Raw genomic sequence first — 185,501 nt, 5'->3', positions numbered from 1 at the left:
GTCCGCAAAGCTGCCGCGCGAACTGTCGACGCGGTCTGCGCCGCAATCGGCTGCGCACTCGATGCCTTCACCTCAGAAGAATGTGCCAACTACCTCAAAAACTCAGGCTATCGAACCTAATGCCATCACGCTTTAGGTCGGCGCAAGTCCGGCCTCGCGTATGATCGCTGCGGTCTCTTCGAACTCCTTCTTCTGGAAGCTCGCAAAGCGCTCCGGACTCGCGGAGCCCCGCAGCTCCAAACCTTCCTTGCTGAGTGCCTGTTGCAGCGACTTGTCCCCTATCACCGATTGGATCGCCTCGTGCAGCCTTGTCACGACGGCAACAGGGGTCTTCGCGGGTGCGAAGAGGCCAAACCACCCAACCGAATCCATTCCCCTGAGGCCAACTTCGTTGGCTCCCGGAATTTCCGGCATGACGGAGGAGCGTTCCGCGCTCGTTGCGCACAGCGCTACAAGTGCACCTGAGTTGACATGCGGCAGGATCGATGGGGGCGTTCCGATGATCATCGGAATGTTGCCACCCAGCACCGCGGTAACGGTTTCAGCGCCGCCCTTGAAGGGAATATTGACAAGCTTGATCCCGGCGATCTTGGAGATCTGGACGGCCGGGATCTGGAAGCCGACGTTGGAGGTTCCATAGAACACCCCATCGCGCTCTCCCTTGGCTTTCGCCAGGAATTCTGCCCAGTTCTTCACGCCATACCCGGCTGATACGGCGACGAGATTCGAATTCGTTGTAACCTGGGAAATCGGCGCAAGCGCCGTCAGTGGATCATACGATAATTTCAGCATCGTCGGCGCGATCACCTGGGCGACGTTCGAGCCGAGATAAAGCGTATGTCCATCCGGTTCGGCGCGCAGGGCCTGCACGGCCGCCAGTGTCGAAGATGCGCCAGGAACGTTCTCGATCAGATGCTTGGCGCCCAATACTGCATCGAGGCGATGTGCAAATTGGCGCATCGTCAAATCGGCCGAGCCGCCCGGAGGGAATCCGACAAGAAAACGGATGATTTTTGATGGGTACTGCTGCGCGCGTGAGGCGGTAGGCCATGCGGCGGCTGCAGCGGTTGAAATCGAGTATTGCAGGAAGCGGCGTCGGTTCATTTTCGTTCCTCCAGTCCTCCCGGCGGCCGTACTACCCGTTTTCGTTATCCAGGCCATGCCGCCGCTTTTTTTCAAGGCATAGCACAGGCCACCGGCTCCCTGCTATTCTCCCGCCATGACATCGCGCGAGTCTGCCGTTTCCGAAATCACGCCCGAGGTGCTGCTGCGCGCCTATGCCTGCGGGATCTTCCCGATGGCCGAAAGCGCCGACGACCCCACCCTGTTCTGGGTCGAGCCGGAAATGCGCGGGGTGATCCCGCTCGACGGCTTTCGCATCGCCTCGCGGCTTGCGCGCACCGTGCGCTCCGACGCCTTCACCGTCACCGTCGACACCGCCTTCAAGGCGGTCATTGCGGGCTGCGCGGCGCCGCAGACCGGGCGTGACGACACCTGGATCAACAAGCGGATCCGCGATCTCTATGTCGGACTGCACCAGATCGGGCACTGCCACAGCGTCGAGGTCTGGCAGAACGACGATCTGGTCGGCGGATTATATGGCGTGAGCCTCGGCCGCGCCTTCTTCGGCGAGAGCATGTTCCACACCGCCAGAGACGCCTCGAAGGTGGCGCTGGTGCATCTGGCGGCGCGGCTGATCGCAGGAGGGTTTGAGCTGCTCGACACGCAATACGTCACGGAGCATTTGAAGAGCTTCGGCGCGGTCGAAATATCCAGGCGCCGTTACCGCACCATGCTCGACCGGGCGATCACGGGCGAGCCGGCGGATTTTCTGAAATTGCCGCCCGATCGCCCGGTCAGCGGCGCCGACGCACTCGCGATCATCGCGGCGCGCGGCTGAAGACCTGTCCTGTTTGGCATTGTGACATCCGTCACAGTCCCTCCCCGTGACCTCTCTTATCCCTGTTTGCACGGCCGGTGGGAATGCTCCGCCTCCGACAACGACAGGGATCGCTCAGATGAGCAACGCGCTGCACGCGACACCGGCGGCCGGGCCCGGCGAAAACTTCGTCGCGATCCACGGCGCCGAACAGGCCGTTGCCAGCGTGCCGCCGCCGCTCACCTTCATCGTGCCGCCCCGGTTGCCGCCGCCGCTGCCCAAACGCCCGGCGCAGAACGTCATCGCGCGGCACTGGCGCGGCGAACTCTCGCTGCCGCGCTCCTACTGGATCAATTATGTGGTGCTGGGCACGAGCTTCGGACTTGCGTCCGCCGTTCTGGGCGCAGCGATCAACCCAAGCGTCGGCGAACAGCCGGTGCGCTGGCTGATCTCCCACGGCCTGACCTGGATCGCGATCATCCTGTTCACGATCTGGGGCGCGATCGGCGTCTGGCGCGCGGCGACCGCCTACCGACAGACAGGAAAGCGCTTCTGGGGCACCGCCGCCAAGGCGACCATGGCGCTCGGCGCTTTCCACCTCGTTTACAGTGTCTACTACGTCGCGATTCCGCAGGGCCTCGGCATCTACGAGATCGCGGCCGGCGATGCGCGCCTCGCGTCACACCAGTTCAAGGTGCTGAATAACGGCACCATGCTGGATTTCTCCGGAGGTATCTCGTTCGGCACGGCGAAGGAGTTCGAGACCATTCTGAAGGCGTTGGACAATGTGCGCACCGTGCGGCTGAACTCGAACGGCGGGCGCGTCGCGGAGGCGCAGAAGATCTCCGACCTGATCAAGGCGCGAGGCCTGTCGACCTACGTTACCCATCAATGCGCTTCCGCCTGCACCATCATGTTCCTCGGCGGCAAGCAGCGCCATCTGCACGCGAACGCACGGCTCGGCTTTCACCAGCCTTACTTCCGCGGCATGACCGCGAACGAACAGCGCATCTCGATTGCCCGCGAGCAGGCGCGCCTCGAGAAGTTCGGCCTCAGCGCCGCCTTCGCCGAACGCGCCAACAGCGCGGGTCCCTCGGGCATGTGGTTTCCCGAACAGAGCGAATTGCTGCGCGAGCGCGTGGTGACGTCGATCTTCAACCCGCAGCCGCCGAAGCCGGTGGCAACCGCGGCGCCGGCGCCATCTGCTCCCGCTTCGCGTAGCGTGCCCGTGCTGCCAAAGACGCAAGCGGCCTATCAGGGCGCGCCGCTAAAAGCGATTACGGAGCGTGCCGATCCCGGCTGAGAATATTCGCCTTGTCGTATGTCTGCTGGCATCGACGAGAACCGATGCGGCGGGGACGCCGCCTAATTCCCGAACAAGCCACCAAACAGCCCGCCGGGCCGTTGTTGCTGCGGCGGCGGTGGCGGCGGTTGCTGCTGGAACTGCGGCTGCGGCGGCAGCCCCGACGGCGGCGGACGCGGCGCGGCCTGCTTCGGCGCCGGCGGGCGCTTGGCGGCAGGCGGCGGCGGAGCCGGCTTCGGCAGTTCAGGCTGCGCGCTGACGATGGTCTGGTCGGGGCCTTTGCAGTCGGTCAGCCAGATATCGTAGACCGGGTGCTCGACGCCGTGCAGCCCGGGGCTCGCGGCGTACATCCAGCCCGAGAAGATCCGCTTCACCTCGCCCTGCAGCGTGATCTCGTCGACCTCGACAAAGGCGTCGGTATTGGCAGCTTCGGTGGACGGCCGCGTGTAGCAGGCCGACGTCTTCACGCGCAGCGCGCCGAACTGCACCGTCTCGCCGATGTCCTCGTCGAAATTGATGATCCGGCCGGTGATCTTGTCGAGGCCGGAGAAGCTCGCCTTCTTGTTGGTAACCTTCGACGCCGGAGGCTCGGACACCACTTCGTCGCCCGGCTGCAGGCTCGCCGAGGCCGGCGGAACGGGCCCCTTGGGCTGGCGCTGCCCCGGTGGCGGCGGCGCGGCGCCCGGCGCACCCGGCTGCGGCGGCGCTACCGCGATCCCCGGCTGGGTGTTCTGCGGAACGACGGTGGTGCCGGGCGGCGGCGCCAGCGGCTGGGTCTGCACGCTGCCGGGCGGAGGTACGCCCTGCCCCGGAGCGGGGCGGTTCGGCGTCGGCAACAGCCGGCCGCGCGGCAATTCGGGCACTTCCTCCTCGTCGTCGAATTGCTGCTGTTGCTGCTGGTTGCCACGGGGAATCGCGCCTGGCGGCCGCAGCGGCGGATCGGAAAAAATATTGCCGATCTGCGCGCGCGCGGGCGGCGCAAGCGACATTGTCGAGGCGGCCACCAGGGCCGCAATACCAGTCAGGGCAATGGTTCGAAACATCTCGCGCGGCTTTAAAGGGCGAATCGGGCTCGCGACATAGTACAATCTATCCGCCGCTCGCGTGCCCACCGGTTAACACGTGGAATACGGCGGGGAAAGGGCGGTTACCCCTCTCTAGGGACGGGCTTCGCCCGCCCCGCGACCTCTGGTCAGCCCCCGCCACAAATGAAATAGTCGCCCCGAGCGAGCGCTTGCGCGGTCCCTCGTGCGAAAACCGTCAAAATCCGGGACAACCGGACGAGCCAGAGGAAACCCCAGACATGACCGATCGAATTCGCCTGGACGGCCGGGTCGCCGTCGTCACCGGTGCGGCCGGCGTCATCGGAACCGCCACCATCAGGCTGCTCGCCGAGCGCGGGGCACGCATTGTCGCCGTCGACCGCAAGGAGGCCGACCTCAAGGCCGCCATCAAGGAGTTGCCGGCCTCCGCCGAGGCGCTGGCGATCGCCGCTGACGTCACCCAGGAGGACGAAGTCGCCGACTATGTCCGCGCCAGCGTCGACAAATTCGGCACCATCGACGCCTTCTACAACAACGCCGGCATCGAGGGCGACATCAAGCCGATCCCACAATATTCGCTGGAGAGTTTTCGCCGGGTGCTCGACGTCAACGTGGTCGGCGTCTTCCTCGGTATGAAGCATGTGCTGCCGGTGATGCTCAAACAGAACAAGGGCAGCATCATCAACACCGCCTCGATCGCGGGCCTGATGGGATCGCCCTACATCGCCGTCTACAGCGCCAGCAAGCATGCGGTGATCGGACTAACCAAGACCGCAGCCTGGGAATGCACCGGCACCGGCGTCCGCGTCAACTGCGTCTGTCCAGGCCTGATCGACAGCCGGATGCTGTCGACGATCTATCAGGGACGCAACGGCGGCAATGCCCCGATGCCGAAAAGATGGTCGACCGGATTCCGGCGCGGCGGCTCGGACATGCTTCCGAGGTCGCCTCCGTCGTGGCGTTCCTGGCGTCCGATGAGGCCAGCTACGTCACCGGCTCTTCCTACACCGTCGACGGCGGCCGGACGGCTGCCTAGCCTTCGTCATTCCGGGTTCACTCGCTTCGCGAGCGCCCCGGAATGACAGCACAAAACACCAGAGGTCTTCATCCCCATGCCCGTCGTTCTCGATCCCGATGCCGCCGCCGTCTACAAGGCCTTCCAGGAAGCCGGCCGCCCGCCTTATGAGTCGGGAACACCGACCCAGGCCCGTTTGATGTATCTGGCCGCTCGGCCTGTCGCCAATCCCGAACCGGCCGAACTGGAATCCGCTACACCGCTCTCAATCCCCGCCCCGCATGGCGCGATCCCGGGGCGCATCTACACGCCGAAGAGCCTGCGAAAAACCGGCGGCCTCGCGCCCTGCCTGGTATTCTATCACGGCGGTGGCTGGGTGATCGGCGATCTGGATTCTCACGACGTGGTCTGCCGCAAGCTCGCGCATGAGGGCGAGTTGATCGTGATCTCGATCGACTATCGCCTCGCCCCCGAACACAAATTCCCCGCCGCCGTCGACGACGCGGTGACGGCGGTGAAATGGGTCGCGGCCAATGCGAAGGACCTCGGCATCGACACGGCCCGCATCATGGTCGGCGGCGACTCAGCCGGCGGCAATCTCGCTGCCGTAGTCGCGCTCGCGGCGCGTGACGACGATGGGCCAAAGCTCGCGGGTCAGGTGCTGATCTATCCCGCGACGGATTTTGGGATGAAGCATCCCTCGCACAGCGAGCCCGAGACCAGCATTCTGCTGACGCATTCCGTGATCAAATGGTTCTGCAACCATTATCTCAGCAGCCCCGCCGACATCGACAATTGGCAGGCCTCACCGGCGCGCGCCAAAACGCTTGAAGGATTGCCGTCAGCCTATGTGCTGACCGCCGGCGGCGATCCGCTGCGCGACGAAGGCGACGAATACGCCGCGCGGCTGAAGCAGGCCGGCGTACCCGTGACCTACAAGCACTTCCCCGGCCAGTTCCACGGATTCTTCACCATGGGCAAGCTGTTGCCACAGGCCAATGTCGCGGTCACCGAGATCGCGAACTGGATGAAGGCGCTGAATTGACAAACTCGCTCGCGCGACAGAATTGACGGCAACCATGCTCATCCTCGGGATACCCGTCGACTTCATCCTGTTCGCGCTCACGCTGCTCGGCGTCGCGCTGTTTCATCGCCACACCCTGCCCGTCGCGTTGACGGGGCTTGCCGCCATCATCCTCTACAAGCTGATCTTCACCGGCTTCAAATACGGCGCCGGCCTTGGTGGCCTCGGCCACCACATGGCGCATGAATGGGTAACGCTGGCCAATCTGTTCCTGCTGCTGATGGGATTTGCGCTGCTGTCGCGGCATTTCGAGGAGAGCCGGATTCCCGCCGAAATGCCGGCGCTGCTGCCGGAAGACTGGAAGGGCGGCGTCATTCTCCTGGTGCTGGTGTTCGTACTGTCCAGCTTCCTCGACAATATCGCCGCCGCCCTGATCGGCGGCACCGTGGCGCGCAGTGTTTTCCGGGGCAAGGTCCATATCGGCTATCTCGCGGCCATCGTCGCGGCCTCGAATGCGGGAGGCGCCGGCAGCGTCGTCGGCGACACCACCACCACGATGATGTGGATCGCCGGGGTCAGTCCCCTCGCCGTCGTCGAGGCCTATATTGCCGCCATCGCCGCGATGCTGATCTTCGCCGTGCCGGCGTCGCTGCAGCAGCAGCGCTATTCGCCGATCGTCAAGAATCCACCGAGCGGAGTGAAGATCGACTCCATCAGGGTGTTCATCGTCGCCGCCATACTCGTGGCCGCACTGGCCGCCAACATCACTGCCAATCTGAAATTCCCTGACCTGCTCGACGTCCTCCCCGTGCTCGGCATCGCGGTGTGGGCCGTGATCCTGTCGACCGCGGCGTTGCGCAAGCCGGACTGGTCGGTGATGCCGGAGACCTTCAAGGGCACCATCTTCCTGCTCGCGCTGGTGACGGCGGCATCGATGATGCCGGTCGAGAAACTCCCCGCCGCCTCGTGGCCGACGACGCTCGGGCTCGGCTTTGTCTCCGCGGTGTTCGACAATATTCCGCTGACCGCGCTCGCGCTGAAACAGGGCGGTTATGATTGGGGCTATCTCGCCTACGCCGTCGGCTTCGGCGGATCGATGATCTGGTTCGGCTCCTCCGCGGGCGTCGCGCTGGCGAACATGTATCCGGAAGCAAAATCCGTCGGCCGATGGATCACGCAGGGCTGGCCGATTGCGGTTGCCTACGTCGTCGGATTCTTCGTCATGCTCGCCATTCTCGGCTGGCGTCCCGACGCGCCGCTTTAGCGCATCGCTCGCCTCGCCCACGCCGCTGCGAATGCACACATATGCCGGCGGTGGTCTACGTTGCGACCGGACGCCGAAGATCGATTTTCATCACGTCGTTTTCGTAAGCCTGGTCGCCGATCCGAAACTGCGTGGTGCCGATCTTGTTGAAGCCATGCCTGAGATAGAAGCCGATCGCTCGGCTGTTCCTGGCATTGACCGTCAACCAGACGCTCTCGCCGCCGAGGTCCCGGCAATGCTCCAGCGCACAGTGTAACAATGCGGTGCCCCTTCCGCCCGACTGCTGCCTCGGCCGAACAAAGAGGGTTTTGATTTCCAGCGGCGAGCAATCGGCCAAAGGCGGCGTTGCCGACGAACACACGGTCACGAACCCGTCAATTCCGGTGCCGTTCTCCGAGACCCAACTCGCCTTGCCGGGATCGCCGATCGCATCGCGAAGATTCTGCGCCGTAAATTCCGAGAGAATATAGTCCGCGAAGTGGGCACTGATGCCCTTTCGAAGATAGGTGTTCATCCAGACCTCGATGCTCACCGCAGCGAGCGTCGACGCGTCGTGTTCATTCGCCTTCCGGATCATGTCGGCTGATCTCGCCGCATCAGCGCATCACCCCGCGCGTGCCGCCCGCCGCAGCGATTGCGGCGGCTGGCCGAAGGCGCGGATGAAGGCGCGGCGCATCCGTTCCGGATCGCGAAAGCCGGTGATCTCGGCGACGCGTTCGATCGCCTCGCTGGACGACTGCACGCGCTGCCGCGCCACCTCGATCCGCAACCGCTCGACCGCCTTTGAGGGCGTAGTGCCGGTCTCGGCAATGAAAGCGCGGGTGAAATGCCGCGAACTCATGCCGGCCTGCTCGGCCAGGTCCTCCACCGTGAGCGGCGCATCGAGATGTTCGCGCGCCCATGCCAGCAGCGGTCCGAACCGTCCGGTCGGCGACTTCAATTCCAGCAGCGACGAGAATTGCGACTGGCCGCCGCTGCGGCGATGATAGAGAACGAGCTGCTTGGCGGTGCGCTGCGCGATTTCATCTCCGTAATCCTCGACGACCATCGCGAGCGCGAGATCGATGCCCGCTGAGATCCCCGCCGAGGTCCAGACATTGCCGTCGCGTGTGTAGATCCGATCGGCTTCCAGCTTCACTTTCGGATAGGCCGACACGAAGTGCCGCGTGCGTTGCCAATGCGTGGTGGCGCGACGTCCGTCGAGCAGACCGGCCTCGGCCAGAACGTAAGCGCCGGAGCAAACGCTGGCGACGCGGACGCCGCGCCTGGCCAAAGCCCGCACGAAGGCCAGCGTCTTCGGGCAGATCGCCGCCGTTCGCACGCCCTCGCCACCCGCCACGATCAACGTCGTGATCGCGCTGGAAGGTTTGAAGCCACGCGCCAGCATCTCGACGCCGGAGGTGCTGCGCACCGGACCCGGCGTCGCCGCCAAAGTCCTGATCGCAGGCGCCGCCCCCGAGAAGCGCGCGGCGATTTCGAACACCGAAATCGGCCCCGCGGCATCGAGCAGCTGAAAGTCCGGAAAGATCAGCACACCGATCATTTGAGGTTATGTCCTTAAATGAGGGAAATATGGCATTTCTGACAAGAGGCCATCATGTCAGGATGCACAAGTCAAGGCCGCGGTCGTCATGCCCGGACTTGATCCGGGCATCCATCGTTCTTCGCAAGAGTCTTTGCGAAGTGGATGGATTGCTGGGTCAAGCCCAGCAATGACGAACTGCTGGTAGAACTCGCAAAGCAAAGAGGTCCTCATGTCGGTGCCGCTTCAGATCGGTCTCGTGTTGTTTCCAAAGGTGACCCAGCTCGACTTCACCGGGCCGCTGCAGGTGTTCTCCAGCGTGCCGGGCGCGCAGGTGCATCTGATCTGGAAGCGCATCGAGCCTGTGCCCAGCGACTCCGTCCTGACGATCACGCCGACGGTGACCTTTGCGGATTGCCCGCAGCTCGACGTCATCTGCGTGCCCGGCGGTTTCGGCACCGACGACATGATCAATGACGAGGAGCTGCTGGCGTTCCTGCGCAAGCAGGCGGACGGCGCCAAATACATCACCTCGGTCTGCACGGGATCGCTGGTGCTGGGCGCGGCCGGCCTGCTGAAAGGATATCGCGCGGCGACGCACTGGACCGCGATGGATTTTCTCTCCGCGTTCGGCGCGACGCCGACCAGGACCCGCGTCTGCGTCGACCGCAACCGCGTCACCGGCGGCGGCGTCACCGCAGGGATCGATTTCGCGCTGACGCTGGTGTCGCTGCTGGTCGACCGGCGGACCGCCGAAGCGATCCAGCTCCGGCTCGAATACAACCCGGCGCCGCCGTTCAATTCAGGCTCGCCCGACACCGCGCCACCGGAAATCCTCGCCCTGATGAAAGACAAGATCGCGCCCGCGCAAGCCCGCCGCACCGAAATGATCGGCCGCGCCGCGGCAAGGATGACGTAACGCGCCGCCTGCGCTAAGGCAAAAAGAAAAAGGCCGCCTGGTTGCCCAGACGGCCTTTCCTTTCCTACGGCGGCGCCACATTGACGGGCGATTTCAGAACTTCTGCACCGGGGGCCTATCTCCCAGCCGTATCCTGATCGGGTGCCGCTGCTCATCGGGACAGTCGCGAACTGGAGCCCGAACCGTACGCGATGGTTTACCATCTCCGTAAGATGGGTTCATTGAACGGCGAATGGGGCAAGTGCGCAACCACGCAGCGGCCGATGTCCCCGCTGTTCCCGTTATTCACAGGCGAGCGACGCATCCGCGTTCACGACGCGTGCCTTGCCGCGCGGTGGTCCGCGCTCAACATAACGGTGAATCAGCTGTCTATCAGCTTCCCGGCGTCCAGGGCTGGTAGTCGCCGGTCGCCTTCGGACGGCGGCCGCTCGCCAGCGTCGAGCCGGATGGACGGTAGGCCGCCGACGTGCCGGTCAGGTTCGGCTGGTGCGGCTTTTCCCACTCGCGCGGGGTGTACGTCTCTTCGGTCGGGGCGACGTCGACGGTGTGATGCAGCCAGCCGTGCCATGATGGCGGCACCCTCGTCGCTTCGGCATAGCCGTTGTAGACCACCCAGCGCCGCTGGAAGCCGAGCGTCGGATCGATCTTGCCGCCCTTGGTGCGATAATAGGTGTTGCCCTGCTCGTCCTGGCCGACCAGCTCGCCGAAGCGCCACGTCCACAATTGGGTGCCGAAGGTCTGGCCGTTCCACCAGGTGAATATTTTGAGCAGAAACAGCTTCATGAGGGCTCGGGCGGTTCGAGAAGGCGTGGGCCGGTGATGCCATCGGCGCGCCCGATTGTCCAGACGCGATCGCCAATTGCGGCGACACTTTGCCCGGTCGCTGTTCCGGCCGTTTTTGGCGTCCAAATGTCGCGGAATCATAACGACCTGTTCATTCGACATACAGTTCCGATCTGACAGGCTCGCTGTTGCGCACGACCGGTGCGCGGGCTCGGGAACGCCCTCCTTCTCAAATGGTTAGGGTCAGTATCCCGGAGATGGAGCCAACAATGATCAATCTGAAAATTCTATGTTCCGCGGCAGCGATCGCGGTGCTTGTTGCACCGACGGTGCTGCCCAACCCGAGCTTCGCCCAGGCGCCTCCGAGCGCCGGGGGGGCCATTGGTGGTAGAGGTGGCGGCGGTGGAGCGGCTGTCGGCGGTGGTGGCGGCGGCGGAGCCGCTATCGGTGGCGGCGGCGGTGGTTTCCGCGGTGGTGGCGGCGGCGCGATGATTGGTGGCGGTGGCGGCGCGATGGTTGGTGGCGGTGGCGGCGCCTTCCGAGGCGGCGGCGGTGCACCCCCACCGATGGCGGGCGGCATTCGTGGCGGCGGTGGCGGCGGCGTCATCGGCGGCGGTGTGGCCCCCGGCCCGAGGTTTAGCGGCGGTGGCGGCTTCCATCATGGCGGTCATCGCCATCATCATCGCCATCGCCACGGCGGTTTCTACCCTGGTTTCGCAACCGGCGTCGTTATCGGCAGCGGGCTTGGCTATTACGGCAGCAGCTACGGCTACTACAACGACCCCTATTACTACGGCGACGAATATGTCGATGACGGCGTGGTCGCGGTCGTCCCGGGCGGCGACACCGTTGCTTCCTGCAGGGCGAAATATCGCTCTTACAATGTCCGGACGCAAACCTATCTCGGCTATGACGGGCGGCGGCATCCCTGCCCGTAACGCTGGCCAGTTAACCTGAATTGGAAGAGCGGCGCATTGCGGTGCGCCGCTCTTTTCATGCGCGTAGCGCCACCGCGACGCCGCCGAGCGTGATCACCAGGGCCGCGACCTCGCGCGCGCCGAGCGGCTCATTCAGCATGGCCGCCGCCGCCAGCACGCCGACCACCGGCACCAGCAGGGTGCCGATCGATGCGGTCGCCGCCGGCAGCCGCTCAAGGGCGGCGAACCAGCAGACGTAACACAGGCAAAACTGGATCACCGTCATATAGATCATCGACGCCCAGCCGATCGATGACAGCGCAGCCAATTGCGGCTGCTCGACCGCGAGCCCGACGATCGCGATCGGCAGGCAGCCGAGGCCGACCTGCCAAGCGGCGAGCGACAATGGCGGCATCGCGAGCGGGAAATGCTTGGTCAGCACGGTGCCGAGCGCGGTGCATACCGCGCCGGCCAGGGCGCACAGGATTCCCGGCAGCTTCTCGACGCTGGCGTCGAAGCCGTTGCCGCCGAGCAGCACCGCAATGCCGGCCAGCGAGACCGTCAAGGATATGGCCCGCAACAGCGACAGCCGTTCGCCGAGGATCGGCCACGCCAGAAACGCCACCCAGACCGGGATCGAGATTCCGAGCACCGCAGCCTCGCTGGCACTCAGCCACAACAATGCGAGCCCCATGAACGCAACCCAGCCGCCGAGCGACAACGTGGAAACCAGCCACAGCCGCAGCCACATTCCCCTGGGAACGCGGAGCGTCTCCTGCCGCGCCAGCGCGATCAACGCGAGGGCTGCAGCGCCGACGATGCCGCACAGGCCGCGCGACGACAGCGGTGGCCACTCCGTCAGCAGATGTTTCATGATCGGGAAGTTGAGGCCCCACCCCACCGAGGCGATCGACAGGACGATGAGGCCGAGCGGCAACATTCGGGGACGACCCGCTGGGCGATGTGTGGACACGGCGGGTTTAGATCCGGAACCGGGGACGCATTTGTTCTCGTTCTGACACAGACTACCGAATTCGCCTCTAGGCAAATCTTATATGCACTCTATCATACAGACGGCCAGTCGACGTTCCGCCTTAATCCTTGTCAGGGGTTTTTTGCGAGTCGCCGACTGCAGCCCGAGCAAAAGGAATCCGCGTGCCGCGCGTTCTCGTGGTCGATGACGACCCGATGGTTTGCGTTGCCATCGAAGTTTGTCTGCAGCGCCAGGGTTTCGAGGTCACCATTGCCGATGGTGGTGAGGCCGGGATGCAGGCGCTCGAAGCGACCGATTTCGACGTGATGCTGATCGACGTCTTCATGCCGCACATGCGCGGGTTTGAATCCATTCGGACGTTCCACGAGCGCCGGCCCGAGGTTCCGATCATTGCGATGTCGGGCTACGCATTCGCCAACACCGAGCGCGAGCCCAATTTGCTGCGGATGACCATCGAACTCGGCGCGGCATGCTGCCTGCGCAAGCCGTTCACGCCCAACTCGCTGTTGACCAGCGTCAACGAATGCCTCACGAAACCGATACAGTCTGCGCGCCTCTCAAAAAGATGAAAATAAAAGCGTCAATGCTCCCGCAGCGTATCATCCTTGGAATCGGCCTCGCGATCCTTCTTCTTATCGGTGCTGCTTCCATCGGTCTCGACCTGAAGTCGCGGGCCGATACGGCGTCGGTCGACCATGCCCTGGAAGTGCTGAAGCGAATCTCGGATATCCGGCCGCTGCTGCGCCGCGCCGAAAGCGCTGCGCGCGGCTTTGCGCTCACCGGCAACCCGGACTTCGTGAAGGAATATAACGAGTCCAGTGACGCAATCCTGCCGGCCTTCGATGACCTGATCAAGACCGTCGAGGGCAATCCCGGCCAAACCCGGCTGATCGAGGAAGCCAAGGCCCAGGTGGCCCGCCAGATTGTGACGGGCGGCGAGTTGATCAGGCTCAAGAATGCGGGCGACCAGGCAAAAATCGCCGCATTGCTGTCCAATGACGAGGACCGCAAGGCGACAGAGACGATCGGTGAAAATCTGGCAAAGACCGTCGCCGAAGAGCGAAGGCGTCTCACGCTGCGGCGCACCCAGTCCGAAACCAACGGCGGCTTCCTGCTGGCGGTTGACCTGGCTTGCGTGCTGCTGATCCTGATCCTTGCGACCGTCCTCACGCGCTCGAGCGGCAGGTCGCGCCGTGAGTTGCAAGAATCCCTGACTGCAACCAAAGCCACCAACGAGGCGCTGGAGGCCGCGGTCGCCGAACGCACCGGACACCTGGTCACAGCACACGAGGAACTCCGACACTCGACCGAAGTGATGCAGAGCACCTTTCACAGCATGGCGGAAGCGGTGCTCGTCATCGACGCCAAGGGCCGCGTGCTGCTCTCCAACCCGGCCGCGGAAAAGATGCTGCGCTACCGTCCGGGCATGACCGTGGAACTGCTGCGGCAGCTGAGCACCGTCTTTCGCGCCGATGGCGTCACGCCGCTGCCTACCCGGGAGATGCCGGCGGCGCGCGCGCTGCGCGGCGAGGAGTTCGACGCCACCGAAATCGTGGTGCGGCCCAAGAGCGGCAGCGCGCCGGTTCACCTCGTCATCAGCGGCCGGCCGCTGCGCGACGCATCGCGCGCCATCAGTGGCGCGGCGCTGCTCTATCATGACATCACTGCGACGCGCGAAATCGAGCGCAAGCTGCAGCAGTCGCAAAAACTCGACGCCATCGGCAAACTGACCGGCGGCGTCGCCCACGATTTCAACAACATGCTGACGGTCATCACCGGCACCACCGAACGGCTGGTCGCCGCACTCGAGGACCAGCCGGCACTGAAAAAAACCGCCGAGCTGATCGACGTGGCGGCGGAACGCTGCATCGAGCTGATCCAGCATCTGCTGGCATTCGCGCGCCGGCAACCGCTTCAGCCGCGCAATATCGACGTCAACGGCACCGTCCTCGACATCGCCAAGCTGCTGCGCCCTACCCTCGGCGAACACATCGAGATCGACTCGATCCTCGAGCCGGAGGTTGCGGCCGCGCATATCGATCCCTCGCAGCTGGCGAACTCGCTGCTCAACATGGCGATCAATGCCCGCGATGCGATGCCCGAAGGCGGCAAGCTGCTGCTGGAGACCCGCAACGTCGTGCTCGACCAGGCCTATGCACAGGCCAATCCCGACGTGCTGCCCGGCCCGTACGTGATGCTGGCGGTCAGCGACACCGGCACCGGCATGTCCAAGGAGATCCAGGACAAGGTGTTCGAGCCGTTCTTCACCACCAAGGAAGTCGGCAAGGGTACCGGCCTCGGCATGAGCATGGTCTACGGCTTCGTCAAGCAGTCCGGCGGCCACATCCGGGTCTACAGCGAGGAAGGCCACGGCACCACGATCAAGCTTTATCTGCCGCCCGCCCGCGGCCAGGCGCCGGCCGCCGTGGCTGCGGCCGCCCCGCTGGTAGGCGGCGCCGAAACCATCCTGGTGGTGGAGGACGATGATCTGGTGCGCAACTTCGTCACCACGCAGTTGCAGACCCTCGGCTACCAGACCCTCGATACCGCAGACGGTCCCTCGGCGCTGCAGGCCGTGAAAAACGGCCTGCCTTTCGACCTGCTCTTCACCGACGTGATCCTGCCCAACGGCATGTCCGGCAGGCAGCTCGCCGACGAAGTCGTCAAACACCGGCCCGGTATAAGAGTGTTGTATACCTCTGGATATACCGACAACGCGATCGTGCACCAGGGGCGGCTCGACCCCGGCGTCTTGCTGCTGAGCAAGCCCTATCGCAAGTCGCAGCTGGCAAAAATGATCCGCCAGGCGCTGGACTAGAGCCTTATCAGTTCAAATTGAATCAGAACCGCGGACTCATTACCGCGTAGGAACGAATCGTACCACCTGGCGCTTGAATCCCGGTTCTGTTCTGCGTGGCAACCATGAACTGAGAGGCGAAAATGTTCCTGATGGGGCTTGGCGCGCTGCTCGTTCTCGGCGGAATGTTGTACATGGCCCGCACCGCCATTTGGCGGGGATCGCTTAGCGGCCCGGACTCCTCCCGGCCGGTTCGCGGCACTCTGGAGCCGCCACGGCGCAGTCTCCGATTCCTGGGCCTGGCAACGAACTGGCCGGGCATTCTCCTTATGGTGATCGGCGCAATTCTGCTGGTGTCGGGGTCCGGTTTCTAGCTTCGCCAATGCCCCAAAGGCCCCGGAGCGATCCGGGGCCTTTCTTGTCGATAAGCGCTGGCTAGTGAGACTGAACGGAGGGAACAGCATCCATCAGCAACACCCCAAAAAGCAGGACCAGATAGAGCATCGAAAACACGAACAGGCGACGAGCGGGCCGCCTTTCCTTGCCGTCGTCGCTCTGACGTACCTGCCATGCGAGAAAAATCATGATCGCGCCGAGCATCGCTGCAGCCGCGCCATAGATGGCGCCCGCAAATCCCAGTGCCCAGGGTGTCAGCGCGATCGGAGCCAGAACAACGCTATAGAGAAGAATCTGGCGCTTTGTTTCGGCCTTGCCGGCTACGACCGGCAACATCGGCACCCCGGCTCTGGCATATTCTCCGGCAAGATTGAGCGACAATGCCCAGAAGTGAGGTGGCGTCCAAAGGAAGATGATCAGGAACAGGATGAGCGGCTCGATCCCGACGCTTCCCGTGGCCGCAACCCAGCCGATCACCGGTGGAAGTGCGCCAGCCGCACCGCCTATGACGATATTTTGCGGTGTTCGGCGTTTGAGCCACATCGTGTAGACGACGACATAGAAGAAAATTGTGAAAGCCAGCAGCGCAGCCGCGGCCATGTTCAGCAACGTGCCGAGGGCCAGGATGGCGCAGCTTCCAAGCATCAATCCGAAAACCAATGCTTCCGTGCGCGATACGCGGCCGCTGGGAATCGGACGCATGGCGGTACGCGCCATCACCGCATCAATGTCGGCGTCGTACCACATATTGAGCGCACCTGCAGCGCCCGCTCCGGCAGCTATGCAAAGAAGAGCAGCGGCACCGGCGAAGGGATCGATGTCGCCTGGTGCGACCATGAGAGCAACCAATGCGGTAAAGACGACCAGCGACATAACGCGCGGTTTCGTCAGCGCGACATAGTCCCCGATGCCGGCGTAGCTCCCGCGAAGTAGAATCGAACGATTGATTTGCATGAGATTAATGCCTCCTCTTGCCGGCGACATGGCGACGTCTGCGTAGTAAAAAACGATGCGATCGTCCTGAAATATCCCTTTGCAAAACCAGGACTGAAAACTTCACGAGCACACCCTTGTGCCGTCTACCCCAGCGACTTGATGATTTCCCGATAGGCTGTTTCAGGAAACGCTTTCAGCGTGCGCGTCCGGATGTTTCCCTGCATGCCCAGTTGCAGGCTGAAACGTGCCGCCACGGCGTCGTCAGGAGCCTCATAGATCGCGACGATGTCAAAGTCGCCCATGGTCAGGAAAAAGAATTTGAACTCGCCGCTCATATCCTTGAGCGCTTTCTTTGCTGCGTCCAGGCGGCTTGGCGAGTCCTTCACCTTCAGAATGCCTTGCTCGGTCCAGTTTGCAAGCATGACATATGTGGTCATGGCCATCCTCCATTTGGTACGAGGCAACAGCGCCTACGTCGAAGGCGCGAAGAACACGACCCGGATGAGGTGCGTGTAGTCGGATTCGAACACCATGATCGCCACGAACACCAACACCAGCACCGGCGGCAGCAGGATGGCATAGCTCAACGCCAGCCGCTCCCAGGCCATGTGCATGAAGACGGCGACGATCAAGCCGGCCTTCAACACCATGAACAACAGGATCAGCGACCATCGGAGATAGCCTTGGAAGTGGAAGTAGTCGACGAGATAGGAGCAGGCGCTGAGAACGAACAGCCATCCCCAGACCACGAGATAGAGCTTGATCGGGTGCTGCTGGCCCTCTGCGTGCGTGGCTCCTGATGCGGGCACGTCATGCACATGCGCGTGCAGCGAAGGTTGCTGGGCTTCCAGATGTACCGCCACGTTTGTCATGCGCCGACCTCACCAAAGATAAAAGAATGCAAAGATGAACACCCACACCAGATCGACGAAGTGCCAGTAAAGGCCCATGATCTCGACGATCTCGTAGTGTCCCTTTCTGCTCGTGAAGAAGCCGCGCCTTTCGACGTCGAAGTCTCCCCGCCAGACCTTTCGCGCGATGGCGATCAGGAAGATCACGCCGAACGTCACGTGAGTGCCGTGGAAGCCGGTGATCATGAAGAAGCTCGAGCCGAACTGCGCCGCGCCCCAGGGGTTTTCCCAGGGCCGGACGCCCTCCGTGATCAGCTTGGTCCATTCGAAGGCCTGCATTCCGACAAACGTTGCGCCAAGCGCCGCTGTGACCAGCATCAGGACTGCGGTTTTGACGCGATCGCGGCGGTAACCGAAATTGACGGCCATCGCCATGGTGCCGCTGCTGGAGATCAGGACGAAGGTCATGATGGCGATCAGGATGAGCGGGATATGATGCCCGCCAATCGTGAGAGCGAATACCTCGCTCGGATTCGGCCACGGCACAGTCGTGGACATTCGCGCGGTCATGTAGGACAGCAGGAAGCAGCTGAAGATAAAGGTGTCGCTCAGGAGGAAGATCCACATCATGGCCTTCCCCCAGGAGACATTCTTGAACGTGCGCTGATCCGACGACCAGTCGTCGGCAATGCCCCGCAAGCCGGCGGCCCGCGCGGGCGATTCTCCAGGGTTTGTCAGCACAGTCTCTGCCATCTGGTCTCTCCTAGGTGAGCAACCTGCGACAGATATCGACGAAATCGTCCGTCCAGCCCGTCAGCAGGCCAAGCAAGACCAGCCAGACCAACAGCAGGAAGTGCCAGTAAATGGTGCAGAGCTCCACGCTCAGGCGCACCTGCGCCATCTCGGCGCCGCGCCAGACCCTGGCAGTCGCTCTGCCGAGCGCCACCAGGCCGCCCATCAGGTGCAGGCCGTGCGCCGCGGTCATCATGTAGAAGAAGGAGTTGGCTGGATTGGACGCGACGAAGTAACCCGCTGCGCGCAGCTGTTGCCACGCCAGCAGTTGCCCGATCAGGAATGTAATCGCGGACGCACCGCCTGCGCAAAGACTGACGATCACACCGTCCATGTCGTCCCGGCGTGCGGCCACGTGTGCCCATTGCAGCGCAATACTGCTCAGAACCAGGACGCCCGTGTTGAACCACAGCAGCGAAGGCACCGGCATCGTGCGCCAGTCCGCCATGTTCATGCGCATGGAGTAAGCGCTGATGAAGAGTGCAAACAGCGAGCCGGCGACGGCAAGAAACACGCCCAGTCCGATCTTGGCTGCCGGCAGGGTGATTGCACCCGTGCCCGGGAAATCGTCGATCGAACCTTCTTCCAGCCAGGGTTTGGCTGTCAGCCGTTGCTGCGAGAGCCACCATCCAGCGATGACCGCCATGACAGCCATGAACAGGATGATGGCGCTCACGGAGCAGCTCCCTGAACGGCCGGCGTCGTCCGCGGCTGGTTCTGCGGAATGAAGTCCTGCGCAGCACCGGGCACGCTGTAGTCATACGCCCACCGGTAGACCACCGGGAGCTCCTTGCCCCAGTTGCCGTGCCCGGGCGGGGTTTCCGGCGTCTGCCACTCCAGTGTTGTCGCCCGCCATGGATTGCCACCCGAAGGCCTGCCCCTGAACAGGCTCCAGACCAGATTGAACAGGAACACCATCTGGGCGAAGCCCACGATCAAGGCCATGACGGTGATGAAGGCATTGAGCGTATGGGTCGATGACGGGATAAACGCCGCCTCGCCGATGTCGTGATACCGGCGCGGAACGCCGAGCAGTCCAATGTAATGCATCGGGAAGAAGATCAGATAGGCGCCGAGGAACGTCACCCAGAAATGAAACTTGCCCATCCAGTCATCCAGCATCCGCCCGGTGACCTTGGGGTACCAATGATAGATCGCGCCCAGCACGACCATGATCGGCGCCACGCCCATCACCATGTGGAAATGCGCGACGACGAACATGGTATCCGACAGCGGGACGTCCACGACGACGTTGCCGAGGAAGAGGCCCGTGAGCCCGCCGTTCACGAACGTGATGATGAAGCCGAGGGCAAACAGCATCGGAACGGTGAGATGAATGTCGCCGCGCCACAGGGTCAGCACCCAGTTGTAGACCTTGATAGCGGTCGGGATGGCGATGATGAGCGTCGTGGTGGCGAAGAAGAACCCGAATTTCGGGTGCATCCCGCTCACATACATGTGGTGCGCCCATACGACGAAGCTGAGAGCGCCAATTCCCACGATCGCCCAAACCATCATGCGATAGCCGAAGATGTTCTTTCGCGCGTGGGTAGAGATCAGATCGGAAACGATGCCGAAGGCCGGCAAGGCGACGATGTAGACTTCCGGATGGCCGAAGAACCAGAAGAGGTGCTGGAACAGGATCGGGCTGCCCCCGCCATACTTCATCTGCTGGCCCATCTCGACGAGTGCCGGCATGAAGAAGCTGGTTCCCAGCAGACGGTCGAACAGCATCATGACCGAGGCAACGAACAGCGCCGGAAAGGCCAGCAGCGCCATCACGGTGGCCGTGAAAATGCCCCACACCGTCAACGGCATCCGCATCAACGTCATGCCGCGTGTGCGCGCCTGCAGTACCGTCACCACATAATTCAGCCCGCCCATGGTGAAGCCGATGATGAACAGGATCAGCGAGACCAGCATGAGAACGATGCCCCAATCCTGCCCGGGGGTACCGGAGAGAACCGCCTGCGGTGGGTAGAGCGTCCAGCCGGCGCCGGTGGGCCCGCCAGGCACGAAAAAGGTCGACGCCAACACCAGGACCGCGAGCAGGTAGATCCAGTAGCTCAGCATGTTGACATAGGGGAAAACCATGTCCCGGGCGCCGACCATCAGCGGGATAAGGTAGTTGCCGAAACCTCCCAGGAACAATGCCGTGAGCAGATAGATCACCATGATCATGCCGTGCATGGTGATGAACTGGAGATATTGGCTTGCATCGATAAAGGAAAACGTGCCGGGAAATCCCAGTTGCAGTCGCATCAGCCACGACAGTACCAGGGCCACCAGCCCGATTGCGGACGCCGTCAGCGAGTACTGGATGGCGATGACTTTGGCGTCCTGCGAAAAGACGTACTGCGTCCACCAGCTTCTGGGATGATAGAGCTCAACCTCCGGCACTTCGGCAGGCGGCGCGTCCGCGCGTGCGTCATATGGGACATCGACCATAGAAAAACCCTCCTTGGTCGTTTCCATCGGGGCGATCCGTTCACGCGCCCGATTGATCTTTGCAGCGGCGCTTTCCTACTTGCCGCCGGATTTGTACGTCGCCTTCGTCACGGCGTTTCGGCCTGACAGTTCTGCAAACGTCTTCTGCGTCTCCAGCCAGGCGTGATACTCGCCTTCCTCCTGGACGATGACCTTGGCCCGCATCTGCGCGTGCGCCACGCCGCATAGCTCAGCGCAGAGAACATCAAACGTTCCGGTCCGGATCGGGGTCATCCAGAAATAGGTCACCATGCCTGGAACCATATCCATCTTGGCCCGGAACTCGGGCACATAGAAATTGTGCAAGACATCGAGCGAGCGGAGCAAAACCTTGACCGGCTTCCCGATCGGGAGGTGCAAGTCGCCGCTGTCGATCACGACGTCGTCTTGTCCATTCGGATCGTCGCGATTCAAGCCCATGGGGTTTTCGGGACTGATGTTGCGGACATTGGTTGTGCCCATCCGGCCATCCTTCCCCGGGAGGCGGAAGCTCCATTGCCACTGCTGGCCCATGACCTCGATCTCGGTGGCATCAGCCGGAACCGTGACGAACTGGTGCCAGACAACCAGGCCGGGCGCCAACATGGCTCCGACGCCGACCGCAGTCCCGATGGTGAGCCACCATTCGAGCTTCTTGTTTTCGGGATTGTACGCTGCCCGCCTTCCCTCCTTGTGATGAAAGCGGAAGACGCAATAGGCCATGAACGCGATCACCGCGAAGAACACCGCTCCCGTGATCCAGAAGGTGATGCTGATGGTGTGGTCGATGTAGCTCCAGTTCGTGGCGATCGGCGTCCACCACCACGGGCTGTAGATGTGAAACAGCACCGAGCCGACTGCGACCAGAAGCAGTATGAGTGCGACAACCATCCTTCAGTCCTCCTTGCCATTCAAGGCAACGGAGACGGATTAAAGGGCGCAGCTCACTGTCTCGATGGCCGACTTCACATGCGCCATCGCAGTGTGTCTTGCCTCGCCCATATGACCGGTCGCGACATCCAAACGTGGCACGGAGCACACGTTACGACCGCTAACCATCGGATCCGGGGCGTCAGAGAGTAAGATGGTACGCGTCCAGCCGCGCGTCAATAGATGATAGAGGACTACCTCGTCGGAGCGCCAGGCTGATGCCGCAAGCAGCGCGTGTCAGCCGGCTCGATCGCTTGAGGATAACGCAACGCACCAAATGACCGGGAACGTGCACACTTCACCGAACCGTGAGCGCCGCCTGATCCCAATCGCGTTAATCTGCCTCTGCAGGTCGCGACAAGTTTCGTCCGGCTAAGCTCCTCTTTGTTACCTCGGGTTTGCCGCACTCGGCTCGATCGCGTTTCTCGCACTTTGCGGCGGACACGCGTGGCTGAAAACCGCGTCGGTGTCACCGCCACGGCTTTCAGCACGGGAGGTGCGTTCATGGCCACCATGTATTCCGACAACATCGCAAAAGTTGGACGGCACGTATTCGGCGACGCCGCCACATATCCGATTCGCAAAATCGGACTGTCCGACCTGCACGAGGCGCTGCGCCTGGGCTGGGAAGACTTCAAGGCAATGCCAAGCCACGCGGTTGTCGTGTGCGTGATCTATCCGGTTCTCGGAATTGCCCTGTTCAGGATGGTGCTTGGCTATTCGGTACTGCCTCTGCTGTTTCCGCTGGCAGCCGGGTTTGCCCTGCTCGGACCCTTTGCAGCGATTGGCCTCTACGAGCTCAGCCGCCGCCGCGAGCGCGGCGAGGAAGTCGACGTATCGAAAGCGCTTCACGTGCTGCGCGCGCCGGCATTCGGCGCCATGATCGAACTCGGCGTGCTCCTGCTCGTCCTGTTCGGAGCCTGGATCGGCGTCGCGAACGCCATCTACGTTTCAATCTTCGGCCATGCTCCGGCGGCGAGCATCCCTGACTTCGCAACGCGCGTGCTGACGACGCCGGAAGGATGGTCGCTCATCATCGTTGGCTGCGGCGTCGGTTTTCTGTTCGCGGTCGTGGCACTGTGCGTCAGTGTCGTGTCGTTTCCATTGATGCTTGACCGGCATGCGACGGCGATAGACGCGATCCGGACCTCGATCTGGGCGGTGATGAAAAATCCGGTTGCGATGGCCGCGTGGGGGCTGATCGTCGCGGCGCTGCTGGTGATCGGTTCGCTACCGCTGTTCGTTGGCCTGGCCGTCGTTCTGCCGGTGCTCGGTCATGCCACCTGGCATCTGTACCGGAAAGTGGTGGAGCCGGACCCCAATCCCCCACAGGAGGAAGAACCCCACCTGCGCAAAGGACACCGCTACGCTGCGGATTTCCCGGCCAATCTGTTTCCGTGGAGCCGCGAGAAGTAAGCGCAAGTGATACGAGGCTGCTAAGCCGTCACGACCGCGTCGCCAGCACGACGCCCGCCAGCGTGAACAGCAGCGCCACGATCTGGACCGGGCCCAGCGGCTCGCCCAGGGCTGCGGCCGAGGCCACCACGCCGATGACCGGCACCGCCATGGTGCCGATCGCGGCGACCGAGGCCGGCAGCCGCGACAGCGCGGCAAACCAGCTCACATAGGCGATGCAGAACTGGATCACGGTGGAATAGATCAAGAGCCACCAGCCGATCTGGCTGACCTTGCCCAGATCCGTGGTCTCGATTGCGAGGCCGACGATGGCGACCGGAAAACAGCCGAGCCCGATCTGCCAGGCGGCGGCCGGGATCGGCGGCATGTCGAGCGGCAGTTTCTTGGCCAGCACAGTGCCGAGCGCAAAGCCCATCGAGCCGGCCAGCGCCATCAATATCCCCGGCAGTTTGGCCGCAGAGGCCGTCACGCCATTGCCGCCCATGATGGCCGCTAACCCTGCGAACGCCATCACCAGCGAGACCGTGCGCAATAAAGTCGGCCGCTCGCCCAGCACCGGCCAGGCCAACAGCGAGGCCCAGACCGGCATGGTGTAGGCGATCAGCGCGGTTTCGCTGGCCGGCAGCCACAGCAGCGCCAGCCCCATCAGCACCATCCAGCCGGTGACGTTGAGCGTTGCGGCCAGCATCAGCCGCGGCCACAGCGCCCGGTCGACCCGCAGCGTCTGCCCCCGCAACAGCGCCAGCGCCGCCAGCAGCAAGGCCCCGATCACGCCGGTGACGCCGCGCAGGGTCAGCGGCGGCAGTTCGCCGAGCAGGAATTTTGTGACCGGCCAGTTAAAGCCCCAGCCCACCGAGGTGATGGCGAGGAACGTGAGGCCGGCGGGTGCGATACGCGCACGCGCGGCTGGTGGCACAGGCTCTGTCATGAACGACCGGCAAAGGACCGAAAATGAATCGGTGAAAAGAGAAATCGGCTCGAGAATCAGCCGGGGGGAATCGGCGGCGACTTTGGCCCTTATCGGGGCCCGCGACCACCGGCTCCCCGGCATGTCAGGGTGGAGTTCTCCGTAGCCTTACGTGAGTCTCAGGAGCGCAATCCCGGAAGGCCCGGAAGAGGAGAATAAATACTTGCCCTGTGAACAGCCGGGAGAAGCCTTCGCTCCACAGGCCCTGAACATTTTTTTCCTTGTCGAATCTGTGAGGACTCACTGATACTTGGGCCGATCACAGGCGCGCGATCACCCCCTGTTATCCCCCTCTTTCCACCATATTTAGTATTTGATTCAGGAACTCGTACTAGTCCTTGACGGGCGCAACGGACTTGGCCTAGCTTTCTTCCTGTTCGGCGCGAGTGTGTTTTGGGTCCCCGCCGGTCATCCCAAATGGGTTCCGAAACGACCACTCCGCCCGCCGGTTAGGGCTGCGGGTGAGGACTTTCTGCCCTCAAAAACCGGGCAGTTCGGGGCGGAAAAAAACGGGCCGGAACAGGCCCAAAGTGACGCGGTAAGTGGAGCGTTGGGGCGTTGATTGCATGACCTGGAAGGGCCGGATCGGGCCCGGCAGGAAGTGCCAGAGAGACAGACCGGGTTCACCGGTTGAGCTGCGGATCAAGGGATCAGGGTTGCCCGGGCTATTCTTATAGTCCCGACGGCAGCCATGGTTCGGGAGGTCCGCTCAAGGATAACATTCCGGAACCCGCGGTAGAGCGGACCGGTCAGAAGAAGACGGGGCACGACCATGCGAATCGAACGGCGCAACACGACTCAAGGCCAGTCACCCTACGCAGGGATTGATTTCAGATTAACGACATCGGAGATCCGCAATCCCGATGGTTCGATCGTGTTCCGGCTGGAAAATGTCGAGGTGCCGCAGTTCTGGTCGCAGGTCGCCTCCGACGTCCTCGCGCAAAAATATTTCCGCAAGGCCGGCGTCGCCGCACGCCTGAAGAAGGTCGAGGAAGAGACTGTGCCCTCGTGGCTGTGGCGCTCGGTGCCCGACACCGAGGCACTGGCCCTGCTGCCCGAGAACGAGCGCTTCGTCAGTGAACTCTCGGCCAAGCAGGTGTTCGACCGCCTCGCCGGCTGCTGGACCTATTGGGGCTGGAAGGGCAGCTACTTCTCGAGCGAAGAAGACGCGCAGGCGTTCTTCGACGAGTTGCGCTTCATGCTCGCAAAACAGATGGTCGCGCCGAACTCGCCGCAGTGGTTCAACACCGGACTTCATTGGGCCTACGGCGTCGATGGCCCCGGCCAGGGCCACTATTATGTGGACTGGAAGACCGGCAAACTCACAAAATCGAAGTCGGCCTACGAGCATCCGCAGCCGCACGCCTGCTTCATCCAGGGCGTCGATGACGACCTCGTCAACGAAGGCGGTATCATGGACCTCTGGGTCCGCGAAGCCCGCCTGTTCAAATACGGCTCCGGCACCGGCTCCAACTTCTCGCGCCTGCGCGGCGAAGGCGAGCGCCTGTCCGGCGGCGGCCGCTCAAGCGGCCTGATGAGCTTCCTCAAGATCGGCGACCGTGCGGCCGGCGCGATCAAGTCCGGCGGCACCACGCGCCGCGCGGCCAAGATGGTCGTGGTCGACGCCGATCACCCTGACATCGAGACCTATATCGACTGGAAGGTGAAGGAGGAGCAGAAGGTCGCGGCGCTGGTCACCGGCTCCAAGATCAACCAGAAGCACCTGAAAGCCGTGCTGAAGGCCTGCGTCAATTGCGAAGGCTCCGGCGACGACTGCTTCGATCCCGAGAAGAACCCGGCGCTCCGCCGCGAAATCAAGCTCGCGCGCCGCGCGCTGGTGTCCGACAACGTCATCAAGCGCGTGATCCAGTTCGCCAAGCAAGGCTACAAGGACATCGACTTCCCGACCTACGACACCGACTGGGATTCGGAAGCTTACCTCACGGTATCCGGCCAGAACTCCAACAACTCGGTCTCGCTGAAGGACGATTTCCTCCGTGCTGTCGAAACCGACGGCGACTGGAATCTGATCGGCCGCACCAGCAAGAAGGTGACGAAGACGCTGAAGGCCCGGGATCTCTGGGAGAAAATCGGTCACGCCGCCTGGGCGTCGGCCGATCCCGGCCTGCACTTCAACACCACCATGAACGACTGGCACACCTGCAAGGCGTCCGGCGACATCCGCGCCTCCAATCCGTGCTCGGAATACATGTTCCTGGACGACACCGCCTGCAATCTGGCGTCCGCGAACCTGATCACGTTCTACTCGACGACGACAAAACGCTTCGACGTCGAGGCGTATGAGCACCTGTGCCGGCTCTGGACCGTCGTCCTGGAAATCTCCGTGATGATGGCGCAGTTCCCGTCGAAGGCGATCGCCGAACTCTCCTACGAGTTCCGCACGCTCGGCCTCGGCTTTGCCAACATCGGCGGCCTCCTGATGACCATGGGCCTGCCCTATGACTCGAAGGAAGGCCGCGCGCTGTGCGGCGCGCTGACCGCGATCATGACCGGCGTGTCCTATGCGACCTCGGCCGAGATGGCCAAGGAGCTCGGCCCCTTCCCCGGTTACAAGAAGAACGCCCAGCACATGCTGCGCGTGATCCGCAACCACCGCCGCGCCGCCCATGGTGAAAGCCGCGGCTACGAGGCGCTCGCGGTCAATCCGGTGCCGCTGGATTACGCCAGCGTGCCGCAGACCGACATCGTCGAGCACGCCAAGGCCGCCTGGGACCTCGCGCTGCAGCTCGGCGAAGCCCATGGCTACCGCAACGCGCAAACCACCGTGGTGGCGCCGACCGGCACCATCGGCCTCGTGATGGATTGCGACACCACGGGCATCGAGCCTGATTTCGCGCTGGTGAAATTCAAGAAGCTCGCCGGCGGCGGCTACTGGAAGATCATCAACCAGGCCGTCCCCGTGGCGCTGCGCACGCTCGGTTACCGCGAAGCTGATATCGCCGAGATCGAGGCCTACGCCGTCGGCCATGGCTCGCTCTCCAACGCGCCCGGCGTCAACGTCTCCACCCTCAAAGCCAAGGGCTTCACCGACGAAGCTCTTGCAAAAGTGGAAGCGGCGCTGCCGACCGCCTTCGACATCAAGTTCGCCTTCAACAAGTGGACCTTTGGTGAAGAATTCCTGCGCGAGACGCTGAAGCTGGCACCGGAAGTGATCGCGGCCCCCGGCTTTGACCTGCTCGCCGCCGTCGGCTTCACCAAGCGTGAAATCGAAGCCGCCAACGTGCACATCTGCGGCGCGATGACGGTCGAAGGCGCGCCGCACCTCAAGGCTGAGCATTATGCGGTGTTCGACTGCGCCAACCCCTGCGGCAAAATCGGCAAGCGCTATCTGTCGGTGGAGAGCCACATCCGCATGATGGCGGCCTCGCAGCCCTTCATCTCGGGTGCGATCTCAAAAACCATCAACATGCCGAACGACGCCACCGTCGAGGATTGCAAGTCTGCGTACCTGCTGTCCTGGAAACTGGCGCTGAAGGCCAACGCGCTCTACCGCGACGGCTCAAAGCTGTCGCAGCCGCTGAACTCGCAGCTCATCTCTGATGATGACGACGAGGATGATGCGGTGGAGGCGCTCTACGAGAAGCCGATGGCCGCGCGCACCGCGCAGGTCTCGGAAAAGATCGTGGAGAAGCTGGTCGAGCGTATCGTCGTGATGCGCGAGCGCGAGAAGATGCCGGATCGCCGCAAGGGCTACACCCAGAAGGCGGTCGTCGGCGGGCACAAGGTCTATCTCCGCACCGGCGAATATGACGACGGCCGGATCGGCGAGATCTTCATCGACATGCACAAGGAAGGCGCGGCGCTGCGCTCCTTCATCAACAACTTCGCGATCGCGGTCTCGCTCGGCCTGCAATATGGCGTGCCGCTGGAAGAATATGTCGACGCCTTCACCTTCACCCGCTTCGAGCCGGCGGGCCCCGTGCAGGGCAACGACTCAATCAAGTACGCGACCTCGATCCTCGACTACGTGTTCCGCGAGCTTGCGGTCAGCTACATGAGCCGCTTCGACCTCGCCCATGTCGATCCCACCGAGTCGAATTTCGACGCGCTCGGCAAGGGCGTCGAGGAAGGCAAGGAGCCGGCCGATCACGGCCAGCAGGCGACCAAGTATCTGTCCAAGGGCCTCACCCGCTCGCGCACGGATAATCTGGTCGTGATGCGCGGCGGCTCGACCGCCGTCTCCTCCGGCTCCGACCAGGCGCCGACGGGCGGCTCCCGCGTCACCTCGCTCGCCTCCCACGGCGCCACCTCCCGCGCCGCCGACGCCGTCGAAGGCGCGGTCGCGCTGAAGCAGGAAGCCCAGCACGATCTGTCCCCGACGGAAAAGCTGGAAGCCCTGCAATGGAGCAAGGCCGGCGCAGCCCAGGCCGCCCAGCCCACCGTAACCAAAGCCGAACGCCGCGCCGAAGCCAAGGCGCGCGGCTACGAAGGCGAGATGTGTTCGGAGTGCGGCAACTTCACGCTGGTGCGCAACGGGACATGTATGAAGTGCGATACTTGTGGAAGCACGACGGGGTGCAGCTGAGAACGAGAGCAAAGGTGACCAAGCAACCTATCTGAAGAAGCCACCTCTCGGGAATTCCGATCATGAATCGAACTGACCTTGACCTTGGAGCACGCCCATGACGACCGTCTTGAGTCGATTTGGACAACGCTGCCGTGACTTGCGAATAGCGAAAGGTCTTACAATGGGTGACCAAGCGGAAAAGATGGGCTGCTCGGTCAACGAAATTTCGACCATCGAATGTGGCTCGCGCACGCCATCCGACGAATATCTCGAACGTTTTCGGGAGTGGATTAAGCTGGATGACGACGAATTCCGCGATCTCAAAAAGAAGATTCGCTCGAACGTTGTCGAATTAAATCGAATCAAGAGCATGGGAGAGAACGGTCGCTCAATGCGACTTTTCAGGAAAATTAGCAAAATGAACCCGGATCAAATCCGGGCATTTAACAAGCCGCCTGACAGTGGGGCTAGAAATGACGGATGACTACAGAGTCGACGGACGTTCTGCAAAAGACATCGCGGCCATTACACTGGCTTGGCGCGACACGTTGGGCATAGCTGAACAGTGGGCTCCGAGTGTTGTTGGCCTGCTAGAAATATCGGTACCGAAAGTTATTAAAGACTTTGCCCTAGTGGTTCGCCCCGATCCTGAGATGGGGGACGCCGAAGCCTATACTGAGTTTGATCCCCCACACATTGCGGTGCGCGGTTCAGTGTATGCCATGGCCCGACGCCAGGACGGCCGCAGCCGAATGACTTTTGCGCACGAACTAGGTCATTTGGTTATGCATCCCGGCGCGGCCAAGCTGAGGTCGGCTGAAGCTCTCCTTAAAGCAACCACTACAATTCGTATTTTTGAGAGCGCCGAGTGGCAGGCCCGCAAGTTTGCGTCGCTCTTTCTTGTTCCTGACCATATCGCGATTCAATTCAATAGTGCCGAAGAGCTGGCCGAATGCTGCAAAATCAGCGCGCAGGCTGCGCAGATCAGATTCAACGAAACGGCCCCACTTAGAAAACTGAAGCCGATTCCTGATTGCGTGAGCAGCACGATCCGTGCGCTCAACGCCACAACGAGCGCAGACTAAACATTGCTGCCCGTAGCCGGTAAGGCGAATTGGAGCCGAAGGCGTAATCCGTCTACGGATTGTCAGCCGAGGTTCGTATTGCAGGGGTCCGCCCATGAATTTGTTTTTGCCATCCCTCCAAAACGTCGAACGCTCAAAGCATTGGTATTCAGAACTTGGCGGTCTAATTGCCACTGCACCCGATCTTTCTGTGTCACCTCTTCCCGGCACGGCGCTTACCTGGATCGGAAGAGTGCATGCTCTCCTGATGGAAATGGGAAACATTTCGCTTGCCACCGATTTCAAATTTGCTTTTGACCATAGAACTGGCACCTCGCTCGATAGTCCCGCTTCTCAGTCCGAAAAAATGCGCACAGCGATGTATCTCGCGCTGGGTGTTGCGGAAAGGCTGGCGCCGGTTTTGTCTCGAGGCGCTTACATCCCCGTTGGTTCCGCCCATGATGCTCTGATCGCCATTTCCGGGGTCCTCGGAAAAGCGTCGACGGATGTTTTCATCATCGACCCTTATATGTCGCAAGTGGTGCTGAACGATTTTGCGCTATCACTCGGCGAAGGTGTCAAACTCCGCCTGCTGTCAGGTCATAAAAAGACCGCCCCCGATCTTGAACCTGCATTACGGGCCTGGCGGCAGCAGCGGACGACCCGGCCAACTGAAGTGAGGATTGCAAAGCAGGAGGCACTTCACGATCGCATAATTGTCCTCGATGGGAATGCTTGGTCACTATCGCAATCATTCAACGCTCTTGCGAAGCGGTCTCCGGCAACCTTGCAGCCTTTCGAACCAGAACTCGGCTCATTAAAAACTGCCTATTACGAAGACCTCTGGACTGGCGCGACACCGCTGTAATGCTGACAAGCCCGTAGGGCGGATTGGAGCCGAAGGCGTAATCCGCCGCTTGTGGATCAACCAATGTGGCGGATTACGCTTTCGTAGTTGATCTAATCATAGAGATAGATCGTTCAGAGATGGAAGGTGCCCATGTTTACTAGCCCGATTGTCGTTGTGGTCGGAGCAGGAGCTAGCGTCGAGTACAACATGCCGCTCGGGTACAAGTTGGCCGCGGACATTGCCGAGGATGTTCGATTCAGGTTTGAACACTACTCGCACATGCCTTCGAAGGGGGACCAAGACCTCTTCAATTTGCTTTTCCGGCAATATCAAAAGGACAAGCCCAAGCTCGATCGCTTTACCCGGGGCGGAAACGAGTTGGCCGCGGCAATCTCGTCTGCGGTCTCTGTTGATGATGCTCTATTTCAGCTCAGCGAGAACGAAGAGGCGATAACGCTCGGCAAGCTCTGTATTATACGATCGATATTGAAAGCAGAACAGAAGAGCGCTCTTGCACTTTCTTCGCGAACCGGGCGCCTTGATGAGAATGCAGGACGTGACGGCTGGGTCGAGCAGCTATTTTCTATGGCTATAACAGGATTGAAAAAGAGCGAGATTCAGAGCGCATTTGACAATATCACTTTTGTGAATTTCAATTACGATCGTTGCATTGAACAGTATCTCTACTTCGCTCTTCAGCGGATTGGAATCGAAGAGGCAGGCGCCGCTTTGATCGTTGCCGGCCTGAACATGATCAGACCGTACGGGAGCGTCGGCCCCCTTCTCCCGAGCATCCCTAACCATGTCCTTTTTGGTGGTGCGGTCGATCCATTTAATATGTTGGCGGGCATTCGAACGTATACCGAAAACGAATCCCTGCACGATAGCGGTCATTTGGTTACCGCTCTACAAGGAGCGAAGCTGGTTCTATTTCTGGGCTTCGGCTTCCACGCGCAAAACCTGCGGCTCCTTCAGTTGCCTGACCCTCGCGCCAAACGCGTGATGGCCACCGTAAAAAAGGTTCATCAAGCAAACAGGATTGATATTCAAAGCGCGCTTGGCTCGACGCTCCGCGTAGACCCTGACCGAGACGTTGAATTGTATGATATGACCGCGCCCGAGATGCTTGGGGACCTACGCCTGAAAATCATGATGAGAGCCGGCGCATAACCCGTGAGGCCCCGGTCTTCAGCATTATCCGCCGCTCCGAATTCCACCGAGAAGATTACGGTGACAGTGCACTCAACTCAGAATTGAGCACTGTCACCGTAATTCCGCGGATTCTCCAAGGCGGCGGATTACGCCTTCGGCTAATCCGCCCTACCGCGCTGTGATCGGTCAAGTTTTGGGGGCGAGGACGCCGGTCACGATCCCGCAAAATACAAAATGGCCTCGCCAGACCAGAACTTCCGGCCCACCGAACTGGCGAACCGGGAGCGAGGTGCCGTGTGGAAACGCGGCGCCGATACTGCTCGGCCCGGCGCGTGGTAGCAAGGCGAATTATTTGGTGGGGCGCGTCCCAATCACCTTATGGTCATCGCAAACGATGCGGATCGATCCGCCGCCCGTCACGATAGCGAGTTCATCGTTCGAGAGCCTGCCAGCTGCCAGGTGCAGCTTGCGAACCTCGATCACGTCGTCCTTACGCAGCTTTTTGGTCGTGCTCATAGTCGATCCTTTCGTGAGGCCCGCTCCGGCGGCCTCGGTTTGAAGTGGAACGCTTGTTGGACGACCCCAGCAAGAGATCGGTTCAATGAGTTTACCGAAGCCACGGACTAGAGCTCGTAGGGCGGATTGGAGCGACCTGTCCGCCGTAGCTCAAAGAGCGAAGGCGGAAGCGTAATCCGCCGTTTCGGATTCCCCAAGGCGGCGGATTACGCTTCGCTAATCCGCCCTACCGCGCTCGTATCGGTCAAGATGTGACAGCCGTCACTGCGGTCCGACAAAGCATCAGATGTGCTGCCCGACAGTCACGGGACAGTCCCGGGACGATCACCGGAGGAGCGATATCGTGAACACTGATATCAATACAAGCGGAGACATCCGGCCGCTTTCTGCAAGCGAACTCGATGCGGTCGCTGGCGGCTGGTACAATAACGGCTGGATCACCTGCAATGACGGCAAGCAGATGTGGGTAGGAAATTTTCACCTTCCAGGTGGCGGGATTATCATCACCTCGCGGAAGGAAGGTGAAAAGGGCGTCACGACAACCGTTGTCGGTCCCACTTGAACTGCACCCACGACGCGGCCCTCGTGCGCAAATGCGAGGGCCGTTTGTTTTCGCAGGCAGGAAAGCGAGCGCGGAAAGCTTTAGATCAAAGGCTGTAGCTTGCCACAAAAGCCTCTCTCAGCTTCACGACGAGAAAGTCCTTCTGCCCTTCGCCGGCTTTGCGTCCTCCGGTGACGTTATCGAGTTGTTCGTCGGAGATTTTGTCGGTCGATTGAACCTGCTCGGTCTTCATGGCTCACCCCTTAATGAACGCCAGCACGGCTTGCTGCATTTTGTCGGAGGTTTTCACCCGGCTTACGGTCGTAACGGGCGGAGACTTGGTGTCGCCACCGGTGACGGATTCGAGATCCGCATCGCTCAACCAAACTGCCTTTTTGCTCATTGCCCCGCTCCGTGTTGTGGCGCTGTGCGCCGTTGAACTGGAGGGGAGCATGCCGGGCGCGTACCGGAGCCGCCGTGACGTGCATCACACAAGAAGAAAAAGCCCCACCGGTCAGCTCGCAGGGCGGATTGGAGCGCAGCGTAATCCGCCGTTACGCGTTTTCGAAAGCGGCGGATTACGCTTCGCTCCAATCCGCCCTACTCGCTAAGCGACCATAGTCCGGCCGCCGCCGAAGTTGATATTCGCCCAGGGCGAATAAAACTGCTTGACCCAGTTCAGGTACTGGATCTCGCCTTCGATCGCGCGCCGGCCGCCGCTCACCTGGTCCAGGTCGGCAACCGACAATTCGACCGTGCTCTCCATGTAGCCGAGTTCATCGTTCCGCGTCTTCATGTTCTGCTCCGTTGGATAAGAAAGAAAGGATCATCCTTCGATCCATCGGGTCAGGATGAGACCACGGCGATTCAGTTTCCGTGATTTGAATCACGTGCACCGCCGCCGCACGATCATTGCCAAGATCAGGTGGCCCGACGCGCGACGCTGCGTTTCCACCACGCGCCGGGCCAGTCAAACCATAGCGGGGTTGAGGGGCGCCGGTTTGACCGAATCGTTGATAGCTGAACTTCGTGGCAGAAACCGGCCGGCGCCGGGTTGTTCGCGTGATGGCTGACGGCTGGCGACGCGAATTCGATGAATCGGTTCGAGAGTGGCGGATGACGCACACCCTCCCCCTCACTTCTTGTTCTCCTCGCAAAACTTCAGCGCCGCCAGCGCCTCGCCCATGCGGGGGATCTTGATTTCGACGCTGTTGTCCTCGTCGTCCTCGAAATCGATCGTCAGCAGTTTTGCCTTGCCGAGCTTGTCCAGGATCGACTGCTGGAATTCGAAGGTGCCGCGGATGGCGGTCTTGTCGACGATCTCCCATTTCGCCTTCTTCATGATGTCCTTGTCGTCGGTGCCGACATCGGCCCGCAGGATCTTGCCGACCTTTTCCCACTCCCATCCGTCGTAGATCACGGCCACGACGATCGCTTCCTTCGAGTAGCTCAGCACGATCACGTAGTCGCTGTTGTCATCGTCCTTGTCGGTATAGGCGCGGGCCGCATTGCAATGATCGTCTCCGCTGCGCTTCTCGACCTCCCAGTCGCCAACCTTGGTTTGCGCCAGCGCCGGCGCCGCCCAAAAGCCGGCGAGCAGCAACATCGCCAAAAGAATTCGTGTCATATCAGCCTCCGCCTGTCCCCGGGCCGAAATGACCACCTCCGGCAAGGAGTCGCAAGTCTCACAGCGCGCACGATTCGAAGCGGCTTGTCCGCAGCAGCTCATGAAGAGGCGTAAGCTCCGACGATTGAGACATCGACTGCAGAGAACCACGCAGCAGCACCGGCTTTGTTCTCCATCCGACTCCAGTCTGTTCGCAAAGAACGAATCGGAATCGCGCAAATCGACGCGGATCAATTCCTAACAACACGTTGCTTCGTTTGTGCGCGCTCATCACGACAAGCCCGCGACGACGTCGCGGGCTTTCGCATGCGGGCGCTCGCGTATCGGCGCCAGCGTGTAGATCGGATTGGAGCCCAACGGGTCCGCGCAAGGCGCGGCCCGATGACAGGTACCGGCGTAATCCGCCGCTAAGGATTCAGCCAAAGCGGCGGATTGCGTATTCGACCAACGAACCGTACTTTCCCGCTCTGGTAGCATTGGTTGATTGCCAAACCCGGAGATGACCATGAGATCGTGGTTTCACAAGCCTCTCGAGCGATGGAAAAGTCGAAATATGAAACTTGCCTGTCCCGCATGTGATCACCGGGCCTCCGACGACGCTTTCCGTCGCGGGCGGTTCATGTTGGGTGAAGAGACCTGACATGTGAAAGGTCTCCTTGCGCTCGGACCAACCCGCTTACGCTGTGGCGCGCGGCAGGCTTTCTAGGAAGCCAATTGGAGCAAATTAACAAGCGTTAGGTGTGATGCGAACCATTCGCTCTACCGCGTTGCTGTTCCCCGCGTAACAGCGCGAACCTCGTTGATCCGTCATTGTCCTGTCCATGCCGATGCAATGGTGCATCGGAACGGCAACAGGAGATCATGGAACGCACAAATTCGAATGAGACGTCGACTGAACTGACGATGGACGAACGGGACTCGGTCGCTGGCGGGATGGATACGACGACCAAGGTTTTCGCTGCGGCGTGCCTGTTGAACCCGTCCTTCATGCTCGGAGCCATGGCTGTCATGAAACAGTGAAGAGCATTTGTGCCTCGCCGACAAGCAAGCAGCGAAGGCGCGGGGCCGAAGCCCCGCGTCTGCTGGCGCGGCGTTGTGATGATGGTCACACAGCAGCACCGCTGTGCGATCTGGTAAATCATCCAGTCCGTGATAGCATCCTTCCACAGTCGAAGCGGATGGTCGCTTCGTCTCGGCAGAGGAGAAGCGCAGATGAAAAAGTCTGATACGAACTCCCAGAAGTCCGCCGACAAAAAGGTCGAAGCGCCGGTTCAGCTCAAGCCGGAGCAACTCGAAGCCGTCGCAGGCGGCATGATCAGGCGCACCGATCCCAAGGGCACCGGCACGACCACGACAGGCGCCGTTGGGCCGAAGACGACCACCACCAAGCTGACAAGTTAGTTGATTCCAGATGCGGGATGGCGTTTGGCGCGTGATGCGCCGGACGCCGTCTCGAAGGCTTTTCAGATAAGCATTTGCGAGACTGAGCGTTCAAGGCAGAGCCGCGGATTGCGATTCCCACTGCACACCCAACTGCGGTGAGGCAATCGATCGGCACCGGCCTCGAACCGGAGGGTCGTTTGATGTCCCGAGCATCCAGCCAAGAGATCGACTGCCCGAGTGCCCAGGCAACCGCTGATGGCGCGCGCGTCTTTGGCGTCATGACAGGCACACCTGAAGAACACAGGGTTGGCTATCTCACCGAGACCCTGCCGGTCTCCGAAAAGCTGCTGGCGCTGGCAGGACCGGCCAAGCCCACGCAACTTTTCCGAATTGCGGCACCGTGCGCCGGCGCCAGCGGCGGCTGCAAGCACTTCAAAGGCAACGCGTGCAGCCTGGCCGAACGCATCGTTGCGGGCACCCCTGTGGTGGTCAACGCGCTTCCTGCGTGCCAGATCAGATCCACTTGTCGCTGGTTTCGTCAGGAAGGCAAGGAGGCCTGCTTCCGCTGTCCGCAGGTCATGACGGATAAATCCAATGCCTCCGACTACGAGCGGCAGATCGCCGACGCCGACTGATGCGCTGAGGCGAAGGCGTAGACCGCTCCGCTCGCTGCGTCGCTTCGCGCGCAATTCAAATTTCGTGCACCACCGTGGGCTATGCTGCGGGCCGTTGCCCGGTCGCGCCTGGACTGCCGCTGTCGCCGGTCGCGAGGGCTGGCAGTGTGATCGCCGTCACATCGCGACGAGAACGGTACCGCTAAAGGTGGCCGCACCAGCAATCCCGCTGGCTTCAAAGGGGAATTATGATGACCAATAATGACGCGAGCGAAGTTCTGAATGTGCGCGAGCTTGATGCGGTGTCTGGCGGCTTTATGCGGCTCCCCCTAGTGGCGGTCAAAGTGCTGGAAATCAAAGGCGGAGGAACGGACGGTGGTGGGGGTGGTCAGAACGATCCGGCCCAAATGTTTCAGCAGATTATGCAGCAACTGACCCAACAGGGGTAAGCGCACCGGGTGCAGGCCGACGCGGCGTGATGACTGTCGGTGCGGGACCGTCGTAAGGATGGTGACCTGCGCAGTCGGCCGCAAGGTACTGTGAAGGTCGAAAATCCGATGCGGGTACCGCGCGACCGCGACGTTTGAGGATGTTTGCGATCGCGCATTCCCGGCTTTAATTTTGTGTACGACAAGTACACAAAGGCGGTGAGCGCTGTCGCGTGTCGCATGGGGCCAGCGGTAACCTGCTCGGGGATGCTGTGCGCTTTTGGCGGAGTTCAGCAAAAGTTTGGCGTGCGCTCACAAGTACCGTTGTGTCCGGAATGATACCCGACACGCATGCCAAAACAGTCAAGACCGCTTTGCGTGCACCAGCTGCGACAAATCAACCCGACGGGCAAATCACTTCTGATTTGCGGAAATCTTGTCAAGCCCCGAAATAAAAAATATTTCTGTTTACCAGAATGAAAATCAGGTGCATATATTTGCCATCCCGTCCCACTCAGAGGGCGTCGGCCGTCGTCACGGACGTTGGACGGGTTGCGGTGGACGCCGATGTTGCGGAGACGTAACGCGACAGAGGCGTACGGCGAAGACGCGTGGTCCTGGCGCCCGTTGCTGGCGTTAAGTTCCTGTGAGGCCAAAAGCTGATCAGGGGCGACGGAGTCAATCAAGAACTCGTCTCCGGGGAGAGCGCGATATAAGCCGTAAAGCCATTGCGCAGGGAATGTCGGATGTTCTCCGCTGCCCTGTATGCTCGTGTGCACTTTGTTTTGTGCAAACCGCACACGAGACCGCGGGTGCAGCGCGCATCCGGCATTCCCTGCGCCCTCCTTCAGGAGGGTCAAGTCGCAAAACTCGGACGCTTCACGCCGCGAGATCGCGGACGCATGGACCATCATTGTCATGATCGAAACCAGCGAAGCGCCCTACCGGCCTGGCCCCTGCGCAGCATGGATCAGCCAAGGCGGCTTTGTTCTCCATCCGACTCCAGTTTGTTCGCAAGGAACGAATCGGAATCGCACAAATCAGCGCGGATCAATTCCTAACAACACGTTGCCTCGCCGTTGTGCGCGCTCGTCACGACAAAAAGCCCGCGACGACATCGCGGGCTTCTTGCAAGCGCGACAGGGTGCTCGTGCGTCGACGCCGGTTGAAGCGCCGACCAAGCATCTGTCCTCACTGAATGGCGCGGCCGATGGTTTCGCTGCGGCCTTGGGCGGTCGTGAGCTTGCTCCGCGGTGTCAGGACGCTGAGCTGAACTGATGTGACCGACGTGGCGGCCGGCGATGCTTGCTGGACGTTTTCAGCGCCCATCACCTGAAGCTGCACGGCCGAGACCGGCAAGCCTGCCTTTTCGTAAGACGGCAACTCGGCTGCGACAGCGCCGCCAGCGGCCGTGATCGCGAACGTGGCGGCGGCAGCGACGGACAGGGAAATCTTCTTCACGGCAATTCTCCTTCGATGGCTTGGAACGGGGATCTAGGTGTATTTGCTGCGTCGCAATAGTTCAATGCTGCAACGCACAATAATGTGATGCTGGAATGTGATGATGGTGATCCTGGAATGCGGACCACGCGTTGGTCGCATGAGACGCCGAGAAGGTTCGCTGCAAGTTTCGCGTGCGGGCTACGCTGGCTGGCGACGGATGCGGCGCGCGCGCAAAGGTCAGAGTTCCTTCCGTAGTTCTCCGGCCGTGAACATAGTTCCGCCTCCTCGGCTGCGTTAAAACGCAGATGTGCGGATCGCTATCAAGCGGGTGCCATTGCATGTGATACGGAGCACCAAATGGATTCCACAATGAGCAACAGGCTCGCCGAAGGGCAGATCGCGAGCCTGGAGGAGCAGCTTTCGAACCTGGCGCGCGAAGCGGGATTTAATCCTTCTACCCCGCCGCCCATGAAGACGCCTCACGTCCCGCCGGCAACGAAGCATCGCTTGGCGGATTGGCGCCATGTGGCTGTCGCCGGTTGCCTGTTGGCGGCATGCATGGGTGTCGTCGCCTGGTGGTGGTCATCCTCCCCTGATACCGCGATGACGGCAGCCCCCTCAGCTCCGATAGCTCTGGCACAGGCGGCGCCGGAAGCCGCTGCACCGAAGAACGCCGCACCTGTCGCTATTGCCCCGTCTGCCGCGTTGGAGCAGCAACTCCAACCGATGGCGCGCGATCTCGCTGCCGTGAGGCAATCACTCGAACAGCACAAGGCGACGCAAGACCAACTGATCCGCGACAATGAAAATCTCAGAAGCCAATTGGCGGCGGGGCGGGAAGAAATCGCGCGCAACAACGGCATCATCGAACAGCTCAGGGCGGCCCAGATCCAGATGGCGCGCGAAAGCCAGACGCTGACCGAACGCGTCAACGCAAGCCAGCAACAACTCGCCCGCATCATCGCCAGCGCGGCAGAGTTAAACACGCTGCCCGAAGAGCCAAAGGCGATGCCCGAAGTGCCAAAGGCGATGTCTGAAGAACCAAAGATGATCCCTGAAGAGCCCAAGGTAATGCCCGGAACACCACTGCCGCGTCCGCGGCAGCCGGCCAATGTCGCCCAGACGCAAAAGCCGGCGCCAGCCGCGGCGCGGCCGCAAGCCAAAAAACCGCAATCGTCAGTGTCATGGCCATGGTCGCCGCGCAGCCCGTAGAACCGTAAGGTGAGCCGCGCCTTGCGCGGATCCGTTGCGCCAATCTCCCACCGGGTAGCGCGCTTGCGGCGTTTGGATTCGCGCGCCCGTAGTACTACCGGGACAGCCTTTGGCTGCGTACGGCGCATGCAGAATCATGGCATGCAATCTGCATGGAGTTAGTTGACCGGGAATTTCCTATCAACGAAGGACACCATGCTCGTTACTCTTGTCGCCGTTCTCTGCAACGGCCAGCTATGCCTGGAGAAAGTCGTCACCAACAGTGAGCAGTCAGGCATCACCATGACCGCCTGTATGGTCAACGCGCAAATCGGCATTGCCGAATGGCTCGCCAAGGGTCCGTATCACCAATGGAAACTGCAGCGATACAAATGCATCGCGGGCAAATACGTGCCCAAAGACCAAGCATGAATGCGCCGCCTCTCGGATGAGAGGCGCCCTCACCTGCTAGCGCAGCACCACGTCGCGCTTGACGTTGGCGACATGTTTGCCAACCATTCGCAGCCTGCACGGCGGATTCGCGGAGCGTAATCCGCCGCTACCTGTCTCAAGCGATGGATTGCGCCATTGCAAGGGCAATGCCTGCGATGGGGATGACGTTTGCGGGGCCGCATCACGAGATCTATCTCAGCGATGCACGCTGGATGCCGCCGGAAAAGCTCAAGACGATCCTGCGGCAATCGGTCAGGAGCGCGGGCTGAGGCCCCGCCCTTTGAACCAAAAGCACGCAGCCTGCGACCAATATTAATCGGCGCCGGACACGCGCCGCGTTCCCGGTTTCGAGGTCGCTCGCTTCATTCGAATTCCCGGGAAAGAGTGGTAACTGCGCCCGTAATGTCGGATATCGAACAGGCGACCGAACCCGGAACGTACTTAAATTGGTCACTGCCTGAGTCGCGCAATTAATTATTATAACCAGTTGGCATCATTGCATTTTAGCCGGAAAGACCTTTTCACCATTGCATAGTTTCAGGGATGGATCAGGAAACCACCAGATTGGTCGCCGGCACTCGTTTTAAGATGAGTGAACTCGGTGCCGCTCGATGCCCGGAACTGGCCGGGCAAACTGGGATCGTTGTCGAAGTGAGCCATAGCAACACGGGCGTTACCGTGTTGTTCGATGGCGCCACCAGACCAACGGCCCTGCACAGGGATTTTATCACCCCGATCTCGAATAACGGATCGTGGGGCGGTTCGCCAAGGGCTGGCTCTGGAAACACCAGTCCGCCCCCGAAGTGAAGTTCACGCCCGCCGGCGCCGACCTGTTTGCGTGAAGCAGGTCCGCAAAGTTGCGCGACCAACAGCTACCCTTTCGGAGTACCCCGAATTTTCCGAGGATCGCGCGAACGGCAGGCAGCAGGCGTGGTCGGGAGCGACGATGCCGGTTTCAGCCAATCGTTCGCTCGAGCAGATTGAGCCAATTGGTCGAGCCCAGCTTCTTCAACAGCGGTTCGGAGTATCCATTTTGCCGGAGAGCCCCGATGAGCACCGGCAGCCCAGCCGCCGAGCCGATTTTCGCCGGCACGGTCGCGCCGTCGAAATCCGATCCAAATCCGACGTGGTCCTCGCCGAGCTTGTCGATGAGATAGTCGAGCTGGCGCACCATCAGTTCGACATCCGTATCGGCGGCCATGCTGCCGTCAGGGCGAAGAAAGCAGGTCGCGAAGTTGAGACCGACCATTCCTCCGGAATCGCGGATCGCGGCCAATTGCCGGTCGGTCAGGTTTCTCGGCGAAGGACACAACGCATGCGCGTTGGAATGCGTCGCGACCAGCGGCGCCTTGGAAAGCCGCGCGACATCCCAAAAGCCCTTTTCGGTGATGTGCGAGAGGTCGACGAGGATCTTCATTTCGTTGCAGGCGCTGACGAGCTTTTCACCTGATACGGTCAGCCCGTCGCCGGTATCCGGCCCGCCGGGAAACTGGAACGGGACGCCATGACCAAAAATGTTATTCCGGCTCCAGACCGGCCCCAGCGAGCGCAGGCCCGCTGCATACAGCACCTCCAGAAAATGCAGATCACCGTCGATCGCTTCGGCGCCTTCCAGATGCAGCACCACCGCCAGCGCTCCGCGCTCGATCGCCGAATGGATCTCCGCGGTCGTCTTGCAAAGCGCCACGGCGCCCTGCGATCCCCTGACAATCCGCATCAGGATCGCCAGCTCACCGGCGACGGATTTCCGTGCCTCTTCGATGGGAAGTGGATCAGGAAGCGGCACCGCATAACGGCCGCCCGTCATCTGCTTGCTGAGCGACGCAAAGTTGCCTGGCGATGGCGAGTACATCGCGAACAGACCGCCGACCAAAGCTCCGGCCCTGGCTTTTTTCAGGTCGATATGGCCGGCGTCTTCGCCATCAAGGAAATCGGACACCACGTCGCTGGATTCAGACTTGTAAAGACGCAGCAGGACATCGTTGTGGCCGTCGAAGATGGAAATGTTGGTGGTCATTGTTTACAGGTGCCCCGTGACAGATATCGCGAGTTGCGAGATCGCCTGCAATTTTCCGCAGAACCGATCCCTGTGCAACCTCTAATGAGCAAGTAGCCCGCTGCTTGTCGTCCCTGCGAACACGTACGCGGGGACGATTAGCGGGAGAGATTCCGGAGGAACAAATCCGAGGCCAAAGCATTATTCAGCCAGCATCACGCATCGAGTTGGAGCTATGTGTGATGACCGCGGACGCATTTGAACTCCGCCGCTTTGTACAACAGCATTTCCTTGGCCGTATATCGTCTGTGATGTTCGATCCCGGCTACCGCAATCATCTGGCGCTCATCGCGGACGGTTATGATGTCAGAGTATTCCTCGACGATGAGCTGCAGGATGGCTGTATTACCGCAGACCCCGATGAGGGTTTCGTCCAGCGGCGTGCCTTTCTCAGATCGTCAGGGATCACCGACATGCGCCGGGGATCTGTATCGATCAAAATATCGAAAAAAGTCAGTAGGACGGATTGAGCCGCAGGCGTAGTCCGCCGCCTTGGCTGAAACGAAAATGGCGGCTACCGCGCCTCGCCGCCTTGCACGAGACGTCCATCGGCTGGGTTGCCTGCGCAACTCACTTCCGGTGACATCGCGAATATGCCATACGCAGGACATGTCCGCTCTGAAACCCCCGGCCACCTACGACGATTTCGCCCGTCTCGACATCCGGATCGGCAAGGTCGTGGATATGCAGCCGTTCCCCCGCGCGCGCAATCCCTCCTTCAAGGTCGGCGTCGACGTCGGCGCTGACAGGATCATGTGGTCGAGCGCGCAGATCACGAACTATGAGCCCGCAGCCCTGCTCGGCTCGCTGGTCGTCTGCGTCTGCAATCTGGGTGCGAAGAACATCGCGGGCTTCACATCCGAACTGCTGATCCTCGGCGCAAAGGACGCTGATGGCAGCGTGATCGTCCTCGGCCCGCGCAGCGAGGTGGCGATCGGCGAGCCTGTGTTTTGAGTTAGTAGCGTTGGATGATCTGTTGTCTTCCCTTCTCCCCTTGTGGGAGAAGGTGGCGCGAAGCGCCGGATGAGGGGTTCTCTCCTTACGGCAGGCTTTATCGTGGGGATAGAACCCCTCACCCGTCTTCGCTTCGCGAAGCCACCCTCGCCCACAAGGGGAGAGGGAAACAAGTGAGCATTCTGGATTGCGCTGCGCTCCATCCGGGCTACATTCGATTTCATGACCGTTATCTCCATCCAGTCCCAGGTCGCTTACGGCCATGTCGGCAATTCTGCCGCGGTGTTTCCGATGCAGATGCACGGCATCGACGTGATTGCGGTGCCGACGACGTTGCTGAGCAACCGGCCGGGCTATCCAACCATCCGCGGCCGGGTGCTGGAGGCGCAATTGGTCGCCGATCTCCTGCTCGGAATCGAGGAGCGCGGGGCGGTCGATACCTGTCAGATGATCGTGTCGGGCTATCTCGGCTCGGCTGACATTGCCGCGGTCGTCGCCGACTTCGTCGCACGCGCCAGGGCCCGCAACCCGGCCCTCTGTTATGTCTGCGATCCGGTGCTTGGCGATCGCGACCGCGGCCTGTTCGTGAAAGCCGACATCCCGCCGCTGGTGCGCGACCGGCTGTGCGGCCTCGCCGACATCATCACGCCCAATCATTTCGAGTTCGAGTGGCTGTGCGGGGCGAAGGCCTCCACATCGGATCAAATGATCGAAGCAGCGCGCGCACTGATGCCGCGCGGTCCATCGACGGTCGTCGTCACGTCGGCCGAATTGTCTGATACGCCTGACGGCGAGATCGAGACCCTCGCCATCGAGCGGACAAGCGCCTGGCGTGTGCGCACGCCGAAACTGCCCATCAGCCCGAATGGCACCGGCGACCTGTTCGCCGCGCTCTTCGCTTCCGCGCGCGTTCAGAACAAAGCCACACCGGAAGCGCTCGGCCACGCGGCGTCGGCCATATCAGCCGTGCTGGAGCGCACCGCGGCGCGCGGGACGGAGGAAATGCGGATCGTCGAGAGCGCGGAGTTGCTCGTTAATCCGAAGCGGCTATTCGAGGCGGTCGTTATCGACGGATCGCAGGTTCAGACCTCATCCGATCAGGCGTGATGTGAGTCACGGAACTGGCGTTCGCCGCGCGGCATGCTCCAGATCACAGAACGGGACGCGGTGGTCGCGCACCCCCTGCCACAGGGAGAAATGCCATGAACGCCGATAAAGCTGTGAATGCCAAGATCGATGCGCTCTCCGACAAGGAACTCAACGCCGTGTCAGGTGGACGCCATCAGGTGAGTTTGAAGCAGTACGAACTCCTCCTCGAGATTCGGATGATGATGGACAGGCAGAAGTCTTAGGCTGACTTAGCGACAGCGTAATCCGCCGCTTCTGGGGTTGTCCGGAGCGGCGGATTACGCCCGTTGGCTCGTGCGTCCACCCGAGACGTGTTTTCGATGCCATTGCGGCGCGCAATTGATAGTGTCATTCCGAACCCGGAATGACGACGCCCGCTGGAGAAGACATGAGCCGTTTCTGGAGCCGCCTGACGCACGACCTGAAACCCTATGTGCCGGGCGAACAGCCCCGCATCGCGGATCTGGTCAAGCTCAACACCAATGAAAGCCCGCTGGGCCCTTCCCCGCGCGTGCTGGAAGCCATCCGTGGCGAGGCCGCCGATAGCTTGCGCCTCTATCCGGATCCGCAGGCGTCAGCGCTGTGCGCGGCCCTCGCCACCTACCACCAGGTGCGCCCCGAGCAGGTGTTCGTCGGCAACGGCTCGGACGAGGTGCTGGCCCACGCCTTCGCTGCCCTCCTCAAGCACGATGCGCCGTTGCTATTCCCCGACATCACCTACAGCTTCTATCCGGTCTATTGCCGCCTGTTCGGCATCGCCTATGAGGCCGTGCCGCTCGATGAGGCCATGCGGATCCGGCTCGCCGATTATCGCCGCCCCGCCGGCGCGATCATCGTGCCCAATCCAAATGCGCCGACCGGGGTGGCGCTGTCGCGGGCCGAGATCGCTTCCCTGCTGCAGCAACACCCCGATGCGCCCGTTGTCATCGACGAGGCCTATGTCGATTTCGGCGCCGAGACCGCGATCCCACTGGTCGCCTCGCACCCGAACCTGCTGGTCGTGCAAACCATGTCGAAGTCGCGGGCGCTCGCCGGCTTGCGCGTCGGCTATGCGATCGGCGACGCCGGTCTGATCGAAGCGCTGACGCGTGTAAAGGACAGCTTCAACTCCTATCCGCTCGGCCGCCCCGCCCAGGCCGGCGCCATCGCCGCATTGGAAGACGAAGCCTGGTTTCAGCAGAGCCGCGCCAGCGTGATCGAAGGCCGCAAGCGGCTTTCCCACGGCCTGGCCCGGCTTGGCTTCGAGGTGCTGCCGTCCTCCGCCAACTTCCTGTTCGCACGCCATCCGGCGCATCAGGGCGCGGCGCTGGCTGCAGCGCTGCGCCAGCGTGCGGTGATCGTCCGCCATTTTGCCGCGCCCCGGATATCCGACTATCTGCGGATCACGGTCGGTACCGACGGGCAAACCGACCGGTTGTTGTCGGCACTGTCGGAAATCCTGGGTAGCGCGTAACGGGCAAGGTTAGCGCCGGAAAATCGGGCTGGTTGTTGCCTTCCCAGCGACCCCGGCGTAATTTCTGAGCAGCTTCAGATTCTAGCTTGCGATCGGGAGAACCCTTGCCAGCGTGGAATTTCGGCCCCGCCGAACAGGAATTTGCCGAGGCTGGCCTTGATCCCGCGCGCTGGGTCCAGGCGCTTACTTCCGTGGCCGCGGCCACCGGGAGCTTTGGCGCCGTCATGCTGCCACTGTCGGGCGATGCCCTCCCGAATGTTCCCTATACGGAAAGTGTTTCCAGAGTGATGGAAGACTATTTCCGGGATGGTTGGCACTCGCAGGACGAGCGAATGCGCACCGTCCCGACCCTGACGCAGCGCGGGGTCGCTGACGATTTCGACGGCCACAGCGCCGATGAGATCGCCAAACATCCCTATTACCAGGAGTTCCTCGGACCGCACCGGCTGCGCTGGTACGCCGGCGTCAAGGTCGCCTGCGGCGACGACCTGTGGGCGGTGGCGCTGCAGCGAACGATCGATCAGGGACCGTTTTCGGCCGACGAGAAGGACGAGTTGGCGCGCATATCGAGTCGGCTTTCGACCGGCGCCGCGATCGCCCGCGCGCTCAGCGCGTCGGCCGCGTCAGGCGCGCTGGAAGCTTTTGAAATGAGCGGCACGGCGGTGGTCCTGATCAACCGCCATGGCAACGTATTGAAGGCCAATGCGTCGGCCGAGCGTCTTCTGGTCGATGATGTCAGGATCGTACAGGGCCAGCTGACCGCCAAGGATGCGCGGGCGACGACGGCCTTGAACCGCGCCCTGCACAATCTGCTGTGGCGTCCGACCGGTGGCCTTTCCGCGCCGGTCGCATTGCCTCGTGCGACCGGCCGGCCGCTGCTTGCGTACCCGGCGCGACTTTCCAGTTCGACCGCCAATGCACTGGCTGATTGCCAGGCCATGGTCATTCTGATCGATCCCGATAGCCGATCTCCAACGCCGGAAACGAACTTGCGTACGGTGTTTCGCCTGACCCAGGCGGAAGCCAGGCTCGCGACGCAGCTGTCGCGCGGCGAGTCCCTGGAAAACGTCGCCGATCAATTCGGGATCGGAAAGGAGACCGCGCGGAGCCAGCTCAAGAGCATCTTCGCCAAGACCGGCGTGCACCGGCAGGCCGAGCTGGTCGCGGTGCTGGCAAAGCTGCTGTAAGCACCTGCACGGCCCCCCTGTGACCGACGAGGCAAGCGATGACCGATACCGTCATGTTTCACGAGGGCAATCGCCGGCTGCAGGATCAGTTCGACAGCCGCCGGATTTCCGACCGTCTGGAGGAATTTTCCCGCGAGGAATTCACACCTGACGACCGGGTGTTCATCGAGAACCAGCCGTACTTCTTCCTGGCGACCGCCGATGCCGAGGGCCGGCCCGATTGCTCGTTCAAGGGCGGCATGCCGGGCTTCGTGACCGTCACCGGGCCGTCCGAGCTCGCCTTCCCCGATTACGACGGCAATGGCATGTTCAAGAGCCTCGGCAATATTCTGGTGAACGCCGATGTCGGCCTGTTGTTCATTGCCATGCATGGCAGGCCGCAGCGCCTGCGTGTCAACGGTACGGCAACCGTCAGCCGCGAAGATCCGCTTCTCGCCAGCACCGTCGGCGCGCAGCTGATCGTCCGCGTCGCCGCGCGCGTGATCTTTCCGAATTGTCCGCGCTACATCCCGGACATGCAGCTCAACGATCCCTCGGTTTACGCGCCGCGCGCCGGATATGAGGCGCCCGAGCCGGCGTGGAAGGGCTTTGACAGTTTTAAGGATTACGTGCATCCACCCCAGCCCACCTTCAAGGGCTAGGAACAGCATGCAAATCGCGGTCGTCGGCGCCGGAGCGGTCGGTTGCTACTATGGAGGATTGCTGCTGCGGGCCGGACATGAGGTAACGTTCATCGGCCGGCAGCCGCATGTCGATGCCATCAACGCAAACGGCCTTCTGCTCGACACCAGGACGTTCAAGGGACATCTGCCCGCCAAAGCCGCAACCGACGCTGGCGCCCTCGCCTCGCCGGATCTGGTGCTGGTGTGCGTCAAGTCGGCCGATACCGAGCAGGCCGGGCGGTCGCTGGCTGGACGCGTGCGGCCGGAAACCTCCGTGCTCAGCCTGCAGAACGGCGTCGACAACGCGCCGCGCCTCGCCGCTATCATCGGCCACGCCGTCATTCCCGTCGTCGTCTATGTCGGCAGCGAGATGGCCGGGCCCGGCCATGTCAGGCATCACGGCGGCGGCGACCTTGCGATCGGCGCCTCGGCCGCCAGCGAAGCGCTGGCGCAAACGCTGCGAGCCGCCGGTGTCGGCATTACGATATCGGACGACATCGAAGTCACGCTGTGGAGCAAGCTGATCATCAACTGCGCCTTCAACGCGCTGTCCGCCGTGGCCGGCATTTCCTATGGACCGATGCTGGAAGTCGATGGCGTCAGCGATGTCGTCGCCCGCGCGGTGCAGGAGGCGATCGCGGTCGCCCGCGCCAGCGGGGTCGCGATCCCCGACGACATCACCGGGCACATCATGGAGATTCCCGCCAACATGCCGAACCAGATGTCCTCCACCGCGCAGGATCTGGCGCGCGGCAAGCCCAGCGAGATCGACTTTCTCAACGGCTATGTGGTGCGCAAGGGCGCTGAACTCGGCATTCCCACGCCGACCAATCAGGCGCTCCAGGTGATGGTGAAGCTGGCGGAGCGCGGCAAGGAATTGTCCGGGAGACGGACGTAGCGTTCCCGTAACGTCATATCGCCCCGCGATCGATTTTTCGCAGCGGCCGATTTGGCGAGCTAGCCCGTAGCCCCGGCGTCGTTGCCCTGCCGGGCGGCGGAGAAACTTTCCCAGGTCACTATGAACATCGCTGCAATCACCGGGCCGATCACAAAGCCATTCAAGCCGAACACTTCAATGCCGCCCAGCGTGGAAATCAGCACGACATAGTCTGGCAGCTTGGCGTCTTTCCCGATCAGGAATGGACGGAGCAGATTGTCCACCAGTCCAATGACGAGCACCCCGTACACGATCAGGGCAACGCCCTGCCACACGGCGCCGCTAGCCAACAGGTAAATTGCAACGGGCACCCAGACCAGTCCGGATCCGATGGCCGGCAGGAGGGACAGGAAAGCCATCAACACCGCCCACAACAACGGCGCGTGAATCCCCAGGAACCAGAACGCCAACCCGCCAAGCGTGCCCTGGGCAATGGCAACCAGAATGCCGCCTTTCACCGTGGCGCGGACGACATCGGCAAATCTGCCGAAGAGTGCCGCTTTTTGATCGGTGCGGAGTGGAACGATCTGCTTGATCCGTTCAGCCAGCGCCTTGCCGTCGCGCAACAGGAAAAACAGAAGGTACAGCATGATGCCAAGGCCAATCATGAAGTCGAAAGTGTTCAGACCGATGCTCAGCGCCTGCGGCGCGAGGACCTGTCCACCCTTCACCGCACCGGATGCCAGCCAGTCGCGAACCGCCGGGAGATTGTTCAGGTTGAAGCGATCAAGCAGACCTGTTGCCCAGGCCGGTAGGGCATCGAATATCCGCTGAACGTAGCGCGCAAAGTCGTACTCGCCGGACTGGACCTTGGCGTAAAGGCTGGAAGCTTCCTGTGTCAGGGAGGCCGCGATCATGGCCAGGGGTAAAATGACCATGGCGATGATGATCAGGACCGTCACCAGGGCGGCGATCCCGGAGCGCCCGCCCGTTCTCGCCACCAGTTTCCGGTTGAGCGGCGCGAAAATCACCGCTGCGACGGTGGCCCAGAGAATTGCGCCGTAAAATGGCTTCAGAATCCAGCCAAACGCGACGCTGACCACGAGCAGCAACAACAGAAAACTTTGACCCTCAATCCTGCGCACCGCCGGTATCTCCTTGTCGCCTTGGCCGCACTGCCGCGGCAATGAACCGGACGGCACTCCTCGAACATCCCGTATAGAACTTTTGACGGGCTCAATCGTTGCCCCCTTGGACGCCTATCGCGACGTGCATGGTGGATCGTTTGAATGGTAACGCAAAACGCGTTATGAATCCGGCAACGGATCGGTGTTGTCCTTCATCGTGCAGAGGCCGTCATGACAACAATCTCCCGACGCCTGTTCCTCTCGCTGGCGGCTGCCGTTGCGCCAGGCACTGCGGCTGCCCATCACGGCTGGGGCGGATACGACACCTCGAAATCGTTCACCGTCACCGGCAAGATCCTGAAATCGACCTTCGAGAACCCGCATTGCGAGATCGAGATGGTGGTCGATGGCAAGCATTGGCACTTTGTGCTGGCGCCGCCTTCGCGCATGCAGGCGCGCGGCATCACCGCGGACCTCATCGCGCCCGGCAAGACCTGCACCGTGTTCGGCTATCCCCACACCAGCAAGCCGGACGAAGCGCGCATCGAATACGTCATTCTCGACGGCAAGCGCATCGAACTGCGATAGCCCGCGTGGAACAGCAACCCGCCGCGTCGATCTTCCTGGCCTTGCAGGAAAGCGCGCTGGGTCATCTGATGCGCTCGTCGCCCGCGCTTTATCCCGCGGTCGAAATCCTGCATATACTCGGCTTCGTCGTGCTGGTGGGATCGATCCTCGCACTCGATTTGCGGCTGCTCGGATGGGGGCGCGCAATCCCGATCGCGCCGATGGCGAACTTGCTGCTGCCCTTGTCGTGCATCGGTTTTCTGCTGGCGATCAGCATGGGCTTCCTGTTGTTCAGCGCCGACGCATCGCACGTGGTACGCAACCCGGCGTTCCAGGCCAAGCTGTTGCTGATCGCCGCCGCCTTGGTCAACGTCGTGATCGCCCATGCCGGCCCGTGGCGGCGCGTGGCGCTCTGGCACGGTGAAGCCCCCGCCGGCGCCAAGGTTACCGCGCTGGTGTCGCTGCTGCTGTGGCTCGGCGCCGTCTGCGCCGGGCGTCTGATCGCTTATCTTTGACGTACATTTTCTGAAAGGGGTCGCCGCTATGCGTCGCAACGGTTTCGCTATCGTCGCCCTCGTCCTCGGCCTTGCCGCCGCGGCGGAGACCGCGCGCGCCGACGAGGCCGCCTGGTCAGCCCTGCGCGCGGGCGGGCATGTCGCGCTGATGCGCCATGCCGATGCGCCGGGGGGCGTCGGCGATCCGCCGGGCTTCCGGGTCGATGACTGCACCACCCAGCGCAATCTCAGCGCCAAGGGCCGCGCCGACGCCAAAAGGATCGGCGCGCGGCTCAAGTCGGAGGGGATCGCGGTCGAAAAAATCCTGGCCTCGCCGTGGTGCCGCTGCATGGACACGGCAACGCTGCTGGAACTGGGTCCGGTCGAAGCCGCGCCGACGTTCGGCAATGTGGTGGTGCTGCGCGATCAGACGGAGGCTTTGACTACCGGTGCGCGCGCGATGATCGGCAAATGGACCGGGCGCGGAAACCTGCTGGTCGTGACGCACGGTGCGAACATTCTGGCCCTCACCGATATCTCGCCGGCAAGCGGCGAGATCGTCGTGGTCCGCGGCGGAAACGCCGGCGGCGTTGAGCCTGTCGGCCGCCTGCTGCTCGATTGACGCGCAATTCGGCCTGTCCCTGTCGGCTACTGAACCACATCGAGTTTGACGTTGGTGAGGCCCTTTCCGACCATTCCCAGCGCGTCCGCCGCTGAATAGGAGACGTCCACGACGCGCCCCGGAACGTAGGGACCGCGGTCATTGACCCGCACGGTCACCGACTTGCCGCTCGCGACATCGGTCACGCGTAGCTTGGTGCCAAAAGGCAAAGTCGGATGCGCCGCGGTCATGTCCATCGTGTTGAACCGTTCGCCGCTCGCCGTCTTGGTGCCCTCGGTGTAGAAGCTCGCCACGCCATGCGAGGCCGTCGTCTTGGGTTCGCCGCCATTCCTGCGCGCGGCCAACCTTGTATACCTTCTGGTCGCTGCCACGCGCCGCTTGATCATGGGGGACGTCGCCCGTTCGTTGTCGAGCGAGGCTACCCGGCTGGCGCGCAATTCGGATTTCTGACTGACGGCCGAAGTCTGACAGGCCGCAAGCGACGCCGCTGCTACGGCAACGGCAAGCAGCCGAATTATTTTCCCTGCGGCCGGCGAATGCGCCCAGCGCAGCGTGCGGTCGGTTCCGATGTCGACGTACGAAATACCAGCGCGCTCGATGGACATGTTGCAATCCCCAACTTGCGCCCCAGCCCAAGCCGAAAACCACCACGCCCAATGTTCCGAATCCAATCGGGGCGGAACCGGGGCCGGAACAAGTCAGGCCCGGTCCGCCAGCGCAATTCCGTTGCAGTGTGGTGATTGGGCCACAGCGCAGGGCGGCTGGTTGCCGGCTTTTGCCCGGTGAACCGGACGTCGTCAGTTAGTTGTGTCGAACAATTTCGCTTTGCTTGGGAGCCCTCGCGCGCTTCGATTTTCCGGGGACAGCGCTAGAAGCTGCCTTCGCCTCCTCCGCCGGGAGGTTCAAGGCATCAACCATCTCTTCAAGGACCGCTTTGTAATCAACGCTCGCTTCCTGCGAAGGCGCATCATCGGGAAGGGCTTTCTCCAATTGCGCTGACTTCAATTGTACAGGCTCGATAGCGCCATGATCGAACCTCACGCGCTGGAGGTTGTCCCCAACGAACCATACGCAAAGCACACCGGTGATTTTGTTGTCGTCGAAAATATCCGTGTTGACCGTATCGACGGTCATTGTCGGCCCGCCGGATTTGAGCACCACGAGATCGCCTGACTTGATAGCGGTCATTGGTAAAACCCTCGGTAAAATATGCGAATCTAGGCTCGGTTGCACCGCAACAATAGCAAATCGCGGCAACACGCTAAAGATGCCTGGAGCAGATCTCGCACCGGCAGCTAAGGGAACTTGCCCGGTCGCGGTTCCACAGTTCACACGCAATGGCCGGCTCAGGATATCTCGTAGACCGACACCTTGTCCGCGATGCCGCTCAGGGCCACGCTTCTGGGTGTTGGCTTCAGCCCCTTTGTCTCAAGCAAAGACCGGGCCTTGGCGTTCTCCACCACCTGCTCCGTCACCACGATCGAGCGTGACGCCGCAAGGCCCTGAACGCGCGAAGCGATATTCACCGTCTGGCCGAAATAGTCCTGCTGGGCGTTCAGCGTCACCGCAAGGCACGATCCTTCATGGATGCCCATCTTCAAGCTCAGGCTCTGATGCTGCCGCTCGGCGCCAAGATCGCTCATCGCCTCGCGCATGCGGATCGCGGCGGCAATGGCACGGTCCGGTGTCTCGAAGGTCGCCATCACGGCATCGCCAATGGTTTTGACGACGGCGCCCCGTTCGGACGCGATGATCTCCTGCAGCAGGCGGAAATGCTCGTTGACGAGATCGAAGGCCGTGAGGTCGCCGACGCGCTCGTAGAGTTCGGTGGAGCCCCTGAGATCGCTGAACAGGAACGTCAGGCTCAGGATCTTGAGCCTCTGGCCGATCGCGAGCGTGTCGGTCCGGTAGATATCGCGAAAAGTCTGGTTGGTGAGGAGACGCGTTGCGGAGAGCACGGGCTTGCGTCGCGTCAGGATGGCGTCCAGCGCCGCGTTCGCCACCCATACCGCCGGCAACACGCGGCCGTCGGTACGGTTTTCCAGCGCCAGCCGCAGCGGTCCGGGGCGCAAGGCAACGGTGTCGACGGGAACCTGGACCTTGTTGAACATCACGGACAGATTCTGGCGCTCGCCGGTCTCCTCGCCCTTGACCTCGATGAACTGCGCCGCATGCGTCACGGGATCGAACACGATCAAGGTGCCCTCCGGCGCGTGCAGGGAAAGGATGGCCCTTTCGCCCGGCGGCAAGTCGACCATTTCGAGTGTGACCTCACCCAGCAGCTTCTCGACATCGCCGGGAAGATCGATGGCCGAACTCCAGAATATTTGGCGATAATATTCAGCCGCCGACAATTCGTCAGGGCTATGGGCCGCGATCTTCCGAACGCGCGGGCTTACCGTGAAGGTCACCTCGACCAGATTGTCGAGCGTCGTCTCATAACCCGCGGCGCAGAACGCGCAATTGTACTGCGCACTGTTGAGCGTCTTCAGGCTCCTGTTGGCGGAAAGCACCCCGGCGCAACTCGGGCACATCACGTTCCATGTCATCTCGAACATGCCGAGCCCGACCGCATTCAGGAGTGTTGCGATGACCCGCTCCTCGTCAAGGCCCTGTTTGGTTGCGATCTCCAACGCGTTCATCTTGTTCAAGGCATGGTCCGGGGCGTCCCGCACCATGCGCTCGATCACGTCCACGATGGTTTCGTCGGCCGACTGGCGCAGCGCGGCAAACAAGGTCTCGGTTTCGCTCATGCGTCGATTCTACCTGAAAGAAGGCGACGGGAACACCCGCTAAGCGATCCCTTGCGAAGCACTCCTGACGTCAAAAAATCGTCATTGCGAGCGACCGGTCCCGGCGTAGCGCCAACGGGCGAAGGCGAAAGGCCAAGGCGATTTTCCCACAACGTGATCGGGATCACGGCCGAGCCCGTGTTTCTGGACGAGGCTGCCGCGCGTGGATGCAATCCCCTACGTCAACCCGCAAGGAGAACGCCATGACGTGCGATCACGATACAAAGGTGCAGCAGCTTGCCCCCGAACAGCTCGAACTCGTGGCGGGTGGCTTCCTGATCCAGGAGATGATGACCAACCTGAAGCTGATGGGCGAGATCCTCTCCAACGTCAGCAAGACGCGCTCCGAGATCAGCATGACCTTTGCGCGCAACGCGCGCGCGTAAGCCATCACGAACTCCCCTATGCCTACGTCATCCCTGACGTGAGCGTGATCGCCGCATCCTGGAGGGGATTAGCAATCACGCTTGTTTGAAGCTCGAACCGGAAGTCAATCACGAGCCACCAAGAGAAAAGGCCGGCGGGCGTTACGCCACCGGCCTCTCTTGCAACTGCCGGCTCGAATCCGGTTCCGCTGCGATCCTATGTCGGAAATCCTGCGTGAGTTTGGTTAATCGAACGTTAACAGAATCAGCGTGATGTGAATCACGGAAGGGCGCGATTCGTCCCGGTAGGTTTGGTGTCACGTTGCGGGACATCCCCGTAATTCCCCGTCGGGGATCTACCGGAATATCCAGCGGAATCCGCCGCTGCTATTTTTGAACCGCAGATTCGATTCGCTTTGTGAAGGAGACCGAAAATGGCCCAGGTCTATTTCCACTGCTCCAGCTCCCGCGAAGTTCGCGTCGATCAGTTCGGCGCGGTGGTGAGCAACCTCGCCGAGGCGCGCGACCGCGCCGCCTGCGTGGTGCGATCGCTGATCATGGAACAAAGCGCGGAAGACTGGCGCGACTGGGTCGTGCATGTCAGCGACGATTTCGACGATGAGATCTTCGAAGTCTCCTTCTCGTCGGTTCTCGGCAAGCCGAATTGAGGGTGTCATGAGCACCGCGCAAATCGCCCTGCCGCTGTTCCGCCGCCTCGACCGGATCGTCACGGGCTGGCATCGGCTGATCGACCGCGCATTCGACGGTTACCGGCCCGAGCGGCATTACATGCGCGGCCCGGGGCCGAAATGGTACGCCAAGCATGGCGCGGCAGCCGCTGCTGCAATCTGATTTAGCCGCTCAGTACGGAGGCGCCTTCTTCGCCCGCTGCGCCTTGGCCGCTTCCACCCACCACGCCAGATCATCCGCAAAGCGGGGGAACGCCCGCTCCAGCGCCTTGCCGGCCTCGCCGGTCGGCTTGCCGTCGTCTGAGAGGGTTTGCGCGATCGGCCCGACCCCGATCGTGGAAGAGATCACAACCATGCCCATCTCCGAGAGCGTGCCGTGCCAGGCGGTCGCGGCGCGCGCACCGGAGAGACGGCCGGCCGAATAGCTGGCGATGGCGGCCGGGCGCCAGAACCACTCTTCGAGAAAATGGTCGGTGAGGTTTTTCAGGCCGGGCTGCATGCCCCAATTGTATTCGCCGGTGATGAAGACAAAGCCATCGGCACCGCGGATTTTTCCCGCGAGTTCTTCGAGCACTGCCGGTGCCTGGCCTTTCGGATGCTCCTTGTACATCCGGTCCAGCATCGGCAGGCCTACCGCCTTGGCGTCGATCAGTTCGACATCGTCGCCGCGGCCGCACAGGCCCTCAACGACGAACTGCGCCAGGCGGATGCCCATGCGGTCGGAGCGATAGGAGCCGTAGAATACGAGAATGCGATGGGGCATGGCGGCGGCAGGCTAACACGGCCGCCGGGGGTTCGCTATCGGGCTGGCTCAGCTCAACCAAGTCCAGGTATCGCCCGAGCGATCCAGACGATGCTCGTTCCTGGGCATCGACAGGCCGCATAGAAGCCGATCATGCCCCAGACAAAGACGCCGAGTATCAGCGTCACGCCGATGTATTGAGGTATATTTTCCATGCCCTTTGGTCGCGGCGGATGGAAAAGGGTTCACTGCCGTCGTCCTCCGGACCGGACGCCGGGGCGACCTTCAGCTCTGATGCGGCCCCCGCATCATTTTCATGGCGTCTTCGATATGGCGCCATTCACTGGCTTCCTCTTTCTCTCCCTTGCGCTCACAGGCGACCGCGTTCTGCGCTGCCTGGGCAATCGCCGCCGGGCCGTGCTTTTCAAGCATCTGCCGCGCGATGGTGTGGATTTGCATCTCGGATGTCATGTCGCGCTCCCTGAGGTTGGCGCCGCAGGAACCGGTTCCCCTGCAGGCTGCGGCCTGTTGTGAGAACCGCCGAACCGGCCCGCTCGTTCCACGCCGGGCACCCCCATCGAGGTTCCGCCTCACATTTCCCCGAGCTCCGGCGGTTCAAACCAGTTGGTTAGCGACAAGCCGCCATCGATTGTGATCGTCGAGCCCGTGACATAGGCCGATAGCCGGTTCGAGAGCACCGCCAGCGCCAGCGGCGCGAGGTCGCTGGCCTCCCCGAGACGGCCGAGCGGAATGTGTTTTGCCAGTGACGGATCGGCAACAAAACCGCCGGCGGCAATCGCGCCGGGCACCAGCGCGTTGACGCGGATGCCGTAGCGGCCGAACGTTTTCGCGAGTTCCTTCACCAGCATCGCCATCCCGGCCTTGGCGGTCGAATAATGCGGCAGATTGCGCGGCGTGCCTGAATGCAGCGAGGTCAGCAGCAGGAACGAGCCAGGCTGTTTCGCCGCGATCAGCTTTCGCGCCAGTTCGCGCGAAAGGTGAAAGCCGGCCTCGAGATTGACCGCATGCATCTGCGCCCAGGTCTCGGTGCTGACGGCCATGGCATTATCGGCCTCCCGCCGCGGCGGCGAGGCGCTGTGCACGAAATGGGTCACCCGCCCGACGGCGGATTGCGCGTCCGTCAGCAGCGTTTCTCGCGCGGCGGCGCTGGCGATATCGCCGACCCACGGCACGGCCAGTTCGGGCCGCGGCGAAGCCTTGATCGCGGCCGCGACCCGCTCCGCGCTGATATCGGCGAATACGGTCCGCACGCCCTCGCCGGCCAGCGCCTGCGCGATGGCCCGGCCAATGCCATTGCCGGCGCCGGTCACCAGCGCCGCCTCGCGTGCGGGATCGAATGGATTGCCGAGCAGGCTCATGGCGTTCTCCCAGACGGTATCGCGATCAAGCATAAGTCGGCGCACCGGTCTGCGCCAATACGCCCAGCGCAACGAACCGTATCAACCGGCAAGAACCACAATTTCTTTCGGAACCCGCTGCAAAACACAAGCGGCGGATGCCATAGTCGGGTCAATTGCCGCAAATCGGCATCATACCGGCAAAGACCCCATGGGAGAGACAATGGCCTTGAAGGAATCTCACGTCGCGGGTGTTTCCACCACCGTCCGCGACGTCACGCTCGGCCGGTTGCTGGAGCAGGCCGCGCGGTCGGCGCCGGACCGGCTCGCGCTGATTGCGGGTGTCCCTGACCCCGCGGCGCGCCGCCAGTGGACGTATGCGGAGCTTCATACCGAAGCCCAGCGCACCGCGCGCGCCCTGCTCCGCCGCTTCAAGCCGGGCGAGCGGGTCGCCGTCTGGGCGTATAATTTGCCGGAATGGGTGATGATGGAGTTCGGCGCAGCGATGGCCGGGATGGTGCTGGTCACCGTCAACCCGGGTTTTCGAGCCAACGAGGTCGAATATGTACTGAAGCAGTCCCGCGCGGCCGGCGTCTTCGTGGTGCCGGCGTTCCGCGGCAATCCGATGCTGGACACCGTGCGGGAAGTCTCAGCCCGCTGCCCGGAATTGCGCGAGATCATCTCGTTCGACGACTGGGCTTCCTTCATCGCCACCGGCGACGACCAGGGTATCGCGCTGCCGGACGTCAAGCCGAGCGATCCGGTCATGATCCAGTACACGTCGGGCACAACAGGGTTTCCGAAAGGCGCGCTGCTGCATCACCGCGGGCTTGCCAATAACGGCGCCGATACCGCCGTACAGATGGGGGTCGAGCCCGGCGACGTCTTCATCACCACGATGCCGCTGTTCCACACCGGCGGATGCGTTTGCTGCGTGCTCGGCGCGGTGTCGCGCGCGGCAACCCAGGTGCTGATCGAAGCGTTCGAGCCGGGCCTCGTGCTGGAAATGTTTGCGACCTATCGCGGCAACGCCATGGTCGGCGTTCCCACCATGCTGGTGGCGATGCTGGAGCATCCCTCCTTCGCCACGACAGACCTGTCGTCGGTCAAGGCGATCTGCTCGGGCGGTTCGACCGTGCCGGCCGCACTGGTGACGCGGTTCGAAAAGGAACTCGGCGCGCCCTTCACCATCGTGTTCGGCCAGACCGAATGTTCGCCGGTGGCGGCGATGACCAAGACGTCGGACACCATCGAGGACAAGGCCGGCACCATCGGCCTGCCGCTGCCGAACATGGAGAACAAGATCGTCAATCCCGACACCGGCAAGACCGTGCCGATCGGCGAGATCGGCGAGTTCTGCACGCGCGGCTACCACGTCATGCTCGGCTATTTCGAGATGCCGGACGCCACGGCCGCTTCCATCGACGCCGATGGCTGGCTGCATACCGGCGACCTCTGCGCGATGGACGCCCGCGGCTACTGTACCGTCGAGGGCCGGCTCAAGGACATGATCATCCGCGGCGGCGAGAACATCTATCCGCGCGAACTCGAGGAACTGTTGTTCCGCCATCCCAAGATCAGCGAGGTCGCCGTGGTCGGACTGCCACACGAAAAATGGGGCGAGGAAGTCGCCGCCTTCATCCGCCCGGCGCAAGGTGCCGTGATCGACAAGGAGGAGCTGTCAGCCTACATGCGAGCCTCGCTGGCCCCGCACAAGACGCCAAAACACTGGTTCGTGGTCGAAGCGTTTCCGCTGACGGGCTCCGGCAAGATCCAGAAGTTCAAGTTGCGCGAGATCTGGGCAAAGGGCGAACTGACGGCGCTTTGATGCGCCCGACGCTTTTCGAAGGTTGTGCCGGGCTGCCGTCGGCGCTAGCCTTCCCGAAACCGGAAAACCCAAAACCGTAAAAGCCTAAGGAAAAGTGTCAGGGAGAGGTCATGATGCGCGGTGCTGCGTTGCTTGTTGGTTTGGTTCTCGTTGCGACGGCGGCGCATGCCGGCCCTCGCTCCGAATATGTGACGATGATGCTGCAGGCGTTTGCGGCCAAGGTGGAATGTCCCGGCACGGATGTCGTCTATCAGGATCTGGTGCAGAAGGCTCAGGAGATGCAGCAGCCGGAGGGCACCACCGAGCAAGTCCGAAAGGCCATTGCGTACGTGCATACCGGCGGAAAAATGGGTGAGCGCCCGGATGACCTGCTCTTGCAGGAGGTCGCCATCGCGACGAGGACGACGGACCTCGACCAGCGGCGCATCGGCATGACAACCTGGTGCGAGACCCAGAAGGGCAGGCTTGCAGGCTTTATCCGCGCCAAGAACTAGCAAGCGTTTCGCAGGACGGTGGCGCGGCCTCACCGGGGCTGGCTGCATCACGCTTATCCGTAGCCACCGCTTACACGAATCCGTCGGCGCGTATCACGTCGCCTTGTAGACGTCTTTCAACTTGTAGACGTCTTTCAACCGGCGCCAAAACGTCCTAACCTTCCCTGCTCACAGTCTGCGGGAGCCCCCATGCAAACCCGCGTCAGAAAGACCGCGCACGTCCTGGAGCGCCTTGGCCTTGCGATGGCCGGTGCTGCAAGCGGATTGTTTGTGGCCGCACTCGTCGGTACCAGCATCCCGCAGTTCACGTCGCAGGCTTTCCTGCTTTTGATGATGCTCGGCGGCGCCGTCGGATTCTATCTGGGCATCGACACCCCGCAACGTCCCTTCGACACCGATGGCAAGCCGACGGACGGGCATTGGGATGGCAAGATCGACGCGCCGGAATTGCTCAGCGCGGTCGGCACGTTCCTCGCCGCGGGCGCAGCCTTTGCCTCCGTCTGCGTGATCGTGCTCCGTCACGATCCGCACCTCGCCTGGACCTGGATGATCATGCTCGGCTGGGTCTTGGGAATTACCATGCAGACCGTTGCCGGTGCGATTGCACGCCGCCGGCGGTGACAGATCGCGTTTTATCGGTCAGACCGGCCGATGACCGCCATCAGCTCCGATATCTTCTGGCGCTGATCCGATTTGTCGCCGCTCGCAATCGCGTGTTCGACGCAATGCGAGACGTGATCCTTCAACACCTCTTCCTCGACGCGCCGGAGCGCGGCGCGCACCGCCGATATCTGCGTCACGATATCGATGCAGTAGCGGTCCTCGTCCACCATCCTGGACAGGCCGCGGACCTGGCCCTCGATGCGGCTCAGACGTTTTTGACAGGATGCCTTGATGTCTTTTCTCATGCGGCCTATATACCCCTACAGGGTATAGGTTGCAAGGGACTGCATTCGCGATGAACCACCACGACAAGAATCCGGAAAGCAAAACCCCGGACACAAAGGCCAATCCGGACGGCGCAACCTCCAAATCGTGTTGCAATGGCCACGATCATCACGCCCACACCGATCACGGGCACCACAGCCATCAGGATCACCACGCCGTTGCCAAGGTGCTCGACCCCGTCTGCGGAATGACGGTCGATCCCGCGACCAGCAAGCATCGCTTCGACCACCAGGAGAAAACCTTTCACTTCTGCTCGGCGGGCTGCAAAACCAAATTCGCCGCCGATCCGAAGAAGTATCTCGAGAAATCATCGGCGAAGCCCGTCCCTCAAGGCGCCGACGACGGCACGATCTACACCTGCCCGATGCATCCCGAGATCCGGAAGGTCGGGCCCGGAAGTTGCCCGATCTGCGGCATGGCGCTGGAGCCGGAGGTTGCGAGCCTCGATGCGCCGCCCAACCCAGAAGTCGCCGACATGACGCGGCGCTTCTGGATCGGCCTCGTGCTATCCGTTCCGCCGGTGGTGCTGGAGATGGGTGGGCATCTCGCCGGCGGTCACAGCCTCGTCGACCCGGCGCTGTCAAACTGGATTCAACTCGCGTTCGCCACGCCGGTCGTGATTTGGGCCGGCTGGCCCTTCTTTGTGCGCGGCTGGCAGTCGCTGCTGACGCGCAATCTCAACATGTTCACGCTGATCGCTGTCGGCACCGGGGTCGCCTATCTCTACAGCCTGGTCGGCACCATCGCGCCGCAAATTTTCCCGGCCGCCTTCCGCGGTCATGGCGGCGCAGTCGCGGTCTATTTCGAGTCTGCGGCCGTCATCACCGTGCTCGTCCTGCTCGGCCAGGTGCTGGAGCTGCGCGCCCGCGAGGCGACGTCGGGCGCCATCAAGGCCTTGCTCCAGTTGGCGCCGAAGACCGCGCGCCGCATCAGCGAGGACGGCGCCGACCATGAAGTCGAAATCGACAGCCTCGCGGTCGGGGAAATGTTGCGCGTCCGGCCCGGAGAAAAAGTGCCGGTCGACGGCGTCATCCTCGAAGGCCGCTCCTCGCTCGATGAATCGCTGGTAACAGGCGAATCCATGCCCGTCACCAAGGAGACCGGGGCAAAGGTGATTGCCGGCACGCTGAACCAATCGGGCGGGTTCGTGATGCGCGCGGAGAAAGTCGGCCGCGACACGCTGCTGTCCCAGATCGTCAAGATGGTGGCGGATGCGCAGCGCTCGCGCGCGCCGATCCAACGGCTCGCCGATCAGGTTGCGGGATGGTTTGTGCCCGCGGTCATTGCCGTGGCGCTGATCGCCTTTGGCGTCTGGTCCTATTTCGGGCCGGAGCCGCGCATGGCGTTCGGCCTCGTCGCCGCCGTGAGCGTGCTCATCATCGCCTGCCCCTGCGCGCTCGGCCTGGCGACGCCGATGTCGATCATGGTCGGCGTCGGGCGCGGCGCGCAGGCCGGCGTGCTGATCAAGAACGCCGAAGCCCTGGAGCGCATGGAAAAGGTCGACACGCTGGTGGTCGACAAGACGGGCACGCTGACCGAAGGCAAGCCGAAGGTCATAGCAATCGTGGCGACCGCGGGATACGACGAGAACGAAATCCTGCGGCTTGCCGCCAGCGTCGAACTTGCCAGCGAGCATCCGCTCGCCGACGCCATCGTGCGATCCGCAAGGGAACGTCGACTGGAACTCGGCAAGGTCGAGGCGTTCGACTCGCCGACAGGCAAAGGTGCGACCGGCAAGGTCGACGGCAAATCTGTTCTGCTCGGCAATTCGAAGTTCCTCAATTCGCTTGGCGTCGACACCCATACGCTGGATTCCGATGCCGAGCGCATGCGCGCCGATGGCGCCACCGTCATCAATATGGCAGTGGACGGCAAACTTGCCGGATTGTTCGCCATCGCCGATCCCGTCAAGGCTTCAACACAAGCGGCGTTGAAGGCGCTGGCGGAAGAAGGCATCAAGGTCATTATGCTGACCGGCGATAACAGGACCACCGCCCAAGCGGTCGCGCGGCAGCTCGGTATCGCCGACGTCGAGGCCGAAGTGCTTCCGGATCAGAAGAGCGCGGTGGTCGCTAGGCTGCAGAAGGCGGGGCGGATCGTCGCCATGGCCGGCGACGGCGTCAACGACGCTCCGGCGCTGGCGGCAGCCGAAGTCGGTATCGCCATGGGAACCGGCACCGATGTGGCGATGGAAAGCGCAGGCATCACGCTCTTGAAGGGCGACCTTGGCGGCATCGTCCGCGCACGAAAACTGTCGCAGGCCACCATGCGCAACATCCGGCAGAACCTTTTTTTCGCCTTCATCTACAACGCCGCCGGCGTCCCGATTGCTGCGGGTATCCTCTATCCCGGCTTCGGCATCCTGCTGTCGCCGATCATTGCCGCCGCGGCCATGGCGCTGTCGTCGGTCAGCGTCGTCGGCAATGCCCTGCGGTTGCGCGTCACGCGGCTGTGAACGAGCGCGCACGATTTGGAGATCATTAATCAAACCGGCGCGCACGCACGCTCCTGTTCAAAAAAAATCCACAATGTCCGCTACGAAAGGAACTCCATTTTCAAAAAAGGAGAATTTCCATGCGGTTAGGACACGCGATCTTTGTGGCGACGATAGCCGCCCTGCTCGCGGCGGCGGTACCCGGGCTTGCCAAAAACGCCGAGACGCCGAAGACCAGCGAGCAGCCGGCGTCATCGTCCTGCCATTCCTACCAGCAGACATCAGATGGATCGTGGACCGAACTGCCCTGCCAGGAACTCGGCGCTCCCGCCCCGTCGCGCAAATCCCCGCCGCGAAAGACGGATGAAGAGAACCGCTGAAGCGTGAGATAGCAAGTTCACGTTATCTCTGCGCGAGTGCGGGTGGCAGTCGAGGCGGCACTTCGCGCCCCCGCAACGCAGCCAGAAAACCGACCTCCGCCTTTGAACGCATTGCCACTTGGACGCGACTGCCTGAGAGGCGACGTCGCGAACCAAGAGGCCATTATGAGCAATCCGCCAGTCCAGCCATCCACGACCACCGGCATCCGCGTGGTTTCGATCCTGCTGCCTTGCTTTCTGATCGGGTATTTCATCTGGAAACTGTTGTCGCCGACGCCGCACACCGGGCAGGTCATGACCATGGTGTTCTATTTCGGAATGGTTCTGAGCCTCTGTAGCTTTCGCCGCGAGATACCGGCACCGCTGTTCTGGATCGGGCTGGTTGCAGGCGCCGGGCTGTTCGCGCTGCTGCTCCAGCAGACCGGCTACCTTGCCCCGTACTTTCCGCCACGCTGATTTCGCACCGTAACCCAAGATTAATGCGCACCACTTAGGATGGAGGCCAGCACTCCCATACCATCGTGAATGGCCCAAATCCCATGAAAATCGGTACCCTCCTGACCGCCGCCATCGTCTCGCTTTCCGCCGTGGGCGGTGGTCTCGCCGTCTATGTGGCCGTCACGAAATACCAGACCATGGACAAGGTGTCCGTCGCCCAGAGCCGGCTCGAAGTGGTGCGGGCCGTCGGCGACATCCCGCGTTACATGAACCCCGAACGCGGCTTCTCCACCAACATCCTGTATGGGCCGGCGGTGGTGGAGCCGAAGATGCTCACCGACCTCGACAAATACCGCAAGGATACCAACGGCGCGCTGACGAAGATGAACGCGATCCGCAAGACGCTGCCCGGCTCGCTCGACGATGGCGCGTCCGTCGCCAGCGGCATCGATGGGCTGAACGCGAAGTTCAATGCCCTGCGCGAGGCCATCGACAAGGCGATCGCCGGCCCCGCCGATGCCCGCAAGGACGCCGCCAGGAAGATTGTCGCCGATAACGCGGTCTTCAACGCCGCCATCACCGCGTTGCTCGAAGAACAGGTCCGCCGCATGGCGCTGCTCGACGGCGACGCTTACCGCCAGGCGACTTACGCCAACATCACCTGGGCACTGCGCGATGTCGGCGGCTACAACGCCAGCCTGCACAAGAACCTGGTCGGAGCCAACCGCGTCGCAACCGACGCGGAGAAGATGGAGCTGAGCCGCGCGCAGGGCCGCGCCGACCAGATCCTGATGTCGCTGCAGGATTTGCGCGGCAATCCGGCAACGCCCGCCAATGTGGCCGCTGCGCTTGGGAAAATGAACGAGGCCTATGTCGATCGGTTCGGCAAAGAGCTGAAGCTCGTCAAGGAAGGCGCGATCAGCGGCAAATACGAGCACAACGTCGATGTGTTCTTCGTTGAATCGCAAAAGGGACTCGGCGCGGTCATCACGCTGCGCGACGCGTTCTACGACAATGCCGAAGAGGTCCTGGGCGCCGCCTACTCCTCGGCACGCCTCAGCTTCATCATCGCGCTCGCAGGTCTGATCGCCGTTATCGGCGCCAGCGCGGGCCTGATCCTGATGGTCTACCGCCGCGTCTGCAAACCGATCGTCGACCTTACCGCCACCATGACACGGCTCGCCAGCGGCAACGTTTCAGACGAAATCTCGGGCGCCGAGCGCGGCGACGAGATCGGCGCGATGGCGGCTGCCGTGCGCGTCTTCAAGGACAACATGATCGAGGCCGAACACCTGTCGACGGAAAAGGCCGCCGAGAACGACGTCAAGATGCGGCGCGTCCAGGTGCTCGACGAACTCACCCGCTCGTTCGAAGCCAAAGTCAGCGAACTCGTCGGCGGATTGTCGTCAGCTTCATCCGTGATGGAAGATACCGCCCGCTCGATGTCCTCGACCGCCGCTGCCACCAACCGTCAGGCCGGTGTCGTGGCCGCGGCCTCCGAACAGACCTCAACCAACGTCCAGACCGTTGCGAGCGCCACTGAGGAACTCACCTCCTCGATTTCGGAGATCGGCCGCCAGGTCGCGCAGTCCACCGAGATCGCGGCCCGCGCCGTCGACAACGCGCGCCGCACCGGCGACACCGCCCGTTCGCTGGCCGAAGGCGCGCAGAAGATCGGCGATGTCGTAACGCTGATTCAGAGCATCGCGGCCCAGACCAACCTGCTCGCCCTCAACGCCACCATCGAGGCCGCGCGCGCCGGCGATGCCGGCCGCGGCTTTGCGGTCGTCGCCTCGGAAGTCAAATCGCTGGCCGGCCAGACCGCGAAAGCGACCACCGAAATCTCCGAACAGATCGCCGCCATCCAGGCCGCGAGCGACGAGACGGTGACGGCCATCCAGAACGTCGCCAACGTCATCGCCGAGATCGACCAGATCGGCATTGCGATTGCATCCGCAATCGAGGAACAGGGTTCGGCTACGCAGGAGATTTCCCGCAGCGTCCAGGAAGCCGCGCGCGGCACCCAGGAGGTCAACGCCAACATCTCCGGCGTGCAGCGGGCGGCCGACGAGACCGGTTCCGCCGCCACCCAGGTGCTGGGCGCAGCCGAGCAATTGTCGTCGCAATCCAAGGACCTCGCCGGCCAGGTCAACCGCTTCCTCAGCGAGGTTCGCGCCGCCTAAGTCAGGCGGGATCGCTGCAGCCAGCGCATGCTTGCCCGTCCTAACCTTCACGCGCGGCCGCTGCCAGCTGTGGTAGATGACATCAGCGGCACTGGGCCGCCTGATTGACGAGCAAGTCGCTATGCACCAACCGGCTCCCCCGCGCCCAAAGCTTGCCGAAACCGCTATTGAGCCCACGGTCAAATTGCGCGAGGTCACCGTCGGCCGTTGCTGCGAGGTTCTCGGCGATACCGCCATCGAATACACCGAACTCGGCGATTACTCCTATCTCGGCCCGGGCTGCATGGTCGCCGACGCAGAGATCGGAAAATTTTGCGCGATCGCGGCGCAGGTGCGCATCGGCGCACCCAATCATCCCCTCGACCGGCCGTCGCAGCATCGATTTACCTACTGCCCTGAATACTACACTGCCGACGCAAAGCGGGATCATACCTTCTTTCGGCAACGCCGCGCCGACCGCGTCGTGATCGGAAACGATGTCTGGATCGGGCACGCCGTCATTGTGATGCCGGGCGCAACGGTGGGCGACGGCGCCGTGCTGGCCGCCGGCGCCGTGGTTACCCGTGACGTGGCGCCCTATACGATAGTTGGCGGTGTTCCGGCAAAACAGATCAGAGAGCGCTTTAGTCGCGATATCGCCGCGCGGCTCGCAGCAATTGCGTGGTGGGATTGGCCGGCCGAAACCATCTTTCAGCGCCTGCCGGAATTCCAGTCCGGCGACGTCGAGGCGTTCTGCGCGCGCTGGAGATAATCCCCCGCCCTAGTAGAAAAAAGATGTTTCAAGCAGCAAACAGCCTCCCGGACCTGCCTTGAAGGGGCCGTGTTTGGCATGCGGAGGGCGGCAAGCGAAAGCCGGAGCGTGGAACGCCTCGAAACGATGTGGCGGCTCCTGCGAGGCCACAAGGAGCGTTCCCCTGATAACCACGACCTCCTCGTAAAACTCGTGGGCGCGCACGGCATCGATCTCGGCATTCGGCGCCCAGCGAGCGAGGCGATTGAGATGCCCCTTGCCGGCGGCTTCATCGAGCGATCCCGCTAGCGTCTTCGCTTCGATACCCGGCGCGATCGTTTCCCAACTCGAGGAAAGATCGATGTTGAAGAACTCCCGGTGTTCCTTTCCGGTCCTTGGGTCGCGCTGATCCATGATGCTGTCCTGTGTTGGGTAACGCGGACTATACTGGCTGTTGTCATGATTAAAAATGGTACTTGTCGATTGTGATGGATCGAGAGAGGTTGTGCTTGATCGACTTGCGTTCGGGCCAATTGCCCGTCTCAAAGAGCAAGCGGCAAGGCACGGGAGCTAATCGTGAGCGCGAATAAAGCGACCAAACTTGCGGTGATCGGGCGTGGCATGATCGGGTCGGCGGCGGCGCGGCATCTGTCCAAGATGGGTCACGATGTTGCACTGATCGGGCCCGATGAGCCGGCGGATTTTTCACGCCATGACGGCGTCTTCGGCAGTCACTACGATGAGGGCCGTATCACGCGGAGTTACGATCCGCAGCCATTTTGGCGGCAAATGAACCGCGCTGCGATTTCGCGCTACGGCGAGATTGCTGCGGAAAGCGGTGTGGCGTTCTACCGGGAAGTCGGGGCGCTTTACGTCGGCGACAGCGAAACGACAAACGTCGCTTCGGTTGGCAAGATCTGCGCCGAAGACGGGATCCTGTGCGAAGCATATCATGATGCGGGGCTCGCGGAGCGATTTCCGTTTCTGAGATCGACGGCGGGAGTGCAGGGATATTTCCAGCCACGCAATGCCGGATACATCAGCCCGCGCCGCCTGGTCCGCGCGCAGACGATCGCGGCGGAGCGCGCCGGGGCCCGGATCATCGACGAACCGGCTCTGGGGATTTCGGAAAGCAGCGCGGGCGTGACGATCCGGACGAGATCGGGCAGTGTCGAGGCCGAACGTGTTCTCGTGGCGGCAGGCGGGCATACCCAATCGCTGCTCGGTCGATCATTGGGTGTTACGGTCTATGGGCGTACCGTGGCGATGTTTCGGCTTGGTGCGGCGGAGACTCAACGCCTGAACGGAATGCCATCGATGCTTTGTTTGGGTCCCAAGGGCGACAATCCCTATATTCTGCCGCCGATCGCCTATCCGGACGGCCAAATCTGGTTGAAGCTCGGCGGTGATCCGGTCGATCTTCCGCTCGAAAGCGAGGCGGATATCAAGAACTGGTTCCGATCGGGCGGGTCGATTGAGGTCGCTGATCGGCTGCAAACGCAGATCCTTGAGCGTATTCGCGACCTCCATTTCGAAGAACGCCGCGTGGTGCCGTGCATGACCAGCTTTGGCGACACGGGCCTGCCCTGCATCGGACCGCTTTCGGAGCGCGTAGTGGTTGCATTCGGCTGCTACGGCAAGAGCGCGAAATGTTCGGACGAATTGGGTCGGTTAGGCGGCATGGCGCTGCTCGGCGAGGCCAAAGCCGAACTTGCCCTAATGGCCACGAGTTTACCTTAATCCCTGTTGCGCCGCAGCCGATGGCGCTAATCTCGTTTGAATCGATAATCGAAGCGATCGCCATCGGCCGTGATCAGGCCGACCGTCGGATTCGGGAAATGAACCGGCAGGATCAGCGTATCGGTGCCGACGACGGAGGCAAAGAACGTGCGGCGCGACACCGCCGACTGCTTTGGGTCCCAGTCGACGCCCGGCGACCAGTCGGGCTCGCGGCACTGGATCGCATGGTGCATCAGATCGCCGGCCACCACCGCCCGCTGCCCTTTCGAGAAGATGTTGACGCAGCAATGGCAGGGCGAATGCCCCGGCGTCGGCGTCAGCGTGACAGTATCGTCCAGCGCGTAGTCGTCATCGACCAGCAGCGCCTGCCCGGCCTCCACGATCGGCAGGCAATTGTCGCGAAACACCTTGCCGGGCGGCTCGGCGCCTTTGGCGTATTCGGCTTCCCACACCGCGTATTCCCTCTTGTGGAATATGTACTTCGCGTTCGGGAATGTCGGCACCCAGCGCCCGTCGCGCAGCGTGGTATTCCAACCGGTATGGTCGATGTGCAGATGCGTGCAGAACACGTAGTCGATCTGCTCGAAGCTCACGCCGAGTGCGAACAGCTCATTGCGCCAGCGCTCCTTGCCCGGGAAATCGAACGGCGGCGGGTGGCCCTTGTCCTCGCCGGTGCAGGTGTCGACCAGGATGGTATGGCGCGGGGTGCGGACCACAAAGGTCTGGTAGGTGATGAACATCTTGCCGGACGCCGTGTCGAAGAATTCCGGCTCCATATCAGGCAGGTGCTGCCTGAATACAGCCTCGTTATAGGCCGGGAAGAAATCCTGCGGCCGCCGCCACGGCCCCTCCCGCTCGATCACCGCGTCGATGGTGATGTCGCCGATCCTGATCTGCCGCATCGTTGCCCCCGATTTTTGCAAGAAGGGTATCGGGCAGACACTGATGGTTCAAGCCAGCGTGCACGCGTGCCTCCAATGCGTTTGGCTGGTCCTGTCGCTTGCCGCCGCCGCAAATCGAACAGAAATACTGCTTAGCAGCACATCTCAAAAGAGGTGTGATATTGGGCAGGAAAATAAAGTACGTCGCCGCAGCAATCGCTACAATCGCCGCTTGCATCACCATCAACAACACCAATCTGCTGACCGCGCATCGCGAAGGCCCTCCCGTCCTTCTCGCACATCGAGGCGTGGCGCAGCGCTTCGACGAACGCGATTTGAAGAACGACACCTGCACGGCGGCACGGATGTTGCCGCCGACGCACGACTATCTGGAAAATACCATTCGTTCGATGCGATCAGGGTTTGCGGCCGGCGCCGATATCGTCGAGATTGATGTCCATCCGACAACCGATGGCGAGTTTGCGGTATTTCATGACTGGACGCTCGACTGCCGCACGGATGGACGCGGGGTTACCCGCGAGCATGCGATGGCCGAACTGAAATTGCGCGACATCGGTTACGGATACACGGCCGACAACGGCAAGACGTTCCCATTCCGCGGCAAGGGCATCGGCCAGATGCCGACGCTGGGCGAGACGCTCGCGACCTTCCCGGACAAGCGGTTGCTGATCAACGTCAAAAGCCGCGATCGGTCCGAAGGCGAGAAGCTGGCCGGCGTGCTGGGAGCCCTCCCCGCCGAGCGCCGCCGCCTCATCATGGTCTATGGCGGCGACGAGCCGATCGAAGCGGTCCGGCGACTGGTGCCGGACATCAGGACGATTTCACGCGCGGCCATCAAGAGCTGTCTTGTCAGCTACATCGGGTATGGCTGGACCGGCATGGTACCGCGGGCGTGCGCAAATGCGATGGTTCTGGTGCCGATCAATGTCGCGCCGTGGCTGTGGGGCTGGCCGGACCGATTCCTCAACCGCATGGACGCGGCGAACAGCGCGGTCTTCGTGCTCGGCCCCTACAGCGGCGGCGAGTTTTCGTCCGGCATCGACACGCCGGAACTCTTGCAACGGCTGCCCGAAAAATACTCCGGCGGCATCTGGACCAACGAAATCGAAACAATCGCCCCGCTGGTGCGACGGAGATAGCGCATCAGCTGCGCAGGCCCGGTGCCTCGTGGCCGGTGCGCGCGACGTATTCCGTATAGCCGCCGCCGAACTGGTGGATGCCCTCGGGCGTCAATTCCAGCACGCGGTTGGAAAGCGCCGCCAGGAAGTGGCGATCATGCGAGACAAACAGCATGGTGCCCTCGAATTCGGAGAGCGCGTTGATCAGCATTTCCTTGGTCGCGAGATCCAGATGGTTGGTCGGCTCGTCCAGCACCAGAAAGTTCGGCGGGTCGAACAGCATCTGCGCCATCACCAGCCGCGCCTTCTCGCCGCCCGACAGCACCCGGCATTTTTTCTCGACATCGTCGCCGGAAAACCCGAAGCAGCCGGCCAGCGCACGCAATGAGCCCTGGCCTGCCTGCGGGAAGCAATCTTCCAGCCACTGGAACACGGTGCGTTCGCCGTCGAGCAAATCCATCGCGTGCTGGGCGAAATAACCCATCTTGACGCTACCGCCGACCACGACGGTGCCGTCATCAGGCTCGGTCGAGCCCGCCACCAGTTTCAGCAACGTCGACTTGCCGGCGCCGTTGATGCCCATCACGCACCAGCGCTCGCGGCGGCGGATCATGAAGTCGAGGCCTTCATAGATGCTGCGGCTGCCATAACCCTTGTGGACGTTCTTCAGGCTGACGACGTCCTCGCCGGAACGCGGCGCCGGCAGGAAGTCGAACGCGACCGTCTGGCGCCGCTTCGGCGGCTCGACGCGCTCGATCTTGTCCAGCTTCTTCACGCGGCTCTGCACCTGCGCGGCGTGCGAGGCACGCGCCTTGAAACGCTCGATGAATTTTATCTCTTTTGCCAGCATCGCCTGCTGGCGCTCGAACTGGGCCTGCTGCTGCTTCTCGTTGAGCGCACGCTGCTGTTCGTAGAATTCATAGTTGCCGGAAAAAGTCGTCAGCGTGCCGCCGTCGATCTCGACCACCTTGTTGATGATGCGGTTGATGAACTCGCGGTCATGCGAGGTCATCAACAGCGCGCCTTCATAGCCGCGCAAAAACTGCTCCAGCCAGATCAGGCTTTCCAGATCGAGATGGTTGCTCGGTTCGTCCAGCAGCATCACATCCGGCCGCATCAATAGAATGCGCGCCAGCGCGACGCGCATCTTCCAGCCGCCCGACAGCGCGCCGACGTCGCCATCCATCATTTCCTGGCTGAACCCGAGGCCCGAAAGCGCCTCGCGGGCCCGGCCGTCGAGTGCATAGCCGTCGAGCTCCTCGAAGCGGTGCTGCACCTCGCCATAGCGCGCGATGATGTCTTCCATCTCATCCGCCTGATCCGGATCGGCCATCGCGCCTTCAAGCGCCCGAAGCTCGGCCGCCACGACGCTGACGGGGCCGGCGCCATCCATCACCTCGGCAACCGCGCTGCGGCCTGCCATCTCGCCGACATCCTGGCTGAAATAGCCGATGGTAATGCCGCGATCGAGCGACACCTGGCCCTCGTCGGGCAGTTCCTGACCTGAGATCATCCGGAAAAGCGTGGTCTTTCCAGCCCCGTTCGGGCCGACAAGGCCGATCTTCTCGCCCTTTTGCAGGGCTGCCGAAGCTTCGATGAAGAGGATCTGGTGGCCGACTTGCTTCGAGACGTTATCGAGACGGATCATTGTTACCCAAACATGGAAATTGCTGGCCGCTCTTATTCTATGTAGCGCGTTGGGGAAAGCCTAATCCGAGGCGCGGGCCAATCGCGTTTTTCTAGGCCGCCCGCATCAGCTTCAAGGTGGCGGCCAGCCGCAGGCTGCGCTTTCCAGCGAGCGCGATGCCTTCGAGTTCCGCGCCCTCGCCGTCGCACGTGCCGGAAAAGCCGATGCCGACCTCATAGCCGCCAAACACCAGATTTTCGCCCTTTGCCGGTGTGTGCTCCTGGTTGAGTATCTCGCCTTTCCAGCGGCCATCGGCGGAGCTGTAGGAACCGAGGTAATAGAAGAACGCGTCGCCGCCGAGGATGCGACCGTTCATCAGCAGCATGACGCCGGACAACCCGGCATCGACGCCGTCGAGCGCGCGGATGTGAATCGAATAGAGCCCGTTCACAATGCCGCCCGATCCGACTTCGCCGACCGGCGGCAATGCCTCGTCATCGAGCCGGGTGAGATTGGCCCAGAACAGTGCTCCCGGCCGGGGCGCGGCGCTGCCTTCGAAGCGGATATTGGTGCCGTCCGTCGTTCCCCGCACACTGATCGCGGCGACGTCGGTGTCCATCAGCGGCTTGTAATGTGGGTCCTCATTATGACGTTGGGTGATGACCTCGCCGAGAATCTCATCGCCGTTTTCCTGGTAGCTCCCCAGGTGCGCGAAGGCGGAATTGCCGCCCAGCAGCTTGCCCTCATGCATGCACATGATGCTGCGACCGAACGCATCGTTCACGCCGTACTCAGCCTTGTAAAGCCCGTCCAGCAAAGCAAATTTCCTGCTTCATTGCATCATCTCGCGGGGGCATAGCACCGGCGGGGAACCAGTACCAGCGGTCGTTTTAGCGCAGGTCTTGGGCGTTCCGTGTCATACCTCACGCAGCCGGCACCGCCGTCGTGAACCGGCTGGCCGCAGCAGCCGACCAATGGGCGATTTCCATTGCGGTGATACCGATGACCGAAGATGAAGAGACCATTGCCCGAACCATCGCCGAGGCCAGTGAGCTGCCGCTGAAGGACGCGGCGTATTTGCTGTGGCGGGAGTGCTCCAAGCTCGACTTGCTCGCGTGGCGGGCGATGCCGCCGAACGTGCGTGACGTGTTCCGGTCGCGGCCGGCGGAGAATTCGATCGAGGTCAAATTCGAGCACGATCATCCCGAAGACGGTCTGACCTTCGACCGCTTGCAACTCACCCATCCCGGTATGGATGAAGCGGAAGTGAAGCAGGCCATCATTGCCGCGGTGAGATTCGACGATGCCTGTTTTGGCTACTTCGACAAGATCAAGGGCGAGTTCGGCGCACGCTACAAGCGCGCCGTCGAGCTGGCGGCAAAAGATTATCCCGGATATCTCGAACTGACCTATCAGCGGGCGCGATACTACATCAGCTATTACATGAAGTAGTCCGCCCTCCTCAGCGGCGACCCGGTCGCAGAGCACGAGGTCGGCCGATTGCGCGCGCCAGAACGGGCAACATCGACACACCCATCGCAACCGCGACCCCGTAAAACAGCTTTCTCATGGGGCGGCAGGTTGCGTCGACCGGCAGGCAAATTCAAAGCTCGCAAATTCAAGGCTCGAGCCCGCTCTCGCGCAGCACTGGCGCAACCTCGCGCGATGCAAGAAACCGCAACAGCCGATCCGATTGAGCAGCCTTGGCAGAGGCCGCCACGCGGCCGGCGGATAACACCGCGGGCGTTTGCAGCTCGCGAGGAATGGGGCCGATGACCTCGATACCCCCGACCTGCTTCAACTCGCTGATCTGCTGCACGGCCAGATCCGCCTCCCCCGCCACCAGCCGTTCGGCGGTAAAGCCCGACGGGATGATGCAGGCTTTCGCATTGATCTCGGACGCAATGCCCAGGCGCTCGATCAACTGGGCGAACAGAATGCCGCTGGCGCCGATCCGCGAATAGGCCACCGAACGGGCGGCAAGCAGCGCCGCGCGCAGCGCGGGCTCGGTTGCGATGTCGGGATGGGAAAAGCCCGCCTTCACCGCGAGGCCGACATAGGATCGCGCGAGATCCACGCAGCTATCCGCCACCACGCGACCTTCGCGGACCATGTCGTCGAGCCCCTCGCGGGTCAGGATCACGATGTCTGCGCCCTCGCCGCCGCGCAGGCGATCCAGCAGCGCCAGCGTCGGCGCAAAATCGGCATCGATGCGCACACCGCCGGCTGCCTGATAATCCCCAGCCAGATTGTGAACCGCGCCCTTCAGCGCCAGTGTCGAGAGCACGCGCACGGCATTGTCCATGGCGTTACGCCCGATGCATCAGCTTGAGCACGGCTGTCAGCCGCAGGCTACGCTTGCCCGCAAGCGCGGTGGCCTCGAGCAGCGCGCCCTGGTCGTCGCAAGTACCGGCAAAGCCGATGCCGACCTCGTGCCCGCCGAACACCGGGTTCTCGCCTCTCGCTGGCGTGTGCTCCTGATTGAGGATCTGGCCTTTCCAGCGGCCCTTCTCGGAGGTGTAGCTGCCGATGTAGTAGAACGACGCATCGCCGCCGAGGATGCGGCCATCATTGAGCAACATCACGCCGGTCAGGCCGCCGTCGACGCCGTCGAGCATGCGGATGTGAATGGAATAGAGGCCATTGACGATACCATCCTGGCCGACGCCTCCGGCGATCGGGATCTCCTCCTCCCCGATCGGCGTCATGACCGAGCTGAATTTCGCACCCGGCAATTCCTTGAGGCCGCCTTCAAACCGGTAGAGTTTGCCGTCCGGCTTGCCCCGCGCCAGCAAGGTCGCGTCGTCGGTGCCGGCCATCGCGCGGTAATTCGGGTCGGGATTATGGCGAACGGTCTTGATCTCGATGACAAGCTCGCCGCCGGCTTCTTCCTGATAAGTGCCGATATGAGCAAAGGCGGAATTGCCGCCGAGCATCTTGCCGGCGCGCACATACATCACGCTGCGGCCGACCGCGTCGTTGAGCTGAAACCGGATCTTGTAGAAACCCTCGAGCAATGGCCGTGTCCCCGGCAAGCGCATCCGTATCTAGCGCGGTTCATAACGCAGGGGAACGGCTTGAATCGGGCAAAGGGCTTGAATCGATACATTTGAGGCAAGGTCATCGCAACGCAATGATCCGCCAAAGCGGTCTCGCTTTGGCGGATCAGGGTAGCGAGCCGGACGGCCCCGTCCGGGTATGCAGTGTCGCTTAGGCCGCGGCCGACTTGGCCGAGGTCGGAACCTCGGAGATCGTCTTCAGGATCTGGGAAGCGATCTGGTAGGGGTCGCCTTGCGAGTTCGGACGACGGTCTTCCAGATAGCCCTTGTAGCCGTTGTTCACGAAGGAATGCGGAACGCGGATCGAAGCACCGCGGTCGGCCACGCCATAGCTGAACTTGTTCCAGGGCGCGGTCTCGTGCTTGCCGGTCAGGCGCTTGTCGTTGTCAGGCCCGTAGACGGCGATGTGGTCCATGAGATTCTTCTCAAAGGCCGCCATCAGCTTCTCGAAATACTCCCTGCCGCCGACTTCGCGCATGTAGCTCGTCGAGAAGTTGGCGTGCATGCCGGAGCCGTTCCAGTCGGTGTCGCCGAGCGGCTTGCAGTGGAATTCGATGTCGATGCCGTAGCTCTCGGTGAGGCGCAGCATCAAGTAGCGGGCGATCCACATTTCGTCGGCCGCCTTCTTGGAGCCCTTGCCGAAGATCTGGAATTCCCACTGCCCCTTCGCCACTTCGGCGTTGATGCCTTCGTGGTTGATACCGGCAGCGAGGCAGAGATTGAGATGCTCTTCCACGATCTTGCGGGCGACGTCGCCGACGTTCTTGTAGCCGACGCCGGTGTAGTACGGGCCCTGCGGCGCCGGATAACCGTCGGTCGGGAAGCCGAGCGGACGACCATCCTTGTAGAAGAAGTATTCCTGCTCGAAGCCAAACCATGCGCCTTCGTCGTCGAGGACGGTCGCGCGCTTGTTCGACGCGTGCGGGGTTTTGCCATCAGGCATCATGACTTCGCACATCACGAGTGCGCCGTTTTCACGCGCAGCGTCGGGGTAGACCGCGACCGGCTTCAACACGCAATCGGAGCTGTGGCCTTCGGCCTGCTGCGTGGAGGAGCCATCGAAGCCCCACAGCGGGAGCTGCTCGAGCGTTGGGAACGAAGCGAATTCCTTGATCTGTGTTTTGCCGCGCAGACTGGGTGTCGGCGTATATCCGTCGAGCCAAATATACTCGAGCTTGTACTTGGTCATTGAGCCTCTCTTGAGTTTAGTGCTGCAAAGTGCGGAAACCCCGGACTTTGGAGGTTAGAAGCCCCTGCCGTCCCCGCACACGTGTACCCGGCCACGTCAGGCCGCTTCTTACCAAGCAATTAAAGTGCCAATCGCTGCAGCGCGGCATTAGATGGCGTCGAGATGCTCACCGTCGCGCGTGCATTTTTTGCTGCGGCATAGGAGCGCGCCCGACATGCGCGCCAGGCGGCCAAAAGGCGCTTTGGTCCCCGGTTGAAGCCCGATTCTACAGCAGTTTTGCCCCCGGCTTTCCGGCCCGATTAAAGCTGCAGCAGCTGATCTGCCCATGCGACGCCAAAGGCGGCCGCCGCCGGCAACCTTCACGCCGGCCCAAGCGTTAGCCATCTGCCCATTGCCTCCCACGAAGCAAAACAGCAAGTGCCTACAAAATGTACATTCACGGCGCTTTTTTGAGCAACTTGCATTCCCGGAGGCGCAGACGATATCGCGGTTTCAGTAACGACTACAGAACGAGTCGGGCGCACCATGGTGGTTCGCTCGACCTACGGAGAGACTCAAATGGTCAATACAGGTGTGAATGAGGGGTCTGCCAAGATCTATCAATTCCCAGCCGGGGGTCGGTCCGCCCTGGCGGGGCGCCGCTACGGCGAGACCAAGTCCGACGCGGCCGCGCCGGCGGTCGACATCGCCGATTGCAGCGGCAGCTGGTACCACGCGGCCGCCATCGAGGAAACCAAGCCTGGGCGCGACCACTGATGCCAGCCCAACGTTCGACAAATCCGCGTCAAAGAGTTCAGGCGCGGCCAGTGAAGTAGAAAAGGGTCGGAACGAAATCGTTTCGGCCCTTTTTCATGCAAACCTTGTCTTTAGGTCTGCTCGCACGCCGTTACCGGCCGTTTGGCGTGCTTGAGCGTGGTGAGCCCGGCCTTCGTGACTCTCAGGGTAATCCCGCGGGCCGTATAGCGCGCCCCCGACAACGCCACCCCCTTTTTCAGCGTCACCGCCTTGCCATCGAGCTGCAGGTGGGCGCGTGAATCGTAGCGGAAGAACCCGGCAATGAATTGCGTTCCGTCGGCGCAACGATAGTTTTTGAAGGTCGCCTGTGCCCACGCGGCCGAGCCCGCCGTTCCCAGAACCACCGTTCCCAGGAACAGCGCCGCCGCGAAACCAGCGATCTTGCGATTATTCATATTCTCCTCCAGACGGCCCGAGTATAGACCAGAGGTCAGGACGCGACACACCCCGGCTCAAGCGCCGCACAAGAATTGCTTCTCCAAGAATTCCATCAAGAATTCCATAAGGCCGCCCGATGTCAGATTCCCCTGCCCGTCATCTCAATCTTGCTGGCGCCAGCAATTTCCGCGACCTCGGCGGCTATCTCACCCGCGACGGCCGCACCGTACGCTGGCGGCAGATATTCCGGTCCAACCATCTCGGCCATCTCACCGATGATGACGCTGCGGTCTTGCGCTCGCTCGGCGTCAAGAGCGCGTTCGATTTTCGCGGCACGACGGAGCGCGCCGAGGCGCTGTGTGGCCTCGCCGATATCACCGTGCATTCGCTGCCGGTCGAGCCAACGGTGGTCGCCGCACTTCGCGCCATCGCCGCCGGCGGCACGGAGCTGTCGGCCGACCACGCCGTCGAGGTGATGCGCGATTCCTACCGCAGCTATGTGCAGCAGAACACGCCGCGCTTCCGCGCGCTGTTTGCGCATCTGCTGGAAGATCGCGCGCCCCTGGTAATCCATTGCACCGCCGGCAAGGATCGCACCGGCTTCGCCTGCGCACTGATCCTGCACACGCTTGGCGTCCCCGACGAGGTGATTGCGGAAGATTATCTGTTGACCAACCAGTTCTACCGCCGGGATCCCGCCGCCAGCAGCGACCTGCCCGATCACGTCAAGCAGGTGCTGGGCTCGGTGCAAACAGCGTTCCTGGGCGCTGCGTTCGAAGCCATCGACGCCGACTATGGCGACCTCGAAGCTTACCTGCGCGACGGCATCGGCCTTGGGGCAAAGGAGCGCGCGGCGCTTGCCGCGCTCTATTTGCAATCCTGATTTAATCGGCCTTCCCCGCCGCATCCGAGCCTGCCGTGCTTCCGCGCGAATGTGTCTTGCGATCGTTCAGGCCGCGGCTTCCATTTCCATTTCTGCATCGAGATCGGCGATGACGTCCTCGAATGCCTGGATTGCCTGCTGGATCGCCGCGATCTGCATCAGCTCCCAGTCCTTGATCGGACCGTTGCGGTTTTGCAGCGCGACCACCAGATCCCGCCGCTGCTCCTTAAGCTGAACAAGCGGTAAACCGTGGTCGGGTAGAGATCCCATCGTGATGCCCCTGCCTTGGATTGGACTCCCCTTGTAGTGAATGGAACCTGCAATCGACTTGCGCAACTCCCGCAAATTTTAGCGATCGGCCTTGATCCGTATTCTTACGTAGTCCGCAACGCCGGTTCGGCCTTTTTGGACGTGAAATTCGCCGCATTGCTGATGAAAAACCCTGACGATAGTTGTCGCTCTTATTGCGGAGGCCCATTATGGATGGAAAAGTCATTGTCGTGACCGGCGCCCTCGGTGCACTCGGCAGCATCGTCGTTGACCAGGCGCTGACGGCCGGCGCCAGAGTCGCGAGCGTGGACCACGCGCCGACGCAAGTACCGGCGACATCAAATCAGTTCGAACTCGGCGGTGTCGACCTCACCGATGCGGCGGCAGCGAAAAAGGCCATCGATGCCGCGGCATCGCATTTCGGCAGGCTCGACGCGCTGATCAACATCGCCGGCGGTTTTGCATTCGAGACGGTCATTGAGGGCGATCCGAAGACGTGGCAGCGCATGTACGCGCTCAACGTAACGACCGCGCTCAACGCCTCGCGCGCGGCGATCCCGTATCTGACCGCGTCCGGCACTGGGCGTATCGTCAATGTCGGCGCGCTTGGCGCGCTGCAGGCGAGCGCCGGCATGGGCGCCTATGCCGCGTCCAAGGCCGGCGTGCATCGCCTGACCGAAGCGCTCGCCGCCGAACACAAGGGCAAAATCACGGTCAACGCCGTGCTGCCGTCGATCATCGACACCGCGGCCAATCGCGCCAGCATGCCGAAAGCCGATTTCAGTAAATGGGTAAGGCCAATGGAACTGGCCGACGTCATCCTGTTCCTCGCCAGCGACGCCGCCTCCGCCGTCACCGGCGCGCTGCTGCCGGTGAGCGGGCGGGTTTAAATCCTCAGTCTGCAAGCCTGCGCAGCATTGGATCGCGCCCGTTTGTCTGTCCCGCCGGCAAGATAGCCGCTTACGCGCGAATTGGCCAAATCCGGGCTAAACTCGTGACACTGAGTCGCGGCCGCTTTTGCCGCCGGAGCCTGTCGTTGGAAACCGCGCTTTATCTGCCCGTCAAACGCTTCCTTGAAAAGCTCGGCTTCACGGTCAAGGGCGAGATCGGCGGCTGCGACCTGGTGGCGCTCAGCGGCGACGATCCGCCTGTCGTGGTGATCGGAGAACTGAAGCTCACGTTCAACCTCGAACTGATCCTGCAGGCGGTCGATCGCGCCGGCGCCTGCGACGAGGTGTGGCTGGCAGCCAAATTGTCGGCACGCGGCAAGGGCCGCGAAAGTGACGCCCGCTATCGCAACCTCTGTCGTAGGCTCGGCTTCGGTATGCTCGCGGTCACCAACACCGGCGACGTCGAGGTGATCGTCAAACCCGCCACGACAGCCCCTCGCCGCAACCCGAAGAAACGCTCGCGGCTGATCAGGGAGCATGAGCGACGCAAGGGCGATCCGGCGATGGGCGGCTCTACGCGCGCGCCGATCATGACGGCCTATCGCCAACAGGCGCTGGCCTGCGCTGCGGCGCTTTCGGGTGGTCCGCGGCGCGTGAAGGATTTGCGGATCGAGATGCCGGACGCCGGCAAGATTCTACTGCACAATGTCTATGGCTGGTTCGATCGCGCCGAGCGCGGCATTTACGTCCTGACCGATGCCGGACACGCCGCGCTCAAGCGCTGGCCGCAACACGCGCTGGATCTGACCGCCGCCGAATAGCTCGGCGCAAGCCGGTATCTGGAACGACGGCACAAGGAGGATCAAATGATCGTGGTTACCGGCAGTGTGACCGCGCGCCAGGACAGTTTCGACGAGGTTCGCCGGCTGAGCCCTCGAGCACGTCCATCGTTCGCGCGGTGAGCCCGGATGCATCTCGCACGCCGTGCATGTCGATTGCGAAAACCCGCTGCGGCTGGTGTTTTTCGAGCAATGGGCCGACCGCGCGGCGCTGCTTAACCATTTCGCGGTCCCCGCCTCGCGCGATTTCGTCAAGTCGCTGCAGTCGCTGGCCGCGGCCGCCACGTCCATCGAACTGTACGACGCTACCAGACTGGAGAAATTATAGACGCATGGCTGTAATGCCATGCGAATTTCATATTGCAATGCAACATAAGGGCACATAGGTATCTCCGCATCATATGCGAGGCCCCGATGAGCGAAGACTGGAACACGAAATACGGCACCCGGCGCGTACGGCGCGATCCGCCGACGCTGGAGGAAGCGATCTTCGCCGCCGTCGGCATTACCGACGATCAGCAGCAGCAGGCGGAAATCGCCGCGGCGCTGATGGGGCTGCCGTTCGAAGAAGTGCTGGCTGAGGTGAAGAAGACCGGCCGCGCCGTTGCGCGGACCGCCACCCGCGTCATCACGGGTGAGCAAGGCGCTCAGCGCTCGGTCGTGGTCGAGCGCAAGGTGATCAGGCGCTTCGGTAACGACAAGCGCACCGGTACCTGACATCCACTCCTGAAGATCCTAATGTTAAAGGCCCCCGGGCAATTCGCGCGATCGAGCAGATCCGCGAGTTGCCGCTAAAGCGTTTTTCAAGCGAAGTGGGCACCGGTTCGCGTCAAGAAAACGCGTCAAATCAAAAATACAGAGCCCCGTTCCGATGCAAGCGGAACGGGGCTCTGTCGATTGGCCTTCCGGTCAGGCCGTCCGGCCCCAGCCGGACATTCTCAGCATCATGGCCCAATAAGCGCGATTGAAGTTCGTGATCGCACGGGCTGCTTCGAGCGTCGTCACCATTGCGGACGGCGCCGCTTCCGGCTGGTTTTGTTTGGCCAGATCGATGCTGCCGGTGGATTCGCCGTAGCGGAACGTCAGGTGTGCGCCAAACTTGTTGGCGAGCGCCCGCATCGCTTCATTCTGCGCACCGGTGGTGATCCGCAGGCTCTTGTATCCCTTGGCCCGCGCCTCTGCGATCAGCTTCCTGAACAGGATGCTGCCGACGCCCTTGCGCCTCACCGAACTCTCCACGCTGAAGGCGATCTCCGGCAGTGCGTCAGGCGATTGCTCCGGCGGATGCAGTTCGGCGGCGCCGCGCACCACGCCATCCTCGAAATAGGCGATGATGACCGTGCCGTCGTTGGCGCATTTTTCGGCGTAGCGTTCGATGAAGCTGTCATCCATGAAGCCATGAAACCGATCATGGCGGCTGGTGCGGTCGAGCCGCAAAAGGTGATCGCGCAGAAGCGGCAATTCCTCTTGCTGGCTTAGAATCCGAACGGTGCGCGCGATAGTACCCTTGGCGCGGCTCGGAGCGGTAGTCTGGTAGTTCATAGTCATAACTCCTCGTGGTGGCCCTCGAGGAGGCGTCGAATCCCTAGACCTCCTATATTGTGCGCCGCAATATGAAGTTCAACCCCTTCAAATGCCTAATAAAAAGACATTCTTAGCTTAACAATTCGGTAACCAAATCGACGCCAGTCGCGGCGCCAGGCAAGCTAATTGCAGACACTGGATTTGAGCCGGTCTTTGCCTCACACTTATGCCGGTTCCCGGAGGTCCCATCGTGGCTGTCGTGCTCGACACGAGTTCCTCAGTTCCGGATCGACGCCTGGCGGTCTGGCAGGACATCGTCTGCGACACCTTTGTCGGTCTCGATTGCCATTCCGATATGCGGGAGGGTTTTTGGGGCGCGGTCTCGCAATCCGCGGTCGGCCGCGCGACGTTTACCCGCGTCGATTCCTGCGCCCAGCGGGTGTTCCGCACGCCATCCCGGATCGCACGCGCCAGCGAGGATTACGTGCTGGTGGCGCTGGGCAACCACGGCGTTAACGGCGTGTATCAGGACGGCCGCGATGCCGTCGTCTCCGCGGGACAGTTCGTCATTTACGACACCACCCGGCCCTACGAGTTGCGCTTCGACGACAGTTTTTCACAGACGATCCTGCAGATGCCGCGAAAACTTTTGCAGCAACGCATCGGCGCGTTCGACGCGCTGACCGCGACCACCTTCTGCAGCAGTCGTCCCCTGGAAGGCCTGGCCTACGAGTTTCTGATCAGCACCAGCAAGGTCGTCGACCACGTCGATCCCGCCACAGCATCCCGCCTCCTGGATCAGGGCCTGGATCTCATTGCCATGGCCTTCGCCGATCGGATGCATGCGCGTTCGTCGGATCAGTCGTTTCACCGCTCTGCGCTGCTTTATCGGCTCAGGAATTACATCCTGACGCACCTGAGCGATCCCGACCTCTCGATCTCGCAGGTTGCCGCGGCCACCGGAATCTCGCCGCGCTATGCCAGCGATCTGATGGCCGACGAGCAGCACTCGTTCCGCAGTTACGTCCAGATGCAACGCCTGGAGCGATGCAGGCGCGACCTGTCGGACCCGGCGCATGCGGCCCGGCACATCAGCGACATCGCATTCGCGTGGGGCTTCAACGACCTCGCCCATTTCAGCCGGATATTCAAGCAGAGGTACGGCGCCGCGCCGCGCGAATGGCGCGAGCACCCGCCGCAATAAGCTCTCCTCCGGTCGGTCTGACCTCTCGCGGCGGCACAACGCCGGCCTGCGGCGACGCGCCCGGCTCTCTGCCCTGCGGCTGACAATTGCAAGTTAAGACAAGTTTTCGTTCTGCCACGGACAAGCGCCACGGCCAGGGGCGGCGGTAGGCTTTCGACCCAGCGATTGCCTTATCTCCCAACGTAGAAGGATGATTTCGATGGGTCTCGTGCACCAGAAGTACAAGGTAGCGGTGGTTCAGGCGGCGCCGGTCTTCCTCGATCTCGATGCGACTGTGGACAAGACGATCGCGCTGATCGAACAGGCTGCCAGCCAGGGTGCAAAGCTGATCGCGTTTCCCGAAACCTTCATTCCCGGATATCCGTGGCAGATCTGGCTCGGCGCGCCCGCCTGGGCGATCGGCCGCGGTTTCGTGCAGCGCTATTTCGACAACTCGCTGGCTTATGACAGCCCGCAGGCCGACAAGATCCGCAACGCCGTCAAGCGCGCCAAACTCACCGCGGTTCTCGGCCTCTCCGAACGCGCCGGCGGCAGCCTCTACATCGCGCAATGGCTGATCGGGCCCGACGGCGAGACCATCGCCAGGCGCCGCAAGCTGCGGCCGACCCATGCCGAACGCACCGTGTTCGGCGAAGGCGACGGCAGCGACCTTGCCGTGCACGATCGCGCCGATGTCGGGCGGCTCGGCGCCTTGTGCTGCTGGGAACATCTGCAGCCGCTGTCGAAATACGCGATGTACGCCCAGAACGAGCAGGTTCACGTCGGCGCCTGGCCGAGCTTCTCGCTGTACGACCCGTTCGCGCACGCGCTCGGCCATGAGGTCAACAACGCCGCGAGCAAGATCTACGCGGTCGAGGGCTCATGCTTCGTCCTCGCTCCCTGCGCCGTGGTCTCGCAGGCCATGATCGACGAGCTCTGCGACTCCCCCGAGAAGCACGCGTTCCTGCATGCCGGTGGCGGCCACGCCGTGATCTATGGGCCGGACGGCAGTTCGCTCGCCGAAAAACTGCCGCCCGATCAGGAAGGCATTCTCTATGCCGATATCGATCTCGGCATGATCGGTGTGGCCAAGAACGCCGCCGATCCCGCCGGACACTATTCCCGGCCTGATGTCACGCGGCTGCTGCTCAACACCTCCCGCGCCAACCGCGTCGAGCATTTTACCTTACCCGTCGACGCCGAGGTCATGAGCGAAATCAGGCTTCAGGCCTGAGAGCTTCAAGAGGTGCTGCTAGCCGACGAGGAGCGAACCCATGGAATCCGCGATCCCCGAACATCTGCGAACCGCGCGCACACGCCACCGCCGCGTCCCTGACGACTACGCACCGCCCTACCCGTCGTTCGTGGCGCGCCACAAGCCTGAAGTGGCGCGGGTGGTGATGGCCTATTTCGGCGTCCAGACCCGTGGCGAGCCGTCGGATGCCGCGCAGCAGGCGCTGGCGTGGATCGTCGCCGCTTTCGGGCAGAATGGCGGCCCGACGCATTGGGACCGGGCGCGCTATGTCGACGAAGCCGGTTACTCCAATATCGTGACGGTTGCCTATTGGGACGATCGCACGAGGTTCGACGGCTGGTTCCCGGCGGCGCGCGATGGCTGGACCGGGGAGCGGCGAAACGCCGGCGGTGTAGGCACGTTCATCGAGGTGCTGCGTCCATCCGTGGAAGGCTATGAGACGCTGTTCTCTTCCCTCGGAAGACCCGAAGGCGTCGCGGTTCTCGCCGACGGCATGAGCGGCGAAATTCAGGAGCACGCCTATTGGGGCGGCATGCGCGATCGCATTCCCAAATCCCAAACCAGCGAGATGGTGCCATCAGGAACGAACACCGCTGTCCGTGATGGCGCCCGCATCAGGGTCATATCTTCAGACAATGTCTGCCTGATCCGATCCGGCCAGGATTGGGGCGATACCGAAGCCTCCGAACGCAAGATGTACCTGGAGGACGTCGAGCCGGTGTTGCGGGAAGGCATGGACTTCCTGCGCGATGACGGCCGCTCGATCGGCTGTTACGCCAACCGCTATATGACGGTGGTCGCGCCCGACGGCGCACGCACCGAAAAATCCTACGGCATGAGCTGGTGGAAGAGCCTCGCCGCCCTGGAGCGATGGGCGGAATCGCATCCGACCCATGTCCGGATTTTTGGCGCCGCGATGAAATATCTGTCGACCTTGGGTCCTGCCGCGAAGCTGCGGCTCTATCACGAGGTCACGGTGGCGCGGGCCGACGAAGCCTTCTTTGAATATCTGGACTGCCACCCGCGAACCGGGATGCTGAACGCCGTGCCGGCGGACGCCGCGTAGAGCGCCCGCCTACAGCACCATCTGGGTCTGGGTGACGATCGCGACCAGCTTGCCGTCCTCGGTCTCGAGCCGGGTCTGCCAGACCTGGGTGCGCCGTCCCCGGTGAACCGGGGTCGCGGTCGCAATCACCGTGCTGCCTTCCTTGGCGCCGCCGATGAAATTGGTCTTGCTCTCGATCGTGGTGGTGCCCTTGGCATCTTCGGGCAGATTGATGACGGTCGCGGCTGCCCCAACCGAATCCGCAAACGCCATCACTGCGCCACCGTGAATGGTGCTGCGCAGCGTGCAGAGCTCGGGGCGCACCAGCATCCGTGCCACCACGCGATCCTTGTCGGCCTCGATAAAGGTCACGCCCTTCAATTCCGCAAACGGCATCTTCATCGATTGGATTTTTTCCAGCAGCGTCATGAGTCCTCCGGTTTTTCTTGTTCCTTGCAAGCCATTCCGCAGGAAGCATGAAGGAGCCAGGTAAATCAGGCAATGACCTCTGAGGTAATGGTGCCGTGACAAGAGGCTGGTAATTCTGCATATGGTCCCGATGCGCCAGTTCCCGCCCCGCCGGATCGTCTGCCTCACCGAAGAGACCGTGGAGACGCTGTACTTGCTCGGCGAGCAGGACCGCATCGTCGGTGTCTCCGGCTATGCGGTGCGGCCGCCGCAGGTACGCCGCGAGAAGCCGCGGGTATCGGCGTTCATTTCGGCGGACATTCCGAAGATTTTGGCGCTGCAGCCGGATCTCGTGCTCGCCTTCTCCGACCTGCAGGCCGACATCGTCGCCGATCTCGTGCGTGCCGGCGTCGCCATCCATGTCTTCAACCAGCGCGACGTCGCCGGCATTTTGGCGGTGATCCGCACCCTCGGCGCGCTGGTCGGCGCCGCCGATCGCGCCGATCAGCTCGCAAGCGGCTTTGAGCAGCGCCTCGCCAGCATCGCCGCAACGCCCCGTCCCGCACCCAAACCAAAAGTCTATTTCGAGGAATGGGACGATCCCATCATCAGCGGCATCGGCTGGGTGTCCGAACTGATCGAGATTGCCGGCGGCGAAGACGTGTTGCCAAAGCTGCGGTTTCAGCAGGCCGCCAAGGATCGCATCATTTCGGCGGATACGGTGCGCGACACCGCGCCCGACGTGATCCTGGCCTCCTGGTGCGGCAAGAAGGTCGTGCCCGAGCGGATCAGGCAACGGCCGGGCTGGAGCGACATCCCGGCGGTGCGCAACAACCGCATTTTCGAGATCAAATCGCCGCTGATCCTGCAGCCGGGCCCGGCCGCGCTGACGGACGGGCTCGATGCGATCGTGCAGGCGTTGTGGCCGCAGCAAGGTTGACAGCCGACTTTGAACCGACACGGACACTTCTGAAACAAACGGTCTCAGAATCATCGCGTTGAATGTGACGTAGAGAGGGTTGTGCAGCATGTGGCTACTATCGACAGCGAAGCGACATCTTGCTTTCGGCCTGGCTCTGGCCGGCGGCCTCTTCGCCGGCCTCGCAAACGCTGCCGATCCGGTCACGCCACCCGGCAGCCGCATCAGTCTCGCGCCGCCGAAGGGCTTTGTCGTCGCCACCACATTCACCGGCTTTCAGGATCAGGCGCACCATGCATCGATCCTGATGGCGGAATTCCCTCCGGTCGCGTTCACACAGTTCCGCAACGGTCTGACCGCGGAAGCCATGGCCAAGCGCGGCATGCGCCTGCTGTCGACGGAGACGATCGAGGGGCTGCCCTACGAGCAGATCACCGTGCGTGCGGAGCAGCGCGCCGGCAATCAGGTTTTTGACAAATGGCTGATGGTCATCAACGGCCCCGACATGACCGGAATGTTGACCGTCTCGATCGCAAAGCCCGCGCCAAAGCAGCTGTCGGATGCCGTGATCCGCACCGCGCTTGCCAGCGTCCGGATCCATGCGACGGCCTCGGGCGATCCGATCGCCGCCCTGCCGTTCTCGATCGAGCCGGCAGCGCGCTTTGCTTACCGCAAGCCGCTGGCCGGCAGAGGCCTGTTGCTGAAGGAAACGCCGCCTCCGCCGGAAGGGAAGCTGGACGACGTCGGCTTCATCGTCAGTCTCGCGACCGAAGCCACCATTGCGCCCTCTGATCAGCAGCGCTTCGGAGAGCAGCAATTTCTCAGCTCGAGAACAATCACCGACCAGAAAATCCTGAGCACCAGACCGCTCACGACGTCGAACATGGCCGGCTTCGAATATCTTGGAGAGGGCAAAGGCGCTGGTGGCCGCCCGCTCCGCTACCTCGTCGTTGCGCTCTATCCGTGGGGACGCCCCTTTGTCCTGCTGGGCATGGCGCCGCCGGAGCGATTTGACGAGGCCTTGCCGGAATTCCGAGCGATGGTCGAAAGCTTCAAAGCAAAGCCGTAGAGCGTTTTCGAGCGAAGTGAATACCGGTTCGCGTGAAGAAAACGCGTCAAAATAAAAATCTAGAGTTACACCTTCTCCACCCCGCACCATTCCGCGATGAACAGCGCGGTGGCCTTGGTCGATTTGCGCAACGAGTCCAGATCGACATATTCATTGAAACCGTGGATCGCCGCGCCGCTGGCGCCGAAGCACAGGCTCGGGATGTTGTAGTTCAGGCCGTAGAACCGCGTATCGGTCAGGGCCGTGAAGACGAGGTCTTCGACCTTGCCGCCATAGACGACGCCAAACGCCTTGCCGAAGGCCGCTTCCGGCGCGGCGGCATCCTTCAGCTCATAGCCTTCGGACAGGAAGCCCGACCATTGCACCTCGGGCGGATTGTTGGAGAGGAAGCGGTGGTCGCGCGAGGCCGCGGAGACGCAGGCCAGGATCTCCTTCTGGCAATCCTTGATCGACCAGCCCGGCAGCACGGCAATACGGCAATCGACGTCGCACCACGCCGGCACGCTGGAGGCCCAGTCGCCGCCCTTGATGATGCCGGGATTGAAGTTGATGGGATGCGTCAGTGTCTTGAAATGCGGATCGGCCTTGGCGCGCTCGTTCCATTCGGCCTCGAGCTTGCCGATCGCATGAACCAGGTGATAGGCCGCCATGATCGCATTCGAGCCGGAACCTGCTTGCGCCACATGCACGGGAATGCCGCGCACCTTCAGCCGGAACCAGATCACGCCGACCTGCGAGCGCACCATCTTGCCGTTGGTCGGCTCGGGAATGAAGCAGGCGTCCGCCCGGTAGCCGCGCTGCAGCGTCGAAAGCCCGCCGACGCCGGTAGACTCCTCCTCGATCACGGATTGAAAGTGAATCCGCGCGGTCGGCCGCAGGCCGGCGGCCTTGATCGCATCCAGTGCATAGAGCGCGCCGATGGTGCCCGACTTCATGTCGCAGGCGCCGCGGCCATACATCTTGCCGTCCTTGATCACGGGCGAGAACGGCGGCGTCTCCCACATGTCGAGCGGGCCGGCCGGCACCACGTCGCAGTGCCCCTGCAGGATCAGCGATTTGCCGCCATTGGTCGGCGGACGGTAGGTGCCGACCACCGTGCGCGCCTTGGAAAAATCATGCTCGATCGGCCCGAAGCCGCGCAGGTCCTTCAAATCCTCGACGTCGATATGCCAGTCATCGACCTCATAGCCGCGGGCGCGCAGGAGGTCGCCGATCATGTCCTGGCACGGCCCCTCGGCGCCGCGCGTCGAGGGAATCGCGACAAAATCCGCAGTCGTCGCAAGCTGCGCATCAAAGCCGGCATCGACGGCGTCTAGGATTCTTTGTTGCGTATCGGTGGTCATGCGGCGGCTCCAATCGGGAATTGCGTCACGAGAACGCGCACTTTAGCCCGATCTCAGCCCCCGGGGTAATGCAGAAGATGGGTCTCCCGCAAGGCGTCATCGAGCAGACGGCCTTCCGAATAGGCGCGCAGCGATTGCGGCCGTTTGACGCCGTCCAACAACCGCGGGCAAGGTTCCGGCGCGCCGATCACGGTGCGGACCGGAATGCGCTCGGCGTAGATCGGCAGTGCGTAGTCCTCATCATCGTCGGCGACGCCCTTGGTGCGGATCTTGGCCGACGCCTGCTCGATCTCCATCGCGATGACGGCGCTCGCCTTGATTTCCTGCTTGGTGCTTTGCCGCAAGGAGGCGGTGCGGTCCGGAAAGAACCGATCGACCATCGCGACAAGCGCGCGCGCTTTCTCGTCCGGGTCGGTGACGATGTAGGCGGTACCGAACGCCATCACGGCGCGGTAGTCGGCCGAATGGTTGAAGCCGCACCTTGCCAGCACCAGGCTGTCGAGATGCGCGACCGTCAGGCACACCTTCTGCCCGTCCGACTGGTTCTCGAGCATGCGGCTGGCGCTGCTGCCGTGCCAGTACAGCCTGCTGCCTTCCCGCCAGAAGAACGTCGGTGTGCAATAGGGCTGGCCGTCGATCACGTAGGAGACGTGACACAGCATCGACGCGTCCAGCAGGCCGTGGACCGTCGCGTGATCGTAGCGGCCGCGCTCATGGAGGCGCTTCACCCGATTGCGCGGCGACACGGGATAGGAATTGGTGGCTTCGATTTCGGTCACGGCAGTTCCTGTCAAATCAATCAATGACGAGAGTTGTAGCGGCGAATTTGGTCTGCGATAGTGCCAATTCCATGCGAAAAATTCCGACCAATTCTCCGGCGCCGCCGCGGAAGACCGAGCTGCCGCTCGACCTCTCCGGGCCGCATGTGACGCCGCGGGCCTCCTCGCCGCATCGGCTCTACCAGGCGCTTTGCCACGCCATCGTCAGCGGCATCGTCAAGCCCGGCGAACCGCTGCCGCCCTCGCGGACGCTGGCAAGCCAGACCGGTTTTCGCCGCAACGCGGTCACGACGGCCTATGAGCGGCTGATATCAGACGGCTTTGCGGTCGCGGTGGTCGGCTCGGGCACCTTCGTCGCCGCGCGCATCCCGGCGCAGGTGAGCGGCGCCGGCAAGGCCAGGATTGTCATCGAGACGCCGCCGCAAGGCACCCTGTCGCTCGGCTGCACGCATATTGACGACCGCGCCCTGCAGCGCTTCCGGTCCTTTGTCGGGCGGCGGATGCGCGCCTTCGGCACCGATCACCTTCATTATGGCGATCCCCGCGGCAGCCGCGAACTTCGCACCGCCATCGCCGATCATCTGCTGTCGGCCCGCGGGCTGCGCTGCGATCCGGACCAAATCATGCTGGCCTCGGGAACCCAGCACGCCCTGCGGATCGTGCTCAGCGCCATTCTCAAGCCGGCCGATCAGGTCTGGTGCGAAGACCCCGGCTATCCCGCCGCGCGGCGCGCCATCGAGCATTGCGGCTACCGCCCGGCCCCGGTTCCGGTCGACGCATCAGGCTTGATCGTCGCCAAAGGCCGCACGTCAGCGCCGTCAGCGCGCGCGGCCTATGTGACACCCTCGCACCAGTTTCCGCTCGGCGTGCAGATGTCGATGAGCCGCCGGCTCGAACTGCTCGATTGGGCCAGGGACGCCGATGCCTTCGTGCTGGAAGACGATTACGACAGCGAGTTCAGATATGACGGCGCGCCGTTGTTGTCGCTTGCCGGCATCGATCATTTGCAGCGCGTGATCTACATGGGCACGTTTTCAAAGACGCTGTTTCCGGGATTGCGCATCGGCTATTGCGCGCTGCCCGAGAGATTGATCGGACCGGTGACGACGGCCCGCGCCGCGCTCGACCGCTTTCCCGGCACGCTGCTGGAAGGCGCTGTCGCGGATATGCTGAATTCTGGCGCGTTCGCTGCCAATCTGCGCAGGGTGCGCACCCTCTACCGCGAGGCCCGCGACGTGCTGGCCTCCACACTGTCGGCGGCATCGGAGGGCCGCCTCTCCGTGCCGGTGCCGTCGCAGGGCCTGCATCTGGTGGCGCGGTTCGATCCGTCGGTCGATGCGCAGGTTGCAGCCCACGCCAAATCCGCGGCCGGCGTCGAAGGCTGGCTGCTGGCGGACACCTATGCTCGCGCGCGGCCGCTGCCGGGATTTGTGCTGGGATTTGCCGGCCACCCGCTTCCGCAACTGAAAGCATCGGCCGAAAAGCTGGCCAGGGCATCGCTCGTGGCGATGCGGGCCGACCGCAAGCCGGACACCGGCGGAACCGGAAAATCGCGAAGGCCGGCGTCGGCGCGATCCCGATCGGCGCGCTAGCTTAGCGCCCTAGGAGAATCGCCGCCGCATCCGCTAAATGCATTGAATCGTCGTCACGATGGAGACACCGGATGCCAGCGAATCGCAACGTCATGTACCTGATTATCGGTGTGCTGGTCGTTGCCGTCGGCGTGCTCAGCTACAATCTCTATCAGGCCAGGAAACAGCCCGAGGGCGTGCAGATCAATCTCGGTCCCGACGGGCTGAAGATCCAGAGCAAGTGAGGGAGGTCAATTTGGCAATCACGAAGGCCGTGACGGCCCCGGCTCTTGCACTTTGCGCCAGCCTTGCCCTGTGCCTGCTCGCCTCACCTGCCGCCGCGCAGCAGGTCGTCCCCAACGAGCGGAATATCGTCGATCTGCGGCTCGGTCAGCGCATCCTCGTCGACGACGGAACATGTCCTGCCGGACAGATCAAGGAAGTTTCGGGCTCGCAGATGACCACATCCGGCGTGCTGCGCACCCGCAAATGCATTCCGCGCCTGGGGACGAAGCAGCGGCGGTAGGGCCTGAGCTCATTAAACCGCGATAGTCGCAATCTCAGGCAGGCGAGCCTGCCTTCGCGCGAATGGCCATCGACCGCTTGAAAAGCGCGTTGGCATCGCCGTAGCGGCGCTGATCCTTGTAGAGACCGGCCAGGTTTTGCAGAACGTCCGCGAGGTCCGGATGGTTAGGGCCGAGCGTCTTTTCGAAGGTGGCCACCGACCGCTTGTAAAGCCGCTCGGCGTCGGCGTTACGGCCCAGTCGCCCATAAACGGTGGCCAGACTGTTCAGCGCCTGCGCTACATCAGGATGATCGCGGCCGAACGCTTTCTTGGTCACGGCCATCGACCGCTTGAGCAGCCGTTCGGCATCGGCATAACGATGCCGGTTGATGTAGACATAGGCCAGGTTATTCATCAAAACCGTGGCCTCTGGATCGCTCGGACCGTGCGCCTTCTCGAGAATGGCCAGCCCGCGCTTGAACAGCGGCTCGGCCTGATCGTATCGACGCTGGTTGCTATAGAGAGCGGCCAGGTTGCTCAGCGCCAGCACGATGTCCGGATCGTCAGGACCGACCGTTTTCTCGCGAATGGCGATCGACCGCTTGAGCAGCGGCTCCGCCTCGGCAAAACGCTCTACCGCGCGGTAGAGTTCGCCGAGATTATTCAGCACGCTTGCGACTTCGGCATGATCCGGACCGAGTGTCTTCTCCCTGATCGCCAATGAACGCTTGTACAGCGGCTCGGCGACGGCGTATTGACCCAGATTGTAGTGGATCGTGCCGAGGTCATTCAGCGGCAGCGCGACCATTGCATCATCGGGACCAAACTCCTTGTCGCGCATGGCCAGCAACCGCTGGGCCAGCGGAAGCGCTGCCGCGTACTTTCCGACCCGATAGAGTTCCTTGGATTCCTGGTTGAGACGGCTTGCCTCATCCTGCTCGGCGTAGGATGGCACGATGACTGACAGGCTCAGGGCCAGCGCGGTGACCGCAATGCGGATAGATGCTTTCATGGCCTTCATCACATTTGCCTCCGTCGCGGTTCTTCCGCGACATACCCGCCCTTTGTATCTTCAGTGGCTAGAGAGGTTCATACTGACGGGTCACCGCGCAGCAATCACGCCGCTTGTGGCACGAAACCGACATGCGGCGGCGTCACGTCAGATCAATTCGCCGCTTAAAGCGTGGTCGTAAAGGCCGCCATCGTTTCGCGCCGTCTCGCCAGCCCGTTGAGCCTTACCAGCGGCCGTATTTGCTGACGATCCCGCGCCAAACGGCACCGCGTTCGAAAGCGAACGATTCCTTTCCGACATTGGCGTTTTTGGCTGCGGCCGTGACCACCATGACGAGCTTGAGCTCGGGGTCGACGAAGATCGACTGGCCGTAGACACCGAGCAAGGCAAACCTCCGCTTCTCGCCGGGATAGAGCCAGAACTGATAGCCGTATCCGAAATACGGCGTGGCCTTCCCCGGCGCGAATGCCGGAGGTTGCCGCTGCCAGTCGGTCGCATCCAGCAGATAGTCCTTCGGCACAATCTGCTTGCCGCCGACCGCGCCATCATTGGCCAGCAGCATTCCCAGACGTCCGTAATCGCGCAGCGTCGCATTGAAATTTCCCAACGCCACTTCCGAGCCGTCCGCCGTCGTGGTCCACGTCGCGTCGGCTTCGGCGCCCATCAGTTGCCAAGAGCCGCGTGGTCAGGTATTGGCTGAGCGTGGTGCCGGTGACCTCGCGGAGCAGCACGGCCAGCAGAACGGTCTCGCTGGAGGCATAGTGAAACCGCGTGCCCTGCTCGGCGTCGCGGGTCTCGAACTGGCGCAGCGCTGATATCGATCCTTCGCGGCCGCGGGCAATCACGAACCGCGTCAGATCGTCCTTGCCGTCGTAGATTTCACTGAACTGCACGCCGGACGACATGCGCAGGGCACTGCGTATGGTGGTCTCGCCATAGGCACTGCCGGCAAGTTTGGGCACGTATTTCGAAATCAGATCATCCAGCGAAGTGATGCGGCCCTCGGCGAGCGCCATCCCGACAGCCAGGCTGACGATGGATTTCGCCATCGAATGCGAGATGAAGCGGTCGGACGGCTTGCGATCGTACTGGTAGCGCTCGAACAGGACCGCGCCGTCCTTGATCACCAAAAGCCCGGTAACGCGCTGGTGCGCGAGAAAATCGTCGAGGGTCCAGCTCTGGTTTTCGAACCGGTAGCCGAGCTTTGTTTCGCCGCCGGCCGCAACAAAAGGCAATGGAGATTCGGCCTTGCCCAGCCTGTTGTATGGAAAGATCTCGTCAATATGACTGAAGGATCCAACCCGCACACCTTCATCGAAGAACCAGTTGGCGCGGGTGCCGACCGGATAGCCCTTGTCCTTGCCGAGCAGCTCCTCGTCGGGGGCGGCAAAGGCCGGGACTGCCAGGGCACCAAGAAAGCATGCAAGGAGATAAGTGGAAAAAATTCGTCGTTGCTGCATTGGCCGACTCCCGCGCGCGGGGGCGAACGCCATCGCGCTCCCCGGAGATCATCGAACAACATTGCACATCATGGCGGTGACGGCTTGCCGAACCCGTGACGGCATCGAGATCGCCGTTAACCAGTGGTTGCGTGAGATCTCGCGCGAACTAGTTCGACGGCTCGAACATGCATTGCAGCGTCGGCTTGGCGATCTTGGTGAAGGTCGGGCCGATTTCGGACTGCTTCGACGCTGGCACCCAGGCGGTCTCGATCGTGGGCACGCCGGTCTCGCTGATGCCGCGCAGCAAGGCTTCGCGCAGATCATTATCCTCGACGGTCGCGGCCGCATGATCGTGCAGGCAAGTGCAAACTGTTTCGGGATGCGCCCAACGTCCGACCATGTGGGGCGCGCACAGCCGTACAAACTCACCGCGGGGATCGGGGAGCTTGAACATGGAGCCGATCGGCCCCTGCTGGAACCGCATCTGCGCCGTTAACTGGGTTTGGGCCTGGGCTGAAGCGCCCAGCAGGCAGGAAACCAAAATCGCAGCGGCACCAAAACGTACAAACATACTGAGCCTTTACCGGCAAATTCTCTTGCGAGCTGTTAGCTGCGATCAGTTGACAGCTGCGACAACGATCGGCTGCGGAGCCGAGGGCGCCGCCGGCGCGCCGTTGTAGGAGAAGGTGCCGATGCCGGGCAAGCCCTGATCCGAGGAGCCCGCGACCGAGGGACCAGCCAGGATGAAGGCGAAGGCGAGGATGAAGCTGATGGTCCGCATTTGACTGTCTCCGGTTTCGGTGCCGGCGTCCCCGCCGTTTCGTTGGCAGAGTGATAGCCAACGGCTGTTTCCGGATATCTGCGCCAAAAGCGGAAAATGGTTTCATTGCAGGGGTGAATTGTTTCGTCGGTCGGCCAGGGACGAAACATTAGCGAGAAAAACCCAATGATTTCAGTATCAATGGCTGCATAGAGCTACAGGTCACCTGCGAACCGGGGCCATTCTACTTTGCGTGGGGTTGTTTTCGCGATTTTGAGTCTGGGCCCTGCCGTGTACCGCCGAAGGGAGGCGAAACGGGCTCACTCGCTGTCGACAGCAGTCAAATCGGGTTCGGGCGTCACGACAGGCGATCCGCAATAGGTGAACGTCCCTACCCCAGGCATGTCGCGATCGGCACTGCCCGCCAGTGACGGGCCGGTCAGGACGAAAACAAGGGCAATTATGCAGCTGAGGGCGCGCATCTGACGTCTCCATTCACCATCTGGCGATGAGACGCCCCTTGCTGTCAGGTGGTTCGACGCCGTCGCAAGTTCTTAATCCAGGTTCTTAATCTTTGTCTGCTGAATAGGCCGCAGCGCAGCATACTCAGTTGTGAACCGAAGCCTCGGTCCGCCCGACTCAAGCAGACACCCCGTGCAACCTTTCCCGTTGGTTCGGCGTTGTTCCCGTTCACAGTCCAACAAAGGATAGCCGTCGTGGGCAATGGCAACATCAGTGTTGGCAATCAATCCTCGCCCCGCAAATCCGGCCAGCAACAGATGGCTGGTGCGATGTCGCAGCAGGGCGCACCGGTCATGGGCGACAATCAGTGCTCGCCACAGAAGTTCGTGCGGCTGGTTGGCTGCCACGAGCCTAAGGTCCGGCCCGCCGGCTCAGAGGTCCGCCCACAGCCCAATCCGGTGAAACGGTAAGTCCCGGGACGGCCGCCTGGTCCGGACTACTATTGGATGAACTCGGCACATTTCTGCACCGCGGCGTCGGCGGCTCCCCAGGGCATGACCGGCACCGAGGATGTCGAGTTCTTGGGTGACCCCTCGATCAGCCGGTCCGAATACACCATGTAGACGAGCACGTTCCGCTTGGGATCGCAGCCGCGGACAATCTGCATTTTCTTGAAGAACAGCGAACGGCGCTGGCGAAACATGTCGTCGCCCTGGGACATCTTGCCCTTGAACCGGATCGGCCCGATCTGGCGGCAGGCCAGCGAAATATCTGAAACTTCCTCGGCAAGCCCGAGCCAGCCCTTGTAACCGCCCTTCTCCGGCACCGTAAAATGGCAGGCCACGCCGTCGACCTCGGGGTCATCGACACCGTAGGTCGCAAGCTTGTCATTTGGGCTCAGCCATTTGAACACGGTGGAGCGACGGAAGATCAGGTCCGGCTCGTCGGCGGCAAAGGCCGGACCGGCCTGCCACACCATCGCGGCCAACACCGCCAACGATGCGCCCAAGGCCAGATTTCTCCATGACTTGTCACATTTACCGATGGCCTTGAATGTCATTTCTATCTCCGCTGAAGGACCCACCGGTTATGTAATGTGCAAATGCCGCACAGGAAGGCTGAGGAACGGTGCGGGGGAGCTCGCGTTTAACGGAATGTGAGGCTTTTTTGCTACGCTTGCGGCGAAAAGCGCGGGTTTAGAGGGCTTAAGCTGGTGAACGCTTTTCGCGTCTGCAACAACAAATGATTATCGGAACATCGGATTCGACGATCTGGACTTAGGGAATTTGGGCGTGAGCGGGCATCGGCTTTTTGGGTTGAATAGTACGAGCGTAAGCAGCGCGAACCAGCGATTTTGGCAGATAGCTATTCTGGTTGCCGCAGGCACGATCGCCGCCTCCTCCCACGCCGACGCCGCCCTGTATTACTGGCAGGATTCCGACCCCAGCTTCTACCGGCCGGCACCATCAGCCCAGCCGCGCAAGCAGCGGACCCGCAAGCCCTCGAAGGCCATGATGGCCGCCGAAAAGGAAGTCAGCGCCAAGCCGCAGGGCCCCCTGATCATCGCGATCTCGATCAACCAGCAAAAGGTCAGGGTCTACGACGCCAACGGAATCTTCGCGGAAAGTCCGGTGTCGACTGGCACGAAAAGCCATCCGACCCCGATGGGCGTGTTCAGCATCATCCAGAAGCACAAGATGCACCACTCCAATATCTACAGCGGCGCGCCGATGCCGTTTATGCAGCGCATCACCTGGTCGGGTGTCGCGATGCATGCCGGCGTCCTGCCCGGCTATCCGGCGTCGCACGGCTGCATCCGTTTGCCGATGGCCTTTGCCGCGAAGATGTGGAAGTGGACCAAGATGGGCGCGCGGGTCATCGTCACGCCCGGCGAGATGACGCCTTCGAGTTTCTCGCACCCGCTGCTGGTGGCACAGAAGGTCGTGCCGCAACCTGTGGTCGCCGACGAGCCGATGTCGGACGCGCCGGCGGTGAAATCCGACAAGGGCGCGGACGCTGGATCCGCAATCAAGTCCGCGAGTTCAGACACGAGCCTCGAGTTGCGATCGACCGTCGGTCACGGTCACGGCACCCCCGATCGGACGCCGTTACGCGAACGAACCCATACTGCGGATGCCAGCGGAGCCATGCCGGCGACCAATTCCGCTGTGACGATGTCCGATGCTTCGTCCTCGGCGAGCAGGATGCCGGTCTCCAGCGAAGTCGCGAAGTCCGAGCCGGTGAAATCGGATGCTGAGCCAGAGCCCGCCAAGAGCACCGACGCCGCGTCTACCGACAGCAAGCCGGCCGAAGTGACATCGTCCGAGTCCAATTCGTCGGATGCTGCAACGGCCGAGGTCAAATCGGTTGAGACCGGCAACACGACCAAGAGCGAAATCTCCGCCAGCGACGCCCCGGTCGAGGCCAAATCGGCTGACGCGAAACCGGATGAGGTGAAGTCGGACGAAGTCAGAACCGGGACGCTCAAGGCCGAAGCGCCCAAGGTCGAGACACCGAAAGCTGAAGCAGCCAAGGCCGCCGAAAAACCGGCCGAGCCCGTCAAGGCAATCGCCGATACGCCTGCCGTTGCGCCCGATGCGAAAAAGGATCCGTCGCGCCTGCCAGGCGTCGAGAAGGCCGCGGCGAAGCCGGAACCGAAGCGCACCGGGCAGATCGCGGTGTTCGTCAGCCGCAAGGACGGCAAGCTCTACGTGCGGCAGAACTTCACCCCGCTGTTCGACGTGCCCGTGACGATCGCGCCGAGCGAGCGGATGCTGGGCACGCATGTGTTCACGGCGGAAGTCGACAAGAACGATCCCAATCTGCTGCGCTGGTCGGTGGTGTCACTGCCGGTGACCGCCCGCAACGCGGCCATCAAGGAAGAAGACGAGCGCGCCGCGCGCCGGCGCAAGGTCGCCGGCGGAGCCCCGGCCGAGGCCAAGCCGGCACCAGCGCCGAACAGCCCGGCCGAAGCACTGGACCGCATCACCGTGCCGCCGGAAGCGATGGCGCGCATCGCCGAGGCCCTGACGACGGGCGGCTCGATCGTGGTGTCCGATCACGGCATCAATACTGGGGAAACCGGCGAAGGCACCGACTTCATCGTTCCGCTGCGCTGACTCGCATAACAGCTTGTTGACGAGCGCCGGTTCGCCGGTTCAGCTATGCTTTGCGCCGATCAATCTCGCGCGAGGCCGGCCATGATCGACCGCAGAACCATGATGACGGCAACGTTGGCCGCCATTGCGGGTATGGGCTCAACCCGGATCGCGAACGCCCAGGCCGGCATGAGCCGGATCACCGCCTACGCGTTTTCGTTTGGCGGATTGGCCGGCGGCGATATCAGGCTTTCGGAATATGCCGGCCGTCCCCTCCTGATCGTCAACACCGCCTCGCTTTGTGGCTTCACGCCGCAATATAAGGGGCTGCAGGAATTGTGGACGCAGTTCAGCGACCGCGGCCTGATGATCGTCGGCGTTCCCTCCAACGATTTCGGCGGCCAGGAACCAGGCGGCGCGACCGAAATCGCAGCAACCGCGCAGCACCATTACGGCGTGACCTTCCCGATATCGGCCAAGGCCATCGTGAAAGGGCCAAATGCGCATCCGTTCTACAAATGGGCTGCAGAAGCACGGCCGAAGGATGTTCCGCGCTGGAACTTCCACAAATACCTGATTGGCCGCGACGGCTATATCGCCGAAGTCTTCCCGGAATCCGTCGACCCCTCGGATACGCGGGTGAAGACCGCGATTGCGCGGGCGCTCGCACCAGGTGTTTCCGAACGAAGCGGCTAGCGGGTCGCTGCGGGCCACGCGTCGAAGCAGCGGGAAATAATCCCCTGAATTAACCGGTTCGACGACAAATCGGCTGCCTGTGTGGCAGCCGTTGCCTTGGCGAGGCAGCGGCAACTAGGCTATTGTGCGTTGGGGCGGGAAGCGGCCGGACGACGGCAAAGCCGGTACCGGACGCGGGATCATTTAAGGAAAACAAGATGCGTATTGCGGCAGGGTTGATCTTTGCAGGCGCGGTTTCGTTGTTGACCTCGAGCGCGGCCTGGTCGCAGACGCCGCCAGCCAAGGGCGGCGCTGCGGCCCCGGCGGCAGCTCCAGCACCTGCTGCCGCAGCACCCCAGCCAGCACCTGCCCCGAAGGCCGCGGCCGCTCCGACCCGGCCTCCTTGCACCAACCCGAACGCACTCGGCGTCGGCCGCACTGTGGAGATCGACACAACGGGCGGTCCCGGCTTCGGCTTCGAACATTTCAAGGATCTGGACTTCCTGCGCGACAAGGAAGTCGTGCTGACATTCGACGACGGCCCGTGGCCGGTCAACACGCCGTCGGTGTTGAAGACGCTCGCCGAAGAATGCACCACGGGCATCTTCTTCCCGATCGGCAAGCATGCCACCTATTATCCAGAAATTCTCAAACAGGTCTATGCAGCCGGCCATGCGATCGGTTCACATACCTGGTCACACGCAGCCCTGGTCAACAAGAAGCTGACCGAGCAGCAGCGCAAGGACGAGATCGAAAAAGGCTTCAGCGCGGTCAAGTGGGCGCTCGGCGGCACCTCGCCGGCACCGTTCTTCCGCTTCCCGGCGCTGCAGCATCCGCCTGAGATCGTCACCTATCTCGGCACCCGCAACATTGCGATCTTCTCCTGTGACCTCGACTCCTTCGACTTCAAGGCGAGCAAGTCGCAGACCATCATCGATACCGTGATGCGCAAGGTCGAAAAGCTGGGCAAGGGCATCATCCTGATGCACGACTTCCAGAAGCACACCGCCGAGGCGCTGCCCGAACTCCTGAAGAAGCTGAAGGCCGGCGGCTACAAGGTGGTTGCGATGCGCGCCAAGACGCCGGTGCAGACCCTCCCGCAATCCGACGAAGAACTGCTGAAGGAAGCCAAGCTGCCGACCGTAAGCTCGCGCCCGGTTTCCAGCGTCGTGCAGACGATCTCGGAATAATCGGCTTCGACTCGGCGACAAGTCCATGCCGGCGCTGCGCATCGAAGGCTACGTTATCGTCTCGGCGGACGGCATGCTGGCGAACGCCAGCAATGTCATGCCTGATGATTTGAAATTCGAGGGCGACAAGCAGTTCTTCACAGCCGCGCTCGACCGCGCCGACCTGATCCTGCACGGCCGCAATTCCTTCGAAGACCAGCCGAACTCGCCGCGGCGCAAGCGCCTGATCCTGACGCGAAAGGTTCGCGCGATTGCGCCCGATCCCTCCAATCCCAACGCCACGCTATGGAATCCGGCCGGCGCCTCCTTTGAGGCCGCCTGCACGCAAGTCGAGGTTCGCGCCGGCACAGTCGCCGTGATCGGCGGCCCTTATGTGTTCGGCATGTTCATGGACCGCTACGACGAGTTCTGGCTGTCACAGGCGCCGCACGTGCGGCTGCCGGACGGCGAGCCCTGCTTCCCCGGGGTGCCCGCGCGCTCGCCGCAACAGGTGTTGGCGTCGCACGGATTACGCGCCGGACAACCGCAAATGCTCGACCCGGCGGCTGACGTCACCGTCACGCCGTGGCGGCGGACCTGAGCACGTCCGCTCTAGACATCGTAGGCAGGTTCCGACGATCGCGGCCCGCGGCCGTAGCCCGCGATCATGAACAGAGCGCCGATGATCGAGAGATTCTTCAACGCCTCGATCAACGTCTTGGCGTTCTCGGGCGAGGCCTGATTCCAGAAATCGTGGAAATAGAAGGTGGCTGTCAGCACGAAGAAGATCAGAAGGATCGCAAAGAACCGCGCGCCGAAATTAACCGCGATCATCAGCCCGGCGATGATCTCGAACCCGCCAATCGAAATTGCCAGCAATTGCGGCGTCGACATGCCCGTCAAGGTTTCGAGCTGCGAAGTATAGGGCGCGAGCAGCGTGGGAATGGTCACCTTGGACGCGATAAAATCCGCCGTCTGCTGGATGCCGAAGAGCTTGGTTGCTCCGGTGTAGATGAAGAGCACGGCAAACAAAACTCGCCCGAAAGTAAAGAACGCTGGCATGGGTCGGCCTCACTGGATGGCAATGCAATGTCACAAGCGGTCGCGCAAGGCGATTATGAGCGTTTCGCCCCTGCTTTTCAAACGATCAAATCGAAGCCATCCGCGTTAGAACCCGTCGACATCAGCTAGCCGAACAGGGTCGGTTGCGCACGGCCGGCACGCTCCTGGGCCTCGACGGCGGCAACCGCCGTCATGTTGAGAATGCCGCGCGCGGTCACCCCCGGGGTAAGGATATGCGCCGGACGCGCCGGTCCGATCAGGATCGGCCCTACCGGCAGCGCATCCGCCAGCGTCTTGATCATCTGGTAGGCGACGTTGGCGGTATCGAGGTTCGGCATGATCAGGATGTTGGCATCGCCTTCCAGCTTCGAATGCGGCAGCACGAGCTTGCGCGCGGCCGCCGATAGCGCGGTATCGCCCTGCATTTCGCCGTCGGCCTCGATCTCCGGATGCTTTTCCTTCAATAGCGCGGTGGCGAGACGCATCTTGCGCGAGCTATCGGTATCATAGCTGCCGAAGTCGGAATGCGACACGAAGGCAACGCGGGGCTTCATGTTGAAGCGCTGGACGTGGATCGCCGCCAGCGATGCCATCTCGGCCAATTCCTCGGCGCTCGGATTGGGCCTGACCTGCGTGTCGGCGATGAAATAGGAGCCCTTGCTGGTGATCATCATCGCCAGTGCCGCAAAATCGCTGACGCCCGGCAGGAAGCCGACGATTTCCCGGACATGACGCAGATGGCTCATGTAGCGACCCTCGACGCCGCAGATCATCGCGTCGGCCTCGCCGCGAACCACCGCAAGCGCTGCGATCACGGTGGCGTTGGTGCGAACCACGGTTCGCGCGGCCTCGGGCGTGACACCGCGCCTTCCGGCGACGTCGATATAGGTCTGGACGTAGGAGCGGTAGCGCGGATCGTCCTCGGGATTGACGAGGTCGAAATCCTGCCCGGCCTTGATCGACAGCCCGAACCGCTTGATCCGGGCTTCGACCACCGAGGGCCGCCCGACCAGGATCGGCCGCGCCAGTTTCTCTTCGAGCACGACCTGGGTGGCGCGAAGCACGCGCGCGTCTTCGCCCTCGGCATAGATCACGCGCACCGGCTGGGATTTCGCCTTGGCAAATACCGGCTTCATGACGAGGCCGGAACGGAATGCAAAGCGCTCCAGCAGCGCGGTGTATTCGTCGAAATTCTTGATCGGCCGTGTCGCCACGCCGGAATCCATCGCTGCCTTGGCCACAGCCGGCGCGATGCGCAGGATCAGGCGGGGATCGAACGGGCTCGGAATCAGCGAGCCGGGTCCAAAGCCCTGGGTTTCGCCGCTGTCGAAGCCCTGCGCCACCGCGTCCGACGGCGGATCGCGCGCCAGCTGGGCGATCGCGTCGACCGCGGCGTGCTTCATTTCCTCGTTGATCCCGGTGGCGCCGACGTCGAGCGCGCCGCGGAAGATGAACGGGAAACACAGGACGTTGTTGACCTGGTTCGGGAAGTCGCTTCGCCCGGTGCAGATCATCGCATCGGGGCGCGCTTTTCGCGCCTCGTCCGGCATGATTTCCGGATTCGGATTGGCCAGCGCCATCACCAGCGGCTGATCCGCCATCGCCTTGACCATTTCCGGTTTCAGCACGTTGGGCGCGGATAAGCCCAGAAAGATATCGGCGCCGCCGATCACGTCGGCGAGCACGCGCGCGCTGGTCTTCTGCGCATAGACCGCCTTCCAGCGATCCATCAGCGTGTTGCGGCCCTCATGCACGACGCCGTCGATATCGCAGACCCAGATGTTCTTGTGTTGCGCGCCGAGCGACACCAGGAGATTGAGGCAGGCGATCGCGGCGGCACCTGCACCGGAGCAGACGATCTTGACGTCGGCAAGCTTCTTGCCGTTCAGCAGCAGCGCGTTTGTGATCGCGGCGGCGACGATGATGGCGGTACCGTGCTGGTCGTCGTGAAACACCGGGATCTTCATGCGCGCCTTGAGCTGCGCCTCGATCTCGAAACACTCCGGACCCCTGATGTCCTCCAGGTTGATGCCGCCGAAGGTCGGCTCCAGCGCCGCCACCGTCTCGACCACGCGCTCGATCGTATCGGCGGCGATCTCGATGTCGAAGACGTCGATCCCTGCGAATTTCTTGAACAGGACCGCCTTGCCCTCCATGACCGGCTTGGACGCCAGCGGGCCGATATTGCCGAGGCCGAGCACGGCCGTCCCGTTGGAGACCACGGCTACCAGGTTGGCGCGGGCGGTCAGGGTCGCCGCTTCAGCTGGATTGTTGGCGATTTCGGTACAGGCGGCTGCAACGCCCGGCGAATAGGCCAGTGCCAGGTCGCGCTGGTTGGCGAGCGGCTTGGTGGCCTGAATTTCCAGTTTACCGGGCCGCGGCAGCCGATGGTACGCCAGTGCTGCGGAATGGAGATCTTCAGAATAAGACGACATGCATACTCCCGCGTTCCCGGTCCCGATCTTTTATTTCTTCGCCACGTCCGGACGAGGTCAGTTTGCCGGCAGATTGAGCCGGATGTGAAGCACGCGCAACCGCTTGGATGCAACAGCTGACGGCGCCCCCATCAACAGGGCGCGGAGGCCGGCGGATCGACGCAAACGATCGAAGCCGGTAGCATGGCCCCTCCCCATCCCCGGTCATTCGACCGACAACGGCAAATTGCCCTCCGCCCAACCGGCAACCGGAGCTGCCCGAATGGTAAAGGTTCTGAGCGGCCTGGTTGCCGCAATCGTGATCGCGGTGGGCGGTTTCTTCGGCTTTCAGTTCTATACCCAGCATCGAATAGCCAGCGAGGTCGACGCCGCACTTGAGCAGGTTCGCGCGGCGGGCGGCAAGGCGAGCCGCGGCAAGGTGTCGTTCGACCTCCTGAACCGCACGGTCACGATCGCCGAAATCGCGGCTCAGTCGGCGGCGCAACCGCCGGTCAGCGTCAAGATCGGCAACCTCACAGCATCCGGCGTCAGCCAGCCGGACGCGGCGCGGTTCTCGGCCGAGACCATCGAAATCGCCGACCTCGATATCGGCGCTGCAATCGGCCCACAGCCGCCATCGAACCTCTCCTACAAGCTGCCGCGGATCACAGTGAAGGAATATTCCGGTCCCGCCAGCCTGCAGCGGCCGCCGGCCTCGTCGGCCCTTGCCGACATCTACCGGTCCGTACTCGAGCAGTTCGCAGGCGTTGCGGCGACGTCGATCACGGCCCCTAGCCTGACCGGAACCATCAACTCCGGCGTTGCGACGCCGGGCGGTGGCGAGGTCGCGTATACGGGCCTTGCGATGCAGGACATCAAGGACGGCAAGGTCGCCAGCGCCAAGATCGACGGTGCGGTGTTCACGGTCAACGCTCAAGGCGCGGGGGGCAAGCCGGACAAGCTCACCGGCAACCTCGCCAATATCGCGGGCTACGACATCGACAGCCGCGCGGTGGCCGCGATGTTCGATCCGCAGAAGGCCAGCGACGACCAATATTACCGCGCCTACCGCCAAATCACGACGGGGCCCTATGTTGTCAGCTCCGGGCAAGGCCTGAACATGCGGATCGATGGCATCACGATTGATGATCTGGGCTTGCGGCCCTCGCGCATGCAAGTGCCGGATCTGCTGGCGATGATACCTGCGCCCGGCGCCGCGCCGCCGACGCCGGCGCAGGCGCGCGCGATGATCGAGAAGGTGGCCAAGCTGTACGAGGGCATGCGGATCGGCAATGCCGAGATGCGCGGATTCTCCGTGGAGACCCCGCAAGGCCCCGTCAAGCTGTCGGCGATGCGGCTCGATCTGGACAATGGCAAGGTCAACGAATTCGCGATCGAAGGCGTCGATGGCCGCGCTCCCGAAGGGCCGGTCAAGCTTGGCCGCTTTGCCCTCAAATCCCTCGACGTCGCCAATCTGCTGCGGCTGTCGGCGCAATTCGCCGGTTCGCCGCCGCCGCCCGACAAGGCGCTGGACATGATTCCGCTGATCGGGGGCGCTGAACTCAGGGGACTGGTGGCCCCCTTCAAGAACACCGGCAAGCAGGTCAGCATCGAACAGTTCAGCCTGGACTGGGGGCAGTTTGTCGGCCCGATCCCGACCAAGGTCCGCATGACCACCAGGATGACGACGCCTCTCGACGCCTCCGATCCTATACTGATGGCGCTGATCGCGGCTGGCCTCGACAAGGCAGTCATCGATAATGACGTCGGCGCTGTTTGGACGGAGGCGACGAAGACGTTCGCGCTTGAGCCGGTGTCGCTCGAACTGGGCGGGCTCCTCAAGGCAAATGCGCAACTGTCGCTCACCAACGTGCCTCGCGGCGTGTTCACGCTCAACCCGGTGCAGGCGGCGGCGATGGCCGAGCAGATCGAGGCCGGCCCGATCGAGCTCGTGCTGCGCGACACCGGCGCGATCGACATCGCGGTTGCCCAATATGCTCGCCTTCAGGACGTGAGCCGCGAGGCGGCGCGGAGCGCCATCGTCGACATGATCCGGTCGGCACGCGAACCGGCCGCGGCCTATCCCGACGTGCTCGCGGCGCTGGACGCCGTCGCCCGCTTTATCGAGACGCCGCGGCAGACGTTGAATGTCAAACTCACGCCGCGCGGCAAGCTGCCGCTCCAGCAGCTCAACCAGTTCATGAACACCGACCCGTTGCTGGCGCTGTCGCAATTCCGGATCGAGGCCTCGACGGGACTCTAACCCTGCACTAGCTCTTGTCCGGCAGGTTGAGCCGGATGTGCAGTTCGCGCAGCTGCTTGATCGCGACGTCAGACGGCGCACCCATCAGCAGGTCGACGGCCTGCTGGTTCATCGGGAACAGCGAGATTTCGCGCAGGTTCGTGGTGCCGCAGAGCAGCATCACAATGCGATCGACGCCGGCCGCCATGCCGCCATGCGGCGGGGCGCCGTACTGGAACGCGCGGTACATGCCGCCGAACCGCTCGACCACGTCCTTCTCGCCGTAGCCCGCGATCTCGAACGCCTTCACCATCGCTTCGGGCTTGTGGTTGCGGATGCCGCCGGAAGCGATCTCGTAGCCGTTGCAGACGATGTCGTACTGGAACGCCTTGATGGTCAGCGGGTCCTGCCCGTTGAGTGCGTCGAGGCCGCCCTGCGGCATCGAGAACGGGTTGTGCGAGAAGTCGACCTTTTTCTCAGTCTCGTCATACTCATACATCGGGAAGTCGACGATCCAGGCGAGCTCGAACCGGTCCTTGTCGATCAGGTTCAACTCCTCGCCGACCTTCGTGCGCGCGAGGCCAGAGAACTTCCAGAACTTGTCGGGGTCACCGGCGACGAAGAACGCGGCATCGCCTTCCTTGAGCCCGAGCTGGCCCCGGATCGCCGCCGTACGTTCCGGTCCGATGTTGTTGGCGAGCGGACCTGCACCCTCGCCGCCCTCGCGCCACATGATGTAGCCGAGACCGGGCTGGCCCTCGCCTTGCGCCCAGGAGTTCATCCGGTCGCAGAACGCGCGTGAGCCACCGCCGGGTCCGGGGATCGCCCAGACCTGGTTCTTCGGGTCTTCCAGCATCCGCGCGAACACCTTGAAGCCGGAGCCGCGGAAATGTTCGGAGACGTCCTGCATCTCGATCGAATTGCGCAGGTCCGGCTTGTCGCTGCCATATTTCTTCAAGGCTTCGGCGAACGGAATCTTCCGCCAGCCTTTTGTCACCGGCTTGCCTTTTGCGAATTCCTCGAACACGCCGGTGACGACCGGCTCCATCGCCGCGAACACGTCTTCCTGCTCGACAAAGCTCATCTCGACGTCGAGCTGGTAGAACTCGCCCGGCAGGCGGTCGGCGCGCGGATCCTCGTCGCGGAAACACGGCGCGATCTGGAAGTAGCGGTCGAAGCCGGACATCATCAGCAGCTGCTTGTACTGCTGCGGCGCCTGCGGCAGCGCGTAGAATTTGCCCGGATGAATCCGCGACGGCACCAGGAAGTCGCGCGCCCCTTCCGGCGAGGACGCCGTCAGGATCGGGGTCTGGAACTCGAAGAAGCCCTGCTCCTTCATCCGCTTGCGCATGGAATCGACGATCGCGCCGCGGGTCATGATGTTCTGGTGCAGTTTCTCGCGACGGAGGTCGAGGAAACGGTACTTAAGCCTTATGTCTTCAGGATATTCCTGCTCGCCCGCCACCGGCAGCGGCAGCTCGCCGGCAGGCCCCAGCACTTCGACCGCGCTGACATAGATCTCGATCTTGCCGGTCGGCAGTTCGGCATTGACGGTGCCTTCGGGACGATGGCGCACCTTGCCGTCGATCCGCACCACCCACTCGGAGCGGAACTTCTCGACTTCCGCAAACGCCGGCGAGTCCTTGTCGGCCACGCATTGGGTGATGCCGTAATGGTCGCGCAGGTCGATGAACAGCACGCCGCCATGGTCGCGGATGACGTGGCACCAGCCCGAGAGGCGAACGGTTTCGCCGATGTGGCTGTCGCGGAGCGCGCCGCATGTATGTGACCGGTAGCGATGCATGGAAATCCCAAAAACTGATAATGGAGGTCGAATCGAGGGCCAAAGAATCGCGGAACAAGGCCTGCCCGAGCTGCGGCAGGGTTTAGCCGACGAGGTCAGGCGCGGCAACCAGTGGCGGCCCCTGTTTTGGCCCAAAAAGCGGCGTTTTGAACCCACGGGCCTCCACCCCTTTGCCTATCCCCCGGGCGCGCCTATCTTTGTGGTCATGACCGTCCATTTCCCGTTCCAGAACACCTATGCGGCGCTGCCGGCGAACTTTTTCGCCCGGGTAGCCCCGACTCCCGTGGCGGCCCCCCGGCTGATCAAGCTGAACCGGGCGCTCGCCGTCCATCTCGGCCTCGATCCGGAGGTGCTCTCGAGCCCTGAGGGTGCCGAGATCCTGGCCGGAAAACGCGTCCCCGACGGCGCCGACCCGATCGCGATGGCCTATGCCGGCCACCAGTTCGGGCATTTCGTGCCGCAGCTCGGCGACGGAAGGGCCATTTTGCTCGGCGAAGTCATCGACGCCGACGGCACCAGGCGTGACATCCAGCTGAAGGGGAGCGGCCCGACGCCGTTTTCCCGCCGCGGCGACGGCCGCGCGGCGCTGGGCCCGGTGCTGCGGGAATACATCGTCAGCGAGGCGATGTTCGCACTCGGCATTCCCACGACGCGGTCGCTCGCAGCCGTGATCACCGGCGAACGCGTCCAGCGCGAGACCATGCTGCCCGGCGCGGTGCTGACCCGCGTGGCCGCGAGCCATATCCGCGTCGGCACCTTCCAGTTCTTCGCCGCGCGCGGCGACACCGACGGCGTGCGCAAGCTCGCCGACCACGCGATTGCCAGACACTATCCGGAAGCCACCAAGGCCGAGCGCCCCTATCACGCGCTGCTCGAAGGCGTGGTCGCCCGGCAGGCTGATCTGGTCGCGCGCTGGCTGCTGGTCGGCTTCATCCATGGCGTCATGAACACCGACAATTGCTCGATCTCGGGCGAGACTATCGACTACGGCCCGTGCGCGTTCATGGACCATTACGACCCCGCTCAGGTGTTCTCCTCGATCGACGAGATGGGGCGCTACGCCTACGCCAACCAGCCGCAGATCGCGCTGTGGAATTTGACCCGGCTGGCCGAATGCCTGCTGCCGCTGTTTTCCGACGACAAGGACAAGGCGATCGAACAGGCGCAATTCATCCTCGGCGAATTCGCCGAACAATTCACCACCGCCTACCAGGCCGGCCTGCGCGCCAAAATCGGCCTGCTCGGCCGGCGTGACGGCGACGAAGCGCTGGTGCAGGACCTGCTCGACGCCATGGCCAAGAACCACGCAGACTTCACCCTCACCTTCCGCCGCCTCGCCGATGTCGCGCTCGACGCGAACGACGACAGCGTCAGGGCCCAGTTCCTCGATCCCGCGGCGTTCGATGAGTGGGCGGCGCGCTGGCGGCAGCGGATTGCTGACGAACCGCAATCGGCAGCCGAGCGACACGCCGCGATGCGCAAGGTCAACCCGGCCTTCATCCCGCGCAACCATCGCGTCGAAGCCGTGATCCAGGCCGCGATGAATAATGACGACTACGCGCCGTTCGAGGAATTGCTGAGCGTGCTGGCAAAGCCGTTCGAGGATCAGCCGGAGTTTGCTGACTACGCCAATCCGCCATTGCCGGAGCAGCGCGTGTTGCAGACGTTCTGCGGGACGTGAACTCGTCATGCGCCCCATGCCGTGACCGTCGTCCTCCGCGAAAGCGGGGGACCCAGTACGCCGCGGCTTCTCGGTTCTATCATCGGCTTCTCTGGAATACTGGGTCGCCCGGTCAAGCCGGGCGATGACAGTTGAATATGTGGCCGCCTTCTCGCGACGATTGCGCCCGAGCTTTGCCAGAAACTTCCCGCCCTCTGCAAATAGAGGGCGCAGGGAAGACCGGGTGCGCGCTGCACCCGCGGTCTCGTGTGCGGTTTGCACTAAAAAGGCTGCACACGAGCATACAGGGCAGCGGTGAACACCCGGCCTTCCCTGCGCAATGGCTTTACGGCTTATGCCGTGATCTCCCCGGAGACGAGTTCTTGGTTGACTCCGTCGCTGCCGTTTCGGCTCTCGCCTACCCGACAGCTTGACGCCTGCAACGGGCGCCAGGACCACACGGTTTTGCCGTACGCTTAATCCACGCCGTCGTCTCAGCGCAAACCAGCGTCCACCGCAACCCGTCCAACGTCCGTGACGACGGCCGACGCCCTCTGAGTGGGACGGGATGGGCAAAGATATGCACCTGATTTTCCTTCCGGTAAACAGAAATATTTTTTATTTTGGGGCTTGACACGATTTCCGTAAATCAGAACTGATTTGCCCGTCGGGTCGTTTTGTCGCGCCCCGGTGTCATTGCACGCAGGCCCGAACGGCTTTCGCGACATCGCGGCGGCCAGTCTCCTTCAAGCCGATCGCATCGGATCAGGCGACAGACAGCTTTGCAGTTGCGCCGAACCCCGGCATGACGCCGCCAAGAATCGTGCCCAACGCCACCAAACACGGCTCGCCTGCGGATGGGCGGTAATGTCAATTACTCGACATTTGATCGATCGCGCTAAGCTGCCCGCAATCTTCGGCATCACGTTGCAATTGTGCGGACGAATCTGAAAAAATCCTGATATCGCTTCGCCCGCCCGGGCCAAGCTCGCCAACGTACGGGTTCAAGAAGGAGCACCGATGAGCAAGGGCGATGACGTGCAGATCGAAGTTGCGCTGGCCGCGACCGATGAGGTGCGCCTGCTGATCGGCGAGCTCGAGGCCGTGCTTGCGGTGGAGTATCCGCCGGAGCAGCGGCATGGCTTTTCCATCGATGCGATCTTTCAACCGCATGTCCGCTTCTTCCTCGCGCGACGTCACGGCGCGGCGGTGGGCTGCGGCGGCGTCGCCCTCTTCCCTGAATATGCCGAGGTCAAGCGCATGTATGTGCGCGGCATCGCGCGGGGCCAGGGCGTTGCCGACGCCATTCTCGCGCGCATCGAAGACGAGGTGCGTGGCGCCGGACTTCCTGTGTTGCGCCTGGAGACAGGAACGCGCCAGATCGCGGCGATGCGGCTCTATATACGCACGGGATTCCGGGAATGTTCCGCGTTTGGCGATTACGCGCTGAAAGCGCCGCAATCCATTGCGGCGAGTGTGTTCTTCGAGAAGCGGATGTGAAGCATATCGCGGCAGGACCCAGCCCCGGTTCAAACTGCCCACGGGACGGAACCCGCGTTGCTTTCAGTTAAGAAACTCTCAGTATTTCTACGTTAGGCTGCATCGCATTGGGGCAGTGCTTCGGGCGCACAATGGCGCGGTGACCTGGTTTGTCGGGTCGCATCCAGCTTGGCGCTGTTTCCATTGTCGAGAAATTTGATCTCGTTGCTGGACCAATCGATGCTCAAGTTAAAGAAAATTTCTGATCTACTGAAGGACTCTGCAGATAGCCTCGAAGGGCACGGCAGGACGGCCACTGGAAAAGCAGCGGACGAAACGACCAAAATGATTAGAGACCTGCGCGATGCGGCCCGAGAAATCCTGACGAGTCAGGAATATCAAAATTCAAAGATCAAGTTCTAGAACCAAGACGCGACCATCAGGCGTTTAGTCCGATGATGAATTTTTTCTGCTCAACCGGAGAGTCCGGTTATGGTCGAAACTCGAATTGCGCCTCGCTTCCGTGTCGCCAAGCCCGCGAAGATTGATCACGGCGGCGACAAGATCAGATGCATGATCCGCGATATCTCCGCTACGGGAGCAGCGCTTGAGATATTCGATATCGTCCGGGTGCCTCAAAGCTTCACATTGATTGTGCCCGAAGATGGCCTGAAGCTGCCGTGCCACATTGTTTGGCGCAAGGAATACCGGATCGGTGTCGCCTTCGATTAGTTGTGTAGCCGGGAGTTGCGTAGTCCGGATGAGCCAACGGGCAAACGCGCGCCCGATGACAGGCTCCGCGACATCCGGGACTCCTGCATTTCTCCGATACCCGCATGTCGCTGGCGCTCATGCGGGCTACCGGTCTCACAGCCCCGGCAAGCTGCCGGCGGATGCCTGCTATTGTTTTGCGGTGGTCTCGGCCTTGCTATCCGTTTTGGCCGCCTTCGGTTTCGCGGGCGCCTTGGCGGCGGCTTTCGGGGCGGCATTGTCGCTGCGCACGGTTCCCCAGGGATCGGTGCTCTTTTGCTCCGGAATATTGCCCAGCGACCGCTTGTAAGCCCGCTCGGCCTCCTTCTCCGCCGCGATATCCGATCGCGTCTTTTCCTTATCCTCCTCCCCGTATCTTTGAACGGGTGCCTGCTGGGCCAACGCCGGCCCGGCCAGCAAGACCATCACAGCCACGATGCCAATCATTTTCATGCGATCACTCCCCGGACTTTCCTGCCAAACGAATAGCACAGCTCCCGCGCCAGCCTAAATGCTGGATTAGGCGGAAATTGCTTATGAATGCTTCGTCGCTGGTGACATCATTCCCTCGAATTGCACGTTCCGGTGGCCATTAACAACCAGCTTCGCTACGCTGTATGGATTCCTCGTTGATACTTGGCGACCATGACGCAAATCATTCATATTGGGATCGGTAGCGGCGAGAAGCGCGCCAACGTCATTTTCCTTCACGGACTAAACGGTGATCCCCGCACCACTTGGCAATCTACACCGGATGATCAATCGTTCTGGCCGCGCTGGCTCGTTGAGGACGTGGCAGGCCTTTTCAGTCTATTCAGTTAGCTACGAAGCATCGGTTTCACGCTGGGACGGCACTGCCATGCACCTCACCGAGCGGGCGAACAACGTGCTCGCCCGGGTACTAGCCGAGTCTGAATTGCAGACCGGCCAACTGGTCCTAATCGGGCACAGCCTCGGCGGTCTGGTCATCAAACAACTCTTGCGAACTGCCGAAAGCACCGCCCGCCACGATGCTAACGCGGCGGGCCTCCTGCGACGTATTGAAAAAGTCGCATTTCTCGCGACCCCGCACACCGGCGCCGCCCTCGCCCGTTGGGGCGATCGTCTGCGGATTTTGGCCCGTCCTTCAGCGGCGACCGCTTCTCTCGTGGAGAATGATCCCAATTTACGCGATCTCAATCTTTGGTACCGGGATTGGGCGAATGAATACCATATATCACACCTGACGCTGACCGAAACGGACGCGGTCAGTTTCCTCGGCACGATTGTGGAACCTGACAGCGGCGATCCGGGCTTGGCGAATTCTCGTCCGGTCTCGATCATCGCGGACCACTTCACCATTTGCAAACCCACGAGTCGGGACCACGACACCTACGTGTTGGTACGGAAGTTCATTGAGACAGCGTTTGAACGGCCAAAAACTCCCACAGAGGAAAAGCTTGAGGCCCTGCCGGATGCGGTTGTCGCGAAGCTTTTGGCTGCACTTCGCGAACGCGGTGAGACGACAAGCGCCCAAGAATCAGCCCGCAAGCCATCATTCAACTCGCGCAACGAATCAACGAGGACATTGATGATTTCGATCAGGCTTTGCTCGAATTGGAGCGAGCAGTCGGAATCGCGATTGAAGTCGCAAAGGAAGGCCGCGGCGGCAGCAATGTGGGGGATTTCATCGACGCTGTGCTGGCTCGTATTGCCGAGAAATCCGCAGAAGGACGATTTGAGGAGGCCGCCACGGAGGCCGACACAGCCTTCGACCAGTGGCAGCGCGAGGAGGCCGAGCGTCGCGGTGCTGCCGTTGCGGGTGGGCTGAAGCTGCTGGACGCTGGTCTGAGACAAGACATCCTTCGGCGCGATCCGATCTCTGCAGCCAAGCGCATTGAATGCATGGTTGCACTCGAAAATCCCGAAAATCGCGCCGCTCGGTTTGATGCAATGTACAAGAGCCAGAACGAGTGGTACCTAAGCGGTCGCGATAAGGGACTGAACTTTGACCTCCAAGTCTCGCTCGAACTCGCCCGGATGCTCCTTACTTCGGCTCCTGGCCTCGACGAGACGGGTACCGCCCAAATTGCTGTCGGGGTAACTCTGGTTACGCTTGGTGAACGCGAGGGGAAAGCTGCGCGTCTCTATGAAGCAGTCGAGTCGTTTCGAGCGGCATTGCAAGGACCTAACACCCGCGAGCGCGCGGCATTCAAATGGGGCGGGACCCAGAACAATCTTGGTATTGCGCTCCAGTCGCTTGGGATGCGCGAGAGTGGGACGGCACGCCTCGAACAGTCGGTCGACGCCTTTCACGCCGCCTTGCAGGAGCGCACCCGCGAGCTTGCGCCGCTCGACTGGGCTGCGACCCAAAGCAACCTCGGCAATACACTCCAGACACTTGGGACGCGCGAGCGCGGCACGGCACGGCTCGAACAGGCGGTCGATGCTTATCGCACCTCCTTGCAGGAACGCACCCGCGAGTTCGCGCCGCTCGACTGGGCTGCGACCCAGAACAACCTCGGCAATACGCTCCAGGCGCTTGGGACGCGCGAGAGCAGCACGACGCGGCTGGAACAGGCGGTCGACGCCTATCACGCCGCCTTGCAGGAACGCACCCGCGAACGCGTGCCGCTCGAGTGGGCCATAACCCAGAATAACCTCGGCGGTGCGCTCGCATCGCTAGGCAGGAGCGAGGGTGATGTGGCGCGGTTCGAAGAGGCGGTCGATGCCTTTCGCGCGGCATTGCAGGAACGCACCCGCGAGCGCGTACCGCTCGACTGGGCTATAACCCAGAACAACCTTGGCACCGCTCTTCAGATGCTTGGAGCGCGTGAGAGCGGCACAGCGCGGCTCGAACAGGCGATCGAAGCCTTTCATGCGGCTTTGCAAGAACGCACCCGCGAGCGCGTACCGCTCGACTGGGCGATGACCCAGAACAATCTTGGCTATGCGCTCCAGACGCTTGGTGAGCGGGAGAGCGGCACCGCGCGACTGGAAGAGGCGCTCGAAGCCTATCGTGCGGCCTTGCAGGAACGCACCCCGGAGCGAACGCCATACTGGTATGACCAAACGCGGCAAAATCTTGCCGCCGCTATGGATATATTGGAACGGCGAAAGGCTGAAGGTACCTCTTAGGCAATCCGTGTAATCGTTGCTCCCATCCTTCAATTCTCGTACACCTCCCCCATGCTCACACCGCCTCTCATCCCCAACTCCGCCGACGCGCTGCTGTTCGATCTCGGACGCGTCGTCCTCGATATCGACTTCGGCAAGGTGGTCGCCACTTGGGCCGGCCATGCCGGTTGCGAGCCCGCACAGCTGGTCCAGCGATTCTCGCCCAATGACGCCTGGCATCGTCACGAGCGGGGCGAGATCAGCGATGCCGAATTCTTCGCAGGCCTGCGCGTCTCGTTGGGCATCGGAATAACGGACGCCGAGTTCCTGGAAGGCTGGAACGCGATCTTCGCCGGCGAAATGCCCGATATATCAGCATCGCTGGCGCGCGCCGGACAACGGCTGCCGCTTTATGCCTTCTCCAACACCAATAACGCGCATGTCGTGCATTTCAGCCAGGCCTATGCCGGCGTGCTCGGCCATTTCCGCGAAATCTACCTGTCATCGACGATCGGGCTTCGAAAGCCCGATGCGGCGGCCTATGATCATGTCGTCAAGGCGATCGGTGTTCCCGCCTCCCGCATCGTGTTCTTCGACGATTCCGCAGCAAATATCGACGGCGCGCAGGCGCGCGGCCTGGCCGCGGTGCATGTGACAGGGCCGGATGACGTCGCAAAGGCGCTTGCCGCGCTGGGAATTTGAGAGGGTGTTGCCGTGGCCCTGATGCCGGTCGTTGATGCACTGACCGCGATCCTTGCGGGCGCCGATCCCCTGGCGGAAGAAATGGCCGCACTCGACACCGCCTGGCATCGCGTCCTCGCGCGCGACCTTGCCGCAAAGCGCACGCAGCCGCCGCGGGCGATGTCGGCGATGGACGGCTATGCGGTGCGATCGGCCGATGCCGCCGACCTCTCCGCGCGGCTGAAGGTGATCGGCGAAGTCGCGGCGGGCCGCCCGTTCGAACGCCAGGTGGGCCCAGGAGAAGCGGTCAGGATTTTTACCGGCGGGGTGATCCCCGATGGCGCCGACGCCGTCATCATCCAGGAAGACACGGCCGCCAGCGGCGACCACATCACGATCACGGAAGTTGCAAGACCGGGACGGCATATCCGCGCCGCCGGCGCCGATTTCCGCGAGGGCGACGTGCTGCTCACCAGGGGAAGCCGCCTCACCGAACGCGATCTGTCGCTCGCCGCCGGCATGAACTATCCGGAACTCGCCGTGATCAGCCGCCCCAAGGTGGCGGTGCTCGCCACCGGCGACGAGCTGGTGATGCCGGGCTCGATCCCGGGCCCCGGCCAGATCGTCTACTCCAACGGCTACGCGCTGCGCGCGCTGGCGCGGGCCGAGGGCGCCGAAACCATTGATTTCGGCATCGCCGCCGACACGGTCGAGGCGACCACTGACGGCATCCGCCGCGCCCGCGCCTCGGGCGCCGACATCCTGATCACGATGGGCGGCGCCTCGGTCGGCGACCACGACCTCGTCAAGCGCTCGCTGGAGGCCGAGGGCGTCGCGATGGCGTTCTGGCGCATCGCGATGCGGCCGGGCAAGCCGATGATGCACGGGCGCCTCGGGGCGATGCGGGTGATCGGCCTGCCCGGCAATCCGGTCTCGTCCTATGTCTGCGGTTTCCTGTTTCTGGTGCCGCTGATTCGCGCGCTGTCGGGCCGAAAAACCATCCATCACGCGCGTGAGACCGCCCTGCTCGGCCGCGATCTTCCCGCCAACGACCAGCGCGAAGACTATCTTCGCGCACGGCTTGAGCAGCGCGAAGACGGTGCGTTGATCGCGGTGCCGGTGAGCCACCAGGATTCGTCGCTGCTTGGGAATCTCGCTGCGGCACGGGCGCTTTTGATACGTCCGCCGTTTGCGCCGGCGGTGCCTGAAGGCACGCCATGCGAGTTCCTGCGCCTGCCGGAATGACGCGTCCGGGCGGCCTGTTCGAGTGAACTCGGCGCGCGTTCACCTGAAATTAAGTGGTTGCGGAACATGTATCGAACATATAGTGTCCGTTCATGATTTGTTTCGAGAGCTAGTGTCTACAAATGGGAGTTTTGGACTTCCGAATTTGAGACCGCGGCCTCTGCAAGCTGAACGACCACGAATTACGACGCGCCAACCGGGGGATTGCTCGAGATGCTTACGCGCAAACAGTATGAACTTCTGCGTTTCATCAACGAACGGCTCAAGGAAGCCGGCGTGCCGCCCTCCTTCGACGAAATGAAGGATGCGCTCGACCTCCGCTCCAAATCCGGCATCCACCGCCTCATCACCGCCCTGGAAGAGCGCGGCTTCATCCGCCGCCTGCCCAACCGTGCCCGCGCCATCGAAGTCATCAAGCTGCCCGAGCTTGCGGGCGCCGGTAACGGCAACGGCCGCCGCGGCTTCACCCCGAGCGTCATCGAAGGCACGCTCGGCAAGGTCCGCGCCGCCAGCGCGCCCGCCGAGGACGATGGCAACCGTCCGGTCGCCGTTCCCGTCATGGGCCGGATCGCCGCCGGCACGCCGATCGAGGCGCTGCAGACCCGCAGCCACACCATCAGCGTACCGCCGGACATGCTCGGCTCCGGCGAACATTACGCGCTCGAAGTCCGCGGCGATTCCATGGTGGACGCCGGCATTCTCGACGGCGACATGGCGCTGATCCAGCGCAACGAGACCGCCGACACCGGCGATATCGTGGTGGCGCTGATCGACGAGGAGGAAGCCACCCTGAAACGCTTCCGCCGCCGCGGCGCCTCGATCGCGCTGGAGCCCGCCAACACCTCTTATGAAGTGCGCATCCTGCCGCCGAACCGGGTCCGGATTCAGGGCAAGCTGATCGGGCTGTACCGGAAGTACTGAGCGCGGCCCGCGCCAGATGCAAGCCGCGTTCGGCACCGCAAAAAAGCCCCGGCCATCGACCGGGGCTTTTCGTTGCCTGGACGTTGGGACAGCCTTAACCGTCGCGGTGCGCTTGCATACGTCCCACAATTGCCCAGAACGCAGCAAAAACTGGCGGCGTGAGCGCGCTGTTTGGTTTGAGGCGTGCTCGAAAGCGTGCGAACGGGGGGACGCGACGTGGTCAGCAATATGATCACCAAGATCACCTGGCAGCGGGCGGGCCTAGTGACCGAGCCGGGCCGCTACATGCTCCGGTTCGGCTGGCTGACAGTGACGGCGGAAGATCTCGCGATCTGGCAGCAATTTCCGGAGGCTGCGTTCACGCTGGTCGCGCTGCCCGGGATTGCCGACGACGGACGGGAGCAATTCCATCTCGGCGCCTTCGAACTGCCGCTGCCGCCGATGCCTGAAAATCCGCAGCCGCCGTAGCGCGTTTGTGATCGGTTGCGCCGGCCTTTCCGTCGCACAAATGTCCAGAACAGGAATAGACTTTGCTCAAGTCCACTCTGATAGAGGCCAGCGCCTCGAGGGAGGCACGGGTCTTTATCTCTTACGAGGGAGCGATCCGATGTGTGACTATAGTTTGCACGCGATGGCAACGCGTCCTGCTGAGGTCGGCGAGACATTGATATCGACCACCTTCCGCGGCACCTCGACCCGCGGCTTTGCCAGCGAACGCGACCCCGCAGTCGCGGTCTGCATGCTGCCCGGGACCGAACTGGCCTTCGCGCAAGACGTCAAATACGACAACCGCTGGATCTGGACGCGGACGATCGGTTTTCGCGTCGGCAAGTTCAACACCATTGATCCGCATATCAAGGAACGTCACCACGACGCAATCGAATTTCCCGACGGGAGCCATGTGCTGGTGACGCAGCTTTGCGAGGGTCAGCGCGTCACCGTGCTGCAATTGCCGGTGGTGCATCCGATTCCCGAGCGCGCGGCAACGAAGGCGGACACTACGACGACGACACCGCTTTCCACCGGTTGAATTCCGCGCCGCCGGTCGCGCCGCGCCGGGGAACGTGAATCCTTATTCCTCGGCCTGCAGGTCCGCTTCCGACGGGGTCGCATCGACCGCACGCGGCGCCGCACGGCGTGGCGCGAGGATGGTTGTCTCCGCGTCACCTTCGCCCGCGATCGCCGGCGACCATGGGCGATCGACGCCCCTGGGCTTGACGGCATCGATGGTAAATCCGCCGACGCTTCGCCGCAGCACCATGGCGCCCTGCCGCCGCAGACGCTCCGCATCGATCACCGAGGCCCCGCACGCCGCAGGCGCCTGCCTTGCGGTTACCACCAGCGCCGCACGCTCACAATCATCCGCCAGCGCTTCCGGCCGCAGCGCCAATGCCACGAACCCGCCACCGGCGCTTTGCGTCACGCAGCCGCTCTCGTCGCATGAGACGCCCTCAGTGAGCGAGGCATCGGCAGGCTTTCGCGCGTCGGCATCCGCCGCCAGCCATTCCCTAACGAGGAAGCCATCTCGCGAGGCTCCGGTCGAAGTCACCTTGGCCGCCCGCATCAAATGCAGTTTGCCGTCCTGGCCGCGGACACCGACATTGCGCCCGTCGGCGGAAATCAGGATGTCCGGCTGCGGCACCCTCGCCGCCCACACCGCCGCCACCAGCACCACGGCCACGCCGGTATAGCGCAGCGGCGTTCGTAACAGGCCGAGCAGGATGATGCCGATACTCGCCGCAATCAGCGGGCCGATGCCGAACGCCGGCACACGGCCGACCGCGCCCGGCAAGGCCGCGACCCATTGCGTGACCACGATCATCCAGTCGATGCCGACGCCCATCACCCACCAGCAGATGCCGTCGAAGCCGAACGGCATGAAGACCAGCCCGAACAATCCCGCCGGCATCACCAGCGCCGAGACCACCGGCATCGCCGCCAGATTGGCGAGCACGCCGTAGGGCGTCACCCGGTGGAAATGAAACGCCGCATAAGGCGTGGTGGCGAGGCCCGCCACCAGCGAGGCCAGCAGCAGCATCGTGATCTCGCGGCCGCCCCACAGCGCCACCTGCGCGGTCGCGGAATGATCCGGCTGCGCGAACAGGCGCGGCATGCCGAGCTGCACCAGCGCCACCAGCCCCAGCGTCGCCGCAAACGACATCTGGAAGCTCGGATGCACCAGCGCCTCGGGTGCAATGGTCAGGACAATGAGCGCCGCCACCGCGAGCGTTCGAAACGTGATGGCGCGGCGGTCGACCATGACGGCGATCAGCACCACAGCCGTCATGAAGAACGAACGCTGGGTCGCGACTTCAGCCCCCGACAGCAGCAGATAAAACGCGGATGCTGCGAGTGCCGCCACCGCCGACCATTTCTTGATCGCAAAGCCAACCGTGAGCGTCGGGAACAGCGCCAGCAGCGCCCGTACCGCAAAGAATACGACGCCCGCGACGACAGCCATGTGATAGCCCGATATCGATAGCACATGGCCAAGTCCGGAGATGAACATCGCCTCATTGACGGGCTCGGAGATCGCGTCGCGCCGGCCGGTCAATAGCGCGGTCGCGATCGCGCGCTTGTCGCCTTCCAGCACGGTCCGGATCCGCGCGTCGATCGCATCCCGCATGCCTTGCATGAACGCCGAATAGCGCAGCTTCCACCCGCCGCCATCAGGCGCTTCCGCGGCCTTGATCGCACCCATCACAAAGCCGGAGGCGCCGATGCCGGAGAAGAACATGTCGCGGCCGAAATCGTAGCTGCCGGGCCGGAGCGGCGACATCGGCGGCAACAGCCGCGCCTTCAATTCGACAAAGCTGCCGACGTCAGGCGCGGTGCCCTTCTTGACCGACAGCCGCACGCGTTCGATTTTTGTCGCGTCGCGCGCGCTCTCCATGGTCACGACGCGCAGCACAAAACGGTCGGTGCGTTCGCGGATGTCGCGGGTCTCGACATATCCCGTCAGCGACACCGAAAACATCGGCCGCGCCAGCACGCCATGCGCAATCCGCGCCGTCTTCCAGGTCGCGATCGCAAAGCCGGCGGCGACAGCCGCGATCATGACCGCGATCGGAAACATCTTGTGCCGCCGCAGCAGGAACGCCGCCGCACACAGCGTGATGGCGGTAACCGCCACGACCGTCAGCACCGGCTCATGGTCGGCGGCAAAATAGAGGGCGATGCCGGTACCGAACGCGACGGGCACCCAGGGCAGCAAACGCCCCGCCCCCGCCTCCGCGCGCGCCCATTGCCGCAAGGTCTCGATCAGCGGCGCCCACAGCGCAAGACGCCGGGGCGCAAGGCCGCCGACCGGCGCCGCCCCACGCGGCGGCCACGTGCCGGCGTAGCCTCGCCTTTGGCCCGGCGTGTTGCCCTGCTCCGACATCAAGCTACCCACACGATACGCTCGCGGGGACAAAGCTACCGGAAGGTGTGAGGTGCCGGCTAGCAGAACGGAAGTGGAATATCGGGGAAAGGCGCCGCGCCGCTCATTATGCCGTGATGTCGCAGAACGAGGTGATCGGGCCTTTTGCAAGGGCGTCGCCGGTGCCTCGCCGCGCCCCGTGCCGGCACTTCCCCTTGACATGCCGGCGCTCCGCCGCCCGAATGGCGGGTAGCGCAAAAAGCGCGCGCCGCGGTGCAATGCCCGGCGCATCAAAAACAAAATGGGGAGGGTTTGCGAATGCTTCGCCAAATAATCCGCGATGCCAAGAGTCTGACCAGAAATGTTGCCCTTGCTTGGCTTGCAGCCGCAAGCCTGCTCGGCGCCGGCAACGCGCAAGCGGCTTTCCCGGAGCGACCCATCACGCTGATCGTGCCGTGGGCCGCCGGCGGCGGCACCGACGCGGTCGCGCGCCAGATCGCCAACATCATGGAGCGCGATCTCAAGCAGCCGGTGAACGTCGTGAACCGCACCGGCGGATCGGGCGTGGTCGGCCACCAGGCGATCGCGACTGCAGCGCCCGACGGTTACACGTTCGGCCTCATCACGCTGGAGATCACCCTGATGCACTGGGCGGGGCTTACCGATCTTACGTTCGAGAAGTTCACGCCGCTCGGGCTGGTCAACCAGGACTTCGCCGCGATCCACGTCAAGGCGGACTCGCCCTACAAGAACGTCAAGGAGCTGTTCGCGCATATCAAGGCGAACCCGAACAAGGTGGCGGCTTCGGGCACCGGGCAAGGCGGAAGCTGGCATGTCGCGCTCGCCGGCCTGATGCAGGCCGACGGCGTTTCGCCGACCTCGATCCGCTGGGTGCCGTCCACGGGCGCTGCGACCGCGCTGACGGATCTGGCCGCCGGCGGCGTCGACTTCGTCGCGTGCTCGATGCCGGAAGCCGAGGCACTGATCAAGGCGGGGCGTATCCGCAGCCTCGCCTTCTTCTCGCCCAAGCGCGCGCCGAACTTCCCTGACGTGCCGACCACCGAGGAGGCGACCGGTCACAAGGTTCACAAGGGCGTGTGGCGCGGCTTTGCGGCGCCCAAGGGCCTGCCGCCGGAGATCGCCAAGACGTATGAGGCCGCGATCAAGAAGGCCTGGGACAGCGACGAGTTCAAGGATTTCATGACCCGGCGCGGCTTCGACATGATCTATCTGGATGCGGCAAGGTATGGCGAGTTCATGAAGGCCGACGACGAGAGCAACGGCAAGGCGCTGAAGTCGCTGGGGCTGGCGAAGTGAGGCGCGCCGCAAGCTTCGTCGTCGCCTGACGGCAACCCGACGACCGCGAAGGCTTAGTGGTCCGGCCGGTTAATGTCCGGAGCATCTCCTGCCGCCATGTCCAAGCGGAATCTCAAAAGAGATCAGTAAGGCGCGCGCTCCTGCAACCGTGACCCGCACGGCCCCAAGCTGCACTATTTCCACGACCTGTAGGCGTCCAGCGCGTGAACGACAAGGATGCCGACGCTGAGAATTATCAGAAGTGCTGCAATGGCCTCGAACATTGGCGATCTCTCAGGGTTGCTCAAGTAAGCAACTCGCCCCGCTGCACAGTCAAAATGATTCGCCTTGTCGCCGCAGATCGCGGTGCGGCTGGTGACTTTGAGCAACGGTTGATCTGGTTTTCACCTGAATCTGCAAGCTTGATTGCCCATTTTTTGCCTATTTTTCGACGGAAACAGCGATCCTAGCCCTTAACCTAGCGGCCAACGCAGGCGGTGGCTGAAATGACGGACCGATCGCACGAAATCGCGCCGGACGACGACCTCCGTATTCTTGTCCGCGTGGTCTCGATTTGTACTCTGGGACTCTGGTCATTTGCAGCCGGTTTGCTGATAGGCACTTTTCTGTTTTCGTGATCAATGCCCGCTGCTGCGCCATGGCCTCTCGGCCATCAACTTGGTCGCGGGTGAGTCAACACTGCCTTCTGACATTCAGCGCCGTTCAACCCTGACTTCGGCGAGGTGCTTGATGCGACGGGCGATCATCGGACTCTTGCGCAAGATTTTAGCCACCCGGCTCTTCACTTCAAGCGCGCAACGATATCGGCGCCCTATGATCCCTACCTTGAGCCGCGCGTCGTCCGTGCTGGTTGGCACGGCAGCGTTCGCACTCCTGGCCCCGCACGCCGCTGTTTCCCAAGGCCGCATTGAAATAGTAAATTTCCAAAGCGTTACCTTCCCCGGCAGCCTGTTTACGCCTCCTTTTATGGCCGCCCCGCAGGAGGGGTCGCCGGCAATGATCTTTGGTATTCTGAGGCTTCCGGAGACTACGGACCGGGTTCCTGCCGTCGTCATAACGCATGGTTGTTCGGGCATCACGGGAGCGGAGACGTACTGGGCGGAAAGTCTCATTCAACTCGGCGTCGCTACGTTCGTCGTCAATAGTTTTGTCGGGAGGAGTATTCCGCGTGTCTGCTCAGGTCCTCACACAATAAGCACGGCCAGTGTGCTCACCGATGTCTATCGCGCAAGGGATCTTCTGGCAGAGCATCCGCGCATCGACCCTTCACGAATTGCGGTGTTGGGATTTTCCTTCGGTGGCCGCAACGCGCTCTGGGCAGCCTCCCCGCGGTTCCAGCAACGCTACGGTCCCGGGCTGTCACCCTTTGCAGCCCATCTCGCGTTTTACCCCACAGGCTGTCATATCAAGCTCATCGATGAAGATCGCGTGGCTGATGTCCCGATACGGATCTTTCATGGCGCAGCCGACGACGCGACGATCATCGGCCGCTGCAGGGAGTACGTCGCACGGCTCCGCAATGCCGGCCGTGACGTCGCCCTGTTCGAATACGTCGGCGCCAAGCACTGGTTTGACAACGCCGATCTCGCCAACCGTCAAACGGCGACCGGCTTCCTGAACTACAGCAAGTGTACGTTTCTCGAGCAAGACGACAAGATCATCGACGTGGTCACCGGCGGCCCGGCAGGAACGGGATCGCCATGCGTGGTGTCGGAGGGGTCGTTTGGTTACAATCCCGCGGCGCGCGAGCAAGCGACAGCGGATGTGCAGAATTTTCTGCGATCGTTGTTCAAGCTTTGACCGCCGCACAGGCAGGGGTCATGGCCTCAACTGACCGGTCGGGACACATGGCGTCGTTACGCTACGATGCGGAATTTGGTCCGCTATCATAGACAGGGCAGCAGCAGCCCCCGCCTCCGCGCGCACCCATGTGCGCAGAGTCTCGATGAACGGCGGCCAGTTCGAAAGACGCGACGGGAGCAATCCGCCGGCCGGCGCCGCCCCCTGCGGCGGCCAGGTCCCGGCGTAGCCTCTCCTGCCGCCTGGAAGCGGCTATCCGCGGGCGAGTGGAACAGATGCGAAATGCGGACGAAAGAATGTCCGCCCGTCGTCCAGCCGATTGAGCCGAAAGTCTCAGAAGGTGCCGGTGTGATTGGGGATTTGACTGCTGTCGCGCCTCCGATCCCGGACAGTGGGGACGGAGGCATTGGAAGCTCGCGGCATGAAGGCCGCTGGAGCTTTTCTCAGGTGGTTCAACGCTCCTCTGAGACCAGGCGTTGCGGCCGCTACTTGCAATGTTGGCCTGTCGCGTCGCGCACCCGCACATGGCAATTCAAATCCCGGCCCACGTCGCCGAGCCAATTCCTCTCCTCCCGACCGCAAGTAGATAACGGTCGGGCCAAAGGCTCGGCAACCACCCTTCTCAGCTGGCTGGATGATGCCAGCGATCGTGCCACCAGGTGCTGAAATCGCGATCGGTCGCTAGTTCCCAGGCTGCAAGCAAAATCACCAATATGCCTGAGACCACACTGCTTGCCGTGGCCGATACCGACTCGTAGCCGACCGTCCAAGGTACCGCCACCAGAGCCAAACCGATGAGGATCTCTCCCCATTCCTCCAGATAGGAGGGAATGACGAATCCCTCTACGGCAAACAGAATGACGCACAAGCCAAGGGCGATAGTTAGCACGACTTCTGCCCCAGCCATGCCCAGGGCGAACGGCGACACGACCAGCCAGACACCCACCACCAGGCTGGCAACGTCCTGCCAGTGTTGAATGCGCATGATACTCACCTCCTCTCCTCCATGAATATGGTGGCGCCGCGCTGAAAAACGCGTTCCTCAACCTGCGTTGTGTTGACGCTGCTGCTGCCCCCGGCGCCGTCGTCCCACCCTGGCCGCCCATCACCCCAAAAACGCTCTTGCAAGTGCGCTGCAGCAGGACGCACGCTGCGTGCGCCTGACCAGTGTCGACGTCTCGCGGGCCAGCGGAACGGAAACGAACCGCCGTCTCGATCGATCCGGTGCGCGCAAGTACGCATTGCGGCTTGTTGAAGCCCTCCGGCAGCGATAATTTCACTTCACTTTATGGTTGTACGAGACCCCGGCTCAGATGCAAAAATCCAGACTTGCTGTCCGCGTTTGGCGGCGAACGGGCAACGCGGCTCGCCGCCGCCTCCTTCTTACCTTCGCCGTCGCTTCGTTTGCATTGCTTGCAAACGGCACCGCAAAGGCCGCATCGGAAAACAATATCCCCCAGCGGGCTGTGCTGTATGACGAGGACCCTTCCGATCCCAAGGGCACCAAATATGAAGGCTCGGTCTCGTGGCGTACCGTCCCAATCAAGGCTGCGGGTCAGCCTGACGAATTGGCCGTCTACGCCGACGTCGAGATTCCATGGCGCAAGCTCAAGCTGACGCTGTCATTCCGGCGCAATACCGACAAATCCCTGCCAGCCAGCCACACCGCGGAACTGAGATTTACCTTGCCACCGGATATTGCCGTCAGCAGCGTTCCGGGACTGCTGACGAAATCGAGCGAACAGAGCCGTGGCGTTCCGCTCGCCGCCGTCGTGGTCAAGGTCACCGACTACTTCTTCATGGTAGTGCCTGCAGGACACCCCTGCAGACCGCGCCAAGAACCTGCAGCTGCTGCTCGAGCACACATGGTTCGATATTCCGATCGTCTATTCCAGCGGCCGCCGCGCCATCATCGCGATCGAAAAAGGAACGCCCGGCACCAATGCATTCAAGGTCGCTTTCGGCGCCGGGAATCCGGCTCACGCGCCTGCAACGTCGCCGTCGCGTCCGGGCTATGCTGTTCAGGTATCCGCCCAGAACAATGAAGCGGACGCGCTGGCTTCCTATCAGGTGCTGCAGGCCAAATTTCCCGCCGTGTTGGGATCACGCGCCCCCATCGTCAAACGCGTGGACGGCAACGACGGCGTGCTCTACCGCGCTATGGTCGGCCCGTTTTCGACCGCCGACGAAGCGTTCGATTTGTGCGAGAGCCTGAAGGCCGCCGGCGGAGAATGCATCGTCCAGCGAAATTGACGGGCGAAGGCCGCAGCGTCCCTATTGCTGGATCAACGGCGCCTTCGACGACACGTGATGGCTGACGATTTTCCAGTCGCCGTCTTCGCGGGCGATCACCCAGGTGATCTTGACCGACAGTTTTACGGCGCCTTCATCGGCGTCGAACGACGCCGTGCCGGCGACATTGACCAAATCGGGTCCGGCCTGCTCGGCCACGACATCGGTGAACTGGACGGCCGACGTCCGCCACCGCGGCAATCCCTTGAAGTAGGCCGTGACGCCGTCGCGTCCGCGATAGAGTTTCGGGTTCGAGCCGAAGAACAGCGCGTGCCTCGAATAGAGCGAAGCGAGCGCGTCGGCGTCCAGCCTGCTGAACGCCGCGGCCCACTTCGCCATGGTGCCGGATGCGATGTCGTCGGCCGGGCTGTGCATCGGAATATCCAATCGGTTTGAAGCGACGTCAGCCCTTCTCAGCCCTTGGCGACTTCCTTGGCAAACGTGTCGCGCAAGCCGATGGTGCGGTTGAACACTGGTTTGTCCGCCGTCGAATCCTGGTCGCGCACGAAATAGCCCTGCCGCTCGAACTGCATCACCTCGTTCGAATTGCTTTCGGCGACGCCGACCTCGATCCGCGCGTCGGACAGCACTTCCAGCGACTGCGGGTTGATGTCGGCGGCGAAATTGCCGGCGTCGGGGCTCGGTTTTGCAAATAGCTGGTTGTAGACGCGGATTTCAGCAGGCCGCGACTGCGCCGCCGGCAGCCAGTGCATGGTGGCCTTCACCTTGCGTCCATCGGGCGCGTTGCCGCCCTTGGTGGCAGGATCATAGGTACAGCGCAGCTCGACCACCTCGCCGGCGTCATTCTTGATCACGCCGGTGCATTTGATGAAATAGGCGTAGCGCAGCCGCACTTCGTTGCCCGGAGAAAGCCGGAAGAATTTCTTCGGCGGGTTCTCCATGAAATCGTCCTGCTCGATATAGAGTTCGCGGCCGAACGCGATGCGGCGGGTGCCGGCATCGGGATTGTCAGGGTGATTGACGGCCTCGAGCTCCTCGACCTGGCCTTCAGGATAATTCTCGATCACGACCTTCAGCGGCCGCAGCACCGCCATGCGGCGCTCGGCCGTCTTGTTGAGCAGTTCGCGGATGCAGAATTCCAGCATGCCGACATCGACTACGCTGTTGGATTTCGCCACCCCGATGCGCTTGACGAATTCGCGCACCGCTGCCGGCGGCACGCCGCGCCGCTTCAGGCCGGCGACGGTCGGCATCCGCGGATCGTCCCAGCCGGCGACATGGCCCTCGCGCACGAGCTGCGTCAGCACCCGCTTCGAAAGCAGCGTGTAGGTGATGTTGAGCCGGGCGAATTCATACTGCCGCGGCTTTGACGGCACCGGCAGCTTGTCGAGCAGCCATTCATAGAGCGGCCGGTGATCCTCGAACTCCAGCGTGCAGATCGAATGGGTGATGCCTTCGATGGCGTCCGACTGGCCGTGGGCATAGTCGTAGCTCGGATAGATCGACCATTTGTCGCCGGTGCGCGGATGATGGGCGTGCAGGATCCGGTACAGCACGGGATCGCGCATGTTGATGTTGCCGGAGGCCATGTCGATTTTGGCGCGCAGCACGCGGGTGCCGTTCGGGAATTCGCCGGCCTTCATGCGGCGAAACAGATCGAGGTTCTCGTCCACCGGCCGGTCGCGGAACGGGCTGTTCTTGCCGGGTTCCGTCAGCGTGCCGCGGCTGACGCGGATTTCCTCCTGCGACTGGTCGTCGACATAGGCATGGCCGGCCTTGATCAGGCCTTCCGCCCAGTCGTAGAGCCGCTCGAAATAGTCAGAGGCGTAGTAGAGATCGGTTCCCCAGTCGTAGCCGAGCCAGCGCACGTCGGCCTGGATGGAATCGATATATTCCTGCTCTTCCTTGGTCGGGTTGGTGTCGTCGAAGCGCAGATGGCACTTGCCGCCAAACTCCTGCGCGATGCCGAAATTAAGGGCAATCGACTTGGCGTGGCCGATATGCAGGTAGCCGTTCGGCTCCGGCGGAAATCGGGTCACGATCCGGCTGTGCTTCTGGGTGTCGAGGTCGGCCTGGACGATGTCGCGAATGAAATCGCGCCCTGCTTCTGCCGCTGCCGGTTCTGTGGTCATTACGTGTTCCCGCTCGGTAAGCGGCCCTTCTGCCAAATTCGCCCCTGCCCGCCAAGCCTGCTTTGGCCAAGGCAGCACTAAAGGGCTGACTTTAACGGCGAGACTTTAGTTATGCACCGTCCTGCTATACACCACGGCCGTTCACGCATAGGCCTGCCCCAATCATGACCGATTCCGTCGTCACCCGCTTTGCCCCCTCGCCGACCGGCTTCCTCCATATTGGAGGCGCCCGCACCGCGCTGTTCAACTGGCTCTACGCCAGGAAACACGGCGGCAAGATGCTGCTGCGGATCGAGGATACCGACCGCGAGCGGTCGACCGAGCCGGCGATTGCCGCGATCCTCGACGGATTGAAGTGGCTGGAGCTCGGTTGGGACGGCGACGTCATCTACCAGTTCAGCCGCGCCGCCCGCCACCGCGAGGCTGCCGAGTCCCTGCTCGCCAGCGGCCGGGCCTATCGCTGCTACGCCACGCCGGAGGAACTGACGGCGATGCGCGAGAAGGCCCGCGCCGAGGGCCGCACCCGCCTCTATGACGGCCTGTGGCGCGACCGTGACCCGTCGGAGGCGCCCGCGGGCATGAAGCCCACCATCCGCCTCAAGGCGCCGCAGACCGGCGAGACCGTGATCGAGGATCAGGTCCAGGGCCGCGTGGTCTGGCAGAACGAGAACCTCGACGATCTCGTGCTGCTGCGCGGCGACGGCAACCCGACCTACATGCTGGCGGTCGTGGTCGACGACCACGACATGGGCGTCACCCACGTGATCCGGGGTGACGATCATTTGATCAACGCCGCGCGCCAGAAGCAGATCTACGACGCGCTGGAGTGGACGCTTCCGAACATGTCCCATATCCCGCTGATCCATGGGGCCGATGGCGCGAAGCTGTCGAAGCGCCATGGCGCGCTCGGGGTCGAGGCCTACCGCGCACTCGGCTATCTGCCGGCGGCGCTGCGCAATTACCTGGTCCGGCTCGGCTGGGGCCATGGCGACCAGGAGATCTTCTCGACGGAGGAGATGATCGCCGCGTTCGACCTGCCCGCCATCGGCCGTTCGGCGGCGCGGTTCGATTTCGCCAAGCTGGAAAACCTCAACGGCCACTACATCCGCCAGGCCGACGATCAATCCCTCGTGACCATGTTCGAGCAACTGCTGGATCATGTCCCTGACGGCGCCGAGCTGAAGGCCAAGCTCAACGACACCACGCGGGCGCAATTGCTGCGAGCGATGCCGAGCCTGAAGGAGCGCGCCAAGACGCTGCTCGAATTGATCGCGGGCTCCTACTTCATCTTTGCCGACCGTCCGCTCGAGCTCGAGCCGAAAGCGGCCGCCCTGCTGACGCCGGAAACCCGCGGTTTGATCGGCAAGCTGCGCGATGCGCTGGAGGCCGTCACCGACTGGAATTCGGAAACCACCGAAGCCGCCATGCGGAATTTCGCCGAGCAGAATAACCTCAAGCTGGGCGCGGTCGCCCAGCCGCTGCGGGTGGCGCTGACAGGGCGGACGACGTCGCCCGGAATCTTCGACGTGCTGGCGGTGCTGGGGCGGGATCAATGCCTGGCCCGGCTCGGCGATCAAGCCGCGGGATGAACCCCTGCTATGTGCTAGCGGCGGCCATCTTGCAGTGCACAGGGCAATAAGCTACCCCTTTCCGGCCGCCTTCTAGACAATCCGGCCTGCCCCTTTTCGCCCCAGAGAATGGCATCAGGAACAGCCGGTTTTCGCAACGATTTCATCGGGGACTACACGATGGACGCAAAATCCAGCAACAAGACCGCAACGCTAACGGTAGGTAACAAGACCTACGATTTCCCGATCCTGAGCGGCACGGTGGGGCCGGATGTCATCGACATCGCCAAGCTCTACGGCCAGGCCGGGATGTTCACCTACGACCCCGGCTTCACCTCCACCGGCAGCTGCCAGTCGAAGATCACCTATATCGACGGCGACGCCGGCATCCTGGAATACCGCGGCTATCCGATCGAGCAGCTCGCCGAAAAGGGCGATTTCCTCGAGACCTGCTATCTGCTGCTGTACGGGGACCTTCCGACCAAGGCGCAGAAGGAAGATTTCGACCACCGCGTGATCCATCACACCATGGTTCACGAACAGATGGCCCGCTTCTTCCAGGGCTTCCGCCGCGACGCCCATCCGATGGCCATCATGGTCGCGGCCGTCGGCGCGCTGGCCGCGTTCTATCACGACAGTACCGACATCAACGATACGAAGCAGCGCATGATCGCCTCGATGCGCATGATCGCCAAGGTTCCGACGCTGGCCGCGATGGCCTTCAAATACACCGTCGGCCAGCCCTTCGTGTACCCGAAGAACTCGCTCACCTTTGCCGAGAACTTCCTCAACATGTGCTTCGCGGTGCCTTGCGAGGACTACAAGATCAACCCGGTGCTGGCTGACGCGCTGGACAAGATCTTCATCCTGCACGCCGACCATGAGCAGAACGCCTCAACCTCGACGGTGCGTATCGCCGGCTCTTCCGGCGCCAATCCGTTCGCCTGTATCGCCGCGGGCATCGCCTGCCTGTGGGGACCGGCGCATGGCGGCGCCAACGAGGCTGCACTGGCGATGCTGGCCGACATCGGCACCGTCGACAAGATTCCCGAATTCATCGCCAAGGTGAAGGACAAGAACTCGGAAGTCCGCCTGATGGGCTTCGGACATCGCGTCTACAAGAACTACGATCCGCGCGCCAAGATCATGCAGAAGATGTGTCACGCCGTGCTGGCCGAGACCGGCCATGGCGACGACCCGATGCTGAAGGTCGCGCTGGAGCTGGAAAAGATCGCGCTGAGCGATCCCTACTTCATCGACCGCAAGCTCTACCCGAACGTCGACTTCTATTCGGGCATCACGCTGAAGGCGATGGGCTTCCCGACCTCGATGTTCACCGTGCTGTTCGCGGTCGCCCGCACCGTCGGCTGGATCAGCCAGTGGAGCGAGATGATCGAGGATCCGCAGCAGAAGATCGGCCGTCCGCGCCAGCTCTACACCGGCGTCGCCCGCCGCGACTACGTCGAGATGGGCAAGCGCAAGTAAGGCCTGACGGATACGAGACCGAAGAAAGCCGGATGCGATCGTCGCGTCCGGCTTTTTTTGTAGGGTGGGTGGAGCGCAGCGATACCCACCGTCAAGCCGAAGAAAGTTGGTGGGTATCGCTGCGCTCCACCCACCCTACGATTCCAGGAGACCCTCATGCTCACCGGAAGCTGCATGTGCAAAAGCGTGGCCTATGAGGTGGACGCCGAACCCGGCGCCATCGTGCACTGCCACTGCGCCACCTGCCGCAAGGCGCATGGCTCGGCGTTCTCGACGGTGACCAGCGTCCCGCGTGACCGCTTTCGCTGGACCAAAGGCGAAAGCCTGCTCCGGGGATTTGAATCCTCGCCCGGCAAGCAACGCTATTTCTGCACGCAATGCGGCTCGCAAATCATCGCCGAGCGCGCCGGCACTGGCAACATCCTGCTGCGGATGGGGTGTCTGGACACACCGATCACCAAGCGGGCCGTCGCACACATCTGGCGATCGGATTGCGCGACGTGGTTCGACCCGAAGGATCAATTGCCGGAGTGGCCGGAAGGTTCGGCACCGAAGGGTTAGCGCTAGAGCCTTTTCCGTTCCGCTTGTATCGGAACGGGGCTCTAGATTCTTGGTTTGACGCGTTTTCTTAACGCGAACCGGCGTCCACTTCGCTGGAAAACGCTCTACCGCCGCGCCTTGCGCATCGTCGCGAGCACGATATCGGCGGCGCGGGCGCTCGGCGGCGTGTTGCCGGTCGACATGATCCGGTCGATTTTCGCGAAGGCTTCGAGCTGCTTTCGACGCAGCGCGGAATCGCCAAGCAACTCGCGCAACACCTGCGATAGTTTTTCCGGCGTGCAGTCCTGCTGCAGGAATTCTGGAACGACGTTTTCGCCGATCACGAGATTGGCCAGGATCACCGAACTCACATTGATCGCCCGCCGCAGGATCCAGGCTTCCGTCGCGCCGGTGCGGTAGGCCGTCACCATCGGCACGCCTGATAGTGCAAGCTCGAGCGTTACGGTGCCGGATTTTGCCAGCGCCGCATGCGCGATCCGGAACGCGGCCCGCTTCTCCTGTTCGCCGATCACGACGCGGGGCTGCACCGTCCAAGTCTTCAGCGCTTCCGCGACCGGCTCCTGCAGATGCGGCATGGTCGGCAGGATCAGTTCGAACGCGACGCCCTCGGCATTGAGCCGCGCCAGCGCCTGGCCGAACACCGCCATGTGGTGGCGGATCTCGCTGCGGCGGCTTCCCGGCAGCACCAGCAGTACCGGCGGCGGCGCGTCGCGCCGCTGTCGCTCCTCAGAGGTGGGCCGGAGCGAGGCGAGCTGTTCGGTCAGGGGATGGCCGACATAGCTGCAGGGCGGCCCGCGAAGCCTCTGGTACGCCTCTGGTTCGAACGGCAGCAAAGCCAGCACGTGATCGACATAAGTCAGCATCGCGCGGGCGCGGCCCGACCGCCACGCCCAGACCGAGGGCGAGACATAGTCGACGATCGGAATGTTGGGATCGCTGGCGCGGACACGCTTCGCCACGCGGTGGGTGAAATCGGGGCTGTCGATGATGACGAGAATGTCGGGCGCAGCCTCCGTGACCGCAGCGGCGGTTTGCTTGATCAACCGCAGGATCTTCGGCAATTGCTTGACCACCGCGGCAAGGCCGATGATCGAGAGTTCCTCGATCGGAAACCACGAGTTCATGCCCTCGCGCGCCATCGCGCGGCCGCCGACGCCTTCGAACTGCACCGCGTCGCCGAGGCGCTGGCGCAACACTTTCATGAGATTGGCGCCGAGGCGATCGCCGGATTCCTCCGTCGCGATCAGGACGATCTTGCGCACCGTGTCGGTGGTCGGACGCGGCGGCATCACGCCGGCAGCCCCTGGATGAAAAGGCCGGCGCTGTCGGCGGCATCGATCATGGCCTGCGCGTCCGCCGCGATGGTTTGTCCGGCAATGATGGCAATGCCGGCAAGCCCTGCCTTGGCCGCGCCTTCGACCGTCGTTGCCCCCACCGTCGGCAGGTCGAAGCGCAAATCCTGGCTGGTCTTGGGCGCCTTGACCAGTACGCCACGGCCCGTGCTGGCGCGGATGCGGCCCTCGCTGCGCAAGCGCGCCACGCGTGCCAAGAGCCTGTCGGTGCCCTCGATGTCTTCCACCGCCACCACGTGACCGTCGATCACCACGACGGCCTGGCCGATGTCGAACGGGCTTAGCGCGCGCAACACCTCCCGTCCCTTCTCGATGTCGGCGGTGCCGGCCGGATCCGGCGTTGCGCGGGCAATCCGTCCCTCGGGCATCAGCATATCAGGGGCAACCTGCCTGATGCCGACCATGCGAAAGCCGTCCTGCTCGAAAATCCGGCCGATCCCCGACAGCAGATGGTCGTCGCCGCCGCGAAACGCCGCCAGGATAGGGCCGATAACGCGGATCGTCCCCCAGTCCAGCCTGATTTCCGACAGCGCCGGCCGCAGCAGCGTGCCGATGAAGATCAGGTCGCGGCAGCCTTCGCTGCGCAACAGCTTTTTCGCCCGGCCGATCTGCCCGACCGAAATCCAGTGGTGGCGAAAGCGTTCCGCCCGGACCGGGTCGCAGGAGCCCCGCAGCGCGAACAGCACCGGCGCGATGCCGCGAGCGGCAAGCGAATCCGCGACCGCGAACGGCATGGCGCCACCGCCCGCGATCACGCCGACCGGCGAAGAAATCTCTGAAGCCGCTGAACTCATGGGCTGCGGCGATCCCGTCATCAGGATTTATGAGCGTCGTCGGCCGGCAGGCACAGCGCGCGATGCTTGCCCGCATCGATGAAGGCGAGGATTTCCGCGATCGCCGGATCGTTCGCCGCCAGCGGCTGAACCTCGCTCAGCCGCTCGGCAAAGATGCCGGGGCCATGGAACAGCTTTTGATAGAACGCGCGCACCGTGACGAGCCGGTCCTTGGTGAATTTGCGCCGCTTCATGCCGATGATGTTGAGGCCCTCGAGGCTCGCATACTGGCCGTTGACGAGGCCGAACGGGATGACGTCGCCGCGCACGCCGCAGACGCCGCCGACCATCACCTGCGGCCCGATCCGGGTGAACTGATGCACGGCGGACAGCCCGCCGATAAAGACGAAATCGCCGATCTCGCAATGGCCGCCGAGTGTCGCGGACGTCGCGAAGATCACGTCATTGCCGACCTGGCAATCATGACCGACATGGCTGCAGTTCATGAAGTAGCCGCGCTCGCCGACCCGCGTGACGCCGCCGCCGGCAACTGTGCCGGCGTTCATGGTGACGGATTCGCGGATGGTGCAGCCGGCCCCGATTTCAAGCCTCGTCAGTTCGCCGCGATAGCTCAGCGATTGCGGCGGGGTGCCGAGCGAGACGAACGGATAGATCGTGCAGCCGTCGCCGATGGATGTCCGCGCCGTGATGTGCACATGGCCGATCAGCTTGCAATTGGCGCCGATCGCGACGTGAGGCCCGATGATGCAATAGGGACCGATCGAGGTGCCCTCGCCGATCACAGCGCCATCTTCAATCCGCGCGGTGGGATCGATCATGCTCATCAGGACAGGTCCGGCCATTCGTTAACAAGGAAGACGCTAAATCGTCGGGTTTTCCGGTGGTTACCGCGACTTTGCCTGATCTGTCCAGTGACGTATGATCTCGGCTTGTTTCAGCATTTGTGACACCATGGTCCGAGTTGCCGCGGCGATTTTCATGCACCTGCTGGCCACGCCGGTCGTTTCCGAAACGATCGATGTCGCCGGCCGCAGCAGCATCGACCTGAACAGTTTCGAGTGCCGTGACATCACCCGCAGCAGCATCGTGCAACGCGTCTGCTACGACCGCGCGAGGCGCCATCTGATCGTCGCGATCAAGGGAGCCTACGACCAGTATTGCGATCTGCCGGCCGAGACCTACGACGCCTTGCTGGGCGCGCGGTCGATGGGCGGGTTCTTCAACCGCCATATCAGGGGAGTGTCGGGCGCTCGCTTTGCTTGCCCGAATTAATCCGTGAGCATCGCGCCGACGTCAGCCTCGGCGACCACGGCGCCATTGACCTTGGCGTCGCCGTGAAACCACCACATCGCCTTGCGGCGGCCGATCGAGCGCATGTGGTATTCGATGGTGTCGCCGGGCAGCACGGGTTTGCGGAACTTGCACTTGTCGATGGTCAGGAAGTACACCGCGCGCGGCTTCTCGGTGCCTTCGACCGACTTGATGCCGATCACGCCGGCGGTCTGCGCCATGGCCTCGATCATCATCACGCCGGGATAGACCGGCCGTTCCGGGAAATGTCCCTGAAACGCCGGCTCGTTGAAGGTCACGTTCTTGACGCCGATGCCGGAGTAATCGGTGCGGATGTTGATCACCCGGTCGATCAGCAGCATCGGAAAACGATGCGGAAGCGTCTTGAGGATCTCGTTGATATCAACGAGTTCAAACCTGACCGGCACCTCCTCCATCACTCCCGTCCCTCGTTCTTCGGATCGGCGGCGTCCTGCGCCAGTCGCTCCACTGCAATAATCTCCCTAAACCACTGTTTGGTTGGTTTTGCAAAAAAACCGCCCCAGCGGCCATTGGGCGGGATGTCGTCCTTGACCCCGCTCATGGCGGTGACCTGGGCACCGTCGCCGATCTTGAGATGGTTATTGATGCCGACCTTGGCGCCCAGCGCGACATTGTCCCCGATCGTCAGGCTGCCCGCGAGCCCGATCTGGGCTGCGAGCAGGCAGTGCCTGCCGATGGTCACGTTGTGGCCGATCTGGACCTGATTGTCGATTTTGGTGCCCTCGCCGATGACCGTATCGCGCAGGCTGCCGCGGTCGATGGTGGTGTTGGCGCCGATCTCGACATTGTTCTGGATCAGGACGCGGCCGGTCTGCGGCACCTTCAGATGGCCCTCGGGACCGAAGAAAATGAAGCCATAGCCATCCTGGCCGATGCTGCAGCCGGGGTGGATCAAAACGTTGTTGCCGATCAGGGAGAACTGGATCGCGGTACGCGCGCCGACATTGCAGTCCCGGCCGATGCGCACCTCGGCCCCGATCACGGCCCCTGCACCGATCACCGTTCCCGCCCCGATCTCGACCCGAGGGCCGATCACCGCCAGCGGATCGACGATGACGCCGTCTTCCAGATGGGCGGACGGGTCGATGATCGCCGACGGGGCAATTCCGTCATTATCGAACCAGGACTGTGGACGCAGCGCGTCTTCATGCCACTGGCGCGCGATCTGCACGAACGCGCGGAACGGCTGGGCGGTCCGCAGCACCGCGACATGAGGCGGTACCTGCGCCTCAAAACGCGGGCTGACCAGGCAGGCACCGGCCTTTGTCGCGGCGAGCTGGTCGGCGTATTTGAGGTTGTCGAAGAACGCCAGATGCATCGGGCCGGCCTCGTCGAGCGACGCGAGGCCCCGGATGAGATGGCCGCCATGTGCGGGGTCGACCAATACCGATTTCGTCAACGCGGCGATATCAGCCAGCGTCGACGAAGGCGGTTGCTTGAAGAACATCGGCTGCGCCATTCCACCCGTCGCAGTCCGGCCGGCTGTCGCTTCAGAGGCCCGGTTCTGAATAATCAAAACCGACGCCTCTCTTTGTTTTGACGCGTTTTCTTCACGCGAACCGGGAATCCACTTCGCTTGAAAACGCTACGTTTAGAACGATGTGCCGCCGCCGAACCTGAATTCCTGCGTGCGGTCATTCTTACCCTTGGTGATCGGAACCGCATAGTCGAAGCGCAGTGGACCGAACGGCGACGCCCAGATCAAGCCGACACCGACCGAGCTGCGGACCACATTGCCTTCGTCATACTGCAGGCCGAGGCAGGTGCCCGGCGTCGCCGGATTGGTCGTCGGCCGCACGCAGCCGGGAACGTTGACTTCACCGGTCTGCGCCCACGAGGTCGTGCCCCGGTAGTCAAACAGGCCGCCGGCGTCAGCATAGATCGCGCCCTTGAGCCCGACTTCCTTCGGCAAGAACCAGAACGGCATCTGCAATTCCGCCGACGCGCCCCAATATTTGGTGCCACCGAGCGCGTCACCCGTACCGTAGGGGTTGATGTCGCGCGGGCCGATGCCGTTCGGCGCAAAGCCGCGGACCAGGTTCGGGCCCATCTGGAAGTGATCGAGCATGCGCAGCTGGTCGTTGCCGAGCTGGTTGAGCATGCCGCCCTGGAAACGGAGCAAGCCGACGATATCGGCGACCAGCGGCGTGTAGTACTTCGCATCGATCGCGGACTTGACGTAGGAAACGTCGCCACCGATGCCGGCGAAGTCCTGCTTCCAGTCGACCAGCAAGCCGGTGGTCGGGTTCTTGTTGTTATCCAGGGTGTTGTAGTTCAGCGAATAGCCGACCGACGAGGTCAGGGTCTTGCCGCTTTGCAGCTCCTTGCGGACCGGCAGCGAGGCTTCGCCGTCGCTGTAGCACCACAGACCGACGCCAGAGGCATCGGTAGCGCCCAGTGCGGTCGCGGCCGGCACACCGTTCAGATTCACCCAGGCCGGCGACGGGTTGAACGCCAGCAATCCGTTGTTCGGGTTGTTGTTACAGTTCGACAGCGAACTCGGCAGCTGGATTTCCTGCTGATAGATCGAATAGCGCAGCTGCAAGGCCAGATCTTCGCGCAAGGTGAAGCCGAGGCGCGGGCTGAAGCCCATCGTCTTGGTTCCATACGAGATGTAGCTGTTGGCAAGTTGCTGGCGCTGGAACAGGTCGAGGCCGAGCGCGACGCGATAGTCCAGCAGATACGGCTCGACGAACGACAGCGAGTAACCACGCGCATACTGGCCATAGGTGACCGCCGCCTTCGCATACAGACCGCGGCCGAGGAAGTTGCGTTCCGAGATACTGACTTCGGCGAGCGCGCCGTCGGTGGTCGAATAGCCACCAGATACCGAGAAGTCGCCGGTCGACTTCTCGTCTATATCGACGATCAGGACGACACGGTCGCTGGACGACCCCGGCTCGGTGATGATCTTCACGGTCTTGAAGAAGTCGAGATTCTTCAGCCGGCGTTCGGCACGATCGACCAGCGCGCGATTGTAGGCGTCGCCTTCCGAAAGGTCGAACTCGCGGCGAATCACGTAGTCGCGGGTCCTGGTGTTGCCCCGGATATTGATGCGCTCGATATAGGTTCGCGGGCCTTCATCGATCGAGTACACGATCGAGACGGTGTGCTGTTCGAAATTGCGATCGCCGCGCGGACGCACGATGGCGAAGGCATAGCCGCGCCGCGAGGCTTCGATCTGCATTTCCTCGACGGACTTTTCGAGCGCCTCGGCATTGTAGAGCGATCCGACGCTGACACGCGAGAAGCTGCGCATCGAGTTCACATCGAGGGTTGCAATGCTGGTCTGGAAATCGACGGTGGCGACGCGGTATTGCTGCCCTTCCTCGATCTTGAAGGTGACGAGGAAGCCTTTGCGCTCCGGATCGTATTCGGACAGCGCGGCCACCACTTGCACGTCGGCAAAGCCGTTCTTGAGATAGAATCGGCGGATCAGGTCACGGTCGGCCTCGACCCGGTCCGGATCGTAGACGTCGGCGCCGCCGAGGAAGCTCAAGAGGTTGGATTCGCGCGTCTTGATGACGTCCTTCAGCCGGTAGGACGAATAGAACCGGTTGCCGATGAATTCGATGTTCTTGACGCCGGTCTTGCCGCCTTCGCTGATCGTGAAGATCAGGTCGACGCGGTTGTTCGGCTGTTCAATGATTTCCGGGGTGACGCTGACGTCATAGCGGCCCGAGCGACGGTAGATTTCAGCGATCCGCTGGGCGTCCGACTGAACCATAGGGCGCGAAAACGTGCCGCGCGGCTTGGACTGGATTTCGGCCGAGAGCTGGTCGTCCTTGACCTTCTTGTTGCCCTCGAAGGCAATGCGCCCGATGACAGCGTTTTCGACCACGACCACGATGATCCGGCCGCCGGCCTGATTGATTCGCACGTCCTGGAACAGGCCGGTTTCGATCAGGGCCTTCAGGCCGTCATCGATTTGGGCCTGCCCGAGGCGGCCGCCGGGTCCCGGCTTGAAATAGGAGCGAATGGTCTCGATTTCGACGCGCCGATTCCCTTCCACGGAGATCGAAGCCACCGTCTGGGCAGCAGCTGGCGCAGCAAAAAGCACCCCCGCCACCGTGGCAGCCACCGGCACGGCGAACATGATCGAGGCGGCCAACAAGCCCCCCCGCACTCGCATTCCAAACATCATGCGCCAAGCGCCCTTGTCATTCTTGTGCTGGCCCGCACCCCCACGAACCAGCAGATTCCCATTTTCCGCATGTCTTGTAGCCAATTTCCCCAAGGCGGCAAACGGAACATCGCTCCGCAATTCCATTTTCATTCCAAGACGTTGCCGATGGGCAACGCCACAAAAAAGCCGCTTCACGATGCCGCCAGATGCAGGATGTCGTTATAGGTCGCAAACACCATCAGCATCAGCACCAAACCCAGTCCGATCCGGAACCCCATCTCCTGAGCCCGATTCGACAGCGGGCGTCCCCGGACCGCCTCCACGGCATAGAACAAAAGATGACCGCCATCGAGCAGCGGAACCGGGAACAGGTTCAACAGGCCGATCGAGATCGACAGCACCGCTGCAAGGTGCACCAGCGCGGTAAAGCCGATGGTGGCCACCTGCCCCGAAATCTGGGCAATCCGAATCGGGCCACCGACCTGGTCGGCTGCTTCCCGGCCGGTAAAGACGCCGCCGATATAGGCCAGCGTGCGATCGATCACGAACCAGGTTTCCTTGACGCCGAGCCACATCGCGGTTGCCGGATCGACCCGTTCGGTCACGACATCGCCCGGCGCGGTCGCGCGGGTGATGCCCAAAACGCCGAGCCGGTGGGCGTTGCCGAACGGATCCTTTACTTCGCGCTGCTCCGGCGTGCCCTTCATTTGCAGCGTGGCATCGCCGCGCTTGATGGTGAAGTTCAGCTGAACGCCGGCATTGACGCCAACGACGCGCTGCATGTCGGAGAAGCTGCCGATGGTCTTGCCGTCGATCGCGGTGACGATGTCGCCGACCTGAAAACCCGCCTTCGCAGCGGCGCTGTTGGCTTCGATCTTGTCGACGCGCGCGGTCGTGCTCGGCTTGCCGAAGAAGGTGAACAGGCAGGTGAAGATCACGATCGCCAGGATGAAATTCGCGATCGGTCCGGCGGCAACGATCGCCGCGCGCGGACCGACTTTCTTGTGGTGGAAGCTGCCTGCCTGCTCTTCCGCGCTCATGCTGGCAAGCGCCTCGGTCGAGGGCGTTGACGCTTCGGTGTCGTCACCGAAGAACTTCACATAGCCGCCGAGCGGGATCGCCGAGATTTTCCAGCGGGTGCCGTGGCGGTCGTTGAACCCTGCAAGCTCCGGCCCGAAACCGAGCGAGAACGTCAACACCTTCACGCCGCACCAGCGGGCGACCAGGAAATGGCCGAGCTCGTGGAAGAAAACAACGATGGTCAGGACGAACAGGAAGGGAATGATGTAGCCGATGAGCCCACTGCTCAACGTATTGAAACTATGTAGAAAAAACTCAGTCATTCGATTCCCCTCGCGCGAGCCTAAGGCTGCGCCCCCAACCCTCTAGGATGCCTTTAAGGCAATTTGAGGCAATAGGGAGGCAGCTTTATTTCGCGCATTATGGTCAACGGAAATCGCATCATCCGCCGAGCTCAAAGGCGCCAGGTTTCCGGAGCGGACCCAGTCGTTCATGGTCGCCTCGACCAGCCGTGCGATCGCGCCGAATCTGATCTTGCCGGCGATGAAGGCTGCCACCGCCACCTCATTGGCGGCGTTGAACACCGTGGTCAAACCGCCGCTGGCGCGCAGCGCGTCGTAGGCCAGCCGCAAGCCGGGAAATCGCTCGAAATCCGGTGCCTCGAAGGTCAGCTGGCCGATTTTGGCGAGATCCAGCCGCGCCGAGGGACCGACGATCCGATCGGGCCAGCCGAGGCAATGGGCGATCGGGATGCGCATGTCAGGCGCGCCGAGCTGGGCCACCACCGAACGGTCTGAGAATTCGACCATGCCGTGGATGATCGACTGCGGATGTACGAGCACATCGATCTCGTCGGGCGCCAGCGCGAACAAATACGACGCCTCGATCACTTCGAGCCCCTTGTTCATCATCGACGCCGAATCGATGGTGATCTTCTGGCCCATGCTCCAGTTCGGATGCTTCAGCGCCTGCGCCAGCGTCGCCTGCTCGATGTCGGTAGAGGTCCAGGTGCGGAACGGCCCGCCCGACGCGGTGATGATCACGCGCACAAGCTCGTCACGGTTGCCGGAACTGAGCGCCTGAAACAGCGCATTATGCTCGGAATCCGCAGGCAGAATGCAGGCGCCTGCCTTGGCGGCGCGCTGCATGAAGAAATCGCCGGCGCAGACCAGGCACTCCTTGTTGGCAAGCGCGACCGCCGCCCCGCGGTCAACAGCGGCGAGCGCCGGCTTCAGCCCGGCGGCGCCGCTGACGGCGGCCATCACCCAGTCGGCCGGGCGCGCCGCGGCCTCGATGATCGCGCTCTCGCCGGCGCCGCATTCGGTCCGCGTGCCGGCCAGCGCTTCCTTCAATGCGCCGAGTTTGGTGGGGTCGGCGACCGCCGCAAAGCGCGCGCCGAATTCTCGTGCCAGTTTGGCGAGCCCCTCGACATTGCCATTGGCGGTCAGCGCCTCGACCTGGTAGCGGGCGCGGCCGCCGCGCAGCAAATCCATGGTGCTGTCGCCGATGGATCCGGTGGCGCCCAGCACTGTGACGGTGCGCGCGGCGGATGCCGCGGCCTTGTTATTACGCAATGGAACCGCGCTCATTTTTTCACCAAATCATAAGACCGCGGCCAACGCCATCGGCGCCGCCCCGGAGGAAACCGATCAGCGCCGCCACCGCGACAGCTGCAACAAATCCGTCCAGGCGATCCAGCAGCCCGCCATGGCCGGGAATGATCTGGCTGGAATCCTTGACGCCAAAGCGCCGTTTTACCGCAGATTCAAAGAGATCGCCGAGTTGAGAAACCACCGAAAGAACGCCTGATATCATCAACAGCGGTCCGATTTTCCCGAGATCCAGCACCGCGAATATACCGGCCACGGCAAGACTTGCGACAAAGCCGCCAAGGGCGCCGGCCCAGGTCTTTTTGGGGCTGACGCGCGGCCAGAGTTTTGGGCCGCCGATGCCGCGGCCGGCGAAGTAGCCGCCGCTATCGGTCACCCACACGATGACCAGCAGGAAGATCAGAGCGATAAAACCCTTCACGGGATCGAGCCGCAGCAGGACAGACGCGACCTCCGCTACCGCCGCATAGCAAAACCCCGCAGCGCTCCAGTTTCGCTGCGCCGGCGTGATCAGGAAGACCGCCACCAGGCCGACAGCCAGCACCGCCATCGCAACATCGATCCGCCCGATGGCGAGACAAAGCCCCGCCACGGCCAGCGCGACAATACCTGTTGCGACCACGCGCTTGTCAGCCGCGCAGCCCACCACCATCAGCCATTCGACATAGAGGCCGATCGCGACCGCCGTCACCAGTGCAGCCCAAAACCAGCCGCCGGCATAGGCGATGGCGACGGCGAGCGGAATCAGCACGGCGGCTGCAATGATGCGCGTCGAGAGGTTGCGCGTATCCTGTTCGGCAGCGGCCGCCGGCGCGGCCTTGCCCTCGGTCACGATCCGGTTTTCGCGGCCAGACCGCCGAAACGGCGCTCCCGTCTGGCATATTCTGCGATAGCGCTTTCAAGTGCCGCCTTGTCGAAATCCGGCCAGTGGATCGGCACGAAGACGAGCTCGCTGTAGGCCGCCTGCCACATCAGGAAGTTCGACAACCGCTGCTCGCCGCTGGTGCGGATGATCAGGTCGGGATCGGGAATATCCGGCGCGTCGAGATATTGGCCGAGCGTGTCTGTGTCGATCGATGCCGGATCGCGCTTGCCTTCGGCCACTTCGCGCGCCAGCCGTTGCACCGCGTTGGCGATTTCCTGGCGCGACCCGTAATTGAAAGCGACGACGAGATTGAGCTTGGTGTTGGCCCGCGTCAGGTCCTCGGCCTCGTTCAGGAGCGCGCAGATATCCGGCTCCAGTCCTTCGCGCTCGCCGATCACGCGCACCCTCACCCCGTCGCGGTGCAGCGTCGCCAGATCGTTGCGGATGAAACGACGCAGCAATCCGAACAGGTCGCCGATTTCGGTCGCCGGTCGCGACCAGTTCTCGGAGCTGAACGAGAAGATGGTCAGATAGATCACCCCGAGTTCATGGGCGGCACGCACCACGCGGCGCAGCGCATCAACACCGCGGCGATGGCCCTCCGCGCGCGGCAATCCCCGCGCGGCCGCCCAGCGCCCGTTGCCGTCCATGATGATCGCCACGTGCAAGGGACCGGTTCGATCCGGTCCTTCGGTTGCGGGGGCGGCGGCGTTCGGCATCGTTAAAGTTCCAGGACCAGTCCTAAAGTCTCGGTCTCAAGTTTCGATCTTAAGGCCTTAAACGGTAAGGATTTCCTTTTCCTTCGCCGCCAGCAATTGATCGATCTCGGAAATCATCCCGTCGGTCGCCTTTTGCACGTCATTGGCCAGGCGCTCCTGGTCGTCCTCGGAGATTTCGTGGTTCTTCTCGAGCTTCTTGACCGTATCGAGCCCGTCGCGGCGGACGTGCCGGACCGCAACCTTGGCCGCTTCGGCGTATTTATGCGCGACTTTGACCAGTTCCTTGCGGCGTTCCTCGTTGAGTTCCGGAATCCGAAGGCGCAGCACCTGCCCTTCGGTCGCGGGGCTCAGGCCGAGGTTGGAGTCGACGATCGCCTTCTCCACGGCCTTGACCATGGATTTGTCCCAAACCTGGACGGAAAGCAGCCGCGGTTCGGGCACGCTGACGGTTGCGAGCTGATTGAGCGGCATGTGCGTGCCGTAGGCATCGACCTGGACCGGCTCCAGCATGGACGCGGCCGCACGACCGGTGCGCAAACCGCCCAGTTCATGCTTGAGCGCCTGGGTGGCACCCTGCATGCGGCGTTTCAATTCGTTGATGTCAAAACCAGGTGTGGGCATAACGCTCTCCCCTCCTCAGAAAACCATCCGCCGGCATTATCAGGCCCGCGGTTCGACGTGGCGCGGGCCTGTCAGCCGGCGACCACCGTGCCGTGGCCGGTACCGCGCAGGATCGCACCAATCGAACCGGGTTCGGCGATCGAGAATACGATGATAGGCAGCGCAGTCTCGCGGGCAAGCGCGAATGCGGTCGCATCCATCACCTTGTAGCCACCTTCAATGGCCTGCGAATGCGTCAGGCGGTCGAAACGCTTGGCCGACGGGTCTTTCTTGGGATCGGCGCTGTAGACACCGTCGACATTGGTGGCCTTCAGCACCGCCTGCGCCCCGATCTCGGCCGCCCGCAGCACCGCCGTGGTATCGGTGGTGAAGAATGGATTGCCGGTTCCGCCGCCGAGCAGGACGATACGGCCCTCGGCGAGGTATTTGTGCGCCGCACCGCGGGTGAACAGTTCGGAGATTTCAGGCATCACGAACGCCGACAGGGTTCGCGCCGGCGTCCCCTTGCGTTCGATGGCCGCCTCGACCGCAAGGCAGTTCATCATGGTGGCGAGCATGCCCATGGTGTCGCCGGTCGGGCGCGACACGCCGCGCGAGGATACCTCGACGCCGCGAACGATGTTGCCGCCGCCGACCACCACCGCCACCTCAACCCCGAGCTGGCGCGCGGCGATCAAATCGTCGGCGATACGGTCCACGGTAGGCTGGTCGATGCCGAAGGACTGGCTGCCGGCGAGATATTCGCCCGAGATCTTGATCACGACGCGACGATAGACCGGCTCTGCCATAGCTTGTCGCTTCCTTCATTCCGCGCAGGCATCTTCCGGCGCAATGGCGCCGGAAGATTGTCGACCGCGGTTACTTTTTGCCGCTGGCCGCCGCGACTTCGGCTGCGAAGTCGGATTCCTGCTTTTCGATTCCCTCGCCGAGAGCATAGCGCACAAACGCAGTAATTTTCACAGGCGCGCCGACCTTGCCCTCGGCTTCCTTGACGGCCTGGGCGACCGACTTGCCGGTGTCATGGATGAACGCCTGCTCCAGCAGGCAGACTTCCTTGTAATAGGTCTTCAGACCGGACTCGACGATCTTCTCGATCACGTTCTCCGGCTTGCCCTGCTGGCGATACTTGTCGGCCAGCACGTCCTTTTCCCGCTTCACGGTTTCCGGGTCGAGGCCGGACGGATCGAGCGCCTGCGGATTGGTCGCGGCAACGTGCATCGCGAGCTGGCGGCCGAGCGCCGCGAGCTCATCGGTCTTGCCGGTCGATTCGAGCGCCACCAGCACGCCCATCTTGCCGGCGTTGTCGATGACAGCGCCGTGGATGTAGCTCGCCACCACGCCATTGGCGACCTCGAGCAACGCCGCACGGCGCAGCGACATGTTCTCGCCGATGGTGGCGATCGCATCCGAAATCGCGGTCTCGACGGTGAAGTCGCCGACTTTCGCAGCCTTGATCGTTTCGACGTCGGCGCCGACGCGAAGCGCGACCTGCGCGACCATCTTGACGAGGCCCTGGAACTGTTCGTTGCGGGCGACGAAATCGGTCTCCGAATTGACTTCGACGACGACGCCCTTGTTGCCCGACGTCATCGCGCCGATCAGGCCTTCGGCTGCGACGCGGCCGGCCTTCTTCGCGGCCTTGGACAAGCCCTTCTTGCGCAGCCAATCCTGCGCTTCCTGCATGTTGCCCGCGGTTTCGGTGAGCGCAGCCTTGCAGTCCATCATGCCTGCGCCGGTCGACTCGCGCAGTTCCTTGACCATCGCCGCAGTGATCGTTGCCATCGTTGAATGTCCTTCTTGCCTGTTAGCCGCAAGCGCGGCGCGCCTTGCGCCGTGCCGCCATCAGCTACAGGAATGCCGTAACAGGGAAATCAAACCGGTGGCCGGAAGGCCGGCCACGCGGCGTTACAATTATTCCGCTTCCGCGGTCATCGCCTTGGCCTGGGCAACCCAGCCATCGGCGCGGCTCGGAAGTCCGACCTCTTCACCGATCTTGTGCGCGGTATCGTGGTCCAGTTCGGCCAGCTGCCAATAGTGGAAGATACCGAGATCGTTGAACTTCTTCTCGATCGCACCCGACACGCCGGTGAGCTTCTTGAGGTTGTCGGCGGTGCCACGGGGGCCCGCCAGACCCTGGAAGCCGGCCGGCTGCGGAGCGGCCGGGATTTCCTCACGGACCGGCTGCGCGGAAGCGCCGATGTCGATGCCGTGGTCGCCCTGGGCGCGCGAGATGCCGTCGATGGCGGCGCGGGCCACCAGATCGCAATACAGCGAAATGGCGCGGCCGGCGTCGTCATTGCCCGGCACCACATAAGTGATGCCCTTGGGATCGGAATTGGTGTCGACGATCGCGGCGACGGGAATGTTGAGCCGCTGCGCTTCCTGGATCGCGATGTCTTCCTTGTTGGTGTCGATCACGAAGATCATGTCGGGAAGCCCGCCCATGTCCTTGATGCCGCCGAGCGAACGGTCGAGCTTGTCGCGCTCGCGCTGCAGCGTCAGCCGTTCCTTCTTGGTGTAGGCGTTGGCATCGCCGGAATTGAGCACTTCATCGAGATGACGCAGCCGCTTGATCGAACCGGAAATGGTCTTCCAGTTGGTCAGCGTGCCGCCGAGCCAGCGCGAATTGACGAAATACTGCGCCGACCGCTTGGCGGCCTCGGCAACGCCGTCCTGCGCCTGCCGCTTGGTGCCGACGAACAGGATACGGCCGCCCTTGGCGACGGTGTCGCTGACCGCCTTCAACGCGGTGTGCAGCAACGGCACGGTCTGCGCGAGGTCGATGATGTGGATGTTGTTGCGGGCACCGAAGATGAAATCCGCCATCTTGGGATTCCAGCGGTGCGATTGGTGGCCAAAGTGAACGCCAGCTTCAAGCAGCTGACGCATAGAAAAATCGGGTAGCGCCATGGTAATACTTCTCCGGTTGGTTCCTCCGGAAGCGTGTGAGCAGACGAGCCTTATGGCCCGGCTGCCACCGGACGGCCTTTGAGAGCCATGCTTCCGTGTGAGATGCCGCGGTATATAGCCGGATTCCAGCCAGAAGCAAGGAAATACGGCCGGTTTTTGTCGCCGGCTGGCCCGGTCCGGGCCCACAAATGCGGGCATTCGGGGCCCGAATCCGCCGAAAACCCCCGCGGAGACCCTGTCTCGGCCGGGATGGTGAGAACGATTCGCATTGTCGCCGGCCTCCGGCAGGCGTAATCTTCACCCAATTCGCAAGCGCCCGCATCGTGAGGCGACGACGCGAGTTCCTCCCGATGTCCGGATTGCCCGTTGCAATGGAGGAACTGCTATGACCGTCTCCCCGACCCTGCAGAACTACCTGGACCAGACCGTCACCTACGACCTGATCCCTCATGCCCGCACCATGTCGTCGACGCGCACGGCCGAGGCCTGCCATGTGCCGGGCGACGCGCTGGCCAAAGGCGTCGTCCTTCGCCGTGAGGACGGCTACATGATGGCGATCCTTCCGGCCTCCCGCCATCTGCATTTGCCGGCCCTGAAAATGCAGCTCGGCCACAAGGTTGATCTGGCGAGCGAAGAGGAGGTCGCGAAGCTGTTTGGCGACTGCGAGCGTGGCGCCGTACCGCCGGTTGGCGAATGCTTTGGGCTCGATGTCATCGTCGACGACAGCATCGACACGCAGAGCGAGATCTACATGGAGGGCGGCGACCACGCCACACTCATCCGCCTGGACCGCGAGCAGTTCGCGCGATTGACCGCGAAGGCCTGGCACGGCCACTTCACCACGCACGATTGAGGCCGCTCGAGCGCCGGTCGAGCGGCCTCACGCAACGCCATCGCGCGCGTTCACCGTTGAACAGCCGCGACCAATTGCTCCAAGGCGCCTCGATCGCAAGGCCCCGCCGTGTTTCAGTGATGGGCTGAAACGCTCTTGACGTACCCGGACACCAGGTCGCCGGACGTTGAATGGCTGATGTCACCCAAGCTGATCATGCCGACCATCCGCTTGCTCTTGTTGATCACCGGCAACCTGCGGACTTTCAGCGTCTCCATGTGGTGCACCGCCTTGGCGAGGTCATCGTCCTCCCGGCAGCAGTGGATACCTTCGGTCATCACGTCGCGCGCCTTGGCGCGGCTGGCATCGAAGCCGTTGCCAGCAAGCCCTTTGCAGACGATGTCGCGATCGGTCACCATTCCGATCAGCTGATCGTCCTCCCCGATCGGAATGCAGCCGATATCATGCGCTCGCATCAGCTTTGCGATTTCGGTGACAGGCGTGTCGGGGCTGACCCAGTCGACGCCCTTGTGCATCGCTTCTTTGACTTTCATGGCGGACCTCCGTTGCTGCGATTTCAGGTGGTATCCCCGTGATGCAGAACAGTTCCCCCTTGACTCGACTATACGACGGATCGGATCGGACGGCATCGCAAAAAAATGCGATGACAACTCCGCAATGCAGGGAAAGCCCGCACCGGCAGCGCGTCCATCAATCCAGGATGCCTCGCCAGCGTCGAATGGCGAGGCCGGCGCACAGACGCCGGCCTCAGCTCACCATGCGCTGGCGGTTTTCCCAGTACGGCTTGCGCAACTCGCGCTTCAGGATCTTGCCGGCACCGGACAGCGGCAGCGGTGTCTCGGTGACCTCGACACTGCGTGGGCATTTGTAACCTGCGATCAGTGTCTTGCAGAAATCCATCAACTCGTCGGGGGTTGCCGTCGCGCCGGGCTTGGGAACGACAATGGCGTGGACCTGCTCGCCCCAGCGCTCGCTCGGAATGCCGATCACGGCACATTGCGCCACCGACGGATGCTGCGCCAGCGCGTTCTCGACCTCGGCCGAATAGACGTTCTCGCCGCCGGAGATGATCATGTCCTTGACGCGGTCGACCACGTAGACGAAGCCGTCCTCATCCATGTAGCCGCCGTCGCCGGTGTGCATCCAGCCATCGATGACGGCCTTGGCGGTTTCCTCGGGCCGCTCCCAATAGCCCATCATCACATTGTCACCGCGCACGGCGATCTCGCCGACGGTGCCTGTGGGCACCACCTTGTCGTCGGCGTCGACGATCTTGACCTCGCAACCGAGCGTGGGACGGCCGGCGCCGCGATGCCGCCCCTTGGCGCGGCCATCGCCGACATGCTCCTTCCAGTGCAGTATCGTCGCGATCGGCGACAATTCCGTCATGCCATAGGCTTGCGTGAACTGCACGTTCGGCAATGCCTTCATGGCGCGGCTGAGCACGGCGTCGCTGATGACGGAGGCGCCATAGGCGATCCCCGTCAGCGACGACAAGTCGTAGTCGCCGAGTTTCGGATGATCGACGAACATCTGGATCATGGTCGGCACCAGCAGCACGTCGGTCACGCGGTCGCGCTGCATCGCGCCGGCGACGCCGTCGGGCGTAAAACCCTGGATGATGACGTTGGAGCCGCCGCTCAGCAGCACCGAATACATCGCCGCCCCGTTGGCAAGGTGGAACATCGGCGCGGCGTGCAGATAGACCGTGCTGCTCGGCCACAGGCCTTCGCCGAGGGCGTTCAGCGCGTTGACCATCAGATTGCCGTGGCTGAGCATCACGCCCTTGGAGCGTCCGGTGGTGCCGCCGGTATAGAAGATGCCGGCGAGATCCTCGCTTTTGCGCATCGCATCCTGCATCGGCGTGCTGCGCGCGATCAACGCCTCATACCCCTCCATGCCGGCGGGGGCGTCGCCATCATCGGCATAGATCAGCTTGAGGCCCGGGATCGCCTGAGCAAGGGTCGCGCCGACCTCAGCAAAAGCCTTGTCGACGAACAGGATGCCGGCGCGACAGTCGCGCACGGCGTCTTCGTTCTCCAGCGGGCTCCAGCGGATGTTGAGCGGCACGATCACGGTGCCGGCCCAGCCGGCCGCAAGATAAAGCTCGAGATAGCGGTCGGAATTGAGCGACAGGATCGCGACACGGTCGCCGGCCTGCGCGCCGAGGTCCCGGATGCCTGCGGCAAGGCGTGCCACGCGGTCGCCGACCTCGCGCCAGCTTTTCTTCCGCTCGCCACAGACGATGGCAAGGCCGTTCGGATTGATCTGCAGCGCGCGCCGCAGGCCGTGCGTGATGTTCATCCTGATACTCCCCGTGACTTGCGTTTCCTGACCGGCGGTTTATCCGCCTTTTTCGGTACCCGTTTGATCGCGAGCCCTTCTGTGAGGCGGATCGCGAATTCCCTTACTATGACCTCCGCTTCGAGCGCGCCGCCGGGCTGGTACCAGTGGCCAATCCAGTTCAATGAGCCCGCAATCGCAAAAGCGGAAAGCTTGACGTCGCAGGGCCTGATCGATCCATCCTTGATCCCCTGCCCGATATAGTCGCGAAAAGCCCGGTCGATCCTCTTCTTGGCGAGGCCGACGATCTTGCGGTTGTGCTCGGTAAGGTCGCGGATATCGAACCGAACCAGGCTCTTGCCATAGTCGGTGGTCATCGCCTCGGCGTAGCTGATGATCAGTTCGCGCAGCTTCTCCAGTCCAGTGCCGCTTGTAGCAGCGATTTCATCGATACGCTCGTCGAGCCGCTCGGCGCCGATCGCCCAGCATTCGTAGAGGATTTCGTCCTTGCCGCGGAAATAATTGTACAGCGCCGGCTTGGTGATGTTGAGCCGCTCCGCCACGTGGTTGAGCGTGGTGCCGTGATAGCCCTGCTCGAGGAACAGCGCCACCGCGGTGCGCAGCACGGCTTCGCGCTTCTCGTCGCGGGCGCGGCGACGGCTTTCGAACGGCATCCAGGGCGACTGTCCGGTGGGGGATGAGGCTGATCCATCCATCTTTGCATTCATCCGGCGCGGTTGACTCGAAAGCGAGGGTGTCCGTATATTACCCGTGGGTAATAAAAAGTCCAATGGGTAATAAAGGGAGCGCACCATGGCATCCAGCGTCTATGTTGCCGGCGTCGGCATGATCCCGTTCGTCAAACCGGGCGCGAACGCGCCCTACCCGGTGATGGGCGCGGAAGCGACCAGGCTTGCGCTGGCTGACGCCGGCGTCGGCTACGAGATGATCCAGCAGGCCTATGCCGGCTATGTCTACGGCGATTCAACCTGCGGACAGCGCGCGCTGTACCAGGTCGGCATGACCGGGATCCCCATCATCAACGTCAACAACAATTGCTCGACCGGCTCGACCGCGCTGTTCATGGCGCGGCAAGCGATTGAATCAGGCGCGCTCGATTGCGTGCTGGCGCTCGGTTTCGAGCAGATGAAGCCCGGTGCGCTCGGCGCCGTCTTCACCGACCGGCCGAGCGCGTTCGACGAATTCGACGCCGCAGCCGACAAATTGGTCGACGCGCAAGGCGTCCCGCTGGCGCTACGCTATTTCGGCGGCGCCGGTCTCAGCCATATGAAGAAATACGGCACGCCGCTGACCTCGTTCGCCAAGGTGCGGGCCAAGGCGAGCCGGCATGCCAAGAACAATCCGCTGGCGCTGTTCCGCAAGGAAGTTAGCGCTGACGACGTCATGAACGACCAGGTGATCTGGCCCGGCGTGATGACGCGGCTGATGGCCTGCCCACCAACCTGCGGCGGTGCGGCGGCAGTATTGGTCTCGGAGAAATTCGCCAGCAAGCACAGCCTCCGCAAGGCCGTCCGGATCGCGGCGCAGGCGATGACCACCGACACGCCCTCCACCTTCAAGGCCGGCGACATGATGCAGGTGGTGGGCTTCGACATGACGCGCGCCGCCGCCAACAAGGTCTATGAGGCCGCCGGCATCGGCCCTGACGATCTCGACGTCGTCGAACTGCACGACTGCTTCGCGCATAATGAGCTGATCACCTATGAGGCGCTCGGCCTGTGCCCCGACGGCGGCGCGGAGCGCTTCATAGACGACGGCAACAACACCTATGGCGGCAACACCGTGACCAATCCGTCCGGCGGCCTGCTGTCCAAGGGCCATCCGCTCGGCGCCACCGGCCTCGCGCAATGCTATGAACTGACGCATCAGCTGCGCGGTTCGGCGGAAGCACGACAAGTGGACGGCGCAAGGCGCGCCCTGCAGCACAATCTCGGCCTCGGCGGCGCCTGCGTCGTCACGCTCTACGAACGCGTCTGAGGCCCTGATATGATTGACCCTTCCCTCATCGGCCGCAGCCTTTCGCCTGTCACCGCGCATGTCGAGCCCGGACGTCTGCGTTATTTCCGCGAAACGCTGGGCGAGACCAATCCGGTCTATGGCGATGCAAGGGCCGCGCAGGCTGCCGGCTATGCCGCGACGCCGGTGCCGCCGACCTATCTGTTCTGCCTTGAGATGATGGACGCGGAACAGGCCTTCGAGTTCATCACCGTCATCGGCGTCGACATCGGGCGCCTGCTGCATGGCGAACAGCGCTTTACTTACAAGGCGCCCGTGGTGGTCGGCGACACGCTCAAGTTCCAGCCGCGCATCGTCAGCGTCGCCGACAAAAAGGGTGGCGCGATGACGCTGGTCGGCATCGAAACCAAAGTCACCAATCAGAACGGCACCCACGTCGCGGACTGCGCCCGCACCGTTGTCGTGCTCAATCCGGCAACCGCATGAGTACCGCCGTGAAAACTCAACCCGCGATAGGCGACCGCATCGTCCACAAGGAGTTTCCGCCGATCAGCCGCCACACGCTGGCGCTCTATTGCGGCGCCTCGGGAGACCACAATCCGATCCATGTCGACCTGGATTTCGCCAAGGCCGCCGGATATCCGGACGTCTTCACCCACGGCATGCTGGTCATGGGCTATCTCGGCCAGGCGCTCACCGATGCGGTCCCTCCCCCGCGACTTCGCATGTTCTCGACGCGCTTCGTCGCAATCACACAGCTCGGTGCACGCCTGACCTGCGAGGGGCATGTTTCCGAGTTCGTCGAGCATGATGGCGAGCGATGCGCGAAGCTGGCGCTGACGACCAAGGACGAGAACGGCGATCTCAAGCTTGCCGGCGAGGCCGTCATCGCACTCTGATCAGGGAAAACAAATGACCAAGCTCAAGGGAAAAGTCGCACTGATCACGGGATCGGGGCGAGGCATCGGCCGCGCGATCGCGCTGAAACTTGCCAGCGAGGGCGCGAAGGTCGTGGTCAACGATCTCGATGCGGCGCCGGGCGACGCCGTCGCCGCGGAAATCCGCAACGGCGGCGGCGAAGCCATCGCGATCAACGGCAGTGTTTCCGAGACCGGCTTCTCCGACCGTTTCGTCGGCGCAGCCATGGAAACATTCGGCGGCCTCGACATCATCGTCAACAACGCCGGTTATACCTGGGACTCGACGATCCAGAAGATGACCGACGAGCAGTTCCAGGCCATGCTTGACGTCCACCTGGTCGCACCGTTCCGCCTGCTGCGCGCCGCCTCCGAGCCGATCCGGATCATGGCAAAGAAAGAGGCCGAAGCCGGCCGCGAAGTGTTTCGCAAGGTGGTCAACATCTCCTCGATTGCGGGGCTCTACGGCAACGCCGGACAGGCCAGCTATTCGTCGGCCAAGGCGTCGCTGGTCGGGCTGACGCGCACGCTTTGCAAGGAATGGGGACGCTACAAGGTCAACGTCAATTGCGTGGCCTTCGGCCTGATCAACACGCGCCTGACCCAGCCGATCGAAACCCAGCAGAAGACCATCGACGTCGCCGGCCGTGACATCAAGGTCGGGGTCCAGCCCCAGATGCTCGACGCGATGGCGAGAATGATTCCGCTCGGGCGCGGCGGCACGCCGGAAGAAGCCGCCGATGCGGTCTATCTGTTCTGCAGCCCGGAATCGAACTACATCAGTGGGCAAGTCGTCGTCTGCGGTGGCGGCCTCATCATCTAGCGCGGGGATCCCATGCAATATCGTTCTTCCTGGATGACGGAGGAGCTGGACGTCTTTCGCGACCAGTTTCGCAAATTCCTCGCCAAGGACCTGGCGCCACACGCCGAAGCCTGGCGCGATCAAAAAATGGTCGATCGCTCGGCCTGGCGGGCGCTGGGCGAGATGGGCGCCCTGCTGCCGAGCGTCCCGGAAGCCTATGGCGGGCTGGGCGCCAGCTTCGCCTATGAAGCTGCCGTGATCGAGGATCTCGAAACCGTGGTGCCGGAAGTGACGACCGGGTACTCGGTGCATAGCGCCATCGTCGCGCATTACATTTTGAATTACGGCTCCGAGGAACAGAAGCGGCGCTGGTTGCCGAAAATGGCCAGCGGCGAGTTCGTCGGCGCCATCGCCATGACCGAACCCGGCACCGGCTCCGATTTGCAGGGCGTGCGCACGACGGCCCGAAAGCAAGGCAACAATTACGTCATCAACGGCCAGAAGACCTTCATTACCAACGGCCAGGCCGCCGATCTGATCATCGTGGTCGCGCGCACCGGCGAAGCCGGCGCCAAGGGCATCTCGCTGATCGTGCTTGAAGCCGAAGGCAATGACGGTTTCCGGCGCGGGCGCAACCTCGACAAGATCGGCCTGCACGCATCCGACACGTCCGAATTGTTCTTCGACAATGCGGTGGCGCCGCCGGAGAACCTGCTGGGCAGCGAGGAAGGCAACGGATTCGTGCAGCTAATGCAGCAATTGCCACAGGAGCGCCTCTCGCTTGCCGTCGGCGCCGTGGCGTCGATGGAACGCGCGATCAAGCTGACCGCCGACTACACCAAGGAACGAAAAGCCTTCGGCAAGCCGATCATCGAATTCCAGAATACCGCCTTCAAACTGGCCGAGCGCAAGACCGAAGCCATGATCGCACGTGTGTTCGTCGACTGGTGCGTCGAGCGCCTTGTCGCCGGCGAACTCGATACCGTGACCGCCTCGATGGCAAAATGGTGGACTTCGCAGAAGCAGGTGGAAACCACGGACGAATGCCTGCAGCTCCACGGCGGCTACGGCTACATGGGGGAATACCCGATCGCGCGGATGTTCGTGGATGCACGCATCCAGAAGATCTACGGCGGCACCAACGAGATCATGAAGCTGTTGATCGCGCGGTCGCTGTAACGAGATAACGCGCTACAGCGTCTGCACGTCGACCACGCCGGACACCGCCTTGATCGCGCCGGCGATCTGCGGCGAGACCTTGAAGCGGCCGGGAAGCTTCATCTCGACCTCGGTTTCGAGGTCGAGCATGATCACCAGCGAGACGTCGCCATCGGCGCCCCCCGCCGGCGCGGGCGCCGGTTTGGCCGGCAGGCCCTTTGGCGCGCCGGGCACGACCGGCTCCGGCATGTTCAGCCGTCGCGCGATGGAATCCAGCGGCTTGGTGTCGCGAACGAAGATGCGAAGACCCTTCTGGGTTTTGGCCGCGGCGTCATCCAGCGGCTCGGCATGCAGCACCCTCGCCCGCACGTCCTCGCCCTGCAGTTCGGCGCCGAGCTGCAGCAGCACGGCAGCCCCCGGCTCCAGCACGTCGCGATATTGCGCGAGGCCTTCGGAGAACAGCACCGCTTCGAAATGGCCGGTCGGATCGGACAGGCCCATGATGCCCATCTTGTTGCCGGTCTTGGTCCGCCGCTCCATGCGCGAGACGACCGTGGCCGCGACCTTGCCGGCGGTCGCGCCGGTTTTGACCGCGCGTGAGAATTCCGCCCAGGACTGCACGCGCAGCCGCTTCAACACCGTGGCATAGTCGTCGAGCGGATGGCCCGACAGGAAGAAGCCGATGGCGTCGTATTCGCGCCGCAGCCGCTCGGCCGGTAACCACGGTTCGATCTGCGGCAGCATGATGGTCGGAGCATCCGCGGCGCCGCCGAACATGTCGTTCTGCCCGATCGTCGACGCCTCGTGGCTGCGCTGGCAGGCGGCCAGAATAGCCTCGGCGCCGCCGAATACCCGCGCGCGGTTTGAATCGAGCGTGTCGAAAGCGCCGGCGGCCGCCAGGCTTTCGATCACGCGCTTGTTGATGGCGCGCGGATTAACGCGCGCGGCGAAATCGGCGAGCGAGGTGAACAGCCCTTTGCGCCGTTCCTCCACGATCAGTTCGACCGCCTGCGGGCCGACGCCCTTCAGCGCGGCCAGCGCATAATAGATGGTGTTTTCGCCAACCTCGAAGGTCGCACCCGAGCGGTTGATGTTGGGCGCCTCGACCTTGATGCCGAGCCGCTGCGCCTCGGCGCGAAACTCGCTGAGCTTGTCGGTGTTGTTGAGTTCGAGCGTCATCGACGCGGCCAGGAACTCGACCGGATAGTGCGCCTTCATATAGGCGGTGTGATACGACACCAGCGCGTAGGCCGCGGCGTGGCTCTTGTTGAAGCCGTAGTCGGCGAACTTTGCGAGCAGTTCGAAAATCGTATCGGCCTGCCCCTTCGGCACGCCGTTCTTGACCGCACCGGCGACGAAGATCGCGCGCTGCTTCTCCATCTCGGCGCGGATCTTCTTGCCCATCGCCCGGCGCAGCAGGTCGGCGTCGCCGAGCGAATAGCCGGCCATCACCTGGGCGATCTGCATCACCTGTTCCTGGTAGATGATGACGCCGAAGGTTTCCTTCAGGATCGGCTCCAGGATCGGATGCAGATATTCCGGCTCCTCGTCACCGTGCTTGCGCGCGCAGTAGGTCGGGATGTTAGCCATCGGGCCGGGGCGATAGAGCGCCACCAGCGCGATGATGTCCTCAAAGCGGTCGGGCCGCATGTCGACCAGCGCGCGCCGCATACCCTGGCTTTCCACCTGGAACACGCCGACCACATCGCCCCTAGCCAGCATCTGGTAGCTCGGGGCGTCTTCGATCGGCAGCGTTGCCAGATCGACTTGGATATCGCGTTGCCTGAGCAATTTGACCGCGACGTCGAGCACGGTCAGCGTCTTCAGGCCGAGAAAGTCGAACTTCACGAGGCCGGCGGGCTCGACCCATTTCATGTTGAACTGGGTCACCGGCATGTCGGATTTTGGATCGCGATAGAGCGGCACCAGTTCGCTCAAGGGGCGATCGCCGATCACGATGCCGGCGGCGTGGGTCGAAGCGTGCCGGGTCAGTCCTTCCAGGCGCTGCGCGATATCGAAGGCGCGCGCCACAACGGGGTCTTCGTCGCGGAACGCCTGCAGTTTCGGTTCACTCTCGATCGCCGCGGCCAGCGTTACCGGGGCTGCGGGATTCTGCGGCACCAGTTTGGTCAGCTTGTCGACCTGCCCGTAAGGCATCTGCAGCACGCGGCCGACGTCGCGCAGCACGCCCCTCGCCTGCAGCGTTCCGAAGGTGATGATCTGCGCCACCTGATCGCGGCCGTAGCGCTGCTGCACGTAGTCGATGACCTCGCCGCGGCGATCCTGGCAGAAGTCGATGTCGAAGTCCGGCATCGAGACGCGTTCCGGATTGAGGAAGCGCTCGAACAGCAGGCCAAACCGAAGCGGATCGAGGTCGGTGATGGTCAGCGCATAGGCCACCAGCGATCCCGCGCCCGAGCCGCGGCCCGGCCCGACCGGAATGTCGTTGTCCTTGGCCCATTTGATGAAGTCGGAAACGATCAGGAAGTAGCCCGCATAGTTCATGCGGTTGATGACGTCGATCTCGAACGCCAGCCGCTTCTTGTAGTCCTCCTCCGAGGTGCCCTGCGACAGGCCATGCACCGAAAGGCGCCTTGCAAGCCCCTCTTCGGCCTGACGCCTGAGCTCCGCAGCCTCTTCGGTTGCCGCATCGGACCCGGATCCCGCGCCCACTGTGAAGCGCGGCAAAATCGGCTTGCGCGTCATCGGCCGGAACGAACAGCGTTCGGCGATCTCGACGGTGGAAGCCAGCGCCTCCGGAATATCGGCGAACAGGACCGCCATCTCGGCGCGGGTCTTGAAGCGGTGATCCGGCGTCAGCTGTTGGCGGTCGGTCTCGGCGATCAGCCGGCCGCCGGCGATGCAGAGCAGCGCGTCGTGGGCTTCGTAGTCGTCAGTGCTGGCGAAATACGGCTCGTTGGTCGCGACCAGCGGCAGGCCCTTGGCATAGGCGAGATCAATCAGGCCCGATTCGACGCGGCGCTCCTTGTCGATGCCGTGGCGCTGCAATTCGACATAGAGGCGGTCGCCGAACAGGCTGGTCAGCCGGTCGCAACGCGTCGCCGCCAGCGCAGAATGATCGCCGAGCAGCGCCAGCGAGATCGGTCCCTCGGGGCCGCCGGTCAACGCGATCAGGTCCTCCGAGTAGCCTTCAAGCCATTCGAGCTTGATGTGCGGAGACTGATGAACCGGCGTCTCCTGGAACGCCCGCGAGTTCAGGTGCATCAGACTGCGGTAGCCGCGCTCGCGCGCCGCCAGCAGCACGATTCGCGCAGGCGCGGCGGCCAGCGCATTTCGCGCGTTGGGATCCTGGTCACCGAAATCGATCGCGAGTTCCAACCCGACGATCGGCTGGATGCCATAGCCCGCCATCTTGTCGGAGAATTCCAGCGCCCCGAACATGTTGTCGGTATCGGTCAGCGCCAGCGCCGGCTGGCGGTCGGCCTTGGCAAGCTCGCCGAGCTTGGCGATCTTGATCGAACCCTTCAGCAGCGAATAGGCCGAATGAACGTGGAGATGAACGAATCCGGCGTTGGACATGTCGCTTTGAGGGCTCTTGCATCGTGGATGGGAGCGATCGTCAGGCTCTCCGGAAAACTTCCCCGGGCGCCGACTCGCCAACTCCAATGGTGATGCGTTGGGCTAGCGGAGTCCACGCGGAACGCTCAGCTTGCGCCCGCCATCCGGCTTTTCCCCAAGGGGCTGTCGAAGCCTGCTTTGGGGTACGCCGGCCCCGAATCCCGCCCCCACCTCAGAGCTGGGGAATCAGCTGCGCCCACACCGCGATCATCCCGACAAACAGCGTAATCGACGCCAGAGCAGCGGCTTCTTCCACAAACATCCTCAACATCGCAGGCACTCCCGATCCAAGAACATATGAGGAACATTGTTCCTTTTTTGTTCTACGAGTCAAGCGCGGCCTGGCGGGTCAGTTTGAAGAATGACCGCCGTGGTTAATTCTCGGACCCGACTGCCCGTCGCAATGCCTATGATCTTGCGAGCTGGTTGGTTGGGGTCCCTAGGGCGTTTCGGGTGGCTTGCCGTTCCCGCCTTCTGTCCGAGGCCGTTCAATAAGCTCGTATGTGGGCACGTGGCCGCTATTCCACCACGACTCCAGCGCGGCCCCGCAGACCGTGCAGACCGCGTCACCTGTTTGCGGTACCAAGAACTTCTCTTCCGTACGTCTGTACTCGGCGCCGCAATTGCATTGAACAATCGTCGCCATGCCCCGAATATGCGCCCGGAACCGCCCGTTTTCCAGCCAGCAACCCTGCCACAATCAAACTGTCGACTTGGCGACTGGTTGAGGTCGCGGAGTCAGATGAGACGCCGCATCAGCTTTTCGATGTAGTCATTCACGGCATCTGCAAAGTCGCACTGAGAGCCGGGCCCGGCCGCGTCTCCGTGAGCTTTCACCACCGATCGAACACTTTCCAAGGCGTCCCTTTGCTGAGCTGCAGGCGTCACGGCGACCATCTCGTCGATGGCATTTTCGGCCAGAGGAATGGCGCTCGTCTTAGCCTCCGCAATCAGCGGAGACAGCACGGAGGTACATTTGTGTACGTTTTCCATGTCCCAAATATGCGCCCGGCCCGGCGCGTTTGCCAGCCCTCAGGGACCGTTGCTTGTCACTGGCACGACATCCCCGCTTCCATCGGCCCCCAGAAGCCACATTCCGTGGTGGGGTGATGGGGACCGCGCGCGTGAAGGCGGCCGTTGAAAATCAGCAGGGCTGCGGCGGCGAGCAGGACGGCTGAAACGATGATCGGGAATCTTATTTTCATGTCCCGAATATGCCTTCGGGAGCTGACCAATTCCAGCCCGCGCGGCTAGGCGGTCTTTCGTCCAAAGACCGGTGATGTCTTCTTGATCGGCTTCCAGCCGAAATAATCATGGGTACCGGACCAGGCGTGGATTTCGGTCTGGCAGACCATGCATTCGAATTTGCCCGAATGCTTGTGCTGATGCTGCTCCCTCGTCGCGGAGTAATCCATCCCGCAACCCGGGCAGGTAAATTCTTCTGTGGTCCAGATGCTGCTTGCCATTGCGCAACTATGCGCCGGCGGCGAGGCGATTCAAGTCCGCGAAGTTCCTGTAGTTAAGGGCGCGATAAATGGACTCGCGCTCTCGCGTTAACAAAAACTTCCGCAATGTCGAACCAGTGGGCTCAACAAAAAAGCCCCGGGCGACGCCCGGGGCTTCAATGGTCTCGCTAGCGAGTAGCGAAATCAGTACTTAGTTAGATCAGTACTTCGCGATGACCGGGCCGCCGAACTTGTAGTTCAGGCGAGCGGTGACCAGGTCGACGTCCTGGCTGATGCGATCGGTGCCGAAGAACGCGCCAGCCGGCGTGGTGAAGGTGTAGGTCCGATCCTGCAGGAAGATGTGGTTGTACTCGACGCCAATCGACCAGTTCGGGGCGAAGCCGTATTCGAGGCCAGCACCGACCGTGCCACCCCAGCGGGTGTCGTCGCCGGTGGACGCAGCAAGCGCGCCAGCAACGGTGTTGATGTGGTTACGGTTCGAGGTCACAGCAGCACCGCCCTTGACGTAGAGCAGGACGTTGTTGACGGCATAGCCAACCTGACCGGTGAACAGGCCGAACGCGTCGATCTTCGAGTGGTTGACGAAGCCGGGGAACAGCAGGCTGGTGTTCGAGCCCTTGAAGTCAGCCCAGTTGCCCTGCGCTTCCAAACCGAACACCCAGGTGCCGGCCTGCCAGCGATAGCCGACCTGACCACCGACCGTGGCTCCGGATGCGTCATGGGAACCCTCGGGGCCAACCAGAACATTCGGGGCGACCGCGTCCCAATCAGTGCGGCTCCAACCGCCGCCACCGTTGACGCCGATGTAGAAACCACTCCAGTCATACACAGCGGCGATCATCGGCGGCGCCTTGGTGTAAGGACGCGCAGCGAGATCAGCAGCCACTGCCGGCGCAGCCGCGCCGAGCGCGATCAGGCTGGCCGTTACAAGCAAAACCTTCTTCATCTTTTTTAATTCCCGTTCCAGTTGGTACAGCCCCCAAGGCCGTGGCAGCGTCATACCATTGTTCGTTTGAATTACTGTAACTTGGCTGCAACAGCGGACGCGAAACGACTGCCGTGAAAATGTAAGTTAATATTGTGTAACAGGCACTTTTCGAAACATTGTGTGCACGTTCGCCGCAGAAAAATCACAATGGAACCTTGCAGCGGTATCGGCGTGTGAGATTGTGTTGAAGAGATGGCACGCGTGCGCGGCTAAAGATGTTCAACGATCCGTGATCGAACCGGCGAGCGCGCCCCGAGCTCAACGAGATTCGGATGCATGGGGCGATTCCAATTCCATTGTGGAGCTGTCGTCATTCCAGCTCGACGACCTGACCGTCCACCAGCGACACCCGCCGGTCCATGCGCCCGGCCAATTCCATATTGTGAGTTGCGATCAGCATCGCTACCCGGGTCGCCTTTACGAGCTGCATCAGGGCGTTGAAGACGTGATCGGCGGTGTGCGGATCGAGGTTGCCGGTCGGCTCGTCCGCCAGCAGCACCCGCGGCGCATTGGCGACCGCGCGTGCGATCGCGACGCGCTGCTGCTCGCCGCCGGACAGTTCGGCCGGACGATGGGTGATGCGTTCGCCAAGTCCGAGATAGGCCAGGATCTCCGTTGCACGTTTGATCGTCTCGTTGCGCTTGAGACCACGGATCATCTGCGGCAGCATGACGTTCTCGAGCGCGGTGAATTCCGGCAGCAGCCGGTGCTGCTGGTAGACGAAGCCGATGTCGGAACGCCTGATGTGGGTGCGCTCGATGTCCGACAATTGCGACGTCGGCGCTCCCGCGACATAGACCTCGCCGTCATCGGGGCTTTCGAGCAGGCCCGCGATATGCAGCAGCGTCGACTTGCCCGAGCCCGACGGCGCCACCAGCGCCACCGACTGCCCGGCCCACAGCGCGAGCTTGGCGCCGTTGAGAATGGTCAGCGTCGCCTCGCCCTGCGTGTACTGGCGTTTTATCTCGTGGAGATAGACCACCGGTACATCTTCCGCGCCCTCGGCCATTTTGTCCTCACTCATACCGGAGCGCGTCCACAGGATCGAGGCGCGCCGCGCGCCAGGACGGATAGAGCGTGGCCAGGAACGACAACGTCAGCGCCATGATCACGACGGCAGAGGTCTCGCGGAAGGCGATCTCGGCCGGAAGCTTCGAGAGGAAATAGATCTCTCGCGGAAATATGTCGGTGTTGGTGAGCCACGACAGGAATATCTGGATCGATTCGATGTTGAGACAAATCAGCATTCCGACGAAAAAGCCGGTCAGCGTGCCGACCACGCCGATCGCAGCCCCCGTGATCAGGAATATCCGCATGATCGAGCCACGCGAGGCGCCCATGGTGCGCAGGATCGCAATGTCCTGCCCCTTGTCCTTGACCAGCATGATCAGGCCAGAGACGATATTGAGCGCCGCGACCAGCACGATCATGGTCAAGATCAGGAACGTCACGTTGCGTTGGACCAGCAGCGCATTGAAGAAGGTCGAGTTGCGCTGCCGCCAGTCGACCAGGAACACCGGCCGCCCGGCCGCTTCCGTCACCAGCCTGCGGAAAGCGTCGATCCTGTCCGGATTGGAGGTGAACACCTCGATCGCGGAGACGTCGTCCTTGCGGTTGAAATAGGCCTGCGATTCCAGCAGCGGCATGAACACGAAGCCTGAGTCATATTCCGACATGCCGATCTCGAACACGGCAGCGACCTTGTAGGGCTTGATGCGCGGCGTGGTGCCCGTCGCGGTCACAGCCCCCCTCGGGGCAACCAGTGTGATGCTGTCGCCGGCACGCAACGACAACGTATCGGCGAGCCGGCGACCGATCGCGACGCCCTGCCCCTCGTCGAAGCCTTGCAACGTGCCCTGCTTGATGTTCGCCGAGATCGAGGTGAGGTTGTTCAGGTCAGCGGCGCGCATGCCGCGCACCACCACGCCCGAGGCGTTGAAGGCCGACGACGCCAGCGCCTGACCGTCAACCACCGGCGCGGCCAGCCGGACACCCTGAATCAGGCTGATCCGCTCGGCGACATCCTTCCAGTCGGTCAGTGGCGATTCCAGAGGTTGAACCAAGAGATGCCCGTTGAGGCCGAGGATCTTGTCCAGCAGTTCCTTGCGAAAGCCGTTCAACACGGCCATCACGACGATCAGCGTCGCAACGCCGAGCATGATGCCGAGGAACGAAAAACCGGCGATGACGGAAATGAAGCCTTCCTTGCGCCGCGCCCGCAGGTAACGCCCGGACAACAGCCATTCGAACTGCGAAAACGGCGGGGTACGAACTGTCTCCTTCATGGTCTCACCCATCACTCGTACCGGAGTGCGTCGACGGGATCGAGGCGCGCGGCGCGCCAGGACGGATAAAGCGTGGCCAGGAACGACAGCGTCAGCGCCATGATCACCACCGCGGTGGTCTCGCCGAAATCGATCTCGGCGGGCAGCTTGGACAGGAAGTAGAGCTCCGGCGAGAACAGCTCGGTATTGGTCATCCACGACAGGAATTGCCGGATCGATTCGATGTTCAGGCAGACCAGCATGCCGACGAAAAAGCCGGTCAGCGTGCCGACCACGCCGATCGCAGCGCCCGTGATCAGGAATATCCGCATGATCGAGCCCTGCGAAGCGCCCATGGTGCGCAGGATCGCAATGTCCTGGCCCTTGTCCTTGACCAGCATGATCAGGCCGGACACGATGTTGAGCGCTGCGACCAGCACGATCATGGTCAGGATCAGGAACATCACGTTACGTTCGACCTGCAGCGCGTTGAAGAAGGTCGAGTTGCGCTGCCGCCAGTCGACCAGGAACACCGGCCGCCCGGCCGCTTCCGTCACCAGTTTGCGGAAAGCGTCGATCCTGTCCGGATTGGAGGTGAAAACCTCGATCGCGGTGACGTCGTCCTTGCGGTTGAAATAGGCCTGCGACTCCGGCAGCGGCATGAACACGAAGCTCGAATCATATTCCGACATGCCGATCTCGAACACCGCGGCGACCTTGTAGGCCTTGATGCGCGGTGTGGTGCCCATCGGGGTCACGGCGCCCTTCGGGGCAACCAGGGTGATGCTGTCGCCGGCATGCAATGACAGCGTATCGGCGAGCCGACGCCCAATGGCAACGCCCTGCCCCTCGTCAAAACCTTCCAGCGTGCCCTGCTTGATGTTCTTGGCGACCGAGGTGAGGTTGGTCAGGTCCGCGGAACGTATGCCCCGCACCAGCACGCCCGAGGCGTTGAAGTAGGAAGACGCCAGCGCCTGGCCGTCCACGACAGGCGCGGCCAGCCGGATGCCCTGAACCTGGTTGATACGCTCGGCGACATCCTTCCAGTCGGTCAGCGGCGATTCCAGCGGCTGAATCAAGAGATGTCCGTTGAGGCCGAGGATCTTGTCCAGCAGTTCCTTGCGAAAGCCGTTCATCACGGCCATCACGATGATCAGCGTCGCAACGCCGAGCATGATGCCGAGGAACGAAAAACCGGCGATGACGGAAATAAAACCTTCCTTGCGACGCGCCCGCAGGTAACGTCCCGACAACAGCCATTCGAACTGCGAAAACGGCGGGGTTCGGACTGTCTCGTTCATGGTCTCATCCATCTTTCGATAATCCCATGATTCGGGGCCAAATGTGGCCGGGAATGGCCAAGAATACCCGCCCCCCGTGGATAATCTTTATCCCGCGATCGACCGCTTATCGTCCAACTATCCTGGCGACCGCTTCGGCCGGGCTGAGATTCTCGCGCGAGCCGTCGCTGCGCCGCTTGATCTCGAGCTTGCCCTCGGCGAGGCCCTTGGGGCCGACCAGAATCTGCCAGGGGATGCCGATCAGGTCGGCGGCGGCAAACTTCGCCCCTGCGCGCTGATCGGTGTCGTCATAGAGGACATCGACGCCCTTGGCCTCGAGCTCGCGATACAGCGCCTCGCAGGCGGCATCGGTATCGCTGGAGCCCTGCTTCAGGTTCAGGATCACGGCGGTGAACGGAGCCACCGCCTCGGGCCATTTGATGCCGGCATCGTCATGGCAGGCCTCGATGATGGCGCCGACCAGGCGCGACACGCCGACGCCGTAGGAGCCGCCATGGATCGGCACGTCGACGCCGTCGGCGCCCGCGACCATCGCCTTCATGGCGTCGGAATATTTGGTGCCGAAGTAGAATATCTGGCCGACCTCGATGCCCCTGGTGTGCACCTTCTTGTCGGCAGGCACTTCGCTGTCGAAGCGCGCGGCATCGTGCACGTCCTCGGTCGCGGCATAGACCGAGGTCCATTGCTTGATGATCGGGGTCAGATCGCCGTCATAATCGACGTCGTCGCCCGGGATCGGCAGATTGAGCACGTCGCTGTCGCAATAGACGCCGGACTCGCCGGTCTCGGCCAGCACGATGAATTCGTGGCTGAGATCGCCGCCGATCGGGCCGGTCTCCGCGCGCATCGGGATCGCCTTCACCCCCATCCGCGCGAAGGTGCGCAGGTACGCGACGAACATCCGGTTATAGGAGCGCCGCGCCGCGGCCTCGTCGATGTCGAACGAATAGGCATCCTTCATCAGGAATTCGCGGCCGCGCATTACGCCGAAACGCGGACGCTGCTCGTCGCGGAACTTCCACTGGATGTGGTAGAGATTGAGCGGCAGGCTCTTGTAGGATTTGACGTAGGCGCGGAAAATCTCGGTGATCATTTCCTCGTTGGTCGGCCCGTACAGCAATTCGCGCTTGTGGCGGTCGCTGATGCGCAGCATTTCCGGACCATAGGCGTCGTAGCGGCCGCTCTCGCGCCAGAGGTCGGCAAGCTGCAGCGTCGGCATCAGCAGTTCCAGGGCGCCGGCGCGGTCCTGCTCCTCGCGGACGATCTGCTCGATCTTCTTCAACACCCGAAAACCCAGCGGCAGCCAGGCGTAAATGCCCGCCGCTTCCTGCCGCATCATGCCGGCACGCAGCATCAGGCGGTGCGAGACGATCTCCGCCTCTTTCGGATTCTCTTTCAGGATGGGCAGAAAAAACCGCGACAATCGCATGGGTCAACTCAGGGAATCAGGGGGACGAAAGGAAGAATGGCAGTGAAACCGGATCGGCTACGAAAATACAAGGCCGGAACACCTTAAAAAGCCGCAAGATGCGCGGATTTCCGGCCGTTTTGATCACCGATCTTGACCGCATAATTGCGGCGCGATCAGGTCCGGGTCGGTCTCCGCAGGCAATGACGGGAATGGTGCGTCTCCCGTACGATTCTGTCGTCCTGGCGAAGGCCGGGACCCATACCGCGTGATCTCTCGGTGAAGCCTCGGTAATAAAGACCGTTCGCAAAACTTCTCCCTGTGGTTATGGGTCCCGGCCTTCGCCGGGACGACACGCGGATATAGTTTCGCATTCTCGCGGCGCCTTGCGCCCGAGGTTTGCAGGTTACTTTCGCCCCCGAAATTCAGAGGGCGCAGGGAATGCCGGATGCGCGCTGCACCCGCGGTCTCGTGTGCGATTGTGCTAAGTAGGCTGCACACGAGCATACAGGGCAGCGGAGAACATCCGACATTCCCTGCGCAATGGCTTTACGGCTTATGACGCGCTCTCCCCGGTGAGACGGCCTCTATTGCCACCGTCGCCCCTCGGAAGCGTTGGCTCCCGAAAGACTTGACGCCGTTACGGGCGCCAGGACCACACGCTTTCGCCGTACGCATCAGCCGCGACCGTCAATCGCAACTGTTACGTCCACCGCAACCCGCCCCTCGTCGTGACGACGGCCGACGCCCTCTGAGTGGGACGGGATGGCCAAGAATGAACCGGTGATTTGGGGTCGAAGGAAAGAGAAATATTTTTGATTTTCGGAATTTTTGGACTTGACATGATTTCCGAAAACCGGAACTGATTTGCCCGTCGGGTTGTTTTGTCGCATGCTGGCGGCGAGATTGCACTTGCGGGCGAGGCGACGCAGCATACTCCGTCACCGCACGTCGAAGTCGCCTTCCAGCGTGATTTTCTCGAAATCGGTTACCAGCGCGTCGATCCGCATGTGCCAGCGGCCGGCGAGCGGCAACGGCACGCCGCGCACGTGCCAGGACCCATCCGGCCCGCGCGTCGCCTCACGCCCGAATGGTTCGATGCCGCGCTCCGGCAGGCTCAGCGTCAGCGTCGCCTCCTTGGCCGATAATGCACCGAAGTCGCCGGTCAGCAATTGCAGGACAAAATCATCCGAACCCACTTTGCCCGGCGAAATCGACACCTGAGCCATCGCCGTCTCGGTGTGGATATGGATCGCCAGCGGCGCCTGCGCGGCGGCCGCCAGCACACGCGGCGGCGGCGTGAAACGCCAGCCAGCGACGACGGCGAGAATACCCACCACCACGACGCATTCGATCAGGATCGAGCCGATCAATGACCGCCCTTTCTGCGGATCGGCCGCCACGGCTGGTGTCAGGCGGTACCGGTTCAGCGCGGCTAGCCCAAGCAGGACCGTGACCAGTATCAATTTGACCAGCAGGATAATGCCGTAGCGGGTGTCGATCAGCGCACGAAAACTCTCAAGCTGGACGATTGCCAGACCCAGTCCGCTCAACACCAGAAAACCGACGACCGGCACAGCCAGGCGCGAGAACCGTTGCAGCACCGGCACCATCGCGGCCGTTGATTGGCGCGCCAGCACCGCAAGGGGCGCGAGTGCGCCGACCCAAAAGGCGATGGCAACGCCATGGATGAACATCGCCGGCGCCGTCAGCGATTTCGGAGACGCCGTTGCGGCGTGCCCGCTCGTTGCCAGCGACAGCCCGGCGCCTGCCAGCGCAAGAACAGTCAATACCCGGGCGGTCATCCCGGTCGGGCTGCGCCACGCAAACCAGGCGATGACCATCGACGCGATCGCAATCAGCAGCGACGGCCCGAGGCTGGTTCCGAGCGCGCTGGTCCATGGCGCTGCTGTCGCCAGCCCGCCGAGCGGACGATCGAGCAAGTCGAGACCCTGCAGGCCAAGCGAGGCGACGGCGCTCGCGACACCGACGGCAAGCGCGCCCGTGATCACCCGCGCACCGCCGGTGCCCCGCCCGATCCATGCAGCAAAGAACGCGCCGCCGACGCCTGCGAACAAGCCGACATAAACCCCGATGCGGGCCAGCCAGATCAGGATCGCAACCGGGCCGCCATTCGACTTGGCAGCACTGGCCGTCACAACGCCGATCGAAAACACCAGCGATCCCGCGACGGGATGCCCGTCCTGGGAAACCACGCGATAGCTGACGACCTGCGTCCCGCGCGGCAGATCGTCAGGCAACACGATCACGACGGATTGGTCGACGGCACGAACGGTGACAGCGCGTGTCTTGCCCGCGGCATCGATCAGGTTGACGACAGCGGGTGTGACGCTTTCGTTGAACTGCAATTGCACGGTCTTTGGCGCCTCGGCCACGACGCTGCCATCGGCAGGTTCGGCAGCCACCAGCGACGCATGCGCAAACGCTTCCGTTGCAAGACAGAGCGCCACCAGCAGTGCCGCGACGGCTGCGATGGCGCGTAACATCGAATTTACGGCCTCGAAATCAGCTTGAGGCCCGGTGCCGGTGACGAGCCGTCATGACTATGCGACCCGGCCCCGGCCTTCGGAATATCGATCCAGCGGCTAACCCCCTTCTCGCATTCCTGCACCACCGGAAAATACAGCGTCGTGTTCGGCTTCAGGCCGCCGGTGAGGAAGGTTGCCATGACGAATTCGTCGTAATTGTCGTCGGCAAGTTTGCCCCCGCTCCAGGACACTTCCTTGACGCCTTCGGAGAATTTGCTGCCGTGATATTCGTATTCGGCGGCGTATTTTCCCTTTGTCGTCTCGAGAGTCCAGCCGGCCTTCGGCATCGGCTTGACGCTGATCACGCCTTCGGGGATTTGCACCCGGATTTTGACGGTGGCCGATCCCGCGCAACCATGTGGCACGGCGAATACCGCCTTGTAATAACTGCCGACGGCCGCCTCGCGCTTCTCCAGCGTAACGTGCGCGTTGGCGGAAGACGCGGCGCAGAGGGCTGCGACGGCGACTAGTAGACCTAGCTTCGACATTTTTGGCCTCAGATGTTCATGCTGGATTGAATCGGACGCCCGCCGCATCAGGCGCGAGCAGCCTGGCTCTAAACGGCGAACGCTTTCCATCGCCATTACTTCTTCATGCCGGAATGACCCGAATGATCATGCGCGGGCGCCTGGGCGCCGACGCCCTGCACGTCGAGCGACAGCGTCACCTTGCCCGCCTTTTCGAACTCGAGCGTTACCGGCACCTTGTCGCCCTGCTTGAGCGGGCGCTTGAGATCCATCAGCATCAGATGATAGCCGCCGGGCGCGAGTTTTACGGTCTTGCCGGGTTCGATGGCGAGCCCCTTGTCGAGCGAGCGCATCGTCATCACGCCATTGTTCATCGCCATCTCGTGGACCTCGATCTTGCCGGAGATATCGGCCGCGCCCTTGATCAGCCGATCCGGCGCCTGCCCCTTGTTCTCGATGGTGAGGTATCCACCCGCGATCTTGGCACCGCCCGGTGTGGCGCGGCTCCAGGCTTGCGTGATCACGAGATCGCCAACCTTGGCCTCTTGGGCGTGCAAGGGAGCGGTGAATAGCGCGGCCACGAAAGCGACGCAGGCAACGGTACGAGAGAAAGAATTCATCGGATTTTCCTTGGTTTTCTTTTGCGGCTCGCGCCCGCAAACGGCGTCTCGAATCCCCCCGGCGCAAGGTGCGCGCCGGGAGTCGCAATCAATCACCACCGCGCTTTTACGCCCGCGTACACGGCACGGCCAGTGCCGGGCTCGAATAACGGCAGGTTCGGATTGGCCCTGTCGATGATGCTGGCCGAACTGATGTAAGCCTTGTTGGCGATGTTCCGCGCCTCGATATACATCGAATAGGTGCCGCCATTGTCGACGCCCGCCTTCAACCCGACGATCGCATAGGCCGACGTGTTCAGGGTATTGGCGCTATCAACATAGTAGGATTCCGGCACCCACTCGACGTTGGGGCCAACATAGAATCCCGTCGGATGCTTGTAGAGCAGTTCGGCCCGCAGGTAATGACGCGGCGCGCCGGGCAACTGGTTGTTTCCGAAGACGGGATCGTTGTCGAAGCGGAAATCGTTGAAAGTGTAGGCAAGGTTCACCCAGACCTTGTCTGGCGCGCTGCCCGGGACGAACAGCCCCTTGACGACAGCTGCGCCCAAGCCGGCTTCAATTCCCTGATGGTAGGTCCGATTGGCGTTGGTCACGTTACAATTGCCAAACGCGCTGTAGAGGCACAGCAGTTCGTCCTTGATGTCGGCGCGATAGCCGGTCAGTTCCCAGGTCAAATCTGGACGCCGCCCGCGGGTGCCGATTTCATAGGTGGTCGCGCGTTGCGGCCGGATGCTGGTGAATGGGATGACCGCGACGCCCGGTACATTCGCGCTTTCGCCGAAGCTCGGCACTTCGGCGCTGCGCGAGATGTTGGCGTAGGCCTGCCAGGTCGGATCGATGTCCCACAGCAGGCCGGCTTTGGGGCTCCACAGATTGAATTCCGTCCGGCCCGACTGATCTCCATCGTTTAAGAAACGGTCGCGACGATCGCGCGTGGCGTACAGGAACTGCGTACCGGCGACGGCCGCGACGTTCGGCAGGAAGTAAAACGAGTCCTGGATATAGACCGAGGTGTTCTGGGATTTGTCGACCGACGAGGACAGCAGCGCTCCCTTCTGTCCGGCGATATTGGCAAATTGCTGGTTGTCGATGCTGCCGTTGATGACATTGACGCCGGCCACGAGAACGTTGCGGTAGCCGCCGATGTTGCGATCGTCGGTGACGCGGGCAAAGCCGCCGTAATCCTTGTAGCGATAGTCCAGCCATTGGAAGATCGGATGCATCAAATGGCGGTCGACGCCGAACACGCCGAAATCAACGATCGTGTCCTCGAACCGGATGGTGGTCTTGTTCGCCAGCCGCACCGTATCGATGTTGCGCTGCTGGTCCATCAGGATGTTGTTGGGCGCAGCCGTCTCGGGAGACGTGAGCGCCGACTGCTTGGTAACCGTGCCGGGGATGCGCTGCCGGACCTGATTGGCGTTCACATAAAACCGAGTCTCGAAATCGGGCGAGAACTGGTAGCCGACATTGCCGCTGACGCGCGTTGCACTGCCGTTGCTGTGATCGCGAAAGCCGTCCGCAGCCTGGGTCGATGCGGCCACGAAACCATCCCAGGGCCCGTTGGCGCCGCCCGCGTTGGCCTGCAGCCGGCGAAACCCGAAAGCACCGCCATCGACACTGACGCCGTTCACGAACGGGTCGCGCCCGCTGGGCGTGACGAAATTGATGGCCCCGCCCAGGGAATTCGCGCCAAACCGCAAGGCGTTTCCGCCTTTGAACACTTCGACATATTTGTAGGCGGTCGGATCGATCTCCTGGAAATCGCCATAGCCGTCAGCGGTGTTGATCGGGATCCCGTCCATGTAGAGCTGGACGCCGCGCAGATGGAAGTTGCGCGACAGACCGGAACCACGGATCGAGAGCCTGGTATCGTCACCCCATTTGGGCTGCGCGAAGACGCCGGGGACGTAATCGAGAACATCCTTGATCGTATTGGCGACGGTCGAATTCCGGTAGGCCTCGGCCGGAACGAGCGCCACGCCGCCCGGGGTCTGCTGAATATCGCGGATCGCCTGTTGCACCGTAAGGACCGTCAGCGCCGGTCCCCTCGCCGGTTCGCTTGCAGCCGGCGGCGCAACCGGGGACGGATTTCGGACGCGAGACGCACGCGCCGTGCGCGCTGCACTGCGCTGCGGGGCACGGACTGAAACTGCCCGCTGCGGCGTTGGGGCATCCACGGTGACGGGCGGAAGCGAACTTTGCGTATTGGTTTGAGCACCCGCCGGAACGGATGCAAAGACGGCAGCGCAAGCAAGCGCGCCCGCGGGCAAGTGATAGCGAAACATGTGATAATCCTGACACCGGCCCTGGAGCCGGCTTATTGAACGGCAGCGCTCAGCGCAGCCGAGGCCGCACCGATCGTTCGGATGTTCGAAAGGTCAGGAAATTGACGGAGGCGCGCGCGCTTGCGCGTGCGAGCCGGCGCGGGAACCGAAGCGGTCCGTTGTGAATTCGACCCAGACCACGCGCGCGTGCTGGCGTTCGATGACGATGGCGTTGGTGGTTTGCGGCGCGTCGACCGGCGCACCGGTGTGAAGCACGCTGCAGACCGAACAGCAGCCATCGTGCGCGCGATGCCCGGTCTGGTCGCTCTGCCCTGTGCTGCCATCTGCATTGCCGTGACAGATCACGGCCGCGGCGATCGGATCGGAGGCCGCGATGCTCGCCGCCCAGCACGCGCCGATCGGTGCGAAAATCTGCACCATCAGGGCGATCAGGACTATGGGTAGGAAATTTTTCAGCCGCGCGCGCATCGCAAACCCATCCGGAACAAGAACTAATCACCGGGAGCGTTCGAAGTCGAGATCGGGTTTTGCGGTTTATCCGCTTGTGTTGCGCAAATAACCCGGCGTTTCAGATGCGTTCCAGCCGATTGAGGCGGCGATTCCGGCCCTCCGCGCCCGTGACCCGCCGCGGGTACTGCCCCTCCGCCACAAGGAATAGTGGTGAAATTCCAATCATTTCGCAGATTGATAGAATTTTGAACAATCGTTGCTGAAAATGGTGACAAGGGGAAAAAGATAGTCTACACGTGCTGGCTCAGGCTGGCCGAAAGGTTGAAGTCTGGTGGTCCAAGTCTCGGGAGGAGCCCTGACGCGCACAAGCAGCGTCGCCTCGTCAATCAAGATCAAACCCAAATTTTCGAGGTAAAAGGGTCGACACAATTTTTGAGCAGGGCTCCGTGCCCTGCTCTTTTTTTTCGATGATCGCCCTCTTTAAAGTCGTTCGAAGAATCTTCGAACCGCGTACGCCCTCATGATCGCGTCCAATCCGATTCTGCGAAGCTTTGAGATCGCAGCCAGCCGCTGCGCGGACCTGACGCCATTGGTGTATGCGCGCCTGCACAGCGAACATCCCGAAACACACACGATGTTCCGGACCGAGGGCAGCGAACTCGTCAAGGGCTCGATGCTGGCGCTGACGATCGATGCGATCCTGGATTTCGCAGGTCCCCGCACCGGCCATTTCCGCATGATCGAGTGCGAGATTTCCTCGCACGACGCCTACGGCACGCCGCGCGACCTGTTCATCGCATTCTTCGGTGTGATCGCCGAGACCCTGCGCGAAATCCTCGATCAGGACTGGTCGCCTGAGATCGATGCTGCATGGCGGAAATTGCTCGACGAGATCGAGCAGCTGGTCTTGCAGCGCACAAGCTAAAACGACTCCCGCTCGACTTGCTTAGTTGATTCTGCACCCTCAGCAATGACGTGATCAGCGAACGGGTGGCGCGTGCGCGGCGAGTGTGAGACACTGCGGGCATCCGCGGTGCGTGTAACGCCCTCGGTCATAAAAATGAAAGCGAGGGAGCAAGCAATGTCAGGGACGGACAAATCCTCTACGACCAGGCGTGACCTTCTTCAGTCGGCGGCGTTCGCCGGCGCAGCGACCGCGCTGTTCGGCGGTTTGGGGTTAAGCCCCGCGCTCGCGCAGGCCGCACGTTCCGAAAAACCGCTGAAGGCCGCGTTCTCCAACGCCGGCCTGCAGGCCACCTGGTGCGCGCAGGGCAAGCAGGCCGCGGAATGGTGGGGCAAGCTGTTCAACGTCGAGGTCACCTGGTTCGACGGCCAGCTCGACGCCGTCAAGCAGCGCGCCGCGATCGACAACATGGCGTCGCAGAAATGGGATTTCGTCGCCATCCAGGCGTTCGGCATAGGCACCCTGACCCAGCCGGTGCAGAAGATGATCAGCGCCGGCACCCCGGTCATCGACATGGACACGCTGATCGCGCCGCTCGACCAGATCAACGTCCACTCCTTCCTCGCCCCCGACAATGAATTCATGGGCGCTTCGGTGACGCAGGCGCTCTGCAACGCCATGGGCGGCAAGGGCAAGATCATCATGACCCAGGGCGCCCTCGGCCACACCGGCGCGCAAGGCCGCGCCAAGGGTTTTACCTCCGTCGTGAAGCAATTCCCGAATATCGAGGTGCTCGACACCCAGCCGGCGGATTGGGACGTGTCAAAGACGGCGCGCCTGTGGGAGACCTATCTGACAAAATACCCGCAGATCGATGCCGCTTTCTTCCACAATGACGACATGGCGCTCGCCGCCTACAACATCATGAAGGCGCGCAACCGCACCAACATCCTGATCGGCGGGGTCGACGCCATGCCGCCGGCGATCCAGGCGGTCAGCGAAGGCCGGATGTTCGCAACCGTCCGCAATCCCTCGTGCCGTATCCATGGCGGCGCCATCGTCGCCGGCGTCGCCGCGGTGACCGGGGGCGAGAAGAGCGGTCAGGGTATTCCGAAGCACGTGATAACGGACGGCCCGGTCGTGACCAAGGCCAACGCGGCGGGCATGCAGTGGATGGAGAATCATTTCCTGATCTGAAGTCTGATGACGCCGCAACGCGCACCCATCCTCGAACTGCGAGGCATCACCAAAGCCTTCGGCGGCGTCGAGGCGCTTCGGGGTGTTGATTTTGCGTTGTTCGCCGGCGAGATCCACGGTCTCGTCGGCGAAAACGGCGCGGGAAAAAGCACGCTGATGAAGATCATCGCCGGCGTGCATGCGGAGTTCTCCGGCCGCTTTATACTCGACGGGAAGGACACCCGTTTCCGTTCGACCCGCGACGCGCATGCCGCCGGCATCGCCATGGTCCATCAGGAGCTGAGCGTGGCTCCTGATCTGTCGGTGGCCGAAAATGTCTTTCTCGGCACCCAGCCAACCAACCGCTTCGGCCTCGTGCAGTGGCGGCGCATGGCGCGCGAGGCCGGCGAGCAACTCGCCAAATTCGGCATCGACGTCGATCCAATGTCGCGGCTCGGCGATCTGCCGATCGGCATGCAGCAGCTGATCGAGATCGCCCGCGTCCTGTTCTCGGGCGCCCGCATCGTCATTCTCGACGAGCCGACCTCCGCCCTCTCGCCGCCCGAGGTCGAGCGGCTGTTTGCGACGCTGCGGCGGCTGCGCGACGAGGGTTGCGCCATCGTCTTCATCTCTCATTTCATCGAGGACATTTTGCGCGTCTCTGACACCGTGACGGTGTTCCGCAACGGACGGAAAGTCGCCGAGACGGAATCCGCCGCGACCAGCAAGGCCGCGCTGATCGAGGCCATGATCGGCAAGGGCAGCGAGGCGCTGGGCGAGACCTATACCGACGACATCATGCTGCCGCCGCCGACCGATCGTCCGGCGGTGCTGAAGGCGGACGAACTCACGCTCGCCCGCAGCCTGCAGGACGTTTCGTTCGAGGCCCGCGGCGGTGAAGTTTTGGGCATCTACGGCTTCATGGGCTGCGGGCAGCTCGAGCTGGCGCGGATCCTGTTCGGCAAGATCAAGCCCGACCGCGGCACGCTGATCGTGGGCGGCGAACCCAAGTCCTTCGCCAGCACGGCGGCGGCGCGGCGCGCCGGCGTCGCCTTCGTTCCCGAAAGCCGCCGCGCCATGCTGTTCCACCAGGAGCCGGTCTACAAGAACATCTCGATCAGCGTGCTGGGTCGGATTTCGGCGCTGCTGCTCAAGCCGGCACGCGAGCGGTCGATCGCCACCCGTCAGGTCGAGCAATTGCAGATCAGGCCCGCGGCCGTCGACCTCGAACTCGGCATGCTGTCCGGCGGCAACCAGCAGAAGGTGGCGCTGGCGAAATGGCTGAGCTATCCACCGCGCCTGCTCGTGCTGTGCGAACCGACGCGGGGCATGGACGTCGGCGCTAAGAACGACGTCATCAACATCATCAGGGAACTGCGCGCCAAGGGACTGGCCGTGATCGTGCTTTCGACCGAACCGGAGACGGTGCTGTCGCTGGCCGACCGCATCATCGTCCTCAAGCGCGGCGCGGTGGTGCGCGAATTCGCTCATGAGATGGTCAGCAAGGACCGCCTGCTGCAAGCGGCTTGAGGAGAAAATTGAATGGCAAGTGAAGGCGCGACAGTCCCGGCGGATCGCAAGCGGCCGCGCAGCGTCGGCAGGTTCCTGCGCTCCCAGATGCGCAACATCGCGCCATTCCTGACGCTGATCTGCCTGACCGGCTTCTTTGCCGCCGCCAGTCCGTCGTTTGCGACGCTGGACAATTTCGGCAATATCCTGACCCAGGTTTCGGTGACCGGCATCATCGCCGTCGGCCTCACCTTCGTGATCCTGTGCGCCGAGATTGACCTGTCGATCGCCAGCATCGCCAACGTCACCGGCATCGCGGTCGCCTATTTCACCCTGCAGGAATCCTACGTGAACATCGCCAACGTCCCAATGCCCGGCTGGGCCGCGGTCATGCTGGCGCTTGCGCTCTGCGCCCTACTCGGCGTCGTCAATGCGTTCGGGCTCACGGTGATCGGCATCCCCTCCTTCATCATGACCTTGGCGATGATGCAGATCGCCGCCGGCATTTCCGCGCTCTTGGTGCGCGGCCAGATCGCCTACAAGGTGCCCGACGTGATCACGACGCTCGGATCGGGATCGGTCGGCGGCATCCCATGCATCGTGATCGTGGCCGCGCTGATGCTGCTCGGCGGCCATCTGGTGCTGACCTACACGCGCTTCGGCCGCTACGTCTACATGGTCGGCGGCAACCGCGAGGCGGCGGAATATTCCGGGCTCAACGTCAAGCTCATCCTCGGCAGCGTGATGGTGATCGCGGCGGTCTGCTCGGGGATCGGCGGCATGCTCGGCGTCGCCCATTTCGGCAGCGCGCAGCAGAACGAGTTCGACACCTACCTGCTCGATTCAATCGCCGCCGTCGTGGTCGGCGGCACCAGCCTGTTCGGCGGCCGCGGCGGCATCGGCAACACCGTCGTCGGCCTGTTCGTGCTCGGCGTCCTCAACAACGGCCTCGACCACGTCAACATCGACAGTTTTCTGAAGATCCTGATCCGCGGCCTGATCCTGCTCGCGGCGCTGGTGATCAACGTCTATGCGCAGAAGCTGCGGGAGAGAGCTGTCGAATAGGCGCGGCCTTCTAGGCCGTGAACCCATAAATCTGCCGCGGGCGGACAATTGCCAGTGGTCGCATTGCGTCGATGACCCGACGTCGTCGGAACGGATCGTGATGTCCCCTTAGTGCCGAGAGCAGACGAAGACCATCCAGTTGAGCGTCGTCAGAGAAAACCGACCTGCCCGAAGGCTCTATGAAAGCGTAGTTTTTTTAGAATTCGGTGTGGAGACAAAAGCCTCAAAGTATGGCGATAAATATTACGATGAAGCACTCATGGCCCTCGACTTTAGTCGTTCGGCGGATTTCTCTTAAGGGTCAGAAGGCGACATCGCTTTGCGGTCGCCGTATGCCCGTTAAGTGCCAAAAGCGGCCATGCCCGTCGGTCTAGGGGGACGCCCTCGTCGCCGCATTCAGTGCCGCAACCTTGCAACGACGGTGCGATCCATGAATTTTACGAGGGCATCCGATACAGCATCGTCAGCGATCGCACCGCTTTGGATAATGATTTCCGGCTGTACTTCGCGGTCTTGAAACAGGCCGTCCGGAGAAGTTCCGCTCGCCACAACCACGTTTTGATTGGCACCGTCAACGAAAGTAGTCTGACGCTTGACTGTGAGCTGCATCGTTAACTGCCGATCAAATCCCGGTTGATTCGCTTTGATACAGTCCATGGCAGCCCAGACCTTCCTCGTGTACTTGCTCTGTGTTGCGCTTCCTGCTTCTTGGACCTTGCCTTGTACGGCGCTAGCGACGCGTTCCGCGAGATCGTTGCGCGTTTGCACATTCGGACTCCCGGAAAGTTCGAACACCCAGATGCATATCGGTCCAACGAGCACCGACAAACTCTGATTCGCTTTGGCCGGGGAACATTCAAGGGAGTTCAGGAGAAAAACGAGGGTGAGCAACGGTAATAATGCTCTCCTTGATAGCATTGTTAAGCTCCAGTTTCTTGCAGCTTGCTACATACCGCTTGGATCAAAAACCTAGACGAGTAAAAAATCCATCATGTCCGCTTCGGGTCAATCGCGTGACTTTGACAGCGCGCCGCGAACTTCAGGCTAAGTCCGCATTCCGCCGAAAGCGGAAGTAGATCACGTCTGGCCAGCCGCTAACCCTCACCCTCCAAAATCCGGCTGCCACTCGCGCATTTCCCGCGCCGCCCCTGTGACCGCACCGATGGAAGCAAACGACGTCGGCTCCACCATCATCGCCCGCGCCAGGCGCAGGCTTCGCGCTTCGCAGACGGCGCGAAGCTTCGGCTCCTCGATCAGCTCGAAGTCGATATTGTGCGCGAGACCGAGGATGCGGCGGATGATCTTTGCCGCGGCAAACCCGACGGTGTCGCCGAACAATCGCGCCATGTAGGCCTGCCGTTCGGCCTCGAGGCGAACAGCACCATCCGCGCCGGCAAACAGCGATGCCGGATAGGCATCGCCCTTCGCTTCGGTGCGCCACAACCCGACGAATTTTCGCGCAAATTCCGCCCATACGCCCTCGACCGTCTGCAGCAGCCACGCTTCGAAGGCGCGCCTATCGCCAGGCGACGTTTCGTGGCCGCTGGAGGCCAGATAGCCCATGAGGAGATTTGCGATCACCGCGCCGATATCGAACCCCATCGGCCCATAGAACGCGAATTCGGGATCGATCACCTTCGTCTCGCGCTCGGTCACCATGATCGAGCCGGTATGGAGGTCGCCGTGAATCAGCGCTTCCGGCGAGGCCATGAACTTCAGCTTGAGCCTGGAGATCGCGACATGAAGATCGAGGTCGCCGCGAAAGCGCGCCGCGGTCGCATCCAGCCAGGGCTGTGTCCAGCGGTTCTGTTCGGCGACGCGGTAGGGATCGGTGAAGATCAGATCCTCGGTGATCTTGCACAGCGCATGATTGCCGGCAAAGGCGGCAATGCCCTCCTTCTTCTCCGCGGCGGGGACCGCAAGATCGGAGCTGAAGAACAGCGTTCGCGCCAGAAAATTCGTGATGTCTTCGACGAACCGCGGATAGCTGGTTCCGGCCACCAGCCCCTTGCGCATGATGATATGCGGCTCGAGAAACTCCATCGCGATCAGGGCAAGCGCCGCATCGTGGTGGAGCACCGCCGGCACCAGGGCGGGCGCCAGCCGGGCCTGATGGGTGAGCGCCAGATGTTCGTAGTGCGAGCGCGACAGCGGCAGCGGCCAGCTCTCGCCGACCAGCCGCACATAGGGCAGCGCCTGCTTGACGGCGATGCTGCCAGCCCCGCCGCGCACGATGAAGACGAGGTTGAGGTTGCCGTCGCCGACCTCGCTGATCGACCACGCTGCCGGCACACCGCCAAGCTGGCTTGCGATCGTGGGAAGCTGCGCAAGGTAGTCGCGCAGATCGGCTTCCCGCAGAATTCGGTATTGGTCCGGCCGGGGGATATCCAACACTCGCCCTTGTGCGGTCATCGGTCGTCGCCTCCGGTTGCTGGCGCGTGAAGTTCGGCTTCAGTCCCGCTCGAGGAAGTTGGAACCGATGTCAGCCTTTTTCTTGATCGGATCGTAGTCGCAGTAGACGCTGTCGGCGACCAGCGTGTAGCTCGCGATGATCGTGTCCTTGTTGAGCTTGACCGCATTCAGGCCGATCGCCGCGGTCTGTTTGCCGCCGGTCCATTTGAACGGCGTCGAGCTCTGTGCTTTCTCGCAGGCCACGACGGCGTCGGGAAAGACCGCCTGCTCGACGAAGGCTTTCACCGTTCGAAGCTGGTTCAGCGTCTTCCAGTTCATGTAGAACGACCCGCCAAGGCCGGCGGCGAGCAGGATCACCAGCGCGATCATGATGCGTTGGAAACTCATTCTTGTTCTCCCGGCACGCTAACGCTTGGCCTCGCCGCGCCGCCTGTATGCATTGAGGTACTCAAATTGCTCCTAGAACGGCGTCCCCATCAGCTTGGCCAGCCGCTCGATATTAAGGAATCCCTGATAATAGGCCCACATCGCGATCGCAAAAATGACCGCCGATATGATCGTGGTCCAGATCAGCTTGCGGCCCATCCGCGCCAGGACCGGCGCGCCGGGATCCGTGCCGGGAGCGCCCTCGCCGTCCTCGTGCTGGCTGCGAACGCCGAACGGCAGCGTCACGAACAGCACGACCCACCACAATACGAAGTAGATCGCGAACATCGTCGAGATGTTGTAGACCATGAGGGTTCAGGCCTGTTCGATTTCGACGAGCGCGCCGGAAAAATCCTTCGGATGGAAAAACAACACCGGCTTGCCATGGGCGCCGATCTTCGGCACGCCGTCACCGAGCACGCGCGCCCCCTCGCTGATCAGCTTGTCGCGCGCCGCAATGATATCGGGCACGTCGTAGCAGATGTGATGGATGCCACCGTCGGCGTTGCGCTCGACGAATTTGGCGATCGGTGAGGCGTCGCCGAGCGGCTGGATGAACTCGATCTTGGTGTTGGGCAGCGTCACGAACACGGTGATGACGCCATGCTCCGGCAGCGGCACCGCTCCAGAGATTTCGGCGCCGAATGCGCCGCCATAAATCCTGGCTGCCTTCTCGGCGTCCTTGACCGCGATCGCGACATGATTGAGCCGGCCCAGCATCGTTGCTCCTCCTCTAGTACCCAATTCCGCGGAACACGCGCTAGATCGTCAGCACATGCACGAGGCAGATCGGCTTCTTGCCCCAATGTTCGTTCAGCACGGCACGTACCGCGCGGCGCACCGATTCCGCTGTCGCGTCCGCATCGCGCCGCCGCGCCCGCGGCAGGCCTTCCACCGTCGATACCACCACATCGAACACGATGTCGTCGAGGGGCTCGCCGGCCGTATTCTTCTCGGGGATGCCGACCAGATCGACCTCGGGATCATCGGCCAGCTCGCCCTTGTCGGTCATCGCGATCGCCACGAAGGCACAGCCGGCAAATCCCATCCGCCGCCGCTCCACCACGGCGCGCGACTTGGAATCCTCCAGGATGGTGCCGTCCTTGTAAATACGGCCCGAAGGCAGTTGGTCGATGATGCCGGGGTCGCCGGGGCCGAGCTTGACCAGGTCGCCGTTGCGGCAAATCAACACTTTCGGGACGCCGGCCGTGCGCGCCAGCTTGGCATGCTCCGCCAGATGCAGGGCTTCGCCATGCACGGGGATCAAGAGCTGCGGACGCACCCAGGAGATCATGTCTCGGAGCTCGTCGCGGCGCGGATGGCCGGAGACATGGACCAGATCGGTGCGGTCGGTGATGACCTCGATGCCCTGCGTGACCAGGCCGTTGATGATGCTGCCGACCGCCTTCTCGTTGCCGGGAATGGTGCGCGAGGAGAAGATCACGCAGTCGCCCTTGTTCAGGGTCACCTGCGGATGGTCGTCATTGGCGATGCGCGCCAGCGCCGCGCGCGGCTCGCCCTGGCTTCCCGTGCACAGCGCCAGCACCTTGTCCGGCGGGAAATGGCCGTAGAGATCAGCGCCGCGGAAACTCTGGACGCCGTCGAGATAACCGGTTTCACGCGCGACCTGCACCACCCGTTCCATGGCGCGGCCGACCACGACCACTTCGCGGTCGGCGGCCTTGGCGGCGTCCGCGACCGCCTTCAGGCGCGCGACGTTGGAGGCGAAGGTGGTGACGGCGACCCGGCCCTTGGCGGCCTTTACCAATTTCGTAATGGTGGCGGCGACCTCGGTTTCCGAAGGCGAGCGCCCGTCCCGCACCGCATTGGTGGAATCGCCGACCAGCGCCAGCACGCCCTCGTCGCCCAGTTCGCGCAGGCGCCGCTCGTCGGTCGGCAGGCCGATGATGGGCGTCGGATCGATCTTCCAGTCGCCGGTGTGCAGCACGGTGCCGACCGAAGTGTGGATCGCCAGCGCGTGCGATTCCGGAATCGAATGCGCAACCGGGATGAATTCGACGTTGAACGGGCCGAGATGGACACGTCCCCCTGAAGGCACCACCGTGACCGGGATTTTCGGCGGATTACGCTCGGCCGCCAGTTTGGCCTCGAACAGGGCCGCGCTGAACTTGGTCGCGTAGATCTTGCACTGCAGCTTCGGCCAGAGGTCGATGATGGCCCCGAAATGGTCCTCATGGGCGTGCGTCAGCACCAGCCCCATCAGGTTCTTGCGTTCCTTCTCCAGGAAGCGGATGTCGGGCATGATCAGGTCGATGCCCGGCAGATGCTCCTCGTCGCCAAAGGAGACGCCGAGATCGACCGCAAGCCAGGACCGCTCGTGGCGGTTGCCGAGCCCGTAGATCGACAGGTTCATGCCGATCTCCCCGACGCCGCCGAGCGGCGCAAAGGTCAGTTCATCTGGTCTAGCCATCAGGCAGCTCCCACGGAGGCCGCCGAGCCAAAATAAACCTCGCCCGCGGCGATCGGGAGGTGTTTGCCTTCTGCGGTCCGGACGATCAGGCAGCCGCTTTCATCTATCGTGTCGAACGTGCCTGCGATAGTCGCAGTTCCGGTCTGGATGGCGACCGGCTCGCCGAGGCCGGCAGCGCGCGCCAGCCACAGCCGGCGGATTTCGGCAAAGCCGCGACCATTGTCCCAGATACCGCGGAACTCGACCCAGGCGTCCGACAGCACGGCGAACAGCTCCTCGGCGCCGTCATGGACACCCAGCGCCGCCAGCGAAATGGCCGGCGTCGGCGTGCCCGTGGGGGCTGCGACCACATTGGTACCGATCCCGACCACGACAGCCAGCCGGTTGCCGGCGACAGCTTCGGCTTCGAGTGAAATACCGACCAGCTTCTGCTTCTCAACGAGCACGTCGTTCGGCCATTTCAGCTGGAATTTCAACGGGTCAGAGCCGGCCCTTCGCAGATTGGCTTCGATGCTCACCTGCTGCAGGGCGCTTGCAATCGCGAGCCCGGCGGCAAAGCCCAATGTCGCGGCGGTCGCGGGCGGGACGTCGATGACTTCGAGAACGCTGCTGGCGAGGTTGCCGCGCGGCGCGATCCAGGCGCGCTGGCGCCGTCCCTTTCCGGCCGTCTGTTCCGTGGTGGCAAACCACATCGAGCCGCGCTCGCCCTCGCGGGCGTGCGCCATGGCCTCGGTGTTGGTCGAACCGACCTGGTCAAAGGCGGCGAGACGGTAACCCGCCGATATAGCCCGGGGACCGAGCGCGAAGGTCATTTCAAATTTCTGCGCATGATCTTCTCCGAAAACCGGTTTCCACTTTTCGGGATCATGCGCGCTAAAACAGCGACTTCGCCGCGGCCGCGGCGACGCTGACCAGCAGCCCCGGATAGACGAAGAAGAAGATGGTGAAGACGCCGGTGATCGCCAGCACCGCACGCAATTCGGTGCGCATCGGATCGAGCTGGCCCTCCGGCTCGTCGAAATACATCACCTTGATGATGCTGAGATAGTAGAACGCGCCCACGACGCTGGCGAGCACGCCGACCACAGCGAGCGTGAACAGGCCTGCCTTGATCGCGGCAACGAACACGTACCATTTGGCGAAGAAGCCCGCGAGCGGCGGAATGCCGGCCAGCGAGAACAGCAGCATCGCAAAGACGAAGGCGAGCAGCGGATTGGTGCGCGACAGGCCGGCAAAGTCGCTGATCTGCTCCATCGGCTGGCCGTTGCGCTTCATGGTCAGGATGACCGAGAAGGTGCCGAGCGTCATCGCGACATAGATCGCGATATAGACCAGCACGCCCTGCGCGCCCTCGACGGTGCCGGACGCGAGCCCGACCAGCGCAAAACCCATGTGGCCGATCGAGGAATAGGCCATCAGGCGCTTGATGTTCTTCTGCCCGATGGCGGCGAACGAGCCCAGCACCATCGAGGCGATCGCCACGAACACGATGATCTGCTGCCACTGCGAGACGATGCCCGGGAATGCCGTCAGCGCCACCCGCGTAAACACCGCCAAGGCCGCGACCTTCGGCGCAGAGGCAAAGAACGCGGTTACCGGCGTCGGCGCGCCCTCGTAGACGTCGGGCGTCCACATGTGGAACGGCACGGCCGAGACTTTGAAGCAGAGGCCAGCGAGCAGGAACACCAGGCCGAACACGAGCCCGATATTGCCGGTCTTCGCAGCCGCCGCGATGCCGGCGAAGCTGACGGTGCCGGTAAAGCCGTAGATCAGCGAGGCGCCGTACAGCAGCATGCCCGAAGACAGCGCGCCGAGCACAAAATACTTCAGGCCGGCTTCGGTGGACTTGGCGTTGTCGCGGTTGCTGGCGGCGACCACGTAGAGCGCCAGAGACATCAATTCCAGCCCGAGATAGAGCATGATCAGGTCACCGGCCGAGATCAGCACCATCATGCCGAGGCTCGAGAGCAGCACCAGGATCGAAAATTCAAAGGTCCGCCGCGACGGGTCGGAGAGGAATTCGGCCGACAGGATCAGGGTTGCGCCCGAGCCGATCAGCGCCAGAATCTTCAGGAACCGCGCGAAGTCGTCGACAATGAAGCTGCCGCCGAAGGTCGTGAGCTTGCCGGCCGGCAACATCAGCTCCAGCGCGCCGGTCACCACCAGCAGGCATATCGCAAGGGTGGTGACGAGCCGGGTCGTCCCCTCGCCGCCACGATAGGCGCCGAGCATCAGCAGCGCCATGGCACCCGCGGCCAGCACCAGCTCCGGCAACACCGGCAGCAACTGATAACCTGCACTCTGGAAGCTCATGGTGGCGGCCTTAATTGATCAACGCGGCTGCCTTCACGGCAGTCACGGCGGTGTTGTAATTGTTGACGAGTTGCTGAACCGAGGCCGCCGACATGTCGAGCACCGGTTTCGGATAGACGCCGAACAGGATGGTGAGGAACACCAGCGGGAACAGCATCAGGCCTTCGCGGAACGTGAGGTCCTTGATGCTCGCGAGCGCCGGTTTTGTGAGCGTGCCGAACACCACCTTGCGATAGAGCCAGAGCGCGTAGCCCGCCGACAGGATCACGCCGAGCGTGGCGAAGGTCGCGGTCG

The 185,501-nt window shown here is 62.7% G+C and carries 191 protein-coding genes and 3 pseudogenes (1 of these 194 running past the window's edge); 97 read left to right on the top strand and 97 right to left on the bottom strand.

Annotated elements, in window-relative coordinates; translation table 11 throughout:
- Positions 1-132: 132 nt before the first annotated feature.
- Entirely contained in the window at positions 133-1,104 is a 972-nt protein-coding gene (locus JQ609_RS09200) for a tripartite tricarboxylate transporter substrate binding protein (protein ID WP_212273155.1), read from the bottom strand.
- A 115-nt stretch (positions 1,105-1,219) separates the two neighbouring features.
- Between JQ609_RS09200 and aat the strand changes: the two genes are divergently transcribed.
- Together aat and JQ609_RS09190 are read left to right on the top strand one after the other, a co-directional pair.
- Positions 1,220-1,900, top strand: a complete 681-nt coding sequence (gene aat, locus JQ609_RS09195) for a leucyl/phenylalanyl-tRNA--protein transferase (protein ID WP_212273153.1) — start codon at positions 1,220-1,222, stop codon at positions 1,898-1,900.
- A 118-nt stretch (positions 1,901-2,018) separates the two neighbouring features.
- Positions 2,019-3,182: an ATP-dependent Clp protease proteolytic subunit gene (locus JQ609_RS09190; protein ID WP_212273151.1), complete on the top strand. Its 1,164-nt coding sequence runs from the start codon at positions 2,019-2,021 to the stop codon at positions 3,180-3,182.
- 62 nt (positions 3,183-3,244) lie between these two features.
- Here JQ609_RS09190 and JQ609_RS09185 read toward each other — a convergent pair whose 3' ends face one another.
- Positions 3,245-4,225 carry a DUF2155 domain-containing protein gene (locus JQ609_RS09185; RefSeq protein WP_212206675.1) on the bottom strand — a complete coding sequence of 327 codons (981 nt, stop codon included), beginning with the start codon at positions 4,223-4,225 and terminating at the stop codon, positions 3,245-3,247.
- 260 nt (positions 4,226-4,485) lie between these two features.
- Here JQ609_RS09185 and JQ609_RS09180 point away from each other — a divergent pair.
- The 4 genes and pseudogenes from JQ609_RS09180 to JQ609_RS09170 all read left to right on the top strand — a co-directional run.
- Positions 4,486-5,031 (top strand): annotated as a pseudogene (locus tag JQ609_RS09180) (SDR family NAD(P)-dependent oxidoreductase); the annotation flags it as partial.
- On the top strand, positions 5,010-5,261 hold the full coding sequence (locus JQ609_RS35735; RefSeq protein ID WP_312014825.1) for an SDR family oxidoreductase: 252 nt from the start codon (positions 5,010-5,012) through the stop codon (positions 5,259-5,261). The pseudogene JQ609_RS09180 and the gene JQ609_RS35735, both read left to right, overlap by 22 nt.
- A 76-nt stretch (positions 5,262-5,337) precedes the next feature.
- Complete coding sequence (locus JQ609_RS09175) at positions 5,338-6,285, top strand: alpha/beta hydrolase (protein WP_212273149.1); 948 nt, start codon at positions 5,338-5,340, stop codon at positions 6,283-6,285.
- 34 nt (positions 6,286-6,319) lie between these two features.
- Positions 6,320-7,528, top strand: a complete 1,209-nt coding sequence (locus JQ609_RS09170; protein WP_312014823.1) for a citrate transporter — start codon at positions 6,320-6,322, stop codon at positions 7,526-7,528.
- 55 nt (positions 7,529-7,583) lie between these two features.
- Here JQ609_RS09170 and JQ609_RS09165 read toward each other — a convergent pair whose 3' ends face one another.
- Complete coding sequence (locus JQ609_RS09165) at positions 7,584-8,105, bottom strand: N-acetyltransferase (protein WP_212206660.1); 522 nt, start codon at positions 8,103-8,105, stop codon at positions 7,584-7,586.
- 27 nt (positions 8,106-8,132) lie between these two features.
- Positions 8,133-9,071, bottom strand: coding sequence for a GlxA family transcriptional regulator (locus tag JQ609_RS09160; RefSeq protein ID WP_212273147.1), 939 nt, complete (start codon positions 9,069-9,071; stop codon positions 8,133-8,135).
- A 211-nt stretch (positions 9,072-9,282) separates the two neighbouring features.
- Between JQ609_RS09160 and JQ609_RS09155 the strand changes: the two genes are divergently transcribed.
- Complete coding sequence (locus JQ609_RS09155) at positions 9,283-9,969, top strand: DJ-1/PfpI family protein (RefSeq protein WP_212273146.1); 687 nt, start codon at positions 9,283-9,285, stop codon at positions 9,967-9,969.
- 372 nt (positions 9,970-10,341) lie between these two features.
- Here the strand turns inward: JQ609_RS09155 and JQ609_RS09150 are convergent, their stop codons facing one another.
- Positions 10,342-10,752 (bottom strand): NADH:ubiquinone oxidoreductase subunit NDUFA12, encoded by a 411-nt coding sequence (locus tag JQ609_RS09150; RefSeq protein WP_212206654.1) that lies wholly within the window; start codon positions 10,750-10,752, stop codon positions 10,342-10,344.
- Between the two features lie 269 nt (positions 10,753-11,021).
- Here JQ609_RS09150 and JQ609_RS09145 point away from each other — a divergent pair, with 269 nt between their 5' ends.
- Positions 11,022-11,690 carry a BA14K family protein gene (locus tag JQ609_RS09145; RefSeq protein ID WP_212206652.1) on the top strand — a complete coding sequence of 223 codons (669 nt, stop codon included), beginning with the start codon at positions 11,022-11,024 and terminating at the stop codon, positions 11,688-11,690.
- Positions 11,691-11,745: 55 nt separating this feature from the next.
- Here JQ609_RS09145 and JQ609_RS09140 read toward each other — a convergent pair whose 3' ends face one another.
- Complete coding sequence (locus tag JQ609_RS09140; RefSeq protein ID WP_212273145.1) at positions 11,746-12,609, bottom strand: DMT family transporter; 864 nt, start codon at positions 12,607-12,609, stop codon at positions 11,746-11,748.
- Positions 12,610-12,824: 215 nt separating this feature from the next.
- On the opposite strand from JQ609_RS09140, the gene JQ609_RS09135 reads away from it, so the two are divergent.
- Together JQ609_RS09135 and JQ609_RS09130 are read left to right on the top strand one after the other, a co-directional pair.
- A complete protein-coding gene (locus tag JQ609_RS09135; RefSeq protein ID WP_212273144.1) occupies positions 12,825-13,232 on the top strand; it encodes a response regulator in 408 nt (135 codons plus the stop codon).
- 14 nt (positions 13,233-13,246) lie between these two features.
- Positions 13,247-15,481: a CHASE3 domain-containing protein gene (locus JQ609_RS09130; protein WP_212206632.1), complete on the top strand. Its 2,235-nt coding sequence runs from the start codon at positions 13,247-13,249 to the stop codon at positions 15,479-15,481.
- Between the two features lie 414 nt (positions 15,482-15,895).
- Here the strand turns inward: JQ609_RS09130 and JQ609_RS09125 are convergent, their stop codons facing one another.
- The 7 genes from JQ609_RS09125 to JQ609_RS09095 all read right to left on the bottom strand — a co-directional run bounded on the left by JQ609_RS09125 (position 15,896) and on the right by JQ609_RS09095 (position 21,792).
- Positions 15,896-16,810 (bottom strand): heme o synthase, encoded by a 915-nt coding sequence (locus JQ609_RS09125; RefSeq protein WP_212273143.1) that lies wholly within the window; start codon positions 16,808-16,810, stop codon positions 15,896-15,898.
- A gap of 125 nt (positions 16,811-16,935) precedes the next feature.
- Positions 16,936-17,229 (bottom strand): GYD domain-containing protein, encoded by a 294-nt coding sequence (locus JQ609_RS09120; protein WP_212273142.1) that lies wholly within the window; start codon positions 17,227-17,229, stop codon positions 16,936-16,938.
- 33 nt (positions 17,230-17,262) lie between these two features.
- Complete coding sequence (locus tag JQ609_RS09115) at positions 17,263-17,664, bottom strand: cytochrome C oxidase subunit IV family protein (protein WP_212206624.1); 402 nt, start codon at positions 17,662-17,664, stop codon at positions 17,263-17,265.
- Between the two features lie 9 nt (positions 17,665-17,673).
- On the bottom strand, positions 17,674-18,396 hold the full coding sequence (locus tag JQ609_RS09110) for a heme-copper oxidase subunit III family protein (RefSeq protein ID WP_212206622.1): 723 nt from the start codon (positions 18,394-18,396) through the stop codon (positions 17,674-17,676).
- 10 nt (positions 18,397-18,406) lie between these two features.
- Positions 18,407-19,111 carry a cytochrome c oxidase subunit 3 gene (locus JQ609_RS09105; RefSeq protein ID WP_212273140.1) on the bottom strand — a complete coding sequence of 235 codons (705 nt, stop codon included), beginning with the start codon at positions 19,109-19,111 and terminating at the stop codon, positions 18,407-18,409.
- Entirely contained in the window at positions 19,108-20,883 is a 1,776-nt protein-coding gene (locus tag JQ609_RS09100; protein ID WP_212206618.1) for a cbb3-type cytochrome c oxidase subunit I, read from the bottom strand. Before JQ609_RS09100 ends, JQ609_RS09105 begins: the two co-directional genes overlap by 4 nt.
- 75 nt (positions 20,884-20,958) lie before the next feature.
- Positions 20,959-21,792 (bottom strand): cytochrome c oxidase subunit II, encoded by an 834-nt coding sequence (locus JQ609_RS09095; RefSeq protein ID WP_212273138.1) that lies wholly within the window; start codon positions 21,790-21,792, stop codon positions 20,959-20,961.
- Between the two features lie 543 nt (positions 21,793-22,335).
- Here JQ609_RS09095 and JQ609_RS09090 point away from each other — a divergent pair.
- Positions 22,336-23,247 (top strand): DUF2189 domain-containing protein, encoded by a 912-nt coding sequence (locus tag JQ609_RS09090; RefSeq protein ID WP_212206614.1) that lies wholly within the window; start codon positions 22,336-22,338, stop codon positions 23,245-23,247.
- A 28-nt stretch (positions 23,248-23,275) separates the two neighbouring features.
- On the opposite strand, the gene JQ609_RS09085 is transcribed toward JQ609_RS09090, so the two are convergent.
- Positions 23,276-24,175 (bottom strand): DMT family transporter, encoded by a 900-nt coding sequence (locus tag JQ609_RS09085; RefSeq protein WP_212273136.1) that lies wholly within the window; start codon positions 24,173-24,175, stop codon positions 23,276-23,278.
- 811 nt (positions 24,176-24,986) lie between these two features.
- Here JQ609_RS09085 and JQ609_RS09080 point away from each other — a divergent pair.
- The 5 genes from JQ609_RS09080 (at position 24,987) to JQ609_RS09060 (ending at position 31,826) form a co-directional block, all read left to right on the top strand.
- Positions 24,987-28,760 carry a vitamin B12-dependent ribonucleotide reductase gene (locus tag JQ609_RS09080; RefSeq protein WP_212273134.1) on the top strand — a complete coding sequence of 1,258 codons (3,774 nt, stop codon included), beginning with the start codon at positions 24,987-24,989 and terminating at the stop codon, positions 28,758-28,760.
- Between the two features lie 97 nt (positions 28,761-28,857).
- Positions 28,858-29,226: a helix-turn-helix domain-containing protein gene (locus tag JQ609_RS09075; RefSeq protein ID WP_212273132.1), complete on the top strand. Its 369-nt coding sequence runs from the start codon at positions 28,858-28,860 to the stop codon at positions 29,224-29,226.
- Positions 29,216-29,827 carry an ImmA/IrrE family metallo-endopeptidase gene (locus JQ609_RS09070; RefSeq protein ID WP_212273130.1) on the top strand — a complete coding sequence of 204 codons (612 nt, stop codon included), beginning with the start codon at positions 29,216-29,218 and terminating at the stop codon, positions 29,825-29,827. The genes JQ609_RS09075 and JQ609_RS09070 overlap by 11 nt, the downstream gene beginning before the upstream one ends.
- A 94-nt stretch (positions 29,828-29,921) precedes the next feature.
- Positions 29,922-30,674 carry a hypothetical protein gene (locus JQ609_RS09065; RefSeq protein WP_212273128.1) on the top strand — a complete coding sequence of 251 codons (753 nt, stop codon included), beginning with the start codon at positions 29,922-29,924 and terminating at the stop codon, positions 30,672-30,674.
- 132 nt (positions 30,675-30,806) lie between these two features.
- Positions 30,807-31,826, top strand: coding sequence for a hypothetical protein (locus tag JQ609_RS09060; RefSeq protein WP_212273126.1), 1,020 nt, complete (start codon positions 30,807-30,809; stop codon positions 31,824-31,826).
- Positions 31,827-32,156: 330 nt separating this feature from the next.
- On the opposite strand, the gene JQ609_RS09055 is transcribed toward JQ609_RS09060, so the two are convergent.
- Complete coding sequence (locus JQ609_RS09055) at positions 32,157-32,324, bottom strand: hypothetical protein (RefSeq protein WP_212206605.1); 168 nt, start codon at positions 32,322-32,324, stop codon at positions 32,157-32,159.
- Between the two features lie 343 nt (positions 32,325-32,667).
- Between JQ609_RS09055 and JQ609_RS09050 the strand changes: the two genes are divergently transcribed.
- Positions 32,668-32,886 (top strand): hypothetical protein, encoded by a 219-nt coding sequence (locus tag JQ609_RS09050; protein ID WP_212273125.1) that lies wholly within the window; start codon positions 32,668-32,670, stop codon positions 32,884-32,886.
- Positions 32,887-32,971: 85 nt separating this feature from the next.
- Here the strand turns inward: JQ609_RS09050 and JQ609_RS09045 are convergent, their stop codons facing one another.
- The 4 genes from JQ609_RS09045 to JQ609_RS09030 all read right to left on the bottom strand — a co-directional run bounded on the left by JQ609_RS09045 (position 32,972) and on the right by JQ609_RS09030 (position 34,492).
- Positions 32,972-33,118, bottom strand: coding sequence for a hypothetical protein (locus JQ609_RS09045; protein ID WP_212206601.1), 147 nt, complete (start codon positions 33,116-33,118; stop codon positions 32,972-32,974).
- Between the two features lie 3 nt (positions 33,119-33,121).
- Complete coding sequence (locus JQ609_RS09040) at positions 33,122-33,268, bottom strand: hypothetical protein (RefSeq protein ID WP_212206599.1); 147 nt, start codon at positions 33,266-33,268, stop codon at positions 33,122-33,124.
- Positions 33,269-33,472: 204 nt separating this feature from the next.
- Positions 33,473-33,661 carry a hypothetical protein gene (locus JQ609_RS09035; protein WP_212273123.1) on the bottom strand — a complete coding sequence of 63 codons (189 nt, stop codon included), beginning with the start codon at positions 33,659-33,661 and terminating at the stop codon, positions 33,473-33,475.
- Between the two features lie 339 nt (positions 33,662-34,000).
- The gene (locus JQ609_RS09030; protein ID WP_212273121.1) at positions 34,001-34,492 is read right to left on the bottom strand and encodes a hypothetical protein; all 492 of its coding nucleotides are present in this window, start codon (positions 34,490-34,492) and stop codon (positions 34,001-34,003) included.
- Between the two features lie 861 nt (positions 34,493-35,353).
- On the opposite strand from JQ609_RS09030, the gene JQ609_RS09025 reads away from it, so the two are divergent.
- The 4 genes from JQ609_RS09025 to JQ609_RS09010 all read left to right on the top strand — a co-directional run bounded on the left by JQ609_RS09025 (position 35,354) and on the right by JQ609_RS09010 (position 36,938).
- Positions 35,354-35,512 carry a hypothetical protein gene (locus tag JQ609_RS09025; protein WP_212273119.1) on the top strand — a complete coding sequence of 53 codons (159 nt, stop codon included), beginning with the start codon at positions 35,354-35,356 and terminating at the stop codon, positions 35,510-35,512.
- A 192-nt stretch (positions 35,513-35,704) separates the two neighbouring features.
- Positions 35,705-35,893: a hypothetical protein gene (locus JQ609_RS09020; protein ID WP_212206595.1), complete on the top strand. Its 189-nt coding sequence runs from the start codon at positions 35,705-35,707 to the stop codon at positions 35,891-35,893.
- A gap of 182 nt (positions 35,894-36,075) precedes the next feature.
- The gene (locus JQ609_RS09015; protein ID WP_212206594.1) at positions 36,076-36,510 is read left to right on the top strand and encodes a hypothetical protein; all 435 of its coding nucleotides are present in this window, start codon (positions 36,076-36,078) and stop codon (positions 36,508-36,510) included.
- Between the two features lie 230 nt (positions 36,511-36,740).
- Positions 36,741-36,938, top strand: a complete 198-nt coding sequence (locus JQ609_RS09010; RefSeq protein ID WP_212206593.1) for a hypothetical protein — start codon at positions 36,741-36,743, stop codon at positions 36,936-36,938.
- A gap of 1,170 nt (positions 36,939-38,108) precedes the next feature.
- On the opposite strand, the gene JQ609_RS09005 is transcribed toward JQ609_RS09010, so the two are convergent.
- Positions 38,109-38,378 (bottom strand): hypothetical protein, encoded by a 270-nt coding sequence (locus tag JQ609_RS09005; protein WP_212273117.1) that lies wholly within the window; start codon positions 38,376-38,378, stop codon positions 38,109-38,111.
- 351 nt (positions 38,379-38,729) lie between these two features.
- Between JQ609_RS09005 and JQ609_RS09000 the strand changes: the two genes are divergently transcribed.
- Together JQ609_RS09000 and JQ609_RS08995 are read left to right on the top strand one after the other, a co-directional pair.
- The gene (locus JQ609_RS09000) at positions 38,730-39,572 is read left to right on the top strand and encodes a hypothetical protein (RefSeq protein WP_249127762.1); all 843 of its coding nucleotides are present in this window, start codon (positions 38,730-38,732) and stop codon (positions 39,570-39,572) included.
- A gap of 195 nt (positions 39,573-39,767) precedes the next feature.
- Positions 39,768-39,983: a hypothetical protein gene (locus JQ609_RS08995; RefSeq protein ID WP_212212866.1), complete on the top strand. Its 216-nt coding sequence runs from the start codon at positions 39,768-39,770 to the stop codon at positions 39,981-39,983.
- Positions 39,984-40,959: 976 nt separating this feature from the next.
- Here the strand turns inward: JQ609_RS08995 and JQ609_RS08990 are convergent.
- Positions 40,960-42,021 carry a dipeptidase gene (locus JQ609_RS08990; protein ID WP_212273114.1) on the bottom strand — a complete coding sequence of 354 codons (1,062 nt, stop codon included), beginning with the start codon at positions 42,019-42,021 and terminating at the stop codon, positions 40,960-40,962.
- Positions 42,022-42,242: 221 nt separating this feature from the next.
- On the opposite strand from JQ609_RS08990, the gene JQ609_RS08985 reads away from it, so the two are divergent.
- The 8 genes from JQ609_RS08985 (at position 42,243) to JQ609_RS08950 (ending at position 48,342) form a co-directional block, all read left to right on the top strand.
- Positions 42,243-42,530 (top strand): hypothetical protein, encoded by a 288-nt coding sequence (locus tag JQ609_RS08985; RefSeq protein ID WP_212212860.1) that lies wholly within the window; start codon positions 42,243-42,245, stop codon positions 42,528-42,530.
- A 139-nt stretch (positions 42,531-42,669) separates the two neighbouring features.
- On the top strand, positions 42,670-43,014 hold the full coding sequence (locus JQ609_RS08980) for a tRNA-binding protein (protein ID WP_212273112.1): 345 nt from the start codon (positions 42,670-42,672) through the stop codon (positions 43,012-43,014).
- 222 nt (positions 43,015-43,236) lie between these two features.
- On the top strand, positions 43,237-44,121 hold the full coding sequence (gene pdxY / locus JQ609_RS08975; RefSeq protein WP_212273110.1) for a pyridoxal kinase PdxY: 885 nt from the start codon (positions 43,237-43,239) through the stop codon (positions 44,119-44,121).
- 95 nt (positions 44,122-44,216) lie between these two features.
- On the top strand, positions 44,217-44,366 hold the full coding sequence (locus tag JQ609_RS08970; RefSeq protein ID WP_212212852.1) for a bacteriocin: 150 nt from the start codon (positions 44,217-44,219) through the stop codon (positions 44,364-44,366).
- A 164-nt stretch (positions 44,367-44,530) separates the two neighbouring features.
- Positions 44,531-45,595: a histidinol-phosphate transaminase gene (hisC, locus tag JQ609_RS08965; RefSeq protein WP_212273108.1), complete on the top strand. Its 1,065-nt coding sequence runs from the start codon at positions 44,531-44,533 to the stop codon at positions 45,593-45,595.
- A gap of 104 nt (positions 45,596-45,699) precedes the next feature.
- A complete protein-coding gene (locus JQ609_RS08960) occupies positions 45,700-46,782 on the top strand; it encodes a helix-turn-helix transcriptional regulator (RefSeq protein WP_212273106.1) in 1,083 nt (360 codons plus the stop codon).
- Positions 46,783-46,820: 38 nt separating this feature from the next.
- Complete coding sequence (locus JQ609_RS08955; RefSeq protein ID WP_212273104.1) at positions 46,821-47,423, top strand: pyridoxamine 5'-phosphate oxidase family protein; 603 nt, start codon at positions 46,821-46,823, stop codon at positions 47,421-47,423.
- A 7-nt stretch (positions 47,424-47,430) separates the two neighbouring features.
- Positions 47,431-48,342 (top strand): ketopantoate reductase family protein, encoded by a 912-nt coding sequence (locus JQ609_RS08950; RefSeq protein ID WP_212273102.1) that lies wholly within the window; start codon positions 47,431-47,433, stop codon positions 48,340-48,342.
- A gap of 59 nt (positions 48,343-48,401) precedes the next feature.
- On the opposite strand, the gene JQ609_RS08945 is transcribed toward JQ609_RS08950, so the two are convergent.
- On the bottom strand, positions 48,402-49,466 hold the full coding sequence (locus JQ609_RS08945) for an AI-2E family transporter (protein WP_212273181.1): 1,065 nt from the start codon (positions 49,464-49,466) through the stop codon (positions 48,402-48,404).
- A gap of 213 nt (positions 49,467-49,679) precedes the next feature.
- On the opposite strand from JQ609_RS08945, the gene JQ609_RS08940 reads away from it, so the two are divergent.
- From JQ609_RS08940 to JQ609_RS08930, 3 genes are read left to right on the top strand one after another with little or no spacing between them, the layout of a single operon-like run.
- Entirely contained in the window at positions 49,680-50,036 is a 357-nt protein-coding gene (locus tag JQ609_RS08940; protein ID WP_212273101.1) for a DUF6152 family protein, read from the top strand.
- 5 nt (positions 50,037-50,041) lie between these two features.
- Positions 50,042-50,530: a hypothetical protein gene (locus JQ609_RS08935; protein WP_212273099.1), complete on the top strand. Its 489-nt coding sequence runs from the start codon at positions 50,042-50,044 to the stop codon at positions 50,528-50,530.
- 28 nt (positions 50,531-50,558) lie between these two features.
- Positions 50,559-51,131 (top strand): histidine phosphatase family protein, encoded by a 573-nt coding sequence (locus JQ609_RS08930; protein WP_212273097.1) that lies wholly within the window; start codon positions 50,559-50,561, stop codon positions 51,129-51,131.
- 26 nt (positions 51,132-51,157) lie between these two features.
- On the opposite strand, the gene JQ609_RS08925 is transcribed toward JQ609_RS08930, so the two are convergent.
- The 3 genes from JQ609_RS08925 to JQ609_RS08915 all read right to left on the bottom strand — a co-directional run bounded on the left by JQ609_RS08925 (position 51,158) and on the right by JQ609_RS08915 (position 53,884).
- Positions 51,158-51,736 carry a septal ring lytic transglycosylase RlpA family protein gene (locus JQ609_RS08925; RefSeq protein ID WP_212212829.1) on the bottom strand — a complete coding sequence of 193 codons (579 nt, stop codon included), beginning with the start codon at positions 51,734-51,736 and terminating at the stop codon, positions 51,158-51,160.
- Between the two features lie 196 nt (positions 51,737-51,932).
- The gene (locus JQ609_RS08920; protein WP_212273095.1) at positions 51,933-52,319 is read right to left on the bottom strand and encodes a YodC family protein; all 387 of its coding nucleotides are present in this window, start codon (positions 52,317-52,319) and stop codon (positions 51,933-51,935) included.
- A 158-nt stretch (positions 52,320-52,477) separates the two neighbouring features.
- Complete coding sequence (locus JQ609_RS08915; protein WP_212273093.1) at positions 52,478-53,884, bottom strand: adenylate/guanylate cyclase domain-containing protein; 1,407 nt, start codon at positions 53,882-53,884, stop codon at positions 52,478-52,480.
- 242 nt (positions 53,885-54,126) lie between these two features.
- Here JQ609_RS08915 and JQ609_RS08910 point away from each other — a divergent pair, with 242 nt between their 5' ends.
- The 3 genes from JQ609_RS08910 (at position 54,127) to JQ609_RS08900 (ending at position 55,140) form a co-directional block, all read left to right on the top strand.
- The gene (locus JQ609_RS08910; protein WP_212212820.1) at positions 54,127-54,309 is read left to right on the top strand and encodes a hypothetical protein; all 183 of its coding nucleotides are present in this window, start codon (positions 54,127-54,129) and stop codon (positions 54,307-54,309) included.
- A gap of 413 nt (positions 54,310-54,722) precedes the next feature.
- Positions 54,723-54,956 carry a DUF6894 family protein gene (locus JQ609_RS08905; RefSeq protein ID WP_212212817.1) on the top strand — a complete coding sequence of 78 codons (234 nt, stop codon included), beginning with the start codon at positions 54,723-54,725 and terminating at the stop codon, positions 54,954-54,956.
- 7 nt (positions 54,957-54,963) lie between these two features.
- The gene (locus JQ609_RS08900) at positions 54,964-55,140 is read left to right on the top strand and encodes a hypothetical protein (protein WP_212212814.1); all 177 of its coding nucleotides are present in this window, start codon (positions 54,964-54,966) and stop codon (positions 55,138-55,140) included.
- Positions 55,141-55,149: 9 nt separating this feature from the next.
- On the opposite strand, the gene JQ609_RS08895 is transcribed toward JQ609_RS08900, so the two are convergent.
- The 3 genes from JQ609_RS08895 to JQ609_RS08885 all read right to left on the bottom strand — a co-directional run bounded on the left by JQ609_RS08895 (position 55,150) and on the right by JQ609_RS08885 (position 57,098).
- Positions 55,150-55,740, bottom strand: a complete 591-nt coding sequence (locus JQ609_RS08895) for an NADPH-dependent FMN reductase (RefSeq protein WP_212212811.1) — start codon at positions 55,738-55,740, stop codon at positions 55,150-55,152.
- 264 nt (positions 55,741-56,004) lie between these two features.
- Positions 56,005-56,190, bottom strand: coding sequence for a hypothetical protein (locus JQ609_RS08890; RefSeq protein WP_212038383.1), 186 nt, complete (start codon positions 56,188-56,190; stop codon positions 56,005-56,007).
- 119 nt (positions 56,191-56,309) lie between these two features.
- Positions 56,310-57,098, bottom strand: a complete 789-nt coding sequence (locus JQ609_RS08885; protein ID WP_212273179.1) for an SDR family NAD(P)-dependent oxidoreductase — start codon at positions 57,096-57,098, stop codon at positions 56,310-56,312.
- A gap of 202 nt (positions 57,099-57,300) precedes the next feature.
- On the opposite strand from JQ609_RS08885, the gene JQ609_RS08880 reads away from it, so the two are divergent.
- The 3 genes from JQ609_RS08880 to JQ609_RS08870 all read left to right on the top strand — a co-directional run bounded on the left by JQ609_RS08880 (position 57,301) and on the right by JQ609_RS08870 (position 60,020).
- Positions 57,301-58,905 (top strand): AMP-binding protein, encoded by a 1,605-nt coding sequence (locus JQ609_RS08880; protein ID WP_212273091.1) that lies wholly within the window; start codon positions 57,301-57,303, stop codon positions 58,903-58,905.
- A gap of 113 nt (positions 58,906-59,018) precedes the next feature.
- The gene (locus tag JQ609_RS08875) at positions 59,019-59,399 is read left to right on the top strand and encodes a hypothetical protein (protein WP_212273177.1); all 381 of its coding nucleotides are present in this window, start codon (positions 59,019-59,021) and stop codon (positions 59,397-59,399) included.
- Between the two features lie 189 nt (positions 59,400-59,588).
- Positions 59,589-60,020 (top strand): hypothetical protein, encoded by a 432-nt coding sequence (locus tag JQ609_RS08870; RefSeq protein WP_212212803.1) that lies wholly within the window; start codon positions 59,589-59,591, stop codon positions 60,018-60,020.
- Positions 60,021-60,031: 11 nt separating this feature from the next.
- Here JQ609_RS08870 and JQ609_RS08865 read toward each other — a convergent pair whose 3' ends face one another.
- A complete protein-coding gene (locus tag JQ609_RS08865; protein WP_212038387.1) occupies positions 60,032-60,307 on the bottom strand; it encodes a metal-sensitive transcriptional regulator in 276 nt (91 codons plus the stop codon).
- A gap of 50 nt (positions 60,308-60,357) precedes the next feature.
- Between JQ609_RS08865 and JQ609_RS08860 the strand changes: the two genes are divergently transcribed.
- The 5 genes from JQ609_RS08860 to JQ609_RS08840 all read left to right on the top strand — a co-directional run bounded on the left by JQ609_RS08860 (position 60,358) and on the right by JQ609_RS08840 (position 66,533).
- Positions 60,358-62,802: a heavy metal translocating P-type ATPase gene (locus tag JQ609_RS08860; protein ID WP_212273089.1), complete on the top strand. Its 2,445-nt coding sequence runs from the start codon at positions 60,358-60,360 to the stop codon at positions 62,800-62,802.
- Positions 62,803-62,921: 119 nt separating this feature from the next.
- A complete protein-coding gene (locus tag JQ609_RS08855; RefSeq protein ID WP_212212797.1) occupies positions 62,922-63,161 on the top strand; it encodes a hypothetical protein in 240 nt (79 codons plus the stop codon).
- A 165-nt stretch (positions 63,162-63,326) separates the two neighbouring features.
- Positions 63,327-63,617, top strand: coding sequence for a hypothetical protein (locus JQ609_RS08850; protein WP_212273088.1), 291 nt, complete (start codon positions 63,327-63,329; stop codon positions 63,615-63,617).
- Between the two features lie 83 nt (positions 63,618-63,700).
- Positions 63,701-65,782, top strand: coding sequence for a methyl-accepting chemotaxis protein (locus JQ609_RS08845; RefSeq protein WP_212273086.1), 2,082 nt, complete (start codon positions 63,701-63,703; stop codon positions 65,780-65,782).
- A 121-nt stretch (positions 65,783-65,903) separates the two neighbouring features.
- Positions 65,904-66,533 carry a DapH/DapD/GlmU-related protein gene (locus JQ609_RS08840; RefSeq protein ID WP_212273084.1) on the top strand — a complete coding sequence of 210 codons (630 nt, stop codon included), beginning with the start codon at positions 65,904-65,906 and terminating at the stop codon, positions 66,531-66,533.
- 9 nt (positions 66,534-66,542) lie between these two features.
- Here JQ609_RS08840 and JQ609_RS08835 read toward each other — a convergent pair whose 3' ends face one another.
- A complete protein-coding gene (locus JQ609_RS08835) occupies positions 66,543-66,926 on the bottom strand; it encodes a cupin (protein WP_212273082.1) in 384 nt (127 codons plus the stop codon).
- Positions 66,927-67,088: 162 nt separating this feature from the next.
- Between JQ609_RS08835 and JQ609_RS08830 the strand changes: the two genes are divergently transcribed.
- Positions 67,089-68,252 (top strand): FAD-dependent oxidoreductase, encoded by a 1,164-nt coding sequence (locus tag JQ609_RS08830; RefSeq protein WP_312014822.1) that lies wholly within the window; start codon positions 67,089-67,091, stop codon positions 68,250-68,252.
- A 26-nt stretch (positions 68,253-68,278) separates the two neighbouring features.
- Here JQ609_RS08830 and JQ609_RS08825 read toward each other — a convergent pair whose 3' ends face one another.
- Positions 68,279-69,154, bottom strand: a complete 876-nt coding sequence (locus JQ609_RS08825) for an MBL fold metallo-hydrolase (RefSeq protein WP_212273078.1) — start codon at positions 69,152-69,154, stop codon at positions 68,279-68,281.
- Positions 69,155-69,315: 161 nt separating this feature from the next.
- Here JQ609_RS08825 and JQ609_RS08820 point away from each other — a divergent pair, with 161 nt between their 5' ends.
- On the top strand, positions 69,316-70,293 hold the full coding sequence (locus JQ609_RS08820) for a glycerophosphodiester phosphodiesterase family protein (protein WP_212273076.1): 978 nt from the start codon (positions 69,316-69,318) through the stop codon (positions 70,291-70,293).
- 4 nt (positions 70,294-70,297) lie between these two features.
- Here the strand turns inward: JQ609_RS08820 and JQ609_RS08815 are convergent, their stop codons facing one another.
- A complete protein-coding gene (locus tag JQ609_RS08815) occupies positions 70,298-71,920 on the bottom strand; it encodes an ABC-F family ATP-binding cassette domain-containing protein (RefSeq protein WP_212273074.1) in 1,623 nt (540 codons plus the stop codon).
- 91 nt (positions 71,921-72,011) lie between these two features.
- Positions 72,012-72,716, bottom strand: a complete 705-nt coding sequence (locus tag JQ609_RS08810) for a GrlR family regulatory protein (protein WP_212273072.1) — start codon at positions 72,714-72,716, stop codon at positions 72,012-72,014.
- A gap of 185 nt (positions 72,717-72,901) precedes the next feature.
- Here JQ609_RS08810 and JQ609_RS08805 point away from each other — a divergent pair, with 185 nt between their 5' ends.
- Positions 72,902-73,351: a hypothetical protein gene (locus JQ609_RS08805; RefSeq protein WP_212273065.1), complete on the top strand. Its 450-nt coding sequence runs from the start codon at positions 72,902-72,904 to the stop codon at positions 73,349-73,351.
- Positions 73,352-73,517: 166 nt separating this feature from the next.
- Here the strand turns inward: JQ609_RS08805 and JQ609_RS08800 are convergent, their stop codons facing one another.
- The 3 genes from JQ609_RS08800 to JQ609_RS08790 form a co-directional block, all read right to left on the bottom strand.
- On the bottom strand, positions 73,518-74,204 hold the full coding sequence (locus JQ609_RS08800) for a substrate-binding domain-containing protein (protein WP_212273063.1): 687 nt from the start codon (positions 74,202-74,204) through the stop codon (positions 73,518-73,520).
- Positions 74,205-74,208: 4 nt separating this feature from the next.
- The gene (locus tag JQ609_RS08795) at positions 74,209-74,916 is read right to left on the bottom strand and encodes a GrlR family regulatory protein (protein WP_212273061.1); all 708 of its coding nucleotides are present in this window, start codon (positions 74,914-74,916) and stop codon (positions 74,209-74,211) included.
- A 193-nt stretch (positions 74,917-75,109) separates the two neighbouring features.
- Entirely contained in the window at positions 75,110-76,147 is a 1,038-nt protein-coding gene (locus tag JQ609_RS08790) for a glutamine synthetase beta-grasp domain-containing protein (RefSeq protein ID WP_212273060.1), read from the bottom strand.
- 558 nt (positions 76,148-76,705) lie between these two features.
- Here JQ609_RS08790 and JQ609_RS08785 point away from each other — a divergent pair.
- On the top strand, positions 76,706-76,903 hold the full coding sequence (locus JQ609_RS08785; protein WP_212212775.1) for a DUF2735 domain-containing protein: 198 nt from the start codon (positions 76,706-76,708) through the stop codon (positions 76,901-76,903).
- A gap of 110 nt (positions 76,904-77,013) precedes the next feature.
- Here JQ609_RS08785 and JQ609_RS08780 read toward each other — a convergent pair whose 3' ends face one another.
- Entirely contained in the window at positions 77,014-77,337 is a 324-nt protein-coding gene (locus tag JQ609_RS08780) for an MliC family protein (protein ID WP_212212773.1), read from the bottom strand.
- Positions 77,338-77,456: 119 nt separating this feature from the next.
- Between JQ609_RS08780 and JQ609_RS08775 the strand changes: the two genes are divergently transcribed.
- Positions 77,457-78,203, top strand: coding sequence for a tyrosine-protein phosphatase (locus tag JQ609_RS08775; RefSeq protein ID WP_212273059.1), 747 nt, complete (start codon positions 77,457-77,459; stop codon positions 78,201-78,203).
- A 66-nt stretch (positions 78,204-78,269) separates the two neighbouring features.
- On the opposite strand, the gene JQ609_RS08770 is transcribed toward JQ609_RS08775, so the two are convergent.
- Positions 78,270-78,539: a hypothetical protein gene (locus JQ609_RS08770; protein WP_249119535.1), complete on the bottom strand. Its 270-nt coding sequence runs from the start codon at positions 78,537-78,539 to the stop codon at positions 78,270-78,272.
- A gap of 143 nt (positions 78,540-78,682) precedes the next feature.
- Between JQ609_RS08770 and fabG the strand changes: the two genes are divergently transcribed.
- The 4 genes from fabG (at position 78,683) to JQ609_RS08750 (ending at position 80,919) form a co-directional block, all read left to right on the top strand.
- Complete coding sequence (gene fabG / locus JQ609_RS08765; protein ID WP_212273058.1) at positions 78,683-79,363, top strand: 3-oxoacyl-ACP reductase FabG; 681 nt, start codon at positions 78,683-78,685, stop codon at positions 79,361-79,363.
- A gap of 146 nt (positions 79,364-79,509) precedes the next feature.
- Positions 79,510-80,184 (top strand): DUF2161 domain-containing phosphodiesterase, encoded by a 675-nt coding sequence (locus JQ609_RS08760; protein WP_212212742.1) that lies wholly within the window; start codon positions 79,510-79,512, stop codon positions 80,182-80,184.
- Between the two features lie 163 nt (positions 80,185-80,347).
- Positions 80,348-80,530, top strand: coding sequence for an antibiotic biosynthesis monooxygenase (locus tag JQ609_RS34970; RefSeq protein WP_312014821.1), 183 nt, complete (start codon positions 80,348-80,350; stop codon positions 80,528-80,530).
- 86 nt (positions 80,531-80,616) lie between these two features.
- Positions 80,617-80,919, top strand: a complete 303-nt coding sequence (locus tag JQ609_RS08750; RefSeq protein ID WP_212212739.1) for a hypothetical protein — start codon at positions 80,617-80,619, stop codon at positions 80,917-80,919.
- A 192-nt stretch (positions 80,920-81,111) separates the two neighbouring features.
- Here JQ609_RS08750 and JQ609_RS08745 read toward each other — a convergent pair whose 3' ends face one another.
- Positions 81,112-81,744, bottom strand: a complete 633-nt coding sequence (locus JQ609_RS08745) for a GNAT family N-acetyltransferase (protein ID WP_212273057.1) — start codon at positions 81,742-81,744, stop codon at positions 81,112-81,114.
- 232 nt (positions 81,745-81,976) lie between these two features.
- On the opposite strand from JQ609_RS08745, the gene JQ609_RS08740 reads away from it, so the two are divergent.
- The 3 genes from JQ609_RS08740 to JQ609_RS08730 all read left to right on the top strand — a co-directional run bounded on the left by JQ609_RS08740 (position 81,977) and on the right by JQ609_RS08730 (position 85,230).
- On the top strand, positions 81,977-82,930 hold the full coding sequence (locus JQ609_RS08740; RefSeq protein WP_312014820.1) for a helix-turn-helix domain-containing protein: 954 nt from the start codon (positions 81,977-81,979) through the stop codon (positions 82,928-82,930).
- A gap of 199 nt (positions 82,931-83,129) precedes the next feature.
- Positions 83,130-84,143 carry a carbon-nitrogen hydrolase family protein gene (locus JQ609_RS08735; RefSeq protein WP_212212730.1) on the top strand — a complete coding sequence of 338 codons (1,014 nt, stop codon included), beginning with the start codon at positions 83,130-83,132 and terminating at the stop codon, positions 84,141-84,143.
- A gap of 40 nt (positions 84,144-84,183) precedes the next feature.
- Positions 84,184-85,230, top strand: a complete 1,047-nt coding sequence (locus JQ609_RS08730) for a phenylacetaldoxime dehydratase family protein (protein ID WP_212273055.1) — start codon at positions 84,184-84,186, stop codon at positions 85,228-85,230.
- A 9-nt stretch (positions 85,231-85,239) separates the two neighbouring features.
- Here JQ609_RS08730 and JQ609_RS08725 read toward each other — a convergent pair whose 3' ends face one another.
- Complete coding sequence (locus tag JQ609_RS08725) at positions 85,240-85,638, bottom strand: PaaI family thioesterase (protein WP_212212725.1); 399 nt, start codon at positions 85,636-85,638, stop codon at positions 85,240-85,242.
- 130 nt (positions 85,639-85,768) lie between these two features.
- Between JQ609_RS08725 and JQ609_RS08720 the strand changes: the two genes are divergently transcribed.
- Entirely contained in the window at positions 85,769-86,557 is a 789-nt protein-coding gene (locus tag JQ609_RS08720) for a cobalamin-binding protein (RefSeq protein ID WP_212273054.1), read from the top strand.
- Between the two features lie 88 nt (positions 86,558-86,645).
- Positions 86,646-87,605 (top strand): hypothetical protein, encoded by a 960-nt coding sequence (locus JQ609_RS08715; protein WP_212273053.1) that lies wholly within the window; start codon positions 86,646-86,648, stop codon positions 87,603-87,605.
- 65 nt (positions 87,606-87,670) lie between these two features.
- Here the strand turns inward: JQ609_RS08715 and JQ609_RS08710 are convergent, their stop codons facing one another.
- Positions 87,671-88,948 (bottom strand): ArgE/DapE family deacylase, encoded by a 1,278-nt coding sequence (locus JQ609_RS08710; protein ID WP_212273051.1) that lies wholly within the window; start codon positions 88,946-88,948, stop codon positions 87,671-87,673.
- Between the two features lie 53 nt (positions 88,949-89,001).
- Positions 89,002-89,727 (bottom strand): pyridoxamine 5'-phosphate oxidase family protein, encoded by a 726-nt coding sequence (locus tag JQ609_RS08705; RefSeq protein WP_212273049.1) that lies wholly within the window; start codon positions 89,725-89,727, stop codon positions 89,002-89,004.
- A 71-nt stretch (positions 89,728-89,798) separates the two neighbouring features.
- Between JQ609_RS08705 and JQ609_RS08700 the strand changes: the two genes are divergently transcribed.
- The 3 genes from JQ609_RS08700 to JQ609_RS08690 all read left to right on the top strand — a co-directional run bounded on the left by JQ609_RS08700 (position 89,799) and on the right by JQ609_RS08690 (position 91,824).
- Entirely contained in the window at positions 89,799-91,319 is a 1,521-nt protein-coding gene (locus JQ609_RS08700; protein WP_212273048.1) for a PLP-dependent aminotransferase family protein, read from the top strand.
- A gap of 71 nt (positions 91,320-91,390) precedes the next feature.
- On the top strand, positions 91,391-91,543 hold the full coding sequence (locus JQ609_RS08695) for a hypothetical protein (protein ID WP_212273046.1): 153 nt from the start codon (positions 91,391-91,393) through the stop codon (positions 91,541-91,543).
- 11 nt (positions 91,544-91,554) lie between these two features.
- Positions 91,555-91,824, top strand: a complete 270-nt coding sequence (locus JQ609_RS08690; RefSeq protein WP_212273045.1) for a DUF6719 family protein — start codon at positions 91,555-91,557, stop codon at positions 91,822-91,824.
- 34 nt (positions 91,825-91,858) lie between these two features.
- Here the strand turns inward: JQ609_RS08690 and JQ609_RS08685 are convergent, their stop codons facing one another.
- The 5 genes from JQ609_RS08685 to JQ609_RS08665 form a co-directional block, all read right to left on the bottom strand.
- Positions 91,859-92,815 (bottom strand): tetratricopeptide repeat protein, encoded by a 957-nt coding sequence (locus tag JQ609_RS08685; protein ID WP_249127758.1) that lies wholly within the window; start codon positions 92,813-92,815, stop codon positions 91,859-91,861.
- A 223-nt stretch (positions 92,816-93,038) separates the two neighbouring features.
- Positions 93,039-93,479, bottom strand: coding sequence for a serine hydrolase (locus tag JQ609_RS35500; protein WP_283813837.1), 441 nt, complete (start codon positions 93,477-93,479; stop codon positions 93,039-93,041).
- On the bottom strand, positions 93,361-94,308 hold the full coding sequence (locus JQ609_RS08675) for a serine hydrolase (protein WP_212273041.1): 948 nt from the start codon (positions 94,306-94,308) through the stop codon (positions 93,361-93,363). Before JQ609_RS08675 ends, JQ609_RS35500 begins: the two co-directional genes overlap by 119 nt.
- Positions 94,309-94,423: 115 nt before the next feature.
- Entirely contained in the window at positions 94,424-94,828 is a 405-nt protein-coding gene (locus JQ609_RS08670; RefSeq protein WP_212212698.1) for a hypothetical protein, read from the bottom strand.
- Between the two features lie 45 nt (positions 94,829-94,873).
- On the bottom strand, positions 94,874-95,038 hold the full coding sequence (locus JQ609_RS08665) for a hypothetical protein (protein ID WP_212273039.1): 165 nt from the start codon (positions 95,036-95,038) through the stop codon (positions 94,874-94,876).
- A gap of 695 nt (positions 95,039-95,733) precedes the next feature.
- Between JQ609_RS08665 and JQ609_RS08660 the strand changes: the two genes are divergently transcribed.
- Positions 95,734-95,949, top strand: coding sequence for a hypothetical protein (locus JQ609_RS08660; RefSeq protein WP_312014613.1), 216 nt, complete (start codon positions 95,734-95,736; stop codon positions 95,947-95,949).
- Between the two features lie 29 nt (positions 95,950-95,978).
- Here the strand turns inward: JQ609_RS08660 and JQ609_RS08655 are convergent, their stop codons facing one another.
- Positions 95,979-96,458 (bottom strand): CreA family protein, encoded by a 480-nt coding sequence (locus tag JQ609_RS08655; RefSeq protein ID WP_212273175.1) that lies wholly within the window; start codon positions 96,456-96,458, stop codon positions 95,979-95,981.
- 337 nt (positions 96,459-96,795) lie between these two features.
- Here JQ609_RS08655 and JQ609_RS08650 point away from each other — a divergent pair, with 337 nt between their 5' ends.
- The 4 genes from JQ609_RS08650 to JQ609_RS08635 all read left to right on the top strand — a co-directional run bounded on the left by JQ609_RS08650 (position 96,796) and on the right by JQ609_RS08635 (position 101,022).
- Positions 96,796-98,598, top strand: a complete 1,803-nt coding sequence (locus JQ609_RS08650) for a L,D-transpeptidase (protein WP_212273037.1) — start codon at positions 96,796-96,798, stop codon at positions 98,596-98,598.
- A gap of 81 nt (positions 98,599-98,679) precedes the next feature.
- The gene (locus JQ609_RS08645) at positions 98,680-99,273 is read left to right on the top strand and encodes a glutathione peroxidase (RefSeq protein WP_212273036.1); all 594 of its coding nucleotides are present in this window, start codon (positions 98,680-98,682) and stop codon (positions 99,271-99,273) included.
- Between the two features lie 197 nt (positions 99,274-99,470).
- The gene (locus JQ609_RS08640; protein ID WP_212273034.1) at positions 99,471-100,442 is read left to right on the top strand and encodes a polysaccharide deacetylase family protein; all 972 of its coding nucleotides are present in this window, start codon (positions 99,471-99,473) and stop codon (positions 100,440-100,442) included.
- 25 nt (positions 100,443-100,467) lie between these two features.
- Positions 100,468-101,022 (top strand): dihydrofolate reductase family protein, encoded by a 555-nt coding sequence (locus JQ609_RS08635; protein ID WP_212273033.1) that lies wholly within the window; start codon positions 100,468-100,470, stop codon positions 101,020-101,022.
- Between the two features lie 11 nt (positions 101,023-101,033).
- Here the strand turns inward: JQ609_RS08635 and JQ609_RS08630 are convergent, their stop codons facing one another.
- Together JQ609_RS08630 and JQ609_RS08625 are read right to left on the bottom strand one after the other, a co-directional pair.
- A complete protein-coding gene (locus JQ609_RS08630; protein ID WP_212212684.1) occupies positions 101,034-101,483 on the bottom strand; it encodes a DoxX family protein in 450 nt (149 codons plus the stop codon).
- A 125-nt stretch (positions 101,484-101,608) separates the two neighbouring features.
- On the bottom strand, positions 101,609-103,918 hold the full coding sequence (locus tag JQ609_RS08625) for an NADP-dependent malic enzyme (RefSeq protein WP_212212682.1): 2,310 nt from the start codon (positions 103,916-103,918) through the stop codon (positions 101,609-101,611).
- 262 nt (positions 103,919-104,180) lie between these two features.
- Here JQ609_RS08625 and JQ609_RS08620 point away from each other — a divergent pair, with 262 nt between their 5' ends.
- Positions 104,181-106,160, top strand: a complete 1,980-nt coding sequence (locus JQ609_RS08620) for a hypothetical protein (RefSeq protein ID WP_212212680.1) — start codon at positions 104,181-104,183, stop codon at positions 106,158-106,160.
- A 7-nt stretch (positions 106,161-106,167) separates the two neighbouring features.
- On the opposite strand, the gene aspS is transcribed toward JQ609_RS08620, so the two are convergent.
- The gene (aspS, locus tag JQ609_RS08615) at positions 106,168-107,943 is read right to left on the bottom strand and encodes an aspartate--tRNA ligase (protein ID WP_212212678.1); all 1,776 of its coding nucleotides are present in this window, start codon (positions 107,941-107,943) and stop codon (positions 106,168-106,170) included.
- Between the two features lie 205 nt (positions 107,944-108,148).
- Between aspS and JQ609_RS08610 the strand changes: the two genes are divergently transcribed.
- From JQ609_RS08610 to JQ609_RS08595, 4 genes are all read left to right on the top strand, one after another.
- Positions 108,149-109,624 (top strand): YdiU family protein, encoded by a 1,476-nt coding sequence (locus JQ609_RS08610; protein WP_212273031.1) that lies wholly within the window; start codon positions 108,149-108,151, stop codon positions 109,622-109,624.
- A gap of 999 nt (positions 109,625-110,623) precedes the next feature.
- Positions 110,624-111,103 carry a GNAT family N-acetyltransferase gene (locus JQ609_RS08605; RefSeq protein ID WP_212273030.1) on the top strand — a complete coding sequence of 160 codons (480 nt, stop codon included), beginning with the start codon at positions 110,624-110,626 and terminating at the stop codon, positions 111,101-111,103.
- Positions 111,104-111,322: 219 nt separating this feature from the next.
- Positions 111,323-111,505 carry a hypothetical protein gene (locus tag JQ609_RS08600; protein WP_212273029.1) on the top strand — a complete coding sequence of 61 codons (183 nt, stop codon included), beginning with the start codon at positions 111,323-111,325 and terminating at the stop codon, positions 111,503-111,505.
- Between the two features lie 69 nt (positions 111,506-111,574).
- Positions 111,575-111,814: a PilZ domain-containing protein gene (locus tag JQ609_RS08595; protein WP_212273027.1), complete on the top strand. Its 240-nt coding sequence runs from the start codon at positions 111,575-111,577 to the stop codon at positions 111,812-111,814.
- 168 nt (positions 111,815-111,982) lie between these two features.
- Here JQ609_RS08595 and JQ609_RS08590 read toward each other — a convergent pair whose 3' ends face one another.
- Positions 111,983-112,279 (bottom strand): hypothetical protein, encoded by a 297-nt coding sequence (locus JQ609_RS08590; protein ID WP_249119724.1) that lies wholly within the window; start codon positions 112,277-112,279, stop codon positions 111,983-111,985.
- 307 nt (positions 112,280-112,586) lie between these two features.
- On the opposite strand from JQ609_RS08590, the pseudogene JQ609_RS34965 reads away from it, so the two are divergent.
- The 7 genes and pseudogenes from JQ609_RS34965 to JQ609_RS08555 all read left to right on the top strand — a co-directional run.
- Positions 112,587-112,904, top strand: a pseudogene (locus tag JQ609_RS34965) (hypothetical protein); the annotation flags it as partial.
- A gap of 584 nt (positions 112,905-113,488) precedes the next feature.
- Entirely contained in the window at positions 113,489-114,949 is a 1,461-nt protein-coding gene (locus JQ609_RS08580; RefSeq protein WP_312014819.1) for a tetratricopeptide repeat protein, read from the top strand.
- 51 nt (positions 114,950-115,000) lie between these two features.
- Positions 115,001-115,630 carry an HAD family phosphatase gene (locus JQ609_RS08575; RefSeq protein WP_212273024.1) on the top strand — a complete coding sequence of 210 codons (630 nt, stop codon included), beginning with the start codon at positions 115,001-115,003 and terminating at the stop codon, positions 115,628-115,630.
- A 12-nt stretch (positions 115,631-115,642) separates the two neighbouring features.
- Positions 115,643-116,854, top strand: coding sequence for a gephyrin-like molybdotransferase Glp (gene glp, locus JQ609_RS08570; protein ID WP_212273023.1), 1,212 nt, complete (start codon positions 115,643-115,645; stop codon positions 116,852-116,854).
- A gap of 213 nt (positions 116,855-117,067) precedes the next feature.
- Positions 117,068-117,775 carry a transcriptional repressor LexA gene (gene lexA / locus JQ609_RS08565; protein WP_192733386.1) on the top strand — a complete coding sequence of 236 codons (708 nt, stop codon included), beginning with the start codon at positions 117,068-117,070 and terminating at the stop codon, positions 117,773-117,775.
- A gap of 228 nt (positions 117,776-118,003) precedes the next feature.
- Positions 118,004-118,243, top strand: coding sequence for a hypothetical protein (locus JQ609_RS08560; RefSeq protein ID WP_212001546.1), 240 nt, complete (start codon positions 118,004-118,006; stop codon positions 118,241-118,243).
- 139 nt (positions 118,244-118,382) lie between these two features.
- Positions 118,383-118,805, top strand: a complete 423-nt coding sequence (locus tag JQ609_RS08555; RefSeq protein WP_212273022.1) for a hypothetical protein — start codon at positions 118,383-118,385, stop codon at positions 118,803-118,805.
- Between the two features lie 42 nt (positions 118,806-118,847).
- Here the strand turns inward: JQ609_RS08555 and JQ609_RS08550 are convergent, their stop codons facing one another.
- On the bottom strand, positions 118,848-121,157 hold the full coding sequence (locus tag JQ609_RS08550; RefSeq protein WP_212273020.1) for a ComEC/Rec2 family competence protein: 2,310 nt from the start codon (positions 121,155-121,157) through the stop codon (positions 118,848-118,850).
- 297 nt (positions 121,158-121,454) lie between these two features.
- On the opposite strand from JQ609_RS08550, the gene JQ609_RS08545 reads away from it, so the two are divergent.
- The 3 genes from JQ609_RS08545 (at position 121,455) to JQ609_RS08535 (ending at position 124,253) form a co-directional block, all read left to right on the top strand.
- The gene (locus tag JQ609_RS08545) at positions 121,455-122,453 is read left to right on the top strand and encodes a tripartite tricarboxylate transporter substrate binding protein (RefSeq protein ID WP_212273018.1); all 999 of its coding nucleotides are present in this window, start codon (positions 121,455-121,457) and stop codon (positions 122,451-122,453) included.
- Between the two features lie 203 nt (positions 122,454-122,656).
- Entirely contained in the window at positions 122,657-122,902 is a 246-nt protein-coding gene (locus tag JQ609_RS08540; protein ID WP_212273016.1) for a hypothetical protein, read from the top strand.
- Between the two features lie 280 nt (positions 122,903-123,182).
- The gene (locus tag JQ609_RS08535; RefSeq protein WP_212273014.1) at positions 123,183-124,253 is read left to right on the top strand and encodes a dienelactone hydrolase family protein; all 1,071 of its coding nucleotides are present in this window, start codon (positions 123,183-123,185) and stop codon (positions 124,251-124,253) included.
- A 622-nt stretch (positions 124,254-124,875) separates the two neighbouring features.
- Here the strand turns inward: JQ609_RS08535 and JQ609_RS08530 are convergent.
- Positions 124,876-125,238 carry an SPW repeat protein gene (locus JQ609_RS08530; protein ID WP_212273012.1) on the bottom strand — a complete coding sequence of 121 codons (363 nt, stop codon included), beginning with the start codon at positions 125,236-125,238 and terminating at the stop codon, positions 124,876-124,878.
- A 466-nt stretch (positions 125,239-125,704) separates the two neighbouring features.
- On the opposite strand from JQ609_RS08530, the pseudogene JQ609_RS35870 reads away from it, so the two are divergent.
- Positions 125,705-126,506, top strand: a pseudogene (locus JQ609_RS35870) (SPOR domain-containing protein); the annotation flags it as partial.
- 21 nt (positions 126,507-126,527) lie between these two features.
- Here JQ609_RS35870 and JQ609_RS08520 read toward each other — a convergent pair.
- On the bottom strand, positions 126,528-126,920 hold the full coding sequence (locus JQ609_RS08520) for a nuclear transport factor 2 family protein (RefSeq protein WP_212273010.1): 393 nt from the start codon (positions 126,918-126,920) through the stop codon (positions 126,528-126,530).
- A 38-nt stretch (positions 126,921-126,958) separates the two neighbouring features.
- Complete coding sequence (locus JQ609_RS08515; protein ID WP_212273008.1) at positions 126,959-128,638, bottom strand: glutamine--tRNA ligase/YqeY domain fusion protein; 1,680 nt, start codon at positions 128,636-128,638, stop codon at positions 126,959-126,961.
- A 164-nt stretch (positions 128,639-128,802) separates the two neighbouring features.
- Between JQ609_RS08515 and gltX the strand changes: the two genes are divergently transcribed.
- The 3 genes from gltX (at position 128,803) to JQ609_RS08500 (ending at position 132,252) form a co-directional block, all read left to right on the top strand.
- Complete coding sequence (gltX, locus tag JQ609_RS08510; RefSeq protein WP_212273006.1) at positions 128,803-130,227, top strand: glutamate--tRNA ligase; 1,425 nt, start codon at positions 128,803-128,805, stop codon at positions 130,225-130,227.
- A 159-nt stretch (positions 130,228-130,386) separates the two neighbouring features.
- Entirely contained in the window at positions 130,387-131,691 is a 1,305-nt protein-coding gene (gene gltA, locus JQ609_RS08505) for a citrate synthase (protein ID WP_212273004.1), read from the top strand.
- A 156-nt stretch (positions 131,692-131,847) separates the two neighbouring features.
- Positions 131,848-132,252 (top strand): GFA family protein, encoded by a 405-nt coding sequence (locus JQ609_RS08500; RefSeq protein ID WP_212273001.1) that lies wholly within the window; start codon positions 131,848-131,850, stop codon positions 132,250-132,252.
- 104 nt (positions 132,253-132,356) lie between these two features.
- On the opposite strand, the gene lpxB is transcribed toward JQ609_RS08500, so the two are convergent.
- From lpxB to lpxA, 3 genes are read right to left on the bottom strand one after another with little or no spacing between them, the layout of a single operon-like run.
- The gene (lpxB, locus tag JQ609_RS08495; protein ID WP_212273171.1) at positions 132,357-133,541 is read right to left on the bottom strand and encodes a lipid-A-disaccharide synthase; all 1,185 of its coding nucleotides are present in this window, start codon (positions 133,539-133,541) and stop codon (positions 132,357-132,359) included.
- Positions 133,541-134,398 (bottom strand): LpxI family protein, encoded by an 858-nt coding sequence (locus JQ609_RS08490; protein ID WP_212272999.1) that lies wholly within the window; start codon positions 134,396-134,398, stop codon positions 133,541-133,543. Before JQ609_RS08490 ends, lpxB begins: the two co-directional genes overlap by 1 nt.
- A 20-nt stretch (positions 134,399-134,418) precedes the next feature.
- Entirely contained in the window at positions 134,419-135,222 is an 804-nt protein-coding gene (gene lpxA, locus JQ609_RS08485; RefSeq protein WP_212272997.1) for an acyl-ACP--UDP-N-acetylglucosamine O-acyltransferase, read from the bottom strand.
- Between the two features lie 154 nt (positions 135,223-135,376).
- On the opposite strand from lpxA, the gene JQ609_RS08480 reads away from it, so the two are divergent.
- Positions 135,377-135,670 carry a KTSC domain-containing protein gene (locus JQ609_RS08480; RefSeq protein WP_312014818.1) on the top strand — a complete coding sequence of 98 codons (294 nt, stop codon included), beginning with the start codon at positions 135,377-135,379 and terminating at the stop codon, positions 135,668-135,670.
- Here the strand turns inward: JQ609_RS08480 and fabZ are convergent.
- The 11 genes from fabZ to JQ609_RS08425 form a co-directional block, all read right to left on the bottom strand.
- Entirely contained in the window at positions 135,667-136,125 is a 459-nt protein-coding gene (fabZ, locus tag JQ609_RS08475; RefSeq protein ID WP_212208065.1) for a 3-hydroxyacyl-ACP dehydratase FabZ, read from the bottom strand. The genes JQ609_RS08480 and fabZ overlap by 4 nt on opposite strands.
- A complete protein-coding gene (gene lpxD / locus JQ609_RS08470; protein ID WP_212272993.1) occupies positions 136,125-137,189 on the bottom strand; it encodes a UDP-3-O-(3-hydroxymyristoyl)glucosamine N-acyltransferase in 1,065 nt (354 codons plus the stop codon). Before lpxD ends, fabZ begins: the two co-directional genes overlap by 1 nt.
- A 132-nt stretch (positions 137,190-137,321) precedes the next feature.
- Positions 137,322-139,874, bottom strand: a complete 2,553-nt coding sequence (gene bamA, locus JQ609_RS08465) for an outer membrane protein assembly factor BamA (protein ID WP_212272992.1) — start codon at positions 139,872-139,874, stop codon at positions 137,322-137,324.
- Positions 139,875-140,047: 173 nt separating this feature from the next.
- Positions 140,048-141,199 carry an RIP metalloprotease RseP gene (rseP, locus tag JQ609_RS08460; protein ID WP_212208068.1) on the bottom strand — a complete coding sequence of 384 codons (1,152 nt, stop codon included), beginning with the start codon at positions 141,197-141,199 and terminating at the stop codon, positions 140,048-140,050.
- A gap of 42 nt (positions 141,200-141,241) precedes the next feature.
- Positions 141,242-142,465: a 1-deoxy-D-xylulose-5-phosphate reductoisomerase gene (gene dxr / locus JQ609_RS08455; protein WP_212272990.1), complete on the bottom strand. Its 1,224-nt coding sequence runs from the start codon at positions 142,463-142,465 to the stop codon at positions 141,242-141,244.
- Between the two features lie 4 nt (positions 142,466-142,469).
- Positions 142,470-143,318, bottom strand: a complete 849-nt coding sequence (locus JQ609_RS08450; protein ID WP_212272988.1) for a phosphatidate cytidylyltransferase — start codon at positions 143,316-143,318, stop codon at positions 142,470-142,472.
- On the bottom strand, positions 143,315-144,070 hold the full coding sequence (locus JQ609_RS08445) for an isoprenyl transferase (RefSeq protein ID WP_212272986.1): 756 nt from the start codon (positions 144,068-144,070) through the stop codon (positions 143,315-143,317). Before JQ609_RS08445 ends, JQ609_RS08450 begins: the two co-directional genes overlap by 4 nt.
- A 57-nt stretch (positions 144,071-144,127) precedes the next feature.
- Positions 144,128-144,691 carry a ribosome recycling factor gene (gene frr / locus JQ609_RS08440; RefSeq protein WP_212001459.1) on the bottom strand — a complete coding sequence of 188 codons (564 nt, stop codon included), beginning with the start codon at positions 144,689-144,691 and terminating at the stop codon, positions 144,128-144,130.
- 71 nt (positions 144,692-144,762) lie between these two features.
- On the bottom strand, positions 144,763-145,479 hold the full coding sequence (gene pyrH / locus JQ609_RS08435; RefSeq protein ID WP_212208073.1) for a UMP kinase: 717 nt from the start codon (positions 145,477-145,479) through the stop codon (positions 144,763-144,765).
- A gap of 70 nt (positions 145,480-145,549) precedes the next feature.
- Positions 145,550-146,473 carry a translation elongation factor Ts gene (tsf, locus tag JQ609_RS08430; protein WP_212208074.1) on the bottom strand — a complete coding sequence of 308 codons (924 nt, stop codon included), beginning with the start codon at positions 146,471-146,473 and terminating at the stop codon, positions 145,550-145,552.
- 129 nt (positions 146,474-146,602) lie between these two features.
- Positions 146,603-147,601 carry a 30S ribosomal protein S2 gene (locus JQ609_RS08425; protein WP_192733409.1) on the bottom strand — a complete coding sequence of 333 codons (999 nt, stop codon included), beginning with the start codon at positions 147,599-147,601 and terminating at the stop codon, positions 146,603-146,605.
- 385 nt (positions 147,602-147,986) lie between these two features.
- Between JQ609_RS08425 and JQ609_RS08420 the strand changes: the two genes are divergently transcribed.
- The gene (locus JQ609_RS08420) at positions 147,987-148,454 is read left to right on the top strand and encodes an aminoacyl-tRNA deacylase (protein WP_212208075.1); all 468 of its coding nucleotides are present in this window, start codon (positions 147,987-147,989) and stop codon (positions 148,452-148,454) included.
- A gap of 113 nt (positions 148,455-148,567) precedes the next feature.
- On the opposite strand, the gene JQ609_RS08415 is transcribed toward JQ609_RS08420, so the two are convergent.
- The 3 genes from JQ609_RS08415 to JQ609_RS08405 form a co-directional block, all read right to left on the bottom strand.
- Positions 148,568-148,987 carry a CBS domain-containing protein gene (locus tag JQ609_RS08415; RefSeq protein ID WP_212208076.1) on the bottom strand — a complete coding sequence of 140 codons (420 nt, stop codon included), beginning with the start codon at positions 148,985-148,987 and terminating at the stop codon, positions 148,568-148,570.
- Between the two features lie 214 nt (positions 148,988-149,201).
- Positions 149,202-150,758 carry a long-chain fatty acid--CoA ligase gene (locus JQ609_RS08410; protein ID WP_212272985.1) on the bottom strand — a complete coding sequence of 519 codons (1,557 nt, stop codon included), beginning with the start codon at positions 150,756-150,758 and terminating at the stop codon, positions 149,202-149,204.
- The gene (locus JQ609_RS08405; RefSeq protein ID WP_249127751.1) at positions 150,755-151,453 is read right to left on the bottom strand and encodes a TetR/AcrR family transcriptional regulator; all 699 of its coding nucleotides are present in this window, start codon (positions 151,451-151,453) and stop codon (positions 150,755-150,757) included. Before JQ609_RS08405 ends, JQ609_RS08410 begins: the two co-directional genes overlap by 4 nt.
- Positions 151,454-151,550: 97 nt before the next feature.
- Here JQ609_RS08405 and JQ609_RS08400 point away from each other — a divergent pair, with 97 nt between their 5' ends.
- The 5 genes from JQ609_RS08400 to JQ609_RS08380 are packed head-to-tail and all read left to right on the top strand — an operon-like array spanning position 151,551 to position 155,612.
- Positions 151,551-152,735: a lipid-transfer protein gene (locus JQ609_RS08400; RefSeq protein ID WP_212272984.1), complete on the top strand. Its 1,185-nt coding sequence runs from the start codon at positions 151,551-151,553 to the stop codon at positions 152,733-152,735.
- Between the two features lie 9 nt (positions 152,736-152,744).
- Positions 152,745-153,200, top strand: a complete 456-nt coding sequence (locus JQ609_RS08395) for a MaoC family dehydratase N-terminal domain-containing protein (protein WP_212208079.1) — start codon at positions 152,745-152,747, stop codon at positions 153,198-153,200.
- Positions 153,197-153,613 (top strand): MaoC family dehydratase, encoded by a 417-nt coding sequence (locus tag JQ609_RS08390; RefSeq protein ID WP_212272983.1) that lies wholly within the window; start codon positions 153,197-153,199, stop codon positions 153,611-153,613. Before JQ609_RS08395 ends, JQ609_RS08390 begins: the two co-directional genes overlap by 4 nt.
- A 13-nt stretch (positions 153,614-153,626) precedes the next feature.
- The gene (locus tag JQ609_RS08385) at positions 153,627-154,454 is read left to right on the top strand and encodes an SDR family NAD(P)-dependent oxidoreductase (protein WP_212272982.1); all 828 of its coding nucleotides are present in this window, start codon (positions 153,627-153,629) and stop codon (positions 154,452-154,454) included.
- A gap of 12 nt (positions 154,455-154,466) precedes the next feature.
- The gene (locus JQ609_RS08380) at positions 154,467-155,612 is read left to right on the top strand and encodes an acyl-CoA dehydrogenase family protein (protein WP_212272981.1); all 1,146 of its coding nucleotides are present in this window, start codon (positions 154,467-154,469) and stop codon (positions 155,610-155,612) included.
- Between the two features lie 12 nt (positions 155,613-155,624).
- On the opposite strand, the gene dnaE is transcribed toward JQ609_RS08380, so the two are convergent.
- The 15 genes from dnaE to JQ609_RS08305 all read right to left on the bottom strand — a co-directional run bounded on the left by dnaE (position 155,625) and on the right by JQ609_RS08305 (position 172,989).
- The gene (gene dnaE, locus JQ609_RS08375; RefSeq protein WP_212272979.1) at positions 155,625-159,131 is read right to left on the bottom strand and encodes a DNA polymerase III subunit alpha; all 3,507 of its coding nucleotides are present in this window, start codon (positions 159,129-159,131) and stop codon (positions 155,625-155,627) included.
- A 777-nt stretch (positions 159,132-159,908) separates the two neighbouring features.
- Positions 159,909-160,163, bottom strand: coding sequence for a hypothetical protein (locus JQ609_RS08370; protein WP_212272977.1), 255 nt, complete (start codon positions 160,161-160,163; stop codon positions 159,909-159,911).
- 56 nt (positions 160,164-160,219) lie between these two features.
- Complete coding sequence (locus JQ609_RS08365) at positions 160,220-160,375, bottom strand: hypothetical protein (RefSeq protein WP_212208084.1); 156 nt, start codon at positions 160,373-160,375, stop codon at positions 160,220-160,222.
- Positions 160,376-160,420: 45 nt separating this feature from the next.
- Positions 160,421-160,585, bottom strand: a complete 165-nt coding sequence (locus JQ609_RS08360; RefSeq protein ID WP_312014766.1) for a hypothetical protein — start codon at positions 160,583-160,585, stop codon at positions 160,421-160,423.
- Positions 160,586-160,835: 250 nt separating this feature from the next.
- Positions 160,836-161,582, bottom strand: a complete 747-nt coding sequence (locus JQ609_RS08355) for an outer membrane protein (protein ID WP_212208086.1) — start codon at positions 161,580-161,582, stop codon at positions 160,836-160,838.
- Positions 161,583-161,934: 352 nt separating this feature from the next.
- Positions 161,935-162,633, bottom strand: coding sequence for an ABC transporter ATP-binding protein (locus JQ609_RS08350; protein ID WP_212208240.1), 699 nt, complete (start codon positions 162,631-162,633; stop codon positions 161,935-161,937).
- Positions 162,634-162,640: 7 nt separating this feature from the next.
- Positions 162,641-163,921 carry a lipoprotein-releasing ABC transporter permease subunit gene (locus JQ609_RS08345; protein WP_212208087.1) on the bottom strand — a complete coding sequence of 427 codons (1,281 nt, stop codon included), beginning with the start codon at positions 163,919-163,921 and terminating at the stop codon, positions 162,641-162,643.
- A complete protein-coding gene (locus JQ609_RS08340; RefSeq protein ID WP_212001436.1) occupies positions 163,921-165,201 on the bottom strand; it encodes a lipoprotein-releasing ABC transporter permease subunit in 1,281 nt (426 codons plus the stop codon). Before JQ609_RS08340 ends, JQ609_RS08345 begins: the two co-directional genes overlap by 1 nt.
- Positions 165,202-165,295: 94 nt before the next feature.
- Positions 165,296-166,618, bottom strand: coding sequence for a proline--tRNA ligase (proS, locus tag JQ609_RS08335; RefSeq protein WP_212272975.1), 1,323 nt, complete (start codon positions 166,616-166,618; stop codon positions 165,296-165,298).
- Positions 166,619-167,274: 656 nt separating this feature from the next.
- Positions 167,275-167,532 carry a hypothetical protein gene (locus JQ609_RS08330; RefSeq protein ID WP_212272973.1) on the bottom strand — a complete coding sequence of 86 codons (258 nt, stop codon included), beginning with the start codon at positions 167,530-167,532 and terminating at the stop codon, positions 167,275-167,277.
- Between the two features lie 6 nt (positions 167,533-167,538).
- The gene (locus JQ609_RS08325) at positions 167,539-169,104 is read right to left on the bottom strand and encodes a CopD family protein (RefSeq protein ID WP_212272971.1); all 1,566 of its coding nucleotides are present in this window, start codon (positions 169,102-169,104) and stop codon (positions 167,539-167,541) included.
- A 5-nt stretch (positions 169,105-169,109) separates the two neighbouring features.
- Entirely contained in the window at positions 169,110-169,634 is a 525-nt protein-coding gene (locus tag JQ609_RS08320) for a YcnI family protein (protein ID WP_212272970.1), read from the bottom strand.
- A gap of 95 nt (positions 169,635-169,729) precedes the next feature.
- Positions 169,730-170,233, bottom strand: coding sequence for a copper chaperone PCu(A)C (locus JQ609_RS08315; RefSeq protein ID WP_212272968.1), 504 nt, complete (start codon positions 170,231-170,233; stop codon positions 169,730-169,732).
- Positions 170,234-170,325: 92 nt separating this feature from the next.
- Positions 170,326-172,521 carry a TonB-dependent receptor gene (locus tag JQ609_RS08310; protein ID WP_212272966.1) on the bottom strand — a complete coding sequence of 732 codons (2,196 nt, stop codon included), beginning with the start codon at positions 172,519-172,521 and terminating at the stop codon, positions 170,326-170,328.
- A gap of 93 nt (positions 172,522-172,614) precedes the next feature.
- Positions 172,615-172,989, bottom strand: a complete 375-nt coding sequence (locus JQ609_RS08305; RefSeq protein ID WP_212272964.1) for a DUF2946 domain-containing protein — start codon at positions 172,987-172,989, stop codon at positions 172,615-172,617.
- A 502-nt stretch (positions 172,990-173,491) separates the two neighbouring features.
- On the opposite strand from JQ609_RS08305, the gene JQ609_RS08300 reads away from it, so the two are divergent.
- The 4 genes from JQ609_RS08300 (at position 173,492) to JQ609_RS08285 (ending at position 177,625) form a co-directional block, all read left to right on the top strand.
- The gene (locus tag JQ609_RS08300) at positions 173,492-173,896 is read left to right on the top strand and encodes a globin (RefSeq protein WP_212272963.1); all 405 of its coding nucleotides are present in this window, start codon (positions 173,492-173,494) and stop codon (positions 173,894-173,896) included.
- 156 nt (positions 173,897-174,052) lie between these two features.
- Positions 174,053-175,072, top strand: a complete 1,020-nt coding sequence (locus JQ609_RS08295) for a sugar ABC transporter substrate-binding protein (protein ID WP_212272961.1) — start codon at positions 174,053-174,055, stop codon at positions 175,070-175,072.
- A gap of 6 nt (positions 175,073-175,078) precedes the next feature.
- A complete protein-coding gene (locus JQ609_RS08290; RefSeq protein ID WP_212272959.1) occupies positions 175,079-176,581 on the top strand; it encodes a sugar ABC transporter ATP-binding protein in 1,503 nt (500 codons plus the stop codon).
- Positions 176,582-176,593: 12 nt separating this feature from the next.
- Positions 176,594-177,625, top strand: coding sequence for an ABC transporter permease (locus JQ609_RS08285; RefSeq protein ID WP_212272957.1), 1,032 nt, complete (start codon positions 176,594-176,596; stop codon positions 177,623-177,625).
- A 396-nt stretch (positions 177,626-178,021) separates the two neighbouring features.
- Here the strand turns inward: JQ609_RS08285 and JQ609_RS08280 are convergent, their stop codons facing one another.
- From JQ609_RS08280 to JQ609_RS08240, 9 genes are all read right to left on the bottom strand, one after another.
- A complete protein-coding gene (locus JQ609_RS08280) occupies positions 178,022-178,393 on the bottom strand; it encodes a hypothetical protein (protein WP_212272955.1) in 372 nt (123 codons plus the stop codon).
- Positions 178,394-178,726: 333 nt separating this feature from the next.
- Positions 178,727-180,037, bottom strand: a complete 1,311-nt coding sequence (mtnK, locus tag JQ609_RS08275) for an S-methyl-5-thioribose kinase (protein WP_212272953.1) — start codon at positions 180,035-180,037, stop codon at positions 178,727-178,729.
- A 39-nt stretch (positions 180,038-180,076) separates the two neighbouring features.
- A complete protein-coding gene (locus JQ609_RS08270) occupies positions 180,077-180,424 on the bottom strand; it encodes a hypothetical protein (protein ID WP_212208100.1) in 348 nt (115 codons plus the stop codon).
- Between the two features lie 72 nt (positions 180,425-180,496).
- Positions 180,497-180,772 carry a DUF1467 family protein gene (locus JQ609_RS08265; protein ID WP_212272951.1) on the bottom strand — a complete coding sequence of 92 codons (276 nt, stop codon included), beginning with the start codon at positions 180,770-180,772 and terminating at the stop codon, positions 180,497-180,499.
- Between the two features lie 6 nt (positions 180,773-180,778).
- Complete coding sequence (mce, locus tag JQ609_RS08260; protein WP_192733440.1) at positions 180,779-181,183, bottom strand: methylmalonyl-CoA epimerase; 405 nt, start codon at positions 181,181-181,183, stop codon at positions 180,779-180,781.
- A gap of 40 nt (positions 181,184-181,223) precedes the next feature.
- Positions 181,224-182,894, bottom strand: coding sequence for a ribonuclease J (locus tag JQ609_RS08255; protein WP_212272950.1), 1,671 nt, complete (start codon positions 182,892-182,894; stop codon positions 181,224-181,226).
- Positions 182,894-183,706: a biotin--[acetyl-CoA-carboxylase] ligase gene (locus tag JQ609_RS08250; RefSeq protein WP_212272948.1), complete on the bottom strand. Its 813-nt coding sequence runs from the start codon at positions 183,704-183,706 to the stop codon at positions 182,894-182,896. The genes JQ609_RS08255 and JQ609_RS08250 overlap by 1 nt, the downstream gene beginning before the upstream one ends.
- Before the next feature lie 61 nt (positions 183,707-183,767).
- Positions 183,768-185,207 (bottom strand): NADH-quinone oxidoreductase subunit NuoN, encoded by a 1,440-nt coding sequence (gene nuoN / locus JQ609_RS08245; RefSeq protein ID WP_212208105.1) that lies wholly within the window; start codon positions 185,205-185,207, stop codon positions 183,768-183,770.
- Between the two features lie 10 nt (positions 185,208-185,217).
- Positions 185,218-185,501, bottom strand: partial view of an NADH-quinone oxidoreductase subunit M gene (locus JQ609_RS08240; protein ID WP_212208106.1) — the 3' portion only. It continues 1,225 nt past the right edge of the window; the window shows 284 of its 1,509 coding nt (coding positions 1,226-1,509); the start codon falls outside the window, past its right edge; its stop codon occupies positions 185,218-185,220.

The sequence above is a fragment of the Bradyrhizobium sp. AUGA SZCCT0169 genome (genome assembly GCF_018130085.1).
Classification (GTDB): Bacteria; Pseudomonadota; Alphaproteobacteria; order Rhizobiales; family Xanthobacteraceae; genus Bradyrhizobium.
This window is presented reverse-complemented; position numbering and strand designations above follow the sequence as displayed.

Coding starts and splice junctions, on each gene's coding strand:
- JQ609_RS08250 (WP_212272948.1), bottom strand. CDS start 183,706: ATGACCTTCGCGCTCGGTCCCCGGGCTATATCGGCGGGTTACCGTCTC.
- JQ609_RS09140 (WP_212273145.1), bottom strand. CDS start 12,609: ATGTTGCCGCTCGGCCTCATCGTCCTGTCGATCGCCTCGGTGGGGTGG.
- JQ609_RS08310 (WP_212272966.1), bottom strand. CDS start 172,521: ATGTTTCGCTATCACTTGCCCGCGGGCGCGCTTGCTTGCGCTGCCGTC.
- JQ609_RS08695 (WP_212273046.1), top strand. CDS start 91,391: ATGCCAGCGAATCGCAACGTCATGTACCTGATTATCGGTGTGCTGGTC.
- JQ609_RS08415 (WP_212208076.1), bottom strand. CDS start 148,987: ATGAAAGTCAAAGAAGCGATGCACAAGGGCGTCGACTGGGTCAGCCCC.
- aspS (WP_212212678.1), bottom strand. CDS start 107,943: ATGCATCGCTACCGGTCACATACATGCGGCGCGCTCCGCGACAGCCAC.
- mtnK (WP_212272953.1), bottom strand. CDS start 180,037: ATGACCGCACAAGGGCGAGTGTTGGATATCCCCCGGCCGGACCAATAC.
- JQ609_RS08675 (WP_212273041.1), bottom strand. CDS start 94,308: ATGGCGTTCGCCCCCGCGCGCGGGAGTCGGCCAATGCAGCAACGACGA.
- JQ609_RS08595 (WP_212273027.1), top strand. CDS start 111,575: ATGGTCGAAACTCGAATTGCGCCTCGCTTCCGTGTCGCCAAGCCCGCG.
- JQ609_RS08370 (WP_212272977.1), bottom strand. CDS start 160,163: ATGGAAAACGTACACAAATGTACCTCCGTGCTGTCTCCGCTGATTGCG.
- JQ609_RS08700 (WP_212273048.1), top strand. CDS start 89,799: ATGCGAAAAATTCCGACCAATTCTCCGGCGCCGCCGCGGAAGACCGAG.
- JQ609_RS09040 (WP_212206599.1), bottom strand. CDS start 33,268: ATGAGCAAAAAGGCAGTTTGGTTGAGCGATGCGGATCTCGAATCCGTC.
- JQ609_RS09035 (WP_212273123.1), bottom strand. CDS start 33,661: ATGAAGACGCGGAACGATGAACTCGGCTACATGGAGAGCACGGTCGAA.
- JQ609_RS08365 (WP_212208084.1), bottom strand. CDS start 160,375: ATGAAAATAAGATTCCCGATCATCGTTTCAGCCGTCCTGCTCGCCGCC.
- JQ609_RS08330 (WP_212272973.1), bottom strand. CDS start 167,532: ATGCTGCGTCGCCTCGCCCGCAAGTGCAATCTCGCCGCCAGCATGCGA.
- JQ609_RS08290 (WP_212272959.1), top strand. CDS start 175,079: ATGACGCCGCAACGCGCACCCATCCTCGAACTGCGAGGCATCACCAAA.
- JQ609_RS08940 (WP_212273101.1), top strand. CDS start 49,680: ATGACAACAATCTCCCGACGCCTGTTCCTCTCGCTGGCGGCTGCCGTT.
- JQ609_RS08715 (WP_212273053.1), top strand. CDS start 86,646: ATGTGGCTACTATCGACAGCGAAGCGACATCTTGCTTTCGGCCTGGCT.
- JQ609_RS08855 (WP_212212797.1), top strand. CDS start 62,922: ATGCGGTTAGGACACGCGATCTTTGTGGCGACGATAGCCGCCCTGCTC.
- JQ609_RS09175 (WP_212273149.1), top strand. CDS start 5,338: ATGCCCGTCGTTCTCGATCCCGATGCCGCCGCCGTCTACAAGGCCTTC.
- JQ609_RS09200 (WP_212273155.1), bottom strand. CDS start 1,104: ATGAACCGACGCCGCTTCCTGCAATACTCGATTTCAACCGCTGCAGCC.
- JQ609_RS08805 (WP_212273065.1), top strand. CDS start 72,902: ATGACCGAAGATGAAGAGACCATTGCCCGAACCATCGCCGAGGCCAGT.
- JQ609_RS09155 (WP_212273146.1), top strand. CDS start 9,283: ATGTCGGTGCCGCTTCAGATCGGTCTCGTGTTGTTTCCAAAGGTGACC.
- JQ609_RS08915 (WP_212273093.1), bottom strand. CDS start 53,884: ATGAGCGAAACCGAGACCTTGTTTGCCGCGCTGCGCCAGTCGGCCGAC.
- JQ609_RS08840 (WP_212273084.1), top strand. CDS start 65,904: ATGCACCAACCGGCTCCCCCGCGCCCAAAGCTTGCCGAAACCGCTATT.
- JQ609_RS08350 (WP_212208240.1), bottom strand. CDS start 162,633: ATGGCCGAGGGCGCGGAAGATGTACCGGTGGTCTATCTCCACGAGATA.
- JQ609_RS08325 (WP_212272971.1), bottom strand. CDS start 169,104: ATGTTACGCGCCATCGCAGCCGTCGCGGCACTGCTGGTGGCGCTCTGT.
- JQ609_RS08270 (WP_212208100.1), bottom strand. CDS start 180,424: ATGAGTTTCCAACGCATCATGATCGCGCTGGTGATCCTGCTCGCCGCC.
- JQ609_RS08850 (WP_212273088.1), top strand. CDS start 63,327: ATGAGCAATCCGCCAGTCCAGCCATCCACGACCACCGGCATCCGCGTG.
- fabG (WP_212273058.1), top strand. CDS start 78,683: ATGGATGGAAAAGTCATTGTCGTGACCGGCGCCCTCGGTGCACTCGGC.
- pyrH (WP_212208073.1), bottom strand. CDS start 145,479: ATGGCAGAGCCGGTCTATCGTCGCGTCGTGATCAAGATCTCGGGCGAA.
- JQ609_RS09085 (WP_212273136.1), bottom strand. CDS start 24,175: ATGACAGAGCCTGTGCCACCAGCCGCGCGTGCGCGTATCGCACCCGCC.
- JQ609_RS08905 (WP_212212817.1), top strand. CDS start 54,723: ATGGCCCAGGTCTATTTCCACTGCTCCAGCTCCCGCGAAGTTCGCGTC.
- pdxY (WP_212273110.1), top strand. CDS start 43,237: ATGACCGTTATCTCCATCCAGTCCCAGGTCGCTTACGGCCATGTCGGC.
- dxr (WP_212272990.1), bottom strand. CDS start 142,465: ATGAGCGCGGTTCCATTGCGTAATAACAAGGCCGCGGCATCCGCCGCG.
- JQ609_RS09170 (WP_312014823.1), top strand. CDS start 6,320: ATGCTCATCCTCGGGATACCCGTCGACTTCATCCTGTTCGCGCTCACG.
- aat (WP_212273153.1), top strand. CDS start 1,220: ATGACATCGCGCGAGTCTGCCGTTTCCGAAATCACGCCCGAGGTGCTG.
- JQ609_RS08545 (WP_212273018.1), top strand. CDS start 121,455: ATGCTTCGCCAAATAATCCGCGATGCCAAGAGTCTGACCAGAAATGTT.
- JQ609_RS09070 (WP_212273130.1), top strand. CDS start 29,216: ATGACGGATGACTACAGAGTCGACGGACGTTCTGCAAAAGACATCGCG.
- JQ609_RS08620 (WP_212212680.1), top strand. CDS start 104,181: ATGGTAAAGGTTCTGAGCGGCCTGGTTGCCGCAATCGTGATCGCGGTG.
- JQ609_RS08640 (WP_212273034.1), top strand. CDS start 99,471: ATGCGTATTGCGGCAGGGTTGATCTTTGCAGGCGCGGTTTCGTTGTTG.
- JQ609_RS09115 (WP_212206624.1), bottom strand. CDS start 17,664: ATGACAAACGTGGCGGTACATCTGGAAGCCCAGCAACCTTCGCTGCAC.
- JQ609_RS08775 (WP_212273059.1), top strand. CDS start 77,457: ATGTCAGATTCCCCTGCCCGTCATCTCAATCTTGCTGGCGCCAGCAAT.
- JQ609_RS09190 (WP_212273151.1), top strand. CDS start 2,019: ATGAGCAACGCGCTGCACGCGACACCGGCGGCCGGGCCCGGCGAAAAC.
- JQ609_RS08555 (WP_212273022.1), top strand. CDS start 118,383: ATGTGTGACTATAGTTTGCACGCGATGGCAACGCGTCCTGCTGAGGTC.
- JQ609_RS08780 (WP_212212773.1), bottom strand. CDS start 77,337: ATGAATAATCGCAAGATCGCTGGTTTCGCGGCGGCGCTGTTCCTGGGA.
- JQ609_RS08305 (WP_212272964.1), bottom strand. CDS start 172,989: ATGCGCGCGCGGCTGAAAAATTTCCTACCCATAGTCCTGATCGCCCTG.
- bamA (WP_212272992.1), bottom strand. CDS start 139,874: ATGATGTTTGGAATGCGAGTGCGGGGGGGCTTGTTGGCCGCCTCGATC.
- JQ609_RS08600 (WP_212273029.1), top strand. CDS start 111,323: ATGCTCAAGTTAAAGAAAATTTCTGATCTACTGAAGGACTCTGCAGAT.
- JQ609_RS09015 (WP_212206594.1), top strand. CDS start 36,076: ATGTCCCGAGCATCCAGCCAAGAGATCGACTGCCCGAGTGCCCAGGCA.
- JQ609_RS08875 (WP_212273177.1), top strand. CDS start 59,019: ATGCGCGGTGCTGCGTTGCTTGTTGGTTTGGTTCTCGTTGCGACGGCG.
- JQ609_RS08900 (WP_212212814.1), top strand. CDS start 54,964: ATGAGCACCGCGCAAATCGCCCTGCCGCTGTTCCGCCGCCTCGACCGG.
- JQ609_RS08665 (WP_212273039.1), bottom strand. CDS start 95,038: ATGCGGACCATCAGCTTCATCCTCGCCTTCGCCTTCATCCTGGCTGGT.
- JQ609_RS08815 (WP_212273074.1), bottom strand. CDS start 71,920: ATGATCCGTCTCGATAACGTCTCGAAGCAAGTCGGCCACCAGATCCTC.
- JQ609_RS08950 (WP_212273102.1), top strand. CDS start 47,431: ATGCAAATCGCGGTCGTCGGCGCCGGAGCGGTCGGTTGCTACTATGGA.
- JQ609_RS09110 (WP_212206622.1), bottom strand. CDS start 18,396: ATGGCAGAGACTGTGCTGACAAACCCTGGAGAATCGCCCGCGCGGGCC.
- JQ609_RS09075 (WP_212273132.1), top strand. CDS start 28,858: ATGACGACCGTCTTGAGTCGATTTGGACAACGCTGCCGTGACTTGCGA.
- JQ609_RS08590 (WP_249119724.1), bottom strand. CDS start 112,279: ATGATTGGCATCGTGGCTGTGATGGTCTTGCTGGCCGGGCCGGCGTTG.
- JQ609_RS08835 (WP_212273082.1), bottom strand. CDS start 66,926: ATGGATCAGCGCGACCCAAGGACCGGAAAGGAACACCGGGAGTTCTTC.
- JQ609_RS08745 (WP_212273057.1), bottom strand. CDS start 81,744: ATGAACTACCAGACTACCGCTCCGAGCCGCGCCAAGGGTACTATCGCG.
- JQ609_RS08920 (WP_212273095.1), bottom strand. CDS start 52,319: ATGACCGCTATCAAGTCAGGCGATCTCGTGGTGCTCAAATCCGGCGGG.
- JQ609_RS08515 (WP_212273008.1), bottom strand. CDS start 128,638: ATGACCACAGAACCGGCAGCGGCAGAAGCAGGGCGCGATTTCATTCGC.
- JQ609_RS08735 (WP_212212730.1), top strand. CDS start 83,130: ATGGGTCTCGTGCACCAGAAGTACAAGGTAGCGGTGGTTCAGGCGGCG.
- JQ609_RS08360 (WP_312014766.1), bottom strand. CDS start 160,585: ATGGATTACTCCGCGACGAGGGAGCAGCATCAGCACAAGCATTCGGGC.
- JQ609_RS08420 (WP_212208075.1), top strand. CDS start 147,987: ATGACCGTCTCCCCGACCCTGCAGAACTACCTGGACCAGACCGTCACC.
- hisC (WP_212273108.1), top strand. CDS start 44,531: ATGAGCCGTTTCTGGAGCCGCCTGACGCACGACCTGAAACCCTATGTG.
- JQ609_RS09185 (WP_212206675.1), bottom strand. CDS start 4,225: ATGTTTCGAACCATTGCCCTGACTGGTATTGCGGCCCTGGTGGCCGCC.
- JQ609_RS08610 (WP_212273031.1), top strand. CDS start 108,149: ATGACCGTCCATTTCCCGTTCCAGAACACCTATGCGGCGCTGCCGGCG.
- JQ609_RS08400 (WP_212272984.1), top strand. CDS start 151,551: ATGGCATCCAGCGTCTATGTTGCCGGCGTCGGCATGATCCCGTTCGTC.
- JQ609_RS08995 (WP_212212866.1), top strand. CDS start 39,768: ATGCTCGTTACTCTTGTCGCCGTTCTCTGCAACGGCCAGCTATGCCTG.
- JQ609_RS08670 (WP_212212698.1), bottom strand. CDS start 94,828: ATGTTTGTACGTTTTGGTGCCGCTGCGATTTTGGTTTCCTGCCTGCTG.
- JQ609_RS08490 (WP_212272999.1), bottom strand. CDS start 134,398: ATGAGTTCAGCGGCTTCAGAGATTTCTTCGCCGGTCGGCGTGATCGCG.
- JQ609_RS08265 (WP_212272951.1), bottom strand. CDS start 180,772: ATGGTCTACAACATCTCGACGATGTTCGCGATCTACTTCGTATTGTGG.
- JQ609_RS09080 (WP_212273134.1), top strand. CDS start 24,987: ATGCGAATCGAACGGCGCAACACGACTCAAGGCCAGTCACCCTACGCA.
- lpxA (WP_212272997.1), bottom strand. CDS start 135,222: ATGAGCATGATCGATCCCACCGCGCGGATTGAAGATGGCGCTGTGATC.
- JQ609_RS08480 (WP_312014818.1), top strand. CDS start 135,377: ATGCACCTGCTGGCCACGCCGGTCGTTTCCGAAACGATCGATGTCGCC.
- JQ609_RS08790 (WP_212273060.1), bottom strand. CDS start 76,147: ATGACCAAGTACAAGCTCGAGTATATTTGGCTCGACGGATATACGCCG.
- JQ609_RS08410 (WP_212272985.1), bottom strand. CDS start 150,758: ATGAACATCACGCACGGCCTGCGGCGCGCGCTGCAGATCAATCCGAAC.
- JQ609_RS08295 (WP_212272961.1), top strand. CDS start 174,053: ATGTCAGGGACGGACAAATCCTCTACGACCAGGCGTGACCTTCTTCAG.
- JQ609_RS08550 (WP_212273020.1), bottom strand. CDS start 121,157: ATGTCGGAGCAGGGCAACACGCCGGGCCAAAGGCGAGGCTACGCCGGC.
- JQ609_RS08925 (WP_212212829.1), bottom strand. CDS start 51,736: ATGTCCATCGAGCGCGCTGGTATTTCGTACGTCGACATCGGAACCGAC.
- JQ609_RS08405 (WP_249127751.1), bottom strand. CDS start 151,453: ATGGATGGATCAGCCTCATCCCCCACCGGACAGTCGCCCTGGATGCCG.
- JQ609_RS09030 (WP_212273121.1), bottom strand. CDS start 34,492: ATGACACGAATTCTTTTGGCGATGTTGCTGCTCGCCGGCTTTTGGGCG.
- JQ609_RS09000 (WP_249127762.1), top strand. CDS start 38,730: ATGAGCAACAGGCTCGCCGAAGGGCAGATCGCGAGCCTGGAGGAGCAG.
- proS (WP_212272975.1), bottom strand. CDS start 166,618: ATGCGATTGTCGCGGTTTTTTCTGCCCATCCTGAAAGAGAATCCGAAA.
- lexA (WP_192733386.1), top strand. CDS start 117,068: ATGCTTACGCGCAAACAGTATGAACTTCTGCGTTTCATCAACGAACGG.
- JQ609_RS09160 (WP_212273147.1), bottom strand. CDS start 9,071: ATGATCGGTGTGCTGATCTTTCCGGACTTTCAGCTGCTCGATGCCGCG.
- mce (WP_192733440.1), bottom strand. CDS start 181,183: ATGCTGGGCCGGCTCAATCATGTCGCGATCGCGGTCAAGGACGCCGAG.
- JQ609_RS08730 (WP_212273055.1), top strand. CDS start 84,184: ATGGAATCCGCGATCCCCGAACATCTGCGAACCGCGCGCACACGCCAC.
- JQ609_RS08860 (WP_212273089.1), top strand. CDS start 60,358: ATGAACCACCACGACAAGAATCCGGAAAGCAAAACCCCGGACACAAAG.
- gltX (WP_212273006.1), top strand. CDS start 128,803: ATGACCGATTCCGTCGTCACCCGCTTTGCCCCCTCGCCGACCGGCTTC.
- JQ609_RS08285 (WP_212272957.1), top strand. CDS start 176,594: ATGGCAAGTGAAGGCGCGACAGTCCCGGCGGATCGCAAGCGGCCGCGC.
- JQ609_RS09145 (WP_212206652.1), top strand. CDS start 11,022: ATGATCAATCTGAAAATTCTATGTTCCGCGGCAGCGATCGCGGTGCTT.
- JQ609_RS08255 (WP_212272950.1), bottom strand. CDS start 182,894: ATGGCTAGACCAGATGAACTGACCTTTGCGCCGCTCGGCGGCGTCGGG.
- JQ609_RS08800 (WP_212273063.1), bottom strand. CDS start 74,204: ATGGACAATGCCGTGCGCGTGCTCTCGACACTGGCGCTGAAGGGCGCG.
- JQ609_RS09125 (WP_212273143.1), bottom strand. CDS start 16,810: ATGCAAATCAATCGTTCGATTCTACTTCGCGGGAGCTACGCCGGCATC.
- JQ609_RS08720 (WP_212273054.1), top strand. CDS start 85,769: ATGCGCCAGTTCCCGCCCCGCCGGATCGTCTGCCTCACCGAAGAGACC.
- JQ609_RS08605 (WP_212273030.1), top strand. CDS start 110,624: ATGAGCAAGGGCGATGACGTGCAGATCGAAGTTGCGCTGGCCGCGACC.
- JQ609_RS08895 (WP_212212811.1), bottom strand. CDS start 55,740: ATGCCCCATCGCATTCTCGTATTCTACGGCTCCTATCGCTCCGACCGC.
- JQ609_RS08870 (WP_212212803.1), top strand. CDS start 59,589: ATGCAAACCCGCGTCAGAAAGACCGCGCACGTCCTGGAGCGCCTTGGC.
- JQ609_RS08500 (WP_212273001.1), top strand. CDS start 131,848: ATGCTCACCGGAAGCTGCATGTGCAAAAGCGTGGCCTATGAGGTGGAC.
- dnaE (WP_212272979.1), bottom strand. CDS start 159,131: ATGTCCAACGCCGGATTCGTTCATCTCCACGTTCATTCGGCCTATTCG.
- JQ609_RS08445 (WP_212272986.1), bottom strand. CDS start 144,070: ATGCCGAACGCCGCCGCCCCCGCAACCGAAGGACCGGATCGAACCGGT.
- JQ609_RS09130 (WP_212206632.1), top strand. CDS start 13,247: ATGCTCCCGCAGCGTATCATCCTTGGAATCGGCCTCGCGATCCTTCTT.
- JQ609_RS35500 (WP_283813837.1), bottom strand. CDS start 93,479: ATGGGCGCCGAAGCCGACGCGACGTGGACCACGACGGCGGACGGCTCG.
- JQ609_RS08530 (WP_212273012.1), bottom strand. CDS start 125,238: ATGCGCATTCAACACTGGCAGGACGTTGCCAGCCTGGTGGTGGGTGTC.
- gltA (WP_212273004.1), top strand. CDS start 130,387: ATGGACGCAAAATCCAGCAACAAGACCGCAACGCTAACGGTAGGTAAC.
- JQ609_RS08725 (WP_212212725.1), bottom strand. CDS start 85,638: ATGACGCTGCTGGAAAAAATCCAATCGATGAAGATGCCGTTTGCGGAA.
- JQ609_RS09165 (WP_212206660.1), bottom strand. CDS start 8,105: ATGATCCGGAAGGCGAATGAACACGACGCGTCGACGCTCGCTGCGGTG.
- JQ609_RS09065 (WP_212273128.1), top strand. CDS start 29,922: ATGAATTTGTTTTTGCCATCCCTCCAAAACGTCGAACGCTCAAAGCAT.
- JQ609_RS08955 (WP_212273104.1), top strand. CDS start 46,821: ATGACCGATACCGTCATGTTTCACGAGGGCAATCGCCGGCTGCAGGAT.
- JQ609_RS08300 (WP_212272963.1), top strand. CDS start 173,492: ATGATCGCGTCCAATCCGATTCTGCGAAGCTTTGAGATCGCAGCCAGC.
- JQ609_RS09090 (WP_212206614.1), top strand. CDS start 22,336: ATGGCCACCATGTATTCCGACAACATCGCAAAAGTTGGACGGCACGTA.
- rseP (WP_212208068.1), bottom strand. CDS start 141,199: ATGACTGAGTTTTTTCTACATAGTTTCAATACGTTGAGCAGTGGGCTC.
- lpxB (WP_212273171.1), bottom strand. CDS start 133,541: ATGCCGCCGCGTCCGACCACCGACACGGTGCGCAAGATCGTCCTGATC.
- JQ609_RS08630 (WP_212212684.1), bottom strand. CDS start 101,483: ATGCCAGCGTTCTTTACTTTCGGGCGAGTTTTGTTTGCCGTGCTCTTC.
- fabZ (WP_212208065.1), bottom strand. CDS start 136,125: ATGGAGGAGGTGCCGGTCAGGTTTGAACTCGTTGATATCAACGAGATC.
- tsf (WP_212208074.1), bottom strand. CDS start 146,473: ATGGCAACGATCACTGCGGCGATGGTCAAGGAACTGCGCGAGTCGACC.
- JQ609_RS08825 (WP_212273078.1), bottom strand. CDS start 69,154: ATGCGGCAGATCAGGATCGGCGACATCACCATCGACGCGGTGATCGAG.
- nuoN (WP_212208105.1), bottom strand. CDS start 185,207: ATGAGCTTCCAGAGTGCAGGTTATCAGTTGCTGCCGGTGTTGCCGGAG.
- JQ609_RS08560 (WP_212001546.1), top strand. CDS start 118,004: ATGATCACCAAGATCACCTGGCAGCGGGCGGGCCTAGTGACCGAGCCG.
- JQ609_RS08320 (WP_212272970.1), bottom strand. CDS start 169,634: ATGTCGAAGCTAGGTCTACTAGTCGCCGTCGCAGCCCTCTGCGCCGCG.
- JQ609_RS08710 (WP_212273051.1), bottom strand. CDS start 88,948: ATGACCACCGATACGCAACAAAGAATCCTAGACGCCGTCGATGCCGGC.
- JQ609_RS08355 (WP_212208086.1), bottom strand. CDS start 161,582: ATGAAGAAGGTTTTGCTTGTAACGGCCAGCCTGATCGCGCTCGGCGCG.
- JQ609_RS09095 (WP_212273138.1), bottom strand. CDS start 21,792: ATGGTTGTCGCACTCATACTGCTTCTGGTCGCAGTCGGCTCGGTGCTG.
- JQ609_RS08575 (WP_212273024.1), top strand. CDS start 115,001: ATGCTCACACCGCCTCTCATCCCCAACTCCGCCGACGCGCTGCTGTTC.
- JQ609_RS08395 (WP_212208079.1), top strand. CDS start 152,745: ATGATTGACCCTTCCCTCATCGGCCGCAGCCTTTCGCCTGTCACCGCG.
- JQ609_RS09060 (WP_212273126.1), top strand. CDS start 30,807: ATGTTTACTAGCCCGATTGTCGTTGTGGTCGGAGCAGGAGCTAGCGTC.
- JQ609_RS09150 (WP_212206654.1), bottom strand. CDS start 10,752: ATGAAGCTGTTTCTGCTCAAAATATTCACCTGGTGGAACGGCCAGACC.
- JQ609_RS08685 (WP_249127758.1), bottom strand. CDS start 92,815: ATGAAAGCATCTATCCGCATTGCGGTCACCGCGCTGGCCCTGAGCCTG.
- JQ609_RS08845 (WP_212273086.1), top strand. CDS start 63,701: ATGAAAATCGGTACCCTCCTGACCGCCGCCATCGTCTCGCTTTCCGCC.
- JQ609_RS08655 (WP_212273175.1), bottom strand. CDS start 96,458: ATGGTGTGGCAGGCCGGTCCGGCCTTTGCCGCCGACGAGCCGGACCTG.
- JQ609_RS08380 (WP_212272981.1), top strand. CDS start 154,467: ATGCAATATCGTTCTTCCTGGATGACGGAGGAGCTGGACGTCTTTCGC.
- JQ609_RS08910 (WP_212212820.1), top strand. CDS start 54,127: ATGACGTGCGATCACGATACAAAGGTGCAGCAGCTTGCCCCCGAACAG.
- JQ609_RS08985 (WP_212212860.1), top strand. CDS start 42,243: ATGACCGCGGACGCATTTGAACTCCGCCGCTTTGTACAACAGCATTTC.
- JQ609_RS08980 (WP_212273112.1), top strand. CDS start 42,670: ATGTCCGCTCTGAAACCCCCGGCCACCTACGACGATTTCGCCCGTCTC.
- JQ609_RS08890 (WP_212038383.1), bottom strand. CDS start 56,190: ATGACATCCGAGATGCAAATCCACACCATCGCGCGGCAGATGCTTGAA.
- JQ609_RS09120 (WP_212273142.1), bottom strand. CDS start 17,229: ATGACCACATATGTCATGCTTGCAAACTGGACCGAGCAAGGCATTCTG.
- JQ609_RS09055 (WP_212206605.1), bottom strand. CDS start 32,324: ATGAGCACGACCAAAAAGCTGCGTAAGGACGACGTGATCGAGGTTCGC.
- lpxD (WP_212272993.1), bottom strand. CDS start 137,189: ATGGCGCAGCCGATGTTCTTCAAGCAACCGCCTTCGTCGACGCTGGCT.
- JQ609_RS08340 (WP_212001436.1), bottom strand. CDS start 165,201: ATGGATGAGACCATGAACGAGACAGTCCGAACCCCGCCGTTTTCGCAG.
- JQ609_RS08520 (WP_212273010.1), bottom strand. CDS start 126,920: ATGCACAGCCCGGCCGACGACATCGCATCCGGCACCATGGCGAAGTGG.
- JQ609_RS09010 (WP_212206593.1), top strand. CDS start 36,741: ATGACCAATAATGACGCGAGCGAAGTTCTGAATGTGCGCGAGCTTGAT.
- JQ609_RS08625 (WP_212212682.1), bottom strand. CDS start 103,918: ATGTCGTCTTATTCTGAAGATCTCCATTCCGCAGCACTGGCGTACCAT.
- JQ609_RS08785 (WP_212212775.1), top strand. CDS start 76,706: ATGGTCAATACAGGTGTGAATGAGGGGTCTGCCAAGATCTATCAATTC.
- JQ609_RS09020 (WP_212206595.1), top strand. CDS start 35,705: ATGAAAAAGTCTGATACGAACTCCCAGAAGTCCGCCGACAAAAAGGTC.
- JQ609_RS09045 (WP_212206601.1), bottom strand. CDS start 33,118: ATGAAGACCGAGCAGGTTCAATCGACCGACAAAATCTCCGACGAACAA.
- JQ609_RS08645 (WP_212273036.1), top strand. CDS start 98,680: ATGATCGACCGCAGAACCATGATGACGGCAACGTTGGCCGCCATTGCG.
- JQ609_RS08970 (WP_212212852.1), top strand. CDS start 44,217: ATGAACGCCGATAAAGCTGTGAATGCCAAGATCGATGCGCTCTCCGAC.
- JQ609_RS09025 (WP_212273119.1), top strand. CDS start 35,354: ATGGAACGCACAAATTCGAATGAGACGTCGACTGAACTGACGATGGAC.
- frr (WP_212001459.1), bottom strand. CDS start 144,691: ATGCCCACACCTGGTTTTGACATCAACGAATTGAAACGCCGCATGCAG.
- JQ609_RS08990 (WP_212273114.1), bottom strand. CDS start 42,021: ATGACCACCAACATTTCCATCTTCGACGGCCACAACGATGTCCTGCTG.
- JQ609_RS08635 (WP_212273033.1), top strand. CDS start 100,468: ATGCCGGCGCTGCGCATCGAAGGCTACGTTATCGTCTCGGCGGACGGC.
- JQ609_RS09100 (WP_212206618.1), bottom strand. CDS start 20,883: ATGGTCGATGTCCCATATGACGCACGCGCGGACGCGCCGCCTGCCGAA.
- JQ609_RS08385 (WP_212272982.1), top strand. CDS start 153,627: ATGACCAAGCTCAAGGGAAAAGTCGCACTGATCACGGGATCGGGGCGA.
- JQ609_RS08390 (WP_212272983.1), top strand. CDS start 153,197: ATGAGTACCGCCGTGAAAACTCAACCCGCGATAGGCGACCGCATCGTC.
- JQ609_RS08535 (WP_212273014.1), top strand. CDS start 123,183: ATGCGACGGGCGATCATCGGACTCTTGCGCAAGATTTTAGCCACCCGG.
- JQ609_RS08865 (WP_212038387.1), bottom strand. CDS start 60,307: ATGAGAAAAGACATCAAGGCATCCTGTCAAAAACGTCTGAGCCGCATC.
- JQ609_RS08315 (WP_212272968.1), bottom strand. CDS start 170,233: ATGAATTCTTTCTCTCGTACCGTTGCCTGCGTCGCTTTCGTGGCCGCG.
- JQ609_RS08930 (WP_212273097.1), top strand. CDS start 50,559: ATGCGTCGCAACGGTTTCGCTATCGTCGCCCTCGTCCTCGGCCTTGCC.
- JQ609_RS08425 (WP_192733409.1), bottom strand. CDS start 147,601: ATGGCGCTACCCGATTTTTCTATGCGTCAGCTGCTTGAAGCTGGCGTT.
- JQ609_RS08345 (WP_212208087.1), bottom strand. CDS start 163,921: ATGGGTGAGACCATGAAGGAGACAGTTCGTACCCCGCCGTTTTCGCAG.
- JQ609_RS08885 (WP_212273179.1), bottom strand. CDS start 57,098: ATGAGCCTGCTCGGCAATCCATTCGATCCCGCACGCGAGGCGGCGCTG.
- JQ609_RS08750 (WP_212212739.1), top strand. CDS start 80,617: ATGAGCGAAGACTGGAACACGAAATACGGCACCCGGCGCGTACGGCGC.
- JQ609_RS08880 (WP_212273091.1), top strand. CDS start 57,301: ATGGCCTTGAAGGAATCTCACGTCGCGGGTGTTTCCACCACCGTCCGC.
- JQ609_RS35735 (WP_312014825.1), top strand. CDS start 5,010: ATGCACCGGCACCGGCGTCCGCGTCAACTGCGTCTGTCCAGGCCTGAT.